We start from the raw sequence: 230,686 nt of genomic DNA on the forward strand, positions 1-230,686 counted from the left end.
GACGTGTTGTGGCTATCGCCAGTCAAAAAGACTTTTTCTCCGGGCTGATGTTCACGGCGGTCGGCGCCAGCTTCGCCTGGGGCGCCACCAGCTTTGAAGTCGGTACAGCCGCCAAGATGGGGCCGGGGTATTTCCCGCTCATGCTCGGCGTCCTGCTGGCCATCCTTGGCCTGATCGTCACGGTCCGTTCCCTGTCCAAGGGTGGGCCAGGGGGCGACAAGATTGGTGCTTTCGCATGGCGCCCGCTGTGCTTCGTGCTGGGCGCCAATCTGGCATTCGGCGCGCTGCTGGTGGGGGTGCCTGCACTGGGCTTCCCCGCGTTCGGCCTGATCGTGGCGATCTATGCGCTGGTGATTGTCGCCAGCCTGGCCCAGCCCGGGTTCCAGCTCAAGTCGACGTTGATCCTGGCGACGATTCTGGCGATCGGCAGCTACCTGGCCTTCGTGAAGCTGCTGAGCCTGCAGTTTCCGGTGTGGCCGTCTTTCCTGACCAACTGAGCCCGGAGCGAACATGGATCTCATCAACAACCTGTCGCTGGGTTTTGGCGTCGCTTTCACGCTGCAGAATCTTCTGTACGCCTTCGTCGGCTGCCTGCTGGGTACGCTGATCGGCGTGCTGCCCGGCATCGGTCCGGTCGCCACCATCGCCATGCTGCTGCCCGCCACCTACGGCCTGCCGCCGGTCGCGGCGCTGATCATGCTGGCCGGTATCTATTACGGCGCCCAGTACGGTGGTTCGACCACCGCCATTCTGGTCAACCTGCCGGGCGAGTCGTCGTCGGTGGTGACGGTGATCGACGGCTACCAGATGGCGCGCAAGGGCAGGGCAGGCCCTGCGCTGGCTGCCGCCGGTCTTGGTTCGTTCTTTGCCGGGTGCGTGGGCACACTGATCCTGGCAGCGTTCGCTCCTCCATTGACCGAGCTGGCGCTGAACTTCGGCCCGGCCGAGTACTTCTCGCTGATGGTGGTGGGCCTGATCGGTGCCGTGGTGCTGGCTTCGGGTTCTCTGGTCAAGGCACTGGCGATGATTCTGCTGGGTCTGCTGCTCGGGCTGGTCGGGACGGACGTCAACTCCGGCGTGGCACGGTTCAGTTTCGACATCCCGGAACTGACCGACGGCATCAGCTTCATCGTGATCGCGATGGGCGTGTTTGGCTACGGAGAGATCATCCACAACCTGTCGACGCCGGAAGAGCACCGCGAAGTGTTCACCGGCAAGGTGGACGGCATCATGCCGAGCAAGGAAGACTTCAAGAACATGATTCCGGCCGTGCTGCGCGGCACGGCGCTGGGCTCGGCACTGGGTATCCTGCCCGGTGGTGGTGCACTGCTGTCGGCCTTCGCGGCCTACACGATCGAAAAGAAGACCAAGCTCAAGCCCGGCGAAGTGCCGTTTGGCCAGGGCAACATCCGCGGTGTGGCCGCGCCAGAATCGGCCAACAACGCCGGTTCGCAGACCTCGTTCATTCCGCTGCTGACGCTGGGCATTCCACCCAACGCCGTGATGGCGCTGATGGTGGGTGCCATGACCATCCACAACATCCAGCCTGGCCCGCAGGTCATGACCAGCAACCCCGAACTGTTCTGGGGCCTGATCGCCTCGATGTGGATCGGCAACCTGATGCTGGTGGTTCTGAACCTGCCGCTGATCGGCATCTGGATCAAGCTCCTGACCGTGCCGTACCGCTGGCTGTACCCGGCCATCCTGCTGTTCTGTGCGATCGGCGTCTATTCGACCAACAACAACAGCTTCGACATCTGGATGGTCGCGATCTTCGGTCTGGTCGGCTACCTGTTCATCAAACTGGGTTGCGAGCCAGCACCTTTGTTGCTGGGCCTGATCCTGGGTCCGATGATGGAAGAGTATCTGCGTCGCGCGCTGCTGATCTCTCGCGGCAGCTGGTCCGTGTTCGTGACCCGTCCGCTGTCCGCTTCATTGCTGGCGGTGGCGGTCGTCCTGCTGGTGATCGTGTTGTTGCCGTCGATCAGCAAGAAGCGCGAGGAAGCTTTCGTGGAGGACTGAGGTTTCATGCCGATGTCCGAAACCCCGGTCTGGTGTCAACCTGGCCGGGGTTTTTTTCTGGAGTCAGCAGCGCATCATTCGCGTGTCAGGGTGATGCGCCCGTTGCGTGTCGAGGCAGGCAGCCCGGGGCATTGGGTGGCGAGCCTGCAGGAGCCTCGCATCTGTTCATCGAACAAGGTCACAAAGCAGTTCACCTTGACCTCGCAACTGTTGCGCACCTGGGCAAACGAAAACGCGAGGTCGTATCCGAACACTGTGCCCTCGAGCGGCTGGCTTCCGTATTCGTTTTCAACGGCTCCAGTGACCAGCTCGCCGTCCTGCTGAAGTTGAAGTGCGCCAATGATCAGGTCGCCTGAACTGACCCAAGCACCAGACAGGTCTACCGGAGCGTCGGGGCTTGGCGCCGTTGGTGTGCTGTCCTGTTCTTTTTCTGAGCCGCCTCCGCAACCGCCCAGAAGCCCAAGACAAAGCACCCCTGCAAACAGCCACCTTGCGTCCATTTTCGATGTGCTCATGTGGGGCTCGACTGGTTTGATGGGTTGGCTGATCGCTCTGTGCTGGAGCAGCGGCATGGCGCCAAGCAGGATACAGGACGCCGCTGTCTGTCCTGGTTCAGCGGTGGATGGCGGTCTGTGACGTCCGTACATTTGTTTCTACTGAATGTTCCACGATGTATATTATGTTAACTAATAGGAGCCATTGCTTCGAGCGCGCACCGTGCGGCCCGAATGTTGCTCTGACCCACGTCAGACCGGCCGGCGCATCCGGGGAAACACCAGCTTGGTGCACCGGGCAATTGGACTGCCCAGACCTACAATGTTGCCCACCGGCGGGAGTCCAATCCGGCCACCCCTTTCAACCTTTCAAGGACACTCATGAAGCATCTGTTCCTGTCCCTCAGCCTCATCGGCGCCGCCAGCCTGGTTGGTTGCGGCAAGACCGAAACGCCCGCACCAGCGGCGCCTGCTGCACCGGCACCCGCCGCGGCCGCACCCGCAGCAGCACCCGCACCGGCCAGCCAATGGCCGGAACTGCGCGTCGCCATCGACCCGACCTACAAGCCCTTCACCTATAAGACCGACGCAGGCGAACCCGCCGGCTTCGACGTCGACGTGGCCAAGGCGCTGTGCGACCAGCTCAAGAGCAAGTGCGTGTTCGTCGAGCAAGCCTGGGACGGCATGATCCCGGGCCTGCAGGCAAAGAAGTACGACGCGATCATCTCGTCGATGTCCATCACCGAAGAACGCAAGCAGGCCGTGGACTTCACCGGCAAGTACTACAACACGCCGTCGTGCGTGGTGGTCAAGACCGACCTGAAGCTGGGCGCCGAAGCGGCTGGCTTCAAGGGCAAGAAGATCGGTGTGCTGAAGGCTTCCACGCAAGAGAAATACGCCATGGGCGAACTCAAGCCCGCAGGCGCCACGATCGTTCCCTACGACGCGCAGGACCAGGTCTATCTGGACATCAAGTCCGGCCGCCTGGACGGCACCGTGGCCGACGTGGTGGAAGTCAATGGCGGTTTCCTGTCCACCCCGGACGGCAAGGCCTACAGCTGCGCCGGAACCCGCATTCCGGTGGAATTCGACGCCAAGTACTTCGGCAACGGCGCCGGCGTGGCCATCCGCAAGGAAGACACCGCCCTGCGCGACGCGCTGAACTCCGCCATCAAGGCCATCCGTGACAACGGCAAGTGGAAGGAACTGGCCGACAAGCACGTTCCTGGCGTGGACATCTGGGGTTCCTGATCCCCTGGGCTGACTTGCGCGAGCGCCGATGACGACCTACCTGATCAACATCCTCCAGGGCCTTCTGGTCACCATCGGCGTCTCGCTGGGCGCCCTCGTTGTTGCCGCCGCGCTCGGCCTCGCCGGCGCGGCTGCCAAACTCTCCCCTTATCGCTGGCTCAACTGGGTCGGCGATATCTATTCCACCGTGATCCGGGGTGTCCCGGATCTGGTCTGGATGCTGCTGCTGTATTTCGGCGGGCAGATCCTGGTCAACGACATCGCCGAGAAGCTGGGCTACCGCAGCGGTCCCCAGATCAATCCCTTCGTGGCTGGTGTGCTGACCATCGGTTTCGTGTACGGCGCGTACATGACCGAAACCTTCCGTGGCGCGATCATGAGCGTGCCCAAAGGCCAGTCCGAAGCCGGCTGGGCATTTGGCATGAGCCGCTTCTACACCTTCCGGCGCATGGTGCTGCCGCAGATGGTGCGCTTTGCGCTGCCGAGCTTCACCAACAACTGGCTGGTGCTGCTCAAGGCGACGGCGCTGGTCTCGGTGATCGGTCTGGCCGACATCACCAACCTGGCCAAGCAGGCCGGGGCGGCCGCCCGCGGGCAGATCCCGGGCGCGGCCATCATCTTCATGGCGTTTGCCGGTTTCCTCTATCTCCTGATTTCGTCTGTCAGCCTGTATCTCCTGCGCAAGGCCGAAACCCGCTACTCGGTGGGCGTGAAGCGGGGAGATTTCTGATGGACAAGTTCGCGATCATCTTCCAGCCGCAGAACCTGCAGCTGTACTGGACCGGTTTTCTCGCGACGATGGAGCTGCTGGCGATCAGCCTGGTGGCCGGTGGCCTGCTGACCTTGCCGCTGACCCTGATGCGGGTCTCGCGCAACCGCTGGGTGTCGACACCGGTCTGGCTGTTCACCTATGTGGTGCGTGGCACGCCGCTGCTGATCCAGGTCTATTTCATCTACTACGGCATCGCCCAGCTCGAATGGGTGCAGAAACTGTGGGACACCGTCTGGCCCTGGACGCTGTTCAAGGACCCGTTCTTTTGCGCCGTCGCAGCTTTCTCGCTCAATACCTGTGCCTACACGGTCGAGATGCTGGCCGGTGCGATCAAGGAAACCCCTGCGGGCGAGATCGAGGCCGCACAGGCTGCCGGCTACGGCAAATGGAACATGATGTTCCGTCTGGTGCTGCCCAGCGCACTGCGCCGCACCCTGCCCGGCTACTCCAACGAAGTCGTGATGATGCTGCATGCGACCTCGCTGGCGAGCGTGGTGCCAGCGTTGTACGACCTGACCAACGCGGCCTACGCCATCTACAAGACCTACTACCTGGCCTTCCAGCCGTTCATCGTGGTGGCGGTGCTGTATTTCATCCTGACCTTTGCCCTGGTCTACGTGTTCCGGCTGCTGGAGAGGCGCTTCCTCGCCTACATGCGCCCGCGCACGAACTGATTCCGTTTCTCTCCCTTCCGGATGCGACAGCTCCATCACCCCCTGCTTTCTCCGTCGCTGGGCACCCAGCGCCAGATCACCAGCCTGCACTTCGGTCAGGCCGCCAACGGTCGCAAGGCCTACATCCAGTCCAGCCTGCACGCCGACGAGCTGCCCGGCATGCTGACCGCGCACAAGCTGCGCGGCTTGCTGGAAGCCGCCGAAGCCCGCGGTGAAGTGCCGGGCGAGGTGGTGCTGGTGCCGGTCTGCAACCCGATTGGCCTGGACCAGGGTCTGATGCACCACCAGGTCGGCCGCTTCGAGCTGCTGTCCATGGAGAACTTCAACCGGAACTACCCGGACTTCTTCAACCTGGTCAAGGAGCGGATCGCTCCCCAGCTGACCCAGGACGCCGAAACCAACAAGGGCATCGTGCGCGCTGCCATGCACGCGGTGCTGCAGGAGCAGGCGGTCACCACCGAACTGGAACACCAGCGCCAGGTGCTGATGACGCTGTCGTGCGACGCCGATGTGGTGCTGGACCTTCACTGCGATTTCGAGGCGATCCTGCACATGTACGTTGAGCAGCCGATGCTGCCGCTGATGGAGCCCCTGGCCCGCCTGCTGGGCGCGCAGACGGTGCTGTGGGCACGCGGCTCCGGGCCGTCGATCTCGTTCGATGAAGCGCTGTCCGGCCCGTGGTGGCGGCTGCGCGACCACTTTGCCGACCGTGCACCGATCCCGCTGGGCTGTGCCAGCACCACGGTCGAACTGCGCGGCCAGACCGATGTGTCGGACGCGCTCGCCAAACAGGACGCGCAGGCCATCATGGGCTACCTGCACCATGTGGGCGTGCTCGCCGGCCCGGCCCCTGCCCTGCCCGAGGCTCTGTGCGAACCTACACCGCTGGCCGGCACCGAATCCCTGCACGCGCCGCACCCGGGCGTGGTCGACTTCATCGCCAACGTGGGCGAGCGGGTGGCCGCCAACCAGTTGCTGGCGCGCATCGTCGACCCGCTGACGCCGCGTGAAACCGACATCCGCAGCAGCATCGACGGCACCGTCTACGCCCGCCACAACCTGCGCTGGGCCACGGCGGGCATGGAAGTCTGCCGCGTCGCCGGCAGCACCCCGATCCGCTTTGGCAACCTGCTGAGCCCCTGAATCACCGAAACGCACCATGACCACCAAACTCGAAGCGATCGACATCCGCAAGAGCTACGGCTCGCACGAGGTGCTCAAGGGCATGTCCCTGACGGCCAAGGCCGGCGACGTCATCAGCATCATCGGCTCGTCCGGATCGGGCAAATCGACCTTCCTGCGCTGCATGAACCTGCTCGAGCGTCCGCAGCAGGGCCGCATCGTCGTGGCCGGCGAGGAAATGAAGCTGGTCACCGCCAAGGACGGCATGCTCAAGGCCGCCGACGACAAGCAGCTGCAGCGCCTGCGCGCCAAGCTGGCCATGGTGTTCCAGCACTTCAATCTGTGGTCGCACCTGACCGTGCTGGAAAACGTGATCGAGGCGCCGATGCACGTGCTGGGCAAGGGCAAGGACGAAGCCATCGCCACCGCGCGCAAGTACCTGGACAAGGTTGGCCTGCGCGACGTCGAGGGCAAGTACCCGGCGCACATGTCGGGCGGCCAGCAGCAGCGCGTGGCGATCGCGCGGGCGCTCGCGATGGAACCCGAGGTCATGCTGTTCGACGAGCCAACCAGCGCGCTCGACCCCGAACTTGTGACCGAAGTGCTGCGCGTGATGCGCACGCTGGCCGAAGAAGGCCGCACCATGGTGGTCGTGACCCACGAAATGGGCTTCGCGCGCGAGGTCAGCAACCACGTGCTGTTCCTGCACCAGGGACGCATCGAAGAACAGGGCAACCCGCGCGAAGTGCTGGTCAACCCGCAGTCCGAACGCCTGTCTCAGTTCCTCTCGGGCAAGCTCAAGTAAACGAGGGATGTCGGCGCCAATCGGGCAAACAACGGGTTTTCCTGCCCGCTGTTGCCTTTCTTTCGAGGGATTTGTTTGCGGGACCATTGGTGCGTCCCGGAAACATCCGTCGCCTGAAAGGAACCCCTCCATGAGCACCGTCGACTCCAGCAACAGCAGCGCCTGGTCGCAATCCCTGTCGTCCATGAACGGCGCCCTGTCCTCGCACCTGCAGGACAAGATGCTCAAGAAGATGGACACCGACGGCAGCGGTGGTGTGGACCAGAGCGAGTTCCAGGCTGCCCTGGAAAAGCTGGCCGGCAAGCTTGGTATCGAAGTCGGCGAAGGTGGCTCGGAGCTCTATGCCTCGCTGGACTCCGACCAGGACGGTTCGCTCAACGGCAACGAGGTCGGCGCCATGATGCAGAGCATGTTCGGCGCCATGGGCGGCACCCAGGCCTTCGTGCAGTCGCGCGGCGACGAGGCGCGGTTTGCCGAACTCGACGCCGACGGCGACCACATGATTTCGATGGAAGAATTTGGCATCGTTCCGGCCGGTACGACCGTGGTCACGACCACCACCACGACCACGACGACGTCGGGCGATGGCGCCCTGGCCGACAGCGGCAGCGGCAGCTCGTTCTCGGACATCGCTGGTTCGCTGCTCGCTGCCGCGATTGCTGGCGCCATTTCCGGTGGCGGCGACGGTGGTGGTGGCGAAGAGGTTGCGGCGGCCGAAGAAGGCGGCGGTGAAGAGGCGGTTTCCGAAGTCGTGGCCGAGGCCCCGACCAATCCGCTGGGCAACACCACCGTCTCGTCCAAGCCGCCGTCCGAGAATTCGCGCATGGACGCCGTCATCCAGGCGGCCGACAAGGACGGCAACGGCCGGATCTCTTCCGGCGAACTTCAGACGCTGGTGGCCAAGATGGGTGCCCAGCAGTCGGGCGCCGCGAGCCGCCGCTACAGCGACACCGCCCTGGCCCAGTTGGGCGCCAGCCAACGCCCGGCGCACAGCCGTCTGAACGCCACCGCCTGACGCCTGCTCGCTCGCACCTTCAGGGGTGCAGCGTGAGGCTGCTTCGCCAGCTGGCGGGCGCCATGCGCAAGGGCCGGTATTGCACCGAGGCCCACTCGTCGGCCATGTCGCGGTAGCGGCCCGACACCGGATTGCCACTCTGTCCGGTCTGGTAGATGAAGCGTGAATTCTCGGGATCGGCCAGGTCGTAGATCGCCCGCAGGCTGGCCGCGTGCCGGTTGGCATATGGCGCGTCGGCCTTGTCCAGGTGGTACTGCCCGACATTGACCGTGAAGGGGTCGCCGCCGGTTTCCCGCCGCACCTCGAACATCGGCGCCAAAGCGCCCACGTTGCTGAACGGCCGGTGCACTGACAGCGCCGGGTGCGCCACACCCCATCGCCAGCCGGAGACCTCCCTGCCCTGCTGCGCCGCGATCTTGTCGAGCGCCCGGTCCAGTGCCGCACCGCTGGCCGCTGCACAGCCCTGCGCACCACACCAGGCTTTGTCGTCGCGTTCCAGGATGCCTTCGACCGCATTGCGGAACAGGCGCTTGCCGTAGAGCTTTTCGAACTTCTCCTTGCCCAGCCGGCCGCCGATGACGCCTCGGGTGAACTCGTCGACCCAGACGCTGAAGATCAGCGGCGCTGCCGCGTTGGCCGACATGTCGCCGGCAAAGCCCTTGAACTGCGCCTTGGCAGCTTCGGCCAACGCATGCGATGACGGCGCCTTGAGCAGGTGCCGCACCAGCAGCAGCGTCGCGTCCGAATGTTGGTCGGCATGGATGGCGCGGAAACTGGCCATGTCGTGTCTGGGCGTGGCCGCCAGCAGGGTTTCGATGCGCCGCTGTCGATAGGGCGCTGCCCAGTCCTGGGTGATGAAGTGCGGGTAGTCTGTCGCGTGGATGCGCTGGTTGGCGGTGGCGATCCAGCCCCGGTGGCCGTCGTCCTGCGGCGTCTCCTCGTAGGGCAGCCAGCCGGTCCAGTCGTAGCGCGCATCCCAGCCGGGCGCGGGCGCGACGCCGCGGATGTCGTTGCCGGCCCCACGCACCGGGACCCGGCCCACGGCCTTGTAGGCGATGCGCCCGCTGCGGTCCGCCATCACGGCGTTCTGCATCGGCGAGTGGAAGTCCCTGAAGGCCTCGATCAGGTCGGCCACCGAATGCGCGCGGTTGGACGCTGCGGTCGCCTGCACGTTGCGGTTGTCGGCGTCCAGTGCGGTCCAGCGCAACGCGACGGCATAGCGCCCGGTATCGACCAGTTCCCTGGCGCGTCCCGGGATGTCGCTGAGCACTGGGCCGTGGCGGGTGCTGCGCACGGTGTGGGTGACGTCGGGCTCACCCTTGACCTTGAAGGTTTCCACCTGCTCGGTGAAGGTGGCCCAGGCTTCCTGCCCGGCGGGAGCCGGCGTGCGGTAGCGCTTGGGGTCCTTCGGGTCGATCTGTTCGAGGTAGAGATCCTGCACGTCGGGGCCGGTGTTGGTGAAGCCCCAGGCCACGTCGGGCGTGCGGCCCAGCACCACGAACGGCGTGCCCGGCAGCGTGGCGCCGATCACGTCCATGCCGCGAACCCCGGCTACGTCCGGCGCCTGCAGCCGCGCGAAGTACCAGATGGCCGGGGCACTCAGTCCCAGGTGCGGGTCGTTGGCCAGCAGCGGTTTGCCGCTGGTGCTGCGCGATCCGTCGACCACCCAGTTGTTCGATCCCTTGCTGTCGACATGTCCCAGGGTGTCGACCCATTCGCGGATGCCCTGTGCCAGGCGGTCGCCGGAGGGCGGTACGGACATGCTGACGGTCGGCGTGCTCCGGAACACACCCAGCTGACGGTACAGCGCCGCCAAGTCCGCCGAAGCGGCCGGCGGCTCGCCGGGGTACGGCGGAAACAGCTCCCACATGACCTTGGTGTCCAGCACTTGCAAGGCCGACAGCCGCGCCAGCTCGTTGCCCCAGTTCCCACCCAGATCGAGCGCCATCATCAATGACCAGCCGGCGCTGTCTTCCGGCTCCCAGTAGCGGCCGGCAACAGCCTCTTCCCTGGGGTCGATGCGCAGGATCTGGAACTCGGGTGGCAGCGTCCCTGTCCGGTGGGCAAAGAAGGCGTTTACCCCATCGCTGTAGGCCTTCAGCGCCTGCCGGCTCGGCTCGTCCAGGCCGGCGATCTGCGCACGGGCCGCCTGCCGGATGCCCAGCGTGCGCATCACCAGGTCAGTCTCCAGCGTGGTCTTGCCGAACACCTCGGAGAGCTGGCCGCGCATCAGGCGCCGGTTCATTTCCAGCTGCCAGCCGCGTTCCTGTGCGTGCACATAGCCCAGCGCCATCCAGGCGTCGCGCGGGTCCTTGGCGTGGATGTGGGTCACGTCGGCGTCGTCGCGCTGGACCTGGACCGGGCCGCGCAGCCCCGGCAGGGCGAGCTCGCCATCCACCACCGGCAGGCTGCGCCACGCAACGTACGCGAGCACCAGCAGCAGCACGACCAGCATTCCTGCCAGCCCTTGAAGGGATCGCTTCACCCAACGCATGTGTGTCTCCAGACGATGCACCATCGTAGCGGCCAACACCGCCGCGACGTCACCGGGAAAGCGTGTAGCGCAGGAGCGCGATCAGGACCGCAGGGGACCGTGGCCAAGCACCATCTGGCCGTCCACCAGGCGGAAGCTCACGGTCGGGGCGCTGATGTCGGTGAAGGGTGCGCCCATCGCGAACTCGCCATCACTGTGCAGCAGGCATTCCTGGCGGCGCAGTGCGATGGCGTTTTCGGCACCGGAAAAACGCACCCAGGTGCCATAGCTGCTGGTGTCTTCGAGCAGGTAGTTGCCCGAGCGGATGTCGATCGCCGCATGCATGCGCGATACCCGCGGATCGTTGACCACGAAATCGGCCTCCGGCACGCGGCCGATCTTCAGCGGCAGGTCGGTGAGGTTGAACGACTGGCTGGCATCGAGCCAGCCCAACTCAATGCCGCCGAACACCGACTCGGTGGTCTTGCGCAAAGCATGCAGGTCGGCCGGCAATGTCAGGAACTCCGACAGCATCTCGGTCTGCCATTCGATGCGGAACACCTCCGCCGGCTCGACCCGTCCCTTGATCCGGATCGGCCCCAGGCTGCGGCTGCGCACATGGTGCCCTTTGCCGAGCTTGCGGATCACGACGTCGTTGCAGAGGATCTGCTCCGGACCCGCCAGATCGCTCAGGCGCGATGCCACATTGACCGCGTCGCCAAAACAGTCGCCATCGACCTGCACCACCTGGCCGCGCGCCATGCCGATCTGCATCATCAGCTTCAGACGGTTCGGCCATTGCGCGACGCGCTGCGAATGTTCAAGCTGGATGGTGCTCATGCACTCCACGGCCATGCGGTTGTTGGTGAACGACAGCAGCACGCCATCGCCCAGCATCTTGACCACCTTGCCGTTGTGCTCCAGCCCCATGGCTCCGATCCACTGGGTGAGCTTGGTCACCGCCTTGGCCGCCCGGTCATTGCCCAGCGTCTCGAACACCGAGACGCTACCGGTCAGGTCCACAAAGGCAATCGTCAGTTCGGCCATGGAGTCGTAACAATATTCCGGAGCACCCTACAGGGTGAAGCGGTCGGCAGGTCGCCGGGTCCGGCGCAAAGGTGTGTGGTTTATCACGAACAGTCCTTTTCCATCGACCGAGAAGTGGCTTTTATTAAGCCCAGTTCTCGCTTTTCGGATAGCTGTGTCCAAAGGTTCTATCTTCTGCCAGCCGTTCGATCAGGCCATGCAACCGAAGGGTCTCGAACCTTTGGTGATCTGTACACGCAATATCTTAAACAGTCTTTCTAAACGATTGATTTGGCTGTTGTTTTATTGACTTCTATCACGATGCCCCCCCTTGCTGGACCCGGGTTTGCGGCCGTATCCTGAGTCCATAAATACCATTTTGTCGTTGAGGATTGCCACATGCGCTGGATCAAGCCCTCCCTTCGCCACAGCATCTCTGCCTTGCTGGGCAATGAAGTCCGGAAGCACTCACCCGAGTCGCTGGAGCCGGTCAGGCAGGCCATGCTCTCTGCGCTCGGAGAAGAAGGCGCCAAGGCCAATCCCCGCCTGAAACACCGTCTCATGTATGTGCACGACGCCCACGCACTGTGGTTCGCCCGCGCCGAGATGGTTGCGGTCCTCAGCCGTTTGCACGGTGAGGCCAAGGCGGTTGATCTGGTGCGTGGCCTGTCTCCTGTTTTCCAGGGACTTATTCCCAAGAGCCTGATGGAATCCTCGCGGCTGGTTCGCTGAAGCTTCCGTCCAGCGCAAGGCCCTTCCCTAACCCCAGAAGATCAGGGCATCGCGTCCCTGCACCAGCAGTTCCACATCCTGCCCCACGGGCAGCAAGACCTTGGTCGGTACGTGCCCGAACGGCAGTCCGGTCAGCACCGGGGTCTTGGTCTGCGTCCGCAGCCAGTCGATCACTGTCTGCAGCTTGAATCCCCGGTCGTGCGGCACCGTCTTGAAGCGGTTGAAGCTGCCCAGCAGGATCACCTTCTGGCGATCCAGGATGCCGGCGCGCAGCAGCTGCGTCAGCTGGCGCTCGATCCGGTACGGGTGTTCATTGACGTCCTCCAGGAACAGCGCACCCCCCTTGATCGGCGGCAGCCACGGCGTGCCCACCAGTGAACACAGCACCGACAGGTTGCCGCCCCAGAGGGTGGACTTGCGCAGATGCAGGGCTGCGCCCTCCCCGCCTTTCGCCAAGGGCAGGCACGGCAGGTCTTTCTTCGGCAACTGCCAGCCACTGCCTTCGCCCTGACCGTCGACCAGATCGTCGAAGCAGGCTTCCATGATGTCGTCGGGCGCTTCGGCACCGAAGTCCTCACCCAGCGCCGGGCCAGCCCAGGTCACCGCGCCGGTCTTGGCCAGCAGTGCGCACTGCAGGGCGGTGAAGTCGCTCAGACCCACAAACTGCGTGCCGCGCTCGACCGCCCTGGCCAGCGCCTTGTACGGCAGGTCTGGCAGGATGCGGGTGAGGCCGTAGCCTCCGCGCGAAATCAGCGCGACGTCGGCGCCGCTGGCGGCCGCCCGCCCGATCGCTGCGATGCGAGTGGCGTCGTCGCCGGCAAATCGCAGGTGGCTGCTCAGGGCGGCTTCGTCGATCTCGACCTCATGGCCCAGTGCCTGGAGCCGCTTCACGCCCCGGCGAAAGGCGGCCTTGTCGCGCACGGCGCTGGAGGGTGAGTAGATGTAGATGTGGCTCATGAATGGGGATCGAAGGATTTCAACGGGAAAAATGTCCGCAGGCCAGCTGCGCAATCTGCTCGCCGTGCTCCTGCACGAAGTGTCCGGCCTCGGGCAGCAGTATCGGTGCTGGACAGCCGCGAATGGACTGGGCAAGCTGGCGCATCACCGGTTCGCCCAGTACCGGGTCCTGGGTACCGATGGCCATGAGGGTCTGGCCCTGCCAGTGATGACGCCAGAAATCACGCGCTTCGCGGGCGATGGGCGCGCCCTCTTCGTCGGTCTGTTCGGGCACCATCGCCGGGAAGGCACGCAAAGCGGCGCGGTGACCACGGTCAGGGAATGGGGCTGAATAGGCCGCGCACTCGGCGGCGCTCAGGTGGGCATTGCCGCGCGCAAACAGCCGCGACACGTCGTAGTCGGGCCTCTGAGCGCACATCTCGCGCCAGGCCAGAAAGCCCGGCGACAGTGGCACATCGCCAGTGGCCAGCGTGGTGTTCATCACCAGCAGGCCTTGGTACCGCTGCGGCGCGGCCATGGGCAGCGTCAGGCCCAGCAGGCCGCCCCAGTCCTGCACCACCAGGATCACATGCCGGAGATCCAGCCGTTCGACCAGTTCGAGCAGCACAGCGCGGTGCCAGTCGAAATGGTGAAACGCGTCCTTCTTTGGCTTGTCGCTCTTGCCGAAGCCGATCAGGTCGGGCGCGACCACACGGTCGCCAGCGTCCGTGAAGACGGGGATCATCTTTCGGTACAGGTAGCTCCAGGCGGGGTTGCCGTGCAGACACAGCCAGGTGCGGGGAGCGTCCCTGGGTCCCTCGTCAACGTAGTGCAGCCGAAGGCCGTCCAGAGAAGGCAGGTCACTCAGGTAATGCGGCGACCAGGGGTAGTCCGGCAGTGCGTCGAAGCAATGGTCGGGTGTGCGCAGAGCATCGTCGCGCAGCAGGTGGGTTTCGCGACGCTGCTGTTCGCGTCGCTCCTTGAAGAAATCGCTGAGCAGTGCTCCACACTCTTGCGCCCGCACGCCGCCCTGTACCTGGGTCTGGTGGTTCAGCTGGGCTTGGCCGAACAGGTCAAGCACCGAGCCCGCGGCGCCAGTCTTGGAATCACTTGCACCGAAGACGACCCGCCGCAGGCGCGCATGCAACATGGCGCCACTGCACATCGCGCAGGGCTCCAGGGTCACGAACAGCTCGCAGTCGTCCAGCCGGTAGTTGCCCAAGGCCTGGGCCGCCGCCCGAAGGGCGACGATCTCGGCATGGGCTGTCGGGTCGTGGGAGTGGATCGGCGCATTGCGCCCGATGCCGACCACCCGCCCCTGGTGAACGACAACGGCGCCAACCGGTACCTCGCCCGCGGCGTGTGCAGCCTGGGCTTCTTGCAGGGCCAGGCCCATGTAGTCGGCGTCGTTCATGGCGCCATTGTCCCGCACAGCACCGGGCACGATGAAGATGGCGCGGCAATCGTATGCTGTCGACATGTGCAACCTGTATGGCACCACCGATCGCATGACGCTGAGAACCCAGGTTCTTGCCCGCGTCACCGAAGACACGCCGGATTGGCCGATGGTCGTCGGACCCCTGAACAACGGCGTGTTTGTCTTTCAGGAAGGACTGGCAGGCGTCGGTCAGTGGGGCATGATCCCGCCCGATTCCCCGACCCGCAAGCCGGTGAACCGGTCCAGCGGGCGCCCCCTGTCGACCAACAATGCACGCTGTGAAACCGTGGCAACGGCATGGACGTTTCGCGGCCCGTGGAACACGGGACAACGCTGCCTGATTCCGGCCTGGTGGTACCAGGAACCCTACTGGGGAATCCACAGAGCGGACATGCTGAGCGCCGCTCCGCGGTCCACACCCTGGCACTTCAGGCGGGCAGACGGCCTTTCGTGGATGCTGGCCGGTCTGTGGAACCGGTGGACCGACCCCACCAGCGGCGAGCAACTTCTGAGCTACACCATGCTCACGCAGAACTGCGACGGCCACCCCGTCCTGGAACTGATGCACAGGCCAGACCCGAAGCTTCCGCCCGGCCGGCAGGACAAGCGCACCGTGGTCCCGATCTGGGAGCAGGATCAGGACGCGTGGCTGCACGGCACCGTTTCACAGGCCCGCAGCCTGATCCGGGTGCCAGCACCCGATACCCTGGCGCACGGTCCGGCGGACCCCGAGCGCGCCGTTTTCAGGAACCTGCCCGGCTGACCCTCAGATCATTCCCACTCGATGGTCGCGGGCGGCTTGGAGCTGACGTCGTAGGTCACGCGGTTGATGCCGCGCACCTCGTTGATGATGCGGCTGGACACCTTCTTGAGCAGCGCGTACGGCAGCTCCGCCCAGTCGGCGGTCATGAAATCGCTGGTCTGCACCGCGCGCAGCGCCACCACGTAGTCGTAGGTGCGGCCGTCGCCCATCACGCCGACGCTCTTGACCGGCAGGAACACGGTGAAGGCCTGGCTGGTCAGGTCGTACCAGCTCTTGCCGCTGTGGTGGTCGATGGTGGAGCGCAGTTCTTCGATGAAGATCGCGTCGGCCCGGCGCAGCAGGTCGGCGTATTCCTTCTTCACTTCGCCCAGAATGCGCACGCCCAGGCCAGGTCCCGGGAAGGGATGGCGGTACACCATGTCGTGCGGCAGGCCGAGCGCCACGCCGAGTTCGCGCACCTCGTCCTTGAACAGATCGCGCAGCGGTTCGAGCAGCTTCAGGCCCAGTTGCTCCGGCAGGCCGCCCACGTTGTGGTGGCTCTTGATGGTGACGGCTTTCTTGCTCTTGGCTCCGCCGGACTCAATCACGTCCGGGTAAATAGTGCCTTGTGCCAACCACTTGGCACCCTTTGTTGATGCACCACTTGAGATGAGCTTGGCGGCTTCGGCCTTGAACACCTCGACGAATTCGCGGCCGATGATCTTGCGTTTGGCTTCCGGATCGCTCACGCCGGCGAGGTGACCGAGGAACTGGTCGGCCGCGTCCACGCGGATCACCTTGGCGTGCAGCTTGCCAACGAACATGTCCATCACCAAGTCGCCTTCATTCAGGCGCAACAGGCCGTGGTCGACAAACACGCAGGTCAGCTGGTCGCCGATGGCTCGGTGGATCAGGGCCGCAGCCACGGAAGAGTCGACACCACCGGACAGGCCGAGGATGACTTCTTCGTCACCCACCTGTTCGCGGATCTTCTGCACCGCTTCTTCGATGTGGTCGCGCATGACCCAGTCCGGGCGAGTCTGGCAGATGTCGAGCACGAAACGCTCCAGCAATGCCCTACCTTGCACCGTGTGCGTCACCTCGGGGTGGAACTGCACTGCGTAGTAGCCGCGCGACTCGTCGGCCATGCCGGCGATCGGGCAGCTGTCGGTGCTGGCCATGAGCTTGAAGCCTGCGGGCATCTCGGTGACCTTGTCGCCGTGGCTCATCCAGACCTTGAGCATGCCGTGGCCCTCCGGGGTGTGGAAGTCCTCGATGCCCTTGAGCAGGGCTGTGTGGCCGCGGGCGCGCACCTCGGCGTAACCGAATTCGCGCGTCTTGCCTGCCTCGACCTTGCCGCCCAGCTGCTGTGCCATGGTCTGCATGCCGTAGCAGATGCCCAGCACCGGCAGGCCCAGCTCAAACACCGCGTCGGGTGCCTTGTCGTCCACTTCGTAGACGCTGGCATGGCTGCCCGACAGGATCACGCCCTTGAGCTGGCCGTCGGCGGCGAATTCACGCACCCATTCGCTGCTGACGTCGCAGGGATGCACTTCGCAGTACACGTGCGCTTCGCGCACACGGCGAGCGATCAGCTGGGTGACCTGGGAGCCGAAATCGAGGATGAGGATTTTCTGGTGCTGCATGGCGTGCGGTGATGTCTGCAGGGAAAAGAAAAAGGCCGTCCCGGTGGACGGCCTGAGGAGCGGGACCGGTCAGTCCGCGCGGTAATTGGGTGCTTCTTTGGTGATCTGCACGTCGTGCACATGGCTTTCGCGGATGCCGGCCGACGTGATCTCGACAAACTCCGCCTTGGCACGCATGTGCTCGACGGTCGGGCAGCCACAGTAGCCCATGGAGGCGCGGATGCCGCCGGCCATCTGGAAGATGATCGACACGACCGAGCCCTTGTAGGGCACGCGTCCTTCGATGCCTTCGGGCACCAGCTTGTCGGCGTTGGGGTTGCCGGTGCTGCTTTCCTGGAAGTAGCGGTCGGCGCTGCCCTGCTGCATGGCGCCGATGGAGCCCATGCCGCGGTAGCTCTTGTAGCTGCGGCCCTGGTACAGCACGATCTCGCCCGGCGCCTCTTCGGTGCCGGCGAACATGCCGCCCATCATCACGGTGTTGGCGCCGGCCGCGATGGCCTTGGCGATGTCACCGCTGTAGCGGATGCCGCCGTCGGCAATCATCGGGACACCGGTGGTCTGCAGCGCGGTGGCCACGTTGTCGATCGCCATGATCTGCGGCACGCCGACACCGGCGACGATGCGGGTGGTACAGATGGAGCCAGGGCCGATGCCGACCTTGACGCCGTCCGCACCCGCGTCCACCAGCGCCAGGGCGGCGCTGCCGGTGGCGATGTTGCCGCCGATCACGTCGACCTGCGGGTAGTTCTGCTTGACCCAGCGCACGCGGTCGATCACGCCCTTGCTGTGGCCGTGGGCCGTGTCCACCACGATGGCGTCCACACCGGCCTTGACCAGCGCTTCGACCCGCTCTTCCGTACCTTCACCCACACCCACCGCCGCGCCCACGCGCAGGCGGCCGGCAGCGTCGCGCGCGGCGTTGGGGAAGTTCAGCTGCTTGGTGATGTCCTTGACCGTGATCAGGCCCTTGAGCTCGAAGGCGTCGTTCACCAGCAGCAGTCGTTCGAGCTTGTGCTTGTTCAGCAGGGTCTTGGCCTCGGCCGGGGTGGTGCCGTCGGGCATGGTGACCAGACGCTCGCGCGGCGTCATGATCTCGCTGACCGGCAGGTCATAACGGGTCTCAAAACGCAGGTCGCGGCCGGTGACGATGCCGACCACCTTGCCGGCATCTACCACCGGGAAGCCGGAAACGCCCAGCTCGTCGGACAGCTTCATGACCTGGCGAATGGTCGTCGAAGGGCTGATGACCACCGGATCGCGCAGCACGCCGGACTCATAGCGCTTGACCTTGGCCACGTGCGCCGCCTGATCCTGGGCCGACAGGTTCTTGTGGATGATGCCGATGCCGCCTTCCTGGGCGATGGCAATCGCCAGCCGGGCCTCCGTGACCGTGTCCATCGCGGCCGACACCAAAGGCAGGTTCAGCTGGATGTTGCGAGAGAACTGGGTGGCGAGAGAGGTGTCCTTGGGCAGGACCTGCGAGTACGCTGGGACGAGCAGAACGTCGTCGAAAGTGAGCGCTTTGCCGAGGAGGCGCATGGGGTAAAGCTCCAAAAACACGATTGTACCCGGGGCGGCTGCGCACCTCTGGCGGACCCAAAAGCCACGATCCGGGTCTGTCAACACCGTTTCGCCGCCAAATGTGCTACTTCGTCACCCAACCACACCTTGGTCATGGCGGCGGGCTGGGGCACCGGGTTAAACTGACCCGATGTCTAGCCGTCACATACCCTCCCCTTTCTGGCGCGCCCTGGCGCTGGCTGCCTGTGCCACCCTGGCCAGCGGCACGGCAATGGCGCAATGGCTCTGGATCGACAGCGCCGGCAACAAGGTCTTCAGCGACACCGCGCCGCCGCCCGGCACGCCGGACAAGAACATCCTGCGCAAGCCCGGCAACCGGCCGGAACCCAAGCTGAACGAACCGGCGACTGCCCCTGCGACAGCGGGAGCCACGGGCAGCACCCCGGCGCCAGCCGCTGCGCCGAAGGTCAGCGGCAAGGACGAGCAGCTCGAAGCCAAGAAGAAGCTGGCCGAGAAGCAGGCCGAAGAAGCCGCTCAGGCCAAGAAGAAGGCCGAAGCCGAGCAGTACGCCAAGGCACGTGCCGACAACTGCGAACGTGCCAAGCGCGCCAAGGCCACGCTGGACGCCGGGACCCGGCTGTCCACCACGAATGCCAAGGGTGAGCGCGAGATTCTGGACGACAAGGCCCGTGCCGCAGAAGCCAAGCGTGCCGACGACGTCGTCCGCTCCGATTGCGGTCCAATGCCGGCTCCCACCTCTGCTGCGCCGGCCTCCGCACAGGCCAAGCCTTGAACGGAGCCAGCGACTGGAAGGTTCAGTAACCAGCCTTGCTGTTGGGGCGCCGCTTCGAGAACAAACCCGCGCCGCGGGCTCCCTGACCCACGAACCGCTCACGGCGCGCCACCTTCGGATCGACCCGCAGCCCGCGGTAGATTTCCAGGCGGTCACCTTCCCTGAGTTCCGCATCTGCCGTCGTCTTGCGGCCCCAGATGCCGGCCGTCAGTTGCTCGGCGGCCAATCCCTGGAGTTGATCTTGCCACCCGGCGCGCTCTAAAGCTTCCCTGACCGAAGCGCCCTCCGGCAATGCCAGTTCCAGTTCATTTGCTTCACGCGGCGCGGGGGAATGGACCAGGGTGACGCGCATCATGTGCCGTAGACCTGATCGGCGCGCTTGACGAAGGCATCCACCAGGCTGGCTGCGATGCGGTCAAACACCGGCCCGACCAAGGTCGCCAGGGTCTGGCTGGAGAAGCCGTAGGTCAGTTTGAACTCCACCTTGCACGCGCGCTGGCTGCCATCCCCCAGCGGTGTGAAGTCCCAGGCGCCCTGCAGGTGGGAAAACGGGCCGTCCACCAACTCCATCAGCACCTGGCGATCGTCGACGTGCCGATTGCGGGTGGTGAAGTTTTGCTTGATGCCACTGATGGCCATGCCGACGCGGGCCACCATGCCATGCTCATCGTGTTCGATCACCTCGCTGTGATCGCACCAGGGCAGAAACTGCGGATAGTGCTGGACATCGGTCACCAGCGCGAACATTTCGTGTGCGCTGTGCCAGAGCAGGACGGACTTCTGAATCGTTTTCATACAATCAGCGCCCATTGTATGGGCCACCTCTGGCCCCAACTTCCCCTTCATGTCCACCAAACCCAGCAAACCCGGCGCCAAGAGCGCGGACAGTCGCATCGCCGAAAACCGCAAGGCGCTGTTCAATTACGCCATCGAGGAACGCTTCGAGGCGGGCATGGTGCTGCAAGGCTGGGAAGTCAAGGCGCTGCGGGAAGGCAAGGTGCAGCTCACCGATGGTTATGTGGTGATCCGTGAGGGAGAGCTGTACCTGATCGGCTGCCAGATCAATCCGCTCAACACCGCCTCGACCCATGTCAGCCCGGACTCGGTGAGGACCAAGAAGCTCTTGCTGCACAAGGAACAGATCCGGCGCCTGGTCGGCAAGGTTGAGCAGAAGGGTCACACGCTGGTGCCGCTGAACCTTCACTGGAAAAGCGGCAAGGTCAAGTGCGAGATCGCACTCGGCAAGGGCAAGGCCGAGCACGACAAGCGCGACACCATCAAAGACCGCGAAGGCAAGCGCGAGGTCGAGCGCGCGATGAAGCAGCGCGCGCGCTGAGCGCTTTTCTGGCCCTTAGCCCAGCGTGCGCAGCGGGTGTGACGCAGCCGGCCAGGGGCTGTCGAAGAAGGCCGCGACGGATGCCGGGGTGACGTCCTCGATGCGCGCCGGGTTCCAGCGCGGTGCATGGTCCTTGTCAACCGCCAGCGCGCGGATGCCTTCGACCGTTTCGCTAGCGGCGCCCGGACGCAGATGGAAGCAGCGGCGCACCAGGTCGCGCTCCATGCGCAACTCTTCGGCCAGGCCCATGCCACGCGCCCGACGCACCTGTTCCAGCACCACGTGAAGCATCAGTGGCGAGCGCTTGCGCAACAAAGCCGCGGTCCCGGAGGCCCATTCGCCCTCCCCGGCTTCCAGCGCCTTCAAGATCTCGCCCATGTTCTCCAGCGAGAACACGCGGTCAATTTCTGCTTGGGGGAACGTGGTCTTCAGCGGGGCCTTCTGCACATGGTTCAGGCACCAGCGCTCGACAGACTCCCCGTTTTCGTAGGGTGTCTGACCCAGGCTGTCCCACAGTCCGGCGAGCCGGCCGCTGTCCATCAGCGCATCCGCAAGGCCCGCTGACAGGGCTTCATTGCCGCCCAGCACAAGGCCAGTCAGAGCCAGGTACTCGCCCAGGCGGCCGGTGCAGCGGCTGAGGAAGTAACCGCCACCCACGTCGGGAAACAGCCCGATGCCGGTTTCGGGCATCGCGATCTTGCTGCGTTCGGTGACGATGCGCAGGCTGGCGCCCTGGCTGATGCCCATGCCACCACCCATGCAGATGCCGTCCATGAACGCGATGTAGGGCTTCGGATAGGTGTGGATCAGGTGGTTGAGTGCGTATTCCTCGGTGAAGAAGTCTTCGAGCTCAGGATTGCCGGACAGCGCGGCCTGGTGAAAGAAGCGGATGTCCCCGCCAGCGCAGAAGGCGCCGAACGGGCCGTCCTTGCCCATGCCACGGACAGCGACGGCAAACACCTGTGGATCGGCGCGCCAGGCGAGCAATGCCCCCGTGATGTCGCGGATCATGCCGAGGGACAGTGCATTGAGCGCCTTGGGCCGGTCGAGGGTGATGCAGCCGACGCGCCCACGGACTTCGGCAATGACGTGGGATGCAGGGGTCTCTTGGCTCATCTTCCGTTCTCCTCGGGAGTTTCAGTGTGGCGTGGCGCCGCTTTCATCTGGTGCGGCGAGAGGTACGGCGGCAGAACGACGATGCCACGCCAGCACCTCGTTGGCCAGCAGTGCGCCAATGACCACGCTGCCGCCCAGTATGACCTCTCTGCCCGGCGTTTCGTTGGCCCAGAGCCAGGCCCAGACGATGCCGAAGATCACTTCCAGCAGGGCCAGGAGCGAGACCTCGGGAGCTTTGAGCGAACGCGCACAGACCACCGCCAGCGCACAGGGGATCGCCAGCTGGAAGAGCCCCAGCAAGGCCAGCCAGGCGATGTCTCTGGCTGTGGCGGCAAACGGCAGGGCCATCGGCAACGTGGCGAAGGCCGAAATCAGTGCGCCCACCAGCACCGAAGGCACCAGATCGATGGATTCACCCTGCTGCTGGCTGCGCTGCACCACGGTCCAGTTGATCGCGCCGGCCACCGGGACGCACAGCGATGCCAGGGAACCCAGCACGAGGCCGGACGCGTTGGCGGCCGGATCGGTGAACGCTGCCCACATCTGGCTGCCGTACATGTAGACGATGCCAAATCCGGCGGCGACGATGGCAGCCCAGGTGCGCATCGGCAGGCGCTGACCGATGAACACGCGCGCCACCAGTGCGGTGAAGAGCGGGCCGGCCGCCATGATCACCAGGACATTGGCCACGCTGGTGAAGGTCAACGCCAGCATGAAGGCGGTGAACATCGAGGCCCAGCACAGGCCCGATGTCCAGAAGGCCTTCGAGCGCGGCAGCAAACCCCAGTGGCGCTCCAGGACACCCTGGCCAGCCGGGACATTGGACAGGCTCGCGTTGCGATCTGCCGCGCGCCACAGCGGCAGAATGACCAGCAGCGATAGGGCCGTGAAGGCGCTGCGCCAGAAGGTCACCTCGAACCGCGCGGCGGCTTCCAGCTGGCGGGACACCACACCGGCGATGGACCACATCAGGGTCACCACGACCATGAGGAGCACCGCCTGGGTATGGCTCAGGCGGCTGAGCAGCTGAAGAGGCATGGCGTTGAGGGAGAGCGCGGTGGTGGCCTTTCGCCAGCCACCCTGCTCATCAGGCGTCGCGCGAAGCGCGCTTGCGGTCGTGTTCCTTGAGGTAGCGCTTGCGCAGGCGCACGCTCTTGGGCGTGATCTCGACCAGCTCGTCGTCCTCGATGAACTCGACGCCGTATTCCAGCGTCAGGTCGATCGGGGGTGTGATCTTGATCGCATCTTCCTTGCCCGAAACGCGGAAGTTGGTCAGCTGCTTGGTGCGGGTGGCATTGACCACCAGGTCGTTGTCGCGGCTGTGGATGCCGACGATCATGCCTTCGTACACCGGGTCGTTGGGCTTGACGAACATGCGGCCGCGGTCGTCGAGCTTGCCCAGCGCGTAGGTGAAGATTTCACCGTCGTCCATGGAGATCAGCACACCGTTCTTGCGGCTGGCGATGTCGCCCTTGTGGGGCTCGTAGCCGTCAAAGATGTTGGCGATCAGGCCAGAACCGCGGGTCAGGTTCAGGAACTCGTTGGTGAAGCCAATCAGGCCACGCGCCGGAATCCGGTATTCCAGGCGCACACGGCCCTTGCCGTCCGGGATCATGTTGGCCAGCTCGCCTTTGCGCTCGCCCAGGGCTTGCATCACACCACCCTGGTGCTGCTCTTCAATGTCGGCGGTCACCAGCTCGATGGGCTCGCACTTTTCGCCGTCGATCTCGCGGAACACCACGCGCGGCTTGGACACGGCCAGTTCGTAGCCTTCGCGGCGCATGTTCTCCAGCAGGATGGTCAGGTGCAGTTCACCGCGACCCATCACCTCGAAGATGCCGTCTTCGTCGGTTTCCTTGACGCGCAGCGCCACGTTGGATTGCAGTTCCTTCTGCAGGCGGTCCCAGATCTGGCGGCTGGTGACGTACTTGCCTTCGCGACCTGCCAGCGGGCTGGTGTTGACGCAGAAGTTCATGGTCAGGGTGGGCTCGTCCACCTTGAGCATGGGCAGCGGTGCCGGGTTGGCCGGGTCGGTCACGGTCACGCCGATGCCGATGTCGGCGATGCCGTTGATCAGCACGATGTCGCCAGGACCGGCTTCGGTCGCCTGCACACGGTCCAGACCCTGGAAGGTCAGCACCTGGTTGATGCGGCCCTTGATGGTTTTGCCATCGGGGCCTTCCATGACCAGCACATCCATGTTGGGCTTGATCGTGCCCTGGCTGATGCGGCCCACGCCGATGCGGCCGACGAAGCTGGAGAAGTCCAGTGCGGAGATCTGCAGTTGAAGCGGCGCGGCCGGGTCGCCAGTCTGGGCTGGCACGTGCTTGAGCACGGTGTCGAACAGGGCCGACATGTTCGGGCCCCACTGCTCGCCCGGTGCGCCCTCTTCCAGCGAGGTCCAGCCGTTGATGCCGGAGGCATAGACCACCGGGAACTCCAGTTGCTCGTCGGTCGCGCCCAGGTTGGCGAACAGGTCGAAGGCTTCGTTGATCACCTTGGTGGGGTTGGCGCCGGGCTTGTCCACCTTGTTGACCACCACGATGGGCTTCAGGCCCAGGGCCAGCGCCTTCTTGGTGACGAAGCGGGTCTGCGGCATCGGGCCTTCCTGGGCATCGATCAGCAGCACCACGCCGTCCACCATCGACAGGGCGCGCTCGACTTCACCACCGAAGTCCGCGTGGCCGGGGGTGTCGACGATGTTGATGTGCGTGCCTTCCCAGCTCACGGCGCAGTTCTTGGCCAGGATGGTGATGCCGCGCTCGCGTTCGATGGCGTTGTTGTCCATCACCGTGTCCACGACCTTTTCGTGCTCGGCGAAAGTGCCCGACTGGCGCAGAAGCTGGTCCACCATGGTGGTCTTGCCATGGTCGACGTGGGCGATGATGGCGATGTTGCGGATCTGTTTGCTCATGTTGCAGGTTCCAGGATTTGCTGTATTTCGATGGGGCTCAGCAGCCGCCCCGGGATGAGTTCACCAGCCTTGGTGTGGCCGCTGCCCAGCAGGACCGGTGTCGATGCGGGTTCGCCGACCGGGCCGTAGATGGCCACTTGCTCCTGGTCGGGCCAGGCGCCACGGCGCCGCAACCCGCTCAGGAATCGACCGGCATTGTCGCCGTCGAGCGTGACGGGCGTGTGTTCGGGCAGGAGGGCATTCACCGGCAGAAGGCGTTCGCGCCGCCGCGGCTCGTCCAGCGCTTCGAGCGCTTCGACGGTGATGCACTGGCTGGCGTCGAAGGGACCGGTCTGCACCCGGCGCAGGCGGGTCAGATGGCCGCCACAGCCCAGCGCTTCGCCGATGTCCTCGCCCAGGGTGCGGATGTAGGTGCCTTTGGAGCATTGCACGTGCAGGCTCAGGAACGGCGCATCGCCGTCCAGCTGCAGGTCCAGCAGTTCCAGTTCATGGATCACCACGTGGCGTGGTTCACGTTCGACGGTTTCGCCGTTGCGGGCGTATTCGTACAGCGCCTTGCCGTCTTTCTTGAGGGCGCTGTGCATCGGCGGGATCTGCGTGATCGGACCCATGAACCGGTCCAGCACCTCGACCACCTGACCCAGGGTGCAGGTCACCGGGCGGGTCTGTACCACGTCGCCTTCGGCGTCTGCAGTGGTGGTGGTCACGCCCAGACGGACCACAGTCTCATAGGTCTTGTCAGCGTCCAGGTGCAACTGGCTGAACTTGGTCGCAGCGCCGAAGCAGATCGGCAGCACGCCGGTCGCCAGCGGGTCCAGCGTGCCCGTGTGGCCGGCCTTTTCGGCGCGCAGCAGCCACTTGGCCTTCTGGAGGGCCTGGTTGCTGGAGAGTCCCAGCGGTTTGTCTAGCAGCAACACCCCATGCACAGGGCGCCGCTGCGCCCTGGTGCGTGGCGCTTCCATGCTCAGTCGTCCTTTGCGCGGGAGGAAACTGCCTTGGCGATCAAGGCGTTCATGTCGGCAGCGCGCTCGGTGGTGCGGTCAAAGACGAAGTGCAGCGTCGGCACGGTATGGATGTGCAGGCGCTTGAACAGGCCGGTCCGCAGGAAACCCGCGGCGGCGTTCAGCCCCTGCTGGGTTTCTTCTGGATCGCCGGTCAGCAGGCTGAAAAACACCTTGGCGTGCGCGTAATCGGGCGTTACCTCGACCGCGTTGATCGTCACCATGCCCACCCGAGGGTCCTTGAGCTCGCGCGCGATCAGCTCGGCCAGATCGCGCTGGATCTGGTCGGCCACGCGGAAACCGCGGTTGGGAACGGAGGAGGCCTTGCGGGGCATGGTGTGGCTCGATCCTTACAGCGTCCGGGCGACTTCCTTGACCTCGAAGAACTCCAGCTGATCACCTTCCTTGATGTCGCTGTAGTTCTTGAGCTTGATACCGCACTCGAAGCCTTCCTTGACTTCGCGCACGTCGTCCTTGAGGCGCTTGAGGGTGTCGATCTCGCCCGTGTAGACCACCACGTTTTCGCGCAGCAGGCGGAAATGGGCGTTGCGGGTGACCTGGCCCGACGTGACCATACAACCGGCAATCGTGCCGATCTTGGTGGCCACGAACACGGTGCGGATCTCGGCCGAGCCGATGACCTCTTCGCGCTTCTCGGGTGCCAGCATGCCGGACATGGCTGCCTTCAACTCATCCACGGCGTCGTAGATGATGTTGTAGTAGCGCAGGTCGACTTCGTTGCCCTCGGCCAGCTTGCGTGCACCCACGTCGGCGCGCACGTTGAAGCCGATGATGATGGCCTTGGAGGCGATCGCCAGGTTGACGTCGCTTTCGCTGATGCCGCCCACACCGGAGAACACCAGCTGGACCTTGACCTCGTCGGTCGAGAGCTTGAGCAGCGAGGCGCCCAGCGCTTCCTGCGAACCCTGCACGTCGGCCTTGATGATGATCGGCAGCACCTTGACTTCGCCCGCCGAGATGTCCGAGAACATGTTCTCCAGCTTCGCAGCCTGCTGCTTGGCCAGTTTGGTGTTGCGGAACTTTCCGGCGCGGTAGGTGGCGATTTCGCGCGCACGGCGCTCGTCGGTCATCACCATGAAGTCGTCGCCGGCCTGAGGCACTTCGGCCAGACCCTGAATTTCCACCGGAATCGACGGACCGGCTTCCTTGATCGGCTTGCCGTTCTCATCGAGCATGGCGCGCACGCGACCGGAGGTCTGACCGACCAGCACCACGTCGCCGGTCTTGAGCGTGCCGCTTTGCACCAGCACAGTGGCCACAGAGCCGCGGCCCTTGTCCAGACGGGCTTCGATCACCAGACCCTTGGCCATGGCATCGACCGCCGCCTTGAGTTCCAGGACTTCGGCCTGCAGCAGCACCTGTTCCAGCAGGGCATCGACGCCCTCGCCGGTCTTGGCCGACACGCCCACGAAGGGCACGTCGCCGCCGAATTCTTCCGGCACGACCTCTTCGGCCACCAGCTCGGAGCGCACGCGCTCCAGGTTGATGCCAGGCTTGTCGATCTTGGTCAGGGCCACGACCATGGGCACACCCGCCGCCTTCGCGTGCTTGATGGCTTCCTTGGTCTGCGGCATGACGCCGTCGTCTGCGGCACACACCAGGATCACGATGTCGGTTGCCTGGGCGCCACGGGCACGCATGGCGGTGAATGCCTCGTGGCCCGGGGTGTCGAGGAAGGACACCATGCCGCGCGGGGTTTCCACGTGGTAGGCGCCGATGTGCTGCGTGATGCCGCCGGCTTCGCCAGCGGCCACCTTGGCGCGACGGATGTAGTCCAGCAGCGAGGTCTTGCCGTGGTCGACGTGACCCATCACGGTCACGACCGGTGCGCGCGGCAGGAGTTCGGCATGGTGCTGGCCGGCTTCTTCGTCGGTGAAGGCTTCCGGATCGTCCAGCGCCGCGATCACGGCGGTGTGTCCCAGTTCTTCCACCACGATCATGGCGGTGTCCTGGTCGAGCGGCTGGTTGATGGTGACCATCTGACCCAGCTTCATCAGTTGCTTGATGACCTCGGACGACTTCAGGCTCATCTTGTGGGCCAGTTCCGCCACGGTGATCGTCTCGGGCACATGCACCTCGATGACCTTGGCTTCCGTCGGCGCCACGAAGGTGCTCTGGGCGTTGTCGCGGCTGTCGCGGTCGCCACGGCGGCCGCCACCCTTGGGACCACTGCGCCAGTTGGAACGGCCCGCGCTGGTGTCGCCACGGGTCTTGATTTCCTTCTTCTTGGCCGCGTCGTCTTTCCAGGTCGAGGACAGGTTCTCCGACTTGACTTCCTTCTTGCCGGCGGTGCCAGGTGCAGCCGGTGCGCCGGCCGTCTTGGCGGCAGCGGTGCCGGCCGGCTTGTGCAACGTGCCCTTGATCGCCTTGGGATCGGGGGTTGGTTCCGGCTTCTTCGCCACCAGAGTCTTTGCCGGAGCGGCCATCATGGCGCGGATGTTCGCGGCTTCGGCTTCAGCCTTGCGGCGACGCTCCAGCAGATCCTGGGCGCGCGTTTCTTCCGCCTGGCGGGCGGCTGCCTGCTTGTCGGCTTCTGCCTTGGCGGCCGCATCGCGGTCGGCGGCGGCCTGTCGCTTCGCTTCGGATTCGGCGGGCGGCACAGGAGCGGCCGCGACGACCACTTCCTTCTGCGCCTTCGCAGCAGCTTCCAGCGCGGCGGCGGCAGCCAAACGGGCGGCTTCGGCCTGGCGAGCCTCTTCGGCTTCGCGTTCCTTGCGCTTCTGAGCCAGCTCTTCTTCCTGGCGGCGCAGCAGCTCTGCCTGGCGACGTGCTTCTTCTTCGCGGCGGGCCAGCTCGGCGGTGTCGATCACCGGTTCGGCTGGCTCGACAGGCTCCGGAGCAACCTCAGGGGCCGCCACTTCGTCGTCGCGCTTGACGAACGTCCGCTTCTTGCGAACCTCGACCTGGATCGTGCGGGCTCGTCCGGTGGCGTCGGCCTGCTTGATCTCGGTGGTCGACTTCTTCACCAGCGTGATCTTCTTGCGTTCGGCACCGGCCGTGCCGTGGCTGGCCTTCAGGTGGCCCAGGAGCTTCTGCTTGTCGGCCTCGGTGACGGCATCGGTCCCTGCGGACTTGGGCACCCCGGCGGCAGACAGCTGCTCCAGCAGGGTGTGGGTGGGCTTGTTCAGCTCGGCGGCCAATTCGGCGACGGTGGTACTTGTCATATGTGTTGTTCTCCGCTCAGGCCTGCTCGGTTCAGTTGGACGCAGGCGATTCCTCACCGGCGAACCAGTGAGCGCGGGCAAGCATGATCAGGGCGGTCGCCTCTTCAGGCGTCTGTCCGGTCATGTCGGTGAGTTCGTCGGTGGCCAGGTCGGCCAGCTCGTCGCGGGTGTGCACGCCGCCGTCGGCCAGCTTGGCGATCAGCTCGGGCGTGATGCCATCCAGGTCGCGCAGGTCCTGCGACACTTCTTCGACGCTTTCCTCGCGGGCGATTTCCATCGTCAGCAGGGCGTCCTTGGCACGCGCGCGCAGTTCGTTGACCGTGTCTTCGTCGAACGATTCGATCTCCAGCATTTCCTGCAGCGGCACATAGGCCACTTCTTCCAGGCTGGTGAAACCCTCTTCGATCAGGATGTCGGCGATTTCCTGGTCCACGTCCAGCTTGGCCATGAACAGCTTGCGGATGCCGTCGGCCTCTTCGGCCTGCTTCTGGGCCGACTCGTCGGCCGTCATGATGTTGATGCGCCAGCCCGTCAGCTCGGAAGCCAGACGCACATTCTGGCCACCACGGCCAATGGCGATCGCCAGGTTCTCTTCGTCGACCACGACGTCCATGGCATGCCGCTCTTCGTCCACCACGATGGAGACGACGTTGGCCGGGGCCAGGGCGCCGATCACGAACTGGGCCGGGTCTTCGGACCACAGCACAATGTCCACGCGCTCGCCAGCGAGCTCGTTGGTCACGCCGTTGACGCGCGAGCCACGCACGCCGACGCAGGTGCCGATGGGGTCAATGCGCTTGTCGTGCGACAGCACGGCGATCTTGGCGCGCGAGCCAGCGTCGCGGGCGCAGGTCTTGATCTCCAGCAGGCCCTGCTCGATCTCGGGCACTTCCTGGCGGAACAGCTCGATCATGAAGGCTGGGGCGGAACGCGACAGGATGATCGGTGCGCCGCGCAGCGTCAGGTCCACTTCCATGATCATGGCGCGCACGCGGTCGCCAGTGCGGAAGTTTTCCTTCGGGATCATTTCGCCGCGCTTGAGGCGGCCTTCGACGCGGCCGCTCTCGATGATCAGGTCGCCCTTGTCCATGCGCTTGACCGTGCCAACGAAGACCTTGTCGCCGCGCGACATGAAGTCGTTGAGCAGCATCTCGCGCTCTGCGTCGCGGATCTTTTGCAGGATCACCTGCTTGGCTGCCATGGCGCCGATGCGGCCGATCGGCACGCTTTCGACCGGCTTCTCGATGTAGTCGCCTTCTTCGATGTCGGCGATTTCATCGCGGGCATCGCTGAGCAGTTCTTCGGCGTCGGGATTCTGCAGACCGGCAGAGTCTGGCACCACCAGCCAGCGGCGGAAGGTTTCGTAGGCGCCCGAATCCGGGTCCATTGCCACGCGGATATCGACCTCGCCCTTGTAGAGCTTCTTGGTGGCCGAAGCCAGTGCCTGTTCGACGGCGCCGAGCACAACGTCGCGTTCGACGTTTTTCTCGCGCGAGATGGCATCGATCAGCATCAACATTTCGCGGTTCATATCACTCGCCTACCTTTCCGAAACTCTTCTCGAATCAAAAACAAACTCATGCGCCGTTGCCACGGCCCTTGAAATTCACAATCGGTGCCAGCCTGGCCTGCTGGACTTCGTCCAGCATGAAGCCCAGGGCCTGCAGGGGAGCCGGCACGCGCTTCTTGCTCACGCGCTGTCCGGGTTTGACCGGTGGCTCGTCGCTCCAGACGATCTGCCACGTCACCCCATCGGCGGCCCGCTCCAGCGTGCCGCGAAACTTCTTGCGGTTGGCGGCCACAGCGCCGCCGGTGGCGCCGATCGGCGCCTTCAATGTCAGGTCGACCAAGTGGCCGGTGAAGCGGATGTACTCCGCTTCGTGGCGCAGGGGCCGGTCGATGCCCGGCGAGCCCACTTCCAGGCGACGGTAATCCAGGCCTTCGACTTCCAGCAGATAGTGCAACTGGCGAGTCACTTTTTCGCAATCTTCCACCGTCACGAACTGCTCGGGAGCAGGTTCCACACCTTCGGCAGGCGCCTGCCAGGGCAGATCGATCGTCACGCGCAACAAGCCACCGGCGGAGCGCTCCACTTCCACCAGGTCAAAACCCAGTCCGGTCACGGTTTGTGCGATGGTGTCCTGCCAGCCCATTGGTTACGGTTCTTGCCTTGTTGGAAATGCGGGTTGTCGAAAGCGATCGGCCAAAAAAAATGGGCCGGTAGTTACCCGCCCATTTGGTCGTGAAGCTCGCATTGTACTCTTTTGGCAACCCCATATGCAAGATCGAGGCCTGATCTGCACACCTATTTCAGATGCCCAACACCCACTGAATGATGTTTTTGGCCAGAAAACCCATCATGCCCAGCGAGAGCACGAGAAAAATGATGAAGGTGCCGAACTTGCCTGCCTTGGATTCCAGGGCCAGGTTCAGCACGATGAAGAGCATGTACAGAATGAACGCACCGACACCGAAGGTGAGGCCGAACTGGGCGATCTGACCTTCGGTCAGACCAAATATCGTGTTTTCCATTTGACAGGGAAACGGTGCTGCTCAATGGGCCGGCACCGGCGCAGAAGACTTGGGAGCGGTAAGGTCGCGGTAGGCGTGCCAGCTGGCGTGGGCGATCACTGGAATGACGGGAATCAGCCCGAGCAGGCCAGTGACCATGCCCAGACCGACCAGCATGGCGATCAGAACTGCCCACCACACCAGCGGAGCCGGGTAGTCTGCCACGGCGCGCCAGCTGGCCGTGACCGCCATGCTGACCGGCACGCTTTTGTCGATCAGCATCGGGATGGCTACCACACTGGATGCAAATACAGGTGCCGCCAGTAGCGACCCCAGCACCAGCCAGGCTTCGAACAGCCCGACCTCCTTGACCAGGACGATGTGGCGGACAAAGTCGACCGGTTTGAGGATCGGGACCGGCGACCACAGGGTGATCAGGCCTGCCGACGTCATGACCCAGCCGGTTCCAGCCAGGCCGAGCAGAAAACCGAAGCGGACCAGGCGACCGTCGAACGAGCGCCAGAGGTTCAGAACGTCGCCCAGCCCTGCCTTGCGACCGGCCATGCGCTCGCGGCTGATGTGGTAGAGCCCGGTGGCCAGCACCGGCGCGACGATCAGGAAACCTGAGAAGGCGCCGGCCAGCAACCAGAAACGGTCGTGCGCCAGCCAAAGCAGAAACCAGCCAAAAATGGTCAACAACAGTCCGTGAAGCAGTCCGGGCAGCGGATTGGCGCGCAGATCTTCCCAGCCGCGCTCGATCCAGCGGGTGGGCGAAATCATGTCCACTGGCACGGGCCGTGTCGACGTGGACTTCAAGCTTGGGTTCATGGGCAGCGTTTGGTTGGGCGTGTGGTCAGTTGTGCTCGGCAAGGCGACGGACGCCGAGCCGATCCTAATTCATCGCCTCAGGATGCCGCCTGAACCAGCGCCTGGGTATAGGGGTTGCGCGGATGGTTCAGCACTTGCGCGACATCGCCGTGCTCGAGCACCTGCCCGTCCTTGAGCACCAGCACCTCGTGCGCCATGGCGCGGATCACCGCAATGTCGTGTGTGATCAGCAGATAGCTCAGGCCCCGTTCGCGCTGCAAGCGCTGCAACAAAGCCAGTACTTGTTGTTGAACGGTCACGTCCAGCGCGCTGGTCGGCTCGTCGAGCACCAGCAGGCTGGGGTCCACGATCAGCGCCCTGGCGATGGCCAGTCGCTGGCGCTGGCCGCCAGAGAACTCGTGCGGATAACGGTCCAGCCAGTCGTCGGCCTGTGCAGGCTCCGTGGTCAGGCCGACGTCGGCCAGCGCCATGGTGACCCGTTGACGTCGTTGCACCGCGCTCAGTTCCGGCGCGTGGATGCTCAGGCCCTCCCCCACGATCTGCTCGACCGTCATGCGCGGGGACAGCGACGAAAACGGGTCCTGGAACACCACCTGCACCCGACGGCGCAGCGCTTTTTCCTTGCCTTCGGCTTTGGCCTGCTGCCATTCGGTGTCTGCCACGCGCAGCCGGCCTTCGTGCGGCAACAGACCCAGTGCCGCCAGCGCCAGCGTCGACTTGCCGGACCCGGATTCGCCCACCACGCCCAGCGTGGTTCCGGCCGGGATCGCAAAGTCGGCCGAAGCCAGGGCCACAAAGGAACCGCTGCGGAACCAGCCCCGCACGCCAGCGATGGGCACCGGGTAGGACACGCGCAGTCCTTCGGCGCGCAGCACCTCGGGCGCGCCGGGCTGGGGCTCGACCACGTCGCGCCGTGCTTCGCTGGCCAGGAGCCGCCGTGTGTAGGCGTGGGCCGGTGCGGCGTAGACCGAGGCGACGGCGCCCTGTTCCACCAGATGGCCCTTTTCCATCACCGCCACCCGGTCGGCAAAGCGCCGCACCAGGTTCAGGTCGTGGGTAATCAGCAGCACCGCCATGCCGTGTTGGCGCTGCAGGTCGCTGAGCAGGTCGAGGATCTGGGCCCGCACCGTGACATCCAGTGCCGTGGTCGGCTCGTCGGCGATCAGCAGCTGCGGTTCGCTGGCCAAGGCCATTGCGATCATGGCGCGCTGGCGCTGGCCACCGCTGAGCTGGTGTGGAAATGCACCCGCGCGCCGGGCGGGTTCGGGAATGCCGGTGGACGCCAGCAACTCGATGGTTGAGGCTTTGGCCTGGGTCGAGGTCAGCCCGCGCTTGAGCTGCAGAACCTCGGCGATCTGTTCCCCCACGCTGTACAGCGGGTTCAGCGCGGTCATGGGTTCCTGGAAGACCACGGCAATGCGGTCGCCGCGCAAGCCGCGCAGCGCGTGTTCGTCCAGCGCCAGCAGGTTCTGGCCTTCAAACACCGCCGAGCCACCGATCTCGGCGTTGTGCAGCAGGCGCAGCAGCGACAGCGCCGACACCGTCTTGCCTGAGCCTGATTCACCGACCAGTGCCAACTTTTCGCCCTTGTCCAGCGAAAAGTCGATGCCATGCACGACCTCATTCCCGCCAAACGAAACGGTCAGGCCGCGGACATCCAGCAACACACTCATCGCTCCGCCTTTCTGGGGTCCAGCGCATCGCGCAGCGCGTCGCCCATAAAGGTCAGCAGCAGCAAGGTCACCACCAGCACACCGAAGGTCGAGATCGAAATCCACCAGGCGTCGATGTTGTTCTTGCCTTGGCTCAGCAGTTCGCCCAGCGACGGCGTGCCCGGTGGCACACCCAGGCCGAGGAAATCGAGCGAGGTCAGCGCCAGGATGGATGCGCTCATGCGGAATGGCAAAAAGGTCACGACCGGTGTCAGGCTGTTGGGCAGCACATGGCGCCAGATGATCTGTCCGTTGGACAGTCCCATGGCCCGCGCGGCGCGCACATAGTCCATCTGCCGGTTGCGCAGGAACTCGGCCCGCACGTAGTCCGACAACCCCATCCAGCCGAACAGGCTCAGCAGCACCAGCAGCAAGCCGATGCTGGGAGACAGCACGGCCGAGAAGATGATCAGGAGGTAAAGCTCCGGCATCGACGACCAGATCTCGATGAAGCGCTGGAATGCCAGGTCGGTCTTCCCGCCATAGAAGCCCTGGACTGCGCCGGTCACCACGCCGAGCACCGTGCCGATGACCATCAGCGCCAGACCAAACAGCACGCTGACCCGGAAGCCGTAGATCAGCTGCGCCAGCAGGTCGCGCCCCCGGTCGTCGGTGCCCAGCCAGTTGTCTGCGGTCGGGCGCGAAGGGTTGGGCTCCTTGGCGAAGTAGTTGAGCGTCTTGGGGCCATAGGGGTTGGGTGCATAGATCGCCCAGTTGCCGTTCTGCGTGATCCGGTCGCGGATGTAGGGGTCGAGATAGTCCGTGGGCGACCCGAAATCGCCGCCGAAGGTGGTCTCCGGCAGCTCCTGCACGATGGGGAAATAGGTCTTGCCTTCGTAGCGCACGACCAGCGGCCGGTCGTTCGACAGCACCTCGGCAAACAGGCTCAGCACCACCAGGCTGCAGAAAATCACCAGGCTCCAGTAGCCCTGGCGGTTGCGCTTGAACCGCTGCCAGGCGCGTCGGGAGGGAGACATTGAAGCCATGGCGTCAGTCGAATTTCACGCGCGGATCGACCCACACGTAGCAGAGATCGGACACCAGCTTGGTGACCAGACCAATCAGGGTGAACAGGAACAGCGTGCCCAGCACCACCGGGTAGTCGCGCCGGATCACACTCTCGTAACCCAGCAGGCCCAGCCCGTCGAGCGAGAACTGGGTCTCGATCAGCAGCGCACCGGTGAAGAAGGCACCGATGAAGGCGGCCGGAAATCCGGTCACGATCGGGATCAGCGCATTGCGGAACACATGCTTCCACAGCACCTGCCTCTCGCTCAGACCCTTTGCAAACGCGGTCATCACGTACTGCTTGCGGATCTCTTCAAGAAAAGCGTTCTTGGTCAGCATCGCCGTCACCGCAAAGCTGCCCAGCACCATGGCCGTCACCGGCAGCGTGATGTGCCACAGGTAGTCGACGATGCGCGCGCCCCAGGAAAGCTCCTCCCAGTTCGATGAGGTCAGCCCGCGCAGCGGGAACCACTGCAACTGCCCGCCGAAGATCACCAGCAGCGCCACACCCAGCACGAAACCTGGGATCGCATAGCCCACCAGCACCAGCATCGTGGTCACCAGATCGAAGCGCGAACCCGCCCTCACCGCCTTGAACACGCCCAGCGGCACGGCGACCAGGTAGCTGATGAAGAAGGTCCATAGCCCCAGGCTGACCGACACCGGCAGCTTCTCGATGATGAGCTGCGACACCGCCTTGTTCTGGAAGAAGCTGGTGCCCAGGTCGAAGCGCGCGAACTGCCCCAGCATCTGGAAGAAGCGCTCGTGCGCGGGCTTGTCGAAGCCGTAGAGCGCCTTGATCTGCTCCAGCCGTTTGGGGTCCACCCCCTGCGCCCCGCGGTAGACGGAGCCACCCTCGGCGCCCACGCCCTTGCCCGCCTTGGCCTCGGCCAGGTACTGCTCGACCGGACCGCCCGGCACGAACTGGATCACGACGAAGGTCAGCAGCAGCACGCCGAACAGCGTCGGGATCATCAGCAGCAAGCGTTTGAAGATATAGGACCACATGTCTGTACCACCCCATCAGGGCTTGCTCCACCAGGTATCGATCGCCCAGTCTTCGCCGGCGGCGTATGGGGGCATGGCTTCCGGGCGGCCCAGCCGCCAGGCGTTGTAGACCATGCGGTGGGTGCTGGCAGACCACTGCGGCACCAGATAGTGGCTGTGCGTGATCACGCGTTCCAGTGCATGGCAGGCGGCCAGGAATTCGGGCCGGGTGTCCGCACCGATCATGCGCCCGATCAGCGCATCGACCGCCGGGCTCTTCACGCCGGCCATGTTGCCCGAGTCTTCGGTGTCCGCCGCCTTGCTCCCGAAAAGGTCGGCGTATTCCGGTCCCGGGTTGTGGGTGCCACCGAAGGCCAGCGACGTGATCTCGAAGTTGAAGGTCTGCAGGCGCTGCTGGTAAAGCGCGAAGTCGACCGGCCGGAACTTCAGTTCCACGCCCAGCTTTTCCAGGTTGCGCGACCACGGCGTGACCGTACGTGCACCGGTCTCCTGGCTGTCGAGATATTCGAGCACCATGGCCTGCCCTTTGGCGTTGCGCAATGCGCCATCCCGCACCGTCCATCCGGCCTCGCGCAGCAAGGCCTGCGCCTTGCGCAGGTTGCCCCGCAGGGAGTCGCTGCCGTCGGTGCGCGGCGCGCGGTAGACCGGGCCGAACACCGCCGGTGGCAACTGTTTGCGCCACGGCTCCAGCAGCGCCAGCTCGGCCGGTCCCGGCGAACCGTCGGCCGCACAGTCGGTGTTGCCGAACAGGCCTTGCACCCTCTGGTAGCCGCCGTAGAACATCTGGCGGTTCATCCATTCATAGTCCAGCGCCAGGCCCAGCGCTTCCCGCACCCGGATGTCGTCCAGCGGCGGGCGGCGGGTGTTGAGCACATAGCTCTGGAACCCTGTAGGCAGCTTGTGGGTGAACTCGGCCTTGACCAGTTCACCGGTGTCGAAGCGCTTGCCGTTGACGCGCCGTGCCCAGTCGCCGGCGGAGAAGAAGCGCATCAGGTCGAACTCGCCCGCCTTGAGTGCCTCCAGGCGCGCGGTGCCGTCCTTGTAGATCTTGACCGTGATGCGGTCGAAGTTGGCCGTGCCGCGGCGTACCGGCAGGTCGCGCGCCCAGTACTTCGGGTCGCGCACATAGGTGATGTCCTTGCCGAACCGCACCGGCCCGATCTTGTACGGCCCGCTGCCGATGGGAATGTCCATCACCACCTGGTCGAAGCCCTTGCGCTGCCCGGTCTTCGGGTCCTTCTCGTCGCCCCAGGCCCGGCTGAACACCGGCAGGCCACCCACCGTCAGCGGCAGTTCGCGGTTGAACTTCTTGAACCGGAAACGCACCGTGCGGTCGTCGATCACGTCCGCGCCGGCGACGTCTTCCAGAATCGTCTTGAACGCGGGCGAGGTGTGGGGGCCGACGAGCGTGTCGTAGCTGTGCTTCACATCGGCTGCCAGCACCGGCTGGCCATTGTGGAAACGGGCCTCGGGCCGCAGCCTGAAGGTGACCGAGAGGCGGTCGGATGCCAGACTGACATCCTGCGCGAGCAGCCCGTAGGCTGCACCGGTCTCGTCCAGTGCGCTGGCCAGCAGGCTGTCGAACATCAGGTTGGACAGATAGGCCGGCGCTGAGCCGCGCTGGGTGAACGGGTTGTATTTGTCGAAGGTCGAGACCCGCAGGTTGCTCACCAGCCGCAGCTCACCACCCTTGGGCGCCTGCGGGTTGACGTAGGCAAAGTGCTGGAAATCCGCCGGATAACGCAGTTCGCCCCACAGTGCGTAGCCGTGCGCGGCCCAGGCCGGTACGGCCAGAACACCCAGAGCCAGCAGGATCAGCGGACGCAACAGACGGGGAAGCCGGACACGGGGGACATGCATGCGACAATTCTGCTGGAATTTTTTCTGGAGTCCGAACAATGGGTTTTCTCGCCGGCAAGAAACTGCTGATCACGGGCGTGCTGTCCAACCGGTCCATCGCCTACGGCATTGCCAAGGCCTGTCATGCACAAGGCGCCGAGCTGGCTTTCAGCTACGTGGGTGAGCGGTTCAAGGAACGTATCACCGAATTCGCCGCCGATTTCAATTCGAGCCTGATCTTTGATTGCGACGTCGGCGACGACGCGCAGATCGAAAAGCTGTTTGCCGACCTGTCGCAGACCTGGCCGACCTTTGACGGCTTCGTGCACAGCATCGGTTTCGCGCCCCGCGAAGCGATTGGTGGTGATTTCCTCGACGGGCTGACGCGCGAGAACTTCCGCATCGCCCACGACATCAGCGCCTACAGCTTCCCCGCCATGGCCAAGGCGTCCCTGCCCTACCTGAATCCCAACGCCGCGTTGCTGACGCTGAGCTACCTGGGCGCGCTGCGGACCATTCCGAACTACAACACCATGGGTCTGGCCAAGGCCAGCCTGGAAGCCAGCGTGCGCTATCTGGCCGAATCGCTCGGCCCGCGTGGCATGCGCGTCAACGGCATCAGCGCCGGCCCGATCAAGACCCTGGCCGCCAGTGGCATCAAGGACTTCGGCAAGCTGCTGGGTTATGTGGCCGCAGCCTCGCCGCTGCGCCGCAACGTGACCATCGAAGACGTCGGCAATGTGGCTGCTTTCCTGCTGTCGGACCTGGCTTCGGGCGTGACGTCTGAAATCACCTACGTCGATTGCGGCTTCAGCCAGACTGCCGGCATCAGCCGCGACAGCGAATCGGTCGCCTGACCGGACTCTGGGCGTTTTCGACACCATGACTGGCACCGGTCGCCGCGGCTTTCTGGCTGCGCTCGCCGGTGCTTTTTTGTGCCCGCTCGTTTCACTGGCGGAAACGGCCGCGCCGTCGCTGATGCTGGCCGGCAAGTACCACCCTGGCCTGGACTTGGGCGCGTACTGGGTCAGCGAGAAATACGATGGCGTGCGCGGCTACTGGGATGGCAAGCAGCTGTGGTCGCGCGGTGGCGAGCGACTGAACCCACCCGCCTGGTTCATCGAGGGGTGGCCCGCAGAGCCCATGGATGGAGAGCTCTGGGCCGGACGTGGTGGTTTTGAACACGCCAGCGGTACCGTCCGGCAGCAGCAGCCCGACGATGCGGCCTGGCGCCAGATGCGGTTCATGGTGTTTGACCTGCCAGCACACCCTGGGGTGTTCGATGCCCGGCTCCAGGCCTATCAGGCCCTGGTGGCGCGGTTGAACCGCACCTGGGTGGTCGCGGTGCCTCAGCAGCGCATTGACAGCCATGAAGCGCTGCAGCGCCAGCTCAAGGCAGTCGTCCGCGCTGGCGCCGAAGGCCTGATGCTGCACCGCGGTGATTCCCTGTATCGCGCGGTGCGCGGCGAAGACCTCGTGAAGCTCAAACCGTTTGACGACGCCGAAGCCAGGGTGCTGGCTCACCTGCCGGGCAAAGGCAAACATGCCGGGCGCCTGGGTGCGCTGGAAGTGGAAACCCCGGAAGGACTGCGGTTCCGCCTGGGCAGTGGTTTCACGGATACCCAGCGGGAGCATCCGCCCGCCGTCGGTGCCTGGGTCACCTACCGCTACCGGGGGCTGCACGACAGCGGCTTGCCACGCTTCGCCACCTACCTGCGGGAACGCCCGGACTTCAAGCCGCCAAAACAGAACAGCCCGCGCTGAGCGGGCTGTTTGCTGGAGGTTCAGGTGTTGGCCACCTGCCGAAGGTGGGCGTAGATCTGGTCCTTGAGGGCCAGTTTTTCCTTCTTCAGCCGCTCGATCTCGACGGTGGTGGCCGGCTGGATGTGCGCCTCCATGTTCTTGATCTCCTGGTCCAGCTCGTTGTGCTTGTCGAACAGGCGGGTGAAATGGTGGTCGTGGCCCTTGAGGCGGGTGATCAGGTCGCGGTATTCGGGAAACATCGGTGCTCCTCTGGGTTTGGAGCCCCAGCTTACCCCGCCTTCACGCAGTCCGCAAAGTACCGCACCACGCCGTCGGCACCGGTCTCCTGCACCAGACCGTGGATATCGGTCTCAAAACCCGGGCACTCGCGCGCGAACTCGCGGTTGAACTTGAGGTAGTCCACGATCTTCTTGTTGAACACCTCGCCCGGGATCAGCAGCGGGATGCCCGGCGGGTACGGTGTCACCAGACTGGTGGTGATGCGGCCTTCCAGATCGTCGATCGGCACGCGCTGCGTGGTGCGATGGGCAATGTGGGCGAACGCATCACTAGGCTTCATGGCCGGTGTGTGGTCGCTCAGGTACATGTCGGTGGTCAGGCGCGCGATGTCGTACTTGGCGTAGAGCTGGTGCACGTGCTGGCAGAGGTCTCTCAACCCCATCTGTTCATAGCGCACCTGCTTGGCGCAGAACTCCGGCATGATTCGCCACATCGGCTGGTTCTTGGCGTAGTCGTCCTTGAACTGCTGCAGCGCGGTCAGCAGCGTGTTCCAGCGGCCCTTGGTGATGCCGATGGTGAACATGATGAAGAACGAGTACAGGCCGGTCTTCTCGACCACCACACCGTGCTCGGCCAGGAACTTGGTCACTATGGAGGCCGGGATGCCGGTGGGCTCGAAACGGCCGTCCAGGTTGAGGCCCGGTGTGACGATGGTCGCCTTGATCGGGTCCAGCATGTTGAAGCCTGGCGCCATGTCGCCGAAACCGTGCCAGTCCTCTTCGGTGTCGCGCTCGTCCTTCTTGCGGTTGAGCACCCAGTCGCTGGCGCGGCCGATGCCTTCGTCCACGAGTTCGTCCGGACCCCAGACCTGGAACCACCAGTCGTCGTCGCCGAACTCGGCATCGATCTGGCGCATGGCGCGGCGGAAGTCCAGCGCCTCGGCAATGCTCTCTTCCACCAGCGCGGTGCCGCCGGGCGGCTCCATCATGGCGGCCGCCACGTCGCAGCTGGCGATGATGCTGTACTGCGGGCTGGTGCTGGTGTGCATCAGGTAGGCCTCGTTGAAGAGGTGGCGGTCCAGTTTGGTGCTCTGAGAGTCCTGCACCAGCACGTGGCTGGCCTGGCTGATGCCGGCCAGCAGCTTGTGGATGGACTGCGTGGCGTACACCACCGACTTCTGCGGGCGCGCCCGCTTCTTGCCCATGGCGTGGAAAGTGCCGTAGAACGGGTGGAAGGCGGCGTGCGGCAACCAGGCTTCATCGAAGTGCAGGTTCTCGACGTAGCCATCCAGCAGGTTCTTGATGGTCTCGGTGTTGTAGAGCACGCCGTCGTAGGTCGACTGCGTCAGCGTCAGGATGCGCGGCTTGACCTTCTCGGCATCCACGCCGGCCAGCAGCGGGTTGGCTCGGATCTTGGCCTGGATGGCCTCGATCTCGAACTCGGCCTGAGGGATCGGACCGATGATCCCGTAGTGGTTGCGCGTGGGCTTGAGGAAGACGGGAATCGCGCCCGTCATGATGATCGAGTGCAGGATGGACTTGTGGCAGTTGCGGTCCACCACGACCACATCGCCCGGCGCCACCGTGTGGTGCCAGACCATCTTGTTCGACGTGGACGTACCGTTGGTCACGAAGTAGCAGTGGTCGGCGTTGAAGATGCGCGCCGCGTTGCGTTCGCTGGCGCCGATCGCGCCGTTGTGGTCCAGCAGCTGGCCCAGCTCTTCCACGGCGTTGCACACGTCCGCGCGCAGCATGTTCTCACCATAGAACTGGTGGTACATCTGGCCCACCGGGCTCTTGAGGAACGCGACGCCGCCCGAGTGGCCAGGGCAGTGCCACGAGTACGAACCGTCTTCCGCATAGTCCAGCAGCGCCTTGAAGAACGGCGGCTGGATGCCTTCGAGGTAGCTCTTGGCCTCGCGGATGATGTGGCGCGCCACGAACTCGGGCGTGTCCTCGAACATGTGGATGAAGCCGTGCAGCTCGCGCAGGATGTCGTTGGGCAGGTGGCGGCTGGTCTTGGTCTCGCCGTGCACATAAATAGGCACTTCGGCGTTCTTGCGGCGCACTTCGTCGATGAAGTTGCGCAGGTTCAGCACGGCCGGGTCCAGGTCCGGACCGGGCGTGAACTCTTCGTCGTCGATGGACAGGATGAAGGCGCTGGCGCGGGACTGCTGTTGCGCAAACTGCGAGAGATCCCCGTAACTGGTGACACCGACAACCTCGAAGCCCTCGGTTTCGATCGCCTGCGCGAGCGCGCGAATGCCCAGGCCGGAAGTGTTCTCCGAGCGGAAGTCCTCGTCGATGATGACGATGGGGAAGCGGAATTTCATCGGGGATCTCCTGCCGGACCGGTCCGGGGCAGCATGGGTGGAAGTGGGAAGCGGGCAAGTGTACGGAAATCGGTGGGCGCCGTAATTTTGGTTCATCCTTTTGGCGCAGAATGTGGCGCACGCCAGACAGGCGTGGTTCTGAACACTGAGGGGTTTTCATGGCCGAGTCGACTGTGTGGTGGCTGCTGGCGGCGGCGATGGTCGCGCTGGAGCTGTTCACCGGGACCTTTTATCTGTTGATGCTGTCCATTGGCTTGGCCGCTGGAGCCTTGGCGGCGCACCTGGGCCTTTCCGAGACCACGCAACTGGTGGTGGCTGCTCTGGTTGGCTCCTCCGCTGTGGTGCTCTGTCACCTGGTCAAGCGACGGCGCAACGGCGATCCGTCCGTGCGCTCACTGCGCAGCGTCAATCTCGACATCGGCGAAACGCTGCAGGTTGACCACTGGCAACCCGACGGAACGGCGCAGGTGCGCTACCGGGGTGCGCAGTGGACCGTCGTGCTGGCACCTGGCCAGACCGCGGCACCGGGCACCTACCGAATCAACGAGCTGGTGGGAAGCCGGCTGCAGGTCGAACAGGCCTGACCCTTCATTGCTGCCTTCGAACTCCAACTTTCACTGCACAGGGACACTTCATGGAAATTGCCATTCTTCTTTTTGTCATCGCTGCGATCTTCATCGTCCGTGCGGTCAAGGTCGTGCCGCAGCAGAACGCCTGGGTGGTCGAACGCCTGGGCAAGTACAACTCGACCCTGGCTCCCGGCCTGAATTTCCTGGTGCCCTTCGTCGACAAGGTTGCCTACAAGCACAGCTTGAAGGAGATCCCGCTCGACGTGCCCAGCCAGATCTGCATCACACGCGACAACACACAACTGCAGGTCGACGGCATCCTGTATTTCCAGGTCACCGATCCGATGCGGGCCAGCTACGGCTCGTCGAACTACATCGTCGCCGTGACCCAGCTGGCGCAGACCTCGCTGCGATCGGTGATCGGCAAGCTGGAACTCGACAAGACCTTCGAAGAGCGCGACATCATCAACGCGCAGGTGGTGCAGGCGATCGACGAGGCGGCGCTCAACTGGGGTGTCAAGGTGTTGCGCTACGAGATCAAGGACCTGACACCGCCCAAGGAGATCCTGCACGCCATGCAGGCCCAGATCACGGCCGAACGCGAGAAGCGCGCCCTGATCGCAGCGTCCGAAGGTCGCCGCCAGGAGCAGATCAACATTGCTACCGGCGAACGCGAAGCCTTCATTGCCCGCTCGGAAGGCGAAAAGCAAGCGGCCATCAACAAGGCGCAGGGTGAAGCGGCATCGATCACGGCCGTGGCAGATGCCACTGCGCAGGCGATCGAGCGCATCGCGGCCGCCATCCAGCAGCCTGGAGGTGAGCAGGCCGTGCAGCTGAAGGTGGCAGAGCGCGCTGTGGATGCCTACGGCAAGGTTGCCGCCGACGCCACCACCACCCTGATCGTTCCAGGCAACATGAGCGAAGTTTCCGCACTGATCGGCTCGGCCATGCAGATGGTCGGCACGACAAAAGCCAGGGGCTGAGAAAAACAGTCTCTCTGGCCTGCTACAATCGCAGGCTTCGCGGAGAGGTGGATGAGCGGTTTAAGTCGCACGCCTGGAAAGCGTGTGTGGGCTAATCCCCACCGCGGGTTCGAATCCCGCCCTCTCCGCCACGAACCCTGAAAGCCACCCTTGCGGTGGCTTTCTTTTTGGGCGTCGCCAGCTGAGCGACACCAACTCACCGCACCAAAGAAAAAGGCCGCCCGAAGGCGGCCTTTGTTCTGGTCGGATCAACCGTGATCAGCGGATCACAGCCAGTTCCGCACGCTTGCCACCCTTGTAGGTGTACAGCGTCAGGGCACCGTTCTTGATGTCGCCCTTTTCGTCAAAGGCGATCGTGCCGGTCACGCCCTTGTAGTTGGATTCCTTCAGCTTGGGCAAGTACTTGGCCGGCTCGGAGGAATCGGCAGCCTTCATTGCTTCGACCATCACCTTGACGGAGTCGTACACGTAGGGAGCGTAAACCTGGACGTCGGCGTTGTACTTGGCCTTGAAGTCAGCCTTGAACTTTTCCATGCCAGCCTTGGCTTCGCCTTCGACGCCACCGGCTTCCGCGCAGTAGACCTGCTCGTCGGACAGGCCGTCGCCAGCCAGATCCACCAGGCCGGACGAGCAAATGCCGTCGCCGCCCATGAACTTGGCCTTGATGCCTAGTTGCTTCATCTGCTTGAGCATCGGACCTGCAACAGCGTCCATGCCGCCGAAGAACACGATGTCGGGCTTCTTGGCCTTCAGCGTGGTCAGGATGGCGTTGAAGTCGGTAGCCTTGTCGTTCGTGAATTCACGACCGACCAGCTTGCCGCCAGCAGCGGTCACGCCCTTTTCGAACTCGTCGGCGACGCCTTGGCCGTAGGCAGTGCGGTCGTCGATGACGGCGATGCTCTTGCCCTTGAGCGTGGCCACGGCGTACTTGCCGAGGGTGCCACCCAGGTGCACGTCGTCAGCCACGACGCGGAACGCGCCAGCGTAGCCCTGACGGGTGTACTTGGGGTTGGTGGCCGAGGGGGAGATCTGCGGGATGCCAGCGTCGTTGTAGATCTGCGAGGCCGGGATGGTGGTGCCGGAGTTCAGGTGACCGATCACGCCATTGACCTTGGCGTCGACCAGCTTCTGGGCAGCGGCGGTACCTTGTTTCGGATCTGCAGCGTCGTCTTCGGCCAGCAGTTCGAACTTGGCAGGCTTGCCACCGATGGTGATGTTGGCGGCGTTCAGCTCGTCAATGGCCATGCGGGCGCCGTTTTCGTTGTCCTTGCCGAGGTGGGCGATGGCGCCGCTGGTGGGGCCGACGTGACCGATCTTGATGACGCCATCGGCGGCAGGTGCCGGAGCCGGGGCGGCTGCAGCGGGAGCCGGAGCAGGCGCAGGGGCTGCGGCAGGTGCGGCCTCTTCTTTTTTGCCACAAGCGGCCAGGGCGACAGCCGCAGCGATAACGGCCAGTTTCAGGTTCAGTTGCATAGACATCCTCGGAAAGGAGTTAATTTTGGAATGCGGAGGGAACTTTTTTTCTCCACGCCCATAAAGATACTCCAATTCTTACGATGTTTCGCGATGAGCGGCCCTTTGGCGCAAAGAGTTCGAGGGTTTGCACCGAGTCTCATCACCGCATTGCATGGCCCATAAGACCGGTGCATGTACCGTTCAGACCTCGCCACGGGACGAGAGATCGACCGCCTGGGGCGTGAAGCCGGCATTGCGGTACTGCTTCCAGCGCACGCGGGCCTGTTCCCTTGCAGCCTCCTGCACACCGACCACCTCGATGATCCGATCAAAGGCGGCCGCGTTCTCGGGCATCCGCGGCGACAGGTTCACCAGAACCACTTCAGCCCCGTGGTCGCTGGCACCAAGCAGGATCGGGGTGTGCTTGCGGACATGGGCGGGTGCTGAGCTGCGTGCATGCGGCACGAAGTCGCGCTGCTCCATCAGCCACAAGGCGCGGTCCAGGGCCACCAGTTGCTCTTCGTCCGCCACCACCCGGACGCGCGCGCCCTTGGCGTAGGCTTTGCGCAGCAGCCGGCATACGTATGCATCAGCGTCCGGCACGTTCAGGTGGAAGGAAACCTCTGTCATGGACCGCGTCGGAATCGCACCTTAACCGCGGCGCGCGCGGACAGAGGGGCGCGTGACTGGCTTGGTTTTGGTGTCGGGAACGGCGGCCAGATCGGCAAGGTACTGCACCAGCAGACCCACCGGTCGACCGGTGGAACCTTTGGCCGCGCCGCTCTTCCAGGCCGTCCCCGCGATGTCCAGGTGTGCCCAGGGCAAGTCACCGACAAACTTCTGGAGGAACTTGGCGGCACTGACAGCACCGCCTGCGCGGCCGGCCACATTGGCGACATCGGCGAAATTGGACTTGAGGCCCTCCGCGTAGTCATCGTCCAGCGGCAGGCGCCAGCACAGGTCGAGCGAACGTTCACCAGCGCTTTGCAGCGCGCCGGCCAGTTCGTCCTGGTTGGAGAACAGTCCCGAACGCACCCCGCCCAAAGCGATCATGCAGGCGCCCGTCAGCGTCGCGATGTCGATCACGCTGCGCGGCTTGAACCGCGCCGCATAGGTGAGCGCGTCGCACAGGATGAGTCGACCCTCGGCGTCGGTATTGAGGATCTCGATCGTCTGACCGCTCATGCTGGTCACGACATCGCCCGGCTTGATGGCCAGGCCGTCCGGCATGTTTTCACAGGCGGGGATCAGCCCGACGACGTTCACGGCTGGCTGAAGTTCCGCCAGCGCCGCAAAGGTGCCCAGCACGCTGGCCGCACCACCCATGTCGAACTTCATCTCGTCCATCTCAGGGGCCGGCTTGATCGAGATTCCACCGGTGTCGAACGTGATGCCCTTGCCGACCAGCACGACAGGTGCACTGCTCTTGGCTGCGCCGTGGTACTGCATGACGATGAAGCGCAGCGGCTGGGCAGAGCCTTGCGCCACCGCCATGAAAGCGCCCATGCCCAGCGCAGCAACTTCCTTGGGGCCGAGCACTTCTGTCTTGATGCGGGGTTTTCGTCCCAGCTTGCGGGCGACGTCGGCAAGCTGGCTGGGCGTGGAGTGGTTGGCTGGCCGGTTGGCCCATTCCTTGGCCAGCTCCACGCCAGTCACCAGCGCCTGCCCCATCCGCAGGCTGTCCTTGGCCGCCGCGGCGTCGCGCACGCCCAGCAGGACTTCCTTGATTTCTCTGGCTTTCGCCGAGGGCTTGGTGGTCACATAGGAATAGCTCGCCTCCGACATCGCCGTCATCACGGTCCGGACACCGGCTGTGTCGTCTGTCAGCAGGGACAAAAGGACGCCCGCCTTCTTGACGCCAGGAGCCTTGACCGCTGCAAGTCCCGCAGTCACCGCCTTGCGCACTGCGCCCGCAGCGCCATCGCCCGCGCGCACAAGCACCAGCCGTGCGGCCTTGATTCCCTGGGCCCGATAGACAAACAGAGACTTGCCCACGCCGGTTTCCAGATCCCCCCGGCGCGAGACGTCCCTGACGAGGTCGGTCAAAGGGTCTTCACCGTGTACCGACTTGAGGTCGTCGGGCACCAACACGATGAGTGCATCGAGTGCCGATTGGGCAGCCTGGGCGGCGGAAAGGGATTTGAGTTCGAAGTCCATAATTGCGGCTTTCCTAGTATTGAGTCGATGTTATTCCATTCCTCCATTCGCACTGAGCTGGCCCGGAGCTTTGGCGCCACCCTGGTGGTGCTGTTCACCATCGTGCTGACCGTGCTGCTGGTCCGCACCCTGGGGCTGGCCACCAGCGGCAGCGTGAACCCTGAGGAGGTCATGCTGGTGCTCGGCTACACGGTACTGGGCTACACCCAGATCATCCTCACACTGGCCCTGTTCATCTCCATCGTCTCGACACTGTCGCGCATGTACCGCGACAGCGAAATGATCATCTGGCTCTCCAGCGGGCGTTCGCTGGGGGGCTTCATCAGCCCGGTGATGCGCTTTGCATGGCCCATCCTGCTGGTGATAGTGCTGCTGGCGTTGTTTGTGTGGCCCTGGGCGAACAAGCAGACCGCCGAGTTGCGCTTCCGCTTCGAGAACCGCAGCGACCTGCAACGCATTGCGCCCGGGCAGTTCCAGGAATCGACCAGCGGCCGGCGCGTGTTCTTCATCGACAAGGACACGGCCGAAGGCACGGAAGGACGCAACGTCTTTATCTCCAGCATCGAAAAGAACGGTAACGAGACCGTCACCTCGGCCACGACGGGCCGCATCGAATGGGTGGGCGACCGCCAGTTCCTGATGCTCAACCAGGGCCAACGGCTGGAGAACGATCCGACCACCAACCAGGTCAAGGTCAGCCAGTTTGAGCAATATGGTGCGCAGATCGGTGCTGCCACACCCTATTCCGCCAGTGTGCTGGCGCTCAAGGCACGCAGTTCACTGTCGTTGATCAAGGAGCCCACGCCTGGCGGGCTGGGTGAACTGGGCTGGCGCATCGGGGTGGCCCTGACGGCATTCAACCTGGTGCTGCTGGGCATCGCGACGACCGTAAGCAACCCGCGCGCGGGCCGCAGCGGCAACCTGATGTTCACGCTGTTTGCATTCGTTGTGTACTTCAACATGCTCAACATCGGTCAGCGCTGGGTCACCATTGGCCAGGTGAACTGGTTGATGCTGATGCTGTTCCTGCATGGATCTGTGTTCGCCATGAGCGCCTTGTGGCTGGCCAAACGGCATAAAAACATCCATCTGCGCAGCCTCTTCTTGCGGTCGCGTGACGAGTCGCCAACGGAGGCTGCGGCATGAAGACCATCCGCAAGCTGATCTATGGCGAAGTGCTGATGGCCACGGGCTTCGTGCTGGTGGCGTTTCTGGCGCTGTTCTTCTTTTTCGACTTTGTCGATGAACTGGCCTCGATCGGGCGGCCGTCGCGGCTGGATCCGTCGATCATCTACGGCCTGCGCCATGCGCTGGTCTATGTGACGCTGCTGATTCCGAGCCGGGTTTACGAACTGGCACCGATCTCGGTGCTGATCGGGACGGTGACGGTGATGGCCCGGCTGGCACAAAGCTCCGAGTACACCATCCTGAGAACCAGCGGCCTGGGCCCCTGGAAAGCACTGCGCACCCTGATGGGCCTGGGTCTGGTGTTCGTGGCCTTCACGTTCGCGGTGGGCGACTACCTGGCGCCAGCGGCGAGCAAAGCTGCCCAGTTGTACAAGGCGAGCTACCAAGGCAAGCTCAGCCTCGGACAGACCGGCGCCTGGCTCAAGGAGAAACAGGCGTACAGCAACTTCTCGGTCAACGTGGGCTCCCTGTCGCCGTCGGGTGAAATCGGAGAAGTCCGGGTGTTCGAGTTCGACAACCAGGGCATGCTGGTGTCGACCCTGCAGGCGGACAAAGGACAGATCGAAAACGACAGTTCATGGACCCTGTTCAAGGTCACCCGCCGCGAGTTCGATGTGGCGGGCCAGCAGTCGGCCAAGATCGTGCGGAGCCAGCACGACACCTTCCACTGGCCCAGTGCCCTGTCGGCGGAAATGGTGTCGGTGGCGTTGCTCAAACCTGACCGCATGCGTACCACCGACCTCTATGCCTACATCCAGCATCTGGAGGCCAACGGTCAGACGGCGCAGCGCTACGAGATCGAGTTCTGGCGCAAGCTGTTCTACCCGCTGTCCTGCCTCGTGATGGTGGTGCTCGCGCTGCCGTTCGCCTATCTGCATTTCCGCAGCGGCGGTATCACCGGCTATGTGTTTGGCGGCGTGATGATCGGGATCAGCTTCTTCCTGCTCAACAACGTCTTCAACTACATCGGCAACCTCAACCAGTGGCAACCCTGGCTGGCGGCGGCCTCGCCGGCCATCATCTACTCGATCGTCTCGCTCGGTGCCTTTGGCTGGCTCGTGCTCAGGCGCTAGAAGCATGCTGGGTGTCGTTGTTTTTGCCCACGGTTCGCGCGACCCGCTCTGGCGGGCGCCGGTCGAATCCGTTGCGCAGCAGATCCACCGGGCGGACCCGACCGTGGAGGTTGCCTGTGCCTATCTCGAACTGTGCGAGCCCGATCTGGCGACCGCCGTGGCCGGGCTGGTTGCACAGGGCGTTCAAACCGTGCGCATCCTTCCGCTTTTCTTCGGCATGGGCAAACACGCCCGGGAAGACCTGCCGGTGCTGGTCGAAGAGTTGGTCCAGGCGCACCCTGGCGTGCGCTTCGAGCGCCTGACCGCCGCTGGCGAAGATCCCCGCCTCACCGCCCTGCTGGCGCAGATCGCCCTGGAGTTCCCGTCATGAATCTGCACCAGTTCCGATTTGTCCAGGAAGCGGTGCGCCGCAATCTCAACCTGACCGAGGCCGCCAAGGCGCTGCACACTTCCCAGCCGGGAGTGTCCAAGGCCATCATCGAGCTGGAAGAAGAGCTCGGCATCGAGATCTTTGCGCGCCACGGCAAGCGGATCAAGCGGATCACCGAACCGGGCGTTCAGGTCCTCAAGAGCATCGAAGTCATCCTGCGTGAGGTCAACAACCTCAAGCGCATCGGCGAGCAATACGCCGCGCAGGACAGCGGCACGCTCTCCATCGCCACCACCCACACCCAGGCGCGCTACGTGCTGCCCGGACCGGTCGCCAAGCTGCGCCATGCCTATCCCAAGGTCAATGTGAGCCTGCACCAGGGCTCGCCCGACCAGGTGGCCCGCATGCTGATCGAAGAAGTGGCGGAAATCGGCGTGGCGACCGAGTCGCTGACCAACTACCCGGACCTGGTCACCCTGCCATGCTACGAATGGCAGCACGTGCTGGTGTTTCCGCACGACCACCCGCTGGCGGCGCAGGAGCGCATCACGCTGGAAGACCTGGCGCTGGTGCCGCTGGTGACCTACCACCCGAGCTTCACTGGCCGCACCCGCATCGACCAGGCGTTTGCGCTGCGCCACCTTCGACCCAACATCGTCCTGGAAGCCATCGATTCGGACGTGATCAAGACCTACGTCAAGCTCGGCATGGGCGTGGGCATCGTGGCCGAGATGGCGATGCAGGGCGAGAACGCGACGCCGGACCTCGTCGCCCGTCCCGGCGCCCAGTTGTTCGGCCACAACCTGGCCCGGGTCGCTTTCAAGCGCGGCAGCTACCTGCGTCAGTTCGTGCTGCGTTTTGCCGAGCTGATGAGCGACCGCCTCTCGCGTGACCTGATCCTGCGCGCCATGGCCGGTGACTCGGCCGAATACGACATCTGACGACCACCATGGACATCGCCACCCAAGCCCGCACGCCGGAACTGACTTCGCGACTGCCCCAGGTCGGCACCACCATCTTCACCGTCATGTCGGCGCTCGCCGCCGAGGTCGGCGCGGTCAACCTCGGCCAGGGCTTCCCCGATTTCGACTGCGACCCGGCCCTGGTCGACGCGGTCACCCGCGCCATGCAGGCCGGCCACAACCAGTACCCGCCAATGCCCGGCGTGCCGGCGCTGCGCCAAGCCATGGCCGCCAAGATGCAGGCGCTGTACGGTTTGCGCTGCGACCCCAACACCGAGATCACCGTCACGGCCGGCGCGACACAGGCGATCCTGACCGCAATCCTGGCGGTCGTGCACCCGGGCGACGAGGTCATCGTGCTTGAGCCCTGCTACGACAGCTATGTGCCCAACATCGAACTGGCCGGCGGCAAGGTGGTGCGCGTGCCACTGGTGCCAGGCAGCTTCCGCCCGGACTTCGGCGCCATCGAGGCGGCCATCACGCCGCGCACCCGCGCGCTCATGATCAACAGCCCGCACAACCCCAGCGGCCAGGTCTGGAGCGCGGAGGACATGCGCCGGCTGGAGGAACTGCTGGCGCCGACCGACGTGCTGCTGATCAGCGACGAGGTTTACGAGCACATGGTCTACGACGGCCAGCAGCACCAGAGCGCTGCGCGCTTCCCCGGTCTGGCCGCCCGTGCCTTCATCATCAGCAGCTTCGGCAAGACCTACCACGTCACCGGCTGGAAGGTTGGCACCGTGGTCGCGCCCGCGCCGCTGACCGCCGAGTTCCGCAAGGTGCACCAGTTCAACGTGTTCACCGTCAACACGCCGATGCAGCACGCACTGGCCGCCTATATGGCCGACCCTGCACCGTATGTCCAGCTGAGCAACTTCTACCAGCGCAAGCGCGATCTCTTCCGCGAGGGGCTGGCGCAAACCCGTTTTCGCCTGCTGCCCGGCCAGGGCACCTATTTCCAGTGCGTCGGCATCGAAAACCTCGCCGTCGCCGAACGCGACTTGCCCGAGGGCGAGTTCTGCCAGTGGCTCACGCGCGAGATCGGCGTGGCGGCCATTCCTCTGTCGGCCTTCTACGGCAACGGGTTCGACCAGAAGGTGGTGCGCTTCTGCTTTGCGAAGAAGGACGAGACGCTGAAGGCGGCGTTGAAGCGACTTGCATCTCTCTAGGGGTATTGGAAGCCTATGCGCAGCGGACTCGTTGCCTTTCTCTGCAGCCTGTTGGGTGCGTGCGTGCCGTACCCGCTGGCCTACTACTCGCCACCCGGTCAAGCTCCAATCACCTCTGGCCCCTGCAACACGCCGCATTCGTCGACGACCATCTATACAGACGAACATCTGGAACTCAAGGTCGCCTTCTTCGGCAGTGTGGAGCCAACGATTTTGTTGAGGATCAAAGACGCCAGCGTTGTTCGTTTTGAATCCAGCGAAGTCTCTGTTCTCAGCGCGACTCAAGGGGCACCACATAAGCTGGCAATCAGAACTTATGAGAGGCGAGGCAGCGAAGTGGTTGTGATTCCGGTCACCGAGTTTGTTGGACCAACCGTACGGACGATCTATTCGAGCAACCCCAGCTCCTTGGCTCCCGACAGCCTCAAACTGAAGATGCCACCCGTTGAGTTGAATGGCAAGATGCTCGCATTGCCAGACTTGGTATTGGAGAAGCAGAGAGTCGTGAAGCTCGTGGGTCTGTGTCAGTAACTTTGACTCTCCCGCGTGCAGCGGCTCGTCACTGCGTCAGCTGCCCCCAGGCCTTGTCCAGCCGCTTGACGCTCACCGGCTGTGGCGTGCGCAGCTCTTGCGCGAAGAAGCTCACACGCAGTTCTTCCAGCAACCATCTCACCTCCTGCAGGCGCGCGTCCTGCACGCCCTTGCGTTCGGCCACCAGGCGCCAGAAGCGCTGATCCTGCGGGCGCAGTTCGGCGAACTTGGCGGCGTCTCGCGCGGGGTCTCCACGCAGCTTGTCCAGCCGCAGCTGCACCGCCTTGAGGTAGCGCGGGAAGTGCTGCAGCTGCGCGTACGGCGTGGCGCTCAGGAAGTGCTTGGGCACCAGGCGCTGCAGTTGCTGCTGCACGTCGGTCGCCACGTCGGCGGGAGGCTTGCTGTCTTTGAGCTTGCGGGCCGCCACCGCGTATTCGGTCAGGATCACCCCGGCCTGCCGTGCGATCTCGTTGGCGATCAGGGTCAGGCGCCCTCGCCCTTCGTCCACGCGCCCCTTGAAGGCGCCGGCATCGGCCGGCAGCGGTTCGGTCAGGAACGCCCGGTCCAGGGAGAGGTCAAGGATCTGGGACTTCAGCTCCTCGACCGAACCACCACCCGCGCCGCTGTCGGTCTTGCCGACGTTCATATAGGCCACACCCATGGTCTGCAGCCCGGGCAGGTTCTTTTCCAGGTACTTGAGCGCGTCCCGGATCTGCAGCGCGAACAGGCGGCGCAGGCCAGCGCGGTGGCGCGCCTGCGCCACTTCGGGCTCGTCGAACACCTCGATGCGCACCGCGTCGCCGTCGTCGACCAGTGCCGGGAAGCCGATCAGCGTCTGGCCGCCCTTGCGGATTTCCATCAGTTCGGGTAATTCGCCGAAGTCCCAGCTGGTGTGGCGCTGGTCGGCCGTGGCGGCCGCAGGTGCTGACGATGGTGTAGAAGGCTTGTTCGAGGCGGCGACCCAGCGAGCGCCATCGGCCGGAGCCACAGGCACCGAAGGCGCTGGCGCGGGGCCGGCCACGGGCGCGCCGCCAGCGATGTCCTTGAGCTTGAGCGAGGCCAGCGCCTGGAAAGCGCCGCGGGCCTGGCTGCCCAGTTCGGCCTTGAGCGCACCGAGGTTGCGACCCTGCCCGAGCTGGCGGCCGTGTTCGTCCACCACGCGCAGATGCATGAAGTGGTGGGCCGGCAACATGTCGACCTTGATGTCGTTGCGCTGCACCGGAAGCTGCGTCGCGTCGCGCACCAGCTTGAGCAGCGCGTCCATCAGGCTGCCGCTGCCAAAGGTCTCGGGCTGGCACAGGGCTTCGGTCATCTTCTCGGCCGTGGCCGGCAGCGGCACGAGGCGGGAACGCGGCCGCTGGTGCAGGGTCTTGAGCAGGGCCTGCACCTTGTCCTTGAGCATGCCGGGCACCAGCCAGTCGCAGCGGTCTTCGCTGACCTGGTTGAGCGCGAAGATCGGCACCGTCACGCTCACGCCGTCGCGCGGGTCGCCTGGCTCGTGCAGGTAGGCTACGGCGCAGTCCACGCCGCCCAGGCGCAGCGTCTTCGGAAAGGCCTGCGTGGTGATGCCCGCGGCTTCGTGCCGCATCAGTTCCTCGCGGGTGAGGAACAGCAGCTTGGGGTTCTCCCGGCTGTGGTCCCGGTACCAGCGTTCGAACGCCGCGCCGTTGCTCACGTCGGCCGGCAGTTGCTGGTCGTAGAAGGCGTAGATCAGCTCGTCGTCGACCAGCACGTCCTGCCGACGGGCTTTGTGTTCCAGCTCCTGCACCTCGCGCACGGTGCGGCGGTTGGTGGCCAGGAAGGACAGCTTGCTGTCCCAGGTGTCCTCGTGCAGGTGGCCCACCAGGGCTTCGCGGATGAAGATCTCGCGCGCGCCGGCCGGGTCGACCTTGCTGTAGTCCACCCGCCGCTGGTGGTACACCACCAGCCCGTACAGCGTGGCTCGCTCCAGCGCCGAGACGCGGGCAGCCTTCTTCTCCCAGTGCGGGTCCAGCATCTGCTTCTTGAGCAGGTGCTCGCCCACCTGTTCCAGCCACTGCGGTTCGATGTTGGCGATGCCGCGGCCGAACAGGCGTGCGGTCTCCACCAGTTCGGCGCAAACGATCCAGCGGCCCGGCTTCTTGCTCAGGTTGGCACCCGGGTGGCGGTGGAACTTGATGCCGCGCGCGCCCAGGTACCAATCCTCGGTGTCGTTCTTCTGGCCGATGTTGCCCAGCAGGCCGGCGAGCATGGACAGGTGCAGCTGTTCGTAGCTGGCGGGTTGTGCGTTGAGCTGCCACTTGTGCTCGGCCACCACGGTGTGGAGCTGCGAATGGATGTCTCGCCATTCGCGCACGCGGCGCACGTTGATGTAGTTCTCGCGCAGCAGGTTTTCGTATTGGCGGTGGCTGAGCTTGTGGTCGGTCCCGTGGCCGCCCTTGCTGTCTTCCAGCCACTTCCAGAGCTTGAGAGTGCCGGTGAACTCGCTCTTTTCGTCGTCGAACTTCTTGTGCGCCTGGTCGGCCTGGGTCTGTTTCTCCAGAGGCCGGTCGCGCACGTCCTGCAGGCTCAGCGCCGACGCGATGACCAGCACCTCATCAAGCGCGCCCCGCTGCTGCGCCTCCAGCAGGATGCGACCCACACGCGGGTCCAGTGGCAGGCGGCTGAGCGTCTGCCCGATGCGGGTGAGTTCGTTCGCATCGTCCACCGCGCCCAGTTCGGACAACAGCTGGTAGCCGTCGGTGATGGCACGGCGCTGCGGCGCTTCGAGGAAGGCAAAGTCCTCTACCGCGCCCAGGTGCAGCGCCTTCATGCGCAGGATCACGCCCGCCAGCGAGCTGCGCAGGATTTCCGGGTCGGTGAACTTCGGCCGGCCGATGAAGCCAGCCTCGTCGTACAGGCGGATGCAGATGCCATCGGCCACGCGGCCGCAGCGGCCGGCGCGCTGGTTGGCCGCTGCCTGGCTGATCGGCTCGATCAGCAGCTGCTCGACCTTCTGGCGGAAGCTGTAGCGCTTGACCCGTGCCGTGCCGGCGTCGATCACAAACCGGATGCCTGGCACCGTCAGCGAGGTTTCGGCCACGTTGGTCGAGAGCACGATGCGGCGCTGGCCGTGCGGCTGGAAGATGCGTTCCTGTTCGGCCTGCGAGAGGCGCGCGAACAGCGGCAGCACCTCGGCGTTGCGCAATGCCGGCTGGTGCGACAGGTGTTTGCGCAGGTGGTCGGCGGCTTCGCGGATTTCGCGTTCGCCCGGTAGGAACACCAGGATGTCCCCGCCAGAACCCGCGCCACCCCGCCAGAGCTCGTCCACGCCATCGGCGATCGCGTTGTTCAGGTCGTATTCGCGGCTTTCTTCAAACGGGCGGTAGCGCACTTCCACCGGGAAAGTGCGGCCCGAGACCATGAGCACCGGCGCCTTGCCTTTGGACGAGGCGAAATAGTCCGCAAACCTGTCCGCGTCGATCGTGGCCGAGGTGACGATGATCTTCAGATCGGGCCGGCGCGGCAGCAGCTGACGCAGGTAGCCGAGCAGGAAGTCGATGTTGAGCGAGCGCTCATGCGCCTCGTCGATGATGATGGTGTCGTAGGCGCGCAGGTCGGGGTCGGTCTGCGTCTCGGCCAGCAAGATGCCGTCTGTCATCAGCTTGACCGAGGCATCCTTCGACAGCCGGTCCTGGAAGCGGACCTTGTAGCCCACCACCTCACCCAGCGGCGTTTTCAGCTCTTCGGCAATGCGCTTGGCCACGCTGCTGGCCGCGATCCGCCGCGGCTGGGTGTGGCCGATGAGCTGCCCGCGCTGGCCCGGCTTGGCGTTCAGGCGCCCACGCCCCATCTGAAGTGCGATCTTGGGCAACTGCGTGGTCTTGCCCGAGCCGGTCTCGCCGCAGACGATCACCACCTGGTGGTCACGGATGGCGTCCTCGATCTCCTGCCGGCGGGCGGAGACTGGGAGGGACTCGGGGAACTCGATGTGCAGCGGCGGGGTGGACAAGGGGGAACTTCAGTCAAAATCAGGCAACCGGCGATTATCCCGCGCGCCTTTCCCGTCTGCCCTACCCGTCCCCCATGTCCACCGTCTTCAACTTCACCTTCGTGCCCTGGTTCCGTTCGGTGGCTCCGTACATCCACAAGTTCCGGAACCAGACTTTCGTGATCGGGCTGACCGGCGAGGCCATCGACGCGGGCAAGCTGGCGTCCATCGCCCAGGACCTGGCGATGATCCAGGCCATGGGCGTGAAGATTGTGCTGGTACACGGTTTCCGTCCGCAGGTGAACGAGCAGCTGCGCCTCAAAGGCCAGGAAGCCAAGTACTCGCACGGCATGCGGATCACCGACCCGGTGGCGCTGGACTGCGCGCAGGAAGCCGCCGGCCAGCTGCGCTACGAGATCGAAGCGGCCTTCAGCCAAGGCCTGCCCAACACCCCCATGGCCGGCGCCCGGGTGCGGGTGATCTCGGGCAACTTCATCACCGCCCGCCCGGTGGGCCTGATCGACGGCGTGGACTTCCAGCATTCCGGCCTGGTGCGCAAGGTGGACACCGAGGGCATCCAGCGCACCCTGGACATGGGCGCCCTGGTGCTGATCTCGCCGTTCGGTTTCTCGCCGACCGGCGAGGCCTTCAACCTGAGCATGGAAGACGTGGCCACCTCGGTCGCGGTGGCGCTGCAGAGCGACAAGCTGATCTTCCTGACCGAGGTACCTGGCATCCGGGTCGATGCCAATGACCCCGAGAGCGAGATCGACACCGAATTGCCGCTGGCCGACGCCAGGCGCATGGTGGCCAGCCTGCCGCCGCCCACCCAGCCAACCGACACCGGTTTCTACCTGCAGCACTGCATCCGCGCCTGCGAAGGCGGCGTCGAGCGCAGCCACATCATTCCCTTCAAGCTAGACGGTTCGCTGTTGCTCGAAATCTACGTGCACGACGGCATCGGCACCATGGTGGTCGACGAGAAACTCGAGAGCGTGCGCGAGGCCAACCTGGACGATGTCGGTGGCATCCTGGCCCTGATCGAGCCGTTCGAGAAGGACGGCACCCTGGTCAAGCGGGACCGCACCGAGATCGAACGCGACGCCAGCAACTACACGATCATCGAGCACGATGGCGTCATCTTCGGCTGTGCCGCGCTCTACCCGTACCCCGACGAGCGCACCGCCGAAATGGCCGCGCTCACCGTCTCGCCCCAGAGCCAGAGCCAGGGCGATGGCGAACGCCTGCTCAAGCGGATCGAGACCCGTGCCAAGGCGCAAGGCCTGCAGAGCATCTTCGTGCTCACCACCCGCACCATGCACTGGTTCATCAAGCGCGGGTTCGTGCAGGTCAGTCCCGATTGGTTGCCCGAAGCGCGCAAGCGCAAGTACAACTGGGACCGCCGCAGCCAGGTGTTGGTCAAGAAGATCGGCTGAGCCTTCTACGGTGCGTCCGGCCCGGGTGATTTGACAAAAGTCAAACCACTGCAATGCCATCGGTTCATACTGGCTTTTTGTGTCCAGATGATGAACTGACCATGACCGAACGACAGAACTCCACCAGCGCCAGCAGCGACGATTCCGTCCGCAAACCCGCAGGGCGTGCCGTCCGAAAAACGGCTGCCGCTGCGGCAAAAATGCCCGCCAAAGCCACCAAAACTGTGCCCACTCGCCGGGTAAGCATGGGCGATGTGACCGGAAGCACGCAGCCCAAACGCATCGCCAAGGTCACCACGGGCAACGTCGTCAATGCCCGACAGGAAGCCAAGGCCGCAGCGGTCAAGGACATCCTGGCGGACGCCTCGACGAACAAGGTCCGCAAGGCCGAGGGCCTGCGCGCCATTCTCGAAGGCGCCTCGCCCGACGACGCCAAGGCGATCCGTCGCCTGCTCAAGGAAACGGCACAGGCCGCAAAGGGCCGCGACAAGGGCGAAAACAATCCCGACGAAATTCTCTCGACCGACTGGCGCAGCGGCGCCTACCCGTACAAGAACCTGCTCTCCCGCAAGGTCTACGAAGCGCAGAAGTACCTCCTGCAGGTGGAGTTGCTCAAGCTGCAGGCCTGGGCCAAGGAAACCGGCCAGCGCGTGGTGATCCTGTTCGAAGGTCGCGACGCGGCCGGCAAGGGCGGCACCATCAAACGCATGATGGAGCACCTGAACCCGCGTGGTGCGCGCGTCGTAGCGCTGGAAAAACCCAGCGACGTCGAACGCGGCCAGTGGTACTTCCAGCGCTATGTGCAGCACCTGCCGACGGCCGGCGAGATCGTGCTGTTCGACCGCAGCTGGTACAACCGCGCCGGCGTGGAAAAGGTGATGGGTTTCTGCAGCGAAGACGAATACCAGGAGTTCATGCGCCAGGCACCGCAGTTCGAGCGCCAACTGGTGCGCAGCGGCGTGCACCTGATCAAGTTCTGGTTTTCGGTCAGCCGAGAAGAACAGCGCCGCCGCTTCAAGGAACGCAAGGCGCACCCGCTCAAACAGTGGAAGCTCAGCCCGATCGACCTGGCGTCGCTGGACAAGTGGGACGGCTACACCAAGGCCAAGGAAGCAATGTTCTTTGAGACCGATACCGCCGACGCACCCTGGACGGTGATCAAGAGCGACTGCAAGAAGCGCGCGCGCCTGAATGCGATGCGCTATCTGCTGCAGAAGCTGCCCTACACCAACAAGGACCCGAAGAACATTGGCACCTTGGACTCGCTGATCGTGGGACGCGCCCACGTGGTGTACGAGCGCGGCGAGCGCCCGGGCAGCGCGATTCTCTGATCAGTCTTTCTGTCGGCGCAGCAAGAGCAGCGCCGACAGGGCGGCAATGCCGGTGAAGCAGACGAAGGACCAGTTGGCGATCGACATCTTCAAGAAGGTCCAGTCGACCGCGGAGCAGTCGCCACTGCCCTTGAAGATCATCGGGATCGCACGCTTGAGCGGGAATGATTCGATCATTCCGTAGAAGTCGCGGCCGCAGCTGAGGATCTCCGGCGGATACCACTGCAAAAAGCTCTGGCGTGCCGCAACAAACGCGCCGCCGACTGCGAGCAGACCGATCAGCGCCACCGCGATATTGCGGCCCTTGCGACCGGACAGCACAGACGCAAGGGCGGCAACGATGGCGACCAGGATCAGCGCATAGCGCTGCACGATGCACATCGGGCAGGGCTCCAGGCCCACCACGTTTTGCAGATACAGGATGCCGAACGCCAGCAGGCCGACGCATCCCACGGCAACCAAGGCCAGGGCCCGGCGTGGATGGCGGTCAAGAAGGTCGAGGGCGGAAGCGAGAAAGCTCAAGGGATCTCCAGAAATTGAAAGAGGCGCCCCGGATGGACCCGGACAGCGCCTCGGAGTTCCGATCGGCAGCGATCAGCTGTTGTCGGCGAAGGCGCGCTCGATCACGAACTGGCCCGGGCGGGTGGTGTTGCCTTCTGCAAAACCGCGCTTCTCGCACAGGGCCTTGAGGTCACGCAGCATCTCGGGGCTGCCGCAGATCATGACACGGTCTTCGGCAGGGTTCAGTTCGGGCAGGCCTGTGTCCTTGGCCACCTGGCCGCTCTCGATGATGTTCGGAATGCGGCCCTGGTGAACGAAGGGCTCGCGCGTGACCGTCGGGTAGTAGATGAACTGCTGCGACACCATCTCGCCCAGGAACTCGTGCTGCTTGAGCTGGGTTTCCAGCATCTCGCGATAGGCCAGTTCCTTGACCTCGCGCACGCCGTGGATCAGCACGACCTGTTCGAACTTCTCATAGGTCTCGGGATCGCGCACGATCGACAGGAACGGTGCCAGACCGGTGCCGGTCGCCAGCAGGTACAGGCGCTTGGCCGGCAGCAGGTAGTCGATCAGCAGGGTGCCGGTGGGCTTCTTGCCCACGATCACGGTGTCGCCGACCTGGATGTGCTGCAGGCGGCTGGTCAATGGACCGTCGGGTACCTTGATGCTCAGAAACTCCAGATGCTCTTCGTAGTTGGCACTGGCGATCGAGTAGGCGCGCAGCAGCGGTTTTTCGTTGACCCGCAGCCCGATCATGGTGAAGTGGCCGTTGGAGAAGCGCAGCGCCGTGTCGCGCGTGGTCGTGAAACTGAACAAGCGATCGGTCCAGTGGTGAACGCTCAGGACGCGCTCTTCCAGAAATGCACTCATGGTCTTGGAGGAAATGGGCCCCGGGGAGATGGGGCGCTGACACAAAAAACAGCTTGGATTGTAAAAGTGGGGACGCGGCCCACTTTGCGTTATGTCAGGGTCCTGTCCGGACAACCCGTTGTCACCCTTCCTGACGCGGCAATCGTTGCTACAGTGGAGCCCGTTTGCGGGACCACCGTGCCCGATCCGGCTTGCTCAGGACGCGCATGATGCCGCTCCGGCGTTCAAACCGGAACAAATAGTTTTTCATTTCAGTTATATCGAACCCGAATAAGGACTCCCCATGGCCCGCACCGTTCAATGCATCAAGCTCGGCAAAGAGGCCGATGGCCTGGACTTTCCGCCCTACCCGGGCGAACTGGGCAAGCGGATCTATGAAAGCGTGAGCAAGGAAGCCTGGGCCGCCTGGCTCAAGCACCAGACCATGCTGCTCAACGAAAACCGCCTGAATCTGGCCGACGCGCGCGCCCGCCAGTACCTCGCGCGCCAGATGGAAAAGCACTTCTTCGGTGAAGGCGCTGACGCCGCGGCCGGTTTCGTGCCGCCGCCCGCCGCCCAATAAGGCTGGCCACGGCCATCTTGAACACCACCGAAACCCGCCAGGCGCTCGTGCTGGGTGCGGGTCTGGCGGGTGCAGCCTGCTGCGCCACTCTGGCCAGACGCGGCTGGAGCGTCCAACTGATGGATGCGGGATCGGAAGCGGCCCAGGGCGCCTCCGGCTTGCCCGTGGGCATGTTGAGCCCGCACGTGACGCGCTCGCCCACTCCCCTTTCCCGACTCTGTGCCCTCGGTGTGGCCGATGCGCACGCTCAGCTGGAGCGCCTTGTGCCAGAAGGCGCCGGCTGGCAGCCCACCGAGGTCGACAACCTGGGCCACGATCCCGGGCGCAAGCCCGCCGCTCTGGTGCGTCCGGCGGCGCTGGTACAGGCGTGGCTGGACGAGGCGCAAGGCCTGGGACGACTGCAGACACGCTGGTCGGCACAGGTGCAGCGACTTGAGCGGCGCGATGCCCACTGGTTTGCACTCGACGCCGGCGGTGTTGTGCTCGGTCGCGCTCCGGTGGCAGTGGTGGCTTGCGCATTCGGTGCCCACGCGCTGCTGCAAACATTGTTCAGCGACGATCCGGCGGCACTTCCCTTGCGCCCTGTCCAGGGCCAACTTACCCTGGCGTCTCTGACAGGCGAACCGTTGGCACCTCGGCCAATGCGGAACAACGGGGTGTTTGTCCCTTCGTACGAAGACCGTGAACTTCCACCGCTCTGGCCACGGCGGGTCTGGGCCATGGGATCGACCTATGCGCGTGGCAGCCAGGATGTGACGGTCCGGCCTGAGGCCCACGAACGCAACGCTGCGAGTCTGGAACAGCTGCATCCTGCGGCTGCAGACCATTTGCGTCGGTGCGCGGAACGAGGCGAGCTGCTGGGCTGGGCCCAGGTGCGTTGCGCTTCGCTGGACCGGGTGCCGATGGTCGGCGCGGTGCCCGACCAGCCCGCCCTGATCGAACAGATGCGGGCGGCAGGTCATCGCCGCGGCCGGATTCCCTTGTCCGACGCGCCCCGGCTCCCGGGTCTTTACATGATGTCCGCCATGGGGTCGCGTGGCCTGACGCTGGCGCACTGGTGCGCCAACTGGCTCGCCGCCAGCATGAGCGGGGAAGCGTCGACGCTTCCCGACGATGACCTCGACCTGGAGCGGGCCTTCGACCCGGCCCGTTTCGCCTGGAAATCGGCGCGGCGGCAGGACGCCTGAGCGCCCGTCAGAGCAGCTCGAACCAGCGCTGTACTTCCGCCTCTGGCAAAGGCCGGCCGACCAGTGCATTGATGCCGGTGCGCTCGGTGTCGCGGCGCACGCGGCGGCGGTTCAGCCAAGGCGCCAGCGGGCCGGCGTGCTCGCTGACGCCCATGGTGAGAGCGTTCTGGTTGTGCTGGGCAAAGTGCTGCGCCAGCTGCCAGGTGTCCACATGGTGCTCGTCCAGGTCGAACACGCCGCAGCAGTAACGGTGGCGGGAAATGAACTCGAGGGCGCCTTCGGTGGTGTCGGCGCGGTCCACATCGGTGATGCCACAGCGGTCCAGCAAGTCGGTCAGGCGCTGCCGTTCCGGTGCCGTGGCGCCTACGATCAATGCCCGCTTGTGAATGGGCGTGCCCTCCACTTCCAATGGACCAGGCAGCGTGATGTCCAGATCGAGAAAGCCCGAATCGACCTGCCGCGCGGCGTACACAGCGTCCAGTTCGTTGAGCACATTGGCCCATTGGATGGGGCGCTGGACCGTTCGCCAGGCGTGGGGGGGCGGGTTGTTGCCGACCCAGATCAGGCGTTGGCCTGCGGGTGTCTGCTTGGCGTGCAGCAGCACCGCCTCGGCACTGTCGCCGTCGACCAGCACCACTTCGGCCAGCGCGGTGTTCGGGTGCGTTCCGGGTGCCGTCAGGGGCATCCAGAGGGCGTAGGCCAGTTCGCGCTCTTCGGAGAGCCGGAACACGGTATTGAGAGCATGGCGTTCGACGTCACTGAATCCAACGACGTGCACGTAGATCCGCTGTTTGTGCATGGTCTGGATGTTACCCCGCACCAGGTACCCTGCTTCCGCCAGCCTGACCCGCCGGCTCTTGATAACCAGACGGCATATATGAAAAACGAAAATGTCGTTTGAGATATATATGAGCTTGCGTACAGTCGCGGCCCATGTCTGAACTCGCCTTTGTCATCGCCGGTTTCTCTGTGGGCCTGATCGTCGGCCTCACGGGCGTGGGCGGGGGGTCGCTGATGACCCCGATCCTGATCTTCTTCTTCGGGATCAAGCCCTACATGGCGGTCGGCACCGATCTGCTGTTTGCGGCAGTGACCAAGGCCGGCGGCACGATCAATCTGGCGCGCCAGCGTCTGGTCCCTTGGCGCGTGGTCGGGCAGCTGTGTTCGGGCAGCATTCCGGCCTCCCTGGTCACGCTGTGGGTCCTGCACAACCTGGGCACGACCAGCAGCCAGGTGCAACACCTGATGACCAACACCCTGGGCGTGGCGCTGCTGCTGACGGCCGCCGCGACGCTCTACAAGGCTGCCCGCGGCAAGGTGCTGCCACGCACCCTGCCCGCCGGCGAACTGGAGCACGCCACCCGCGCCCGCCACTGGAGCTTGCCGGTGCTGTTCGGGGCGGTGATCGGCACGCTGGTGACACTGACCTCGGTTGGCGCCGGCGCGATCGGTGTCTCTGTGCTGCTCATCCTGTTTCCTCTGTTGCCGCTGCCGCGCATCATCGCGGCCGACATTGCCTACGCCGTGCCGCTGACGCTGGTGGCCGGTCTGGGTCATGCCAGTCTGGGCTCGGTGGACTGGGCCTTGCTGGCCAAGCTGCTGGCCGGCTCGTTGCCTGGCATCTGGCTGGGAACCCGGCTGATGCGCCACACACCGGAGCGCCTGGTGCGCTCCCTGCTGTCGGTGCTGCTGGCCTATGCCGGCACCAAGCTGATCGCATTCTGATTTCCGTCTTCCGATTTCCGTTTTTTCACGAAGTCCATGTACCAGTATTCCGATTTCGACCGCCAGTTCGTGCAACAGCGCGCGGCGCAGTTCCGCGACCAGCTTGAACGCTTCCAGGCCGGCACCCTCGATGGTGAAGCCTTCAAACCGCTGCGCCTGCAGAACGGCTGGTACATCCAGCGCTTTGCCCCCATGCTTCGCGTGGCCGTGCCTTATGGCGAGATCAACACCGCCCAGTTGCGCGTGCTGGCTCGCCTGGCCCGCGACTTCGACCACAAGGAAGCACACGACACCTCCAAGGCCAATGCTGCCCTGGCCGACGTGCCCAGCCTGCCCGACCGTTGCGCCCACTTCACCACGCGCCAGAACGTGCAGTTCAACTGGATTCCGCTGAACCGCGCTGCCGATGCGATGGACCTGCTGGCCAGCGTCAACCTGCACGGCATCCAGACTAGTGGCAACTGCATCCGCAACATCACCACCGATGCGCTGGCCGGTGTCGCGGTGGACGAGATCGCCGATCCGCGCCCGTTCGCGGAAATCATGCGCCAGTGGAGCACGCTGCACCCCGAGTTCGCCTTCCTGCCGCGCAAGTTCAAGATTGCCATCTCCGGCGCCCGGGAAGACCGCGCTGCGGTGCCCTGGCACGACGTGGGCCTGCACCTGGTGCGCGACGCCGAGGGCGCCCTGGGTTTCAAAGTGCTGGTCGGTGGAGGCATGGGCCGCACCCCCATCATTGCCAGCACGATCCGCGAGTTCCTGCCTTGGAACCAGATCCTCAACTACCTCGAAGCCATCGTACGTGCCTACAACCGCTTTGGCCGTCGCGACAACAAGTACAAGGCCCGCATCAAGATCCTGGTCAAGGCCGAAGGCCAGGCCTTCGTGGATCAGGTCGAAGCCGAGTACCGCGACATCGTCGAGCAGGACGGCGCACCTCACACCATCACCCAGGCCGAGCTGGACCGTGTGAGCGCTTTCTTTGCGCCACCGCAGCCTGTCAGCGCCCACAGGAGTGCCGACGCCAAGGTTGAGCAGGTCCTGCAGGCTGCGGCCGAGAACGACGTCGAGTTCGGCCGCTGGCTGGCGCGCAACGTCAAGCCGCACCAGAACCCGGCCCTGCGCTCGGTGACCCTTTCCTTCAAGCGCCTGGGTTCTGCCCCCGGCGACGCCAGCGCCGAACAGCTGGAGCGCGCTGCCGAACTGGTTGACCGCTTCTCCTCGGGTGAAGCCCGCGTCACCCACGAGCAGAACCTGCTGCTGCCCTGGGTGCCTTGCGGCGCCCTGCCCGAACTCTGGCGCGAAGCCCGCCGCCTGGGTCTGGCGCGCCCGAACATCGGCTTGCTGTCCGACATGATCGCCTGCCCAGGCGGTGATTTCTGCGACCTGGCCAACGCCCGTTCGCTGCCCATCGCGCAAGCCCTGCTGGCCCGTTACGAAGACCTGGACGAACAGCACGACCTGGGCGAGATCGACCTGCACATCAGCGGCTGCATCAACAGCTGCGGCCACCACCACAGCGGCCACATCGGCATCCTGGGCGTCGACAAGGATGGTCAGGAGTGGTACCAGGTCACCCTGGGCGGCTCGGACGGCACGCTGTTGTCGGGCGAGGCCGTGCCGGGCAAGGTGATCGGTCCCTCGTTCGCGGCCAACGAAATGGTCGACGTGATCGAGGCGGTGATCGACACCTTCCGCGCGCAGCGCCAGCCTTCGGAAACCTTCATCCAGGCCGTCAAGCGCCTGGGCATCGATCCGTTCAAGACCGCCGCCAACGCGGTGCGCGTGGCCACTGCCCGCCACCCTGTCGCCGCCTGAACCCGCACGAGAACCGCATGAGCAAACAGATCGAACTCTTCAAGGCCGACACCTTTGTCGCAGACGAAGCCGGCACGCTGACGCTGGCCAACGACGCCGACCCTCGCGAAGCTGCGCTGGACGGCATCCAGACTGTGGTGCTGCACTTCCCTGCCTTCACCGACGGCCGCGCCTTCAGTCAGGCCTTCCTGCTGCGCCGCCGCCTGGGCTTCACCGGCCAGATCCGCGCCATCGGCGATGTGCTGATCGACCAGCTCGCCCAGATGCAGCGCACCGGCTTCACGCAGGCGGTGCTGCGCGCCGACCAGAGCATCGAGCACGGGCGCAAGCTGCTGACCCACTACGACGCCTACTACCAGGGCGACGCCGTGGACGTGCAGCCCCATTTCGCGGCCGTCTGAGCCCCATTCGAAGAAGCAACCACATGAGCACCATCGACCTTGCCAAAGTCAACGCCGATCTCGGCCGCGATGCACCCGCCCTGGTGAAATGGGCCCTGGGCTTGGGCCAGGCCCCCATCGTCACGACCAACTTCCGCCCGTTCGAGGCCGTCATCCTGCATCTGGTCACCCAGGTCAATCCCGACGTGCCGGTGGTCTGGATGGACAACGGCTACAACACCGAAGCCACCTACCGCTTCGCCGACGAGGTGACCCGCCAGCTCAAGCTGAACCTCAAGATCTACCTGCCGCGCCGCTCGCGCGCGCACCGCGAAGCCGTGGAAGGCGCCACGCCCGCGCTGGACGATCCGCGCCACGCGGCCTTCACCGAAGAAGTGAAGCTCGAGCCTTTCGCCCGCGCCCTGCGCGAGACCGCACCCAAGGTCTGGTTCACCGCCCTGCGCGCCACCGACACCGCCGTGCGCGCCCAGATGGACCCGGTGAGCATCAATCCCGACGGCCTGATCAAGGTCGCGCCGCTGCTGCACTGGACGTCCAAGGACCTCTACGAATACTGTGAAGCCCACGGCCTGCCCAACAACTTCGACTACGTGGACCCGACCAAGGGCGAAGACAACCGCGAATGCGGCCTGCACCTGGCCCACTGATTCGAATCCTTGAGACACCGCCCATGAACGCCCGTACCGACAACGCCGTGCTGCAATCTGCCGAACACCACCTGAGCAACGCCCACCTCGACGCGCTCGAGGAGGAAACCATCTTTATCCTGCGCGAGGTTGCGGCTGCTTTCGAGCGCCCCACCCTGCTGTTCTCGGGCGGCAAGGATTCGCTGGTCATGCTCAAGTGCGCCGAGAAGGCCTTCGGCATCGGCCGGATTCCCTACCCGCTGCTGATGATCGACACCGGGCACAACTTTCCCGAAGTGACCGATTTCCGGGACAGCCGCGCCAAGGAGCTGCAGGCCGAGCTGATCGTGCGCAGTGTTGAAGACTCGATGGCGCGTGGCACCGTGCGCCTGGCCCACCCCGGCGAGAGTCGCAACGTGCACCAGTCGGTCACGCTGCTCGAAGCCATTGAAGAATTCCGCTTCGACGCCCTGATCGGCGGCGCCCGCCGCGACGAAGAGAAGGCGCGCGCCAAGGAGCGCATTTTTTCGCACCGCGACAGCTTCGGTCAGTGGCAACCCAAAGCTCAGCGCCCCGAGCTCTGGACCCTGTTTAACACCCGCCTGGCCCCGGGCGAACACTTCCGCGTGTTCCCGATCAGCAACTGGACCGAGCTGGACGTGTGGCAGTACATCGAGCGCGAGAACATCGCCCTGCCCTCGATTTACTACACGCACAAACGCGAGGTGGTCGACCGCCGCGGCCTGCTGGTCCCCGTGACCGAGCTGACGCCGCCCAAGGACGGCGAGACGGTGCAGATCCGCAACGTGCGCTTCCGCACCGTGGGCGACATCACCTGCACCTGCCCGGTGGAAAGCCTGGCCGCCACGGCCGGCGACATCGTGATCGAGACCTTGGCCGCCGACGTGAGCGAACGAGGCGCGACGCGCATGGACGACAAGACGTCAGAAGCTTCGATGGAGAAGCGGAAGAAGGATGGGTACTTCTAGCCCACCCCCATCGCTGGCTCACTGCGTGTAGCCAGCCCCGCCCCTCAAGGGGCAACACCTGCGGCCCGGCAGAGCCGGTTCCGCGGTGTTCTGGAACCAGACATTTCTCGCGAAAGTTTTGTATGAACGCTGTTGTTACCCCCTCCACCGCCGCCGACACCCGCACCGCGTTGAAATTCATCACCTGCGGCTCGGTCGATGACGGCAAGAGCACGCTGATCGGCCGTCTGCTGGTCGACAGCAAGGCCGTGCTGCAGGACCACCTCGCCGGCGTGCAACGCCAGGGTGAGACCGACCTCGCGCTGCTCACCGATGGCCTGTCGGCCGAGCGCGAGCAAGGCATCACCATTGACGTCGCCTACCGCTACTTCAATACCGAGACCCGCAAGTTCATCATTGGCGATGCGCCCGGCCACGAGCAGTACACCCGCAACATGGTGACCGCTGCATCGGCCGCCGACGCTGCCGTGGTGCTGGTCGATGCGACCAAGCTGGACTGGAAGGACGCCGGCCTGAAGCTGCTGCCGCAGACGCGTCGCCATTCCCTGCTGCTCAAGCTGCTGCGTGTGCCGTCCGTGGTGTTCGCCGTCAACAAGCTCGACGCCGTCGAAGACAGCGCGCTGGCCTTCGCCAACATCTCTGGCGCCCTGCGCGCGTTCGCGGCCGACGCCGGTATCTCCGTCACCGCCACCGTGCCGGTCTCCGCCCTCAAGGGCTGGAACGTGGTCGACGCCGCAGCCGATGCCGGCTGGTGCGGGTACACCGGCCCCACGCTGCTGGCCATCCTGGAGCAGCTGCCCGTAACCGCTGCCGACACCACCCTGCCCTTTGCCTTCCCGGTGCAGTGGGTCGAGAAGTTCTCTTCGTCGTCCGATACCAGCCAGGGGCGCCGCGTGTTCTGGGGCCGTGTTGCCACCGGCACCGTGCAGCCCGGCCAGCAGATCAAGGTCATGCCCAGCGGCCAGACGGCCACCGTGGCGCAGGTCCTCAACCACGTGCGCAACCCGCAGGCGGTGCCCGCCGGCCACAGCGCCGGAATCGTGCTTGATCGCGAAGTGGACGTGTCGCGCGGCGACTGGCTTCTGGCCGTCGATGAGCAGGGTCAAGCCCTGGAAGCCAGCCGCGAGATCCGCGCCACGGTCGCCTGGATGGACGACGAAACCCTTGTCGCGGGCCGTGTCTACTGGGCCCTGCACGGCCACCGCTGGGTCAAGGCCAAGGTCAAGCGCATCGTCCACAAGCTCGACATCCACACCCTGGCCGAAGAAGACGCCACCCAGCTCGAACCCAACGCCATCGGTCACATCGAGCTGGCGCTGCAGGAGCCGCTGGCCACCGCACCGTTTGCACAATCGCGCGCCCTGGGCTCGCTGGTGCTGGTCGACACCGCCAGTCACAAGACCTCGGGCGCCCTTCTGGTCAGCTGAGTTCCGGCGCCGGGCAGCACTTAACCAATATCAAGGCCAAGGGCTTCCCCGGGCCTTACCCTCCTGCACCGCCTAAAATCCCGCGTTTGATCGATTTTTCTCCCACACCATGACCCACGTTGTCACCGAAGCCTGCATCCGCTGCAAATACACCGATTGCGTCGACGTCTGCCCTGTCGACTGCTTCCGCGAAGGTCCCAATTTCCTGACCATCGATCCGGACGAGTGCATCGACTGCGCGGTCTGCATCCCCGAGTGCCCGGTGAGCGCGATCTTTGCGGAAGAGGACCTGCCCAAGGACCAGGTGCACATGACAGCCCTGAATGCAGAACTTGCCCTGCTGCCCGGCTGGAAGAGCATCACCAAGCGCAAGGACCCGCTGCCCGACCACGAGCAGTGGAAGGACCGCACGGGCAAGCTGTCCGAACTGATTCGCTGATCATGGACCCGCGGCAGCGCGCCGGAGAGCCTGCCTCCGCGCCCGCCAGCGAGCCCGTCGCTGTCGACGCCGTGGTCATCGGGGCAGGCCCGGTGGGCCTGTTCCAGGTGTTCGAACTGGGTCTGCTCGACATCCGAGCCCATGTCATCGACGCACTGCCCCATATCGGGGGCCAGCCTGTCGAGCTGTATCCCGACAAACCCATCTACGACATTCCCGGGGTGCCAGTCTGCACTGGCCAGGGCCTGGTCGACGCGCTCCGCCAGCAGTGCGCCCCGTTTTCTCCGGTTTTCCATCTCGGACAGACAGTCCGGGAGCTGGAACGCCAGGCCGATGGACGATTTCTCGTTGGTACATCGAAAGGCATCCGCCTCGTTGCGAAGACCGTCTTCATTGCGGCGGGTGTCGGTGCATTCGAGCCACGCCGGCTCGGAGTGGATGGACTGGACGTCTTTGAAGATTCGCAACTGTTTTTCCGTGCCAGCGACGCGGGTGCACTGAACGGGCGGCACGTGCTCATCGTTGGTGACGACGAGCAGGCGATCGAATGTGCGCTTGGCCTGTCCGATGGATCAGACGATCGCCCCGCCAGCGTCACACTGGTGCACCGCAGGGACAGCTTCCGCGCCGATCCGCAGCGTGTGGCACTGATGCGAGAGCGTTGTGCACAGGGTGCCATGCGGTTCGTGGCCGGTCAGATGACCGGGTTCAAGACACAGGAGGAGCGACTGAGCAGCGTCGATCTTGCTCAACCTGATGGAACGAACATTGAGCTGCCGCTGGACAGGCTGCTCGTCTTGCAAGGTCTCTCGCCGCGGCTCGGCCCGATCGCGGCCTGGGGACTGGCCATGGAACGCAAGCAACTGGTCGTTGACACGGCCACCTATTCCACCAGCGAGCGCGACATCTTCGCGGTGGGAGACATCAACACCTATGCGGGCAAACGCAAGCTGCTGGTCTGCGGGTTTCACGAATGCACGCTGGCCGCCTATGCGGCAGCCCCCATCGTGCATCCCAACCGGCCGGTGCTGCTGCAGTACACGACCACCAGCACGCATCTGCACCAGTTGCTGCAGGTGCATAACGCCCACAAAGAGTGATCTGTTCAAAAAATCTTGGGCCTGCTTCAAAAGCGCAAAAACCGACGCTATAATTTGAGGCTGTTCCCTGATAGCTCAGTCGGTAGAGCGACGGACTGTTAATCCGCAGGTCCCTGGTTCGAGTCCAGGTCGGGGAGCCAAGAAACACGAAAGTCAGCAGGTTAGCGCCTGCTGACTTTTTTGCTTTTTGGGTTGGGCTGGTGCCAGTCTGGTGCCAGTTTCGGGTTCGATGCTCCTGACCAAAAAAGTCCTCCGGATCTGTGGCTACAGCGCAGCACCAACGAACCGACAGAGGTGCGCCGCAGGTCAAGAAGCGCTCGAGCTTTGTTGTCTTCGTGCCCGACACCTTGCAGCAAGAACGCCAATAGCAAGATTTGACGGCGAATCCAGCGTGTCCACAGTGCCATCAGCGCACTACAGTCAATGACACGCCTACACCGGGAGAACGCCGTGCAGCAATCACACGCCCTGCCCTCCGATGCACAGGACTCAGCGTCTACCGCTTTCCTGCGCATGCCCTCCGTCATGCAGTTGACGGGTCTGGGGCGTTCAACGATCTACCGGCTCATGGCCCAGCAACAATTCCCCTGCCCTGTCCGTGTCGGTGTGAGAGCTGTGGCTTGGCGCCGCAGCGAGCTGGCTCAGTGGAGCGAGACTCGGCCAGTGGCATCGCACTGACTGCACGCACTCGACCAAGCTCACAACCAGGCCAGCCGAGCTGGTGTTCAGCGCCGACGAAGGCAGCCTGCCCCTCTGCAGTCGGTGCCCGCGGCTGGTGCTGAATGCATGCGGGTTGTCCGCTGGTTTCAAAGACGCCAACAAGTTCTGGGCGTGACCCGCCCGGGGAAAACCCGCCGACATGGAGCGACAGTCCGGGCACCGTGCGGCGCTATCATGACCCCACAAACACTGAACAACCCCTCATCGAGGCGGTGACTCAGCCCGGTACCCTCTTAGTCTGCGTGTGCAAAGCCAGAATGGGGAAAGTCAGTGCTGCGATGGAGCGGCTGCGCCGTGCAAGCGCAGCCCCCCAACTCAACACGCCCCGTGCGTTATGCCCTGTTCAGCTGACGCACTCGGCACGCCCGAGAGTGGATGAGAGGAAATGCATGGGACTGTGCACCGGCCGAAGGTGTGGTGGTAAGTCGCTTGAACAAACTCCTTTCTGTCTCGCTCCTTTTGCAGAGCGCAATCGGCTGGCATTCACGGCCAGTTCCTCTATCGCTGCGCTGGCTTGGCAATGCCGTTGCGGCCCTTGCCGCAGGCTTCAAAACACAGGCAAAACGAACGAGCCCTCTTCGCCAATTCGCCGCCGCCATTGTCATCGCTGCCGCGATGAGCAACTCACACGCGCAATATGCAGGCGCTGGACCATTTGTTCGGGTGCCAGCGGAATTCGACACCCCATTGGAAGTCTACGAAGTTCCCAACATGCCCCGCATTCGCGATCAGAAAGGGCTTGGACTTTGCCAGTCATTCTCCAACGCGACGATACTTCAACATCTTTACTGCAAAACTGAAAAAATTAAGAATTGCTCAGAAGTTGATTCAGATGAAGAAGTTTCCCCCCTCCATCTCTGGAGTTACCTGACGCCCAATAAAAAAGGCCAGGAATTAGGCATCCGCGAAAACCATACCCATCTGAACATTCAGGACCAAAAAACCGTATTTAATGACCACAGAGGACTCGTGGTTCCAATAAATGCGATTGCAAATCTGATAAATGCCGCAAGAAAAAAGCAAGTTCCAGTACTTCTATGCACCGAAAAAGAATTCTCGTATGACCAATTTGCGGCAAAATTTGCGTCCACCAAAGAATCAGCCAAGCTGAATCTGAAGAAAATGAATGACGTATACCGAACACAGCGCGAAAAAATGAAACCTGAAAATATAGAAGCGCCGGTTTGTGACGGCTGTTTGGAAGCGACCATCGAGATGGCGAACCAGATACTGCCTCGAGCGCTGTCCGTCGAAAAACACGCTAAAGTGGTCGAACAAAGCCTCCGCAAAGAAACTTTCGGCGAATTTCTTTACAGCATTATCTTTCAACGATGCACCTACATGGCTATGCCTCATCCAAGAGTAGAAAGGTTCCCAGAGGTAGATGCAACTTCAACCAAAAATGAAATGAAAGAAAGAATGATTAAAGTCCTAAAGTCAGGCACTCCAGTGAGTTACGGCCCTGTTTGTGTTGAGCGAAGTGCCGAAGACAAATGTGGTCAACACAACATCGTCGTATCCGGTTACAAGAAGGCAAAGAACTCAAAAGATGAGGTGGTGGAGCTGTTTAAAGTGCACAACTCTTGGGGCCAGGAATGGCAAGACAAGATGACCGATGGCGGATGGGTAGATGCTGACGCTTTGGTGAATAACTATTACAAAGAAGAGGTGACGGGCAGCTCCCTCTTCTGGCTCCGTTCCGTTGAATAAAGCAGTTGCAAACCCGAAAAAAATTTGCAGCAGGAGTGGCGATTGAATGACGCCAATGGCCATTCCCTATAACCGCCGTCTGACCACCGCACCGCAAAGATGCTGAGAAAGCACGTACGCACGACTGCCCTGTTTGCAGAGCAAGGCCCGTTGTGCGGGGCAAGCGGTTCGGCTTGCCCCTAGGCTCCGGGGTTTGGGCTCGCCGAGCTCCTTTAGCGAGCGCCTCAAGCCGCGAGAACCTGCTGAACCGGGCGTGCCAGCGCCTTGAGGTTGTTGCGGGAAGCGATACTTGTGTGCATCGACGGTAGGCTACGGTTCTGCTTTCGGAGTTGTGGGTCAAACCGAAACAGCGAGCTTCAGCACCATCCCGATCACGAACAGCGACGCGGCAATCCGCCCCCACCGCCAGGTGGTGAACCAGTAGCGGTGATTGACCCACACCGCGCGATGGATTCGCTTTGCTGAAATAAGGAGCGCAATAGCAACGGCCATGGGGCCGACGATTCCGACGGGCGCATCGATCTGGCTCAACAGGAACACCCAGAACAGCGGCCAGACCACCGCATCGATGACCGCTAACCATCGTCGACCGGTCCAGTGCGGTGCATTGGCCCGGGGTTCACGCGCGACAAGCAGCCACATACCAACCTCCAGTCACTTCATGCTTCACAGCTCCAATCCACAGTTCTCCTCGTCCATTCGGCCCATGGCACTGCCAAGAATGGAATGTCACCCGACAAGCGCTCAAAGATTGCCACGGTGCACCCGGTGGTTGAATCCACACGGCAAACAACCGTAAAAGATGTTTCATCGCTCGCGGTCTCATGGCCTGCTCAGTGATCCAAAAAATCGTGTCATCTGCGATCCAAGGAACACTGCCCCAATTTCTGAGGGAGCCGGTTTGGGAATCCTCCCCTCGGTCATCGAGTCTGCTCAGGTGAGCACCCTGCCCCGCATTCGTCGGTCGCCGTGCGACATCCAAAGCGCTTCGTCAAGGCGCGAGCGCCTGGGCACCGTGGAATAAATGGAAGGGGCTCACCAGAGTGAAACGGCGGTGGGAAGGCGGCTTTTTATGCCGCGAAAGGCCTTGGCGAATGCGCCAGCAGCGTTATGGTTCGCAAGTCGGCGAGCGGCGAATTTTTCGGGGCGGCACCATGTGGAGATTATCGGAAGGACCATCCAAAAATCGGGAACGCAACTCCATGAGTCTCGGTTCGTGAAACGCCGAATGCCATCAATTCGTTCCAAGAAGCTCCGACGGACGGAAACGACTGGAAACCATTGAGACGCGCGCGATACCCGCGCCATCTAGAAAGGATTTCGCAGCTCCCAGCTAAATGGGTGCAGTCAGCGATCTGCCGTCGCTGGCACTTCCGGAGCCGCCCCATATGCTGGATCGTGATCAGCTGGAAACGTTTGCCACTGTGGTCGAGCAGCAAAGCTTTGACCGCGCGGCCAGCGTGCTCAGCATCACACGGGGCGCTGTCTCCCAGCGCATCAAGGCGCTGGAGGAATCGCTGTCCACCGTGCTGGTCAAGCGCGAACGGCCGGTGGCGGCCACGCATGCCGGTGAAGTGCTACTGCGACATGTGAAAGCGCTGCGCATCCTTGAGGGATCGGCACTTCAAGAACTTGCGCCAACCGCCAAACCACACGCCCCCGTGTCCCTGGCCATTGCGGTGAATGCCGATTCCCTGGCCACCTGGTTTCCTGAAGTGCTCAAGGATTTGCTGATGGGTCAGCTGGTGGCCTTGGAGGTGATCGCTGACGATCAGGATCACACCTCTGCCCTGCTGGCTCGCGGCGATGTGATCGGGTGCATATCGACATCTGCCAAACCCGCCGATGGCTTCTTGGCCGAATGCCTGGGCGCAATGGAATACCGCTGCTATGCGACGCCAGCCTTCGCCTCCACGCACTTTCTAAGCGGGCTCACAGTGCCCGCTGTGCTCTCAACGCCGGCGGTGTTGTTCAACCGCAAAGACTCGCTGCACGACGACTTCCTGAAAAGGCATTTCGGGTTCGCCGTTGAGCGGTACGCCAGACACTACCTGCCCTCGCCTGTCGCCTTACTCGAAGGGGTTGCCATGGGCGCTGGCTATGGCCTGATTCCCAGCTGGCAGGCGGCTCCCTTGGTGGAAGCGGGGCAGCTCGTGGACGTCTGCCCCGATGAGCGAGAGATGGTGGACCTGTTCTGGCACCACTGGGACCTTGAACCACCGATGGCCAGTGACATCACTGCCCTGATCGTCAAGGTGGCCAGAAATAGCCTGGAGCCTTCTGTCGGGTTCGAGCCATCAACGGCGCAGGCTGAAGAATCGGCGAGCCAACCCTCCGGTCGCAAAGCGGAACCACAGGGCGGTGCCAGCGGACAAGAAGCATCCGAGCAGCAGTGACACCACGTCGGTGTCTTCGCCATACTGCCCCAACCAGCCCGCCAGATGCACGGCGACTGACGCAGTAAAGCCAACCGCCACGATCCACCGTGCTTGCTGCGGCGGTACGACGATGCCGGCAACCATGGTGGCAAAGCAAACGCCGATGCTTGCGATGTAGACCAAGTTGACCGACACCATGGTGTCCACAATGCCCTGGTCCCGTGAGGCCAGCAACGCGCTCAAACCCAAGGCAATCAGCGCAAACATCGGGTGACCCGCAGAACGACTGCCGGAAGCGGTGCACGCCAACGCTTCCGTCATGGCGCGCAAGATCGCTGCGCCTGCACCCAACGCTGCCACGGACAGGGCGATGAGCATGAGCTTGTCTGCGCCCTGCCCCACCGACCCAGCGACCTGACCCAGCACCCAGGGAACCACCTGCTTGGTGTCCGCCAAGTCGCTCAACATGCCACCCCCCTGCATGGCGACCACCACGGCCGACGGTAAGAAAGCGATCACGAAGAGCAGCAGCCCCGCCAGAACGCAGCCGCCCACGGCGGCCAAAGGTGAGCGCGCGGCCAATACGAATTGCTGGTAGTCGGCACCGGTACACACCAGCAAGCTGACAGCCCAAGAAATGGCCACCACGCGGGATGCACTGAACGTGGACAGGTCTTCGGAAAATGCGGGAATCGCCTGCAGGTAGACGCCCATGCCCTTGGCAACGACCAGCGCGTAGACCAGGACAGCGGCACTCGCAAGAAGACACATGGTGAACAGGGCCGATGCGAACCGCAGATCCAATCGCGATGCGCCGTAGATCAACAGCAAGATCACCAGGTGGCTGTGTGTCTGTTCAAGGCCCAACAGCTCCAACACCGCAACACCACCCTGAATCTGAGCAGCTAGTACGCCTGACATCCAGATCAATGACAGCAACGCCACAACGCCCTGAAGCTGCTTGCCATAGGCACGGCCAAACAGATCCCAGACCGGAAGCCCAGTTGCCCAGAGCTGCCGTGCGAACGCAGCCAACACCAACATGCCAAAGCCGGTAGCTACCCCATAAATGCTGCCTGCCATACCGTGGGAAAGTGCCAGTTCGCCCGACCCGAAAAGAAACCCGATCCCGTAGCTGGCCGAAACCAGAAGCGCCGCAACCTGCAAGCTACCCAGCGCCCTGTTCATGGAACCCGCCCTTGCGTCAGCCAGGCGCCAGTCACTGGTTCGGTGCCGGTGAAGTAGGCACAGCAGACCTTGCCGCGATCCCGAAAGACTTCTTGCCCTTTCAGCAACCGGTGCGCCTCGGGCAGTCGGTAGTAAGGCACCGCTGGCAAAAGGTGATGGGTGAGGTGGTACCCGTTGTTGCGCGGGTGGATCAGCCAGCGCCAGAAACCGAGGCAAGCTATGTCACGCGTAAAGGTGAACACGCCACCCGGCCGAAGGCCGAAGTGATCACACATCTCGCGGAATGTGGTGATCAGATGGAATGCTGTTGCCCTGGCCAGCAGCCACAGCACCAGAAAGGTGATCGTGAAGTCGGGGCCGGCCACAACCCACATCAACGCCACCGCTCCTAGCCACCACCCGATGATGTAGAGCTGACTGACCGCGCGAACCTGTCGCGAAAACAGGTGCCCACCCATCGACGACAGCCAAGCGCTCAAAGAATAGACCTGGTCCAGGTAGTTCGAGAACCATGTCGTTGGCCCCCTTCGAGCGAAAAACAGGAGATCGGGGTCACCCCCATAGGTCCCGAGTTCCATGTGGTGTTTGAAGTGCGTTTCGCGGTAGCGGGTCAGGCTGGCGAACAACAAGGGCGCGATGAAAAGGCGCGCCACCAGATCGTTTCGCTTTCGGTCCCGCCACAGATTCCGATGTCCCGCATCGTGAAGGATGTTGCCGAGTGCCCGTTGGCGGTTGGCAATCAGCACAACAGCCAGTGTCGCGAACAGCTCGCTCCACCACATGACCAGCGCCACCGAGCTGAGAACGATGAGCCAGTCGAAGGCTATGTCCAGCACGGCGCGCCAAGGGTGCAGCCGAAACAGCTCGCAGTGCGGGTCACCCTGTTGGCGCAGCGCTGATCGAAGCGCGGCCATGTCCGAAAGGACATGCGAAGTCGTTGTCATGGTGGACACTCCTTCCTCACGGCGTGCGGCTGCGGACGGCCTCGCAGCACACGGTAGCGAATGTCGGAGCACAAGGCCCAGGCCGCGCCAAACGGTAGCAGGAGATGCCAGCAGCGCGCGGTGGTTTAGGAGCTTTGGCCTCGCGTCAATTCAGCTAAACCAGTCCCTTCTGCGTTGCACCTGCGCACTTGTGCACACGCCGGATCAACGCCAGCCGCCCATAATCAACGCCGAAAGCCAACACCATTTCCCTGTGCAGGAGGACATCGGAGTGAGCGGAGAAAAAGACCAAGTTCGGCTGCAGCAAATGATGGCCCCTGACCTACGGCCAGAAACCTACGTTTACTGCACCTTCCAGGACCATCGCCTCCCCGTTGACCTCTCTCCCATCTGTACGTTCAGGGAGACCGAGGGATTGACGGCCATCGTGGAGCGCTCTCAAGCCATTCGTGCCAAGGTGCCCTTCATCTTTGAGGCCAAACTCATCACGCTCACTGTGCACTCGTCACTTGAAGCCATCGGTTTTCTGGCCATGATCGCTACAGCCCTGGCCAAAGCAGGCATCCCTTGCAATGCAGTCGCCGCGTTCCACCACGATCACCTGTTCATTCCGGTTGAGCGAGCCGACGACGCGTTCTCTTTGCTGAACGCTTTGAGCCACAACAGCGCACCGGTAGTGATTTGATGTGCTGCGTATCATGGGTGTTCTTCGTTTAGCGCGACTGAACCCGCTGCAGATTTGGTCGCCCTGCCCGGATTTCCTTTGACATCGCGCGACGCGCTTGTCTACCCTACCCACTATCCAGTCTCTTGAGACTTGGTGTGTGGGTTACGCGGTGTGAGCACTGCGTGGCCTGTCGGTCAACCAGACCTGCAGGAGTCGGAATGAACAACCGTCAACTCCCCGAGGTGACGCCGTCAGCATCTGCGGTTGTGACACGCCCTTCGGTCAAACGCCGTATCGATCCTATCGACGCGCCCGCCCGCCCCCTGGGCACCAAACGTTTGGCGCTGATCGCAAAGCGCACCAATGCTGCCGCATCGACGTCAGATCGCCATGCAGTCCGCATCGCTGCGGGTGATACTTTGCTGGCAAACCACGATGGCACTGTGACCTTTCTTCTGCGCGCCACGAGCTACGGTCTGTTGATGGAGCGCACCCAACGTCAAGCTTCGGGCATGCGGCTGGTGCAGACGATGGTTTTTCATGACGTGAAGAGCTTCGACCGCTGGTGTGCGGTTGAGCCCCTGCGTTTTGATGATGGTTTGGTGTTCAGCAAGCTGGGACGAGAAGGTCATGCGGCATTTGCAAACCAACCCTGATCCCATTGGGCATGCTTCAGGCAAACCTGCGATGGTGGACAGCGTACGCGCCTTTCAGATCCTCCCATTGATCACAGATGCGAGGTCCTCGGGCGAAGTGATCTCACTGTTTCGCGAGGCCGTTGCGGGCCTTGGTGCTGATGCAGGCTATTTCCTGAGCTGCCTTCGAGACGATGCAACCCGAACCTCATTTCGGTCCTTGTGGGCCTGCGATCCAGCATGGCCGGCGGAGTACGCTTCTCAACGATGGTTCGAACATGATCCCTGGGTGCGCTATGCATCATGCGACGCGGAACCCACCCGTTCCAGCTACCTCACCTGCTCATGCCCCGAAGAAAACGCCTTCATCCGCGCAGCTGCAGAGCACGGCTTCGCATCTGCTTTGATCGCACCTGCCCCCAGCTCAGTTGGCCTCTCAAGGGTAGGGGTCCTGTGCCTGGGATCAGCTGACCCCGAGAGGTTCGAGGGCGAAAGCTACCCCAGGGTCAGGGTACTGGCGCGCGCGCTCGCCATGGAGCTTCATCACTCGATTGCAATATCCATGCGAGAGGAACTGCTCCGGAGCACGAGGCTCACAGAAGCTGACCTGCACCTTTTGCGCTGTGAGGCCGCAGGACACAGCAGCAAGGTGATCGGTGCGGCCATGAATCTTGAAGCCAAAACCATCGACAGCCGATTTCAGCGCGTCAATGCAAAGCTAGGGGCGCCAGACAGACGCACAGCCGTTCGCATTGCCCGACTTTACGGTCTTTTTGACGTTCAAGGTGGCGTCGACGGCAAGCACCACCCAATCGTTGCCCATTAGGCGACTAAAAATTAAGAATCAATAACCAACCGGCAGATCCCACACTTGCTTCCATTGAGACTCACTTCCCTCCTGCAGTTCGGGCAGTACATGCGGGATTGCATGACATTCAACTCCCGTTCGAGCCTCTCTTTTTGACGCTCAAACTCTTTGATTTCACTTTGCCAGTGTGGAATCGTACGATCTCCGGGGTTTTTGCGAATTTTATCCTTGTGTTCATCAATTCTCCTGTTGAGTTTGTTGATATTGTTGATAACATCAAGACGGCTCATTTCAATCTCCTTGGTTGGTCAAACAATTTTCAAACTCAGTCAACTCGATAATCGGTGTGCCACCATGCCTTCGGGCTCGAACAATCTGGACAATCCATCTTTTTTTCATCAATCTGAAACATGGAAATGAAGGTTTTGACATTTTCCCCGTGTACACCATTTTCATCGCGAAAAATATCCTCACCCGCCATGCGATACCCGGGATTCAACTGGGTTTGAATAAAGTTCCGATTTTCCATGACGAGATCGCGAAACAAGTCTGCGTGCTTATTGGTTTCTTTAGGCAGAGTAAAATCAGCATGGGGGACGACACTTCGCCCATAACCCGGCCAAGCTTCATTTTCCGGATATGTGTAGTGGATACACCCAACAATCAAATGCGCCAACTGCGAGTCCAGCACACCGATCCCAAACGGGAGACCAGAAGACTTAGCTGCGCCTTGGGACTCCGGTGGGCGCTCGTCAAAAGCCTTGTACCGTGATGCCGTAATGCACCGATAGCAAGGCATATTTTTCGCCTTCGGATGGTAGAAAATCATCTCTCCAGCCAAACCATCACGATAAGCACCGATAAAGAACGTAGGTATCTCATGGCGAATCCCGAGTCTGGAAGCACGGGCCTGAGCGGGGTGATAGTCGGTCGCGGCAACCAGGATCACACGGCCATACGTCTTTTTCTCATGCTCAATGAGCTGATCCAGCGTTGCATCGGATGGAGCAAGGAAGTCCCCGAAGACAGTCACGTTCAAGGAGGGAACATCCAGAGCATCTTTCTCAAACTCGCAACGCTCCATACGTTCCTTAATGGCTTCTGCCTTCAACTTCCCAATGTCTGCAGTCTCGAAGTCCTGCGCAACCAGGTTCTTTTTCTCCACTCGGTCATGATCGAACAACACCCAACGCTTAATTCCGATGCGACTGAACTGTTCGATACTGGTACTGCTGGCTCCAACACCAACGTGGATGATCGAGGTGTCCAGCATTTTATCGAAGTCAACCTGCCCAGCAACTCGCGAATATTCATTTTTCAGGCGAGCCAGGGTATTGGCTGAGATTTTGAAGTGATGGGAAACGCTGGCATCCGCAACGGAGTTGGATGGAAGATTTTCCTTGGCTTTCACGTTTTTCATCTTGAATTTGATCTTCTCTTTCGAGAGAGTCTTGTAATTCAAATCGACAATCTGGAGCGTGGGCATGTGCAGGATGGTCTCTCCAGGATCATCAGAACAAGACACAATGTAGGGATAAAATTCGAATCGGCCGACATCACCGGTGCTCTGAATGATAGGCATATGCCACGTCTTCAAATGCTGGTTGTGGGGGCTGGTAATGTTGCTATAGGCTGCACTCATGTCCGGGCCAGATGGCCGGATAATGCCCGCCGGGTGACTGTGCGCAATGCCGAGAGGGTGTTTCCCTTGCGCCTCGTAGCGCGGGATTTCCCGGTTCAAAAACTCCACCGTCGGGTAGTAGATCGCGCCGCTCGTCCGGGCATCTGCATCGAAGAGGAAATCAGTAATCAGACCAGTCTTGGGATCACCCAACAAGAGTCCTCCCGTTTCAGCCGGGAAAACGCCGAGCGTGCTTTTGATTGCTTCGTATGCCTCAGTCGAGATGAGGAAATTTTGAACAAACCGAGAATCAGGCGAGGGCTTGGGTGGACGAAAAGATCGGATTTGTTTTGCAGGTCGGAACCCACCAGTGTGGTTGTTGAATCCGTACGTGAAATCAGGCTTCATAGTGCAACTCTCTCTGTGGTCTGGTGGGAGGTACGTCGAACAACCCTCACCGAGTTGGCGAGGGTGTTTTGATCAGATAGTTTCGCCGTTGGCGATGCGCGAGGAAATGTCACGCCCGGTCGCGATGTAGTGCTGGTTTCCCCGAACCCAGGTTTCGGCGTGCTTTTTTGCCTCTTCGTAGGTCTTAGGTGCATTCCCCGCTTTGAAACAGAGGTAAGGCGGGTGACTGGTACCGTCTTTGTTGGCTGGCCAAAGGTGCGTCACAAGTGCGGAGTCGTTCCGCCCGTTGTAGTTAATCGGGCTCTCGACATAGACACGCACAGTGCCCTGCCACTCTCCGCCGCGATGCTCAGACACATAGCGCAGAGAAACACCACGGTAGTTATCTGCTGCGCAATAGACATCCGGCTCGATTCGCGCGCCACCGAAGGGCGAAACGATGGAGGTGTTCTCTTCCAGCTCATGACTGGAAGTCATGCCAGCAGACGGAACGTGCTGAGGAACGACCAACTCGTTGGTAGGGACTGCAGGGCTGCAAAAGAGCGTGCGAGCCTGCACATCCAAAACGTCGGTGGGCGAGTATTCCCAGCCGGACAAACGGGAGAGCTTTGACGTGGACATCACGATTGACCTTTCAGAACGTTGAACAAACAAACTCGGTGCTTCCCAAAAGTGCCCACCTGGAAAGTCTCCAGGTGGGCTTGACCCCTCAGCAGTAGGGGTCAGGTTCCACGCGGCCGTGGTACGGATCGGGCTCAACACGGCCCTGCAAGATGTTGGACATGGCAGATCTCCTTCAGTCCTGGTCGGTCCCCACCCGCGCTGTGGGTTTAGCGTTCCGCGCCACATGCACGGAGGTGTTCAGTTCAGCTTCTGGGCAACAGCCTCAGCGTCATCGCCCGAACTCGTGACATCGGGCGAGCCACAGCGGACGCAGGTGTCAGACACGTTCCCGCCGATGCCGTCGCAACGGACGCAGTGGACATACCCGCAGGCGTGGCAGACGCGGATCGCGGTGTAGAAGACCTGTGCCTTGCAGGCCACACAGCGCGGGGTAGATGGCAGGGATGGAAGTGCGGGATTCATACAGTCTCCAGTCAGCACCTGTTCGTGGTGTGAAGTGACTGTAACGGCTTTTCCTCAAATCTCAAACTGAAATTTGAGAACAAAGGAAGAAAAAAAGGCAAAACAAGGGTAAGTACCTAGTTTTGCCTTTTTCCCTTCGGTTCTTTATGCTCTTTTAAGTCTGTTTTCCGACTTCCACTGAGCAAGTACGTTGTAAAACTTCTTCATTGGCTCACTATATATACCTATGGAGTAAGCAAGCGGCTTCATATCTTCGTCCAGGACAGGCGCAATAACATCCCTTATGTGGAGCTCTGGCCCTTCCAACTCACCAACGTCGGCAGGCTTGTACGTCTTGGGCTTTCGTCCTGGAGGGGTTTTGTAGCTGATGCGGTCGGATGCGGCTGCCAGCATTGCCTTCGTGTCGGCCTTCACCGCCTCAGGCGTGTTCCTGCCGAGCACCTTCGCCAGGCGGTGGTAGACGTTGAACACAAGGGTACGAACCCCGCTCGCTTCTTGTGTGTTGAACTGCGGTATTGCGACGCTCGCCTCGACGAACTGCGCACTTCGCTCCATGACTTCGAGCATCGCCGCCTGTGTCTCAGCGTCGGTAGCCTCTGCCCTCATGGCGGCAAGTCGAAGAGTCTGAGTCAAGACGCTCAACAAGACCTTCTGGGTGTTCTGTCCAGAAGTGTCGTCTTTCAGGGCACTCACAGATGCGTCTAGCAGCGCTTGAAGCTCAAGACTCAGGAGATCGTTTTTAGGAAGTAATGTGGGTTCGGCGACTGAATGCTCAGCGACCGTGCCAGCGGCGGGCAACGGCTCGACAACCGGCTCAGACGATTCCATATCATGGAATTCTGTGGCGTTGTCAAGTTCATCAAGCGCTTGACCTCTCCTCGCCATCTGCTCGCGGACAAGCAGCGCGATACGACGAACTCCGAAGTTCTGCAAGATCGGTGCTGCTTGAGTGCTTGGCTCCGAAACACGAACTTTGTTCGCTGCGTCAAGGCTACTTCCGGTGGCTTCCGCGAACGCAACTATGCGCGCTGAAGCGCTTTGCTCGTGAGTAGAGCACTCCTCACGGAGTAATGCATTACTTGCCATATTTTTACATGTTGGTCTGGCAACGCTACGACACCACTGCTTCACGCAGGAGCATGTCGGTCATTGCCACCGCGACATCCTTTGTATCCACAAACGCGCTTGTGGACGAGGGAGAAACACCAGGAGTGACAGGGAACATTTCTTGCCCCTCTGCGCGAACATAGGCAGCCCAACGACGCCCAGCCATCGCTCGGCACTCCAGCTCAGGCCCCCTTGAACTTGGCACAGGGTATAGGTCCTTATCTTTCCTGAACTCGACTTTTACCACATCGTACGGGAAAACGCAAGCGAGTAAACCAAGCTGACGATTGAGTCCATTCTCTATATCGACAAGTCGCCTGTGTACTTGAGCCTGGTCGCTGGAAATCTTTTCCATGACACGAACATATATACGCGCGACAAAATTCTCATAGAAGGAATTCATATATGAACGAAGATTTTTCTTCATCCGCTCATTTACATCTCTGTAGATGTGATAGTTCTTCGTCCAATACGATTCATACAATCTTATATCATCCTCTTGCTTGATATATGTGTTCGGGTTATGACTTCTTGTTGCATACGCAACCACACCCCAGACTCTGCCGCCGATCTCCACAGGATTCAACATAACCTGCAACTGCAACTTAGTTCCATTGCCTGCCTTTCCTGGTGTTGCCATATAGTCAAACAGGTATTGACAGCAAATGACTCTCAGCAAATCATTCAATTCTTCGGTATTTGGCAACAACTCTTGAATAGTATCTGGCCGACTAACCCCAGGAGAAAAACAACGAGCGATTCCGCCATCATTCGCAAATGGCTGCCTATAAAAGCTAAGCCCATCGAAAACTGGGTCAGCCATGGATCGAACGCCAACCCCAAAATATTCACCCAACAAATCTATTAGTCTTTCCTCCCCAGCCTCACCAGACTCTAACACAGACCAAAAATATTCATCTATCTCCATTGCGAGCTTTTTTACACCACCATCAATTCCAGACAGCTCATCAGCGTATCTATTCCTATAAATACCTTTTTGTTTTTTGAGCCCTGCAAAGAATTTTTTCTTTATTTCTTCTTTTTGAGAATCACATAGCAGAATTCTCAAAGAGTAATCATAGCAGCCGTGTCGCAGCTTATCCCTAGGAAAATCATGGTAGTCCCTGGCAAAAAGCAGAAAGTTAGTAAGGCCGTACTCGCGACTTGTGCTTTCTGAATTTACATCAGTAATGTTTTTCTTAATTTTTTTGAAAACCTTATCCAAAACCCCCCACTTCCGAAGATCTGTATATTCAGACAACCCCATATTACTCAACAAGTTTCTATCGAACTCGGATTTGAATTGATCGAAAAAATTCAATCTTTCATCATCGGATAAATTGATGTTTCTCCCAACTACTTGGTCATCACCATCACTACTGCTTTTGATGTTGGCCCCGGTATTGTCTACCGTCATCAAGATCCGATCAACAAACCCTTGGTAATGTCCATAATTGTCTTTCTTGAATATTTGGCTTAGCTTGTAAGAGCCAACATCCCAAAAATTCATCTTACTAGAAACAGAATCAACCACCAGTAGCTGTTCAAAGTTGTAGCTTTTGTCAGCCTTAAGAACCAAGAGTGCAAAATTATTCTTCTCGAACTCATCGCTCGAATGCCATAATGGGAAATAGTTTCTGGGATCAGCGTTGTCTTTTGCCTTATCAATGATTTCTATATGGCGCCGATGATGGTTCGTTCTAAAATACTCGGAATACCCCCCGCTCTCATCCCTTTTCATCACAACAAAGGTTATCGGTAGCTGAACCAGCATCATTACTCTGTTTAGCACATGAGTAAATGACAGTGTGCGCAGGCTTGGCCCGCTATAAACGGCAGAAAAGATGGATTCAACCCCTAGAGTGATTTGTCTATGCAGCATGGACTCTAGTTTTTTACGAGCAATTTCATTCATTTCCGGCCCCAAAAATTCAAATAAACATGCTGCCCAACAAACAATATTGGAAAGCCAAACACCAGTGCCAGCACGTACTGCCCTTCCCTCAACATCTGTGCCTCCAAGGCGAAGAAGAATAGTGACGCGAGGGCGAACAAGACCCTATGGCCGTCCAATATCCAGGCTCAGAAAATCTCACTTGCGATCCAGAATATGGCAAAAAGCGCATAGCACATGCTTTCGCCACTTATGGTCGCGTTTCTAAAGACAGCTTGCCTAGCTCAAATTACTACTCGTTACAGAGTAGCCGACAAACGAGTGCCAACGGCAACCGGCGGCAACCGCTGCATACCATGTTGCTGCCATCATAAAGTCTTGCACATCCCCACCCGCAATCCCTCCGCAGCAACCGGCACCAAGAACTGCTCACTGCGCTCAGCCGTCGCCACCAGCCACTCGTCATAGACCGACCCCGGCAACACCACAACCATTCGTTTCTCGTCGGTCGGCTTGTGAAACTGGTTCATCAGCGGGTGGGTATCGGCGTTGGTCGTCAGCATGGCGTAGCTGTGCACCCAATCCCCCTGGAGAGACCTCCAGGAAGACCACAATCCTGCAATGCCCATGGGCAGACCGTCTGACCGTTCGATACAAGTGGGAATGGCCTTGCCGTTGCGCCAGTCTGGCTCGTAGATGGCTTGGGCTGGAATGATGCAGTGCTGCGCCCTCTTCCACGCTTCCCGAAAACTCGGTTTGGTGACTACCGTCTCGCTGCGGACGTTGTAGGTACTGCGGCAGATCTTCAGGATGGTCGCCCAGTGGGGCACCAGGCCAAACAGGCCAGGCAATGCTTCCCGATCAGGCACCGCGTCATCCCCTGCGTCTTTTTCCCCGGGGCGGCGGATCAGCAGGCCGGGGTATCCCGGCCAGAGATCGGTTTTGCCTAAGTCGGCCGGTGGCTCCACCTGGAACACCTTTCGCAAGACCTGAGCGTCCCGCACGCCTTCGTAGTGACTGCACATGGTTCCATCCTATGCGCGGACGCGCGCCGGTTTTCTGTAGAGCATTCCCAAGAGGCGGGCTTGGCTTATATACTGTATTTATGTACAGTCTTGTAGAAGATAACCTGTTATCACCCCTGTTCCCTGGTGCAGCATCAGGAATCTGCAGCCCACCGAGGCCCTTGGCCGAATGCGCCCTTCCCGCCTTACAACTTGAATCCCGGATTCGGGCGGGTTTTCCGTCGCCGGCGGAGGATTTCCAGGCCAAACGCATCGACGTGCTCGAACACCTGATCAAGCACCCTCAGGCCACCTACAGCATGACGGTGCGGGGTGAGTCCATGCGTGAGGCGGGCATCTTCGATGGGGATGTGCTGCTGGTGGACAGGGCGATCAAGCCCAGCCACGGCCAGATCGTGGTGGCGGTGGTGGACGGGGACTTCACCTGCAAGCAGCTCTGGCAACGCGGGGGGCGGCTGAAGCTCAAGGCTGCCAACCCGACCTTCGCCGACATCGTGCCTACCGAAGGCCAGACGGTCGAGGTCTGGGGCGTGGTGATCGCGGCGATCAAGCAGTTCAAGCGCTGAAGCAGGCGAATCTGGTTGAGCGTGTTTCATGGCTTCTCCGCTGTATGCCCTGGTCGATGGCAACAACTTCTACGTCTCCTGCGAGCGGGTGTTCCGCCCCAGCCTGAACGGCAAACCGGTGGTGGTGCTCTCCAACAACGACGGTTGTGCAATTGCCCGCAGCAACGAGGCCAAGGCCTTGGGCATTGCCATGGGCGCACCGTGGTTCAAGATCCGACACATGGCCGAATCACACGGCTTGGTGGCCCTGTCGGCCAACTTCCCGCTGTACGGAGATCTGAGCGACCGCATGATGAGCCTGGTGGCCGGACTCGGTCACCGGCAGGAGATCTATTCCATCGACGAGTCGTTTGTGGATCTCTCGGGCATCCGAGGAGATCTGGTCAAGCGCAGCCGGGTGATCCGCGAGCGGGTGTTGCAGTGGGTGGGCATTTCCTGCTGCATCGGAATCGGGCCGACCAAGACCCTGGCCAAGCTGGCCAACCACATCGCCAAGACAGCCGAACGCAAACCCGGCAGCTACCCCGCTGAACTGGCCCAAATCTGTAACCTGGCTGCACTGGAACCAACAGCACGTGATGCGGTGCTGGCGGCTACACCGGTCGAGGAAGTCTGGGGCGTGGGTCGTCGCATTGCGGGGCAGCTCAAAGAGGGTGGCATCCACACGGTGTTGGATCTCGCCCGCATGGACCTGGCCACAGTACGCCAGCGTTGGTCGGTGGTGCTGGAGCGTACGGTGCGTGAGCTGCAGGGCCAGTCCTGTGTGGATCTGCAAGACGCGGCACCAGACAAACAGGAAATCGCCTGCACCCGGTCGTTTGGTCGCCCGGTGACCGCAATGGAAGACCTCAGTGAAGCCGTCAGCGAGTTCGCCAGCCGGGCGGCCGAGAAGCTGCGGCGCCAAGAAGGTCTCGCCAACCAGGTGCTGACCTTTGTGCGGACCAGTCCGTTCCGGTCCGATCCTCAGTACAGCCGGTCCATCGTGGTTCCGTTACGAAGACCCACTGCCGACAGTTCGCTGATCGCCGAAGCGGCCCTGACCGGCCTGCGCTGCATCTACAAGCCGGACTTCCTGTACGCCAAGGCCGGGGTGATGCTGATGGAGCTTCAACCGGCTTCGGTGCACCAGAGTGAATTGTCCCTGGACGAGGAGCCTGGCGAGGGATGGGACAAAGGCAATTTAATGAGCGCACTGGATGGGCTCAACCGACGCTACGGCCGGGGTACGGTGTTGCTGGGCAGTACCGGTTTAGAGGGGGATCGCAGGCGTTGGGCAATGAAACAGGAGCGGCGCACGCCACACTACACAACGCGATGGGAAGACATGCCCGTGGTGCGGACCTGAAGTACTCCCAATGAGGGGCACTGCTGTGCATCAGGCCCAATTTTTCGTAGACGTTTCAAGCGACCTGAATCGATAATGCCTCCGGGTCGGCCTGAACAGTCGGCCCTCCTCCCTGAAAAGTCGTGTGACAGCGACTTTGAATTTGCCCGGCCTTCGCGCCGGGTTTCTTTTTTTAGCGCGCTCAGCACACAAAGACCTCGTACGGTGCGAATGTGCTGGAAAACAGCCCAAATCCAGCACCAGCGCAGGGGGTTTCAAGTCCTACATTGACTTCACGGTGTTCAGAGAAACGGCAAGCACTGCCACCTCACGAACAACGTCGAACCGAGGACTTGACCATGAACCATCCACCTCTCGCCGACACCCTGTGGCGGCATTCCACAAAAGCTTCGTGCTGAGGACCTCCGTCATGGATGCGTCCACATTCATCTCGCTCGTAATGGCCTGTGCACCGCAGGTCCATCTGACCACTGCTCACGCGCTCGTTTCAGTCGAAAGTGCCTTCAACCCTTGGGCCATCGGCGTCGTGGGTGGTGCATTGCGCCGCCAGCCGAGCAACGGGGATGAAGCGCTGGCCACAGCCCACCAGCTGTTGCGCGACGGGCGCAACTTCAGCGTTGGCCTTGGGCAGATCAACGTGGCCAACTTCGCGCGTCTGGGGTTGAACACCAGCAGTGCCTTCGATCCCTGCCAAAACCTGTCGGCCATGCAGTCCGTGTTGACGGAATGTTTCGACCGATCAGGCCAGATTCCCAGTCGCGCTGACACCGAGCAGTTCGCCATACGCAAAGCCCTCTCCTGCTACTACAGCGGCAACTTCTCGACCGGTTTCCGTCATGGCTACGTGCAGAAGGTCGTCGCTGCCGCGCGCTCTCTGCCTCGCCCTCGTTTCAACCCGTCATCCAAGGAGCCATCATGAGTCGCCAGAAACTGTCTCAAGGCCAGGTCCGCGCCCTCAGCCTGTTGATGTTGCTGCCTCCCCAGGTCTGGGGGCAAGGCTTCGACAAGGTGAACACAACCGTCACCAACGTCAACGCCATCCTGGTGACGATCTCTGTGGCCGTGGTGACGATCGCGATCATTTGGGCCGGCTTCAAGATGATCTTCCAGGGCGCCCGGCTGGCGGATGTAGCCAACATCCTGATCGGTGGAACCCTGGTCGGTGGCGCAGCTGCTTTTGCCAGCTACATCGTCAGCTGACCTCAGCAGGCACACACCATGCAAGCCGAAACCATCTACAAGGGCGCAACCCGCCCGGCCATGAAGCTGGGCATTCCACTGGTGCCGCTGGTGGTGCTCTTCGGCAGCGGGATGCTGATGATGATGTGGGGCGGCATTCTGGTGAGCTGGTGGATTGCGCTTGGAGTGTTGATGTCCTTTGTACCCACCCTCTTCTGGATGCGCTGGGTGACGTCCCGCGACGACCAGCGGTTTCGTCAGATCTTCATCGCACTCAAGCTACGCCTGCACGACCGCAACCGTCGGTTCTGGCGCGCTCGCAGCTACTCACCCACCCTCTTCCGGGGAGCCTCCGATGTCTGGCATCTTTGATCGACTGGGCAAGGGGTCAGGCCGCGCGAAGCGCCACCCCAACGCGGTAGGCGCGCAGCCGCGCCACTGGTCGCAGGCGCTCGCAGAAAACCCGTTGACGCGGTTCGTGCCCTTCTCGTCGCTGCTCAGCGACCACGACGTGATCACCCGTGGCGGCGACTTTCTGAGGGTGTGGCGTCTCGATGGCGTGGCGTTCGAGTGTGCCGACGACTACCTGGTCACGGAACGCCACGAAGCGCTCTGCAGCCTATTGCGCAACCTCTCGGGTGGCCAGTGGGCCATCTGGACTCACCGGCTGCACCGCAAGATTCAGGACGCACTGACCGACCCAACGGAGAACGGGTTTGCCAAAGACCTGTCCCGGGCCTATCAGGCGCACCTGAACCAGCGGGCGATGATGAGCAATGAGCTGTACCTGACGCTGCTCTACCGGCCCAACACCTCTCGCATCAGCCGGGCACTGCAGTCGCCTCAGCGGTCCAAGGCCGCCATCGAAGAGGCACACGCGGAAGCCTTGCGCGTGATGGAAGAGCGAACGGCATTTGTGCACCGGGTGCTGCGTGGCTTCGGCCCTCAGCTGTTGGGTGTGCGTGAACAAAAGGGCAGGTTCTATTCGGAAGTCGCCGAGTTTCTGGGCTACCTGGTCAACGGGTACTGGAAGCCCGTGCCATTCACGACGGGGCCGCTGCACCGCACCCTGCCTACGACCCGCCTTTCGTTTGGCGGCGACAAGCTGGAGCTGCGAAATGGCGACCAGCGTCGCTGCGCGGCCCTGGTGGACATCAAGGAATACGCCGACGCCGTCGAACCGGGCATCCTCAATGCCCTGCTGTACGAAGACAGCGAGTTCATCGAGACCCAGAGCTTTTCCATCTTGCCGCGCCGCGAGGCCACTCGCGCCCTGGAGCTGCAGCGCGATCAGCTGATTGCCAGCGACGACGTGGTGGCCAGCCAGATCGCGGACATGGACGAAGCGCTGAACGAGCTGGGCGATGGTCAGTTCTGCATGGGTGAATACCACTACAGCCTGGTGGTGTTCGGCAACCCCGGCGAAGACAGCCTGGCTGATGCGGGCCGCCGCGCGGCACAGGCCATTGGCGCCGTGGGTGAGTCGTCAAGCATGCAGATGTCGCCGGTGGACCTGGTGGCCGATGCCGCCTGGTTCGCCCAGATGCCCGGCAACTGGCAGTGGCGTCCGCGCGATGCCAAGCTGTCTTCCCGTGCGTTCGCCGCCCTGGCCAGCGGGCATAACTTCGCGCGCGGCAAGCGGGACGGCAACCCTTGGGGCGAAGCGCTGGCCTTGCTGCGGACGCCATCGGGCCAGCCGTTCTATCTGAACTTCCACAGCAGCCCCGACGGCGAAGACTCGGCCGACAAGAAGCTGCCCGGCAACACCATCATCATCGGCTCCACCGGGGTCGGCAAGACGACGCTGGAGATGTTCCTGCTGACGCTGACGCGCAAGTGGGACCCAGCGCCCCGGCTGGTGTTGTTCGATCTGGACCGCGGGTGCGAGATCGCCATCCGGGCCATGAACGGCCGGTACTTCACACTCGAAGCCGGCAAGCCCACGCATCTGAACCCGCTGCAGCGCGACCCCACGCCTGCCCGCATCCAGTTCTGGGAACAGCTGGTGCGTACCTGCATCGCCACGCCCGCCTTGCCCCTGCTGCCGGCCGACGAGCGCGCCATTGCAGATGCCGTGAAAACGGTGGCGATGATGCCGACCGCCCTGCGCCGCTTCTCGACTATCCGCCAGAACCTGCCCAAGTCTGGTGAGAACAGCCTGTACGAGCGGCTGGGCCGTTGGTGCGAGGGTGGCGCCCTGGGCTGGGTGTTCGACCAGGCCAACGATCAACTGATGGACCTGCAGTCCGCCTCGGTTATCGCCTTCGACACCACCGAGTTCCTAGACCTGCCCGAGGTCCGCACGCCGGTCATGCTGTACCTGCTGCAGGTGATGGAAGAGTTGGTCAACGGCGAGCGGCTGATCTACGTGATCTCGGAATTCTGGAAAGCGCTGGACCACGAAATCTTCAGCGACTTCGCCAAACAGAAGCAGAAGACCATCCGCAAGCAGAACGGTCTGGGCATCTTCGACACCCAGAGCCCATCCGACGTGCTGCGCCACCCCATCGGCCGCACGATGGTGGAGCAGAGCGTGACCAAGATCTTCCTGGCCAACCCGGAAGCGGTGCGAGAGGAATACGTGGAGGGTTTCGGGCTCAGCGAAGCCGAGTTCGGCACCGTCCGCAGCCTGGGCGCGCAGGGGGGCCGGCGTTTCCTGGTCAAGCAGGGACACAGCAGCGCCATCTGCGAGTTGGACCTCAGCGGCCTGCAGGACTTCGTGACCGTGCTGTCGGCCACCACCGACAACGTCGCCCTGCTGGACACCGTTCGTGAACAACACGGTAACGATCCGTTGCTTTGGCTTCCGGTGCTGCTGCGCGAGGTTCAGGATCGCAAAACCCGCAATTCCAGGAGAGCGACATGAACCGGTTTCAACTCTTGCTTGTACTGCTGCCCATGGCCATGAGCAGCGCAAACGCCAGCGCCCAGACCGTCAAAGGCAACGAGGCGGTCCGCACCTCGACCAGCGGTGAACGCATTGTCGAGCTGGCGCCGCTGCCCAGGTCTGGCCCCATCCTCAAGACCAAACCCTGCCCAGCGCAGGCGGGTTGCCACGCCGGCCCCTGGCACATGGTGGAGACGCGCGACGGCCTGATGGAATGCACCGAGGTCTATGCGCGAGAAGGCACCTGCCGCACCTCCAGCTACGGCACCACCAAGCTCTCGCGCATCTGGGTGGTGAAGGCCGGAGGCCAGTGGCTGCAATGCCAGTTTCCCGATCTGGGCAGCAAGTGCGTCAAGGTCTTCGCACCGCCCCCGACCAACCTGCCCTACCCGGCGGTGCAATAAAGGAGCGATGCCATGTTCGCCTGGGTCGGTTCCAACTTCGACGCGATCCTCAGCACCTACGTGCTGGGGGTGGTGTCCTCGCTCATGTCGGCGATCACGCCCATTGCACTGTCGGCGATGACCCTGTGGGTGGCGCTCTACGGCTGGGCGGTGCTGCGCAACGAGGTCTCGGAAACCGTCCCCATCTTCGTCTGGAAGGTGTTCAAGATCGGGCTGGTGCTGGCCTTCGCCTTGCACTCAGGTTTCTACATCAGCAACGTGTCCGACACCGCCAATGGTCTGGCCATGGGCGTGGCCAGCACCTTCCTGCCTTCGGGTGTTGACCCCGCCACGATCAGTTCGCCCTACGCCCTGCTCGACAAGTTCAACGACGACGCCAGCGCCCAGGTGGCCGACATCATGAAAGAGGCCGGCGTGCTGCGGCTGGACCTGCTGCTGGCCGGGGGCATCTTCTCTTTCGGCACCGTCTTCTTCCTCTGCATCGCGCTCTTCGTCGTCACGCTGGCCAAGCTGTTCCTGACCTTCGTGATCGCTATCGGGCCACTGTTCATCCTGTGCCTGGCCTGGCGCCCCACCGCACGCTTCTTCGACAGCTGGTTGTCGATGCTGCTCAACGCCGTGGTGCTCACCTGGTTCGCCTTCTTTGCGCTGGGTTTGAGCGCCTACATGGGCGCCGCCATGTTCAAGGCCATCAACGACGGCGGCGGCTTCCTCGGCAGCACCTTCAACGTGCTGGGCGAGGCCACCCGCTACTGTGTGCTCATGATCCTCATGGCCATCCTCTGCTTCCAGGCGCCCAGCCTCGCCTCGGCCCTGACGGGGGGCGCCGCCATCCAGCAAGGCGTGCAGATGATCCAGAACGCCGTGATGGTGTCGGGCTTGCGCTCCGCCTCTTCCGCCCGCTCGGCCGCCGGCGGTACAGGCGCCGGGGGCGTGATCCGTTCAGGTTCCGGCGCAGCTGCCACGGCAGGTGCTGCGGCTGCAGCCACGGGCCGTTACGCCGGAAACATGGCCCGCAGGGGCTACGGAGCCGCACGGTCTGCGGCATACCGACTCGCCGCCCTGCGCGGCCGGTCCTGATCGTCCACTTGCCAAGGAGCACCCCATGAAGTACCGCCTCAAGGTCGCCGCCGCCGTGTTGATTTCGCTGGGCGCCACGCACGCGCGCGCCACCGGCATTCCCGTGATCGATGTCGCCAACCTGTTCCAGGCGGTGCAGCAGGTTATCAACGACATCACCCAGATCAACAACCAGATCCAGCAGATCCGACAGCTGCAGACCCAGATCGAGAGCATCAACGGCATGCGCAACCTGGGCGACGTGTTCAACAACCCGCTGCTCAAGAACTACATCCCGGCCGAGGCCTACACCTACCTCAACGCCATCAACACCTCGGGCTATGACGGACTCAACGCCACGGCCAAGGTGCTGCGCGATGTCGGGATGCTCTACAACTGCATGGACCGTACGGGCGACGCACGCACCGAATGCCAGGCCACCCTGGCACAGCCATACCAGCAAAAGGGCTTGCTGCAGGACGCCATGAAGTCGGCTGCTCAGCGGCTGGAGCAGATCCAGTCCCTGATGAACCAGATCAACGCCACCACCGACCAGAAATCAGTGCAAGAGATTCAAGCCCGCATCGGCGCCGAGAACGCCCTGCTGGCGCACGAGTCTTCGCAAATCCAGATGCTGCAAGGCATGGCCGACAGCGAGGAGCGCATCGCCCGATCCCGTGAGCGCGAACGCCAGTACCAGATGCTGGGCCGGACCGGCAAGGTCTCCGACTTCCTGCCGTAACCACCACCTCACCGGAGTTCCCCATGAGTGCCATCCTGTTGTCAGGTGAGGCCGCCGCATGGCCGAAACAGCCCAAAACGCACCCTACCGCCCCTGAAACACCGTCGTTGCAAGCCAACCTGGACTGGGAAATCGACCGAACCCTGATGCTGGAGCGCTCCGAGCGCCGGGCCTGGGCCGCTGCTGCGTCCGGTCTCGCGATTGGCCTGATCGGCATCGCCGCGGTCTTCGTGCAGGGGCCGCTGCGCAAGGTGGTCGAGATCCCCATCGTGGTGGACCGGGTCACCGGTGAAACCACTATCCAGCAGCGACTGAGCGAAGAAACCATCCCCGCCATGGAGGCGCTGGACAAGCACAACCTGGCCACCTTCGTGCGCTCACGCGAGGCCTACAGCTGGATGTTCCTGCAGCGGGACTTTGACCAGGTGGCCCGCATGGCGGTGCCCGCCGTGTTCTCGGAATACAACCGGCAGTTCGAAGGCGACGGCGCACTGCAGAAGAAGGTGGGCTCCACCGAAGAGTGGCGCATCAACATCGTCGGCGTTCGGCTTCGCGCATCGGGGCGCAGCGGCAACCAGAGTGACGCCACCGTCACCTACGACAAGGTCGTGCGCATGACCGATCGCAACCTGCCCGATGTGACCACCCGGCACGTGGCCAGCGTGGTCTACCAGTACCAACCCAAGGTACTTGCCAAAGAGTCGGATCGCCTTGAGAACCCGTTTGGCTTCGTGGTCACGGCCTACCGATCCGACCCCGAGATCAACACCCCTACCACTGGAGCGAAGCCATGAACGTCCTTGTGCTGCCCTTGGTGCTGGTTTCGTTGTCCATGCCTCTCATGCTGGCTTCTGCGGCTCAGCCCAGAGATAAGTCCGATCCGCGCCTGCGCGAGGTGATGTACGACGCCAACGCGGTGGTCACCGTCCCGGTCAAGCGCGGCATGGTGACGCTGGTGGAGTTCGACAAGGGAGAGGCCATCACCGAGGTGGCGGTCGGTCAGGGAGGCGACTGCACCAAGCCCGATGCCGTCTGGTGCGTGGCCGCCCAACCGGGTGGGCGTCACCTCTATGTCAAAGCCAAGAACGCCGCCGATGCTCCCAACAACCTGGCGGTCATCACCGACCGACGATCACACGCACTGCGCTTCGTGGTCCTCTCGGACGGTGACCACCAGCCCCCGGTCTACCGCCTGGCCATCCGATCACCCAAACCCGCAGCAGCTCCGCCCAGTCTGGCGGAGAGAGAACTGGCCGCGCTGGCGAGCCTGCCGCCGGTTCCACCTCAACCGACGGCCCAGCAGATCGTGGCGGAGCGCCTGACGGCCAAACCCACCGTGCTCAACACCCAGTACGCATTGGCAGAAGGCGCCGACTCGGCGGACATCACCCCCACCCTGGTCTACGACGACGGTCGGTTCACCTACCTGAAGTTCCCTGGCAACCGCGAGGTACCCGCCGTCTTCCATGTGCTGGGCGACGGTAGCGAAACCTTGGTCAACGCCCGCATGGAGGACGACACCCTGGTGGTGGACCGGGTCAGCCGCCGCCTAATGCTGCGTGCGGGATCAGCCGTGGTGGGAATCTGGAACGAAGCCTTTGATCTGGAGGGCTCGCCGGCCAAAGGCTCCACCACCGTGCCCGGTGTGCAGCGGGTGTTGAAGTCCGATCCCTCCCATTCACCCTACAACACGGGAACTCAGCCATGACTGAACGATCGCAAGGTTCGTCGGCGTCAAACGACGATTCAACGTCGCAGGGCAGCGGCAACACCATCAGCCCCCTGCCGGGCGAAGCGGGCATTCCCAACGTGGCCCGCCGACAGCCGCTCAACCTGTCCTGGAAAAACATTTCGGTCATTGGCATGGTGGTGACCATGGTCGCAGGCATGAGTGGCCTGTACCTGTACCGCTTCATCAACCACAAAAGCGATGCAGACAAGGACAAGTCGCTGCTGAGAGACCGCCCCTCGGCCGCGGGCGCCGGTACCCGGCAGCTGGACATGACCCAGCCAGTCACTCCCCGCGTGCCTGCGTTGATTCCAACGCCCGCAGAAGCGGCCGACCCCATCGGGTTGCGGAACACAGGCACGGCCACACCATCCGGGCCCAAGGCCCTCTCACCAGACGATGCACCGGTGCTGGTGGTGTCATCCCGGCCTGGTGGTGCCGCTGGCGCAAACAGCGACGCCTCGCAGTTGCCCAACGATCCGGCCGCATCCACCGCCAAGCAACTGCAGGACTACCAGCGCCGGTTGCAGGGGCTACTGGACAACCTGACCCAGGGCAACGCCTTGCCGGCAGGTCTCGGTGCTTCAGTCACCGAGCCGACATCCTCACCTGATATCGGTTCGACCCTGCGCTCTGGGGCGGCCGGTTTGTTCGGCGGTGAGTTGCAGGGCTCTTCCACACCCCGGGTCAAGGCCACCACGCTGGGCGACCGCAGCCTGACCCTGCCCAAAGGCACGGCCTTCACCTGCGCGCTCAAGACCCGGGTCATCAGCGCCGCTTCGGGCCTGGTCGGCTGTCAGGTGCAACGCGACGTGTACAGCGACAACGGCCGAGTGCTGCTGATCGAGCGTGGATCGCACCTGGACGGCGAATACCGCATCGCGTCGGTCCGGCCAGGAACCGTTCGCATACCGGTGCTGTGGACCCGCATCCGCACACCACACGGCGTCACGGTAGATGTTGAGTCGCCGGGCACGGGGCAACTGGGCGAGTCGGGCATCGATGGCCATGTGGACAACCGGTGGGGGGACCGCATCGGCGCCGCGATGCTGCTCTCCCTGATCGACGACTCGGTCAAGCTGGTGATCCAGAACCAGATGCAGGACCGTGAAGCGGACACCATCGTCCTGCCCTCCACCACCGAGAACACCAGCAAGCTGGCGGAAAAGGTGCTGGATCGCACCATCAACATCCCACCGCTGATTTACCAGAACCAAGGCGGCATGGTGGGCATCTACGTGGCCCGCGATGTGGATTTCTCGTCGGTCTACGCACTGCAACCGGTCGAGCGATGAACGCCCTGCCCTTCACCGATGACGCCCAACCGGATGGCTGGTGTGGCGACGCCACCTCGGTGGTCGAGTTCCTGCGCCCGCTGCGCGAACAACTGGACGCTCCGGGGGTGCTGGAGGTGTGTGTGAACCGCCCCGGCGAATTGCAGGTGGAAACCGTGCACGGCTGGCAGCGCGTGGAAGCGCCCGCGATGACGCAGGAACGCTGCCTGTCGCTGGCCACGGCCGTGGCCACCTACTGCGACCAGCAGATCAACCAGGAACGCCCGCTGCTCTCAGCCACGCTGCCCAGCGGCGAGCGCATCCAGTTCGTCATACCGCCGGCCGTGACGCGCGGCACCATGTCGATTACGGTTCGCAAACCGTCGGAGCTGATCAAGCGCTTGGACGACTTCGACCGCGATGGCCTGTTCAACCGTATCGGCAATCGCGCAGCACCGGACGTCGATGACGACGGCCTTCAGCCCTTTGAAAGGCAGTTGTTAGCGTTGAATGCAGCGGGTCGGTACGCGGAGTTTCTGCGCCTCGCGGTGCAGAAGCACCAGACCATCGTGATCAGCGGCAAGACCGGTTCGGGCAAGACCACCTTCATGAAAGGTCTGGTTGAAGAGGTACCGAAACACGAACGCCTGATCACCATCCAGGACACCGCCGAACTCACCCTGCCCAACCACCCGAACGTGGTGCACCTGTACTACAGCAAGGACGCCCAAGGCACGGCACGCGTCACGGCCAAGTCCCTGCTGGAGGCCTGCTTGCGCATGAAGCCCGACCGCATCTTCCTAGCCGAGTTGCGCGGTGAGGAGTGCTTCTCCTTCATCCGCTTGGCAGCTTCCGGCCACCCCGGCAGCATCACCAGCGTGCACGCGGGCAGCTGTGCCCTGGCGCTGGAGCAGATGTCGCTCATGATCCGCGAAAGCGGTGCCGGTGGCGGTTTGCGTCTGGACGAAATCAAGGGCCTCCTGGACATCGTGATCGATGTCATCGTCCAGTTCGGTCGTGACGAACGGGGCCGCTTTATTTCCGAGATCGCCTACGAACCGCGCCGCAAACGCTTTGCCATCGACGACAACAGCCTGGGGGGTGCACCTGATGCGCAAGCCAGTCTGTTTGACGGGTCGCAGACATGAGCACCGTTATGGCGCTGCCCATGGCATCGTGGTCGACCGCGCGCAAAGCAGCGGCTGGCATTTTCACAGTCATCGGCTTTGCTGCATTGGTCGTAGCCGCGCTGTACCTGTCGGCCGTGCTCTTCCTGGTCTTCAGCAAGGCAAACCCCAGGCTTGCTGGCTGGAACAGCATCCTCGCCTACTGGCAGCTGTATGCCGATGTGCCGGTGCTTCGGCAGCGGTTGGTCACGGCCATTGGCATGGCTGGCTTTGCCACGCTGATCGTTTTCCCAGGCGCCTTGTACGCTGCCAGTCGCCCCCGCCGGGCCTTGCATGGCGACGCTCGCTTCGCCTCAGCCGCTGAAGTCAAGCGTGCCGGACTCTTGCTGACCGACCAGAACACCAACACCCCGAGCGTTCTGATCGGGCGCTTCCGTGGCCAGTTCCTGGCTCTGCCCGGCCAGCTGTCCGTCATGTTGTCCGCCCCCACCCGCAGTGGAAAAGGCGTGGGGGTGGTGATCCCGAACCTACTTAACTGGCCGGACTCCGTGGTGGTGCTCGACATCAAGGGTGAGAACCATGCCATCACTGCAGGCTACCGCGCCGCCCGCGGCCAGGCAGTCTTCGCCTTTTCCCCTTTCGACGAACAAGCCCGCAGCCACCGCTGGAACCCGCTCACTGCCGTGCGCACTAGCCCCCTGCACCGTGTGGGGGACCTGCTGGGCATCGGGCAGGTGTTCTTCCCTAACGACGGCAGCGGCACCTCGTCTGAGGCCTTTTTCAACGACATGGCCCGAAATCTCTTCCTGGGTTTGGGTTTGCTGTTGCTCGAAACACCCGAGCTACCGAGCACTATCGGCGAAATGCTCCGCCAGTCGTCCGGACAAGGGCAGCCGCTGAAGGACCACTTGAACCAGCTGATCACACAGCGTGTCAGGTCGGGCAAACCCCTTTCAGACGAATGCACCGACGCCTTACGGCGCCTGCTGGGCAATTCGGAGAACACCCTGGCCAGCGTGGTAGCCACCTTCCACGCGCCTTTGACGATATTTGCCGACACAGTTGTTGACGCGGCCACCAGCGCCGACGACTTTCGGCTTGAAGACTTGCGGCGCCAACGCATGTCGGTCTATGTGCGTATCCCGCCGCACCGTCTGGCCAATGCCCGGCCGCTGCTCACCCTGTTCTTCTCCCAGCTTGTCAGCCTCAACACGCAGCACCTGCCAGAGCACGACACATCACTCAAGTACCAGTGCCTGCTGGTCAACGACGAGTTCACAGCCATGGGCCGCGTGGGGGTCATCACCCACTCTGCCGCATTCCTGGCCGGCTACAACCTGCGCCTGCTCACGGTGGTACAGGCCATGTCGCAGCTGGACGCTGTCTACGGGGACAAGGAAGCCCGCACCTTCGCCACCAACCATGGACTTCAGATCCTCTTCGCACCGCGCGAACAGCGCGACGCCGACGAGTACAGCGCCATGTTGGGTCACTTCACGGAGCGGGTCACCACCCGTGGACGCAGTCGCTCTTTCAGCGGGCACGGCCACAGCTCGGTCAGCCGCAACGAGAGCGAGCAACGCAGATCCCTGCTCCTGCCTCAGGAGTTCAAGGAGCTGGGCTCCGAACGGCTGGTGGTGATCTGCGAGAACTGCAAACCGATCCTTGGCGAAAAGATCCGCTACCACCGAGACGAAGTGTTCAGGGCTCGCCTCTTGCCTGCCCCAGTGGTGCCCCGGATGAACACTGACCTTCACCTGGCGAAAGTGCAGCAGCGTTGGCGCTATGCCGACGACGAACTTGGACCGTGCGATGGCCTGGACATTGAGCAACTGGCCTACGACATAGGCCAGCTACCGGCTCTGCAAGAAGGGCCGGCCGAGGACGTCGCTGAGTCCGTCCTGGATTTCCTCGTGGGTCCGAAGCCTGGCGAGGGCGCACCCGGCGGCGCAATCGAACCCCTGCCCGACGAGGACGGGGTGCTGATCACCAAGCCCAACGAAGTCGAACGCGGCGACATCACCTGAAACCTGGAGCACCACCATGCGCGCCTACATCGCATTCACCGCACCATTGTTTGTTCTGCTCACTGCCTGCAGCTCGCCCCCCAAGCCGCCCTCCGTGGAAGAATCGCAGAAACGACCAGTCAACTCGCAAACGGCCATCGAGCTGCAAGTCTGCAAGAACGACCTGCAGAACACCCGAATCCTGGCGACCGAATCCAGTCGCTTGGCTGAAACCACGGCTGCCACCCTGGCGCACATGGCCGCACGGCAGCAGCTGATGACATCGATTCAGGAGAAATCGGTGGCCAACAGCGTGCGCATCGTCCATTTCGGCTTCAACAGCACCCGGGTGTTGATTCCTTCGGAAGAGGCAACGGCCTTGGTGGAAGAAGCCAAAGCCGCCCCGTTGGTTGTCCTCAGGGGCCGCACAGACGGCACCAGCGACTCATCTGCGGAAAGCCGCATCGCGCAGGCCAGAGCCGATGCGGTCCGCGACTATCTGGTCGCGTCCGGGGTGGCCCCCTCCCGGATTCGCACCACGCACCAGCCCAGCGGCGACCACCTGGCCGACAACAGCAGCGCGCGAGGCAGAAACCTCAACCGCCGCGTCGAGATTGAGATCTATCGGGTTCTCCCGTTGTCCCCTCAGGTGTCTGCGCCTCCGCAGTCCTGACCCTGCCCTGTGCAACCACCGATCAAGGAGAAACCCATGGACGAGAAATCTGCGCCAGCCAACCGTGTGAGTCGATCTGCATCGGATGCCAATGCGTCCCTGGGCGGCACGGTGGAACCCGCTGATCGGGCACGGATCGCCATCCGAACCTTCCAGACACCGGAACCGGATCCTGGTGAACGGTTTGAGCTGCGCGACCCTTTTGCCGACCTCACCTACCGCAGCGACCGCTACCAGGACATTTTGGCCAAAGCCGACCAACTGGGCGCGAACCGCTTTGTCGTCCTTGATGCAAGGGGACAGAAGTCCTTCGTTCACAAGATCGATGGACAGTGGCAACGCGAGCCAACGCGGGACGCACAAACAGGTCCCACCCACCCAAAGGCTGACTCGAACGCCATCCCTCCTCCAGCCAAAGAAAAACACGTCGAAACGTCAGACCACTCAGCGCTACGAGAAACCGTTCGGATGAACGCACAGGCCGAACGCGGAGCCCTCGTGGCCCGAGTGGAGGCGTCCCTGAACGATCGCTACATCATCAAGCGCGCGCCGGTCACCCTGGGTGACGTCAGCATCGGCCTCACGGAATACCGGTTCCGTGGCGACACGTCACGCGTGGCATTCACCGAATCCACCTTCCGGCTGGCCACCGACACCAACAGCCCCTCGGTCGCACGCTCGATGGTCGACGTGGCCGAGGCGCGCAATTGGAAGGCGCTGCGCGTCTCGGGCAACGAGGACTTCAAGCGCATGGTCTGGCTCGAGGCCTCCGTGCGCGGCGTGAAGACCCTGGGCTACGAACCGAACCCCGGTGACCTGGAGGTCCTCAAGCGCGAGCGCGAGGCGCGCCAGGTCAACCGCATCGAACCGGCCCGGGATGCGATCAGCGGTGCAGCGGCAGCACCAGCCGAGAAGTCGTCCGCCCGCGGCGGCCGCAGGGCCGTGCTCGCCGCCATCGAGGCGGTGCTCGTCGCCAAGAAGGTGCCGGAGAAGCAGCGTGCCGCCGTGATGGCCGCCGCGACCGAGAAGCTGGCCCAGCGCATCCGCGACGGCCAGGTGCCCAAGGTCAAGGTCTACGACAAGGCCGCGCAGTCGCTGCGGCCCGTCGTCGTCCCCACGCCCGAGATGCAGCGCTCGCGCGACCGCGCCGCTGTGGCGCCCGTGCGATGAGGCCACATCCGTGGAGACTTCGGCCCAGGGCATCACGGCACCGGCCGCGATCTACGAGATCGCCGGCCGGCGCTTCAAGGTCGGAGCGCGAGGGTTCGCAGATGCCATCGCCGACGCCCATGCGGCCCATCAGCGACCCCGCTGCATGTGCCTGGTCGAAGGCGTCGAGATGTACGTGGCGCGCCTGAGCGATGGCTACATCGTAAAGCGCATGCCTGACACGGGAAGCCACCACGCGCCCGACTGCCCGTCCTACGAACCGCCGGCCGAATTCTCCGGCCTGGGGCTGGTGCTGGGCAGCGCGATCGCCGAAGACCCGGCCACCGGCGAGACGACGCTCAAGCTGGACTTCCCGCTGACCAAGATGCCAGGCCGGTCGCAATTGCCGCCCGCGAGCGGTGACAGCGACAGCGCCACCAGTGATGGCACCAGGCTGTCTTTGCGCGGCCTGCTGCACTACTTGTGGGACCAGGCCGAGCTGACACGCTGGCATCCCGGCTTCGCCGGGAAGCGAACCTGGGCCACGGTACGAAGGCACCTGCTCCACGCAGCGGAGCACAAGCTCGCTCGCGGCGGTGCCCTGCGCGCTCGGCTCTACGTGCCGGAACCGTTCTCGATAGACGAGCGCGACGCTATCAACGCCCGCCGCCTCGCTCGGTGGGGGAGCGCCGTGCCGGCCCCCGGGAAGGCGCAGCAGCTGATGTTGCTGATCTGCGAGGTCAAGGAGTTCTTGCCAGCACGCTACGGCTTCAAGGCAATCGTGAAGCACATGCCTGATCAGGCCTTGGCGATCGATGAGCAGCTCTACAGGCGACTCGTCCGGCGCTTCGAGGCCGAACTGGCGCTGTGGGGTGCCAGCGACAACATACACATGGTGATGATCGCCACCTTCGGCGTGAACGGTGTCGGTGTTGCGTCGATCCACGAGTTGTGCCTGATGCCCGTGACTCGGCAGTGGTTGCCTATGAAGGATGGCTATGACATGGAGCTTGTTGAACGTCTGAAGCGAGACGGTCGAACGTTCATCAAAGTCCTTCGCTACAACCTTCCGCAAGAACAATGGATTGCCAGTGCGATTCTGACTGACACGCCAGACTCACCCGTCCCCCTGTTCATCGCACAGAGCAGCGTGACCGACGAGGTATCGGAGTTAAGGCTCGAAAGCTCACCGGCAGCCGACAAGCAGCCTAACTGGACTTGGGAGCCTTGGCATGGTCCCATGCCACCACTCCCCAGCCGATAGGAACCACGAACTTTGCATGACACGCTCGTGGTGCATCTGGCCTAGATGTTCTATGCGAAGAAGCAGCGGGATTCGAGGCTGCCCAGCCAGGACGAGTCTGCCGTCAGCTTGGCCAGAAGACGGCTAGCGTCTTGGCTTGTGGGCTCCCGAAGGGCAGCTTTAGGTCGGCTAGCCTCGCTTGTACGTGTGCGTTGGCAGACTGGACCCATTCGGTGACACTCGCTGCCGAGTCGCCAAGTGTCACCGCATCGGGTCGTAGCGAGCAGGAACGAAGCAGGCGCAGTACCTCCCAGTCTTTGCGAAGTTCGAATACATCACCGACTGCAGTGACTGCGGCAACAATCCGGCTTCCAGGCATGCTCATGTCTGTCACCCGGCTTGAGATTTCCACTACGAGCAGCGGCGCCTCGAGCCCGCCAACCAAGCAGAACGAGCCCAGCATGCGTTCTGACTGGTGAAGCGCCTTTTCCATCAGCGGATGGCCGACGCCCATCAGTTCGCCCTCACTCGGGCTGGCCTTGCGATCGAAGACAAGGTTCTCGTACGACTTCTTGATGGCAAGCGTGGTCAGCCACTCTTCGGGCGTTTTAAATGAAAGGGCCAAGCCCTCGACCTTTGGCCGCCGTCGGTTGAATACCAAGCAATTCTCGAAAAACGGGAGCAGATCGGGAAGGTCCAACGGTGGCACGTCCTTCAGGTCGGACAGATCGAAGCTCTGTGCGTGGCCCACCAAATCCTGGACAGCCTTGATCGCAGCCTCTCCGCCGAGAGTGCCACTGTTGAGGTCGAACCACTCGCCCAACCGCTCTCGCCCGACCCCAACCGCCCCGCTGAACAGCCCATCGAACAAGTTCGCGGCGCTCATGCCGAGGACAAGTTGCATCAGGTCTTCGGGCTCGTCCATCGCCGAACCGATCGCCCGCATAATGCTGTTCAACTTGCTCTCGAGCTTCGCCCAGATCATCGATTCGACCGTGTCGGGATTTCGTAGCGATACGACGCGAACCGGCTTGGTCTGGCCGTACCGGTTCAACCGACCGACACGTTGATGCAGGCGCATCGGATTCCATGGCAGATCGACGTGGATCAGCGCACTGCAGCGCTCCTGAAGGTCGATACCCTCACCGCCGGCTTCTGTCGACACAAGAAACCTCAGCCGCCCGGCATTGAAGGCGTCGCAGGTGTCCTCACGCCGAGCGGACAGTGCGATGAGGCGGCCATCGGGATGCCGGACAGCGTCCAGCCTGTTGTCGCCATTGATGAACCCGACAGACTCGCTGCCGAAACGTTCCATCAGGGCAGAGACAACCAGTGCCTGCGTTCGCTTGTACTCGGAGAAGAGCAGGACGGGTTGATCCGCGAACCGGCTGCTGATGACTTCCATGACCCTGACCACCCTAGTCTCGCTCAGGACTACCCGGCCAGAAGCCAGCAAGTCATCCAGGTGACGCCCCTCGTCTTCCATCAGCTGGATCCGACTGCGCTTCTCGTCACGAAGCCACTCCTCGAACACTCGCACGCCCTCGTCCGTAGTAGGGTCGTCAGTTTGGCTCTCCAGTTCAGCCCTCGTCTTGGCGGCCAGTGAAACCAGCCGGCCGCGCCGGGTCTCGAGAGCAGCCAAGACTGCGGCAACAGAACTCGATGCAAGCTTCTGCAGCGCAATCAACACCAGCATGACCTGGCCGCCCTCGACCTTTCCCAAGCTCGATGCATAGGCCTTGCCGGCCATGATGAAGCTGGACATCAGTTCGTAGAACGACTCCTCCTCCGGCGAGTACGTGAATGTCTCCGGGTACTGCTCAATCGGCATGAAGAGCCGGTTGCCCTTCATGTCAGTCGCCTTCTGCTTTGCATTGCGGATCAGGAACCGCGGCAATGCACCGAGCATGGCGCCTTCGTTCCGCTTAGGTCCAAACACCTGAGGATCCAGCAGCCCCATCAGTGACCAGAAGCCGTAGGCCTTGCCCCGGTGCGGTGTGCCGCTGAAAAGCACACAGGATGGCGTCTTGCCCGCCGCCCGCAGCTTCTCGACAAGCTCAAAACCCTGGGTCTTCGTTGCCCCCTCCTCTGCATTCAGGTGATGGGCCTCGTCGACGATGAGCATGTCCCACTGGGGCGCCTCCAGCAGGCGTTCGTGCCTGCCTTTGTGGTCTGCCCTCAGGGTAGGCAGCGACGCGATGACGATCTGATGGATACCCCAGAAGTCCGACTTCTTGGTATCCAGGTCAGGGTGATAGACAGCAGCTCGAATATCGAACATCTTCTTAAGGCGCTGCTGCCATTGCTCAACCAGTTTGGCCGGGGCAAGTATCAGGAGTCTCTGAACGGTACGGTTTGCCAGCAGCGGCCACAGGATCAAGCCTGCTTCGATGGTCTTCCCCATGCCAACATCGTCCGCAATGAGCAACCGGATCGGCCAGGTCTTGAGCGCGCGGTGACAGACCCAAAGCTGGTGAGGCAGGAGTGATATCCGCGACCTGGTGAAGACGCCCCAGGCATCGTTCACCGACCGGATCGCAGCAGCCTGAACCCGCAGTGCAACCTCCAGAGAGGGTGCTGTTTCCTGAGTTCGGATGGCATCGTCAAGCGACGTGATGACCAGCAGTTCCGACGAAAGAACTTGCTCGATTCCGTGGGTGAATCTGACAACTGCGGTGTCGCGGTCGGTCAGCATGACCAGACCGATACCATGGCGTATATGCCGAACGTTGGCTCCAGGCTGCAGAGGCCGCTGTGTTTCGCTCATGCTCTCTCGCCTTCATTCACAGTTTGTTGTTCAGTCACAGCAGTCTTTCAGCGCTAGCGCGCCAGCACTCGGGCACGCAGTGAAGCGTCCGTCGCAACGAGCTGAAGAGGTATGTCGTAGGCACCGTCGAAGTGCGCCGCCTCTTCTCCCAACTCGTCAACAAGCGCCTGGTAGATTTCCTGGCTGGTCGCTGGGCGGTCGTACCCCATCGCCTCCATCATGTCGCAGAGGCTCTCCGTCGGCATGTACGCCAGTGCCGTTGCGACAGGTCCTCCGAGCAGCCCAGCGCGCAGCAACTCCCTGATAATCAGATGCTGACCCAACCGAAGCATGCCGCGCAGCGTCGGCGCGTCGATGCCGGAGCCGCTCAGAGAAGCGTCCGCGCCAGGTGCCAGAAGGGCCTGGGTCTGGCCTGCCTGTCGAAGGTCGACCGTCGAGAAGATGTGAACATAGACATCCAGCCAACGCGCAACCCGATAGAGGCGCGGAAATAGGTCCATCCACTGCTCAAACAGCGGCGAGTCGTCTTGGATCTCGCCGTACTCGCGCAGAATTCCCATCCAGCCTTCGGCATTGAGATCGGGGGAAGCTTCACAGATGGTGGCCCACCAACCGCGCGAGTGCAGATACTCGAGAAATGCCTTGTTCTGCGCATCCGTGACTCGGCCAATTCGGCGCATCAGACCAAGGCTGAAAACCGTCATCCACGCCTGGCGATTGGACGGGTCCCTGCTCAGCGCCTCACGGTCAGCATGTGCGGGCCAGAGTTGTTTGTCGTAGCTGGCCAACCGCGCATGCTGTTCGGCAGTCCACCATGCGTGAATGGCGTGCAAGTCAGGAAACACCTCCGGCTCGCCTTCGTCCTCAACGCCGTCGGGAACCTCTAGACCAAGCCGCGTCAGCAAGATCGTGCGCTCAGATGGATCAAGTAGTGCGAGTGGCTCCGATTCGCGCGTCAGTTCAAACAGCCAACTTCCTGAGTGCCGGCGCGACAGCATGAACTGGATGGCCTGCAAGCTCTGGGAGCTCTGGACATACAGGTTCTGAAGGATCCAGCGCGCCGCTGCCCGCTGTGCTTCCAGACCGTGGGCTGACAAGATCCACCCGGCCACCGCGACCGCATCCAGGGAGACGCTCGGGAGGTACGGCAACACGTTGTTCCATGCCGCCGGTGTTGAGGCGTATTCGCCACTTAGCCTGAAACCTGACGGAGCAAACATGACCATCAGGTCAGTCCCAGATACTCCTCCACGCAGAAGGTGGCGGCTGAGCTGCCAATCGCCGCTTTCAGAGCAGAGCCGTACTTTTTCGAACTCAGTACGCCACCCGTGATCTTCCATCGGGCCCGCTGGCCATCGGGCGATCACGGCAGCGATGTACTTGAGGTCTTCGGGTTCGAGGCAGGCATCAGGAAGCAGCGAGAAAAGAGCGGCTCGATCGAGTGGCTGCAGTCTGAGCTCTTCGTCGTGGTCGGCGCACTTCAACCATGCGGCGACTTCTGCGCTGCACCATGTGGACTTTGGATGGGTTTGTTCGAAGGTTGGCCAACTTGCGACCTCAGGCAGGACAGCCCGCATTCGTTCGAGATCAACCGAGAGCCTAAGCGCCGATGTCTTCGCGAACGCCGCATCTGAATCTGGCAGCCCATTGGGCACTTCGCCGGTCGTTCGCAGGACCGCGTTGAACAGGACAAGGGAGAACTCGTGCAGCAGTCGCGCATCTTCTGATGGGTCGTCAGGCAGATCAGCCAGGTCCACCGCCCGCCAGAAGCCAGCCCAGAAAACGGCAGCGCTCTGCACCCCAGTGCAGCCCATATCCGCAGCACACGCTGTCCAGTCGCTGCGGCTCTGCTTCAGCAAGCCGGCGACGCCAAGGCTGACTGCCTGTGCGAGCTTCTTGGCCTGTTCGATGTTGCGCTTCGCAGCGCGCCCGGACGCCAGATTGGCGCGTCCCGTGTCGATCTGAAAGGGCGCGTTCAAGACCAGGCCGTGTGCCGGGACGCCGCGCGTCGGCGCTGTGACCCAGATTGCAGGCACCGGGTTGCGCTCAGAACGCTCGAAGGCGACGACACCGTCAGTCCCGAGACGCAAAATCGTCGAGCCAAGCGTGGACTCAAAGACCAGAATTCGAGAAGTGACGAACCCACTCTGGACCGGAAGTCGACACATGCCGACCGAGACCCTGCAGTCGCCATCGACGATCACCTTTGGCGACCATTGGTGCACCTCGTCATCCACGATGACCTTGCGGATCTGACGCGCAAACACCGGAAGCAGTCCAGCCAGCGCGCTGAACCGATCACCGATTTCGCTCCGCTTGATCCTGTCGGGCAATGCCAGTTCGACGACCGTGGTGCGCAGTGCTCTGACAGCGCCCTGATGCCTCACCTGGCATTCCCTGGTCGGTGCACTGGGCGTCCAGCGCTCTGGGAGGCAACCTCCCACTACCCTGAATGAAAGATCACCACTCCACACGCGCGGAGAGTCCGTCGCAAGCAACACACTCTTGAAACCCAGGCCGAACTTGCCAGTCACCTCTTCGGCATCGCTCTTTGCGGTCGCGCCAAGCATCAGCATGCGCTCGAGATCGCTACCAAACTCTGATCTCGCTGAGCCGCTGCGCCCAGTGAAGTTGACTGGCCGACCCCAATGCAGGAAGCGCATCACGCTGTCGGTCTGCTCGAAGACAAAGCGCCCTATGGTGCCCGCATCGAAGGGGGCACGTCCGTCGGCAACCTGGATCAGCTGGAACTCGGTCACTGCATCGTCGGCGTTCTGGAACAGCTCGAAAGGGATGCTCGACAGCTCATACTGGTTGTCGGCAATGCGCTCTCGAATTCCATCGAGAATCACTCGCTGAACATCGCCGTCGCTAGCGACCACCGCGGCAAGTTCATCGACCGCTGAACGGTACGCGTCCTCAGCCTTAGGCCCCTTGCGTCCGAGTTGTTGAGCGCTAGCCCGGTCCCGACGTGCTTTCTCGACCCTGCTCAACGCGGCCTCGATCGTCGGATGCCGGCGAACCCTAGGTAGCTGCTGGAGCGAGTTCTGCAGTCCCTCCAGGATGAGTTGGCGGGCCACAGACAGCGTGATCTGGTCGGCCTCAGCGAACGAGGCCCACAAGGCAGCCAGATTCGCGTGAGGTTGATTGAACACGTGTATGAGCAAGTGCTCCGCTGTTCGCTGCAGCAAGCGCTTGATGTCTTCGACGCCTTGGGTCGCAAGGTCGTCAAGCGGCCGGAAGGTGATCACGACCCCATAGTTGACCTGCCATGAAAGGTCACCCACGAGCAGCGTGTCCGCCTGATCGTCGGGCACCAGGGACAGTTGCAGAGGCTTTCCGACAAGTGACTTGACAACCACCTTACTGCTGTCCGCGATCTTGACAACCGGCTTCACGACGTCCAGCGCCTGAGTCACCGTCATGTCGCCCATCGTCCGCCGGCGTCGCTCGTGTCCCTCTTCCCAGCCCGGATCGATCCAACCCAGAAAGTTGGAATAATCCTCGAACGCCAGTGGCTGCAACCAGGTCTCTGCCAGAGGCCTGGCGGCTGGACCCATCAATCCGAGCAGCGCTCCAACTGCACCGGGTGCACTGGTTTCAGACAGAGGCTCAACCAGTCTCTTCAGTGCCTTCACCAAGGCGCGGGGATCGTAGTCAGGCGCGTCGCCAGCAGGCCCCGATGACGCATCCAGGTGAGGCGTGCTGGTGTTTCTGACAATGACGCCGCTGAGGCTGCTGACTTGGCGGTCATCCAAGACCTTTGATTCATCGACTCCGAACACATCTGTTGCCAAGGCGTCGGCGCGAGCCCACCGCCCATCTCTGGCCAGCAGATGCAAGGACGGCAGTGCCGCCTTGAGCTTCTCGACCGACGTGGCGCAATTTCTCCATTCAGCCAGATAGGTCAGAAATAGGTCGATCGCGGCCTGCTCGGTGCCGAGGTTTCTGATCTCGTCGAGTACCGCCTCGGCTTGCTCCTGCGTAAGTTGCGTCGCGACGCCCTTGACCAACTCGGCAACCACAGCGTCTCGGTCCATGTGCACGAGCGCGCGCTCTATGATCGACCATGCAGGCAGGCATTGCAGCCGCGCAAGCAACGACACGCGCTCCAGGAGCGTGTCCGTGGCTGTCGATGCGCAAGCCCCGACAGTCAGGCCCACAGAGGTCATCATTTGCGCCAGTGCCGGTAGGGCCGCTTGGCCCCCTGGAAAGAGCTTCGCCAACTTTGCGAACCCAGCGCTGGCACGGACTTCATCGGCAAGCGAGTCAACCCCGGCGTAGGCGAACTTGCACTTCACGGAAAGCTCCGCGATGTCCGCCTCCAAACCTGGGATGCGAACCACGCTGTCGGGCGAGATGAATCCACCCGACACCAGCGGAACCCATCGCTTTGACAGCAACAACTGGAGTTGTGTACTCGCTGGCCAGGACGGCCCCGCCAGCTGATCGAGGATGTAGCGCCAGTTTTCTTCGGGCGTCTGCGCTCCCAGCACCAGACCCACCGCGGTCACCGCGGACCATGCCGGGATCCAAAGACGCTGATGCGCGCGATGTTCTGCACTCTCGGACGGAACAATGAACCTCAGGTTGTGTTGCAAGCCTGCCGGTAGCTCGGGCAGGGAGCCGAGAAAGCAGCGGTCACCGATGCTGTCGAATGTGCCTTCGGTGTCGAGATGCAATGGCAGGCGCAGCCACGCCGTCTGATCCTTCACCCGGGCGAGGATCAGTTCCCGTTCATTGGTGGTGAACTGCCCCGCGTCCACACGGGTGAAGTCTGTCGTCTGACGCAGCCGAGTCGTGACCGTGCCTTCTTCCACGTTACGCAGCTTCAAGGCGGGCCAGAGCGCTCCCGGGATCTGGTCGCCCAAGTCGCTGGGCAGGACGTTCCAGGTGTCCGCGTCCACCATGCGCCAAAGCTTGACCCACGGCGAGCTCACACCGCCGGGTTCAAGCCACAAGGGGTCGTCGGAACTGAAATGATCTACCGATGCATGCAACAGGTATCTTGTGGCCTTGGCTGCTTCGACGTTAGTCAGGTCGGCTCCAACTGCCAGTCTGACCAAGGCTCGTCTCGACTCCACCTCCCCGAGGAAGGGCGGCATGCTCGACGCGCCAATAGCCTCCAGCATGGCGGTGATGTCCGAGCTGGAAGGAACCAGTTGGCTGGAAGCGGTCAGGTCTGCTTGGACAAACGCGGCAACGTTTCGCTCAACAACCAGTGGGGCCAACTTCGGAAGTGCCGCAGCGAGCGCTGGCAGGTGCCCAATCCTGTTCAGAGCGTCCGAAACCTTGAAGAGCATTCGGCGCTGGCGAACCTGCAGCAAGTCGTCGAGCGATACGCCCTTGAGGGACAGGTCCCTGACGTCTGTTGCCCGCAGTACCCGCAAGCTCCGGTGACGAAGCATGAACGGCACGTGCTTGCCAGCATCACCAAGCGCCTCGATGAGCTGATCCGCCGTTCGTAGGAGTGGTTCGACGATGTCTGGCTGGGCCGCTTCATCGCGCGAACAGCGCTCGATCTCGCGGTGAATCGCATTCAGCCAGGCTGCGACATCGCTGTCGCCAGCTGCCGTCGTGAGCGTGCCGGCAGGCGGCCCAAGATCACCTGGAAGGAGCAGGGCATGGGTATCGACACTCACCAGCGCCCGGTACAACTGTTCTGGGATGGCGCCCCTTGCGGTGGCGCTCTGTGGACCGACTGCCAACCGACGGTCCGGGTTCAGGAACGACACCAGCCTCTGGAAGATCACCCGATGGCTTCGGAGTGTCGATAGGTCTACGTTACGCAGCACTCCCCTGAGCATCCCAACCAGCGTGTCCTGGACGGAGCTCGCACCGACGTAGCGAATCCTTTCCATGTCGAGAAACTGCGTGAGATACGCCAGCAAGGTCTCACTCGACAAGGTCTCGGCGCCAACGTCCTGCAGCGCTGTGAGCAGAGTCTCCTCATCCCAGCTCGACAGTGCAGGAGCAAGTGAAGGTGCGTCGTCATCGACGAAAACCACGCCCCTCAACTTCGCTAGCCCCGGCAGCGCCCGCCAGGGTCGATCGTGGTCTCGCATGGGCGGGCAAGGTAGCCTCAGCAATCTGGTGCCCGCGTTCCGAACCAAGGCCCAAGCCGGACCCTCCGTGGTCAAGGTGCGCACCCAGGCTGCCTCCCGGCAGAGGTGGCTACCGAACGTGCTGAAGAAGCCGATAGCGCCAGACTCGCCATCGGGGCTGCAGCTTGAGATGGCACCAGTGAGCGCGCGCAGCTCTTCGTCGCGAAGTCCATTTGCGCGGGCGTAAGCGTCCAGTGCTGGCAGGAACTCCGGGAGCACCACCTCCTGCGCCAAAGCCTGGTTCCAGTGCTGCAACACCAACTGCTGCGACGCATGGCGCGGCAGGTCCTCACGCGGTGTGTGTAGGCGTTCGTAGTCAGCAATGCCGCGCCGGCCGGCGTCCACGAAGAACTGGCCGTGAAGGACGATACGGTGCTCCCTTGAAGTGTTCGGTATCTGCGCGACGTAAGTCAGACGCAGTTCCTCTGTCGGCAGGAAAACGGCCCACTGCAACACGAGGCGCCCGACGCGCTTGTCGGCATGCGCAAACATCACAGCGCCTTCTGGACGGGTCTTGTCCGGTACGCTGCCCCACTTGCCAGAGTCCAGGATCGCTATGGACTTGGGCCAGCTGTCATTGCCGCAAAGCGACTCGAACGGCTCCAGCGAAGTGGCTACCCGTTGCGATACGACGAACCGCAGGTGTTCTGCCTTCGGGCGCTGGTCCGCCGCGGTTCCGGTGCACAGCAGGCCATCGCTTCGATGGTCCAAGCGTCTCGCGCCTTCCTCGTCGAGCTGAAGCTCAACCTTGAATGCCCGACCACCTGTAGCACCGGCGAATCGGGCGGTATGAAGGCTACGCAGCAGCGGCAGCAGCAGTCCCAAACGCTGGTCTACCTCGGCGGCCGATAGAAAGTCCAGATCCTCGCCATCGCGGTCTCCGGGGAACCGATCGATGATCCCAGGCAGCCGCTTCCCATCCAATTCGGCCAGATGGTCCTGGCGTCGCAGCGGCACCCAAAGCATGAACCAGGTATGCCCGCTGCGGGCTTCGTCCTGATCACGGGCCACCGCCAAGAGGGTCGCACGATCAGCGTCACTGATCTGCTCCCATCGCTGGTGGGTCTCAGAAGTGTTTTCGTCGCCAAACCAGGGGCTGAGGATTTCGCAGTGCTCTTCCCGCCCGTCAAAGGCCACATAAAAGAAGCCTTCGCACAAGTGAAAGACGCTCTTCATTCCCAGGCCGAACTTTCCGATCGCACTGTCGTCGGCAGCCTTGCTGTTCAGCCCGAATGACCTGATCGCCTGCTTGTCCTTGGCCTGAAACCCGCCGTCGTTCAGCACCCAGAGCGCTGGCCCTTGCAGCAGGGGATGATCAACGCCGGATGTGAAGCCGGCGTGATGTCCAAAGACCAGACTTCCTGCACCTGCATCGTCGGCGTTCTGGACCAGTTCCTTCAGGATCGGAAAGCCGCTCTTGTATCTATCGCGAAGGTTGTCGGCGATCAGATTGACGTAATTGGTCGTGTACTTTGCCATCGGTCAAGTCGTCGCTTTGAGGAGGCGGCTGAGGGTTGTTTTGGTGTGCATATCAGCCGCCGACCAGCGCAATTGCTGCCTTGACGCTCTCGCCGTCGAAGGGCTTTGCCGCCGACTCGGTCGTGGTCACCAACATGCCGGCGCTGCCACCGCCTTCCTCCGCCGGCAAGACACCATGCGCTCGGTACCAGGCCAACTTCTTCTCCCAAGCAAGGCGGTAGTCCGGCCGATCGAGCATGCCCAGGTGCTCCCAGTAGAAGGTTCGGCCCGAAATCTCGTCTTCGATCGTGAAGTCTGGAAACCGCGTCACGCCGCCCAGCTTCAGTGGCTTCTCGTACTCGAACGAGATCTTCGCGGTGGCCAGGGCCTCGGAGATGATCCACTCCGACTTCGACCGCACGGTCAGACCTCGGCTGGTGCGATAAATCAGGCCTTCTTGCAAGAAGGTGCTGCCCTTGACTTGGGGTACTTCGACCATCCGGCAGGGGTTGACGAGGTTGGTCATGCGTCGAGCCGTTTCGGACCGGTGCGGCGCCGCAAAGTCCTTTAACACGGTCCGTGGGCCCTGGTGTAAGACGACGACCCGGTGCTGGTGGCGGGTCAATGCCGTGTAAATCAACTCCCTGGAGAGGATGGGATGCGCCTCGGGCACGACAACCACGACCAGCTCGAATTGACTGCCTTGGGCCTTGTGGATGGTCAATGCATACGCCAGCTCCAGCGAAGCATCCCCCTCTTCGCGGAAGTCGCTGCCGTAAAAGCTGTAGGCGTGTCCCTTCTGCGAGGCAAACTCCACCGCCAAGGTTTTCGGGTTGCCGCGCGTCTTCCACTGCCCCACAGTGATGCCGATCTCGCCATTGGCTAGGTACCCGATGGCACCTTCCTGTGGGTAGACCCGCTTACCGTCACGACGATGGTTCGACAGGTTGATGACCTTGTCACCGTAGACGATTCGCTCCACACCCATCGGCTTCGGAATGGACCGCGGCCGCTTAAAAGCCAGGTCCATGAAACCGCGGCGGAACTTCTCGTGGATCTGCCGGTTGATGTCGCCAACGCCAAAGGGCATGCCACGCAATGGACTGAGGATTTGCCATGCCTCGGCAGCTTCGACTGCTCCAGCCTTACCCCCGCGCGTGGCATTGAAGTAGTCGTACTCGCCGACCTCAGTGGCACCCATCACGCGGTTGAAGCCGCGCACGTCGTCAATGCTGGTGAGCTTCAGCTCGCGCTGCAGCACCTCCATCAACTTGGTCTGAAAGTCCTCTGGTGTCTTCCATTCAACAAAGCTGATCGTGGCGTGCTGCTCTGCGTCGGCTGAGAAGACGTCGTCCTCGCCAGCGAAAGGTGTCGTGGCGCTGAACCAGCGGGCAAAGCGCAGGTCAGCCCTGTCGCTGCCAACCTGCCTGCGTTCGATGGTCAGCTCGGCATAGCCGGGCGTCACACGCGGGAACCTTGCCTCGTAGTCTGCCGGTTTCAGCTTAGCGATGATGTCCACAAACGGACGGCCAGCACCAATAGGCGGCAACTGCGCCGGGTCACCTACGAAGATGAAACGCTTGACGCCCTGCAACGCGTCAAACAACGCGCCGATCATGTCCTCGGTCAGCATCGACGACTCGTCCACGATCACCGTGCCGAATCCAGTCGCCTTGGGCCGATCACTTAGGTAGTAGCGCCCAGCCTTGCCGTCGTAGCGGCTGTTCTGATTGAGAAACTGCGCGAGGGTCAAGGCCCGCGCACCGCTGGATGCCAGTTCCTGCATGCGCACACGTGCCTTGCCCGTGGGGGCGAGCAACAGTAAGCCGTCGGCCACGACTTCGGGCTGCGCGCACAGGATGCTGAGCACCGATGTCTTGCCAGCCCCGGCGGGCCCGGCCAGCACACAGAACCGGGCCTCTGCAAGCTCCTTGAGCGCAGCCGCCTTTTCAGCCTGAGCACGCGTTTCCTCAGTGCTAGCTGCCTTACCGAACTTCGCCTCCAGCAACGCGGCCCAGTCACGCGCAAGCACGTGGCGCTGGCCGCCGACTCGCCCAAGCGCCTGTTTGCGAACCAGATCCGCAATGGCACGGTACCGCTCAAGCTGCAGCGCGTCGCCGTCGTTGACCCGCGCCGCAACGATCTCTGGCGCCATGTCGTTGAGGCGGGCGGCGAGCATGTCGCCGGTCACCGGGCATGGGGGGCACACCGGCGCCGCCTGAACTGCTTCCACAACATGCTGCAGCGGTAGCAGCGTGTGCCCAGATGCGGCGGCCTTCTCCAGCGCAGACAAGGTGAACGCGCGCACCCGGCGCAAGTCTGCGGCCGAGTCCAGGCCCGACGGTTTGTCGAGCGGGTGCAGCAGCCGAACCGCGTCATCGGGAAACACGCCGCGGTCCACCGTCAGCAGCCGCACGCCCTGCGGGTCCTGCCGGGTGACTTCGTAGAGGCGGTAGGGGTTGCCCAGGATCTCTTTGTCCGTAGCAACCCACGACTGCTTCGCGCGCGCACCGGCGTCGTACAGATTGCTTGCCTGCTCGACGCTCACCTCGAACCGGCTCAGGAGCTTCAGGTAGGCACGGCGCTCAGGCGGCAAAGCCTTCCAGGTCGGTGCCAGTTCCTTCACGTCGTGACGCAACGCCTGCGGCAGGTGCGCCGCCGGGTTCTTGAAGACGTCGTCGATGATCGGCCACGGGTCGGCGTTGTCGCCAGCCTTCTGCTGAACCGCGTGCGCAACGAAGACCCCGCGCGCTAACCCGAACGCCGTCATCACCGGCCCCAGGCCCGGATAGGGCCCACGCACCTTCCACAGCCGCGCCAGCTCGGTATGCAGCCACTCGCGCTGCCACCCCGTAGCGATGCCAAGCTCGGTCTCGATACGCCCCAACGCGGTGTCGAGCGAGAGCAGCGCAGCAATGGCGCCATCATGGGTGACCAGTTCGCTGCCATACGAAAACTCGCCCCAATGCTCCTCGGGCGCGTGGGCCGTATAGCGCTCAAGGTCCAGTCCCGAGTCGGCTGCCGAAAGCTTCAGCAGCTCCACGTATGGCATCAGGAAGCCATCCTTGCCTTTCGGGCGGATGGAATGCTGGACAGGGCGCTCCCACACCATCCCGGGCATCCCCTCGCCCTCCTGCAGGTACGGTGACAGCTTGCCGACCTGCTTGACCCGACCAACGCCAACCAGGATGCGGCCCGTACCCTCCACGAAGGGCACGTGCTTGGCATAGAACAGGCAAAGCGATGCCTCATCGCGGAGATGCGCCGCAAAGCCGTCCAGCAGCGCCGTCTGGTTGGATGCCTCGTGCACCCAGTTGGTGGCGTAGCCGAGGTCAGGCTCACGGCTCTCGTCGGCGTCCAAGTCCAAGGAGTCGGCGTAGTAGGGCAGGTTCTCGCCCATCATCCAGCGGAAAGGCACGATACCGGCCGAGTACGCCGGGTAGCGCTGCGGCGTCGGCCTGAAGTGACCGTAGTGCTCCTGGTTCACCTCGGCCAGCGCATGGCGCTTGACGACTTCCAACTCGAAGGGCGCCATGAAAGTAGCCCGCTCGTTGACGCAACAAGGCCAGTTCTCGCGCGGCAGGTCTTCAAGACTGCGACCGTGAAACTTGACCTCTTGCTCGTCATGTTTCGCCAATGCGATGCCCTTGAGCTTGGCGCAAGCGCCGTTGAGCTGCGGCGCTGCACACACGGTGCCGGCCCATCCGCCGTCATGCCAGGGGACCCTCACCGACAAGTGCCGCAGCGGAAAGTTGTTCAACTTGTTCTCCCTATTCCTGAAATGCGTGTTTGTTACAGCCAACTCGCCCGCAGAACTCAGACCTCATGTGGCTTCGTGTCGTCAAACGAACACACCGGCAGTCGATGCCTGCAGCGGCTGCGTTGAGTCAATCTTGACTTCACCCAGACTCGTCGTTGTTGAGCACTACTTCACCAGTTCCATCAACTTGCCGAAGCTGTCCACCACGTCGTACCTGACCTGCTCAGGCGCGAACTTCTGATTGATGTCATCAAAGAACTTGCGGGCGCACTTGATCTTGGTTCTCTCGATCTCGCGCAGTTCCATGGAAGACATGGTGCCCTTGGTTTCGGCTACGAAGTAAACGTGCTTGACCGCGCCTTCCTTGAATGAAATGGCCCAGTCGGGGTTGTAGTCGCCCACTGGCGTTGGGATCAGGAATCCGCGTGGCAGCTTGGCGTAGACCACGACATCGCCGCTGGTGTCCAGTTCCTTCACGAACTGGCGTTCGATGTTGGAGTCGGTCAGCACGTAGTCGTATATGTGGCGTTGCAGCTTGTCGCCGGCCTTGCTGAAGTCTTGCTTGGTCAGACCCGCCGTGAAGATGTCGAGATCGAACTTGTCTTCCACCGGGTCGTAGGCCAAGTGCTCGATGATGACCGTTGCCTTCTGCTCGTTAATCAAGCGGATGGCTTCGGCGATGAAGCTTTCGGGGTTGGTCTTGAACTGCGCGAAGACTGCGACGTTCATGCCCTTCAGGATTTCTGCAATCGTGCGGCGGGTGAGCTGCGTACCTTCGGCAAGCTTGCCGATGAGGTCGTACTTGACGGCCGAGTGCACCGACAGGCGGTTGACCTCGGTTTCCGTGGCCTTGAGCTTGAACGCTTCGCCTGACTTGATGCCGTCGTAGGTGACGGCCTCGGCCTGCTCGCCGCGCTGGATCGTGTACTGCAACGGGGTGACACGAAGGCCTGCGTCTTTGTCGTTCAGCACGGCCACGGCCTTCTGGACCAGCTCGGCCTCTTCGAAGCTGACGCTGTAAGCGGCCTTGCGGTTGATGCGGCCCCACAGGGCTTTGAACTCCTGCTTGTCGAAGTTGGCGTTGAGCGGATTCTTCTTGGGGCGGCGGTCGTCGCCGATCTCTGGCATCTGTGCCTCGCTAAAGACGCCATCGACCAGCTTGAAGACCTGCTCGCCGAGCGGCGCAAGCTCCTCAGGCAAGGTCGCCAAAGTTCCGCTTTTCTTGTCCTGGTGGTACTTCTCAGTGACGTTGCGCTTCTTGTCCACGTACCCGTTCTGGATCAGATAGAACTCGATGTCAGTAGCTTGGTCGTCGGTCACCGTGATCGGACCAGCCGCCGTAGTCACAATCTTGCCCGCGAAGTAGGCCTTGTCAGCCACCTTCGGACGGGCAGACAGCGAGTCGCTGATGTCCTTCTGCAGCGCGGCGACGAAGTCCTTGTAGCTCTCGCTGGCCACCACGGTGAGCACGTTCACGTCATGAACGATGGCTGGATGGTCCATGCGATCGCCGTGCTGGTTGACGGACAGGCGCAGGCCCCGGCCGACTTCCTGACGGCGCGAGATGGTGTTGTCGCTGTGCTTGAGCGCGCAGATGACGAACACGTTCGGGTTGTCCCAGCCTTCGCGCAAGGCCGAATGCGAGAAGATGAAGCGCACCGGCTCGGCGAGGCTGAGCAATTGCTCTTTCTTGCGAAGAATGAGGTCGTAGGCCTCCACGTCGTTGGACAGGCCCGCGTTTTCGCCGCGCTTCTCGATGTCCGGGTCAACGTCGCGCTTGGTCCTCTTGTCGATGGAGAAATAGCCGCTGTGGGTGCTCTCGGCGGTGATGCCCTTGAGGTACTTGACGTAAGCCGTCTCGTCCAGGTCCAGCATCTCGTTGAGGTACAGGTTGTATTCCTCTTCGAAGATGCGGGCGTACTCGCCCTTCTCGTCGGGCTGCGAGTAGTCGCGGTACTTGGCCACCTCGTCGATGAAGTACAGCGTCAAGACCTTCACGCCTTGCTGGAACAAGGCCTGCTCCTTGTCGAAGTGGGCCTTGATCGCCTCGCGAATCTGGATGCGGCGCAGCGCCGCCTCGGTCACGTCGCCGGTGGCATCACCCACCGTCAACTGCAGCCCGTTGGTGAAGCTCAGGGTGTCGGTGTTGGCATTGATGTCCGACACCACGAAGCCGTCGCGGTACTGGTCTAACCCGTTCGAGAAGCCGTCTGAAAAGAGGTTGTCGCCCTTGGACAGCTTCTTGACCACGCGCTTGATGTTGCCGCCTGCCAGCTTCTGCTCGAACTCGATGCGGGCCTCGGGCGGCTTCTTGCTCGAAATTTCGATGGATTGCAGGTACAGGTAGCCCGCAGTGCCCGCCAGGCCCTTCACCGCGATGCCGCGCACGGCGATCTTCTTCACCAGCTTCTGGTTGTAGGCGTCCAGCGCGTCCAGGCGGTGAATCTTGTTGTGCGTCGTCTTGTGCGTGGCCGAGTAGCGCAGCACCATCAATGCCTTGAACTCCTCCAGGGATTTCAAGGTCTGCGCACCTTCCATCTTCTGCGGCTCGTCCAGGATCAGGATGGGCCTGTTCGCGCTGATGACATCAATCGGGCGTCGAGACTGGAAATCGTCCAGCACTTCGTAGATGCGGCGGTTGTCGGCACCACGGGCAGCAAAGGCCTGCACGTTGATGACCATGACGTTGATGCCAGCATCCGACGAAAAGTTCTCCAGGTGGTGCAGCTGCTTGGAGTTGTAGATGAAGAAACGCGCCTTCTTCTGGTAGGTCTCCAGGAAGTGCTCGGCGGTGATCTCCAGCGACTTGGCCACGCCCTCACGGATGGCGATGCTGGGCACAACGATTATGAATTTGCTCCAGCCATAGCGGCGGTTCAGCTCGAAGATCGTCTTGATGTAGCAGTAGGTCTTGCCCGTGCCCGTTTCCATCTCCACATCGAGGTTGACGCGGGCGACCTTGTTCTTCACCAGCGTGTCAGACACGGGCAGGTTCTGGCCGCGTTGCACCTGCTGGATGTTGTCCAGCAAAGCAGGGTCGGTCAGCGCGAAGTCTGCGTTCTTGAAGCCGGAGTCGGAGAAGAGGTCTTCCGTGCCCTTCTTGGCTTGGCCCGGGTCGATGCGATAGGTGATGGCCTCCGCGGATGCGGGTGGCTGGCCCTTGAAGCAGTCCACCACGGCTTGCACCGCCGCAGACTGATAGGCCTGGGTCTTGAACTTGAGTTTCATCGCCAGCCTTTCAGATGCACTTCACTTCTGTGGCAGGCGACAGCAGCTTGAAGATTTGCTCCACGTTAATTTTGACCGAGCTGTCCTTGAAGCCCGCGTCGCGGAACACCACGCGCAGCGGCTGCACCTTGGCCAGCTCTTTCACGAAGTCTTCATCGACGCCGCCATGACCATCGAAGCAGGCAGCCAGTGCATTGCCGTCCACCAGGAACACGTCTTTGCCTTGAATGGTCTGTTTGGCGATGGGCAGAGAAAGGTCAACGCCCCAATCGAGCATCACTTGGAACAGCAGATCCTCGGGTGTGCGGTCAGGTTTGACGTTGTCAGTTAACAGGCCGATTTGATCTTTTTCGAGATTATCTGCGGCGTAATAGACATCGACCATATTCGATGTATCTATCTTGAGTGCACGAAATCCAGCATCGATCTGATATCCATCCCCGCGAATTTTCTTTCCGGCACGGCGAATTCGCTCCCTGCTGACTCCAGAAATAGTCTTGTGGCCAGCATTGAAGGCTTCAGAATCTTCTGCGCACCTCTCTGGCAACTGAATCATGATGAAGCGACGTTTGCCTCCATCCTCGGCATTTAGCTGCATTACTGCATCTGCAGTTGCAGAAGATCCAGAGAAGAAGTCCAAAACAATACCGTCATCATTCCCGTGTAGGGATATGAACCACTTGATGAGTTGAGTCGGCTTGGGTGTGTCAAAAACCTTCACGCCAAAAAGCTCTTTCAATTCTCTGGTGCCATCTGCATTTGTACCAAACTTGTCCAGCCAAGTGCTCCATCCGACAGACTTCTTCACGTCGCGAATTTTCTCATATGGAACCCATCTTTCAGTAGCTCCATTGACAGACTTTCCATCGTCGAAAGGACGTTTCTCCCAATGAAAGAAATCAGGATCAGTCTGCGCCACAAGAATGTCAGGATTGTCTTTCCCCCAGCGCCAATGCCCCTCCTTCCCATCGTTTCGGTAAGGGAAAACGGATTCACCAGTCGGGCATTTGAGCTCATAAAACTGATTGGGTCTGTCTGACCGCAAGGATGTTCCTCCCCACTTCATCAACTCCCGCCCCTTCCTGTAGGGTCCATTTTTATCGCTAAGGTTCAGGGCGCCAGTGGATCTCTCGTCTTGGGACACACTTTCTGCTGAGGATTTGAAGTAGATTAGCAAATACTCGTGACCGGTCCTAAGTCCCGTCTTTTCCTTTCCCCCACTTGCCTCGGAGAGCCAAGGAGCACAGGCTAGCCTATTTGAATAGCCGAAGATTTCATCCAGCAACTTGCCGAGCTGAAAAACTTCTTTGTCATTGATCGAGACAGCGAGTATGCCGTCATCTGCCAAGAGATTGGCCATGACTCGCAATCGTGGATACATCATGCTCAACCAGTCGGAATGAAATCGACCATTCGTAGCTGGATTTGAAACAAGACGATTTCCTTCGTTATCTACCTGATTTGATCGGCGCAAGTATTCCGCCGAATCTGCAGAAAAATCGTCTTCATAGAGAAAATCGTTCCCAGTGTTGTATGGTGGGTCGATGTAAATCATCTTGACCTTGCCAAGATAGGTTTCTTGCAGCAACTTCAGTGCATCAAGGTTGTCGCCTTCGATGAACAGGTTCCTGGTGGTTTCGAAGTCCACACTTTCATTGCGGCAGGGGCGCAACGTCTTGGCGATTGGCGCATTTGCCGTTAACAGCGCATCGCGTTTCCCAGGCCAGTTCAGTTGGTAGCGTTCCTGTGGCCCTTCAACAATAGAATCGGAAAGCTCTTGCCGCAACTGATCGAAATCTACCGCAAGCTTTATGCTTCCATCTTCACCCCTGCCCTCGGTCACACAGCTAGGAAACAGGTCGCGAATGCGTGCAATGTTGTCCTGCGTGAGGTTGGGCGAGTGCATCTTCAGTTTTTCCATCTTGTTATTCCGTGTCTTTGGCCGCTTGCTTCAGCTCGGCAAACTTGGCCGCCATGGTGGGGTTGCCCCGAGTCAGTTTCTTGATAGTGACATCCTGCGCTTTGTCGTTGGCCAGCCGCAGGTTGCGGTCGGCGCCGAGCAAGGCTTCTTTGGTCTTCTGCAGGTGGTCTATTGACTTGTCGATTTCGTCGATGGCCGTTAGAAAACGTCGCGAAGCCAGGTCGTAGTTCTTGGCAAATGCCTCCTTGAAGCTATCCAGCTGGTTTTCAAAGTTGGTGATGTCGATGTTCTGTGACTTCACCAAGGCCAGCTCGGTCTTGTACTTGAGCGAGTTCAGGGCCGCGTTGCGCAGCAGCGTGATGATGGGAAGGAAGAACTGTGGGCGCACCACGTACATCTTTGGAAAGCGGTGCGACACGTCGATGATGCCTGTGTTGTAGAGCTCACTCTCTGGCTCCAGCAGTGAGACCAGCACGGCGTATTCGCAGCCCTTTTCGGAGCGGTCTTTGTCCAGCTCCTTGAAGAAGTCTTCGTTCCTTTTCTTGGTGGCAGTTGTGTCGTTTTCATTCTTCATTTCGAACATGATCGACACGATTTCGGTGCCCGCGTCGTCCGAATCTTTGAAGATGTAGTCACCCTTGCTGCCGCTGCTGGCGTCGTTGTCCTTTTCAAAGTACGCGCGGGGAAACGCCATGGCGCGGAGGCGGTTGAACTCTGTTTCGCAGTGCTGCTCCAGGGTTTCGCCCACCATCTTGGTGGAGAGCTTGGCCTTGAGGTCTTTCAGGCGTTCGATGGCGTCTTCGCGCTCCTTGATCTGGAGTTCGTACTTTTCTTTGAGCGACTGCTCGGCCAGGCGCTTCTCCAGCTGCGCTTGTTCAAAGCGGCTTTTGAACTCGTCCCGCTGCTTTTCAACCGTGCTCAATGCTTGGTTGACGGCCAATTGCTGGTCCTTGGTGGCGACGTCCAGTTGCGCCCGCAAGGCTTGTATTTCGGCGGCACTGGCGGCAGCTGCCTGTTGCAGATCGGCCAAGCGTTGTGCTTGCGCCAGTGCCGCGGCGGCTTGGTTGTCGCGCTTGACTTGCTCCAACTGGTGGGCCAGAGCGTCGCGCTCTTTCTCAGCACTGCTCAGTGCCTGGGCTACCGCCAGCTGTTGCTCCTGATTGGCTGAGGTCACCTTGGCTTGCAAGGCCTGAATTTCAGCATCCTTGGCTGCCGCGGCATTCTGCAACTCGCTGGTCAACTGCGCCTTGGCCAGCTCGACCGCACTTTGCTTGTCCTTCTCGGCCAGCTCCAGCCTTTCGTGCAGTTGCTGCTCAAACGCGCTGTCGCGCACTTGCTTGAGGATGTCTGCATAGCCAGCCTCGTCAATCTTGAAGGCTTTGTGGCAGTGGGGGCAGATGATTTCATTCATGGTCAATTCCCCATAGCTTTGTGCAGCACCTCTTGAAGCATTTCAGGTACAACACCTGCTGCCTCTATCGTTGCAGCCCGATATGCATACTGATTTTTAGACAGCTCGACCCCAGCCGAAGCTTCAATTGCCAAGCATGATGCCGTCCACTCTGGCCAACTTGCATCCAAGTAACTTTCAAGGTGATCCGTTAGGGTTGCCACACGATCGCCGACATGCTCAGCTGGAAAGTCACTTTCGGTTTCTGTGAAGTACTTTAATAGTCGCCTATTTTCGGTTGAGTACTTCGCTCTTTCCGCATCGATGACCGATTGCTTTTTTCCAACCGATTTTGCGCGCGCCTCAAAACCGCCATCCCCATCAAAGAGTGCATAAGTTGGGATCCCAAGACTGGTGAGAATGGCGTGGGCCAATGGGATCCCGCCCTTTCCGCCCGCAGGAACAATGGAGAGCCCTTTGGCTTCAAGTAGGCCCGTTGCTTCTCTGTCGCCAATTCCATAGAAAACCGCCACCTCGGTGTCGCCCTCTACCAGCAATACACATGATGCGAACATCGCAGTAGCTAGACGACCAGTGACGATGCCATCCAGTTGTCGCTCTATCTGCCCAGCGTCTACCACGCCATGTAGAATCGTTTGCACATCTGCAATACTTGACGAATGGATGGTCACGACTGGAGTCTCATCAGCGGATCTCGTTAGCCGCCTGACTTGGTCAAAATGGCGAGCCTCCAAAAAGTATGGGCTATGCGTTGCATACGTCACTTGGATGCGTTTGCCCGAATCTTCGGCAAGTGACCTGAGCACTTTTGCAAAGGCTTGGGCCTGAATTGGGTGCTGGAAAAGCTCAGGCTCTTCAATCGCCAAGCAGATAACCCCTTCAGCCGAAGCGGCACTTGATTGTGCTAAGAGCTGGAGTGCTGAAATCAGAATCGTGCGTTGAAAGCCGTGTCCTTGACGTTCCACAGCCGTCTCAGTAACGCCGTCTAGCACAGCGACCTCGAAGGTGGTTCTGGGCGCTTTCAGTTCAACCTCTGTAGGAGCAACCGTGACAGTTCTTCCCGGAGAATAGGACGCAACAACATCGTTTAGCTTTTTCGTGATGGCAACAAGCTGGTCCTTGAACGTCTCTTCATAAATTTTTTGCTGCTTTGCGCGCGACTCCGCAACTATTTCTGCAATTGCTTCATCTGCGGCAGCGCGATCTACTGACCGCTCAAGAATTCTGCCAATGATGCTCGACTTGCCGTCAATTGATTCTTCACTTGCTCGAAGGTCGGCCGTGACCAATACGAAGTCGAAAAGACCGCTCATCTTGCCGCCGCTATTGAAACCGAAAAAATTGGTTTGAAGCGCTTCTGGTGCGTCAACAAGCTGGTCGACGTGAGCACCCTCCCAAGCTGCCATGGCCTGCTCTATGGCAGTAGCCGTATTGGCTGCCGGCAAGCCCAACCCTGGATTGTCAGCACGCAGAGCCGAGTACATCTCTTTCTTCGCAGTGGCACCACTTGCCGCCTTGATGGCATTGAAGGGCGGAAACCCTTTTGCGTTTGCTGAGAGGAAATCGGTGCCGTCAGGCGATCTGCGCTTCCACGCGGTGAAAGCGACAGATCCTTCCGGCGCGTATTTTCCGAGTGCCTCTCGGTCCTTCTCGGTTAGATCAGAGAATGTGATCTGTACTTCGATGTCCTGGTCAATCGCTCCAAATGAACAGTCCTTCTCGGTCAGCGATCCAGGCTTTCCGTTGAAAAACCAATCGAGCGCACGAAGTACGGTTGACTTGCCTGCACCGTTCGGTCCAATAAAAGTCGTCACAGCGTCGAAGGGGATGGTGACATCCTTCAGCGTGCGAAAGTTTTGTATACGTACAGTTTGAATTTTCATTTTGCTTCGGCTCCCTAAGTATTCACGATTTGAGTGCTTGCAGTTCAGTCGTCAGTTGGCGCAATCTGGCGTTGGCTTCCACTTTTCGATTGAATTGCTTCTCTTTAGCAAGGCGCGCCTGAGCCTGAGCGACTTCGCGCTCCTTGGTCCTGACCTGTTCGGCTCGAATGACTTGAACATCCAAAGACTCATTGGGTCTGGGCGCCACGGGCACAAGTCGACGAAGCAACTGCTCATAAAGCCCGCCGAGGTCTAGGGCCAGTGGCAAAGGGGTGCGCTCAGCCGTAGCTGGCGTCCAGCCTGACTCGAAGTAATCGGAGCAAACCCAGCTGGCATGATCGGTTTCGCTGGGGCGCTTGTAGGCGGCTACGAGCTGCGATCTGGCTTCGGCTCCTTGGCCGTGAGTCAGTTCAAAGATGATGGGGAACTGAATGGCACCGTCGATGCATCGGAGGACGTCACGGTGTAGTTCTGACGTCTTGAGCTGGATGGCGAAGACTTGAATCTCCGGCACACCCGGTCTTGCGCCCAGGTTGATCGTCTCTGGTGCCAGCTTGTAGCGCCAGACGATCTGCTCCACCTGTTCCACGAACAAGTCTTTCAAGCGGGTGTTGGCGCCGCTGTGCTCGTAAATCTTGTTCTTGGGCAGTACGCGGCCAAACTCCGCTTGCTTGGGGTAGGCGAACAAGGCGCTCATCCGGCCTCCTGGATCACCAGAAAGGTGATGAGTTCGAAGTCGTCCAGGCCGGAGATGGTGTTGGTCAGTGCCGTGGTCTTGCCGCCGGTGAACAGGCTGTCCAGATCCTTCTCTTCCTTCACCTCGATCATGGAGCGAATGGCCTTGCCCAGCAGATCGGAGTACACCTGCATCTGTCGACCCTCGGCCGTCTCTTCATTGAAGAGCTGGGTCGCTTGCGGAATGGGCTTGTCTTGGCCCTTGCAGCAGGTGCGAGCCAAGTCCAGCAGGCGCTTCACCTCGGTGTGGTCGTGCACCACACGGCCAGCCCGGTCGATGTAGACGAGGTAGTAGGGGTGCAGCCGGTTGTGCTGGTTGACGTTGACGCCCGTGTTGAGGTTTCGCAGCGTGAAGATGACGCCGGGGTGCAAGCCCATGGCGGGCTTGGCGGGCACCACGGCATGCATGCCATTGGGCACGTTGCTCAGCTCGCCATGCTCCTTGACGTAGTTGAGCAAGTCCATGCGGAAGTCGTTGAGGCCGAGGTCGGTGATGGACACGCCGGTCTTCAGGTCTTCCAGCTCGATGACTTCCTCTTGCAAGCGGCGCAGCTGCTCCTTGCGGTACGACACGTCGTTGGCCTGGGCAGACAGCACGTTGTCGTCACCCGTGGCAGTCACGTCCGCAATCATCATGCGGCTCTCCACCCGGTCTTTGAGGTTGATGTACTCGTCGAGGGTGATGTCGGGCCAGTAATTGACCAGCTGGATGCTGGTGTTGGGCGAACCGATGCGGTCCACTCGGCCAAACCGCTGGATGATGCGGACGGGGTTCCAGTGGATGTCGTAGTTGATGAGGTAGTCGCAGTCCTGAAGGTTTTGGCCTTCGGAGATGCAGTCCGTACCAATCAATAAGTCGACCTCAGCGGGCTCGCCCGGCAGCACCACGGCCTTCTCCTTGGAGCCCGGGGAGAACAGCGTCAGCAGCTCCTGAAAGTCATACCCCTTTTTCAGCGTGGACTTCGGCGCGCCCTTCCCGGTTACCTTGGCGGTGTGCAAGCCATGGGCTGCTTGCAGCACGGGGGCGAGGTTGGCATAGAGGTAGTCGGCCGTGTCCGCAAAGGCGGTGAAGATCAGCACCTTCTTGTTGCCGGGGTTGATCGGGTTGGCGATCTTCTCCAGCACATGGGCCTTCAGGTGTTGGAGCTTGGCGTCGTCCTCGGGCGTGACGAGGTGCATGGCGGCCAAAAGGTCGTCGATCACCTTCAGGTCGGCCTGCAATTCGTGTTTCCACGAGGGCAAGTCCATGTCCGCCAGGTTGATCTTGACCTTGCCGCCAATCTCTTCTTCTCCCTGCAAGGGGATGTCGTCCTCTTCGGCGTCCAGTCCCTCCAGTGCCTCGGTAAGGTCGCCAACCAGAGTGGCCTGGCCGTTCTGCTGGAAAGCGTTGATCTTACCCAGCGTGTTGGTGTGATTGGCCCGCAGAGACTCCAGCGTGAGCCGGAACGACTGGACAGAGCTTTCCAGGCGCTTGAGCAGGTTGGTCACCATCAGCGCCTGCAAGCTGCGTTCGCGATCAATCTGTCGCAATGTGCCTTTGCCCGACCCCACCTGGGTGTCGTACATGTCTTCGTACTTCCTCAGGCGGCTGGGCAGGATGTAGCTGATCGGGGCATAGACCGCGAGTTTGAGCAGAGAAAGCTGTTCGAAGATGCCGTTGAAGCCCATCACATCGGTCCGGGCGGTCAGCGGAGACTGAAAGGTCAGCGGCTTTCTGCGTTCAGGAAACTGCCCGATGTCCTTGGTGTCGTAGAAGGTCTGGATGTGCTTGCGCGAGCGCGCGATGGTCACGCTGTCCAGCAGCTCGAAGAAGTCGAAGTCCAGGGAGTCGAGGATGGCTCGTGCTGTGCGCTCGGCCGGAGGCAGTTTGGCCCAAGCATTGAACGAGCCCTGTGCCCCGCGGAAAATCTCTTCTACGGTCTTGCCGGTCTTGAGCTTCTTGCTGAGGTTTTCCGAGTCCCCTTCGTAGGCCAGCGCCAGCTGATTACGCAGGTCGGCAAAACGGTTGTTGACCGGGGTGGCTGAGAGCATCAGAACCTTGGTCTTCACCCCTTCCTTGATGACCTTGTTCATCAACTTTTGGTAGCGCGTCTCCTTCTCCTTGAAGGCATCGTTGTTGCGAAAGTTGTGGGACTCGTCGATGACCACGAGGTCATAGTTACCCCAGTTGATCCGGTTCAGCGGCGTGCCGAAGGATTCGCCGCTGGTGCGGCTGAGGTCGGTATGACAAAGGACGTCGTAATTGAAACGGTCCTTGGCGAAGATGTTGGTCTTGAGGTTGCGGTTGTAGTTGAGCCAGTTGTCAGCCAGCTTCTTGGGACACAGCACGAGAACCGACTTGTTTCGCAGCTCGTAGTACTTGACCACGGCCAGCGCCGTAAACGTTTTTCCCAGGCCCACGCTATCGGCCAAGATGCAGCCGCTGTAGGTTTCCAGCTTGTTGATGATGCCGGTGGCCGCATCCTTCTGGTAGTTGAAGAGCTTGTTCCAGATCAGAGTTTCCTGGTAGCCGGTGCGGTCGTTGGGCAGTACGTCTTCGTCGATCTCGTCCAGGAATTCGTTGAAAATGTTGTAAAGCATCAAGAAGTAGATGCTCTCGGGCGAGTTCTCCTGGTACACCGAGGCGATGTGTTCGCAAATCTGCGCGGTCACGTCCTCCAGCTTTTCGGGGTCGCTCCAAATTTGGTCGAACAGGCTGAGGTAGGTGGCGGCAAAGGCGGGCTCGTCCATTTTGTTGACGAGATTGGACACCGCGTTGCCTTGCTGGTAGCCCAAGTCCACGGCGGTGAAGCCGTGCAGCGGCATGTAGGCGGTATCCGCGCCGTTGGCCTGCACAACGGCGAAAGGTTGCATGGGTGCCTTGGTGCGGTTGCTCTTGAACCGGGCCTTGCGCCGCATCCAGTCGGCGCATTCCTTGGCGATGGCGCGCTGGGTCAGCTTGTTGCGCAGCTGAATCTCGAACTCGCTGCCATACAGGCTGCGCTCGCGGTCGAGCTTGGGGATGTGGAATTCCTTGCGCTCTTTGCGAATCTTGTCGGTGACCTCGCTGGCCGTGAAGGTGGGCGAGATGAAGATGAAGCTGAGTTCGTCGATCTTCTCCAGCTCGGTCTTCAGGGCTTCGAAGGCGTACATCGAGAAGCAAGAAGCGGCAATCTTGAGCCGTGACTTGGGCTTTAGCGTCGCCTTGAGGTCGTCACCCAGCAACCGGGTGATGTTGTCAATCAGTTCCATGTTTCTTCTTCCGCTCCCCAGCGTTGGCCGGCGCATCGGGCGCGGCTTCCAAGCCGTGCTCTTCCGCGTAGGCCAGAACCAGCACCTCGACCATGGACGCGACGGATCGGTGTTCCCGTGCCGCCGCCAGCTTCAGCAACTGCTTGATGTCTGCTGAAGTGCGGATAGACAAGGTCTCATCCTTCAGTCGTTTCATGGTCGTGCACCCAAATGGTTTTGTCCTGCAAATGTACTGCGTTTTACATGCACCTGAGGCACTGTTAGATGACCATACGGCGACACTGCAGATTGTTTGTACGAACAAGAAGAGAAGTCTCTGCAGTGATCTGCAATCTGGGCGCTTTTCGTTCATTCCCCAAGGCCCATTTCACGGTGGCAAGAAGCCAAATCTCACCTTGCTTGGGCTCGGTCATCAGGCCGGATCATCAGCGGTAGCGGGGCCTTCCCTGATGGCGAAGGCGCCGATGGCTGTTGCTGCCGATCGACTCTATGCACCGGTGCCCGTGACTGTTCAGTCGCCTTGCGTGCTCCTATTTCACTGATGAAGCGAAATATGTGGGTGGCTAGCTCTCGGTCTGTAGACTCGTTTGAGCCAGCCAGTGCCCGACCCACTTGTAACCAAGCTTCTGCAACTTTGGCTTGTGAAGGGTGCACTCTTGGCTCGCTGTACTCGGTTGACCTTGCGGTGCGAAGGCGGTCTTCCTCCCGTGCCTTCAAGCGCCAAAGCCGATCAGGTCGACGATGTTGGCCGCGTGTCGATTGCCGGGTCGCCTCTGCGTCCACGCCATAACCTCTCAGCTTGTCAGCGAAGGTTTCGCGCCAGCGGTGCAGATCAGTCTTGCGAGGATTGAGGCGCTTGCCCAGTGTCGACTCGGCCCGCACGCTGATGTGCACATGTGGGTTGGCCTGGTGGTCGTGCAGCACCATCACGTACTTGTGGTCCCTCAGCTCAACCTGTGCGAATTCCCGGGCTGCACGCTGCACGGCTAGCGGGTCGGTGCCGCGTGGCATGGACAGCATGATGTTGAAGGCCTCCCGCCGGTGGCCTGGCTCTGCTCCGTCAGGTATGTACGAGCCGCTGAAGCGCCACTCCTCGGCCAGGTCGTGCAGGACACCCTTGCCCCGCATGATTTCGCCGCGCTGGTCCTCAATTTCCAGTCGGCCGTTCTTGCTGATGTAGCGGAAGTGGGCGGCGATGGCCCGCAGTCCGCGCCCTCCCCCAGTCACCTTGACCATGACCTGCGGCGCGCGCCGCACCACTGTGGCCGCAATGCGCTGACGGATGACGGCTGCGCGTTGGCGTGCCGCGTCCCCACTCAGCCGTGGCGAAGGCTTCACCTTGACCACGCGGTTGCTGGGGTAGAACAGGCGATCACCCCAGGTGATCAGGATGCCGTTCAAGTTGTCCGGGATAGCCATGGCGAACTCCTTTCGCTACTTGGTGTGGGACGTGGTTGACCCTGCGCTCCTGTTGCTCGGTTGCAGGTTGGCTAAGGTACGCGCGGCCAGTTTCAGGTGACCGCGCACGTCGCTTGCCAGCGTGTCCAGCATCTCGCGATAGGCCCTGGCGGGCTCGATGTTGGCCTGGCGCAGCAGCACGGTGAGGCGGTGGATATTTCGGCTCAGGGTGGCCAGTTCGGCGCTGGAAACCCTAAGTTCGGCGATGTGTTCGGCCCGGCTGCCACCGGCGGACAACACGGGCACGTTAGCCACCAGCCCAGCCAGGTAGGCACCGCGTGACAGACCCGCGGCTCGGGCGCCTGCAGCCAGTTGCGAAGCCTCTTGGGCAGACATGCGGATCGACAGCTTGACGCCGGCTATGTGTCCAGCCGGGTGGGGCATCTCCCAGATACGGGGCTCACCCTCCGTCGAAAGTCCCAGATCGCGGGCCACGGCGCCGCGCACCAACTCCGAGACGCTGACCCGCTGCGCCTGCGCACGGGCCACCAGCGCGGCCTTCAAGCCGCGCATTTCAACCGTGACGAAGTCGTGTGTTGGGGTGTTCATGGGTTGACGAATGGAGGGGCGCGGAGCGCTTGTGAAACCGGCGGCTGGCCGCCTATCTCTGCACTCACCCATGAACCCAGTATTGGCCTGAATCGAGGCTCTGTCGCCGCTGGATTTGGGTCCGAATCCAGCAGGCGAACAGGCGCCAGGCGGGTTGAAGATGAGCACGTATCGATCAGCACCGCTCCGGACGTGAACAGACGGCACGAGCAGTGATCAGCATGCAGACAGTCACCGCACCAACCGATCAGCGAGTGACGAACAGCCGACCAACACCTGACGTGAAACCGAACGATGAAACTGGTTCCAACCGATCCACCAGGCAGAAGCTCACGCAAGGCCAAACGCTTTGCGCAGGACATGCGGGAGCTGCGCGCCCAGGGCTACACCTTCGAGGCGATCCGCATGGCATTGGCTGCGGTCGGCGTACACGTGAGCAATGCGACCGTGCAGCGCGAAGTGGCCAGGGCGAGCAGGGCAGCTTCCGTCGGGGAGGGTTTGGTATCGGGTGCGCGACCTGACGAAGTGCCCCCCGCTATCACCCAACCGCTGGGGTCCACGCCCACTCCTGCAACCACCACGCCCCAGTCAGCGCAGGTTGCTTCTGTGGAAACGGACATGCGCAGCGGCAAAGAGATCGCGGAAGCGTTTGCAAGCAGCCGAATCACCAACCCCCTGGCCCGCGCCAGGCTCAACGCAAAGGACCCGTCATGAAAATCGCCGTCATCAACTTCTCGGGGAACGTGGGCAAGACCACCATCGCCAGGCACCTGCTGCTGCCGCGTATCGACGGCTCGGAGCTGTTTTCTGTGGAGAGCCTGAACGCGGCCGACGGCGAAGGCCATGCGATGCGTGGCCGGCAGTTTGGCGAGCTGCAGGAACTCCTGCAGACCATGGACAGCGCGGTGGTGGACATCGGGGCCAGCAACGTGGAGGAACTGCTCGACCTGATGCAGAAGTACCAAGGCAGCCACGAGGACTTCGATGCCTTTGTGGTTCCCACGGTACCGGCCCTCAAGCAGCAGCAGGACACCATCGCCACCCTGGTCGAGCTGGCGCGGCTGGGCGTCTCCCGTTCAAGGGTTCGGCTGGTGTTCAACATGGTCAGCAGCGCCGCAGATGTCCCGGCGCACTTCGATCTGTTGCGGGCCTTCCTCAAAGCGCAACCCGTCGCCACAGAGAACGTGGCCTGCTATCTGGGCCCAAACGAGGTGTATGGCCGTATCCGGGGCAGCAATTCCGATCTTGCCACCCTGGCCCTTGACGAAACCGACTACAAGGCCCTAATCGTCAAGGCCAGCGACACCGCGGAAAAGCTCGCACTGGCCCAGAAGCTGGCCATACGGCGGCTGGCAGTTGGGGTATTGCCGCAGCTGGATGCCTGCTTTGCGGCACTCGGTCTGGCCGAGAGCGCCGCCAGCAACGTGGTGCCGCTGGCACGGCAGGCACAGTGAGCGACCTGTTCACGGCCCGCGAGGAGCTGATGGCGGTGGCCATCGGCGATCTGGGCACGTTGCTGGATCGGGTCGAAAAACTGGCACCCCAACTGGAAGCGACCCGCATAGAGTTGCTGAGTACCAGCACCGAACTGGCGGAGAGGGTCGAAGCGTATTCAAAGCGTATGGATGAAATCACCGAGAACGCGAAGATGCAGACGGTAAAACACATTGCCCGCCATGCTGACGAAATGGCCCGCGTGACTGTGGACACACAGACCCGGGCCATGGAGGAAGCGGCGCGGGTGGTGTTCCGCAACGAAATCGGCCCGACCCTGCAGCGGGTGACACTGCCGCTGCAGGAGGTAGTAGCCATGGCCCGCAAAGGTGCTCGCCCCTGGGAAGGGTGGCTGCTGCACGCCGCGACGGCAGTGCTCTCTTCGGCCATCAGCTGGGGAATGGCCGCCTGGCTGTGGCTTCGGTGAGAAGCCCCAGCCGAAATAGCGCGAGCCGGCTACAGCCGGCGAGCGCGTTTCGGATTTTCTGGTGAACCACACCCCCCAGCTCAAGGGCGGTGTGGTGTTAGACCTGATCAGGCTTTGAGCTTGCGCATCTCTTCGGCCAGCACCCACAGCGCGCGGTTCAAGCTCACGCTGCGGTCAATGCTGGCCACCGGCCGGGTGTGCAGGCGCCGGCCCTTGGCACCGCGCCCGGGCTGACCACCACGCAAGGCGTTCTCCTGCACCCGCTGAAATGTGGTCCACAGACTGTTACCGAAGTCCTCCGGACGGCGAGCTTCGATCAGCTGCTCGGCGGTCACTGGGGCCGGTGGCTCACCCTCCCCCCGTTCACCGTAGCGCAGCGCCAGGGCGGCGGTGGCAAAGGCCTGCTGTTCCTCACGCTGCAGCGGCAGGGCCTTCATGCTGTCGGTGGAGGCGTCCACCACCTCGAAGTCCTCCAGCACCCGGAACGCGCCCTCGATCACCTCGTCCTGGATGTTGCCCTTGTGCGGGATGCGGATGTCGTTGATGACGTCGCCCACCACCAGACCGTTGCAGCAAACGAACCTGAAAACGCCTGCGAGCATCTGGTAGCTGCTGGCCCCGTCGTGGCTGTTGATCAGGATGATCTCGTTAGCCTCAGGTCGGGTGTTCACCTGCCCCGCGTGACGCATGCGGATCATGTGTTTGGTGAACTCGGTCTTGCCTTCGATGCGGCTTTTGCTCTGGGCCACCATGAAGGGTTCGAACCCCTCCTGGCGCAGACCGCGCAGCACGTCGATGGTGGGGATGTAGGTGTAGCGCTCGGAACGGCTGCCGTGTTTTCCTTCGGCAAAGATGGACGGGGCAGCGCGGCGCATCTGATCTTCGGCCAGTGGGCTTTCGCTGCGGATCACAAACGTGTTCTGGCCGAAACGGGTGGCCAGACGGGGGGAATGGGCGGTGGAGATCATGGTGTGCTCCTGGTTCGGGATGGATGAGTGAGAGGGAGACCGGGCGGCTGGCGCCCGGTGATGTGCTTCAGGCGGTCGCTGGCTGTGGGTTGTGCGGCTCCTGCGCGCTGCGGCTGCGGCGGGCTTCGCTCTCGGCCTTGCTGTCGAGGTAGTCGATGTCCTCGACGGTGAACGCCATTCCGTAGACCTCTCGGCCCTCGCCGTCCTGGTACTGGGTGTTGTGCAGTCGGCCCACCACATTGACGTGTGAGCCTTTGCCCAGGTACTCGGCGGCGTGCTCGGCCTGCTTGCCCCACAGAGTCCACTGAACGGCGACCGCGCGTTCCTCGCGGTCTTCACCGCTACCGCGGTACTGGTTGCTGATGGCGGTCAGCGTCGCCTTGGCGAGACGGCCTTCGCGACCATTGACGAATTCGAGCTTGACGGCACCGGCCAGGTGCGCGTGGCGCTGGATGACTTGAACATTGGCCATGGTGAAACTCCTTGCAAGAGCGACCAGCCGGACCCCGATCCGGCAGATCCTCTCGCTCGGACTCCCTCGCTCCCGCCCACGGGCGGGCGGGGGGTGGGCAAGGCCCCTTCCCTCGGGAAGGGGTGGGGGATGGGGACACCTTGCAGCACGAAACAGTGAGCCAGTCACCTGGCCCACCGCTGAAAGATCCCCCCACAAGTCCCCCTCACCTGTGGATGGGGGCGCCGTGGGGGGATAGCGGTGGGCCCAATGGCGCACGCGCTGCCCACACCTCTTCGGGCGACCAGCGAAGCGCAGGCGGCCGGGTGAACTGAGCAGCGGCGGCTGTCGCGGACGGCGTGACACCAAGCGCAGCGACTGGCGCGGCGTTCGAGCCGCTGCGATCACTTTCGGGGTTCGCTTTCTCCGGTATCCCCAGCGGCCCGGCTTCGGGCATGGCGGGTGGCCGGGGTGACGATCTGGCGTGCGGGACGGGACCAGAGCGCAGCGGCGGAAACGGACCGAACGTCAGTTCGTCCAGCGGACTCGTTCCCGCGCAGCGGGAAGGAAACCAGACCGCGATCCCCGGTCACGGGTGAGGGCCGCTGCCCCATGTGCTGCCGGTGAACACCGGCCACGTTCAGCCCTCCCCTGCGCTCGTGCGCAGCGCGCTGATCGACAACAAGAAAATTGGGGCCGCAGGCCCCAAGGGTTACGCCAGCCCGCATTCGGCCATAGAGCAGATCACGTCGCCAGCGACGATGAAGTGGTCGAGCACCCGCACATCGACCAGCGCTGCTGCCTGCTTGATCGTCTGCGTCAGATGTTCGTCGGCCCGCGACGGACGGGCCTCGCCACTGGGGTGGTTGTGCACCAGGACCAGAGCGCTGCTGTTGCGCATCAGCGCATCGCGCACCACCTCGCGCGGGTAGACCGATGTCTGGCTCACCGTGCCCCGGAACATTTCGACGTAGTCCAGCACGCGGTTCTGCGAGTTCAGGTGCACCACGGCAAACACCTCATGCGGCAGGCTGCCCAGCCGGGCGCGCAGGAAATCCTTCACCACCGCGGGCGAGTCCATCAGGTCGCTGCCGCGCACCTGTGCAGCCAGCAACCGCTGCGCCGCCAGCAGCACCTCGTCGGCCTCGGCCGGCCGGTACTGGCCCGTCAGGTCACGGATGAGGAAACCCCCTGCCCCAGCGGGCACCGACAGGAGGGAATCGAGGGAAGAAAACAGATCGTGCTGCATGACCAACTCCGGTGATCGGGCGGGATTGCCCGAGACCGGAACCGGCACGCCGCAGCGCAGCGGTCACAGGTTCGAAGACGGCCGAGAGGCCGCCAGCGCCCACCGGGCGCGCAGACCTTGACGGCGAGAACGGTGTGCAAGGATGAAGGGATCAGCAAGCCAGCCCCACCACACATGCGGGCGTGAGGAGGGCAAGCGCAGCGCGCAGGCCAGGGGCCTACCGACGGCCGGAGGCGTCATGGATCGGAGCCTTATGGCCGCGACCTGCTGGGGCGCGGGGCGCAGCCCGCAGAGCCCGACGGCGGGACGCCGGGACGCCGGGACGCCAACGAAATCAAGACAAAACTGAAACGCACAGCAAAAACAAGAGCTGTGCCCCAATCATTGCTTCAGTGCCGCAGAAAAGCAGAGAACGACATCCCTCAATTGACTGACACCATCAATCTCTAGGTCGAAGCCACTCTGATCGAGCAATAGTTTGGGTGGATCCAAGTCCAAATCAGCACTCCACGTCGTCTTGGTGACTTCGTCTTGCTTGCAGGAAGACACAAACGTAGCAAGTCTGACCGAGACGCCGCCCGTGGCGTCCCCGATAACCGCCACCTTGATCTTCCCAGTAGGTACTACAGGCTGCCCCATCCAGCGTGCGATTTCCTTCGGCAACTTCAAGCGAATCGAACGCCTTGATTGATCGCGTGCAAGAAGTGCGAACTGTTCCGATAGATCGTTACGGAGGCTGGTGTAGGCCCACAGTGGCCCCGCCGATTCGGTGGCTTTCTGCAACTTCTTCCTGAGCTCGTCTTCGGCATCATCTACGTTTGTGCCTGGCTCAGACGTGTAGCGAATGTGAAGCACCAGGTCGCTGATGGTCGCGTAGTCGAACTGGCGAACTGCAGCGGGCAACCTCAGTTCCCACTCGCTGTCGACGGCCCCCGCGCCTTCGAACGGCAGATACCGATCGTCGCGAAGGCTAGGCTCCCACTGACCCGAGTCGTTGCTGCCCGAGCTGGTGAATACAGCTTCGGCGGGAGCAAGCACTTTCTCTGGCTCCGTTTTCCCTGCTCTCTTGATGGAACTGCTCAACAAGCTCAGCTTGCAGGAGATGCCAGCGTACGGACCAGTCACGCAAGGCACAGAGAGTGCCACAGACTTGATGCGACGAGCCACCTGTCCGGCGTGGTCCATCTCGAACAGCACCTCGGGAATCTTGAACCTGCATTTACCTGTGGCCCGTAGTTCGATCAACTGCCAAGGGTCAAGAACTGCCAGCGATACATGCTTGGTCAACTCCGGCACTCGGCCATTCCGCTTCAGGTGCTCAGCTTCGAGTCGCTTGAGATCGTGAATGAGGCCGGTTGCAGCGAGCAATCCCTTGCGCAGACCATTCCAGTGGTCCGCCCGCACCACCTTAACGCCCGACTGAGACATCGGAAGCTCGCGGTTCAGGCAATCCTCAGCAGCCCTCGCATAGTCGGAGGCCAATTGGTAAGTCTTGTAGTAGACCGCCGAGACTTGCCGTGCCATCCAGTCGTACAAGCCGCTGTTGGTGAACTTCGACTTCAGAAAGGTGTCAGTCGCCTCAGCGCTTTCAATGGATCGTTCGAGGTTACGCTTCTCGGTCAAGGCGATGCTCAGCCGGATCTCGGCGGCCGTTCGTTGCTTTTCAAGGCTGAGCAACTCACCAGACGCCATGTCTCGCTGGAGCTGCCAATCCTCCAATCGCCGTTCGTAGCTCGCCAATGTCGCTGTGATGCCCGCTGCCGTCTGGTCTTTGTCGCCCTCAACTGCCAGCTTGTCCGCAAAGAAGTTTTGGGCAAAGGCAATGTCCTGACCACTTATCCTGATTGCGAAGTGCGGTGAGCCAAACGCACCGTTTGCACCGATCGTGAACGTTGGTATCAGGGTTGCCAACGCAGCTGTTGACTTCATGGCCGCCACCCGCGTCCTGACCATCAGTCCGCTGCGAATCCCCGCAATCGACTCCAACTCCTTGGGCGATGTCCCCTTTGCTATCCGCTCCAAGTACCAGGTTTGGCGAGCCTGCACATTGGCGATCTGCGCAGCAATCGCCTCGAGCTGCGTCTTCGCTTCCTTGATCTGCTCGTCCCGGATGTCCTTGTTCAGGCGGATTGCCTGCAGATCCAACCGCGATCGCAGCAGCGATAGCTCCTCGGCGTCGCGCTTCTCTAGCGCTTGAAGCAACTCCGAGCCCAAGGTCCTCAATTCGGCCGCGACTTCATTGGCCTTCTGAAGCATCACCGCAAACCGATAGTGGGACCTCGGCTGGTTCAAGCCGGCCATGATCTGGTCGAACGACAGACCTGCTGCCCCTGCACGCGCCAGAAGTGCAGGGTCGATGGGCGGCGCAAACAGCGAGGGAATCCGAAACACGCCATCGATGTTCAGGCAGTTGCGAACCTTGTAGAGCCTGTCCGCCACCCTGTCCCACAGTTCGAAGAGCTTCTCGTTCTGGGGAATACAGAAGTACTCGTTGTAGAAGTTCAAGTGCGGGGAGTCTGGTTCCTCGTTCTCCTCGCAGTGGGTGATCTCGCTGACTTCGCCAAGCAGGCTATCAAGATATGCGCTCAGCTTATCATCCCTTTGGTCGATCACTTCCCGCAGCTGCAGATAGCTTCTCGCCCCGCTGCCACTTGTTGATCCCCTGTCGCACATGGAGATGTCGGTTCGCGGCCTTCGGCCCAACAGGCGTGCTGCTAGAACATACAGCTGAGACGCGGCGGTGATGTCCTCTCGTGTATCGGATCGGAATCGCGCGTCGCCCCAAGCGATCAGCGTGTCGATGTAGCGGTAGACGACGGCTTTCTGGAATGCGCTCCAACGGCCCCTTGCAACTTGAAAGGGCAGATTGGGCTTGCGTCGCCAAGCCATGATCGAGTCCACCAAGTCTTGCAGAGCGGCGCTCTTGACTTCCTTGCCCCACCTCCGCGGATCCAGCAGCACCTCGATCGCATGTCCTTTGTGGCTGTCCTCCATCCCTCTGCGAAACGGTCTCAGCTTCCAGAACTGACGGCGGACAACCCCTTCGTCGGCGCTCGCTCCTTCGTCCACCCCTATTGGATCGAAGATGTAGTGAAACCAGCGCATCGCGTCTTCAAACTTCGCTTCGCTGGCGAACTTGAGTGCAATCATGAACGGTGCGTGGAAGAAGACCTCCCAGTTGTACCCCGCGTAAGCATCGAATGTGTCGTCATAGGCCAGGGCATAGCAACCAAAATGGTTTATCGCAGAATCGCTGAGTCTGGTTTGAGACCGACCCCGGTAGACCTCCTCGCGCCTGGTTTGCTGCAGCTTTCCGTTGAACACCGACGCAATCCCCCGCGATTCCGCGCGGCTCACCAGTTCGCACGCCATGGGGTGATGTGTTCTTGCTGCCAGTTCGAATGGGGGCAGCGCGCCATCAGCCTTTGAGTCGTAGCGAGAAACAGAATCGAGCAAGTCGGCAATGGAGGCAGCGCTAACGAGCGGCGCGGCCTTGGTCAGTGCGGAGAGCACGTCCCGCGCCCACTGCGCAGAGTCGTCATGGACCTTCCAGACTTGCTTCTGAACTTCCTCTGTTAGAAGTGCATCACGCAGGGCCGCCAAGCTCCTTGAAAATTGGCGCGCGTTGATTTGATCACTGCCGGTAGTTGAGAAATTCACCCTCACGACGATGTCAACGGCATCATCCGAGTAAAAGAATGGCAAGCCGAGCCCCGTTGTGAAGATACCGCCGGCTGACGGGGGCACGAGGGCAGCTCGTGCGACTGCCATCGCCGCATCAAGCAGGCTGGCCTGTGTGGCCGGGGTCACCGTAAATCGGCCCGGTGTCGGGTCTACACCAGCGGTCGGATCAACAAGAATGGAAGGATGCGCGCTTGCAGCTGCGCTTCCAGTCCCCTCCAGCAAAGTCAACTCGCTAGCAGTATGGGTTTTCAGCTCAATCTGGCGGGCGCCATCGGGGCTCGTCTTCTCCACGATGGGGTAGACAGAGAACTCGCTGCTGCCGATGCGTTCTGCTTGCGCAACGCCCAAGCAGCTCTGAAGCGAGAACGAGCCGACAACGCGCCGCTGCGCAGTGCTTTCCTCTCGATGCGGCTCTGACGCCGTCACCAGAATCTCAGGAACTCCATAGTCCTGGAAGGTGAGTTGAAGTCTGTCAGGGTTGTTGTCGATCGCCAGCTGTGACATGGCCACCGGTTGCTGCGGCCAGTCCAGTTGTCCCGGACTCGTGCGCTTCGGCTGCCAGCCTTCTTTGACCTTCTGGCTTGTCGTGAGCTGGAGCTTCCATTGAACCCTGGGCTCCTCGATGCCAGTGACCGTGTAGGCGTCGCCATCGCCCTTCTTTGCCTCAAACTTGCTCGGAATTTCAGGCCTGTCCTGCTCGTGCTTTGCAGTCATCCACCCCAGATTGAGCCGCCCTCCTCGCCTGAACAGAACGACATGCTGGCTGTCGATCTCCAGGTCCACCAGATCCCAGGGCGTCCAGTGACGTTCATCCACCCACTGCCGGTAGTAGTAGCTGTAGGGCTCCGAAGGTGTGCGGGCCAGAACATGCATGACTGGCTCGTTGGCGTCGAACTCGTAGTAGGTTGCCACCACGTCGAGCCGCGCCACATCGTGAAGCTTGTGGAGGTATCGGGTGAAGGCCAGCTCGGCGTTTTCGTTGGTAAGTTCCCCCTGGTTGAGGTCGCTCTCCAGCTCTTCAAAGAATCGAGACTTGTCGTCTCTGACTTCAGGCTCCATCCAGTTCTCTGGGTAGAGAAAGATCTTTCGGCATGCCTCCCACACCCTGTAGGACTGCATCCACTTCCACTGCTTCCAGTCGACCAGCTCGTTTGCCGGGATTTGCCAACCGGCTTCCAGACCCATGGTGCAGCGTTGCGCAAACTGTTGCACAACGGCATGGGCCTGAACAATTCGCGACGTGGTCATGCAAGCCGACATCTGCGTGTCGAGTAACAGGTACTCATACAAGCGGTCGGCCGAAGTTGGACCCGAGTTATCCGCCCAGGGTCGCTTCTCATCGCTGAGCAAGAGTGCGACCAGTGCATCGCGCTTCTGTTCGCGCAGCCTGTCCTGGCCCTTGCGAACATTGATCAGCCACGCATCGTCGCTAAAGCGCTTGCGAAGCCCTGCTCTTAGTCTGCCACTGGCCGTCCGCAAGTCACCCTCATCACGCTGTTGCAGCGCGCTTACCACACGGCGGAGCTCATCAATTGAAACGCTTGTCCTCGCAAGCAAGTCGCTCACTTCTTTCAACCAGGCCAATGTGCTTGGCTTGAGCAACAGGCTACTGTTGCCAGGCTGATGGAGCAGCTCTGCAGCACTGCCTGCAGCCAAGCCCAGCAGTCTGTCCAATGCTCTACAGAGGCGCGACCAGCTCTCTGCGTCAGGTTCGGTCAGTCCGGCGGAGCGCAGTATGGGCTCAAGGACATCCTTTCGCAGCGATATCCGCCCGCTTGCCGCAGCCGGTTGCTCCACATCAGGAGTGCCCTTGAACGCCGCCGCCCACGATGCCAGGCGTTGCCACCGCTTGGTCAGCTGTGCAAGCGTTACCTTCGCCTCTGCGAACAAGTCGCCGGGAGCCAGTACCTGCAAGCCTTCGCATGGCGGATTGGCATGATCGTTATCGGCATGATCAAAGAGCCAGCGCATCACTGAAGAATCTAGATCCCACGCCGACGTCACTCGCGAGAAGCGATGGATCGCGTCGATCTGCGCAAACGCAGTCTTCAGCTTCGCGTCATCGCCCAGTGCCTCTAGGCTCAGTTCGGAAGGTCCCTGCCAAGCCTTACTCAGCGATGCCAGGTCGAGCTCAAGCCACCAAGTGGCAGCACTCCGGGTAACCGAGGCTGCTGCCGGCGTTGCGCTCAATAGAGCCCAAGCTTGAGGCTCTTCTGTCGAAAGCGCCTGTGAAAGCGCAGCAGACAGCACAGCCTGCCGATCTTGTAGAAGCTTGAAGCGATCTACTGGCTGGCACAGCAGGTAGCTAGCGAGCAAGGCAGTGACATTCCGCTCAGGTGTCGCTGTGTCCTGCTGTCGCTGGCCGTCGCCAACCGATGCTTCTGCTTCGGCCAGCAGCCATGGTTGCAGGCGAGTTTGAATATCGCGCTCGGGCAGCCCGATCCACTGCAGCGTCGGTGCGAATAGCTTGACAATCCACCGGGCAACATCCGGCCTCAGCAGCTCGTTCTTTCCTTCGGTAGCTACAGGATTCTCGGGGGGGAGCTCGGTGAGCAAGCTCTCGATCCCGTCTAAGGCTTCTGCCAGCAGCGAGGTAGTCGAGAAGCAGGCCCTACCCAGACCGAAGGCCTTCACGCCGTCTTGCCGCAGGCCACCTGCTGCCAGCTTGATCCTGGGGAGCAGGCGCCTGACAGGTTCGGTCAGCAAGCTCAACTGATCAGACCATGTTCCGTTCCATCCATTTTCAAGCCCGAGATAGCCCCTCCACCAATTCTCCGGCACACTGGTCGCACCAGGTTCCCCGAGCGCCAGCAGCGCAGGAGATCCTTGTTGCTCCATCTGCCGCAGGCCAGTGTGAAGCGCAAGAACCGACTTCATCACGGTCAAAGGACTGATGACCTGTCCCTTCGCGTCGGCCGCTGGGGGAAAAACAACGGAAGCTTGCAGACATCCCTCCAGATCCCTAACGCTCAGAGTTGCCGCTTCGACCGTCTTTTGGAAGTCGAGCAACTCAAGCGCCTCGCCAGGGTCTTCGAAGGGCTTGCCCCCCACCATGAGTGCCAACGCCCGAAGGCCTTTGGTGTCGACTCCAATGCCACGGAGCAATACCACGGCCCCGTAGAGTTGCCCAAGGCTCTCGCTGTTCAGATCCAGCCAGCGAGAGCCTTCGCCGAATCGCGCCTCAACGAGTCCTTCAATGTCCGCCTGCGCCACCCTCAGCGAAGCGCCCAGCATCCGGAGAACCTTGAGTTCCAGAATCTTGCGCCTCTCGTCACTCGCGTGACTTAGGCGCTGGCGGAGCGTGAGTTGTTTGTTGCCTGGTCGCGCCAAGTCTCTGAGCACATCCAGTCCGTCCTCGTCGGCAAAGGGGTCCGCACAGTTGACGCGGGTGTCCAGGAAGACCGAAGCCCACTCACCAAAGGCTGCTTCGCCAAGGGCTGTAGTCCTGAGTCTGGTAAAGACCAGCAACGCTTCATGAGTGCCCAAGCCCAAGCGATCCCGAAACTCCAGGAATTGAGCCAACCGCACGGTAGCGCGTTCGTCCAGCTTCCCATCACCAATGCTGGGCGAAGCCAGTGCCAGATCCAGATCAGCAATCGTCCATTCCAATGCTTTGCGAAGTCGAAGGAATTTGCTGGTCTGAGAAGCACCTCCCTTGTCACTCCACCGGACCTTGACCGCGGTCGAGTCCGCACTGCACTCGTCACCTTTCACAGGCACCAGTTGGAACCCAAGCTTTCGGCCAATGAAGTGGGTCTGTTGCATGGCGCGGACGTCTTCGAAGGTCGCCTGCGAACGCTGCAAGAACTCCGACAGCGTCAACTCCATCGGGCGGTTAGGCCCCAACAGGCAATCGGCTACCTGCGGCATGAAGACCAGCCCAGAACCTTCGGCTTGGGATAATCCCAGCCGCGACACAGCAGTTGGCACGCCGTGCGGGCCGATCAGCCTAGCGCCCCCCGGAGGGGCGATGGTCAAGACTTCCAGCGAAGTGACTCCAATCAGCTCAAGCCACTGGCGGACCTGGGTCTCTCCGAGCGACCAAGGCAACGCATAACTACCGGCGACAGATTTCTTCGCCAGTTTGTCGTAGGCCCTGCGCTCCACAAACTGAGGCTCGGCTGAAAGTTCTGCCGAGGTGAGCACGGTTTGCGGCAGCAGCCGTATAACCCAAGGATTTATGGTACTCCCCACGATCAAGCATGACGCTTCTAGCGCCAACCCGATGCGATCACGAAGCATCCAGCGCTCATGCCTGCAATGTGCGTTTACGCGCCCATCGACAACTGCCGATATCAAGACGGGGGCTTGCAACTGGACTCCCCAGCTCTTCAGTGATTCCTCGAGTGTCGAAAAAGCCGATTCCTCGAGTGGCTGGTTGTCCTTTGGCTCCCAATTCGAGAGATTGACGTCAACTTTGAATGCGATCTTGTTGACTACCTGCCGCTCAAGGACTTCGTTCACCAGATCGATGAAAGGCAGCTCGACAGTCGCGTTCTTGTCGTTAAGGTCGATCTCCGCTAGATCGCCGCGCCGATCCATCAGCAAGTCCAGCGCGCTTATCGAATTCCGATTTTTCGAGTCTGATGGAACGAGCCGTCTGTGCCGAAGAAACTCCAAAACATCGGCGAGATAGGCTGCAGGTCCGTGAACCGAATCACCCCAGTGGCATACCGGCACATCGGTCACGCCGAACAGATGTGCCAAGTCGGGAAAATCGCCTTCAGGCTGTTGGGGCGTATCCGTATCACTTGACTTCACCTCGCATCCGCAGTCGGCGGGCTTTTGCGTTGCACCGCTGGATGTTTCGTCTGACGGTTTGCACGGCGCAGGCAGCTGGGAGGAACGGGTTGCGGCGATGAACTGCGCTCGCGCATTGGTCTTGCTCCAAGCCCTGCTATACACGCGTGACAGGACGGCCGGAGTGAAGCCTCTGGCGTCATCTCTGTAACTCTCGATGAAGCGGCCCCGGCCCATGCGAACTATATCGCGCGAACCAGTCAGACTTTCCTTGTTGGCCTTTGCGCGAGACACCAGATGACAGACCAGACGATCAATGTCGTCAAAACCACGCAGGAGCCGCTCGAGTCGGGCTTTGTCTTTTTCGGGCACGGATGGCTCTACCGCATCGGGAGAATCTGAACCCGCGACTGCTGCCCCGGAGGACGCCTTCAAACCGGCCGACACCAAATCGGCAACGAAAGCCGGCAGCCCCCCCGGCCTGGGATTGCCGTAGACTTTTTTCAGGGCGCTCAACAGCGCAAAGACCGTCGGTTCGCTCTTGAGCCGGTCAACGACTTTGGAATCAGAAACATCCCACTCGGCAATCTCCTTGCCCGGTGAGGCCCCTGCCACCAGTTTGCCCCTCGTTGCACCATCGATCAGCGTGAACACATCGATGCCTACCATTGGTCGACCGCGCCTGAAGCCGAAAGACCTTGCCGAGTGAAGCCAACGACTGGCTTCAGCGACGATTTCGGGGCTGTCAGCCTCGTCACTGCGAAGCTCGCCTTTGACCGTCTTGGCCACTTCGACATACACCTGCTGAGGTCGCGCCCAGAAGTCTGCAACGCCGCTGCCGACATCGCCGATGGAGATGTCGAGTGAACGCGCCGAAGCGCCAGAGGCAGCGCTGCCCATCCGTACCGCAAGGTAAAGTGCCGCAGCCAAGGGCTGATCGTGAAGCACAAGCGGGGCCGGACTGGCACTCGCGGCCAGGTCGTCTGCCGGAGGCTTGTGGGTGGATATCAAAGAGGGACCGAGGCCCTCGACCTTGCCAATAGCCTCAATCTTGCCATCGCCCGCGTAAGAGAGCCCATTGGAGGCGATGGCCCTGAGTCGCCGACTCCATATCGCGGCGAGGATGAGCTCGCGGTCCGCCGCCGCAATTCCACCAATGCCGCTGCTGAACAGCATCTTGAGTCGCTCATTGAAGGCGGCTTGCCGGTCCCGCCACTGAGAATCGTCGGGATTAGGGTCGCTTGCGGGAGGGTCCAACTCCAATGCCGCATTCCAAAGGCTGTTTGCCTCCCAAATGTCGTCCGCTGATCCTGAGCGAAACCGGTAGCTGCTTAGCAGTTGGGCCGACCGTGTCAGTTCGTCCACTTCGAGCTTGGGGACCTCAAGCTCGACGTTTCGGCTCGTCTCGTTCGTGAAGTCGATGGCTGCTGGTGGATGCAATGCAATCAGAGTGCGTGGATCAGGCACCCACACACCAGCTGTCGCACGTTCTGGCACAAGGCGCTGGAGAAGTCGCGGTACAAAGAGGCTTGCTATGGGCTGTCCATCCTGTTTCCAAGCCACAGCGGGTAGCAAGAACATTCCGCGCTTCGCGGCGGCGCCGGCTGTCGAGTCCCACTCCACGGTGGCCCACGAGTAACAACGATCCTCTGCGGCATCGGTTGCCCGAATACGCACCGCAGCCAAGGCCTGGCCTTCCTTCCAGTTCTCGTCGGAGTTGTTGGCGTATTCGGCGGCGCCATTCAGCAGGGCCCATAGGTCCGACCAGGCCTTTACAAGATCTTCGGGCCTAGCACTCAGGATTCCCGGGACGGTTTCCAACGTCTCGTGCACCAAAACAAGAAGTCCTACTGGCAGCGAGTCGTGCCATTCCTCGGGCTTTCGGGCGGTCAACGGGTCTCGCCAAGGCAGAGACGCCTGGGCGATCTGATTAAAGCCGAGGCGCAGCGCTTCAGCCTCTACCCTCAAGAGCGCGCGTTCAAACAAGTCCTTGTGGGTGGCACCCGCGCTTGCAGCAAACGCCTTGATGGCCTGCTCCAGCACGGGGAACCAAAACTGGCGAGCAGCGGGGGCAGGCTTGTCATCAGCAACGTCATCCGTGACGGCCGACAAGAGGTTCGCCCAGTTCCACGTGATCGTCGCGTTCGACATACTGTTCCTCCGATGCTGGATATGTGCTGTTTCAATGACTTGTGCGCTGCTGGCCTGCCTGGTCTCAGCTCTCAACCATCAGCCGAAGGAATCACCGGCGGCAACACCGGCAACTCCTCCTGCGCCACGGCATAGAACTGCCGGGCGCTGTCGGCAAAGGTCTTCTCGGTGTCGCGCCCGCGCCAGAGCGACAGTGCGGTCAGCGCGGCCAGGGCGACGAGGCCCCACAGGGGCGGTGCGCCCGTGGTGCCCAGGGCATGCATGGCGATGCCGGCCACCAGCCCGATGGCGAAGGCGGCGGCCAGCGAGTAGTGCATCGTGTACTCGGCGCGGATCTTGGCGACCAGCGCACCGGCGTCGGGGCGGTGCATGCGCAGCCAGTCGTACTCGCGCCAGGGCGCCTTGAAGCCCGGATGCCGCACCCAGCCGCCCAGGGTCTTGCCGATAGGGGCGATCAGATGGCCTAGCACGAAGCCCACGCCCAGCGGAATGAAGAAGGCGAAGGCGAAGGCGTTCTCCGACTTGAGCTGGCCGCCCGCGGCAACATTGAGCAAGTCCTCCCAGCCACCATTAGTGTGTAGAGCAGCGGCGATGACTAGCAGCACGACGCCAGGTACGACTCGGGCGAGCAGGTCAAAGAACAGTTGCGGTACGAATCGGAAAACGTCCATTCTTGGCTGTCGTTCAGTGATGTCAATTCACCCCTAGCGCGGACCTCAATGCCCCACAGGTTCAGGAGGTGCACCGTCCTTTATCGGCTTCAGCCATCCCCCACGCAATAGCTTTTCAAGTGGCAGCGGTGTCTGATACTGAATACCAAACCCGGCCTGCCCATAAGCGGGTGCCGACACCGATTTCCATACCTCAAATGGCTTTACCACCTCAAATCCACGCATCGGCCCACTCGACCGATTTTCCGGAAGTGATCGGGACGAGAACGGCGTGCCTTCCGGTGAGAAATACTCCGATCGCCGGTATCCTTGGGAGAGATCCTTGAAGGTTCCCACATTGGTGTTCATATACCGATTTATTCGCAAACCCGGCGTTAGCGTTTCTAGACTCCTCCCGCCAAAGTCGCCTCCACGGTTTGGCTGCCACTGGTCCATCACGCGATTAGGGTAGAGGCTTCGAAAATCGGCGCCCGGGCTCTGCGCCAACCTCGCGCCGAAAGCCCCACCTATTGCGCCTGCAAACTGACCTGCGCCAGCTGCAAACATTAGTTTCTTTGGGTCATCCGTAAACTCTCTCGCAACGAGATACGAAAGAGCCGCAGAAGGCGACTGACTGACAAAGGAATACGTCGCAAGCTCAATCCTCTTTTGTTCGTCGTCGACGCCAGCGGACAATTGCGGGCCACTATTGGCCGATAGCCCCAAAGGATTGTCCGGCGTGCAAACGTTCGATGTCGGGAGATGCTCGACGCTCAAGTTCAGGTCATAAGTCGACCTGCTGCTCTTCCCACTCAGATCGACTCTCCCAGTTGGTGAATTCCTGGCATATCGATAGGTATTGCATCCATCTATGAAGCCTGCGGAATCAGCACTTATCCAACGAAGCAGCCACGCCGCGTAGAAGCGCGATTTGTGTAATCGCAAGCCAGTCTCTTCATCTCGCTCCAGTCCTGAGTAGCGATACCTCCGCGCTGAAACCTCTCCCACTCCTTGGGCCGCGACCGCCGTGGTGCCAAAGGCATGAAACTCCTCGAACGAGATCAGCTTCGCCGTCTCGTCCAGTTCGATACAGCCTGAGCCGAGATGGTCGTTGAGCTGGTATCGCCAGCGCGGTGTCGGGCTGCCGACCGCATCGCCGTCGTCCCGCGTCAAGGTCTCCAGCATCGCGACGCGCTGCGAGCCGTCCATCAGGTGCGAGGTGCTGCGCTCCACCCGGACGATGGCCGAGCCCGCACGGCGGCGGCGATAGATCTCGTAGGAGCCCAGGTAGACGCGCTCTTCCACCCGCTGGCCGTGGCGGTGCACCTTGCGCACACGCTGCCCCTGGGCGTCGTAGCTCATCCACACCCGCGCACCGGCAGATCGGTCCACGGATGCAAGCCGGCCTTCAGCATCCCAGCGCATCTGCGGTAAGTGGGGCATGGCCATCAGGTTGCCGCCAGCGTCATAAGCGTAGTTCACCGCCGGCGAACCCGAGGCCATGCTGCGGGACAAGCGGTTGCTGCCCGCCTCGTGGCTGTGAGCCCGGGTCCAGACTGCCGGGCGCGCGCCCTTCCACTCATGCCGCAGCGCCGTCAGGTTGCCTTCGCGGTCATAGTTGAAGTCTTCGGTGTAGCGGGCCAGCGCCTGCAGGTCTGCCCGGTGCGGCAGGCGGCTGCCCAGGGGGTCGCTCGCGTCCGGCGGCAGCGATGGCAGCTCACGCCCCTCGGCGCGGGTGAGCTGGTAGAGCGCGTCGTACTCGAAGCGCTGGCCGCCGGGTTCGGCGTGGCCCTTGTAGAAGTGCGTGGGGTCGGACTCGTCGGTGATCTCGACGATGTTGCCGGCCACGTCGTGGAAGTAGCGGTGGTGCTGCAGCGGCCGGCCCTCGTTACCCTGCTTGCGCCAGCTCTTCAGCTCGCGCAGGCGAAAGCGCAGCGGGTCATACGCATAGCGGGTGTGCACGCCGTTGCCCCAGGCCACTTGCATGCGCTGGCCACGGGCGTTGTAGTCGATATTCAGCAACACGGGTTGCCAGCCGCCCCGGCCGAGCGGCCGGGCGCTGATGGCGTCGAGCAGGCCGCCGTCGCCATACTGGGGGCGGAGTTCGGTGCCGTCTGGGTGACGCTCCTCAACCACACGGGCCAGGGCGTCGTAGGTCTGCGCGATGCGGTAGGTGGTGCTTTCCAGCTCGCCCAGCACCTGGTTGGGGGCGCTGTCGGCATCCAGTGTCTCGCTGGCCAGCGGCTTCCAGTCGGGCTGCCAGCGGTAGGCGCGCCTGAGCCGACGTGCGGTCTCGATGCGGTTGCCCTTGAAGTCGTAGCTGAAGGTCTGCAGCCCGGCGCCGTCGAACTCGCGGCGCACCTTGCCCATCAAATTGAGCTTGCGTGCAGTCTTTGGGTCGCTGACCGACTCACCATGAAAGACACGGTGGACCAGCCGTTCGCCCTGTCGACGCGGGGCCGGGCCATCGTCGTCTACATCGTCGGCAGAAACCATGCCTGACAAGAAGTCGAAGAAGCCTCCGGGCTCGTCTGGCGCTTCGGTGCCTGGTGGGGGTTCGGGTGGTGGGCCAGTGGCGTCGGGTGGGTCACCGGCGGGGTCGAGCACGAAGAGGTGGGTTTGGCGCCGCAGCCTGTCATACAGGTGGCGCATGCGATGGCCCCGCGCCGTCCATCGGCGCAGCACGGTGCCGTCGCAGGCATGCAGCACCAGGGTGTCTCCTGCTGCCGCGGAGGTGTCATGAAGCGGGCGCTTCAGCAGATCGAAGCGCGTGGTGCTGAGGTAGCGGTCATCCGCGTCCTGTATGGCCAGCACATTGCCCAGTGCATCCAGTGCCTGCCGCGCGATGCGGGGAGCGTTGCGGCTGTCGCTCTCGCTCACCTCGCAAACGCGGCCCAGGGCGTCCAGCAAGCGCAATTCGGGCGTGGCAGCGTAGGGCTTGGACAGGTCTGCGCAGCGCTTGAGTCGCTTGGCATCGTCTGGGCTCGACAGCGCCTGAGTGTCTTGGGGCTTCCAACCCGAGAGCGTGACCAGGTCGCCTTCGTCCCAGAGCTCCTGGCTCCAGGTGAGATACGCCACCTGTTGCTGACTGCCGTCAGGCTGGAGGGTGCGCACCTGGCGGTCCATGGCGTCATAGGACATCACGGGGCTCACGCCCCACTGGCGAACCGCGGCATCCGGCTCGAAGACGCCGCTATTGGCGAAGTAAGGTTCGTACTGGCGAACCGGGTTGCTCCTGTCGTTGTAGACCACCCGCCCGCTGCCGACCCAGCGCTCCTGCGCGAAGGCTTCAGTGGGGCGGCCTTGCCCGTCAAGGACCAGGGCGCCATCCTTGTCGCGCACCGGCACCGGGCCCGGTTCGGCGCGCATCTTGCGCAAGATCTCGCGCCCGGAGCCATCGGTGTATGTGATGGTGTCGCGCCAGCGCGTATCGGCCGCACGGTGCTGCTCGCGTTCGCGTGACCGCGCCATCATCGGCTGGCCGGGGTTGCGGAGCTGGTAGCTGAACTCCGCCGTCGGGGAATCTTCACTATCGCCTTCCTTGCTGCCGTCCCCTGCCAGCAAGGCCATCGCCACCAGGCGAGCATTGGCATCGAAGCGGAAGGCGGTGCGGTTGAGGTTGGCGTCGGTGATCAGGCGGGGGGCCAGTGCCCGGTAGTCGGTTTCAACAACGGTGCTGTTGGCGTAGGGGTCGGTTACTTTCGCCAGATGCAGGGCGTGTTCGTCGAACGCGAAAAGGGTGGTGTTTCCGAACGGGTCCTGCTGCTCCTTCACCAGCCTGAACCGGGCTCGGTTGTAAGTCACAGCCGGCGACGGAGCCCACCATGCTTCCGTGGGTAGCGAAGGCGGGGGATCCTTCGGCTGCAGGCTGTGACTGCCGATGTAGCCGCCTTCCTGAGCCAGGTCGATGCCAGTCAGCCGCTGGGTGCCCAACGTGGCAGACAGCATGTCGAAGGTGAACGCCAGCCGAAGTTCGCGGCGCAGCAGCGCCGTTGCAGCGGCGGTACCCAATGGAGCCGGCTTGTCCTCCCCCGCCGAGTCGGACCAGTACTCGAAGTAGCGTGCCTCGATCAGTTGCAGCTGGTTGATCCCCGTGCTGGGCGGCGCGGTACCGGGGCTCGTTCGCTCGGTGTTCGCAAGGGCCGTTCGTAGCTTGTCAGCGCTCCACAGCGCACCGCTCCATGCCTGTGGAGCCCATGCGGCTTGGCGCTGCTCAGACGTTGGCGTTCCGGTGCGGAACTGGTTGGGCAAGTCGGTGAAGTGGTGGAACTGCCGGTCTTCGACGGTGACCCAGGTCCGCCCTTGTGCCGACTGCTTGCGCGCGAGATGCCCATAGGCCACCACGGCACGCCGGACCACGAAGCCCAACCCATCATGGGCCAGGGCAAAGGTGTGCTGAATGCGCGGTTGCTGCGGGGGGATGGGATCCTCTGGCTTGGCCAGCAGGCTCGGCGCGACGCGCTCGATCACGCAATCCAGTTGCTGGTCTTCCAGCGCCTGCACCACCGCCGCCTGCTTGCCCTTGCGCGGCTGCAGAACCCGCAAGCCGTGGCTGAACTCGCGGATGACGAAGGGCACGCACTCCTCCGCGCTGCCATCGAGCCCATAGACCTCTTCGCGCAAGGGCCTGCCGGCCAGTGCGCGTACGGCGTCGATCTGGTCCAGAGCCCCGATGCCCTCTAGCGGCGGGGTGTCGGTCAGGCGCAAGGCGTCAGGGTCGAGGGTGAGCTTGCGGCTCTGGGGGTCATCGGCCCAATAGTCTGCGGCCAGGCGCCGAGCCAGGTCATCTTGAAGCCAAGCACCGGTGTGGAACCACCGCCTGGTCAGGCGTGGGGGCTGCTCGTCCTGCGGCTTCGCCGATGCAGACGCGCCGGCTACTTCAGTGTTCCACTCCTCGACGAATGCGAAGCCTCGGAACTCTCGCTCGCGTCCGTCGTAGTGGCCATGGTGATATTGGTAGCTTGTGGTGTGTTGCGTTTCAGCGTGGATGTCGGTACGGGTGATGCGGCCAACCACCTGAACGGGAAAGGGAACCCTCGTGTGCCAAGGCTTGCCGCTGAGCTTGTCACGCAGGTACTCACGGGCCGACGTGGTGTATTGGATCTCGGTGCGTCCGCCATGGCCGTTCTCCATGGCCACCAGCAGGTGTGGCTTGACGCCACCAGTGAGATCCAGAACTCTCAGGCTCTCGGCCCTGCCGCCCGACGATGGGCCAGACCACACCACGCAGGACGTGCCATTACCCAGCAGGTCGATGACCTCCACGGATGCGTTGGGCGACCACTGCGGCAACAGTCTGAGGGGTGGCTTGCGAAGCCATCGGTTGCCGGCCACGTTGGAATAGACATCCACGCGGTCGGCTTGCAGGTACAGGAGATCGGTGGTGCCTGACCCGTCAATGTCGGCAAGGCGAATGCGCTTGGGGTCGAATTGTTGGGCTTGATCCAGCAGCGGGCCGTCAGCCATCACCACGGGCAAGCCAAATCGACCGTGGCCCAGACTGGGCCAATAGACCACGCCACCGTTGCGAATGCGAACCAGGTCCGGGAGCCCGTCGCCGGACATGTCGGCGATGAAGAGGGTCTCGGTGCCATCGGCGAAGACGGCGGGCGGTCCCCCGAAAGGTTCACGAGGCACATCCAACCGGCGCACGGCGGCCTTATAGCCCTCAGAGCCCAGTGAATGCAGCCAGAGGAGTTCGTCTGTGCGCGTGATGAGGAGGTCAGGCAGGCCGTCACCAGTCAGGTCCACCCAGCGGGCACGGGGGGCGTCGCGAACATTCAGGGGCACCTGCCGGAAGGCATGGAAGTCTCCCCAACTATTGGCGCCACCTTCGCGAGCCCAGAACCCAATGTCCCTGTCGCCGGTTGCGACTAGGTCGAGGCGACCGTCGGCATCCACGTCAGAAAGCAGGTAGCTGCCGGGCCCCGCTCTGGAGACTTGTGGGACGTTGGGCAACTGGACAGGAGGCGCCAGTTCGACCTGCGCCAATTCGGACTGGTCAGCGAGCGCCGAAGCTGCGGGCTCACCACCGCTCAGATTGGCACGGTAGTGCCAAGCCGCCGCCCCCTCCCACAGCAAGCCCGGCAAGCCTTCTCCGTTCAGATCAATCCATCGTGCCCAACCGGAATCTGCGCCTCGGGGCAGCGGGCCAGTGACCTCGCCGCTTGGGTGCAGAGCCGGCTCACGGATGCGGCTGTATTCGAAGCGCACGGGCGGCAAGGCGCTGCCGGGTTCGCGGTAGGTCTTCCCATCAACACTTCGTCCGATGCCCAGGACGTCGACACTCTCCAGGAAGCCCAAGCCCCCATCAACCGTCGGATCGGCGGCGCTGAATTGGAAGCGATGTTCGCGTACGCACTCGAACTGGCCTTCGGTCGCGTGCGCATCCGCACCGGCGGCCTTGCCCGGCAAGCGGTGAAAGACCAGCACGCGCCGACATCGGCGGAGCGTGCGGATCTCGAAGCCGCTCTTGTATGCGGACAGGCCTTCTGCGCGCAGTTCCCAGACGGACTGCTCCAGCGGCGATGGATCGGCTTCGTCATGTTCACCGTAGTCGAACACCAATTCGTAGCACCATTGCTTCGATCGGGGTTCGGAAACGGCCCAAGCTTTCGGCTTGAAGTGGTTGCCTTGATCAACGTCCTCGGGCTTGAGGTTTGCGTAGAGCACGCGCTTCAGGTAACGCTGTGCCGTTGCCGTGTAGCGCCCTTCGCGCCAACGCTGCAGTTCGCTCACCAACTTCGGGTCGACACCGGAACCGTCTTCCGCCTTGTAGCGATAGATGGCCGCGTTGCCACGGTCGTCACGAACCTCCTGCAGCAGCCACGAGAACACCCGGCGAGGGTCGTCGGGATCGGCAATCCGCGCGTCCGCATCGAAGCCATAGAGGTAAGTGACGTTCTCGCGGGTCGTGACTCGCCAATGCCCGGGGTCGCGTTCAGTGCTCTGGTCCAACCAGTGCTCGATCCGGGCGGAGAATTGCTCGTTCCGCGGGCGATACCTGCGGATGGTCCACCCCTCGTAAGTCGCGACATGGGCGACAGTCGTTCCGTCGGCTTGGGACTCCTCCCAAGGGACCAGATCGTCTTCTCCCGAGAGCTGAAAGGTGTCGGGATGGTCGCCCAATCCGTAGGTGGGGACACCCCGGTCGGTGCGCCGCGTGACCTGCGGCACCGATAGCGACCAGCCCAGTCCGAACGGACCATCGCCGCCGCCGGAACTGTAGGAGAGTGTCAGGTTGGTCCCGAGATTGGCCCGACCTTCAGGCACCTGCAAGGGAAGTTCGATCCTGCAGGTGCCGTTCGCCGGATTAGCTTCCACCCGCTCACCCATGCTACGAATGGATCCGCCGCCACTTGGCCGAGAAACCTTGGGAACCGCCGGACCGGAGGAACCGCCTTCTGTTGTCCGCCGCGTCGTCGGTCCATTTGAATCAGCGTTGTCCCGCCCTTGGGGCGCTTGAAAGCTTGGCGCGACGCCCTCCTTCATCCGATTCGGACTGGGATGCGCTGAATTTAGCAGCATGGTGCGTAAAAGCCCACGCCGGCAAGGACTGCCGAAGGCTTGAGAGAACTGCGTCGGATTCGGCAACCGACATTCGACAGAACCAGCCTGTTGGGCACAATCTCTCCCTGTGCAGAGCTAGACACGAGGCACTGCAGCCTATGCTACTTTCAATTGAAGAAACGGTAGCACAAGTGACAGATGTTGACAATATCGCATTACCAGAACAGACTTGCTAAGCGCTGCAGCTGGTAGGGCGCGGGTAGTTTGGAGCCCGTCCCGCTCAGAAAAGTTGTAGTGGAAAGGTCTGGCATCAAGGAGGCAAAGAATGCAGGACTTCGCTGGCCCAATTCAGGATGGTTTCCTATTAGTCGCTCGCGCTGCATCGCACAACATCCCCTTGCCGCACAAAGAACGCGATCTTCTGTTCACTATCGACGCGAGCGCTCTGCGTGGAGATCCCCAAAAATGCGGGGAATTCCTGAGCGCAATAGAGGTTGTCAGCAGGACGCTGGGGGTGACCGCAGCAGAAATTAGAGCAATAGCCAGACGAATTGATCGGCTAAGGCCTATGGTTTCAAATTCACTCACCCTGATGGATTTTGCCGCTGAGAACGCAAAACCAATCTCAGACGACATCCGTATTGCGCTCACAGATGCAGCCTCAGCCATTGATTCAAGATCGATAACAATCAAACAGGAACAGGACTTCCTCAAAGCCTACGAGAAACTGACCACGACCTTAGCGCCCATCACGGCAGAAACTTTAGAAGCTTCAACGACGCGGCTTCCCTCATTCGGCGAGATCTTGAACGGATTCCGCAGGGGAAATCTCCCGAAATGGACTCTAGGCCGTTTTCTCAACGTTTCCATACTCCTGCTGGTTTTGGCAAGTACCGGGCTGTGCTTGGCGTACTACTACGGTGGGGTTTCCACATTGCAAAGCTACCGAGAACTGCAAAAGGAGGAATCGCGTCTCAAAGCGAACGAGACGGTTGCACGCCTCGACCTAGCAGAGAAGACTTCCGCATTTGCTGCAGCACAGCAGCGCTCAAACCTACCAAATGCTAGTGCTGCGGATGTGCATGACTTGAAGACGGCCAAAGCCAATTTAGACCGTTCCACCGACAAGCACAAAGCGAGTGTTGAGGAAAGGCAGGTCGTTGCCACCCAGCTGCAAGGCATGCCCCAAAGGATTGGATTCTGGGCAAGTCAGCCGTGCCGCAGCAAGCATGCGATCTTCAATTTTGTCCTGTGTGTCGAAATGCACCAACAGCAATCCACCGCCGCTTTCCCTGCCCCATCGATTGATGGTACTGCGACACAAGAGTCTCGTCCCTCCGATAGTGACGCGGTCAACGTAGAGGTAGCTCGTACTGTGATTTCCAGACTGAATGACGTTTACCTTCCTTTGCTGCTGGGATTTCTCGGAGCCCATGCATATATTCTTCGGCGAATGAGCAGGGAGATAACCGAAAGGGCATTCGCGAGAGGCTCATCATTTAACCATATCGTTCGAGTCGGACTGGGCGCACTCGCAGGACTAGCTTCGACTTGGCTTCTTACACCCGAAACCGTTGGGGGCAACTCCTTCAAAGCCCTCCCAGTTTGGGCGCTTGCATTTGTCGCTGGCTACGGTATCGAATTGGTCTTTGCATTTATGGACCGCGTCATTGGGGCTTTCACAGGTCCCGAGGGGTCCTTGAATCCTCGAGCAATCAGCAGTAAAGGCTAGGCTTTCAGCCCATCTAAGCTTTCCAAGAGCGTGCCAACTCCACGAGCAGTCACATGTGCTTGGTCTGGCCAGGAGAACTCAATGACTGATTCGAACCCAACCGATAGCGACAAACCGCTTTGCGACTTGGTCATGAAAGGTGGTATCACCAGCGGTGTGATCTACCCGCAGTTGATCGCTGAACTGGCAAAGACCTACCGGTTTAAAAACATCGGTGGAACCTCGGCGGGCGCGATCGCTGCGGCAGGCTGTGCGGCGGCTGAGCATGGCCGACTGACCGGTCAGCGCACCGACTCTTTCGCCGAACTGATGAAGCTGCCTGAGCACTTGAAGAAGCGGGGCGGAGACGGCCACTCAATGCTGTTCCACCTGTTTCAACCAGCTGATGCAGTTCGCAAGCACTTCACAGTATTGACAAGCATGCTCAACGCCAGCCCTTTGTCGGCGGCTGGGAATGCCGCACTTGAAATCGTGCGCCAGTTCTGGAGCATTGCGCTGCTCGGCCTGTTGCTGGCTTTTGTGCTTTTCACACCGGTAGTGTTGGTGGCGGCGCCGGCACTCTCACTCACTGCAGCTTCGAGCGTATCGCTGGCAGTGCTACTGCTATGGTGCCTTTGGGCAAGGTATGGGCTCCTGCGGCTCGAAGCGATAAAAGTCTCCCCATGGAGAAAACTACTACTGTGGTGGGGGGCTGGTCTGCTGGCCAGCGCAGTAATTCTGCTCGCTTTTGGCAGCGGTGCCACTGGCCTGGTTCTATGGTGGGCTGTGCTCGCTGGCGGTATCGCTGCACCGCTGACTATCGGCCTAGTATTGGCGCTGTCTGGCCTCCTCTTCAGCACCACGCTGGTAGCAGGGATGCATGGGAACGGTTATGGGCTGTGTAGTGGGCGCACTGCAAACGATGGCGCTTCATCGCCTGGTCTTACCGACTGGCTGAGCGAATACTTCGAAGATTTGGCAGGCCACAGAGAAAAGCGCCCCCTACTCTTGGGCGACCTCTGGGGGGCAACTTTCGAGAATGGTCGCTTCGCCGACTTGAAGGCAAAAGAAAGACGCATCAACCTCGAGGTGATGACCTCCGCCATCAGTCAACAGATGTGCTATGCCATTCCCTTCCGCGGCGACCAGGGTCTGTACTACGACCCTAGGGAATGGGCGCAGCTTTTTCCGAAAAGGGTGGTTGATTGGCTGGACGGTGTCTCTGAAGCCGAAGCTGCAGTGCGTACGAAGGGAGAGTACATGGAGTCCGTCGTTTACGACGAGACAGACGGGCCCAACGAGAAGGGCCCGGGTACCCCACTCAAGCGTCTGCCCAGCAATGCAAATCTGCCGCTCGTGGTAGCGGTCCGGATGAGCCTCAGTTTCCCGGCTCTGCTGTCGGCTGTACCTCTTTATGCGGTGGACTTCAGCCGTAAGTTCAATCAAAGCGAGGATGAGCAGGGGGGGCCGCAACGGCTGCGTGCCAAACGAGTTTGGTTCTCTGACGGAGGCATCGCAAGCAACATGCCTCTGCACTTCTTCGACTCGCCACTGCCGGGCCATCCGACCTTCGCGATCAATCTCAAAGCTGAGCACCCTGATCACCGTGTAGACCTAAGGCAGCCACCCGGCAAACAACCCGGGAGGGTGTACCTGCCCAAAAGAAATAGCGGAGGTCGGCTCCGCTATTGGCGTCCACCCGCCGATGGAAGCGCTTTTGTCGGGCTGATTCAGTTTGTTTTCAGCATCATAGACACGATGCAAAACTGGCGCGACGAAATTCAGTTCCCGTACCCCGGCTACCGTGATCGCATCGTGCAGATCAGCCAGCTAGCTAACGAGGGTGGCCTGAACCTTGACATGCTGGACGACGACATCGTGAACCTCAGCGCTGCCGGACTCTTGGCCGCACAACAGCTGCGGGAGCGTTTCTACGATCCGCGGCCTGGTCAAATGAGCACGGGCTGGCGCAACCACCGCCAACAACGGCTGCGGATCTTGCTCGGAGTAGTCGAACGGATGGCCGAGGACCTTGGTCAAGCTATGAAAGTAAGCCCTTGGGATCAGACACTCGAAGATATTCCTTCGAGTGAATATAGCGAGGCGCACAAAGCGCAGGCCAAGGAATGCATGAACGCTCTAAGGGAACTGTCCAAAGTACTTTCTGTCGAATCGGTGTCCCTTGAACAACGGGCGCCTAGACCTCGTGCTTCAATGCGCATCTCACCGCGAATATAGGGCGGTTTACACCCCCTGCAGGGGGGCCGAGCAACGGCAGTTGTCAACGGACGTCGACCGTCTCGACAATTGCTTCTAGAGCTATTCGCTTCTCGGGCATGTAGTCGTGCCCATCGTAGTGTCTGGCTTGAACCCCTGTCAGTCCATGTGACTGCAAATGCCCACGAACCTCGCGGCTGACGCCCTCCCGGGCCAGCAAGGTCTCTATGCCCGAGCGGATTCGCTTCACCTGAAACCCTTCAATGTCTGAACCGACAATGCCATGTGCCCACCCCGTCAGCGTGCGGGCGCTGATGGGTTTCTTTCCCCTTGTGGTGGAAAACACATACTCCCCTTCACGCTCAAATCGCTTCAGTTCGGTGGCAGCGAGGGATACCAAAGGCACCTGATGCGGGCGCGGCCCCTGGCTGGGCCGGCCTTTGCCGTCATAGAGTGTGATGGCGTCGTCTCCAACATCCTCCCACCTCAGACGGATGAACTGCTCAATGCGCTGTCCACCGGTCAGCAGGTGCAGCCTCAGTGCTGCTGCTTCGATGCCTGGGCGGTCAACAATCAGATTCCAGTACGCCTTCATTTCTGCCAGAGACAACGGTCGCTTGTCGGCACGGTCGAACTGAGGGGAACGTCGTGTCTGCGCTGCGGGGTTGAACACCACGGCAAAGGTTTTGAAGGCCACTGGAATCGCAGCCAAGGTCCGCACGTCCAGTGCGCACTGATAGGCAGCTCGTAGGTAAGAGCGCAGCTTATTCGCGGTACGCCCCTTGCCGCTCTCGATAAGCCGTCGCAACATGTCAAGTACCTGGTCGGGCGTGAGGTCCACCGCTGGCGCTTTGGTCACCGCCGGCCACGCTTCCTTGACATGCTTCTGAAAAATCCCTTGCGCATCCACATGGCTGCGCCGACCCTGCGTCTTCAGATATTCCACATAGGTATCGAGCAGCTTCTCAAGGGTGCGCGTGGATTTCTCGGTCTCCTCCGCCTTCTTGGTCAGAAACGCCTTGCGCTTCTCAGCCTTGGCCTCCTGCAAGCCTCCTGTGTCGGCGTGCCCGACGTGCACCTCGGCCAGCGCCCTGCACTTCTCCAGCGCAGCAACAATGCCGTAGCCACGCACGGTCGGCTGCAGCTTCTTGGGCGGCGCCGTCGGGTCGTAGACGCCGATAGGTTCGCGGCTGGTTTTGCCGGCGTACGAATACCGCCAGTAGAGCTGGACCGCGCCGTTGGCCAGCTTGCGAGCCTGCAGCGCACCACCCCGATCTAGGCGGCTGTGCAGGGTCACAAAGCCGCTACCATCGAGCGATTGGATGGCCGCCGCCGCTGCCGAAAGTTGATCTTTTGCCATAGTCCGCAGTTGTTCTGGTGCCAGTCTGGTGCCAGTTTGGGCTGGGATGGCCTGGGACGGCCTGAAACCACTTTGGACACAAGTTGTTGATTTGTAAAGGCTTTAGGGATGGCAAGTTGTATCAGGAAATCCCAGAAAGTCCCACCCCCAGGGACTGTTAATCCGCAGGTCCCTGGTTCGAGTCCAGGTCGGGGAGCCAAGTAAATCAAGAGTCAGCAGGTTAGCGCCTGCTGACTTTTTTGCTTTCTGGGTTGGGCTGGTGCCAGTTTCTGGTCTGATGAACACGGACCAGAAGATCTCGAACGAATTGGTGCATCAGCGCAGCATGGCATCGGCAGGCAACACCGACCAGCCCAAGCTGTAGTGACCTCACCGGCCAGGGCCCTGTTCTGACTGAACGATGGCTGCACGCAAGATTTGGCCGCGAATCCAGCATGACCAAGGTGCCTACCCGCCCTACAGTTGCCTACATCCCTCCACCGGGAGAATGCCGTGCAACAGACACCCACCGCATCAATCAACACACCTGATCAGGTACAGACCGTGCTTCTGCGCATGCCATCGCTCACGCAGATGACGGCTTGGGACGATCCACGGTTTACAAACTCATTGCGCAACAACAGTTCCCCTGCCCGGTTCGCCTCGGCGCGCGCACCGTGGCCTGGCTCCGCAGCGAAGTAGACGTCTGGAGCCTGACGCGCCCAGTGACATCGCACTGATGAGGATGGGCTCAGCCTTGGGAAACCATCGCGAAACAGGGACTTAGGCAGAACGGACGATGGGAAAGCGGGCACGGGCCTCCAGCGCGTCGAGGTCAATGTGGTTGCGCATGTAGCGCTGGCTGGCCGGCTGGAACGGCTGATGGTCCCAGGGCTGGGCGGTGCCCTGACTCTGGGCCGCATAGTGGAAGCGGCGCCGCTTCTGGCTGCCGATCACCCTCGCGGTGAGTTCGGGCATGTTCCAACGCTGGGCGACCTCGGCACGGAAGGCCTGAACCACAGCGGCGTGGGCGGGGTCTGCGGCCAGGTTGTTCAGCTCCAGCGGGTCCGCCTGCAGGTCGTACAACTGGTCGGGGTCCACCGGTGAATGCACAAACTTGAGACCGCCGCGGCGCAGCATCACCAGCGCCGCAATCGCGCCCTCTCCCAGGTACTCGCCGACGACTTCGTCATGACCGCCTGCGCCCGTCAGGTGCGGCCACAGGCTGCGACCGTCCAGCGGCTCGGGTGGTGTGGGCGCCGCGCCGTCAAATGCCAGGTCCATCAGGGTCGGCAAGAGGTCGACCGACGACACACTCGCCGCCACCCGAGCAGGCTGAAATCGCTGGGGTGCGTGCACGATCAGGGGTATGCGGCTGGCGTTCTCGAAGAAGTTCATCTTGTACCAAAGGCCGCGCTCGCCCAACATATCGCCGTGATCGGCCAGCACCACGATGATGGTGTTGTCCGCCTGTCCGGTTTGCTCCAGCGTCTTCAGAACTCGACCCATCTGGTCGTCGACATAGGACACCGCGCCGTAGTAGGCATGGCGGGCGTTGCGCACCTGGGCGTCGCTGACCGGCGTTCGGTCCATGTCGCTGACGTGGCGCAGGCGCAGGGTATGCGGATCGCGCGGCACCATGTCGTCCCGCACCTGTGGCATGTCAATGTCTTCATGGCGGTAGCGGTCCCAGTACTCGCGTGGAATGGCATAGGGGTCGTGCGGGTGGGTCATGGAGACCACCATGCAGAACGGGCGCTTGTCCTCATCGCGAGCGATGTCAAACAGCTTTTGCTGCGCGAGGAAAACGACCTCGTCGTCAAAGTCCAGCTGGTTCGTGCGCACGCACAGGCCTGCGTCCAGCACCGAGCCCATGTTGTGGTACCAGCTGGGCCGAACCTCGGGGTGCTCCCAGTCGGGTGTCCAGCCGAAGTCGGCGGGGTAGATGTCGGTGGTCAGCCGTTCTTCGAAACCGTGGGTCTGGTCAGCACCACAAAAGTGCATCTTGCCCGACAGCACGGTGTGGTAGCCCGCGTGGCGCAGGTGATGGGCAAAGGTCAGCACTTCGGACGGCATCTCGGCCGCGTTGTCGTACGCACCAATGGCCGATGGCAACTTGCCCGACATGAGCACATAGCGTGAGGGCGCGCACAAGGGGCTGTTGGTGTAGGCCGACTCAAACACCACGCCGCCAGCTGCCAGCGCATCCATGGTGGGCGTTTTGCTCACCGTGTTGCCATAAGCAGCCAGTGCAGTGGCCGCCAGCTGGTCGGCCATCAGGATCAGGATATTGGGTTGGGTCACGTTCAAAGTACCGTTGTAAACAGAGGCTTAGACACCGATGGACGGTGTGCAACGGTTTCAGTCTATGCATGGCCAACCCGCACGTGAAGACGTTCCATCCTTATACTGGCATAAACATTACTAATGCCAGACATGCATCGCCTCCCCCCTCTGCAGAGCCTGGTGGTTTTTGAAGCTGCGGCTCGTCACCTGAGCTTTACCGCCGCCGCCCACGAACTGGGCACCAGCCAGTCAGCAGTCAGCCAGCGCATCGGCTTGCTCGAAGACGACCTGGGCCCTCCGCTTTTCAAGCGAGAGCACCGCGGCGTTTCACTGACCCAGGAGGGACTGCAACTGGTGACCGCCGTGCGAGAAGGTCTTAGCAGCATTGGCGAGGCCGCCGCCAAGATACGGGCCCGGCGCGAGCGCCAGGTGCTGACCGTTGCCACCGACTTTGGCTTTGCCACCTACTGGCTGATGCCGCGACTCGCCGTTTTGCGCGAGCTGGTGCCGGAACTGGATGTGCGCATCGTCACCAGCCAAAACCAGTTCGATATCCGCGGCGAACCGGTCGACATGGCGGTGGCGTTTGGCGAGGGGCTGTGGCCCGGCTGCAGCGCCACCCTTTTGTTCCCTGAAATTGTGGTGCCGGTGTGCAGCCCCGCCTTTTTTGACCGGCATGGCCTCAGCGGCCAGGTGGCTGATTTGCGCACGCTGCCACTGCTTCACCTGGAGAGCACCGACCCCCAGCGCTGGCTGCAATGGGAGGGCTGGTTGGCCGCGCATGGCCTGCACAGTGACGGCACCGGGCACGACCTCACGCTCAACAACTACCCCCTGGTCATTCAGGCGGCGCTGGCGGGGCAAGGCGTGGCGCTGGGCTGGGTCCCACTGGTGGATGAGCTGGTGCGCGGCGGCCAACTGGTCCAAGCGGTTCCGGTCCCACAGCGCACGGCCTGCGGTTATTTTCTGGTCGAGCCCAACAGCCGCCGCAACAGCGAGGCTCTGCACCGTTTTCGCAGCTGGATCTTGCAGGAATGTGCCTTGGCGCAGCAAGGCAGTTCGGCCTGAGAAACAAACTGGTACCCGTCCACAGATGGGTCAACTTCAGTCGGTACCAACACACGAGGACGCCATGGGACCCACATCCATCCAGACCGTGCACCGGTTTCCGCGCCAGGTCCGCGAGGTCGAGAACCTGTTCATTGTCTTGCCCGACGGCACGCGGCTGGCGGTGCGCATGTGGTTACCGATCGATGCCGATGCGCAGCCGGTGCCGGCCCTGCTGGAGTACCTCCCCTACCGCAAGCGCGACGGCACGGTGGTGCGCGATGCACTGACGCACCCCTATCTGGCAGGCCACGGCTACGCCTGTGTGCGGGTCGACATGCGCGGCAACGGCGACAGCGACGGCCTGATGGCCGACGAATACACGCAGCAGGAACTGGACGACGCGGTCGACGTGATCGCCTGGCTGGCCGGCCAGCCCTGGTGCACCGGCAAGGTAGGGATGTTCGGCATTTCCTGGGGCGGCTTCAACGCCCTGCAGGTGGCCGCCCTGCGGCCGCCCGCGCTCGCCGCGATCGTGACGCTGTGCTCCACCGACGACCGCTACGAGGACGACATCCACTACAAGGGCGGCACGCTGCTCAACGAGAACCTGGGCTGGGCCGCGACCATGCTGGCCTACTCGTCGCGCCCGCCCGATCCGATGATCGTCGGCGAGCGCTGGCGCGAGATGTGGCTCGACCGCCTGGCCCACGAACCCTTCCTGCTCATCGACTGGCTCAGGCACCCGCACCGAGACGCCTACTGGCGACACGGCTCGGTGTGTGAAGACTGGTCGGCGATCGAGGCGCCGGTGCTGGCCGTGGGCGGCTGGAACGACGCGTATTCCAACGCAGTGCCCCGGCTGATGAAGCAACTGCGCTGCCCGCGCAAGGCCATCATCGGCCCCTGGGCGCACAAGTACCCGCACTTCGCCGTGCCGGGACCGCGCATCGGTTTTCTCCAGGAGATGCTGCGCTGGTGGGACCAGCACCTGAAGGGCCTGGACTCCGGCATCATGGACGAGCCGGACCACCGCTTCTACATCATGGACGCCTACCCGCCGGGCAGCTTCCCCGATCACATCGACGGTCGCTGGGCCGGTGAGGCGGCCTGGGGCCAGGGGCGCATGGGGCACACGCGCTGGTACCTCAACCCGTCACGGGTCATGGGCGACGAACCCGCCACCGAACAGGCGCTGACCGTGTGCTCGAAGCAGACCACCGGTTTTGACGGCGGGGAGTACTGCATCATCTGGCTAGGCCCCGAGTTCCCCGGCGACCAGCGCGGCGACGATGCCGAGTCGCTCTGCTTCGATTCGCCGGTGCTGCTGGAAGACCTGGACGTGGCAGGCCAGCCGATGCTGGACCTGTGTTTCTCGGTGGACCGGCCGGTGGCCCACATTGCCGTGCGGCTCAACGACGTCTGGCCTTCAGGCGAGGTGTCGCGCATCACCTACCACCTGCAGAACCTGTGCATGCGCGAGTCGCGCGAAACGCCATCGGCCCTGGTGCCCGGTCAGCGCTACCGAATGCGGATCAAGCTCGACGACATCGCCTGGCGCGTGCCGCGCGGCCACCGCCTGCGGGTGTCGATCTCGACCAGCTATTTCCCGCTCATGTGGCCGGCACCCGAGCCGGTGACGCTCACCGTGTTTGCCGGTGCCTCCAGCATCCAGGTGCCGGTGCGAGACAGCTCGCACGATGGACCGCCGCTGAGCTGGCCAGCGCCGGAAGCGGCGCCGCCGGTGGCGATGAAGGAGATCCGGGAAGGCTGGCACCGCCGCGAGAAGACCGTGGACCCGGTCAGCGGCGAGACCCGGCTGGAGATCGTCGACGACTTCGGCGAACAGGAACTGCTGCCGCATGGGCTGCTGCTGCATTCGGTCGGACGCGAGCGCTACCGCATCCTGCCGGACGACCCGTTGTCCGCCGTGATGGAAACCCACTGGACCGAGTCGCGCCGCCGCGGCGCATGGGACACGCGAACCGAAACCTACGGTCGCCTCAGCGCCAGCGCCACCCAGTGGAAGGTGTGGGGCAAGGTCGACGCCTTCGAGGACGGGCAGCTGGTGTTCAGCAAGCAGTTCGAGGAAACGATCGCTCGCCGCCTGCAGTAGGGGGCAGTGGCTCTCAGCTCACGACCGGGAGCGCCGGTGCGCGGCGCCAGGCCGTCCAGGCCAGATTGACCAGCACCGACACCAGAATCACCGCGCCGCCCACCAGGCTCTGGCGGCTCACGGTCTCACCGAACAGGGCAAAGGCCCACATGGGCGCCAGCGGGATCTCGACCATGCAGATGAGCGAGGCCAGCACGGTCCTGACACGGCGCACACCCAGCAGAAAGAGGCCGAAGCCCACGCCAATGTTCAGGAAGCCGTACAGCCAGAGCCAGGACAGGTCCTGGGCGCTGGTTCCCGAGAAGCGGGCGAACGGCAACACCATGAGCGCGGCCAGGAACGCGCCGCTGTAGGTCACCTTGACCATGTCGATTTGCGGGAAGCGTTTGGCGCCCACGGTCTCCAGCGCAAACATCACGACGGCCACGAAGCTCAACAGCGAACCGAGAGCACTCTGCAGCGAAGGCTGACCTTGCAGGATCAGCACCACGCCCAGCGCCACGCTGACCGCGCACACCACATCCATGCGCGCTATTCCCGTGTGCAGCAGCCAGGCCGAGAGCACCAGCGTGATGATGGGAAAAGCGCCGTAGATGAAGGTCACGTCGGCCACCGAAGCGAAATAGAAGGCCGAAACGAAGCTGATCATCGCGAGGGCGGTGAGGAATGAAAACGCCCACTCCGGCCCGGTGAGGCGCCAGAAGCCGGACCGGTTCGGGCGCCGGTCCAGCACCAGGCTCAGACCCAGCACCGTCAGCCCACCCAGCAGCGAACGCCAGAACAGCGTGGTGGGCATGTCGGTGCTGACCAGCCGCGGGAACAGGCCAGCGGTGCTCCAGGACAGTGCCGCCATCAGCAGCATGGCCACGCCCAGCCAGAAGCTGCCACGGCCGCTCAACGCCGACCCGCCGTTTCCAGCCGCTCGCCCTGACCCCGCGGGCGAAGGGCCCCGGGCACTCCCAGCTGTGGATGCAGGTAGCCCGCCACCACCCAGCCGGCCAGCAGACACACGCCCGCCATCGCAAACACACCCGCCACCGGCGAAAACTGGAGCACCACCCACGCCAGGGCCGGCGACAGGATGCCCGAGAAATCGCGAAAGCTGGAGTAGACGGCGGACATCTCGGTGCGTTGCGACGGTTTGACCGCCATCATGAACGGCAGGCCCGCACACACGTCCAGCAGCACCAGGCACAGGGTGCCGAGTATGAGCACCAGGACCGTCGGCCACGGCCATGAGGAGAGCGCAGCCGCGGTGAGGAAACATGCCCCGCCCAGCAGAAAGGCGCCGCGCAGGGAGCGGCGCACCGAATGGCGCTGGATCCAGCGCAGCATCAGGGGCGCCAGGAACAGACCGGCGTTGGCCACCGACGTGGCAACCCCGCCCACCTGGTCACCCAGCCCGTTCTGTACCGCGTAGATGCCCACGTAGACGAAGTAGACCCACCAGCCACACGAGCGCATCAGCGCAAAGAACCACCCGGCGACCAGACGGGGTTGGGCGAAGAAGCGCCGCAGGATCGCCAGCGGGTTGTGTGACGCCGGCCGGTGCCGGGCAACCGAATGCGTTCGCAGATCGCCCAGCCGCATGACGCGGATCAGGGTCAGCATCGCCATCGCACCCATCGCCACCACCGCGAACGGCGCGCCCTGCCACAGCTTCAGGGACCAGACACCCAGCAAGGGACCGAGGGTCCAGCCCAGGCCGCCATAAAACATTCGCAGCGACTCCAGGCGCCCGAAGTCGGCCTTGTCCACATGCTCCAGCACGTAGGCGTTGAAGCAGACGAACGACGAAGCGGCACCGATCGAATGACACAGCAGGGCCAGCGTCGTCAGCTTGCCACCCCAGGCGCCCAGGGCTGCCCCCATCAGGTACATCGACACCGACACGAAATAGACCCGGCGGCGCCGCAGGTACCGGCCCAGCAAGGGCACGAGCAAGGCCGTCAGGAGCGACACCACCCCCACGCTCAGGTACCACTGGGACACCAGCGCCGCGTCGCCCCAGGCGCGGTACATCAGCAAGGGAAACACCGCCAGCACCGTGCCCCGCACCACGGCCTCGACGCCGGCCAGCACCGCGAACCCGTGGACATCCGCTGCCAGTGGCCAGCGCAGGGGTTCCCGGGGAGACTGAAGCGGTCGGCGCATGAATCCCAGTATCCCACCGCGCACCCGGAGAAACACCGAGGGAAAACGCCGCTGCGGCGACCAGGCCCCGGGCGTCGGCGGGACAGCAGGCGGCGCAATTGACACAGCCGCATGCGCAGGCGAAATCCAGAATCGCGCGAGGAGACAGCATCGCCCCAACGGAACCAGGAGACACCGTGGCCCTCTCGGACATCGAAATCGCGCAAGCTGCCCGCCTTCAGCCCGTCATGTCGATGGCGAAAGAGCGCCTGGGCATCCCCCCAGAAGCGCTGGAGCCCTATGGCCACCACAAGGCCAAGATCGACCTCGGCTGGATCGACCGGCACCCCGGTGCCTATGGCAAGCTGGTGCTGGTCACCGCGATCAGCCCGACGCCGGCGGGCGAAGGCAAGACGACGACGACCGTGGGCCTCGGTGATGCCCTCAACCGCATCGGCAAGCGCACCGTGATCGCGCTGCGGGAGCCTTCGCTGGGCCCGGTGTTCGGCATGAAGGGTGGCGCCGCCGGTGGCGGTTATGCCCAGGTGGTGCCGATGGAAGACATCAACCTGCACTTCACCGGCGACTTCAACGCCATCGCGCTGGCCCACAACCTGTTGGCCGCTCTGATCGACAACCACATCCACCACGGTAATCCGCTGGGGTTCGACTGCCGCCGCATCGTCTGGCGGCGGGTGATGGACATGAACGACCGTGCGCTGCGCTCGACGGTGGTCGCCCTCGGCGGTCCCGGCAACGGCTTCCCGCGGGAGGATGGCTTCGACATCGTGGTGGCCTCCGAGGTCATGGCCATTTTCTGTCTGGCCACGTCGCGCAGGGACCTCAAGGAGCGGCTGGGCAACATCATCATCGGTTACACCCGCGAGCAGGCGCCGATCCGAGCGCGCGACCTGCAGGCGCACGGTGCCATGGCCGCCCTGCTCAAGGACGCGATCAAGCCCAACCTGGTGCAGACGCTGGAAAACAACCCCGCGATCATCCACGGGGGCCCCTTTGCCAACATCGCTCACGGCTGCAACACCGTCACCGCCACCAAGGCCGCGCTCAAGCTGGGCGAATACGTGGTGACCGAGGCCGGATTTGGCGCCGACCTGGGGGCTGAGAAATTCATCGACATCAAGTGCCGCAAGTCGGGACTGCGGCCCGACGTCGCCGTGGTCGTGGCCACCTTGCGTGCACTCAAGCACCACGGCGGCGTCGATCCCAAAGACCTCAACACACCCAACCTTGCCGCGCTCGAAAAAGGCATGGCCAACCTCGAACGCCACGTCGACAACGTGCGAAACCGTTACGGCCTGCCCTGCGTGGTGTCCATCAACCACTTCACGTCTGACACGCAGGATGAACTGGACCTGCTGCGCCGCCACATGGACCGCCAGGGTGTCCCGGTGGTGGTGGCGCGGCACTGGGCGGAGGGCTCAGCCGGCGCCGAAGAACTGGCACATGTCGTGGTCAGGCTCGCCGAGAGCGGGACCGCCACCATGCGCTACGTCTACGAAGACCAGGACACGCTCTGGGACAAGATGAAGGCCATCGCCACCCGTGTGTACGGCGCGTCCGATATCACGGCCGATTCGGCCGTGCGGGCCAAGATCCACAAGCTGCAGGCCGACGGCTTCGGTCACTATCCGGTGTGTGTGGCCAAGACGCAGTATTCCTTCTCCACCGATCCGAAACTCCGTGGGGCACCGTCCGGGCATGTGGTGAACATCCGCGAAGTGCGGCTGGCCGCCGGCGCCGAGTTCGTCGTGATGATCTGCGGCGACATCATGACCATGCCAGGCCTGCCCAAGGAACCTGCTTCCATCCGCATCGACATCGACGACGACGGCAAGATCTCCGGGCTGTTCTGAGCAGCCCGCTCCCGCGCACACCCTCTTCACCATCAGGAAACCGGCCAATGACTCCCAAGAAAACGATCGGCTTTATCGGACTAGGCAGCCTCGGCGAAGGGCTGTGCCACAGCCTGGTCAAGGCCGGCTATCCGGTCCGCGTGAACGACCTCAACAAGGCGCTGGCCCAGCGCCTGCTGGAAGCGGGCGCGCAATGGGCGGGCAGCACGGCCGATGTCTGTCAGGGCGCCGATGTGGTGATCACCGTGCTCCCCTCCCCCGCCGTGTCTCGCCAGGTTGTCGAAGGGCCGGGCGGTGTGTTCGAACACCTCAGGCCGGGCGGCACCTGGATCGAGATGAGCACCACCGACATGGAAGACCTGCTGCGCCTCTCGGAGGTGGCCCGTGGCAAGGGCATCCATGTGCTCGAATGCCCGGTCACCGGCGGCGTTCACCTGGCCAACTCGGGCGAGATCACGGTACTGGTCGGTGGTGACGAGACGACGTTCAAAGGCGTCGAAGACATCCTCGGCACGATGGGCGGCGAGATCATCTACCTGGGCAAGATGGGCAACGCATCGGTGGTCAAGGTGGTGACCAACATGCTGGCCTTCATCCACCTGATTGCCGCCGGCGAGGCGATGATGCTGCCGGCCAAGTACGGCGTGGACCCGGACGCCACCTACCGCGCCATCCGGGCCAGCTCAGGCAACAGCTTCGTGCACGAGACCGAGTCCAAGCTCGTGCTCTCGGGCAGCTACAACGTGAAGTTCACCATGGACCTGGCCTGCAAGGACCTGGGCCTGGTCAACGGCATCGCGGAGAAGCTCGGCGTGCCGCTGGAGCTGGGCAGCATGGCGCAGCAGATCTTTCGCCGGGCGCGCGGTCTCATGGGCGGCAACGCCCAGTCGCCCGAGGTGGTGCGCATGATCGAAAACGCCTGCGGCCTGGAACTGCGCGCCCCGGGCTACCCGACCGAGCTGGTCGCGGAACCGGGCACTTCCCGATGAAGACACCGTCGACCCGTGCGGAGTGGGAAGCGCTGTCCGCCTCACTGAGGCCCGACACGGGCCTGTTCATCGAGGGACGCTTCGTGCCCGCCCTCGGCGGCGAGACCTTCGATTGCACCAGCCCGCGCGACGGCCAGGTCATCGCCGTCATGGCCCAGGGCCAGGCGGCGGATGTGGACCGCGCAGTGGCCTCGTGCATGTCGGCGTGGCAGGACGGGCGCTGGGCCAGGCTGGCCCCACGCGCGCGCATGGCGGTGCTGCAGCAGTGGGCCGACCTGATCGAAGCGCAGTCGAACGAACTCGCGGTGCTGGAGTCGCTGGACATGGGCAAGCCGGTCTCGGACGTGCTCAACAACGACCTGCCCGAGGTGCTCAAGACCATCCGCTACTTCGCCGAGTGCATCGACAAGGTGGAAGGCGCCGTCACGGCCACCGATGCCACCGCCCTGCACCTGATCACCCACGAACCGCTGGGCGTGGTGGGCGCGATCACGCCGTGGAACTATCCGATGCTGATGGCGGTGTGGAAGCTCGCGCCCATCCTGGCAGCCGGCAACTGCGCGGTGCTCAAACCCGCCGAACAGGCGCCGCTGACCTGCCTGCAGCTGGCGCGGCTGTTCGTCGAAGCCGGCGGGCCGCCCGGCGTGTTCAACGTCGTCAATGGCCTGGGGGCCGAGGCAGGCAAGGCGCTGGCGCTGCACCCCGACGTGCAGAAAATCACCTTCACCGGCTCCACCGCCGTGGGCAAATTGCTGATGGTTTATGCGGGCCAGAGCAACATGAAGCGGGTGGCGCTGGAGACCGGTGGCAAGAGCCCGCAGATCTTCATGCCCGACCTCTACGACCTCGACACCGCCATCGACCGCGCCATCGGCGGCATCTACGACAACGCGGGCCAGGTCTGCAACGCGGGCTCTCGCCTGCTGGTTCACCGCAGCCTCCACGACCGTTTTGTCGAACGGTTTGCCGCGCGCACCGAAGCCCTCTACCGCATGAGCGATCCGCTCGACCCGGCCACCACGATGGGCCCGCTGGTCAGCCAGACGCAGAAGCAGAACGTGTTGAAACGGGTGGCGCTGGCGCAGCAGCAAGGCGCCCGCATCGCGCTGGGTGGCGGGGCCGGCGCAGCGCCTTCGGAGGACGGCGCGTACGTCGCGCCGACGCTGTTCGTCGACGTCCGGCAGGATATGTCCATCGTGCAGGAAGAGACCTTCGGCCCGGTGGCCTCGGTACAGGCGTTCGACAGCGAAGCCGAAGCCATTGCGCTCGCCAACGGCAGCATCTACGGCCTGGCGGCCTCGGTCTGGACCGCCGACCTCAAGACCGCCCACCGCATGGTCGCTGCGCTGCAGGCGGGCGTGGTCTGGGTCAATTGCTTCGGCGACGGCGACATGACCCAGCCCTTCGGCGGATACAAACAGAGCGGCAATTCGCGCGACAAACACAAGGACAGCCTGCTGGCGTACATGCAGACCAAGTCGGCCTGGTTTCAGCTGGCCTGAGGTACCGTCCCGGCGGGCTCAGCCGGTCGGAGGCAGAAGGACCAAACTGCCCACATGGGACCGTGTCGCAAAGACCTGTTGCGCCCGGGCGATGTCTTCCAGCGGGAAGCTGCCGGCCAGCAAGGGCCGCAGGCGCCCTGCTTCGATGTGCTGCACGATGACCTGCGCGTCGGCGGCCGTGCCCATGGTGACACCGAACAGGCTCAGCTGCTTGAGATAGAGCCTGCGCCAGTCCACCCGAACCATAGCCCCCGCCACCGCCCCGGCCGTGACATAACGCCCGCCGTGTCTCAGCAGGTCGAGGCACTGGGCCGCCTGCTCGCCAGCCACGATGTCGGCCACCACATCGAATGGCGGCATGACACCCAACGCCATCAACGATGTCCTGTAGTCGCCCTGCTCCCGCGCGATCACGGTGTGCGCGCCCAGCGCGCGGACGGCGGACAGCTTGGCCTGGCTGCACACGGCCACCACCTCGGCCCCGCGCAGCAGGGCCAGCTGCACCAGCGCCGACCCCACGCCGCCCGAAGCGCCGGTCACCAGCACCCGTTCACCAGCGCTGACGCCAGCCCGCCGCAGCATGTGTTCGGCGGTCATGTAGGGCGTCATGAACGTGGCCAGCTCGGCGTCGCTGAAGGAGCTGCGGATGGCCAGCGCGTTCTCGCCGGGTACGCAGAGAAACTGCGCAAAGCCCCCGTCGCGCTCGCTGCCCACCACCTGCAAGCCCTCCAGCCCATCCCCGCCGCCCGCATACAGGCAGGAGTTGACCATCACACGCTGCCCGAGGCGATACCGGTCGGCGTCGGCGCCGACAGCGACGATTTGACCGACCGCGTCGAGCCCCTGAATGCGCGGAAAGGTGAAGGCCTGCCCCATCCAGGCGGCCTGTTCGCCTTCGCCGTACGCGCCCTCCCGGGTCCAGAGATCGGTGTTGTTGATGCCGCAGGCACCCACCCGGACCAGCACCTCACCCACCGCCGGGACCGGCACCGGCGCATCGTTCACCACGCGCAGACGGTCCAGTCCGCCGTAACCAGTCAGGTAAACCGCCTGCATGGTAGCGGGAACGGGGGGTTCTGCAACCGGCCCGTCAGACGGCATGCAGGCTGGGACGCAACATGCCCCGGTAGATCTCGTCGTCGCCCACCACGCCGGCAAAGCGCTCGCCGTCGCACAGGATCACCGGACGCCCGGTGGCATGGCGGATGGCGATGATCCGCTCCATCAGAAGATCGGGTTGCACCATCACCATGGCCCGGCCTGCCTGCCCGACCTGCACGATGTCCAGCCCGGGCGCATAGGCCACCAGCTCTGCGGGCGTGTTCTCGATCCGGGCCTGCTGCGGCCTGCCCTGCGGATCGAGCGCGAGCAAATGGTGACCGGTCCAGTCCAGCTGCAGCGCCCCGTCGCGCTGCGCCAGCTTGTCGGCCGGGGTCATCAGGGATGCGCCGCGCAACACCTTGATCGGGTTCATGTGGGCCACGAAATCCCGGACATAGGCGTTGGTGGGGTTGAGCACGATCTGTTCGGGTTCGCCGTACTGCACGATGCGGCCGGCGTCCATGATGGTGATGTGGTTGCCCAGCTTGATCGCTTCATCGAGGTCGTGGCTCACGAACACGATGGTCTTCTTCAGGGTTTTCTGCAACTGGAGCAGTTCCTGCTGCAGGTGCTCGCGGATCAGCGGGTCCAGCGCCGAGAAAGGTTCGTCCATCAGCAGGATGTCGGCGTCGGTGGCAAAGGCCCGCGCCAGCCCCACCCGCTGCTGCATGCCGCCCGAGAGCTCGTGGGCATACTTGCCGGCCCACTTCCCCAGACCGACCAGTTCCAGCTTCTCGGCCACCACACGCTCGCGTTCGACCTTGCCCACGCCGCGAAGCTCCAGCCCGAGGCCGACGTTTTCGGCCACGGTCCGCCAGGGCAACAGGGCGAACTGCTGGAACACCATGGCCACGCGCGAGGTGCGCAGGCGGCGCAGGGTCTGCGCGTCGCAGGTGGTCAGGTCCACCTGTCCGCCCGAGCCCTTGTCGTCCCGGATCAGCACCTGACCGCGGGTGGCCTTGTTCAGGCCATTGAGGCAGCGCAGCAGCGTGGACTTGCCCGAGCCCGACAGCCCCATCAGCACCGAAATCTCGCCCTCGGCAATTTCGAGGTTGCAGTCGGCGGCCCCCAGGATGGCGCCGGTCGCGTCCAGGATCTCTTGGCGGGTCTTGCCCGCATCCAGCAGTTCCAGCGCCTTGGCGGGCCGGCTGCCGAAGACGATGTCGACGTGGCGGAACTCGCAGATCGGGGCTGAAGTCATTTCGGCTTTTTCTGGCCTTGCGCGGGCCGCTGTTTGCAGAGGCGGTCCAGCACGATCGCCACGATCACGATCGCCAGACCTGCCTCGAATCCGTCGGCGATGTTGACCGAGTTGAGGGCACGCACCACCGGCTTGCCCAGTCCGTCGGCACCGACCAGGGCCGCGATCACCACCATCGACAGGCTCAGCATGATGCATTGCGTGACACCGGCCATGATGGTGGGCAAGGCGTACGGAAGTTCCACCTTCCAGAGCAGCTGAGATCGCGTGGCGCCGAACGATTCGCCCGCCTCGATCAGCGACTTCGGCACCGACGCGATGCCCAGCGTGGTCAGGCGGATCGGCGCAGGCAGCGCGAAGATCACGGTGGAGATCAGACCGGGCACCACCCCCAGGCCGAACAGGATCAGCGTGGGAATCAGGTAGACGAAGGTCGGTATCGTCTGCATCAGGTCGAGCAGCGGGCGCAGCGACGCTTCCAGCCAGGGGCGATGAGCCGCGGCGATACCGATCGGCACACCGACCAGCAGGCAGACGATGGTCGCGCAGATCACGAGAGACAGCGTCTCCATGCTCGCCTCCCAGTAGCCGAGGTTGACCACCAGCAGCAGCGCCAGCACCACGAAAACCACCAGCTTGATCGAGCGCTGGAGAAAGTAGGCCAGCCCGGCGATCAACACGATCAGGACCAGCGGAGGCACCCACATCAGCAGATGGGTCAGGCTGGTGATGAATGCGCCCAGACCTTCCGAGATCAGTTCGAACACCCCGGACGCATGGGTGGTCAGCGCCTCCACGAAGGAGGCGATGTACTCACCCAGCGGCAGCTTGTTGCCGGCAACCCACTCCAGATCCAGCATCGGATTTACTTGGTGAATTTCGCGACTTCGGGCGTCTTGCCGTCAAAGGTCTTGACGCCGTTGAGCCAGGCGCCCCAGACCGAGGGGTTGGCCTTCATCCATGCCTGCGCAGCCGCTTCGGGCTTCTGTTTCTTGTCCAGGATGGCGGACATGATGCCGTTCTCCATTTCCAGGCTGAACTTGGTGTTCTTGAGCAGCGCACCGACGTTGGCGCACTCGGCCATGTAGCCCTTGCGCACGTTGGTGTAAACCGTGGCGCCGCCATAGTTCGGACCGAAGAAGTCGTCGCCACCGCTGAGGTAGGTCATCTTGATCTTGCTGTTCATCGGATGCGGCGCCCAGCCCAGGAAGACGATCCATTCCTTCTTGCCGGTGGCGCGCACGACCTGCGAGACCATGCCCGCTTCGCTGGACTCCACCAGCTTGAAGCCTTTGAGGTCAAAGGCGTTCTTCTTGATCATGTCCAGGATCAGGCGGTTGCCGTCGTTGCCGGGCTCAATGCCGTAGATGCTCTTCTTGAACTTGTCGGCGTTCTTGGCGATGTCGGCAAAGCTCTTGACCCCCGCCTCGGCCACGTAGTCGGGAACGGCCAGGGTGTACTTGGCACCTTCCAGGTTGGGGATCACCGTCTCGACCGAGCCGTCGGCCGCATAGGGCTTGATGTCCCCTTCCATCGAGGGCATCCAGTTGCCCAGGAACACGTCGATCTTCTTGCCCTTCATGCTGCTGTAGGTGACCGGCACCGACAGCACCTGCGTGGTCGGCTTGTAGCCCAGACCCTTGAGGACTTCGGAGACCACGGCTGTCGTCGAGGTGATGTCGGTCCAGCCGACATCGGCGAAACGCACGGTCTGGCAGCTCGCCGGCTCGGCCGCCTGGGCCCCGGTGGACAGCAGGGCCGCAGACATGCCCAGCGAAAGCGAGGCGTTGCGAAGCGACAGGCGAGAGAAGGTGCGCATGGAAACTCCTGATGAAAAGATGAGGATTTCAACGCCAGTCACAAGCCGACGTTGGACCCGAAGATGATGCGCCGGACCATGTCGAATCGGCACCCCTGAGAAACCCTGCATTTTTTGTGCCACTGTTCCTGAAGCGACGCCGAGTTTCTTTAAACCGCCAGTCCGATGCACAACCCGTGGCCGACCCTGAATCAGGGCACCAGATTGGCTCAGATGAACGGCAGCTCGCACAGGGTCCCATGCACCCTGCCGGACGCGCGCTGCACCTCCACGGTGTCGCCTGGCCGGGCGCCGACAGAGATCAGCGTGAAACCGATGTTCTGCTTCAGGCGGTAGGACCACGCCGAATTGGTGAGATCGCCGACCTTCTTGCCGCCCTGGAACACGGGCTCCCACGAAAAGCCGAACGGGTCGGGCTGCTCGCCCTTGAGCTTCACACCCAGCTGGTGGCGCTTCGGGCCTTCGGCGTGGATGCGGCGCAGGGCCTGGATGCCGATCACGTCGTCGGCCACATGCAGGTCGATGTATTTGCCCAGCCGCACCTCGTAGGGGTTGGTCTGCCGGTCGGTGTCGCCACCGTAGGACACCAGCCCGCTTTCGACGCGCTCGTGGAGGTTGGGATTGCCCGGGCCGATGTCCCAGGGCTTGCCCGCTTCCCTGACGATGTGCCAGAGTTCGGTGCCCCGCGAGCCGTCCATCAGGTACAGCTCGAAGCCGCCCTGCTTGGACCAGCCCGAGCGCGCCACCACCATCGGGATGCCCAGAAGGCTGGTTTCCCTGAACCAGAAGTATTTGAGGTCTTTGACCCAGTCGCCGAACAGCGAGACCGCCAGCGCCTCGGCCTTGGGGCCCTGGATCGCCAGCGGTGACACGTCGGGCTCGCTCACCTCGACCCGCAGCCCGCGCTCGGCCGCGATGGCCGAGGCCCAGAACCAGATGTTGCTGTCGGCAATCGAGAACCAGTAACGGTCGTCGGACAGCTTGAGCAGGATGGGGTCGTTGATCAGCACCCCGTCGTGGTCGCACATCGGGATGTACTTGCCCTGTCCGACTTTGCAGTTTGAGAGGTCTCGCGGGCTGAGGATCTGCGCCAGCTTTCCGGCATCGGGACCCAGCAGCTGGACCTGGCGCTCGCAGGCCACGTCCCACTGGCTCACGCCGTTGATGATGCGCCAGTACTCGGGCTCCGGGTCGCCGTATCCGGTGGGCATGAGCATGTTGTTGTAGACGCTGAACGAGGTCACGCCGTCAGCCACCGTGGCCTGGTAGTACGGCGAGGGCTTGAGCCGGGCCGAGGGGAAGATGCCGTGCATGGTGCCTCCTGCGAGCTCAGCGGCGGGTGGCGGGTTCCTGCAGCACTGCGGGATCGAAGGCCTTGCGCGAAAACACCTCGCGCAGCATCGGCTCGAAGTGGCTCAGGGGCTGGGTGGGGTAAGCCGGATCGAATGCCGCCTGGTCGTAGCGCTCGCAGAAACGCACACAGCTGTCGAACCAGGGATGGTCCTTGTGGTGGAGGTAGCCGTCCGGGTCCATGCCGTAGTGGTGCGCGTAGTAGCGCATCTGGAACAGCCCGTGCATCTCGACCACCCAGGTGACCTCGGCGCGCACATACGGCCGCAGGATGGCCGCCGCCATCTGGCTGTGGTTTTCGGGCGCCAGCTCGTCGCCGATGTCGTGCACCAGCGCAGCGACGATGGTGTCGATGTCGGCCCCGTCGGCCTCGGCGCGGGTGGCGCTCTGCAGCGAATGCTCAAGCCGGCTGACCTGATACCCCTGCAGCGAATGCCCCAGCGCTTTCAGTGCCTCCAGCAGGCGCTCCGGCAGCGAGCGGATGTACTGGTGTTCGAGCCCCCGCAGGAATTCGTACTCCTCGCGGGTCCCTTCTTTCATCTGGGTGAAGGCGACCTGCTTCATGACGTGGCTCCCGGGAGAGGTCCGAAGCGCCGCTTCAGGACGCGGTAGCTGCTGCGCGGACCGTCGCGGTCGATGTAGCAGCCTTGCAGCTGGCGGTGGCCCTCTTCGGGGTTGTAGCTGGTGCGGCCGTGCAGCACGCGGTTGTTGTCGAACATCATCAGTTGCCCGGGCTCCAGCAGGAAGCGCAGCTCGAACGCCGGGTCATTGAAGAGCTCGCCCAGTCGGCGGCGCGCACGCTGGTAGGCCCGCGTGTCGGCGTCGGACATCACGGGAATGTCGTCCAGGCGCGGGCTGTAGTGCACCCCCACCATCTCGCCGCTGCCGTTGGTCTCGATCACTGGGCAGATCGACACCAGCTCGGTCTCGGCGTCGCGGTGTTCAAAGCGCACCGGCACCTGCGCCAGCAGCTCGAAGCCGCGCGGGTCTTCGGTGCGCAACTGCGCCACGGCCGCGAGGCTGTCGACCAGCGTGGAGAGGCCGCCGCTGGTCTCGTTCTGAAGGCAATGCAGCAGCTGGATGCCGGGCACCGGCGCGCGGTAGGGGTTGTCGGTGTGGGGGCCGAGGGCCACCGACTGGTAGGACAGGTCGATGGCCTCGCCCTTCGGGCGGGTGTAGACCTCGAAGTAGGCACCGAAATTGGTGGTGCGCACATGGCCAAAGCGCCGAGCCACCGACAGCACCGAGTCACGCTCCCGAGGCGTGTCGTGGATCAGCAGCACCCCGGACACGATGAAGTCGTGCAACGCGGCGTACAACACCCGGTCGTCCCGGGCCAGCTCGGGCCAGTGGTATTCGGGCTTGGGGCTGAGGTCGCTGCGCCAGGCTTTGGGGCTTGGCGTGCCCTCGGACAGGCGGGTGCCTTCCAGCAAGTCGTCAGGATCGAACGGCCCGGAGAACCCGTCGCTGAAGCTCAGGTTCAGGCAGCGCCTGTGCGACGCATCCTCGCCCCAGGCGGCTGCCGTGAGACTGAGGTTGTCGTCGAACTGATGGGGGTTGTTCAGGCGCTGGCCCGTCATGGCGTCGCGCTCGCTGCTGACCTGGCTGCGGGCGCGCAACCACAGCGCGGGCAGCGGCGTGCGGGTCTCGCCGTCGGGCCCCTGGCTCAACCACAGGACCCGGGGGGGTGATCCATGTTCAATCTGCAAGCTGTCCATATGAATGCTCCGGTTGAGAAAGGATGCCGTTCAACGGCGAGAGGATCTGTCGAAGGTGCCCGTCACGGTCGGGCGTGGTGCATGACCACCAGCCGTGTCTGGGTGAACTCCAGCATGCCGTGCTTGCCGTCGTCGCCGCCCAGGCCCGAGCGCTTCCAGCCCGCGTGGTAGCCCTGGTAAGGGTCGGCCGGGGTGCGGTTGATGTAGAGCTCGCCGGCCTCGATGGCGTTGGAAAAGTGCATGACCTCGCGGTAGTCGTTGGTGTAGAGCACCGAGGCCAGGCCAAACTGGTGGTCGTTGGCCAGCGCCAGCGCGTGCGCCATGTCGTCGCAGGGCAGTACGCAGAGCACAGGGCCGAAGATCTCCTCGCGAACGATCTCCAGGTCCTGCCGCACGCCGGACAACAGGGTCGGCGGGTAGAAATGGCCAGGGCCTTCGGGCATCTGGCCACCGCATTCGATGCGCGCGCCCTCGGCCACCGCGCGCTGCACCATCGCGTGGACCGCCTGGCGCGCGGCGTCGCTGATCATCGGGCCCATGCGACTCGGGTCGACCGCGCGGTCGCCGAAACCACGCGCCAGCATCTTCTGTCGGAGCAGGGCCAGCAGTGCGTCATGCTTCTCCGCCACCACATACACGCGCTCGATCGCGGTGCACAGCTGGCCGCAGTGGGTGGTCTTGGAGCGCACGATGTCGTTGGCGGCCTTTTCCAGATCGGCGTCGGCCGCGACGATGGCCGGGCTCTTGCCGCCCAGCTCCAGCGACACCCGGGCAATGTTGGCCTTTGAATAGTCCAGCACCCGGCGCCCGGCGGCCACACCACCGGTGAGTGTGATCATGCCCACGCGCTCATGGGTGCACATGGCTTCGGCCTGGTCGTGGCCCATGGCCATGATGTTCACCACCCCCGGCGGCAGGCCCGCATCAAGCACGGCCTGTGCGATCTCGAACGCGCTGCAGGGCGTCTGGTTGCTGGGACGCACCACCACGGTGTTGCCGGCGATCAGCGCCGGGGCGATCTTTCGCAGCAGGGTGTAGACCGGGTAGTTGAACGGAATCAGGCAGGCCACCACACCGATGGGCACGCGGTGCAGCATCAGGTTTTCGTCGGGGCTGTCGCTGGGGATGATCTCGCCTTCGATGCGCCGTGCCCATTCGGCGTGGTACTGCGTGACCTCGGCCGCGTACACCGCCTCGTTTTCGCTGTCTTCAAGGCTCTTGCCCGACTCCAGCGCCAGCGCGGCGCCGATGGCGCCCTTGCGCGCCACGAGGGCGTCGGCCAGCCGGCGCAGGTGCTGCCCGCGCTCGATGGCCGGCAGCGTGCCCCAGCCACGCTGCGCCCGGCTGGCCGCATCGACCGCCTGCAACACCTGCTCGGTGCTGGCGCTGCTGACCTCGCCGATGACGGCACCGCTGGCCGGGTTGTGCACGGCGATCGCAGGCGCCGACGGGTTGGGTACCCACTGGTTGCTGATCAGGTTGGCGTAGGTGTTCATCGTGTGTGGGCCTGGCAGCGAAGTGATCAGAAATAACCCAGCGGGTGCTGTGCCATGCCCAGGTGCAGGGCCGTGCCCTCGTAGGGGTGCGCCAGCGCCACCGCCTCGTTCAGCTCGACACCCAGGCCGGGCTCTTTGCTCGGGATCACATAGCCGCCTTCCCACTGGATGGGCTTGTTCAGCAGCTGGGCATGAAAGCCGCCGAACTGCTGGATGCTCTCCAGGATCAGGAAGTTGGGGATGCAGGCGGCGAGCTGGATGTTGGCGGCGGCGACGATGGGGCCGCAATACAGGTGTGGTGCGATCTGGGCGTAGTGCACCTCCGCCAGCGCTGCGATCTTCTTGGCTTCAAGAATGCCGCCGACCCGTCCCAGGTTGGGCTGCAGAATGGTGGCAGCACCGGTCTGCAGCACCCGGGCGAACTCGTACTTGGTGCACAGGCGCTCGCCGGTGGCGACCGGGATGCTGGTGGCACGCGCCACCTCGGCCATCTGCTCCGGCATCTCGGGCGGCGTGGGTTCTTCGAACCACAGCGGGGCGTACGGCTCCAGCTGTTGCGCCAGGCGCTTGGCGCCAGAGACCGTGAACTGGCCGTGGGTGCCGAACAGGATGTCGGCCCGCGTGCCCACCGCTTCGCGGATCTGCTTGCAGAAGCGCACCGACAGCGCCATGCGCTCCAGCGTCGGCTGGCGCGGGTCGAAACACGAATAGCCGCCCACCGGGTCGAGCTTGACCGCCGTGAAACCCTCTTCGACATAGCGCAGCGCGCGCTCGGCGCTGCGGTCCGGGTCGTCGTAGAAACTGTCGTCCTCGTGTGCGTCGGGATAGAGGTAGGTGTAGCTGCGCAGGCGCGGGTTCACCAGGCCGCCGAGCAGGTTGTAGACGGGCTGGTTCAAGGCCTTGCCGGTGATGTCCCAGCACGCCATTTCCAGCGCGCTGAAGACGCCCATCACGCTCACGTCCGGTCGCAGGGTGAAGCCCTCGCCGTGGGTCAGGCGGAACAGAGTCTCGACCTGCATCGGGCTCTTGCCGGCGAACACGCGCGCGAACAAGTCTTCGGCCATCTTGGCCATCAGGTGCGGGTTGAAGGTGGCGGCGTAGATTTCGCCCACGCCCTCGATGCCGCACTGGGTACGCAGCTTGACGAACACGAAATAGCGACCGCCGAAACCCGGTGGCGGGTTGCCGACGACAAAGGTCTTGATCGATTCGAGCTTCATGCGCTTTCCTTTGGGGTGCTCAAAGGCCGGTGGCGGCGAGGATGGACGCGGCGCCCTTGTGCGCCACCATGGTGGTCGGTGCGTGGGTGTTGCCCGAGGTGACTGTGGGAAAGACCGACGCATCCACCACATAGAGGCCGTCCAGGCCGTGCACCTTGAGATCCGGGCCGACCACCGAGGTGGCGGGGTCGGGACCCATGGTGCAGGTGCCCACCGGGTGGTAGCAGGTGCTGGCGCGGCTGCGAAAGTCCTCCGCCATGGCTGCATCGTCCATGCCGGCCAGCGCCGGTCCGACCGGGCCCTTGATCGTGGATCGCATCGCCGGCGACTGCTCCAGCCGCCGGATCAACCGCGCGCCGCGCACCGCGACCGCGATGTCGTCAGGGTGCGAGAGGTAGCGCGGCTGGATCAGCGGCGGCATCGCCATGTCGGGGCCGGCGATCTGAATCTGGCCACGGCTCTCCGGGCGCGTAGGCTGAAAGCACAGGATGAAGCCGGCAAACGGGTCCGGCACGATCCGGGTGCCGGTCGCACCCGGCTTGAGCTGGTAGGTGATGGGGTTGCAGTAGAGCTGCAGGTCGGCCTGCGGCTGACCGGGCTCGGAGCGCACAAAGCCGCCGCACTGGTTCACGCTGATGGACAGCGGGCCGCTGCGGCCGAACACGAAACGCATGCCCATCCCCAGGCGCCCCCACAGCGAGCCGAGCTGGTTGTTCAGCGTCGGCAGGTGGGACTCGTAGGAATAGCTCATCGCCAGGTGGTCCTGCAGGTTCTGGCCGACCTGCGGCTGGTCAAGCACCACCGCAATGCCGTGCTGCTGCAGCAGCGCGCCCGGACCGACACCCGAGACCTGCAGCAGCTGCGGGCTCTGCACTGCGCCGGCGCTGACCACCACGGCGCGCCGGGCACTGGCGGTGTGCGACTGGCCGTTCTGCAAGTAGGTGATGCCCGTGGCGCGGCGGCCCTCGAACAGCACCCGCTGCACCATCGCCCCGGTGCGCAGCTGGACCTTCGGCCGGCGCAGCGCCGGGCGCAGAAATGCATCGGCGGCCGACCAGCGCAGGCCGCGCCGGGTGTTGATGCGGTAGCGCCCTACCCCTTCTGGCTGCGGACCGTTGAAGTCGTCGGTGAACGGCAGTCCGGTTTCCTCGGCAGCCTTGAAGTAGTGGTGCTCCAGCGGGTGTAGCTCATGCCGCACGTCGCTGACGAACAGGGGTTTGTCCGCCGATCCGCCAGGCCGGCCCTGCGGATTCACCGGCTGCTCGAAGCTCTCGTAGACCGGTCTCACATCGGCCCACGACCAGCCGGCATTGCCCATCGCTGCCCAGTCGTCGAAGTCGCCCGGCAGGCCCCGGCAGTACACCATGGCGTTGATCGAGCTGGAACCACCCAGCACCTTGCCGCGCGGAAAGTAGATGCGGCGGTCCTTCATGCCGGGCTCCGGCTGGGCCTCGAACTTCCAGTTCACAGCAGGGTCGTAGAAGGTATTGCCGTAGCCGATCGGCACCTGCACCCAGAGCCGGCGGTCACTGCCACCGGCTTCGAGCACCAGCACGCTGTGGCGCCCGTCGGCGCTGAGCCGGTCGGCCAGCACACAACCCGCCGATCCGGCCCCGACCACGATGTAGTCGAACGCCTCATCGTTCATCGTTGCTGCGTCTCGAAAGCAGGATGCACAAAGAACGGCGCTGTCGAGGGCGGCAACGGCTCGCGACCCCGGATCGCATCGGCCAGCTTCTCGGCCATCATGATGGTCGGCACGTTCAGGTTGCCGCTGACCACAGCCGGCATGATGGACGCGTCGACCACTCGCAGGTTCTGCACGCCGTGCACCCGGCCCGCGCCGTCCACCACCGCCATCTCGTCGTGTCCCATGCGGCAGCTGCACGATGGGTGGTAGGCGGTCTCGGCCTGGGCGCGGATGTGGGCGTCGATCTGTGCGTCGGTCTGCACCGCCGGACCCGGCGAGAGTTCCTCGCCCCGGAACCGGTCGAAGGCCTTCTGCGCGAACACCTCGCGCGTGAGCCGGATCGCGGCCCGGAACTCCTTGCGGTCCTGCTCGGTACTCAGGTAGTTGAAGACGATCTGCGGCGCATCGGTGGGCTTGCTGCTGCGGATGCGCACATGCCCGCGGCTGGTCGGGCGCATTGGACCCACATGGGCCTGGAAGCCGTGGCCGGTGGCGGGAGCGTTGCCGTCGTAGCGCACCGCCATGGGCAGGAAGTGGTATTGCAGGTCGGGGTGCTGGACGCCCTCCTCGCTGCGGATGAAACCGCCGGACTCGAAATGGTTGGTCGCGCCCAGGCCGGTCTGGAACAGCATCCATTCCAGGCCGATCTTCGCTTTGACGAGCGGGTTGACCGCCGAGTACAGCGTGATCGGCTCTTTGCAGGCGTACTGCACATAGGTTTCCAGGTGGTCCTGCAGGTTTTCGCCCACGCCCTTGCGCGCGGCCACCACCGGAACGCCCAGCGGCTCCAGCAGCGCCGGGTTGCCCACACCGGAGAGCTGCAGCAGCTGCGGCGAATTGATCGCGCCGCCGCACAGGATCACCTCGCGGGAAGCACGCATCTGCATCCGAACCCCGTGGTGAATCACCTCGACACCCACGGCTCGGGGCGACTCCGACCGCTCGAACAGCACGCGCGTGGTCAGGGCACTGGTGCGCAGGACCAGATTCGGGCGCTTGAGCGCCGGCCGCAGGTAGGCCATCGCCGTGCTCCAGCGCCGGCCCTTGTGCACCGTCATGTCCATCGGGCCGAAGCCTTCCTGCCGGTAGCCGTTCATGTCGTCGGTGCGCGCGTAGCCGGCCTGCTGGCCGGCCTCGATGAACGCGTTGTAGAGCGGGTTGTTGCAGGCGCCGGTACTCACGTGCAGCGGGCCGCTGTCGCCGCGGTAGTCGTCACCGCCCTTGGCGCGCGTCTCCGACTTGCGGAAATACGGCAGGCAGTGCGCATAGGTCCAGTCGTCCAGACCAAAGCGGCTGGCCCAGCCCTCGTAGTCGAGCGCGTGCCCGCGGATGTACACCATGCCGTTGATCGACGAGGAACCTCCGATCACCTTGCCACGCGGGCAGTGGATGCGCCGGTTGTCCATGAAGGGCTCGGGTTCCGACTCGTACAGCCAGGCGTAGCGCGGGCTGGCCATCGGGTAGGCAAACCCCGACGGCATGTGGATGAACAGGTTGTGGTCCATTGAACCGGCTTCGAGCAGCAACACCCGCACTTCGGCGTCCTCGCTCAGCCGGTTGGCCAGCACGCTGCCGGCCGAGCCGGCACCCACGATGATGTAGTCGTATGTCGATTGACCCATGTCTGTCCCGAACCGTGACCCGCTTCAGCGGTAGCCGCAGGCCACTTCACCCATCTCGACGTAGACCGTCTTGAGCTGGGTGTAGTGCTCCATGGCGACCAGGCTGTTCTCGTGGCCGATCCCCGACTCCCTGGCGCCACCGAAGGGCATCTCGACCGGCGTGATGTTGTAGTTGTTGATCCAGCACAGGCCCGCCTGCAACCGCGCGGCCACGCGGTGTGCGCGGGTGATGTCGCGGGTGAAGACGCCGGCGGCGAGACCGAAGCGGGTCGCATTGGCGCGCCGCACCGCCTCGTCCTCGTCGTTGAAGGTCAGCAGCGTGAGCACCGGGCCGAAGATCTCTTCCTGCACGATGGACAGGTCGTCGCCCGGCGCGGCAAACACGGTTGGCTGCACGAAGTAGCCGCCTTCATGGCCCGGCACCGTCACCGCCTGACCGCCACACACCAGCCGCGCGCCCGCCGCGACGCCGGCCTGGATGTAGCCCATCACCTTGTCGCGGTGGGCGGCGCTGATCAGCGCGCCCACTTCGGTCTGCGGGTCCATCGGATCGCCCACGCGCAGCAGTTCGGTGCGTTCCTTGAGCCGCGCCAGGAAGCGATCGGCAATCGCGCTGTGCACCAGCACGCGGGTGCAATTGGTGCAGACCTCGCCCTGGGTGTAGAAGTTGCCCATCATCGCGGCAGCCACCGCCTGCTCCAGGTCGGCGTCCTCGAACACGATCAGGGCCGACTTGCCGCCCAGCTCCATGGTCACGCGCTTGAGGGTGTCCGCTGCGGTCTTCATGACCCGCTTGCCGGTGGGCACCGACCCGGTGACCGACACCTTGGCCACCCCGGGGTGCGCGGCCAGCGCAGCGCCGGTGGACCCGGCGCCCTGCACGACGTTGAACACGCCCGGCGGCAGGCCGGCCTCGGCATAGATTTCCGCCAGCTTCAGCGCCGTCATGGGCGTGAGTTCCGAGGGCTTGAACACCATCGCGTTGCCCGCTGCCAGCGCGGGTGCCGACTTCCAGCAGGCGATCTGGATCGGGTAGTTCCAGGCGCCGATGCCCGCACACACGCCCAGCGGCTCGCGCCGGGTGTAGGCGAACGCGTTCTTCAGGGGAATGTGTGCCCCATTGAATGCAGCCGCCGCACCGGCAAAGAAGTTCAGGCAGTCGGCGCCGCTGGCCACGTCGACCACCAGTGCTTCCTGCAGCGGCTTGCCGGTGTCCTGTACTTCCAGGCGGGCCAGTTCGTCGTTGCGTTGCACCAGCAGATCCGCGGCGCGGCGCAACACCTTGCCGCGTTCGGCTGCGGTGGTCTGCGACCAGACCTCAAACCCCTGCTGCGCAGAGGCCACGGCGGCATCCACATCCTCTGCGCTGAAGGCGCGGCAGCTGGCGATCGGTTGCCCGGTCGCCGGGTTGATGTTGTCCCAGCCCTCGGCCGTCCCGACACGGGCGGACCCGTGGACAAAACCTGTCAGTTCCATGGCTGCGCTTTCCTTGTTGAATCGTGAAAAACCATTGCCTCAGGGCGAGTTCTCGGCACGGGGCACCTCGCCCCGCGGATCGAGCTTGACCACCGCTGGCGAACCCTGTCCGGACATCGCATAGCCGGTCTTGGCCGACCCGGGCACCGGGCTGGCTGCCGGCAGGCGCTTGAGTACGTACAGGGCCACAAGCCCCATGACCCCGGCGAGAAACAGCATGAAACTGGCGTTGTCGATGGTGTTCATCACCAGGCCCGCCAGGGAGGGACCCAGCACCGCACCGGCCCCGTACATCAACAGCAAGCCGGTGGAGATTTCCACCACTTCCTGCGGCGGAATCAGATCGTTGACGTAGGCCACCGACAATCCATAGACCGCAAAGATCATGCCGCCGAGCAGCACGCCGAGAAGAATCAGAGACTCCTCGATCAGCGACTCCTTCATCATGGTGGTGGCCAGGTACGCAGACACGGCCAGACCGGCGCCCACCAGGCACACCCAGAACAGCACCAGGCGACGGTCGTGATTGTCCGAGTAGTGACCCATCGGCCACTGGAACAGCGCCCCTCCCAGCAGGGTGGCACCCATGAAGCTGGCCACGTTGGTGTCGCTCAGGCCGGCGCCCTGTGCAAAAGCAGCTCCCATGCCGAAGAACGCACCGTTGAGCACGCCGGCCGCGGTGACGCCCACGACACCCAGCGGCGACACCTGGAACAGACGTCGCAGGCTGAAGCGCGGCGCCGCTTCCACCTCCGGCTCGTCCTGCGGACTCATGGTGATCGGCAACAGGGCGAACGAGAACACGATGGACACCAGGGCAAACGGCACGAAACTCATCTTGTCGCCCACCAGGATCAGCCACTGGCCGACCGCCGCCCCCACGGAGCACACGATCATGTAGGCACCGAACACCTTGCCCCGGTGCTGGCTCGGTGCCGCCGAGTTCAGCCAGCTCTCGATCACCACATACATGCCCATCACGCACAGGCCGGTCAGCAGCCGCAGGCCGCCCCAGAACCAGGGGTTGACCCATACCGCATGCAGGATTGGCATCGTCGATGCCATCGACGCCATGGCCGCAAAGGCCCGGATGTGCCCGATCCGGCGGATCAGCAACGGGGAAAAGTACGACCCCAGCAGGAAGCCGACGTAGTACGCCGACATCACCAGCCCCAGCGTCAGGCTGGAAAACTGCGACAGGTGGGCGCGAATGCCCATCACCGAGAACAGCAAGCCGACGCCGACCACGACCAGCCCCACTGCCGCCAGCAACGGCGACAAAGGCATCAGTACTTGGCCCAGACGGGGCCCCGGGTGCGGTGTCCTCAGACTCATAGGGCTAGAAACGACCTTGAAAACCGCTGCGAATCTAGCAGCAATGCGGCGGGCGGTGAGCGTGGCAACCCGCGCGCATGCACCAAAAAACAGAACTGGGCGCTCAAGAGACGATCAGCGTCGCAATGAGAACAAAGACATGACCAAGACTTAGGGACATTCTGGATATGAATGCGCCGCTTTGGCGCCATCATGACCCCAAGGTTCTGTCGGGCAAAGGTGTCAGACGAAACCATGCCGGGTGTCTGAGCTGCCTGGTGCGAACGGTCCTGATCTGCATGGCAGCAGGCCGCCGCACCGGTCAGCAGTTGTTCAACTTCACGGAGAAAATGAGCATGGGTCAATTCGATATGCAAACGGAGTCGGGTCTCTGGCTGGATCGTCGCTCGCTGCTGACGGGCGCCGCTGCGCTGGGCCTGTCTTCCACGCTGGGCGCCCTGCCGGCCATGGCACAGGCAACCCCCAAAAAGGGCGGCACGCTGCGCCTCGGGATGGAAGGTGGCTCGCCCTCGGACAGCCTCGACCCGCTGACCTACGCCGACTCGATCCCGATCGCCATGAGCCTCATGCTCTACAACAACCTGGTGGAGGTGGCGGACAACGGCGACGCCACTGGCGAACTGTTCGAGAAGTGGGACGTCAAGCCCGGCGCGACCGACTGGACCTTCTACGTCCGCAAAGGCATCACGTTCAGCAACGGCAAGACGCTGGATGCCGACGATGTCATCTACTCGATCAACCTGCACCGCGGTGAAACCAAGTCGCCGGCCAAATCACTGCTGGCCGAAATCGCCGACGTGAAAAAGGTCGACGCCAACACCGTGCAGATCCTGATGAAGTCGGGCAACCTGGACCTGCCCTACAACCTGTCGGACTACCACATCATCGTGGTGCCCAACGGTTTCAAGGACTGGGGCAAGCCGGTGGGCACCGGTGCCTTCACGCTGGAAGAGTTCCAGCCCGGCGTTCGCGCCACCTTCAAGCGCAAGGCGGGCAACTACTGGAAGCCCAACCGTGGCAACTTCGACCGGGTGGAGCTGCGCTACATCCCCGACGCCGCCGCCCGCACACAGGCCCTGATGACCGGCCAGGTGGACGCGATCAACCGCGCCAGCCCCAAGACGGCGGGCCTGCTGGAGAAGGCGCCCAACATCAAGCTGTCGCGCACGCCCGGTGCTGGCAACCGCTTCAGCTTTGTGGCACACACCGACAAGGCGCCGTTCAACAACACCGACCTGATCATGGCGCTCAAGCACGGCATCGACCGCCAGACCATCGTCAAGAACGTCTTCTCGGGCTATGCGTCTGTCGGCAACGACAACAACATCGGGCCGAAGATGAAGTTCTACGACCCCAAGCAGAAGATGAACGCGTTCGATCTGGACAAGGCCAAGTTCCACTTCAAGAAGTCGGGCGTGACCGCACCGATCGAGCTGCAGGTCTCCGAAGGCGCCTTCACCGGTGCCACCGATTCCGGTCAGGTGTTCCAGGAGTCTCTGGCCAAGGCCGGCATCAAGCTCGACCTCAAGCGCGTCTCGGGCGACGGCTACTGGGACAACGTGTGGCTCAAGCAACCGTTCTGCGCGGTGTACTGGGGCAACCGCCCGACCATCGACAACCAGCTGACCAGCACCTTCGCTGGCGGCCTGACCAATCCCTGGAACGACACGCGCTTTCTCAACGATGAGTTCAACAAGACGCTGGTGGCGGCGCGTGTCGAGCTCGACCAGACCAAGCGGGCCGCCATGTATGCGCGCTGCCAGGAGATCGTCAGCCAGCAGGCCGGCATGATCAACTTCTGCGTGCAAGACTATCTGGACGCCCACAGCACCAAGCTGATGGGCCTGACCATCTCGGCCCGTTACGACCTGGGCGACCAGCGCATCGCCGAAAAGGGCTGGTTTGCCTGACCGGGACCCGGACGCTTGAGATGTGGTGACAAGGGCGGGGTGGAGCCGGATTCCACCCCGCCCTTTTTCCTGCCAGGGCGGTTGTTCAGGCACACCGCTTGCTTACAGATGAGCGGCCTGCCCGTGCTTCGCTGAACCCACAAGAAAACATGGCAAAACTCATCCTCAACCGGCTCCTGCTGGCCGTCTTCACGCTGTTTGCGGTGTCGGTGCTGATCTTCGTGTGCACCGAAATCTTGCCCGGCGACGTGGCCTCGGCGGTGCTGGGCCAGGGTGCCACGCCCGAAGCGCTGGTGATCTTCCGCAAGGAGCTCGGGCTGGACGTGCCGGCACCGATCCGCTTCTGGAACTGGCTCACCTCAGCGCTGCAGGGTGACCTGGGCACCGCGCTCACCAACAAGCGGGACATCGTGGACGAGCTGTTGCCCCGGCTGGCCAACACCCTGTTCCTGGCGGGCTACGCGGCCCTGATCGCCATCCCGCTGGCGGTCGGGCTGGGCGTCTACTCCGCGATCAATGAAGGCAAGCTGGGCGACAAGCTTTCGAACATCCTGACCCTGATCGCGATCTCCCTACCCGAGTTCTTCATTGCCTACCTGCTGATCATCTTCTTTGCCGGCGTCAGTTTTCTTCAGTGGTTCCCTTCACTCTCCACTGTTTCGGCCGGCATGCCATTCGGCGAACGGGTCTACCAGACCACCCTGCCCGCCTTCACACTGACCCTGCTGGTCGCTGCCCACATCCTGCGAATGACCCGAAGTTCGGTGCTGTCGGTCATGTCCACACCGTACATCGAGATGGCCTTTCTCAAGGGCGCCAGGCGCGGACGGGTCATCACGCGACACGCCCTGCCCAATGCCGCCGCCCCCATCATCACCGTGATCGGACTGAACCTGGCCTACCTGGTGGTGGGCGTGGTGGTGATCGAGGCGGTCTTCACCTACCCCGGCCTGGGCCAGTACATGGTCGACGCCGTGTCCAAGCGGGACGTGCCGGTGATCCAGGCCTGCGGTCTGGTGTTCGCGCTGGTGTTCGTGGGTCTGAACACCCTGGCGGACGTGCTGGTGATCCTGGTCAACCCCCGCCTGCGCCACAAGCGCTGAGCGGCGAAGCAGAACAAGACATCGAGGACATCGGCCCATGAAACTGTTCGGACAGAAACTCACCTTCACCGCCCTGTTTGGCCTGGTGGTCACCACGCTGTTCCTGCTGGTGGTGCTCCTGGCGCCGTGGATTGCCCCTTTCGGCGAGGCCGAAACGGTGGGCGGCACCTGGGACCTGGCGTCGGCCCAGCACTGGCTGGGGACCGACCAGATCGGGCGCGACATGTTCACCCGCATCCTCTATGGCACCCGCATGACGATTGCGGTGGCCTTTGCCATCACCCTGATGTCGTTCTTCATCGGCATCGTGATCGGGTTCACCAGCGCGGTGCTGGGCGGCTGGGTCGACACCTTCTTCAGCAGGCTCGTGGACGTGATGCTCTCCATCCCCAGCCTGATCTTTGCGCTGATCATCCTGGGCGTTTTCGGCTCCAGCATTCCGGTGCTGATCCTGACCATTGCCGTGCTCGACGCCACCCGTGTGTTCCGTCTCTCGCGCGCGCTGGGCATGAACCTGACGGTGATGGAATATGTGGAAGCCGCGAAGCTTCGCGGCGAGGGCCTGTGGTGGGTCATCACCCGCGAGATCCTGCCCAACGCCTGGGCCCCGCTGGTGGCCGAGTTCGGGCTGCGCTTCTGCTTCAACTTCCTGTTCATCGCCGGCCTGTCGTTCCTGGGCCTGGGCATCCAGCCGCCGTTTGCCGATCTGGGCGGCATGGTCAAGGAGAACGCCGCGGCGATCAACTTTGGCATGATGGCCCCGATCTACCCGGCGGCCACCATCGCCTTGCTGACTGTGGCGGTCAATCTGGTGGTCGACTGGATGCTGTCGGTAGACGCGCGACCCTCCGGCGCCCAGGCAGAACTCTGAGCGGATGAACACCATGAGCGAGAACAACGTCATCCTGCACATCAAGGGTCTGCGCCTGGAGAGCATCGCCGGCCAGGTGATCGTCGACAACGTCGACCTGACGCTGAACAAGGGTGAGGTGCTCGGCCTGATCGGCGAGAGCGGGGCCGGCAAGTCGACCATCGGCCTCTCGGGCATGGCCTATGCCCGTGCGGGTGTGCACATCGCCGGCGGCGAGATCAACCTGGGCGGCACCAACATCCGCAGCCTCGACGCCGACGGTCGCCGCAGCATGCGCGGCAAGCGCATCGCCTACATCGCCCAGTCCGCCACCGCCGCCTTCAATCCCGCCCATTCGCTGATGGACCAGGTCTGCGAAGCGCCGCTGATCCACAAGATCATGAACCGGCCCGATGCCGAGGCCTGGGCGCGCGAGCTGTTCACCGCGCTGGATCTGCCCGACCCGCTGAATTTCGGTGCCCGCTACCCGCACCAGGCCTCGGGCGGACAGCTGCAGCGCGCGATGGCGGCGATGGCCATGTCGTGCCGCCCTGATGTTCTGGTGCTCGACGAGCCGACCACTGCGCTGGACGTGACCACGCAGATCGAGGTGCTGATCCTGCTCAAGTCGCTGATCCACAAGTACAACACCGCCGCCCTGTACATCACCCACGACCTGGCCGTGGTGGCCCAGGTCGCCGACCGCATCAAGGTGCTGCGCCACGGCAAGGAGGTCGAGGAAGGGCAGACCGACCAGATCCTGCACCATGCCCGACAGGACTACACCGCGCGTCTGGTCGCCGTGCGCGGTGCCGCCGCGAGCGAACGCGCCGTGCAGGGCACGGTCCAGCCGGAGACGGTGCTGTCGATCAAGGACTGCCACGCCTACTACGGCGATTTCCATGTCGTCAAAGGCGTGTCGCTGGACGTGAAGAAGGGCGAAACCGTGGCCGTGGTGGGCGAATCGGGGTCGGGCAAGTCGACCCTGGCGCGGGTCGTCACCGGCCTGCTGCCGCCCAAGAGCGGCGAGATCGTGTTCCAGGGTGCGGCCCTGCCGCGCTCGCTCAAGGAGCGCAGCAAGGAACTGAAACGCCGCATCCAGCTGGTCTACCAGATTCCTGATGTGGCCATCAACCCGCGCCAGCGCCTGCTGGACATCGTGGGCCGGCCCGTGCAGTTCTATTTCGGGCTGGGGCGGCAGCAGACCCTGGAGCGTGCCAAGGAACTGATGCGGTTGGTCGAACTGCCGGAAGACTTCCTGCAGCGCCGTCCGGGTCAGCTCTCGGGCGGTCAGAAACAGCGCGTCTGCATCGCCCGGGCGCTGGCAGCGAAACCCGAGCTGATCATCCTGGACGAACCGACCTCGGCGCTGGACCCGTTGGTGGCCGAAGAGATCCTGACCCTGCTGCGCAAGCTGCAGTCCGAGCTGGGCCTGTCCTACATCCTGATCACCCACGACCTGGATGTGGTGCACCGCATCGCGCACCGCACCGCCGTCATGCTCAAGGGCGAATTCGTCGCCTTCGACAGCACGCAACAGATCTTCGAAGCGCGCGAGCACCCCTACACGCGCAAGCTCATCACCGCCGTGCCCGAAATGCGCACCGACTGGCTCGATGAGGTGCTGGCGATGCGAAACGAGGAAGCACCCCCCGCGCCGCTTCGCGTCACCCCCCTCTAGGGGGGCGGCACTGGCCGTCTGGCAAAGCCAGCCCGGCGGTGCCCTGGAGCGGCTCCCTTTCACTCACGGTCCACTTGCCATTGCGGCGAGCCGCTGGCGATCTCGACGTAATCGCTCTTGTCCTTGACGAAGATGTGACCGAGGGTCTTGAGCCCTGTCGGCGTATCGAGGGTGCCGGTGCCGATCGAGACATGTTCGTTGTCGTCCAGTTGCCAGAACAGGCTGGAGCCGCAGTGGCGGCAGAAACCGCGCTGCGCGTGGTCAGACGAGCGGTACCAGGCCAGACCGTCGTCCTGCACCAGATGCAGATCTGCGCGCAGACAACGGGTCGCGGACCAATAGTGGCCACTGCTCTTGCGGCACTGGCTGCAATGACAAGCCAGGCTGTCGCGCAACGGGCCAACAACCGCGAATTGCACAGCACCGCAAAGGCAGGACCCTTTGGCCGTTGGTTTCAGTGGCTCGGTCTGCACAGCATGCACCTCCAAGAATCGCTTGAAGCAGCGCCTCGCAAGGCCAGGATGCGGTGGAACCGGCTTCGCCGGGCCACTCGCATCGCCCCCTGGGGGGTGACGCGAAGCGGCGCGGGGGGTCAAATATTCGAATCGGCGAACGACGACTTGCGCCGGTTCACATAGTCGAGGATGGATTCATCGACCGCCGGGTCCATCGGCGGCGCCACGTATTCGGCGAGCTGGCGCTTGTACAGCGCGTTGGCGCGCTGGGCCAGGTCCTTCGAACCCTCGGCTTCCCACTGCTCGAAGCTGTTGTTGTCGGTGATCGGCGAGCGGTAGAACGCGCTCTCGAAGTTGGCCTGCGTGTGCGCGCAGCCCAGAAAGTGCTTGCCGGGGCCGACTTCGCGGATCGCGTCCATGGCCTGTCCGTTTTCGCTCATGTCCACGCCGGCCAGCAGGGTGTGCATCATGCCTGCCTGGTCCACGTCCATGATGAACTTCTCGTAGCCCATCGACAGGCCGCCTTCGAGCCAGCCCGCGGTGTGCAGCACGAAATTGACGCCCGCCAGGCAGGTCGGCAGCATGGTGTTGGCCGACTCGCTGGCCGCCTGCGCGTCGGCAATCTTGGAGCCGCACAAGCCGCCACCGGATCGGAACGGCACACCGAGCCGGCGCGCCAGCGCGGCCATCGCGTAGAGCACCAGGGCCGGTTCGGGTGTGCCAAAGGTCGGCGCGCCCGACTGCATGGAAATCGACGACGCGAAGCTGCCCAGCACCACCGGCGCGCCGGGACTCACCAGCTGCACGAATGCCATGCCCGCCAGGGCCTCGGCCAGGGTCTGTGCACAGGTGCCCGCCACCGTGACCGGTGACATGGCGCCGGCCAGGATGAAGGGGGTGATGATGGTCGCCTGGTTGGCCCGTGCGTACACCTTGGCGGCACCGAGCATGGTCTCGTCGAAGGTCATCGGCGAGTTGGCGTTGATCAGGTTGATCACCACCGTCCTGTTCTTGCCGGTGGCCGGATCGATGAAGTTCTCGCCAAACAGGCGCCGCGCCATCTCGACCGTGTCGTGTGCGCGTTCGGGATGCGTGACCGAGCCCATGAAGGGCTTGTCGCTGTACTTCATGTGCGCGTACACCATGTCGAAGTGACGCTTGTTGACGGGCAGGTCCACCGGCTCGCAGATGGTGCCGCCCGAGTGGTGCAGCGAATGCGCGGTGTAGGCCAGCTTGACGAAGTTCTGGAAGTCTTCAATCGTGGCGTAGCGGCGACCTTTGTCGAGGTCGCGCACGAAGGGCGAGCCGTAGGCCGGGGCGAACACTGTGTTGGGGCCGCCGATGACCACGTTGCGCTCGGGGTTGCGCGCGTGCTGGGTGAACATGCGCGGTGCGCTGGACTGCACGATCTGGCGGCACATGCCGCGCGGAAAGCGCACCCGCTCGCCCTGCACGTCGGCGCCCGCCGCCTTGAGGATCTGCAAGGCCTCGGGGTCGTCGCGGAAGTCGATGCCGACTTCCTCAAGGATGGTGTCGGCGTTGTGTTCAATGATCGACAAGCCCTCCTCCCCCAGCACCTCGAAGCAGGGAATCTGCCGCGTGATGTAAGGGACCGAATGGCCGGTGCGGGCCGCGCGGGCCGCGCGCTTGGCCTCACGGCCACCGCTGGCCCGGCGACCTCTCGCGGCCGGTGCGTCGGTGGCTGGCGTGTCGGTCGCAGGCGTGTCAGGGGAAGAATCTTGGCTCATGGGGGTTGGCTCCGGCATTCGCGCTCGTGTGTGGTCGGGGGTTCAGCAGGGCAGTATCGGCAAAGGACCAGGCTCCAAGTGGTCCACAAGCGACCCGGCTTTGCACAGCCACGCCATTATTGGCCGACGGGAAGTCCCCAGCCGTGAAGGCCCCATTGGCTTCCACCACAATGCGGCCAGCGCGGGCGGGCAACATCGGCAGGCCAATTGCCCGTCACGTCAGAAACCCCTTTTCCCCGATTTCTCTCATGACATACGGCCTTGGCATCGACACCGGCGGCACCTTCACCGACGCGGTGCTGCTGGACAACGCGAAGCAGGTGGTCGCGACGGCCAAGAGCCTGACCACGCACTACGACCTGGCGCAGGGCATCGCCGGCGCGCTGGCCCAGTTGCCGCAGGAGCGGCTGCAGGCGGTGAACCTGGTCTGCCTGTCCACCACCCTGACCACCAACTCGGTGGTCGAAGGCAAGGGCGCACCCGTGTGCGTGCTGCTGGCGGGCTACGACGAGCGCCAGATCAAGGCCAGCGGCCTGATCGAGCTGCTGGGGCACGACGCCATCGTCTCCCTGGCCGGTGGTCACGACGCTTCCGGGCAACCCGTGTGCGCGCTCGACGAGGACGCGGCCCGGGCCGCGATCAGTGCGCAGGCACCCCGGGTCAGCGCGTTCGCGATCTCGGGCACGTTTGCGGTGCGCAACCGGGCCCACGAAATGCAGCTGCGCGCCTGGGTGCGCGAGCTGTGCGACAAGCCGGTCACCTGCGGCCACGAGCTGGCCAGCAGCCTGGGCGCGCCGCGGCGCGCGCTGACCACCGCGCTGAACGCCCGCATGATCCCGTTCATCCAGCGGATGATCGAATCGGTGCGCGCCACGCTGGGCGAGCGCGGCATTCACGCGCCGCTGATGGTGGTCAAGGGCGACGGCAGCCTGGTGAACGTGGACAGCGCCCTGCAGCGGCCCGTCGCCACCGTGCTGTCCGGCCCGGCGGCCAGCGTGCTCGGCGCCTGCGCGCTGGCCGGTACCGACAACGCCATCATGGCCGACATGGGCGGCACCACCACCGACATCGCCGTGGTGCGCGGCGGCATGCCCGCGCTCAGCGAAGACGGCGCGCTGATCGGCCAGTGGCGCCCCATGGTGGAGGCGGTGAAGATCTACGCCATCGGCTTGGGCGGCGACAGCGAAGTCCGCTTCCAGGGTGGCGCCGGCATGACCATCGGCCCACGCCGGGTGCTGCCCGTCAGCCTGCTGGTGCACCAGCACCCGCAGCTGCTGGCTGTGCTGGAGCGCCAGCAGAACGAGACGCCGCACGCCAGCCAGATGCGTTTTGCCGTGCGGCTGCAGAACGATCCGGCCCAGCTGGACCGGCTGGCCGACGACGAGCGCATGGCCTGGGACCGGCTGGCCGAGGGGCCGCTGGATGTGGAGCGGGCCAATGTCGAGAACCGGCCCCTGGCGCGCGCGGTAGCCCGGCTTGAGCGCAAGGGGCTGGCGCTGTACAGCGGCTTCACGCCCAGCGACGCGGCCCATGTGATGAACCTGTGCGGCCACTGGAGCCGCGACGGCGCGGTGCTGGCCGCCCGCATCTGGGCCCGACAGATGCGCCACCTCTACGGCCTGGGCAAATGGACGCTCGGCGACGAGGTGGGCCCCAGCCAGCAGGTCATCGACCAGGTGATCGACGGCATTGCACAGAAGCTGATCGAAGCCGGCCTGAACGACGCCGGCCAGATGAACGAGCAGAACGCCGGCAAGATGTCGACCCTCTTGACCCAGATGGCCTTGCACCGGCGCGGCAGCGCTGGCGCGAGCGACACAGCGGCGCCGGTGTTCCAGATCCAGTTCGCCCCTGGCATGCCGCTGATCGCCGTCGGCGCTCCATCGCACAGTTACTACCCCACCGTGGCCAGAGAGATGGGCCTGGAGCTGATCAACCCGCCCCACGCCGACGTGGCCAACGCCGTTGGCGCGGTGCTGGGCCAGGTGGTGCAGCGGGTGCACCTGCTGGTCACCCAGCCCTCGCGAGGCGTGTTCCGCCTGTTCGGCGTCGACGGGCCGCAGGACTACCCTGCCCTCCCCCAGGCCTTCGAGGCCGCGCGCCAGACCACCGCCGCCATGGCCCGGGCACAGGCGATCGCCGCCGGTGGCGAAGAGAGCGACCTGAAGCTCGACTGGATCCACGACGAGAACAGCGTGAGCAACGACATCGACGGCGACGTGTTCTTCGAGGCGCGCGTGGGGGCCGTGGCCACCGCACGTCCCCGGCGCAGCAGCGACTGAGCGGCAGGGTCCCATGAGCGCCAACGAACTGCTCAGTGACTTGCACCGGCACGGGCTGGTGCTGCGCGGTGTGCTCAGACCAGGGGCGGACGATCACTGGCCCGCTCTGCCCTCGGGCGAACCTGCGCGGCTGTGGCTCGTCGGCGCGGTGGGCTCCTCGCTGTGGGCGCCGTTCTCGACTTCGCCCGAGTTCCACGATGGCCAGGGCGACCCGCTGGACCGATGGAGCCGGCGCATGGGTGAACACTGGGCCCAGCGGCTCGGTGGCCTGGCGCTGTTTCCTTTCGGCGGGCCACCGCACTGGCCGTTCCAGCGCTGGGCCGACCGCGCCGAACCACTCACACCCAGCCCGCTGGGCCTGCGCCTGCACCCCCAGCACGGCCTGTGGCACGCTTACCGGTTTGCGCTGCTGCTGCCCGAGCGTATCGCTGCGCCTGAAGCACCAGACATGCCTGCCGTACCTGCGGAAAAAGTCGCCGGGAAAGCGTCCGCCGCCTGCGCCACCTGCCCGTCACTGTGCGTCAAGGCCTGCCCCGTCGGCGCACACGACAACGGCTTCGACCTGCTCCGCTGCGTCGCCCACTTGCGCACGCAGGAGGGGCAGACCTGTCTGCAGCAGGGCTGCCAGGCGCGCGCCGCGTGCCCCGAAGGCACGGGGTCGAGGTACCTGCCTGACCACGCGGCCTTCCACATGCAGGCCTTTGCCGCCCGGTACCTGCGCGAGACCGACTGAACGCCCTGGGGCCGGGTCGGGCTGCCGCTATTCCACAAGCGGCGGTCGCAAATGGAAGCCCTTGCGCCGGGGTGCTGAATACACTTTGACTGGTAGCCGGCTGAGAGGCCGAGTGGATGGGGTGCGCGCACGGGCGACACACCCTGCCGCAGCCACCCCACTTTCCTTAGGAGCGAGCCCCAAATGGCCAAATTCCCCGAGCGAGCGAGAGTTGTCATCATCGGCCAGGGAGGCATCGTCGGTGCCTCGGTGGTCCACCACCTGATCGAACGGGGCTGGGACAACATCGTGGGCATCGACAAGTCCGGCATCCCCACCGACATCGGATCGACGGCGCACGCGTCGGACTTCTGCTTCAACACGATGCACGACCCGCTGTCGATCTTCACCACGAAGTACAGCATCGACTTCTACGAGAAGATGGGCCGCTACGACCGCATCGGCGGGCTGGAAGTGGCCCGCGTCGGCGACGACGAACGCATGCAGGAGCTCAGGCGCCGCGTGGCCTCGGGCAAGGCCTTTGGCAACCGCGTGGAGCTGATCACCGCGGCCGAGGCCAAGGCCCGCTTCCCGCTGCTCGAAGAAAGCATGATCCAGGGCGCGCTGTGGGACCCGGACGCGGGCCTGGTCAAGCCGCGCTCCCAGATGGTGGCCGGCGAGCTGGTGGACGCGGCCATCGCCTCCGGCAAGCTGCTGTCGTTCGCCAACACCGCCTGCACCGGGCTGCGCATGGACAACGGCCGCATCGTGGGCGTGGAGACCAACAAGGGCTTCATCGCGGCAGACAACGTGGTGGTGTGCGCCGGCCTGTGGGGGCGGCTGATCGCGGGCATGGCCGGCGAAGACCTGCCCATCATGCCGGTGGACCACCCGCTCACCTTCTTCAAGCCCTACCTGGAGTTCGCCGGCACCGGCAAGGACATCGGCTACCCGCTGCTGCGCGACCAGGGCAACTCGGCCTACCTGCGCGACACCGGGGACCCCAAGACGCCCGAAGGCGGCCAGATCGAATGGGGCTACTACGAAGAGAAGAACCCGCGCATGTGCCACCCGCGCGACCTGCTCGAAAAAGAAGAAGCCCGCCTCTCGCCGTCGCAGCGCGACCTGGAGCTGGATCAGATCATGGCGCCGCTGGAGCGCGCCATCGAGCTGACGCCCATCCTCGCGGAACTGGGCTACGACGAGAAGTACTCCTTCAACGGGCTGCTGCAGGTCACCACCGACGGCAACCCCTCGATCGGCGAGTCGTCCAAGGTGCGCGGCCTGTGGTACGCCGAAGCCGTGTGGGTGAAGGACGCCCCCGGCATCGGCAAGCTGGTGGCCGACTGGATGACCGACGGTTTCACCCACATCGACCACGCCCGCATGGACGTGGCCCGCATTTACCCGTTCCAGCAGGACGAGCAGTACATCCACGACCGCTGCTACGAAGGCGCCTTCAAGATCTACAACCCGCCGGTGCACAACCGCGAGCCCTACGCCTCGCAGCGCGGCATCTACAAGAGCCCGTTCCACGAGCGCGAGAAGGCCCTGGGCGCCTATTTCATGGAACTCTCAGGCTGGGAGCGCGCCCACGGCTATGCCAGCAACGAGCACCTGCTCGCGGTGTACGGCGACAAGGTGCCGGTGCGGGCCAACGAGTGGGACAACCGCCATTTCTGGCGCGTCTCCAACGCCGAGCACCTGAAGATGTCGGAAGACGTCGGCATGATCAACGTGTCGCACTTCGCCGAGTTCGATGTGGAAGGCCCCGACGCGGCCGAGCTGCTGGAATACATCTGCGTGGCCAAGGTCGGCGGCGACACGCCGGTCGGCAAGGGCATCTACACCCACTTCCTGGACAGCAAGGGCGGCGTGCGCGCCGACCTGACCGTGCTGCGCCTGGGGCAGGACCAATACCGCGTGATCGACGGCGCCGACGCTGGCCACCGCGACCTGATCTGGGTGCGCCGCATGGCGCAGGACCGCGGCGCCAACGTGACCGTGACCGACACTACCACGCAGTACGGCTGTCTCGGCGTCTGGGGGCCGAACGCCCGCGCCACGATCCAAAAGATCGCCGACGAGCCCGAAGCCTGGAGCAACGAGAACTTCCCGTTCGCCGCCCTGCGCAACCTCACGATCAAGGGCGTGCCGGTGCTGGCCTTCCGCATCTCGTATGTGGGTGAACAGGGCTGGGAACTGCACTTCAAGTACGACGACGGCCTGGCCCTGTGGGACGCGCTGTACGCCGAGGGTGTCACGCCCGTGGGTGTGGAAACCTACGCCAACAGCCGCCGCATGGAAAAAAGCCTGCGCCTGCAGAACGCCGACCTGCTGACCGAATACAACCTGTATGAGTGCGACCTGGCCCGCCCCAAGGTCAAGGCCGCCGACTTCCATGGCAAGGCGGCGCACCTGGCGTTCCGCGAGCGTGAGCAGCAGCCGGCCATGCTCTGCACCCTGGTGATGACGAACAACGTCGACAGCACCGGCGTGGCCCGCTACCCGGTGGGCACCTGTCCGGTGCTCGACCCGGCGACCGGCGCCACGCTGATCGACGAACTCGGCCGCCGCTCTTACACGACCAGCATCGCCTTCGGCCCCACCATCGGCAAGAACATCGCCCTCGCCTACCTGCCCCAGGCGTTCTGCGAGGTCGGGCGCGAACTGCAGATCCAGTACTTTGCCGATGTCTACCCGGTGCGGGTCGAGGCGGTGGGCTACCGCCCGCTGTACGACCCGGAGAACCTCAAGCCCAAGTCCTAAAAGCAGCTTTTACCCACCATGTCCCCGCTGCGCATCCACGAACCCGCGCGCGACATCGACGTCATCCACCGGTGCGACGTGCTGGTGCTGGGTTCGGGCCCCGGCGGGCTGGCCGCGGCGCTGGCGGCGGCGCGGGCCGGCGTGTCGGTAGCGCTGGTCGAGCGTTTTGGCTGCTTCGGCGGCAACATCACCGTGGTGGGCGTCGAAGGCCTGGCCTGGTACCGCCACGAACAGACCGTCGAGGCCAACGGCATCGGCCGCGAGTTTGAAGAGCGGGCCAAGGCCATGGGCGCGGCGGTGCCCGAATCGCAGTCCCTGTCTTACGAGATCGACGCCGAAGGCTTCAAGCTGGTCGCCGATCAACTGGTACAGGAAGCGGGCATCCACCCGATGCTGCACCGCGTGGTGGTCGCGCCGGTCATGGACGGCGACTCGATCCAGGGCGTGATCGTCGAAAGCAAGGCCGGGCGCGAAGCCATCCTCGCGCAGCGCGTCATCGACGCCACTGGCGACGCCGACATCGCGCACCGCGCGGGCGCCCCGACGCACAAGACGCCGCTCGAGCACATGCAGGCCGCCTCGGTGATGTTCCACCTCGCCGGGGTCGACAAGGCCCGCTTCATGGCCGGCGTGCGCGCCGACCCGCAGACCTACAGCGACTGGGCGACGGGCGAATGGAAGATCGAAACCTCGGGCAAAGAGGACAAGATGTTCTCGCCCTTCCTCAAGAAGCCTTTTGCGCAGGCTCTGGAGGCCGGCCTCATCCCCGCGCACCTCACCACCATCGCCGGCACCTGGGGCGCCATGCACGACAGCGGCGAGCTGACCTACATGAACCTCGTCCACCTCGCCGGCTGCGACGGCACCGACCCGGACAGCATGACCCGCTTCGAGATCGAAGGCCGGTTGCAGGCCATGCTCGCCATCGAAGCGCTCAAGCGCTTCACCCCCGGCTGCGAAAACGCCCGGCTGCGCAACTTCGGCATGACGGTCGGCATCCGCGACACCCGCAAGATCGACGCCGTCTACAACCTCACCGAGCACGACGTGCGCGAACAGGGCCGCTTCGACGACAGCATCGGCATCTACCCCGAGTTCATCGACGGCTACGGCATCCTGATCCTGCCGACCACCGGCCGCTACATGCAGATCCCCTACCGCTGCATGCTGCCCCAGGGCGTGAAGAACCTGCTGGTCACCGGCCGCGCCATCGGCGGCGACCGCATCAGCCACGCCGCCACCCGCAACATGGCCTGCTGCGCCGTGGCCGGCCAGGGCGCCGGCATCGCCGCCGCGCTCTCGGTCAAGGACGGCGTCGGGCTCGACGCGGTGTCGATCCCGGCGGTGCAGAAGGAGCTGTCGCGGCAGGGAGTGCGGTACCTCTGAGGGCAGACAACAGCTGAGCGACCGCCAGCTTGACCAGTTCTGCGGCGCGTTCGACCTCACGGTCTGTCTCGAAGCGCACTTCGATCCAGGGAGAGGACGCGGACCGGTTGGGGTGATGGACGGAGCCCGCCGGATGGGACAGCCCCAGCGACCGGATGAGCTTGCTGGTCAGTCGCAGGTCCAGTTCCTTGTCGTTGTGGAAATGCGCGAACTCCCGTCCCCGAAAAAACAGGGCCGTGCCCCCTGATACGGGCGACGGTTCAGCGGTGAGTCCTTCGACCGACGCCAGCAATTGGAGCAACTTCTGCTTGAGCATGGTGTTGGTCTGCAAGTCTTGAGGTTGAGACGCCTGGAGCCTGCTTTCGAAGGACGCCTGTGCAGAGGGAGCAATGCTCTGAGAACGGCCTCGTCTACGACCGCAAACGGCCAGGAGCGGTCATCCGCGACACGCCCCCCTAAAACGGAGACTCAAATCCCACGTAGTTTCGCTTGCGATCGTTAGCGATAGACTTGGATTGGTCTACAACACAGGTGCAAGGTTAATCAGGACTCGCGTCTACTGTCATGCTCCCTTCCTGCACCTCGCCGGCGCCTGCCCTGTGTATTGGATGCCAGTCGCATCAACGGCATGCGCCGGGTCATGTGTATAGGCTGCTTCGCAGCTTGCCAGCCGGCTCTCCAGGTCGGCGATTATCGGTTCCAGATAGATCAACACTTCCTGAGGGCCGGAAAGTATCGGGGGAGTCTGAAGATCTTGAAACGGCGTCAGGTCAGTGATCGGGTAAACGCCTCGGATGGCCTTTCCCATAATTTCATCTGCGGTGTGAAAAACAAAGAATGCTGAATAGCCTCCTCCACCCAGCTCTTGGCGAAGGCCGTGTTTGATCCGTTCACGCTTGGGGATTTCCCAGTACCGCTCTCTTGAAGCTTCAATACGCTCCAACAGCTCTCGAATGCGCAGGCTGTAAATGTCGTTTTGAGCCGACTGCATTACGTTGGCCAATGAGGTCACTACTACATTCGTGAGCTGCGCGGCTTCCATTGCGCCGCTTTGGAAGCCTGCTTCGCAGAGCAGAATTCCTCGATCAGCACCGATCTCCTGGACGATGCTCCGCAGCCCCAGAACATGCAGCTTCGACACCTTGGTCTTCCAATGTTTGCATTCGATCGCCCACGTAACTTCAAAGCCTACATGGTGCATCTTCACAAGCACATCGATGTCATGTTGTGTCCTGACGCCCTGCACAGTCACATTGGTTTGTGCATCCAAACCTAGGCTTCTAAAGAATGCCGCCGTTTCCTCCTGATATTCGCACCAATCAACTGCCATAACTTCTCCCGCGCAACATTTGAAGCGCAGATTATCGTTTCGGACTTCCATTTGACGATGAAATTGTCGCTTTGCTTCTTGCCACCGCCCGCTGAGTGACGACGTTGGCATCCAGGAAACACAGCCGACCGCTTAGGGTCGAGAGGTGCCGGTCGCAAAGGGCGGCTAGGCTCAACGCAGCACCGAATACCCCAATCGCACAGCGCCCTCTTCCATCGCCGCAATCGGCGCGTATTCCGCCAGCGTGGCGGGCTTGAAGCTCTGGAGGCGCAGCATGTCGCAGGCGGCGGGTTCGCTCTGGGGCAGGTCCATCACCAGCGCGAGCAGTTGCGCCTTTCGCGCCGCGCCGAGGTGGCGGTTGCAGATCCACGGCAGGCTGGGCGCCTGCTCGGTGCGGGCGAGCACCCGCAGTCCATACACCGCCTCGGCGCGGTACTTTGCGAGGTTGGCGAAGGTCACGCAGTCGACGGCGCAGACATCGGCTTGCCCGGTCTGTACCAGGGCGAGGCTGATGATGTGGCTGCCCGATTGCAGCACCTGCGCGAAAAAGCGCCCGTCTCTCAGCCGCGACGCGGCGAACGGCGCGAGCCGGTGGCGCAGGGCGTTCATGCCGCTGTGCGAGTCGGGGCTGTTGACTGCCAGGCGCTGGCCTTGAAGGTCAGCGAGGTCTTTCAGGTCGTCGTCGTCGCGCACGACGACGAAGCTGCAATAGCTGTGGTCCTCGCAACCATCAATGGCGAAGCCGGGTCGGGCGAGCACGTCGACGTCGCTCGCGAGGTGCTTGAGCAGCGGGTAACCGCAGGTCTGGCTCAGCAGGGTGTCGGGCGCGCGCCAGAACGCCGGGAGGTTGTCGCCGTCCGGCTCGGTGAGCGCCATCGGTTCGGCCCAGCCCTGGTCGCGCAGCCCTTGCACCACGCGCCGCAACAGGGTGCTCGCCGCCTCGGCCAGCGCCGGGCTGTTGTTGTACATGGGCAGCGCGAGTTGCCAGCTGCGGTCTCCACGGGCGCCCTGCTCGCCCCGCGCTGCGCTCATGGCTGGCGTTCCACCCGCGCCAAGAGCGCCGCTTCGATGGGGTGCACGGCGGCGTCGGTCGGGGTCCAGGCGTAGCGCAGCGCCTGCGCGGCATAGCCGGGTTGCACGAAACCGGAGCAGCGCTCCAGGTAGGCGGCGCGGTGGGCCCGGTAGACGCGCGGGATCAGGTACCAGGGCAGCCTGGGCAGGTCGTGGTGCACCAGGTGGTAGTTGTTGTTGAGGAAGAGCAGGCGCATGAACCAGCCGGCCTCGTTGATGACGATGCGGTGCTGCGGTTGCAGGGCGGCGCGGTGTTCGTAGTGGGAACGCTCCATCGCCAGCGAGAGCGCGGGATAGGCCACCAGCAGCAGGTATTGCCAGGCGCTGAACGCGCTGAACCGGTCGACAAACCACAGCAGCGCCGCGACGAGCAGCCAGTGCGGAAGCCAGTCGCGCAGCGCGTGGCCCTGCCCCCTGGCCAGCTGTGACAGGGCGTCGCGCCAGGTCTGCACGATCGCCAGCCCCGGCCCGAGCAGAAACCGGCCCAGCGCGGTCTTGCGCGCGACCCAGACAAAGCGCATCCAGGGCCCGGCGCGCTCCCAGTCGGCTTGCGAGACGTAGTTGCTCTCCGGGTCCACGCCGGGCAGGGTCAGCAGCTCGTCGCGGTGGTGCAGCAGGTGCGAGGTGCGGTAGACGCCAACCGGGTACCACAGCGAGAGCGGCGGCATGCCCAGCAGATGGTTCAGGCGTGTCGAGCGGGTCGGGTGGCCGTGGATCAGCTCGTGCTGCAGCGACAGGTGCCAGGCGCTGACGAGCGCCAGCAGCGGTGCCGACACCAGCAGGCCCAGCGACGGCGAGAGCAGGATCAGCGCCAGCCAGGCGCCGTAGATGGCCGCGATCAGCAGCCAGGTCGGCCATTCGCTGCGGGCCATCGGCTCCTGCAGCCAGGCCTCGATCTGGCGCTGTTGGGTTTCGTTCAGGTAGTGATCACTCATCTCAGTTCGAATCGACGCTCAGCTCGACCCCCCATTCGAGCGCGGCGTCCAACAGGCTCTCGACCTGGTCGTGGGCGTAGGTCGTGTGAAGGTAGAGGGCGAAGGCGTCGGCGCCGACGCGGTGCAGCAGCGCGGGCAGGTGGTGCGCGCCGCTCAGGCGGATCTCGCCGACCGGAAAGGCCGCCTCGCGAAAGTCCAGCGCGAAGAGCTTCTGCAGCGTCTCGACGGTCGCCGGGCCTTGCAGGCGCAAGCGGCAGCGGGCCTGGCCGAGGTCCAGGCAGTGGCCCACGTCGGCGGGCAGCGCCTGGTGCAGCTCGCGCAGCAAGTCCGAGCCGGGCGCGGCGATCAGCAGCAACTCTTCGGGTCCGGTGCGCGCGACCCAGTGGCCGTCCTGCGTGGCGGTCTGCCCGGGTGCGGCGGGCAGCGGCAGCAGCGGCGAGAGCCGCTCGGCCAGCGCGTCCCAGCCGCCGATCCAGGTGCTGATCTGGGTGAGCTGCGCCAGCGTGCCGGCCTGCATGTGCACCTGCACCAGACCGTCGCGGTTGGGGCGACGCTGCGCCATGGTGGCGGGGAACGGCCCGACGCGGGTGGCGCTGAGCGTGGGCATGGGCGCTGGTATGGGTGACGCGGTCGCCGCATCGTCCGTGGCGGCCGGTGCGACGGGGTTGGTCGCGTCCGGCGCCGGGTCGGCAAAACGGCTGCCCATGGGGTCGAGAAAGTGCGGCGAGACGACCTTGAGGCGGTACTGGCGCCCGAGCACCGGCGCCGCGGCGGTCACGGTACTGCCGATGCGCGCCGCGCCCTCCTGCAGCAGGCCGAGGCCGATCGACTTGCCCAGCTCGGCGCTGTAGCAGGTCGATGTGATGTGGCCGCGGCCGACGCCTTTGATCTCGTCGCCCTCGAAGAACAGGATGCTGCCGTTGGTGGGAGGCTGGTCGGCGTCGATGGCTTCGAGCCCGACGAGGGTCGGCCGGTTGTCGCGCGTCAGGTTGGGACTCTGGCTCAGGGCCTGGCCCCAGTAGGGCTTGAGAGCGCTTGCCATCTTGCCCATGCCGACGTCGGTCAGCGTGGTGCGGCCGTCGAGCTCGGAGCCGACGACGTGGCCCTTCTCGATGCGCAAACTGGCCAGCGCTTCCAGCCCGTAGGCGCGCAGGTTCCAGGGCTGGCCCGCGGCCATCAGGTGTTCCCAGACCGGCAGGCCGTGGTGGGTCGGCGTGTAGACCTCGTAGGCCAGTTCGCCCGAGAACGACAGGCGGATGATGCGCAGCGGCACACCGTGGAGTTCGGTCTGGATCAGGCCCATGTGCGGCAGCGCCTGCGGGCCGACATCCACGCCTGGGAACGCGGCTTGCAGCACGCGGCGGCTGTCGCTGCCGGCGATGCTCATTGCCGCCCACTGGTCGGAGCTGGAGGCGACGGTCACGCGCAGGCCGGGCCAGACCACCTGCAGCAGAAACTCCAGATGCATCATCACCCGCGCCGCCTGGCCGGTGGTGGTGGTCATGAAGAAGTGGTGTTCGGCGAGGCGGCTGGTCGTGCCGTCGTCGAGCACCATGCCGTCCTCGCGCAGCATCAGGCCGTAGCGCGCCTTGCCCACGGGCAGCTTGGCAAAGCCGTTGACATAGACGCGGTTGAGAAACTCGGCGGCGTCGGGGCCCTGCACATCGATCTTGCCCAGGGTCGAGACATCGGCCATGCCGGTGCCCTGGCGCACGATGGCCATCTCGGCGCGGTAGGCAGGGCCGATGGACTCGCCGTTGACGCGGTACCAGAGCGCGCGGCGCCACAGGCCCGCCTCGGTCCACACCGCCTGCTGCGCCCGGTGCCAGGGCTCCATGGCGGTGCGGCGCACCGCGCGGTAGTGCTGGCGCACGCCGCGTCCGGCCAGCGCGCCGACGGTGACCGGCGTGAACGGCGGCCGGAAGGTGGTGGTGCCGACCTGTTCGATGGGCAGTCCGCGCGCAGCCGCCAGGGCCGAGAGCGCGCCCATGTTGGAGGTCTTGCCCTGGTCGGTCGCCATTCCCATCGTCGTGTAGCGCTTGAGGTGCTCGACCGAGACATAGCCCTCGCGCTGCGCGAGCTCGACGTCGTCGGCGTGCACGTCGTGCTGGAAGTCGATGAAGGCTTTGCCCCGGCATTGCGGGTGGCGCAGCACCGGCAGCGGCTGAAATGCCATCGAGGCGTCGGGCTCGTCGCCGGGCAACGGAGGCACGGCGGCGGGCGACCCGTTCGCGCCGAGCCCGGCCAACGCCCGAAGGACGGTCTGCGCGCCGCTGTCGATGGCGCTCGCCATGTCCTGGCAACCGCTCATGGCACCGGCGCAGAAATGACCGGGCGGCAGCGCGGCCGGCAGGAAGCCATGAACCGCCGGGCTGTAGACCGGCTTGCTGCCCAGGTGCGAGCTCAGGTGCACGGTGGGCGTGTAACCGCCGGACATGGCGACCAGGTCCACCGCCAGCGTGTCCAGCAACGCGCCGGCTTTCTGTTGCTGCGCATCCCACATCGCCAGCGTCGCGTTTCGCACGCCCTTGGCGCCGCGGGCCTGCACCACTGTGCAGCCCTGGCGCACCGCGACGCCCGCCGCCTTCGCGGCGTGCAACAGCGTCGGGTCCACCTCACGGCGGCTGTCGGCCAGGGTGACCTGGGCGCCGATCTGCGCCAGCGCGATGGCAGGCACGTAGGCGGCGTCGTTGTTCACCGCAAAGAGCGCGTTCTGTCCACACTGCACGGCATTGCGGTGCAGGTACTGGCCGACCGCGCTGGCCAGCATCACGCCGGGGCAGTCGTTGTCGGCGAATACCAACGGGCGCTCGATCGCGCCGCAGGCCATCACCACCGCGCCGAAACGGACCGTGCGCAGGCGCTGTTTTGGCTCGCCGAAGGCGGGGTCGTGCCGGCCCGGCGCGGCCTGCTGCACCACGCCCATGGTGTGGCTGTCGTAGAGGCCGAACGCGGTGCTGCGGGTCAGCAGCTGCACGCGCGGCGCGGCCTGCAGCCTGGTCAGGCACGCATCCCGCCAGCGGCCCCAGGCGCTGTCTTCGGCGTGACCCAACAAGGCACCGCCCAGGTCGGCGTCCTGCTCGACCAACATCACATCCCGCCCCGATTCGGCGGCGGCCAGCGCGGCGCTCAGGCCCGCCGGGCCGCTGCCGACGATCAGAAGGTCAACAAAGTCGTGCTGCGCGTCGTAGCGCTGCTCGTCCGGGGCGGTGTCGACCTTGCCGATGCCGGCGGCGCGGCGGATGTGTTCTTCGAAGAACATCCAGGCCCGCGTGCCCTCGAACGGGCCCATGAAGGTCTTGTAATAGAAGCCGGCGCCGAGCAGAGGTGCAAACCATCCGTTGACCGCGCGCCAGTCCCACTGCACCGACGGCCAGGCGTTCTGGCTGAACACCTGCAGGCCGGCCTGCGCGGGCACCAGCGTGGCGGGCAGGTTGGGTTCGTGCTGCGCGCCGACGCCCACGCCCATCAGCGCGTTGCACTCCTCGACCCCGGCGCCGACGATGCCGCGCGGGCGGTGGTACTTGAACGATCTCGCGACCACGCGGTGCCCGCCCGCCAACAATGCCGAAGCCACGGTGTCGCCTTCAAAGGCTTGTACGCGCTGGCCGTCGTAGAAGAAGTCGGCGCTGCGCGGACGCGCGATGCGCCCGCCAATGGACAATCGGCGCGGTCCGGTACCGCTCATGCCTGAATCTCCGGCGAGGCAGCAGCGGCTCGCCGCTCGTGCGCCGGCACCACCGACAGCACCTCGTGCGTCACGTTGTTGCGGGTGACCACCAGCCAGCGGCGGCAACCGAGCGTGTGCTGGAAGAACTCCTGCGTCTCGCCCCTCGGGTTGGCCCGGTCGTAAACCGCCCTCACCCAGTCTTCGCGCGGTGCGTCCAGCGCCGGGAAGGCGCGGCTGGCGTCGCCCCAGAGGGTGAACTCGTCGTGGTCGCGCAGGCCGCACCAGGGGCAGTGGATTCTGTGCATGGCGTTACTGCAGGTGGTAGTAAGGGCCGTAACCCGCTTCGTCGATGTAGCGGCCCTGGGCAAAGCGGTCCAGCGTGAAGCCCGCGGCGAGCGGGTGGTCGGCGTCGTTGGCCAGCAGGTGGGCGAAGGTCCAGCCCGAGGCGGGCGTGGCCTTGAAACCGCCGTAGCACCAGCCGGCGTTGAGGTACAGGCCGGGGACAGGCGTCTTGCAGATGAAGGGGCTGCTGTCGGGCGTCATGTCGTTCAGGCCGCCCCAGTGGCGCAGGAGGCGCAGGCGAGAGGTGAACGGGATCGCGCTGACCAGGTCCTGCTGCACCTCGACCACGTTGGCCAGGTTGCCGCGCTGGGCCCAGGAGCTGTACTTGTCCAGGTGGCCGCCGTAGACCAGGCCGCCCTTGTCCGACTGCGAAACATAGAAGTACGCCGCCGACCACACCACGACGTGGTTGACCACCGGCTTGACCGCTTCGGTCACATAGGCCTGCAGCATGTAGGTCTCGATCGGCACCTGCAGGTGCGCCTTCTGCGTCAGCAGCGTGGTGGCGCCCGCGGCGGCGAGCCCTACTCTGCCCGCGCCGATGTCGCCGCGGCTGGTCTTCACACCGACGATGCGGTCGCCGCTCCAGAGGTAGTCCTGCACCTCGCAGTTCTGAATGATGTCCACGCCCAGCTGGTCGGCGGCGCGCGCATAGCCCCAGACCACCGCGTCGTGGCGCGCGGTACCGGCGCCGTTCTGCAGCATCGCGCCGTAGATCGGGAAGCGCGCATCGTCGCTGTAGTCCAGGTAAGGCGCGAGCTTCTGCGTCTGCTCGCGGTTGAGCACCTCGCACTCCACGCCATGCAGCCGCATGGTGTTGGAGCGGCGCACCTGCGCGTCCATCGCCGAGGGCGAACACACTACGAACAGGTAACCGCGCGGCGAGAACATCACGTTGTAGTTCAGCTCGTGCGACAGCCCGCGCCAGAGATCCATGGAGTGCTCATAGAACGGTGCGTTCTCCGGCATCATGTAATTCGACCGCACGATGGTCGTGTTGCGCCCGGCGTTGCCCTGGCCGATGTAGCCCTTCTCCAGCACGGCGATGTTCTTCACGCCGTGGTTCTTCGCCAGGTAGTAGGCGGTGGCCAGGCCGTGCCCGCCACCGCCGACGATGACCACGTCATAGCTTTTCTTGGGCTCGGGGTCGCGCCAGGCGCGCTCCCAGCCCTTGTGGCCGCCCATGGCGTGCCTGAGCAGCGACCAGACGGAATAACGTTCGCTCATAGCCTCGGCCCGCTCACATCCGCATGCGCAGGGCGTCCGGGTCGAGAGGCGGGCTCATCTGCAGGCGGGCCGGTCGTCGTTCGCCCAGGATCTCGACCTCCAGCCGCAGATCGGGCCGCACCAGCGCGGTCGGAATGTAGCCCTGCGCCAGCGACTGCTGCACGAAGTGCCCGTAGCCACCCGAGGTGACCCAGCCGACCACCTGGCCGTCGACCCAGATCGGCTCGTCGCCCATCACGTCGGCGTCCAGCGCGTCCACCTCGAGGAACACCCGCGTGCGCTTCGGACCGTCGGCCCTCTCTTTCAGGGCGGCGACCTTGCCGATGAAATCGGGCTTGTCGAGCTTGACGAAGCGGTCCAGCCCGGCCTCGAACGGACCATAGATCGGGCGGAACTCGCGGTACCAGGTGCCGAAGTGCTTCTCCAGCCGCAGACACAGCAGCGCGCGCATGCCGAAGTTGCGGATGCCGTGCGGCTGGCCGGCGGCCATGATGGCCTGGTAGAGCCGGTACTGGTACTCGGGCGCGACCCAGATTTCGTAGCCCAGGTCACCGGTGTAGGTGATGCGGTTGACCAGCGCCGGCACGTTGCCGATGGTCATGTGGCGGCAGTCCATGAACTTGAACGCCGCGTTGCTCACGTCGTCGTCGGTCATCGCCGCGAGCACCTCGCGCGCCTTCGGGCCAGCGATCGACAGGCCGATCAGCTTCATGCCCAGCGCCTCGATCTGCACCGAGCCGTCGGCCGGCAGGTGCTGTTCAAACCAGCGCATGTGGTAGACCTGCGCCTGGCTGCTGCCCCACATCATGTAGTCGCCCTCTGCGAGTCGGGCGATGGTGAAATCGCCGATCAGCTTGCCTTGCGGATTGAGCATCGGCGTCAGGATGAGCCGACCGTCTTTGGGCATGGTGTTGGTCATCATGCCCAGCAACCAGGCCTCGGCGCCCGCGCCGCGGATGCGGTACTTGGCGAAGTTGGCGATCTCGGTCACGCCCACCGCCTCGCGCACAGCACGGCATTCGGCGCCGATAGGCCCGAAGTCGTTGCTGCGGTGGAAGGACACGACGTCTTCGGCCTTTTCGCCGGGTGGCGCAAACCAGAGCGGGGTTTCCATGCCCCAGCTGTCGCCCATCACCGCGCCTTGCGCGCGCATCGCGTCGTACAGCGGCGTGGTCTGCTGCGGCCGGGCGGCTGGCAGCTCTTCGTTGGGGAAGCGGATGCGAAAGCGCCGCGAGTAGTTTTCGCGCACCTTGGCCTGGGTGTAGTCGCGGGTGGCCCAGCTGCCGTAGCGCGCCACGTCCATGCCCCAGATGTCAAAGCCGGGGTCGCCATCAACCATCCAGTTGGACAGCGCCAGCCCGACGCCCCCGCCCTGGCTGAAGCCGGCCATGACACCGCAGGCGCACCAGAAGTTGCGCAGGCCCTGCACCGGACCGACCAGCGGGTTGCCGTCGGGCGCGAAGGTGAACGGTCCGTTGATGACGCGCTTGATGCCGGCGTTTTCCAGCGCGGGGAAGTGCTTGAAGGCGATTTCGAGCGAGGGCGCGATGCGGTCCAGGTCGGGCTGCAGCAACTCCTGGCCAAAGCTCCAGGGCGTCGTCCGGGTGGACCACGGCACGCCCGCCTGCTCATAGACCCCCAGCACCATGCCCTTGCCTTCCTGCCGCAGGTAACTTTCGGCACCGAAATCGATCACGTGGCCGATCTCCTTGCCGGTCGCCTTGTTGAAGGCCGTCACCTCGGGGATGTCGTCGGTGACCAGGTACATGTGCTCCATCGCCAGCACCGGCAGCTCGATGCCCACCATGCGACCGACTTCGCGCGCCCACAGGCCGCCGCAGTTGACCACGTGCTCGGCGTGGATGTCGCCCTTGTTGGTGCGCACCGTCCAGCTGCCGTCCGTGCGCTGTTCCAGCCCCTCGACCATGGTCTGGATCTCGATCTGCGCGCCGGCCAGCTTGGCTGCCTTGGCGTAGGCATAGGTGGTGCCCGAGGGATCGAGGTGGCCCTCGTTGGGGTCGAGCAGCGCGCCGATGAAGTAGCGGTCTTCGATGAAGGGGAAGTAGTTCTTGGCCTCGGCCACCGAGATGATTTCGGTCTCCATGCCCAGGTAGCGGCCGCGCGCCACCGTCATCTTCAGGAACTCCATGCGCTCGGGCGTGTCGGCCAGCATGATGCCGGGCGACTTGTGCATGCCGCACGACTGGCCGGACTTCTCCTCCAGCTCCTTGTAGAGGTTGACGGTGTAGCTCTGCAGCATGGCCACATTGGGGTCGCCGTTGAGGGTGTGGAAGCCGCCGGCGGCGTGCCAGGTGGAACCGCTGGTGAGCTGGTCGCGTTCGAGCAGCAGAACGTCGGTCCAGCCCTTCTTGGTTAGGTGGTAGAGCGCCGAACACCCCACCACCCCGCCACCGATGACCACCACTTGGGCACTTGTCTTCATGTCCGCTTCTCCATACTTCTTATGCGTTTCTTCGATGTTCAGAAATCCGTCGCCACGCCACCCTCGGCCTTGCGGCGCGCCACAAAGGCGTCGAGCTCTTCTTCGATCGCCGGGTCCATCGGCGGGCGCTCATAGGCGGCGAGTTCGCGCTGCCAGACGGCGTTGGCCTTCTGGTAGGCGGTCGGGCTGCCGGCCTCCTGCCAGGTCTCGTAGTTGCGCCAGTCCGACAGGATCGGTGAATAGAAGGCGGTTTCGAAACGCTCCAGCGTGTGGGCGGTGCCAAAGTAGTGGCCGCCCGGGCCCACCTCGCGCACCGCGTCCATCGCCAGCCCGGCCGGGCTCACGTCCAGCGGCGTGAGGAACTCGGCCACCATCTGCAGCAGGTCGCAATCGAGGATGAACTTCTCGAACGAGCAGGTCAGGCCGCCCTCCATCCAGCCGGCCGAATGCATGATGAAGTTGCCGCCGCCCTGCACCAGCGCCCACAGCGAGAACACCGATTCGTAGGCCGCCTGCGCGTCGACCGTGTTGGCCGCGTTGACGTTGGAGGTGCGGTAGGGAATGCCGTACTTGCGGCACAGCTGTCCGCCGGCCAGCACCGCCTTCATGTACTCGGGCGTGCCGAAGGCGGGCGCACCGGTCTTCATGTCCACGTTGCTGGTGAAGCCGCCATACACCACCGGCGCGCCGGGGCGCACCAGCTGGGTGAAGGCAATGCCGGCCAGCGCCTCGGCGTTCTGCTGCGCCAGAGCGCCGGCGATCGTCACGGGCGCCATCGCGCCAGCGAGCGTGAACGGCGTGAGCATCACGATCTGGTTGCGCGAGGACATCTCGATGATGCCCTGCAACATGGGCGTGTCCAGCCGCAGCGGCGAGGAGCTGTTGATGATGGTGAACAGCGACGGCTCGCGCTCCATCTGCTCGGCGCTGATGCCGCGCGCGATGCGCGCGATCTCCAGCCCGTCGAGGTTGCGCGCCTGCCCCAGCGAGTAGGCGTGGAACGCCTTGTCGGTGAGCTTGGCGATGTCCGAGAGGCAGTCCAGATGGCGGACCGACGAATGCAGGTCGACCGGCTCCACCGGGTAGCCGCCGGTGCAGTGCACGATGTCGTACCGCTGCGCCAGCTTGACCATGTTGCGGAAGTCGACCTGGTTGCCGGCCCGGCGCCCGCCCTGCAGGTCGGAGCAGTTGGGCGGGCTCGCCACCTGGGCGAAGGCCAGGTTCCGGCCGCCGATGGCGATGTTGCGCTCGGGGTTGCGGGCGTGCAGCGTGAATTCGGAAGGACAGGTCTGGATCGCCTGCAGGATCAGCTCGCGCGGAATACGCACCCGCTCCGAGCCGGGGCGCACGTCGGCGCCGGCCTGGCGCAGGATCTCGCGCGCGCCCTCGTGCATGAAGTCCATGCCCATTTCTTCGAGGATCTGCAGCGAGGTCAGGTGGATCGCCTCCAGCTCGTCCTCGCTCACCACCGGCGTGGGCGGAAAGCGGTGCTGGAGCTGCCGGTAGCGTGCCGTGGAAGGCGCCGGTCGGGCGGCCCGCTCGGCGCGTCCGGGGCGGCGTCGGCTGGCAGGCGGCGGAGAGGACGCTTCGCTCATCTGGATTCCTCGGGTGGACCTTATGGCCTCTTCGGTAGGGCCTGGCTGCGGACGATTATGTCCACGCGCGGCCGCTGACGGACCTCTGAACAGATCGAGTTTTTCTCCGACTGAGGTATGAGTTATTCTCATGCCTCACACCCACGGCAATGATCAGACTTCCTTCCCTCAACGGCTTGCGGTTTTTTCTGGCGGCGGCACGCGCCGGCAGCTTCAGCGCCGCGGCGCAGCACCTGCACCTGACGCAGGGCGCGGTCAGCCGGCAGATCAAGGATCTGGAAGACGATCTGGGCGAGGCCCTGTTCCTGCGCGAGGCCCGGGGGCTGCGACTGACGACGGCCGGGCAACTGCTGATACAGCATGTGGAGGACGCCTTCGAGTCGCTGGAAACCGGCGTCGAGCAGGTGCACCAGATGCGCTCGCAGGGCCGCATCGAGCTGAGCGTCAATGTGCCCCAGACCTTCGGGACACGGTGGCTGGCACCCCGGCTGGGCGAGTTCACCAAGGCCCATCCCCTGATCACGCTCAATGTCAGCACCGAACCGGTCCAGCGCAAGCAAGACGCCAGCCGCTTCGACTGCCTGGTGATGTTCCTGGACCGGCCCTGGCAGTTCGGGCACTCGCAGATGCTGCGGCTGGAAGAACATGTCGCGGTGGCGAGCCCGGGCTGGTTCGAAGGCGGCAAGGCCCCCGACCTGGCCAGCACGCCGCGGCTGCTGCTCAAGAACGGCGCCCAGGACCTGCCGGTCTGGACCGACTGGCTGCTGGCCCAGGGCCTGGGTCACCCCAAGGCCTACGAACACACCGCCAAGGTCCGGTTCTCCAGCCTGGACCAGGCGATCAACGCGGCGGTCGCGGGCGCGGGCATCGCCATCGTCGACAAGGCCATGGTGGTCAACGAGCTGCGCCAGAAGCGGCTGCGCCTGCTGCCGCAGCGCAAGACCCAGGGCCCGTATGGCTACTGGTGGGTGCAGCTGACCCCGCGCCGCGCGGCCGCTGCCGAACAGTTCCACCGCTGGCTGACCAGCCAGTCCTGAAGGCCGGAGCCCGCTTGCTGCACAATCCGGGCACGGGTCGGGCAGGTGCAGATGCGGCATGGGATGGTCGCATCTGAAACAGAGCCCCAGGTCTTATCCACTTCTCCAGATGACAAGCAAGTCCGTTCCCCTGAGCAAAAACCTGGTCCAGCCGGTGGTTCCCGACCTGAAGGTCCGGGTCGCATTCCTGACGGTTCCCCAGTACACCCTGCTGGCCCTGACCTGTGCCATCGAGGCTCTGCGCATGGCCAACCGGGCCTGTGGTCAAACCGTGTACGAATGGGTGGTGGTGAGCCAGAGCGGCGAGCCGGTGCGGGCGAGTTGCGGGCAGTACCTGGAGCCCACCCAGAGCGTGGCGGCGATGCGCCAGCCCGACATGCTGTTCGTGTGCGGCGGCATCAATGTCACGCAGCAGTTCAACCCCGAGTTGCAAGTCATTCTGCGGCACCAGGCGCAACATGTTCCCATCGTGGGGTCGTTCTGCACCGGTGGATATCTGCTGGCCAAGTCGGGCTTGCTCGACGGCTACAAGGCCGTGATCCACTGGGAAAACGTGGCCGCACTCAAGGAGCTGTTCCCGAAGGTGCGTTTCCTGGACCAGGTCTATGTGCTTGACCGCGACCGCTACACCTGTGCGGGCGGCGTGGCGGCACTGGACATGATGTCGCACATCTTCCGAAAGCATTTCCGGCAGGACGTCGGCGCCATCATCTCGGAGCAGTTCATCCTGGAGCGGGTGCGCAACGAAAGCGACCGCCAGCATGTGCCCCTGCAGGCTCGGGTGGGCAAGTTCCACGAAAATCTCATCGAGGCGGCGGCCATCATGGAGGCCAACATCGAAGAGCCTCTGTCCATGGACGAGATATCCAAACTCGTCGGGGTCTCGCGCCGGCAGATGGAGCGCCTGTTCCAGCGCTACCTGGGCCAGGTGCCGACCAAGTACTACCTGGAGCTGCGTCTGCAACGTGCCCGCGAACTGCTGAACCAGACCTCGCTGTCGATCACCGAAATCGCGGTCATCTGCGGCTTCCTGTCGCCCCCGCATTTCTCCAAGTGCTACCGCAGTGTGTTCGGCCTCTCACCGAGTTCCGAACGCCGCCAGAACCTGTCCCCGGCCGGCGAGCCGCACTGAGCGGCCAACGGTCCTCAGCGGAAGACCACCGTGCGGTTGCCGTTGAGGAACACGCGCCGCTCGATGTGAAAACGCACCGCCGCCGACAGCGCGCGGCACTCCGAATCCCGGCCGGCTGCCGCCAGACGGGTGGGGTCGTAGCTGTGATCCACCCGTTCGACGATCTGTTCGATGATCGGCCCTTCGTCCAGGTCGGCGGTCACGTAGTGGGCCGTGGCGCCGGTGAGTTTGACGCCGCGTTCGTGCGCCTGGTGGTACGGGCGTGCGCCCTTGAAACCAGGCAGAAATGAGTGGTGGATGTTGATGGCGCGGCCCCGCAACTGGCGGCACAGGTCGTCCGAGAGGATCTGCATGTAACGCGCCAGCACCACCAGCTCCGACTGTGTCTCTTCCACGATTTCCAGCAGCCGCGCTTCCTGCTCGGCCTTGTTGGCCGGTGTCACGGGCAGCAGGATGTAGGGGATGCCGTGGGACTCGACCAGGGCCTGCATGTCCGGGTGGTTGGAGACCACTGCCGGAATCGTCATGTGCAGCTCGCCCCGGCGGTGGCGGTACAGCAGGTCGACCAGGCAGTGGTCGAACTTGGAGACCATCACCAGCACCCGGGCCGGCTTGTCTTCTTCGTAGATGGCCCACTCCATCTGCTCGCGCCGAGCGACCTCCATGAACTGCTCGCGCCAGCCGTTGACATCAGGGCTCTTGTGGACGTCACCGAAGAACACCGTGCGGACAAAGAACCGCCCACTGATGACGTCATCGAACTGGTGCATGTCCACGATGAAACCGTGGCGGGAAGCGAGGAAGGTGGATATCGCAGCCACCGTGCCCAGACGGCTGTCGCAGGTCGCGGTGAGGATGTAGATCTTCTTGCCTTCGAGCCGGGGGTCCATGGGGTTTCTCCGAGGGATGGTCAGTGGATGGGGGGCAGTGTAGTGAGGCAAGTGGATTCGGATTGTCTGGCGGCGACGCATGCCGCCACGGTGACGACGGCGCTTGTGAATGCCCCTGTTTTGGCGTGAAATCGGCAGGACTTGGCACCTGTCGTCCGACGACAAGGTCTGGTCGCTAATGCATCCACCCCGGCTGTGGCGGCCGCTTACGATTGCCCGAAACCGCACCACTGGCGCCCGGCGCGCCCCTGAGGATTGACCATGGCAGAAGAGTACGACGACGACCTTGACCTCAACACCCTCAACGACGAAGAGCTGACCGAACAGGTGCACGACGACCTGTACAACGGCCTGCGCGACGAGGTGGTTGAAGCGACCAACATTCTGCTGGGACGCGGCTGGTCGGCAGACCGGGTACTCAACGACGCCTTGGTCGAGGGCATGCGCATCGTCGGGGTCGACTTCAGGGACGGCATCCTGTTCGTTCCCGAAGTTCTGCTGGCGGCCAACGCGATGAAGGGCGGCATGGAAGTGCTGCGGCCCCTGCTGGCCGAAACCGGCATAGAACCGATTGGCAAGATGGTCATCGGCACCGTCAAGGGCGACATCCACGACATCGGCAAGAACCTGGTAGGCATGATGATGGAAGGTGCCGGTTTCGAGGTGATCGACATCGGCATCAACAACCCGGTCGAAAAATACCTGGAAGCCATCGAGCAGCACCAGCCGGACATCCTGGGCATGTCGGCGCTGCTGACCACCACCATGCCGTACATGAAGGTGGTGATCGACACCCTCAAGGAAAAGGGCCTGCGCGACGACTACATCGTGCTCGTCGGCGGCGCTCCCCTCAACGAGGAGTTCGGGAAAGCGGTGGGTGCCGACGCCTACTGCCGCGATGCCGGCGTGGCCGTGGAAACGGCCAAGACCCTGCTCGCCGCGCGGCGCGCGGCGGCCTGAGCCGCCTGGCGATGGGTGCAGGCCGGTCGTGAACAGGAACGCCTCCACCCTGGTGATCGCCTGCGGCGCGCTGGCCCACGAGATCACCGCCCTTCAGCGGATCAACCACTGGCCTCACCTGGCCGTGCAATGCCTGCCGGCCGACTGGCACAACACGCCGGACAAGATCACCCCGGGTGTGGCTACGCAAATCGCCAAGGCCCGCGCCGCCGGTTTCGAACACATCTTTGTCGCCTATGCCGACTGCGGCACGGGCGGCCGGCTGGACGCCCTGCTCGAGCGCGAAGGCGTGGAGCGCCTCCCCGGCGCCCACTGTTATGGCTTCTTCGCCGGAGACGCGCTGTTCGATGAGCTGAGCGAGGCCGCGATCGGCAGCTTCTACCTGACCGATTTCCTGCTGCGCCATTTCGACCGGCTGGTCATCCGGGGGCTTGGCCTGGACCGGCACCCGGAGTTGCTGCCGGTGTACTTCGGCAACTACACCCACCTGGTCTACCTGGCCCAGCGCGAGAGCAGCGATGGGCGTGTGCTGGGTGAAGCGGCGGCCCTGCGCCTGGGGCTGCAGTTCACCTACCGGCTCACCGGCTACGGCGAGCTGGAAACCGGATTGTTTCGCGCCGCGTCGGTGCACCAACCCGTTGAAGTGTTGACATGGCAAAACTGATCGTGATTTCGTGGCGCGACATCCCCTCGCAGGTGGTCGTCAAGGCAGGCAGACAGGCGGAGAAGATCCAGCTGTCCCATCGCTTCCAGGAGGCCATCGACCGCGCCGCCATGCGCGCCGGCAAATCCGGCTCCGACGCCTACCTGGCCGACTGGACGCGCTCGGCCCCCAGCGCCATCACCGGCGACCTCCAGGCCGCTGCACAAGCTTGCGCCCAGGAACTGGAGTCGCGCTACAGCGACGAAGACCTGCTGCGCCTGATCCGCGCCCACGGGCTGGAGCCAGGGTCGGTTCCTCCCTCCGAGCGCACGGCCCAGCCGGAAGCGGACCAGGCCTGAGCATTCACCACCACCCGGATCCAGACCATGTACCGTGTCCGCCTCTGGTCGGTGAAAAACGCCCGATCCCTCGAATGGTTCTACGACCGGTTCGAGAAGGTGCTGGTCGCCCTGCATCCGGTGTTCGAACGCGTGGGCTACCAGCGGCTCGAAGCGCCCGTGGCCCTGCTGGAGCGCTGGACCAAGGGTTTCCTGTTCGACTGCCAGATGTGCGGCCAGTGCGCGCTGAGTTCGACCGGCATGTCGTGTTCGATGAACTGCCCCAAGTCGATCCGCAACGGTCCCTGCGGCGGTGTGCGGGCCGATGGCCATTGCGAGGTCAAGCCCGAGATGCGCTGCGTCTGGGTCGAAGGTTTTGCGGGCAGCGAACGCATGCAGGGCGGCAAGGCCATTCGCGTGATCCAGATTGCGGTGGACCGGCGGCTCGAAGGACGCTCCTCATGGCTGAAGGTGGCCAGGGAAAAGGGGCAGTCCCGCGCGGCAGCCCGGCTGGCGAGCAAGGAGTCTTCGAATGCGCTTTGACGACGAGCCGGTCCCCGGCTATCCCCTGCCCATCCTGCCCGGCCACACCTCGCCCGGTCGTCTGGAGCGCGTTTTGCGCAGTGGCACCTTCGCTGTCACGGCCGAGATGGACCCGCCCGACTCCGCCGACCCCGACGAGGTGTTGCGCCGGGCGCGCCTGTTCGACGGTTGCGTGGATGCCATCAACGCCACCGACGGCAGCGGCGCCAATTGCCACATGTCCAGCCTGGCGGTGTGTGCGCTGCTGACCCGCGCCGGCTATGCCCCGGTGATGCAGATGTCGTGCCGCGACAAGAACCGCATCGCGATGCAGGGCGACATCCTGGGCGGTGCCGCCATGGGAGTCTGCAACCTGATGTGCCTGACCGGCGATGGCGTTCAGTCGGGCGACCACCCGCAGGCCAAGCCGGTGTTCGACCTGGACTGCATGTCGCTGCTGGAGATCGCGCGCACCATGCGCGACCAGCACCAGTTCCAGAGCGGCCGCAAGATCACGTTTGCGCCGCGCGTCTTCCTCGGCGCCGCCGCCAACCCGTTCGTGCCGCCGTTCGACTGGCGCGCCCAGCGCACCGCCAAGAAGGTCGCTGCGGGCGCCCAGTTCATCCAGACCCAGTACTGCTACGACGTGCCGCGGCTGCGCGAATACATGCGCGGCCTGGACGACCTGGGCTTGCTGGACAAGGTGTACATCCTGGTCGGCGTCGGGCCGTTGCGGTCGGCCAAGGTGGCCGAATGGATGCGGAGCAACGTTGCCGGCGTGCACATCCCGGACGAGGTGATCCGGCGGCTGGCGGGCGCGGAAAAGCCCGCGCTGGAGGGCCGGCAGATCTGCATCGACCTGATCCAGGAAGTTCGCGAGATCAAGGGGGTCAGTGGCGTGCACATCATGGCCTACCGGCAGGAAGACTCCGTGCCCGAGATCGTCGAGCGCTCGGGCGTCCTGGCCGGTCGCGTGCCCTGGTACCCCGGTCGCGACACCCCGTACAGCGTTTCGGCTTGATGCCATTCCTTTTCAGGTTTTTCAGGAGTTACCCGTGACCGATACCGTGATCAGTTCCGCCAGCAAAGAAGTCGTGATCGGCTTCGACCGGCCTTTCGTCATCATCGGCGAACGCATCAACCCGACCGGTCGCAAGATCATGGCCGCCGAAATGATCGCGGGTGACTTCAGCCGCGTGCAAAGCGATGCCCTGGCGCAGATCGCGGCCGGCGCGCATATGTTGGACGTTAACGCCGGCATTCCCCTGGCCGACGAGCCTGCGCTGCTCGCGCATTGCATCCAGCTGGTGCAGTCGCTGACCGATGTGCCGTTGTCGATCGACTCCTCCATCGTCGCCGCACTCGAAGCCGGTCTGAAGGTCTACAAAGGCAAGGCGCTGGTCAACTCGGTGACCGGCGAGGAAGACCGCCTGGAGACGGTGCTGCCCCTGGTCAAGAAGTACGGCGCAGCGGTGGTGGCAATCTCCAACGACGAAACCGGCATCTCCGAAGACCCCGATGTGCGCTTCGAGGTCGCCAGAAAAATCGTGCAGCGGGCCGCCGACCACGGCATCCCGGCGTGCGACGTGGTGGTGGACCCGCTGGTGATGCCGGTGGGCGCCATCAACACCGCCGGCGTGCAGGTGATGCGACTGGTGCACCGCCTGCGCACCGAGCTCAAGGTGAACACCACCTGCGGCGCGTCCAACGTCAGCTTCGGCCTGCCCGAGCGCAACGGCATCAATGCCGCCTTCCTGACCATGGCGATCGGTTCCGGCATGACCTCGGCCATCACCAACCCGATGCACGAAGAGGTGGTGCGCGCCGTGCTTGGTGCCGACGTGATGATGGGACACGACCCCGACTGCGCGCGCTGGATCCGCAAGTTCCGCCAGGACCCGCCGGCGGGTGCCGACGGTGCCCCCGGTCGCGGCCGTCGCGAGTCCAGCCGACGTCGTCCAACCTGACAACTTTTCCCATGAGTGAATCGAACGATGCACTGATCGTCTTCACGCCGTCCGGGCGACGGGGCCGCTTCAAGATCGGTACGCCGGTCTTGCAGGCCGCGCGGTCGCTCGGCGTGGACATCGACTCGGTCTGTGGCGGTCGCGGCATCTGCGGCCGCTGCCAGGTGGTGGTGTCGGAAGGCGAATTCCCCAAACACGGCCTGACCTCCAGCGCCGCCAGCCTGTGCGAGATCACGGAGGTGGAACGCGGATTCCAGGGTGAGCGCCCCCTGATCGAGGGTCGCCGGCTGTCCTGCCACGCCCGGCTACAGGGCGACGTCGTCATCGACGTGCCGCCGGACAGCCAGGTCCACAAGCAGGTGGTGCGCAAAGCAGCCGAAGCACACGATCTGGTGCTCAATCCGCTGGTCAGCCTGCACTATGTGGAGGTGCAGGAGCCCGACATGCACGATCCGTCGGGCGACCTGCGCCGGCTGGAAGACTCGCTGGAATTCGAATGGGGCCTGAGCGAGCTCAATTGCGACCTGAAGGTCATGCAGGCGTTGCAACCGGTGTTGCGCAAGGGCGGCTGGAAGGTCACCGTGGCGGTGCATGCCCGGCGGCGCATCATCGCGATCTGGCCCGGCCTGCAGAAACACCTTTATGGCATGGCGGTTGACGTGGGCTCGACCACCATCGCGGCGCACCTGTGCGATCTCGACACCGGCGAGGTGGTCGCCTCCGCCGGGGTGATGAACCCCCAGATCCGCTTTGGCGAGGACCTGATGAGCCGGGTCTCGTACGTGATGATGAACCCGGGCGGCGAGGTCGACATGACCCATGCGGTGCGCACGGCGCTCAACGAACTGGCGCGCGACGTGGCGTCCCAGGCCGGCATCATGGCGGGCGACATCCTGGAGGCAACGTTTGTCGGCAATCCCATCATGCACCACCTGCTGATGGGCATCAATCCGGTCGAGCTCGGCGGCGCGCCGTTTGCACTCGCGGTGGATCGCGCGATCGACGTGCGCGCCAGCGAGATCGGGCTGGACCTGCATCCGGGCGCCCGGGTCTATGTGCTGCCGTGCATCGCTGGCCATGTGGGCGGCGACACGGCCGGCATGATGCTCGCCGAGCGGCCCGACCTGACCGACAAGATCACGCTGCTGGTGGACGTGGGCACCAACGCCGAGATCGTGCTGGGCAACAACCAGCGCCTGCTGGCCTGTTCCAGCCCCACCGGACCGGCCTTCGAAGGCGCCCAGATCAGTTGCGGCCAGCGCGCCGCGCCGGGCGCGATCGAGCGCCTGCGCATCGACCCCGCCACTCTGGAGCCGCGCTTCAAGGTGATCGGCTGCGACCTCTGGTCCGACGAGGCGGGCTTCGAAGAAGCAACCCGCCAGACCGGCGTCACCGGCGTGTGCGGCTCCGGCATCATCGAAGCGCTGGCCGAGATGTACCTGGCCGGGGTGATTCGTCACGACGGCACCATCGACGGCGGCAAGGCGTCGATGAACCCCCGCATCCAGTCCGACGGCCGCACCTTCTGCTACGAGTTGCTGGGCGCCAGCGCCGACCGCCCTGCCCTGCGCATCATGCAGAACGACGTTCGCGCCATCCAGCTGGGCAAGGCCGCGCTCTACGCCGGGGTGCGCCTGCTGATGGAGCGCATGGGCATTCAGAAAGTGGACGTGATCCGGCTCGCAGGCGCTTTTGGCAGCCACATCGACGTGAAGTACGCGATGGTGCTGGGCCTGATTCCCGACTGTGACCTGGCCCACGTCAGTTCCGCGGGCAACGCGGCCGGCACGGGCGCGCGCATGGCCCTGCTGGACACCCAGGCCCGCACCGACATCCAGAACCTGGTGCGCCGGGTGGAGAAGATCGAGACCGCGGTCGAACCGCAGTTCCAGGCCTTCTTTGTCGAAGCCATGGCCATCCCGCACCTGAACGACCCGTTCACGGAACTGCAGAAGCAGGTGGACCTGCCGGAGCGGGTGGCGGTCGAAGCCAGCACCAAGAGCCGCCGCGGCCGGAGGGTCGCTTGACATTCTCCCCGTGCCGCCGCGCGGTGCCCCATGAAACAATCAGCGCTCAATCGATTTCGAACGCCCCCGCATGAGTCCCTCCCCCTCTACCAACCGCTTTTCCGATCTGCTGGCCTCCCGACCCTGGCTGCTCGCCGACGGTGCCACCGGCAGCAACCTGTTCGAGATGGGACTGGTGTCCGGTGATGCCCCCGAGCTCTGGAACGAGGAGCACCCTGACCGCATCGCCCGCCTGCACCAGAGCTTTGTCGATGCGGGCGCCGACATCATCCTCACCAACAGCTTTGGCGGTACCCGCTACCGACTGAAGCTGCACCAGGCGCAGGACCGGGTGCACGAGCTCAATGCCAAGGCCGCCCGGATCGCGCGGTCGGTAGCCGACGCGGCGGGACGTCCCGTCGCGGTCGCCGGCAGCATGGGCCCGACAGGTGAAATCATGGTGCCCGTCGGCAACCTGAGCGCAGAGGATGCCCAGGCCGCCTTTGCCGAGCAGGCCCGGGCGCTGGCCGACGGAGGTGTGGATGTGCTGTGGATCGAGACCATGTCGTCTCGCGAAGAGGTGGAAGCGGCGGTAGCCGGCGCCGCCACCGTCGGGCTGCCCATCGTCGTCACGGTCAGTTTCGACACCAACGGCCGGACCATGATGGGCCTGTCGGCGCAAGACTTGGCCCAGATCGAGAAGTCCTCGCCCCACAAGCTCGCCGCCTGCGGCACCAACTGCGGTGTAGGTGCGTCGGAAGTGGTGGCCTGCATCCACAACCTGGCCGAGGCCGCAGGCCCCGACGTGGTGCTGGTCGCCAAAGGCAACTGCGGCATTCCGCAGTTCGTGGGCGGCAGCATCTGCTACAACGGCACGCCCGAGCTGATGGCGCTGTACGCCCGCATGGCCTACGACGCCGGGGCCCGCATCATCGGAGGCTGCTGCGGCACCTCACCCAGGCACCTGGCGGCGATGCACCAGGCCCTGCTGTCCCACACGCGCCAGCCTTCGCCGACGCTGGAACAGATCGTGGCGGGACTGGGCGAGGTATCGACCGGTGCCCGGGCCCAGTGGGCCGGACAACAGAGCCGCGAAGCCGGTGCCGCGCCGGGTGCCAACCTGCAGCGCGGTGCGGGCCGGCGACGCAAATGATCACCGCCGCCCCCCGGATGACCACCGTCGCCGCCGGCGGCGCCGAATGCTGAGAGGTTCAAGCCCATGCAACACTTTTCCATCTGGTCGCTGCTGCGCAACGGCATGTCCTACCACGAGGGCTGGGAGCGCCAGTGGCGCTCGCCCGAGCCGAAGCGCGAGTACGACGCGGTGGTGGTCGGCGCGGGCGGGCACGGCCTGGCCACCGCCTACTACATGGCCAAGGAACACGGCATGCGCAACATCGCCGTGGTCGAACGCGGCTGGCTGGGCGGCGGCAACACCGCGCGCAACACCACCATCGTGCGCTCCAACTACCTCTGGGACGAGGCGACCGCACTGTATGAAAAAGCCATGGTGCTGTGGGAAGGGCTGTCGCAGGACCTTAACTACAACGTCATGTTCAGCCAGCGCGGCGTGATGAACCTGGGCCACACCCTGCAGGACATGCGCGACATCGAGCGCCGGGTCAACGCCAACCGCCTCAACGGCGTGGACGCCGAGGTCGTAACGCCGGCCCAGATCAAGGAGATGATTCCGTTCATCAACCTGAACACGCGCTATCCGGTGCTGGGCGCCTCGCTGCAGCGCCGCGCCGGCGTGGCCCGTCACGACGCGGTGGCCTGGGGATTTGCCCGCGCCGCCGATGCACTGGGCGTGGACATCATCCAGAACTGCGAGGTCACCGGCATCCGCCGCGAGGACGGCGCGGTGACGGGTATCGATACCGCGCGCGGCTTCATCAAGACCAAGAAGGTCGCGGTGGTCGCGGCGGGCCATTCGAGCGTGATCGCCGGCATGGCCGACATCCGCCTGCCGATCGAGAGCCACCCCCTGCAGGCGCTGGTGTCCGAGCCGCTCAAGCCGATCTTTCCCAACGTGGTCATGAGCAACGCCATCCACGCCTACATCAGCCAGTCCGACAAGGGTGACCTGGTCATCGGCGCCGGCATCGACGCCTACAACGGCTACGGCCAGCGCGGCAGCTTCCAGACCATCGAGCACACGCTGCAGGCCATCATCGAGATGTTCCCGATCTTCTCGCGCGTGCGCATGAACCGCCAGTGGGGCGGCATCGTCGATGTCTCGCCCGACGCCTGTCCGATCATCGGCCTGACCCCCGTCAAGGGCCTCTACATCAACTGCGGCTGGGGCACCGGCGGCTTCAAGGCCACGCCCGGCTCGGGCTGGGTCATGGCCCACACCGTGGCCCAGGACCGCCCGCACGCGCTCAACGCCGCGTTCTCGCTCGACCGGTTCAGCACCGGCCACCTGATCGACGAACACGGCGCCGCCGCCGTGGCGCACTGAACGATCAATTAAAGACCACAGGACAACGCGCATGTTGATCATTGAATGTCCCTACTGCGGCGAGCGCGCCGAGACCGAATTCAGCTGCGGCGGCGAGGGCGGCATCGCCCGGCCGCTGAACACCGAAAACATGACCGACGAACAGTGGGGCGACTACGTCTTCATGCGCAAGAACCCCAAGGGCCTGCACCACGAGCAGTGGAACCACGCCACCGGCTGCCGCCGCTGGTTCAACGTGCTGCGCGACACCGTCAGCTACCGCATCGTGGCGGTGTGGAAGGTCGGTGAGGCGCCGCCGCCCGAAGCCCAGGCATGGTTCGACAAGAACCGGCAGGGAGCGCAAGCATGACTCAGCAGTCCAAACGCCTGGGCAGCGGCGGGCGCATCGACCGAAGCCAGCGAATCCGCTTCCAGTTCAACGGCAAGGATTTCGAAGGCTTTGCCGGCGACACCCTCGCCTCGGCACTGCTCGCGCAAGGCGTTCGCCTGGTGGCGCGCAGCTGGAAATACCACCGACCGCGCGGCATCCTCAGCGCCGGGGTGGAAGAACCCAACGCGCTGGTGCAGCTGTTCGAAGGCGGTCGCACCGTGCCCAACGCGCGCATGACCGAGGTACCGCTGGTGTCCGGTCTGAAAGCGCGCCCGATCCACGCCGAGCCCGGCATCGACTTCGACTGGCGTGCGGTCAACAACTGGTTTTCGCGCTTCCTGCCTGCGGGCTTCTATTACAAGACGTTCATGGCCTCACAAAAGGCCTGGCACTTTTTCGAACACCACATCCGCAAGGCCAGCGGCCTGGGCGAGTCACCCACCGACACCGACCCTGACCGCTACGAACGGCGGTTTGATCACTGCGACGTGCTCATCGCCGGCGCCGGCCTCAGCGGCCTCAGCGCCGCGCTCGCGGCAGCCCAGAGTGGTGCGCGGGTCGTGCTGGCGGACGAACAGAACGAAATGGGCGGGTGGCTGCTGTCGAGCGACACCTCAATCAACGGAGTCCCCGCCGCGCAGTGGCTGCAGGACACCCTGGCCACCCTGCGCAGCCTGCCCGAGGTGCGCCTGATGCCCCGCACCACTGTGTTTGGCTACCAGGACCACAACCTGCTCACCCTGGCCGAGCGCTGCACCGACCACCTGACACCTGACAGCGCCCCGCCCCACGCACCGCGGGAACGGCTGTGGAAGGTGCGGGCCAGGCAGGTGGTGCTCGCCACCGGTGCGCACGAGCGGCCGCTGGTGTTCGCCAACAACGACCTGCCAGGCGTGATGCTCGCCTCCGCCGTCACCACCTACATCCGCCGGTATGCGGTCTTGCCAGGCCAGAAGGCCGTCGTGTTCACCAACAACGACATGGCCTACGACGCCGCGGTCGCGCTGCACAAGGCCGGTGCCCACGTGCAGGTCGTCGACGCACGCAGTGACGTCAGCGGTGACCTCAGCGCTCGCGCCAAAGAGCTTGGCATCGAGATCCTGGCCGGACACGTGGTGGTGCAGGCCAACGGCAGCGTCTCCGTGAACTCG

Annotated in this window: 178 protein-coding genes and 2 tRNA genes (1 of these 180 cut by a window edge); 91 read left to right on the forward strand and 89 right to left on the reverse strand. The window is 63.4% G+C overall.

The window, feature by feature from the left end; all coding sequences use genetic code 11:
• Positions 1-8 precede the first annotated feature (8 nt).
• Positions 9-497, forward strand: a complete 489-nt coding sequence (locus ACLIJ1_RS05540; RefSeq protein ID WP_411364469.1) for a tripartite tricarboxylate transporter TctB family protein — start codon at positions 9-11, stop codon at positions 495-497.
• Between the two features lie 13 nt (positions 498-510).
• On the forward strand, positions 511-2,022 hold the full coding sequence (locus ACLIJ1_RS05545) for a tripartite tricarboxylate transporter permease (protein ID WP_411364470.1): 1,512 nt from the start codon (positions 511-513) through the stop codon (positions 2,020-2,022).
• 74 nt (positions 2,023-2,096) lie between these two features.
• Here the strand turns inward: ACLIJ1_RS05545 and ACLIJ1_RS05550 are convergent, their stop codons facing one another.
• Positions 2,097-2,537, reverse strand: a complete 441-nt coding sequence (locus ACLIJ1_RS05550) for a hypothetical protein (protein WP_411364471.1) — start codon at positions 2,535-2,537, stop codon at positions 2,097-2,099.
• Between the two features lie 360 nt (positions 2,538-2,897).
• On the opposite strand from ACLIJ1_RS05550, the gene ACLIJ1_RS05555 reads away from it, so the two are divergent.
• From ACLIJ1_RS05555 to ACLIJ1_RS05580, 6 genes are all read left to right on the forward strand, one after another.
• The gene (locus ACLIJ1_RS05555; protein WP_411364472.1) at positions 2,898-3,767 is read left to right on the forward strand and encodes a transporter substrate-binding domain-containing protein; all 870 of its coding nucleotides are present in this window, start codon (positions 2,898-2,900) and stop codon (positions 3,765-3,767) included.
• 28 nt (positions 3,768-3,795) lie between these two features.
• A complete protein-coding gene (locus ACLIJ1_RS05560) occupies positions 3,796-4,497 on the forward strand; it encodes an ABC transporter permease (RefSeq protein WP_411364473.1) in 702 nt (233 codons plus the stop codon).
• Positions 4,497-5,213 (forward strand): ABC transporter permease, encoded by a 717-nt coding sequence (locus tag ACLIJ1_RS05565; RefSeq protein ID WP_411364474.1) that lies wholly within the window; start codon positions 4,497-4,499, stop codon positions 5,211-5,213. The genes ACLIJ1_RS05560 and ACLIJ1_RS05565 overlap by 1 nt, the downstream gene beginning before the upstream one ends.
• 21 nt (positions 5,214-5,234) lie before the next feature.
• Positions 5,235-6,356, forward strand: a complete 1,122-nt coding sequence (locus tag ACLIJ1_RS05570) for a succinylglutamate desuccinylase/aspartoacylase family protein (protein ID WP_411364475.1) — start codon at positions 5,235-5,237, stop codon at positions 6,354-6,356.
• Between the two features lie 16 nt (positions 6,357-6,372).
• Positions 6,373-7,140 carry an ABC transporter ATP-binding protein gene (locus ACLIJ1_RS05575; RefSeq protein ID WP_411364476.1) on the forward strand — a complete coding sequence of 256 codons (768 nt, stop codon included), beginning with the start codon at positions 6,373-6,375 and terminating at the stop codon, positions 7,138-7,140.
• Between the two features lie 130 nt (positions 7,141-7,270).
• Positions 7,271-8,155 (forward strand): hypothetical protein, encoded by an 885-nt coding sequence (locus ACLIJ1_RS05580; RefSeq protein WP_411364477.1) that lies wholly within the window; start codon positions 7,271-7,273, stop codon positions 8,153-8,155.
• 19 nt (positions 8,156-8,174) lie between these two features.
• Here the strand turns inward: ACLIJ1_RS05580 and ACLIJ1_RS05585 are convergent, their stop codons facing one another.
• Both ACLIJ1_RS05585 and ACLIJ1_RS05590 read right to left on the reverse strand, forming a co-directional pair.
• Positions 8,175-10,649, reverse strand: coding sequence for a penicillin acylase family protein (locus ACLIJ1_RS05585; protein ID WP_411364478.1), 2,475 nt, complete (start codon positions 10,647-10,649; stop codon positions 8,175-8,177).
• Between the two features lie 81 nt (positions 10,650-10,730).
• The gene (locus ACLIJ1_RS05590) at positions 10,731-11,675 is read right to left on the reverse strand and encodes an FHA domain-containing protein (protein WP_411364479.1); all 945 of its coding nucleotides are present in this window, start codon (positions 11,673-11,675) and stop codon (positions 10,731-10,733) included.
• Between the two features lie 378 nt (positions 11,676-12,053).
• On the opposite strand from ACLIJ1_RS05590, the gene ACLIJ1_RS05595 reads away from it, so the two are divergent.
• Complete coding sequence (locus ACLIJ1_RS05595) at positions 12,054-12,386, forward strand: hypothetical protein (RefSeq protein WP_411364480.1); 333 nt, start codon at positions 12,054-12,056, stop codon at positions 12,384-12,386.
• A gap of 27 nt (positions 12,387-12,413) precedes the next feature.
• Here ACLIJ1_RS05595 and ACLIJ1_RS05600 read toward each other — a convergent pair whose 3' ends face one another.
• Positions 12,414-13,343, reverse strand: coding sequence for an LD-carboxypeptidase (locus ACLIJ1_RS05600; protein WP_411364481.1), 930 nt, complete (start codon positions 13,341-13,343; stop codon positions 12,414-12,416).
• A 19-nt stretch (positions 13,344-13,362) separates the two neighbouring features.
• A complete protein-coding gene (gene tadA, locus ACLIJ1_RS05605; RefSeq protein WP_411364482.1) occupies positions 13,363-14,736 on the reverse strand; it encodes a tRNA adenosine(34) deaminase TadA in 1,374 nt (457 codons plus the stop codon).
• Between the two features lie 31 nt (positions 14,737-14,767).
• On the opposite strand from tadA, the gene ACLIJ1_RS05610 reads away from it, so the two are divergent.
• Complete coding sequence (locus ACLIJ1_RS05610; protein ID WP_411364483.1) at positions 14,768-15,523, forward strand: SOS response-associated peptidase family protein; 756 nt, start codon at positions 14,768-14,770, stop codon at positions 15,521-15,523.
• Positions 15,524-15,531: 8 nt separating this feature from the next.
• Here the strand turns inward: ACLIJ1_RS05610 and guaA are convergent, their stop codons facing one another.
• Positions 15,532-17,148, reverse strand: a complete 1,617-nt coding sequence (guaA, locus tag ACLIJ1_RS05615) for a glutamine-hydrolyzing GMP synthase (RefSeq protein ID WP_411364484.1) — start codon at positions 17,146-17,148, stop codon at positions 15,532-15,534.
• 69 nt (positions 17,149-17,217) lie between these two features.
• Complete coding sequence (guaB, locus tag ACLIJ1_RS05620; RefSeq protein WP_411364485.1) at positions 17,218-18,687, reverse strand: IMP dehydrogenase; 1,470 nt, start codon at positions 18,685-18,687, stop codon at positions 17,218-17,220.
• A gap of 172 nt (positions 18,688-18,859) precedes the next feature.
• Here guaB and ACLIJ1_RS05625 point away from each other — a divergent pair, with 172 nt between their 5' ends.
• Positions 18,860-19,462, forward strand: a complete 603-nt coding sequence (locus ACLIJ1_RS05625; protein ID WP_411364486.1) for a DUF4124 domain-containing protein — start codon at positions 18,860-18,862, stop codon at positions 19,460-19,462.
• Positions 19,463-19,484: 22 nt separating this feature from the next.
• On the opposite strand, the gene ACLIJ1_RS05630 is transcribed toward ACLIJ1_RS05625, so the two are convergent.
• Together ACLIJ1_RS05630 and ACLIJ1_RS05635 are read right to left on the reverse strand one after the other, a co-directional pair.
• Complete coding sequence (locus ACLIJ1_RS05630; RefSeq protein ID WP_411364793.1) at positions 19,485-19,814, reverse strand: RnfH family protein; 330 nt, start codon at positions 19,812-19,814, stop codon at positions 19,485-19,487.
• Positions 19,814-20,257, reverse strand: a complete 444-nt coding sequence (locus ACLIJ1_RS05635; RefSeq protein ID WP_411364487.1) for a type II toxin-antitoxin system RatA family toxin — start codon at positions 20,255-20,257, stop codon at positions 19,814-19,816. Before ACLIJ1_RS05635 ends, ACLIJ1_RS05630 begins: the two co-directional genes overlap by 1 nt.
• Before the next feature lie 49 nt (positions 20,258-20,306).
• On the opposite strand from ACLIJ1_RS05635, the gene smpB reads away from it, so the two are divergent.
• Positions 20,307-20,798 carry an SsrA-binding protein SmpB gene (smpB, locus tag ACLIJ1_RS05640; protein ID WP_411364488.1) on the forward strand — a complete coding sequence of 164 codons (492 nt, stop codon included), beginning with the start codon at positions 20,307-20,309 and terminating at the stop codon, positions 20,796-20,798.
• A 15-nt stretch (positions 20,799-20,813) separates the two neighbouring features.
• Here smpB and ACLIJ1_RS05645 read toward each other — a convergent pair whose 3' ends face one another.
• The 14 genes from ACLIJ1_RS05645 to ACLIJ1_RS05710 form a co-directional block, all read right to left on the reverse strand.
• Entirely contained in the window at positions 20,814-21,914 is a 1,101-nt protein-coding gene (locus ACLIJ1_RS05645) for an enoyl-CoA hydratase/isomerase family protein (protein ID WP_411364489.1), read from the reverse strand.
• 21 nt (positions 21,915-21,935) lie between these two features.
• Positions 21,936-22,952, reverse strand: coding sequence for a DMT family transporter (locus tag ACLIJ1_RS05650; protein ID WP_411364490.1), 1,017 nt, complete (start codon positions 22,950-22,952; stop codon positions 21,936-21,938).
• A 49-nt stretch (positions 22,953-23,001) separates the two neighbouring features.
• The gene (typA, locus tag ACLIJ1_RS05655; RefSeq protein ID WP_411364491.1) at positions 23,002-24,828 is read right to left on the reverse strand and encodes a translational GTPase TypA; all 1,827 of its coding nucleotides are present in this window, start codon (positions 24,826-24,828) and stop codon (positions 23,002-23,004) included.
• Complete coding sequence (gene truB, locus ACLIJ1_RS05660; RefSeq protein WP_411364492.1) at positions 24,825-25,790, reverse strand: tRNA pseudouridine(55) synthase TruB; 966 nt, start codon at positions 25,788-25,790, stop codon at positions 24,825-24,827. Before truB ends, typA begins: the two co-directional genes overlap by 4 nt.
• A gap of 2 nt (positions 25,791-25,792) precedes the next feature.
• Positions 25,793-26,164, reverse strand: coding sequence for a 30S ribosome-binding factor RbfA (rbfA, locus tag ACLIJ1_RS05665; RefSeq protein WP_411364493.1), 372 nt, complete (start codon positions 26,162-26,164; stop codon positions 25,793-25,795).
• Positions 26,165-26,179: 15 nt separating this feature from the next.
• A complete protein-coding gene (gene infB, locus ACLIJ1_RS05670; protein WP_411364494.1) occupies positions 26,180-29,014 on the reverse strand; it encodes a translation initiation factor IF-2 in 2,835 nt (944 codons plus the stop codon).
• Positions 29,015-29,045: 31 nt separating this feature from the next.
• Entirely contained in the window at positions 29,046-30,545 is a 1,500-nt protein-coding gene (gene nusA / locus ACLIJ1_RS05675; RefSeq protein WP_411364495.1) for a transcription termination factor NusA, read from the reverse strand.
• A gap of 46 nt (positions 30,546-30,591) precedes the next feature.
• Positions 30,592-31,167 (reverse strand): ribosome maturation factor RimP, encoded by a 576-nt coding sequence (gene rimP / locus ACLIJ1_RS05680; RefSeq protein ID WP_411364496.1) that lies wholly within the window; start codon positions 31,165-31,167, stop codon positions 30,592-30,594.
• 157 nt (positions 31,168-31,324) lie between these two features.
• Positions 31,325-31,546 (reverse strand): DUF2788 domain-containing protein, encoded by a 222-nt coding sequence (locus ACLIJ1_RS05685; protein WP_411364497.1) that lies wholly within the window; start codon positions 31,544-31,546, stop codon positions 31,325-31,327.
• 21 nt (positions 31,547-31,567) lie between these two features.
• Positions 31,568-32,353, reverse strand: coding sequence for a DUF2189 domain-containing protein (locus ACLIJ1_RS05690; protein ID WP_411364498.1), 786 nt, complete (start codon positions 32,351-32,353; stop codon positions 31,568-31,570).
• A gap of 77 nt (positions 32,354-32,430) precedes the next feature.
• On the reverse strand, positions 32,431-34,026 hold the full coding sequence (locus tag ACLIJ1_RS05695) for an ABC transporter ATP-binding protein (RefSeq protein WP_411364499.1): 1,596 nt from the start codon (positions 34,024-34,026) through the stop codon (positions 32,431-32,433).
• A complete protein-coding gene (locus tag ACLIJ1_RS05700) occupies positions 34,023-35,051 on the reverse strand; it encodes an ABC transporter permease (protein WP_411364500.1) in 1,029 nt (342 codons plus the stop codon). Before ACLIJ1_RS05700 ends, ACLIJ1_RS05695 begins: the two co-directional genes overlap by 4 nt.
• A gap of 4 nt (positions 35,052-35,055) precedes the next feature.
• On the reverse strand, positions 35,056-36,081 hold the full coding sequence (locus tag ACLIJ1_RS05705) for a microcin C ABC transporter permease YejB (RefSeq protein WP_411364501.1): 1,026 nt from the start codon (positions 36,079-36,081) through the stop codon (positions 35,056-35,058).
• Positions 36,082-36,096: 15 nt separating this feature from the next.
• Positions 36,097-37,941, reverse strand: coding sequence for an extracellular solute-binding protein (locus ACLIJ1_RS05710; protein WP_411364502.1), 1,845 nt, complete (start codon positions 37,939-37,941; stop codon positions 36,097-36,099).
• A 38-nt stretch (positions 37,942-37,979) separates the two neighbouring features.
• Between ACLIJ1_RS05710 and fabI the strand changes: the two genes are divergently transcribed.
• Entirely contained in the window at positions 37,980-38,777 is a 798-nt protein-coding gene (gene fabI / locus ACLIJ1_RS05715) for an enoyl-ACP reductase FabI (RefSeq protein WP_411364503.1), read from the forward strand.
• A gap of 25 nt (positions 38,778-38,802) precedes the next feature.
• Positions 38,803-39,684, forward strand: coding sequence for a DNA ligase (locus ACLIJ1_RS05720; RefSeq protein WP_411364504.1), 882 nt, complete (start codon positions 38,803-38,805; stop codon positions 39,682-39,684).
• Between the two features lie 20 nt (positions 39,685-39,704).
• On the opposite strand, the gene ACLIJ1_RS05725 is transcribed toward ACLIJ1_RS05720, so the two are convergent.
• Entirely contained in the window at positions 39,705-39,923 is a 219-nt protein-coding gene (locus tag ACLIJ1_RS05725) for a YdcH family protein (protein ID WP_411364505.1), read from the reverse strand.
• A 29-nt stretch (positions 39,924-39,952) separates the two neighbouring features.
• On the reverse strand, positions 39,953-42,235 hold the full coding sequence (locus ACLIJ1_RS05730) for an Orn/Lys/Arg decarboxylase N-terminal domain-containing protein (protein ID WP_411364506.1): 2,283 nt from the start codon (positions 42,233-42,235) through the stop codon (positions 39,953-39,955).
• A gap of 158 nt (positions 42,236-42,393) precedes the next feature.
• Between ACLIJ1_RS05730 and ACLIJ1_RS05735 the strand changes: the two genes are divergently transcribed.
• The 3 genes from ACLIJ1_RS05735 to ACLIJ1_RS05745 all read left to right on the forward strand — a co-directional run bounded on the left by ACLIJ1_RS05735 (position 42,394) and on the right by ACLIJ1_RS05745 (position 43,918).
• The gene (locus ACLIJ1_RS05735) at positions 42,394-42,819 is read left to right on the forward strand and encodes an NfeD family protein (protein ID WP_411364507.1); all 426 of its coding nucleotides are present in this window, start codon (positions 42,394-42,396) and stop codon (positions 42,817-42,819) included.
• A 50-nt stretch (positions 42,820-42,869) separates the two neighbouring features.
• Positions 42,870-43,787 carry an SPFH domain-containing protein gene (locus ACLIJ1_RS05740; RefSeq protein WP_411364508.1) on the forward strand — a complete coding sequence of 306 codons (918 nt, stop codon included), beginning with the start codon at positions 42,870-42,872 and terminating at the stop codon, positions 43,785-43,787.
• 41 nt (positions 43,788-43,828) lie between these two features.
• Positions 43,829-43,918 (forward strand) — tRNA-Ser (locus ACLIJ1_RS05745).
• Between the two features lie 127 nt (positions 43,919-44,045).
• Here the strand turns inward: ACLIJ1_RS05745 and ACLIJ1_RS05750 are convergent.
• The 3 genes from ACLIJ1_RS05750 to ACLIJ1_RS05760 form a co-directional block, all read right to left on the reverse strand.
• A complete protein-coding gene (locus ACLIJ1_RS05750; protein ID WP_411364509.1) occupies positions 44,046-45,260 on the reverse strand; it encodes a branched-chain amino acid ABC transporter substrate-binding protein in 1,215 nt (404 codons plus the stop codon).
• A 183-nt stretch (positions 45,261-45,443) separates the two neighbouring features.
• The gene (locus ACLIJ1_RS05755; protein ID WP_411364510.1) at positions 45,444-45,872 is read right to left on the reverse strand and encodes a DNA polymerase III subunit chi; all 429 of its coding nucleotides are present in this window, start codon (positions 45,870-45,872) and stop codon (positions 45,444-45,446) included.
• 21 nt (positions 45,873-45,893) lie between these two features.
• On the reverse strand, positions 45,894-47,399 hold the full coding sequence (locus tag ACLIJ1_RS05760; RefSeq protein WP_411364511.1) for a leucyl aminopeptidase: 1,506 nt from the start codon (positions 47,397-47,399) through the stop codon (positions 45,894-45,896).
• Between the two features lie 27 nt (positions 47,400-47,426).
• Here ACLIJ1_RS05760 and lptF point away from each other — a divergent pair, with 27 nt between their 5' ends.
• From lptF to ACLIJ1_RS05790, 6 genes are read left to right on the forward strand one after another with little or no spacing between them, the layout of a single operon-like run.
• Entirely contained in the window at positions 47,427-48,545 is a 1,119-nt protein-coding gene (lptF, locus tag ACLIJ1_RS05765; protein ID WP_411364512.1) for an LPS export ABC transporter permease LptF, read from the forward strand.
• A complete protein-coding gene (gene lptG / locus ACLIJ1_RS05770) occupies positions 48,542-49,660 on the forward strand; it encodes an LPS export ABC transporter permease LptG (protein ID WP_411364513.1) in 1,119 nt (372 codons plus the stop codon). The genes lptF and lptG overlap by 4 nt, the downstream gene beginning before the upstream one ends.
• 4 nt (positions 49,661-49,664) lie before the next feature.
• Complete coding sequence (locus ACLIJ1_RS05775; protein WP_411364514.1) at positions 49,665-50,030, forward strand: sirohydrochlorin chelatase; 366 nt, start codon at positions 49,665-49,667, stop codon at positions 50,028-50,030.
• On the forward strand, positions 50,027-50,971 hold the full coding sequence (locus tag ACLIJ1_RS05780; RefSeq protein ID WP_411364515.1) for a CysB family HTH-type transcriptional regulator: 945 nt from the start codon (positions 50,027-50,029) through the stop codon (positions 50,969-50,971). The genes ACLIJ1_RS05775 and ACLIJ1_RS05780 overlap by 4 nt, the downstream gene beginning before the upstream one ends.
• An 8-nt stretch (positions 50,972-50,979) precedes the next feature.
• A complete protein-coding gene (locus tag ACLIJ1_RS05785; protein ID WP_411364516.1) occupies positions 50,980-52,161 on the forward strand; it encodes a pyridoxal phosphate-dependent aminotransferase in 1,182 nt (393 codons plus the stop codon).
• Positions 52,162-52,176: 15 nt separating this feature from the next.
• Positions 52,177-52,692 carry a hypothetical protein gene (locus ACLIJ1_RS05790; protein ID WP_411364517.1) on the forward strand — a complete coding sequence of 172 codons (516 nt, stop codon included), beginning with the start codon at positions 52,177-52,179 and terminating at the stop codon, positions 52,690-52,692.
• 28 nt (positions 52,693-52,720) lie between these two features.
• Here the strand turns inward: ACLIJ1_RS05790 and hrpA are convergent, their stop codons facing one another.
• Positions 52,721-56,662 carry an ATP-dependent RNA helicase HrpA gene (gene hrpA / locus ACLIJ1_RS05795; protein WP_411364518.1) on the reverse strand — a complete coding sequence of 1,314 codons (3,942 nt, stop codon included), beginning with the start codon at positions 56,660-56,662 and terminating at the stop codon, positions 52,721-52,723.
• 74 nt (positions 56,663-56,736) lie between these two features.
• Here hrpA and argA point away from each other — a divergent pair, with 74 nt between their 5' ends.
• Positions 56,737-58,077: an amino-acid N-acetyltransferase gene (gene argA, locus ACLIJ1_RS05800; RefSeq protein ID WP_411364519.1), complete on the forward strand. Its 1,341-nt coding sequence runs from the start codon at positions 56,737-56,739 to the stop codon at positions 58,075-58,077.
• A 101-nt stretch (positions 58,078-58,178) separates the two neighbouring features.
• Positions 58,179-59,408 carry a polyphosphate kinase 2 gene (ppk2, locus tag ACLIJ1_RS05805; protein WP_411364520.1) on the forward strand — a complete coding sequence of 410 codons (1,230 nt, stop codon included), beginning with the start codon at positions 58,179-58,181 and terminating at the stop codon, positions 59,406-59,408.
• Here the strand turns inward: ppk2 and ACLIJ1_RS05810 are convergent, their stop codons facing one another.
• Positions 59,409-59,930, reverse strand: coding sequence for a disulfide bond formation protein B (locus ACLIJ1_RS05810; protein WP_411364521.1), 522 nt, complete (start codon positions 59,928-59,930; stop codon positions 59,409-59,411). It lies immediately after the preceding gene.
• Positions 59,931-60,002: 72 nt separating this feature from the next.
• Positions 60,003-60,779, reverse strand: a complete 777-nt coding sequence (locus tag ACLIJ1_RS05815) for a ferredoxin--NADP reductase (protein ID WP_411364522.1) — start codon at positions 60,777-60,779, stop codon at positions 60,003-60,005.
• A gap of 283 nt (positions 60,780-61,062) precedes the next feature.
• On the opposite strand from ACLIJ1_RS05815, the gene ACLIJ1_RS05820 reads away from it, so the two are divergent.
• Positions 61,063-61,341, forward strand: a complete 279-nt coding sequence (locus ACLIJ1_RS05820) for an oxidative damage protection protein (protein WP_411364523.1) — start codon at positions 61,063-61,065, stop codon at positions 61,339-61,341.
• A gap of 17 nt (positions 61,342-61,358) precedes the next feature.
• Positions 61,359-62,528 carry an FAD-dependent oxidoreductase gene (locus tag ACLIJ1_RS05825; protein ID WP_411364524.1) on the forward strand — a complete coding sequence of 390 codons (1,170 nt, stop codon included), beginning with the start codon at positions 61,359-61,361 and terminating at the stop codon, positions 62,526-62,528.
• Positions 62,529-62,535: 7 nt separating this feature from the next.
• Here ACLIJ1_RS05825 and ACLIJ1_RS05830 read toward each other — a convergent pair whose 3' ends face one another.
• Entirely contained in the window at positions 62,536-63,327 is a 792-nt protein-coding gene (locus tag ACLIJ1_RS05830; RefSeq protein ID WP_411364525.1) for a hypothetical protein, read from the reverse strand.
• A 134-nt stretch (positions 63,328-63,461) separates the two neighbouring features.
• On the opposite strand from ACLIJ1_RS05830, the gene ACLIJ1_RS05835 reads away from it, so the two are divergent.
• The 11 genes from ACLIJ1_RS05835 to ACLIJ1_RS05885 all read left to right on the forward strand — a co-directional run bounded on the left by ACLIJ1_RS05835 (position 63,462) and on the right by ACLIJ1_RS05885 (position 73,483).
• Positions 63,462-64,253: a sulfite exporter TauE/SafE family protein gene (locus tag ACLIJ1_RS05835; protein ID WP_411364526.1), complete on the forward strand. Its 792-nt coding sequence runs from the start codon at positions 63,462-63,464 to the stop codon at positions 64,251-64,253.
• A 36-nt stretch (positions 64,254-64,289) separates the two neighbouring features.
• A complete protein-coding gene (locus tag ACLIJ1_RS05840; RefSeq protein WP_411364527.1) occupies positions 64,290-66,071 on the forward strand; it encodes a nitrite/sulfite reductase in 1,782 nt (593 codons plus the stop codon).
• 17 nt (positions 66,072-66,088) lie between these two features.
• On the forward strand, positions 66,089-66,472 hold the full coding sequence (locus ACLIJ1_RS05845; RefSeq protein ID WP_411364528.1) for a DUF934 domain-containing protein: 384 nt from the start codon (positions 66,089-66,091) through the stop codon (positions 66,470-66,472).
• 23 nt (positions 66,473-66,495) lie between these two features.
• Complete coding sequence (locus tag ACLIJ1_RS05850; protein WP_411364529.1) at positions 66,496-67,119, forward strand: phosphoadenosine phosphosulfate reductase family protein; 624 nt, start codon at positions 66,496-66,498, stop codon at positions 67,117-67,119.
• Between the two features lie 23 nt (positions 67,120-67,142).
• Positions 67,143-68,087 (forward strand): sulfate adenylyltransferase subunit CysD, encoded by a 945-nt coding sequence (gene cysD / locus ACLIJ1_RS05855; protein ID WP_411364530.1) that lies wholly within the window; start codon positions 67,143-67,145, stop codon positions 68,085-68,087.
• A gap of 122 nt (positions 68,088-68,209) precedes the next feature.
• Positions 68,210-69,514: a sulfate adenylyltransferase subunit 1 gene (locus tag ACLIJ1_RS05860; RefSeq protein ID WP_411364531.1), complete on the forward strand. Its 1,305-nt coding sequence runs from the start codon at positions 68,210-68,212 to the stop codon at positions 69,512-69,514.
• A 109-nt stretch (positions 69,515-69,623) separates the two neighbouring features.
• Positions 69,624-69,953 carry a ferredoxin FdxA gene (gene fdxA / locus ACLIJ1_RS05865; RefSeq protein ID WP_411364532.1) on the forward strand — a complete coding sequence of 110 codons (330 nt, stop codon included), beginning with the start codon at positions 69,624-69,626 and terminating at the stop codon, positions 69,951-69,953.
• 2 nt (positions 69,954-69,955) lie between these two features.
• Positions 69,956-71,053 carry an NAD(P)/FAD-dependent oxidoreductase gene (locus ACLIJ1_RS05870; protein WP_411364533.1) on the forward strand — a complete coding sequence of 366 codons (1,098 nt, stop codon included), beginning with the start codon at positions 69,956-69,958 and terminating at the stop codon, positions 71,051-71,053.
• Between the two features lie 64 nt (positions 71,054-71,117).
• Positions 71,118-71,193 (forward strand) — tRNA-Asn (locus ACLIJ1_RS05875).
• A gap of 373 nt (positions 71,194-71,566) precedes the next feature.
• Positions 71,567-71,731, forward strand: coding sequence for a helix-turn-helix transcriptional regulator (locus ACLIJ1_RS05880; RefSeq protein WP_411364794.1), 165 nt, complete (start codon positions 71,567-71,569; stop codon positions 71,729-71,731).
• A gap of 471 nt (positions 71,732-72,202) precedes the next feature.
• Positions 72,203-73,483: a hypothetical protein gene (locus tag ACLIJ1_RS05885; RefSeq protein WP_411364534.1), complete on the forward strand. Its 1,281-nt coding sequence runs from the start codon at positions 72,203-72,205 to the stop codon at positions 73,481-73,483.
• A gap of 336 nt (positions 73,484-73,819) precedes the next feature.
• On the opposite strand, the gene ACLIJ1_RS05890 is transcribed toward ACLIJ1_RS05885, so the two are convergent.
• Positions 73,820-74,125 (reverse strand): hypothetical protein, encoded by a 306-nt coding sequence (locus ACLIJ1_RS05890; RefSeq protein ID WP_411364535.1) that lies wholly within the window; start codon positions 74,123-74,125, stop codon positions 73,820-73,822.
• A 746-nt stretch (positions 74,126-74,871) separates the two neighbouring features.
• Between ACLIJ1_RS05890 and argP the strand changes: the two genes are divergently transcribed.
• Positions 74,872-75,879, forward strand: coding sequence for an HTH-type transcriptional regulator ArgP (gene argP, locus ACLIJ1_RS05895; RefSeq protein ID WP_411364536.1), 1,008 nt, complete (start codon positions 74,872-74,874; stop codon positions 75,877-75,879).
• Here argP and ACLIJ1_RS05900 read toward each other — a convergent pair.
• Positions 75,781-77,049 (reverse strand): hypothetical protein, encoded by a 1,269-nt coding sequence (locus ACLIJ1_RS05900; protein ID WP_411364537.1) that lies wholly within the window; start codon positions 77,047-77,049, stop codon positions 75,781-75,783. The two genes, argP and ACLIJ1_RS05900, sit on opposite strands and share 99 nt — an antisense overlap.
• Positions 77,046-77,993 carry a fatty acid desaturase family protein gene (locus ACLIJ1_RS05905; RefSeq protein ID WP_411364538.1) on the reverse strand — a complete coding sequence of 316 codons (948 nt, stop codon included), beginning with the start codon at positions 77,991-77,993 and terminating at the stop codon, positions 77,046-77,048. The genes ACLIJ1_RS05900 and ACLIJ1_RS05905 overlap by 4 nt, the downstream gene beginning before the upstream one ends.
• Positions 77,994-78,264: 271 nt before the next feature.
• Here ACLIJ1_RS05905 and ACLIJ1_RS05910 point away from each other — a divergent pair, with 271 nt between their 5' ends.
• From ACLIJ1_RS05910 to ACLIJ1_RS05920, 3 genes are all read left to right on the forward strand, one after another.
• Complete coding sequence (locus tag ACLIJ1_RS05910) at positions 78,265-78,678, forward strand: ACT domain-containing protein (protein WP_411364539.1); 414 nt, start codon at positions 78,265-78,267, stop codon at positions 78,676-78,678.
• Between the two features lie 200 nt (positions 78,679-78,878).
• Positions 78,879-79,316, forward strand: coding sequence for a hypothetical protein (locus ACLIJ1_RS05915; RefSeq protein ID WP_411364540.1), 438 nt, complete (start codon positions 78,879-78,881; stop codon positions 79,314-79,316).
• Positions 79,291-80,121 carry a helix-turn-helix transcriptional regulator gene (locus ACLIJ1_RS05920; protein WP_411364541.1) on the forward strand — a complete coding sequence of 277 codons (831 nt, stop codon included), beginning with the start codon at positions 79,291-79,293 and terminating at the stop codon, positions 80,119-80,121. Before ACLIJ1_RS05915 ends, ACLIJ1_RS05920 begins: the two co-directional genes overlap by 26 nt.
• Before the next feature lie 11 nt (positions 80,122-80,132).
• On the opposite strand, the gene ACLIJ1_RS05925 is transcribed toward ACLIJ1_RS05920, so the two are convergent.
• The 7 genes from ACLIJ1_RS05925 to ACLIJ1_RS05955 form a co-directional block, all read right to left on the reverse strand.
• Positions 80,133-80,393: a hypothetical protein gene (locus tag ACLIJ1_RS05925; protein ID WP_411364542.1), complete on the reverse strand. Its 261-nt coding sequence runs from the start codon at positions 80,391-80,393 to the stop codon at positions 80,133-80,135.
• Between the two features lie 35 nt (positions 80,394-80,428).
• Positions 80,429-82,132 carry a ThiF family adenylyltransferase gene (locus tag ACLIJ1_RS05930; RefSeq protein ID WP_411364543.1) on the reverse strand — a complete coding sequence of 568 codons (1,704 nt, stop codon included), beginning with the start codon at positions 82,130-82,132 and terminating at the stop codon, positions 80,429-80,431.
• A gap of 72 nt (positions 82,133-82,204) precedes the next feature.
• Positions 82,205-82,753 (reverse strand): hypothetical protein, encoded by a 549-nt coding sequence (locus ACLIJ1_RS05935; RefSeq protein WP_411364544.1) that lies wholly within the window; start codon positions 82,751-82,753, stop codon positions 82,205-82,207.
• 240 nt (positions 82,754-82,993) lie between these two features.
• Positions 82,994-83,218: a hypothetical protein gene (locus ACLIJ1_RS05940; protein ID WP_411364545.1), complete on the reverse strand. Its 225-nt coding sequence runs from the start codon at positions 83,216-83,218 to the stop codon at positions 82,994-82,996.
• A gap of 144 nt (positions 83,219-83,362) precedes the next feature.
• The gene (locus tag ACLIJ1_RS05945; RefSeq protein ID WP_411364546.1) at positions 83,363-84,151 is read right to left on the reverse strand and encodes a hypothetical protein; all 789 of its coding nucleotides are present in this window, start codon (positions 84,149-84,151) and stop codon (positions 83,363-83,365) included.
• Between the two features lie 178 nt (positions 84,152-84,329).
• Positions 84,330-86,240 carry a hypothetical protein gene (locus ACLIJ1_RS05950; RefSeq protein ID WP_411364547.1) on the reverse strand — a complete coding sequence of 637 codons (1,911 nt, stop codon included), beginning with the start codon at positions 86,238-86,240 and terminating at the stop codon, positions 84,330-84,332.
• Between the two features lie 347 nt (positions 86,241-86,587).
• Positions 86,588-87,244 carry an SOS response-associated peptidase gene (locus ACLIJ1_RS05955; protein ID WP_411364548.1) on the reverse strand — a complete coding sequence of 219 codons (657 nt, stop codon included), beginning with the start codon at positions 87,242-87,244 and terminating at the stop codon, positions 86,588-86,590.
• 161 nt (positions 87,245-87,405) lie between these two features.
• Between ACLIJ1_RS05955 and ACLIJ1_RS05960 the strand changes: the two genes are divergently transcribed.
• The 17 genes from ACLIJ1_RS05960 (at position 87,406) to ACLIJ1_RS06040 (ending at position 104,648) form a co-directional block, all read left to right on the forward strand.
• Positions 87,406-87,810: a LexA family protein gene (locus ACLIJ1_RS05960; protein ID WP_411364549.1), complete on the forward strand. Its 405-nt coding sequence runs from the start codon at positions 87,406-87,408 to the stop codon at positions 87,808-87,810.
• Positions 87,811-87,850: 40 nt separating this feature from the next.
• Positions 87,851-89,155 carry a Y-family DNA polymerase gene (locus tag ACLIJ1_RS05965; protein ID WP_411364795.1) on the forward strand — a complete coding sequence of 435 codons (1,305 nt, stop codon included), beginning with the start codon at positions 87,851-87,853 and terminating at the stop codon, positions 89,153-89,155.
• Positions 89,156-89,564: 409 nt separating this feature from the next.
• Positions 89,565-90,074, forward strand: coding sequence for a lytic transglycosylase domain-containing protein (locus ACLIJ1_RS05970; RefSeq protein ID WP_411364550.1), 510 nt, complete (start codon positions 89,565-89,567; stop codon positions 90,072-90,074).
• Positions 90,071-90,355, forward strand: coding sequence for a TrbC/VirB2 family protein (locus tag ACLIJ1_RS05975; RefSeq protein WP_411364551.1), 285 nt, complete (start codon positions 90,071-90,073; stop codon positions 90,353-90,355). The genes ACLIJ1_RS05970 and ACLIJ1_RS05975 overlap by 4 nt, the downstream gene beginning before the upstream one ends.
• 18 nt (positions 90,356-90,373) lie before the next feature.
• A complete protein-coding gene (locus ACLIJ1_RS05980) occupies positions 90,374-90,706 on the forward strand; it encodes a type IV secretion system protein VirB3 (protein WP_411364552.1) in 333 nt (110 codons plus the stop codon).
• Complete coding sequence (locus ACLIJ1_RS05985; protein WP_411364553.1) at positions 90,690-93,200, forward strand: VirB4 family type IV secretion/conjugal transfer ATPase; 2,511 nt, start codon at positions 90,690-90,692, stop codon at positions 93,198-93,200. The genes ACLIJ1_RS05980 and ACLIJ1_RS05985 overlap by 17 nt, the downstream gene beginning before the upstream one ends.
• Positions 93,197-93,625, forward strand: coding sequence for a hypothetical protein (locus ACLIJ1_RS05990; protein WP_411364554.1), 429 nt, complete (start codon positions 93,197-93,199; stop codon positions 93,623-93,625). Before ACLIJ1_RS05985 ends, ACLIJ1_RS05990 begins: the two co-directional genes overlap by 4 nt.
• 12 nt (positions 93,626-93,637) lie before the next feature.
• Positions 93,638-94,705, forward strand: a complete 1,068-nt coding sequence (locus ACLIJ1_RS05995; RefSeq protein ID WP_411364555.1) for a type IV secretion system protein — start codon at positions 93,638-93,640, stop codon at positions 94,703-94,705.
• 25 nt (positions 94,706-94,730) lie between these two features.
• Complete coding sequence (locus ACLIJ1_RS06000; protein ID WP_411364556.1) at positions 94,731-95,426, forward strand: type IV secretion system protein; 696 nt, start codon at positions 94,731-94,733, stop codon at positions 95,424-95,426.
• 23 nt (positions 95,427-95,449) lie between these two features.
• Positions 95,450-96,220 (forward strand): virB8 family protein, encoded by a 771-nt coding sequence (locus tag ACLIJ1_RS06005; RefSeq protein WP_411364557.1) that lies wholly within the window; start codon positions 95,450-95,452, stop codon positions 96,218-96,220.
• On the forward strand, positions 96,217-97,134 hold the full coding sequence (locus tag ACLIJ1_RS06010; RefSeq protein WP_411364558.1) for a TrbG/VirB9 family P-type conjugative transfer protein: 918 nt from the start codon (positions 96,217-96,219) through the stop codon (positions 97,132-97,134). The genes ACLIJ1_RS06005 and ACLIJ1_RS06010 overlap by 4 nt, the downstream gene beginning before the upstream one ends.
• Positions 97,131-98,450, forward strand: a complete 1,320-nt coding sequence (virB10, locus tag ACLIJ1_RS06015; protein WP_411364559.1) for a type IV secretion system protein VirB10 — start codon at positions 97,131-97,133, stop codon at positions 98,448-98,450. Before ACLIJ1_RS06010 ends, virB10 begins: the two co-directional genes overlap by 4 nt.
• On the forward strand, positions 98,447-99,577 hold the full coding sequence (virB11, locus tag ACLIJ1_RS06020; protein ID WP_411364560.1) for a P-type DNA transfer ATPase VirB11: 1,131 nt from the start codon (positions 98,447-98,449) through the stop codon (positions 99,575-99,577). The genes virB10 and virB11 overlap by 4 nt, the downstream gene beginning before the upstream one ends.
• Before the next feature lie 8 nt (positions 99,578-99,585).
• A complete protein-coding gene (locus ACLIJ1_RS06025) occupies positions 99,586-101,583 on the forward strand; it encodes a type IV secretory system conjugative DNA transfer family protein (protein WP_411364561.1) in 1,998 nt (665 codons plus the stop codon).
• Positions 101,584-101,599: 16 nt separating this feature from the next.
• A complete protein-coding gene (locus tag ACLIJ1_RS06030) occupies positions 101,600-102,235 on the forward strand; it encodes an OmpA family protein (protein ID WP_411364562.1) in 636 nt (211 codons plus the stop codon).
• A 36-nt stretch (positions 102,236-102,271) separates the two neighbouring features.
• Positions 102,272-103,405 (forward strand): LPD7 domain-containing protein, encoded by a 1,134-nt coding sequence (locus ACLIJ1_RS06035; RefSeq protein ID WP_411364563.1) that lies wholly within the window; start codon positions 102,272-102,274, stop codon positions 103,403-103,405.
• A 10-nt stretch (positions 103,406-103,415) separates the two neighbouring features.
• Positions 103,416-104,648: a DUF1173 domain-containing protein gene (locus ACLIJ1_RS06040; protein ID WP_411364564.1), complete on the forward strand. Its 1,233-nt coding sequence runs from the start codon at positions 103,416-103,418 to the stop codon at positions 104,646-104,648.
• A gap of 103 nt (positions 104,649-104,751) precedes the next feature.
• Here ACLIJ1_RS06040 and ACLIJ1_RS06045 read toward each other — a convergent pair whose 3' ends face one another.
• From ACLIJ1_RS06045 to ACLIJ1_RS06100, 12 genes are all read right to left on the reverse strand, one after another.
• Positions 104,752-107,394, reverse strand: coding sequence for a DEAD/DEAH box helicase (locus ACLIJ1_RS06045; protein WP_411364565.1), 2,643 nt, complete (start codon positions 107,392-107,394; stop codon positions 104,752-104,754).
• Between the two features lie 53 nt (positions 107,395-107,447).
• Positions 107,448-114,977 (reverse strand): sacsin N-terminal ATP-binding-like domain-containing protein, encoded by a 7,530-nt coding sequence (locus ACLIJ1_RS06050; protein ID WP_411364566.1) that lies wholly within the window; start codon positions 114,975-114,977, stop codon positions 107,448-107,450.
• Between the two features lie 52 nt (positions 114,978-115,029).
• Positions 115,030-118,716 carry an AAA family ATPase gene (locus tag ACLIJ1_RS06055; protein WP_411364567.1) on the reverse strand — a complete coding sequence of 1,229 codons (3,687 nt, stop codon included), beginning with the start codon at positions 118,714-118,716 and terminating at the stop codon, positions 115,030-115,032.
• Positions 118,717-118,881: 165 nt separating this feature from the next.
• Entirely contained in the window at positions 118,882-121,944 is a 3,063-nt protein-coding gene (locus tag ACLIJ1_RS06060; RefSeq protein WP_411364568.1) for a type III restriction-modification system endonuclease, read from the reverse strand.
• Positions 121,945-121,954: 10 nt separating this feature from the next.
• The gene (locus ACLIJ1_RS06065; protein WP_411364569.1) at positions 121,955-123,865 is read right to left on the reverse strand and encodes a site-specific DNA-methyltransferase; all 1,911 of its coding nucleotides are present in this window, start codon (positions 123,863-123,865) and stop codon (positions 121,955-121,957) included.
• Positions 123,866-123,869: 4 nt separating this feature from the next.
• Entirely contained in the window at positions 123,870-125,276 is a 1,407-nt protein-coding gene (locus ACLIJ1_RS06070) for a DUF2130 domain-containing protein (protein WP_411364570.1), read from the reverse strand.
• A gap of 2 nt (positions 125,277-125,278) precedes the next feature.
• Entirely contained in the window at positions 125,279-127,159 is a 1,881-nt protein-coding gene (locus ACLIJ1_RS06075; protein WP_411364571.1) for an ATP-dependent nuclease, read from the reverse strand.
• 22 nt (positions 127,160-127,181) lie between these two features.
• A complete protein-coding gene (locus tag ACLIJ1_RS06080; RefSeq protein ID WP_411364572.1) occupies positions 127,182-127,856 on the reverse strand; it encodes a DUF4391 domain-containing protein in 675 nt (224 codons plus the stop codon).
• A complete protein-coding gene (locus ACLIJ1_RS06085) occupies positions 127,853-131,125 on the reverse strand; it encodes a helicase-related protein (RefSeq protein ID WP_411364573.1) in 3,273 nt (1,090 codons plus the stop codon). Before ACLIJ1_RS06085 ends, ACLIJ1_RS06080 begins: the two co-directional genes overlap by 4 nt.
• The gene (locus tag ACLIJ1_RS06090; RefSeq protein WP_411364574.1) at positions 131,112-131,321 is read right to left on the reverse strand and encodes a hypothetical protein; all 210 of its coding nucleotides are present in this window, start codon (positions 131,319-131,321) and stop codon (positions 131,112-131,114) included. Before ACLIJ1_RS06090 ends, ACLIJ1_RS06085 begins: the two co-directional genes overlap by 14 nt.
• A gap of 194 nt (positions 131,322-131,515) precedes the next feature.
• Positions 131,516-132,544: a relaxase/mobilization nuclease domain-containing protein gene (locus tag ACLIJ1_RS06095; RefSeq protein WP_411364575.1), complete on the reverse strand. Its 1,029-nt coding sequence runs from the start codon at positions 132,542-132,544 to the stop codon at positions 131,516-131,518.
• 15 nt (positions 132,545-132,559) lie between these two features.
• Positions 132,560-133,132 carry a hypothetical protein gene (locus tag ACLIJ1_RS06100; protein WP_411364576.1) on the reverse strand — a complete coding sequence of 191 codons (573 nt, stop codon included), beginning with the start codon at positions 133,130-133,132 and terminating at the stop codon, positions 132,560-132,562.
• 294 nt (positions 133,133-133,426) lie between these two features.
• Here ACLIJ1_RS06100 and ACLIJ1_RS06105 point away from each other — a divergent pair, with 294 nt between their 5' ends.
• From ACLIJ1_RS06105 to ACLIJ1_RS06115, 3 genes are read left to right on the forward strand one after another with little or no spacing between them, the layout of a single operon-like run.
• Positions 133,427-133,846 (forward strand): hypothetical protein, encoded by a 420-nt coding sequence (locus tag ACLIJ1_RS06105; protein WP_411364577.1) that lies wholly within the window; start codon positions 133,427-133,429, stop codon positions 133,844-133,846.
• Entirely contained in the window at positions 133,843-134,586 is a 744-nt protein-coding gene (stbB, locus tag ACLIJ1_RS06110; RefSeq protein ID WP_411364578.1) for a StbB family protein, read from the forward strand. Before ACLIJ1_RS06105 ends, stbB begins: the two co-directional genes overlap by 4 nt.
• Positions 134,583-135,053: a hypothetical protein gene (locus ACLIJ1_RS06115; protein WP_411364579.1), complete on the forward strand. Its 471-nt coding sequence runs from the start codon at positions 134,583-134,585 to the stop codon at positions 135,051-135,053. The genes stbB and ACLIJ1_RS06115 overlap by 4 nt, the downstream gene beginning before the upstream one ends.
• A 107-nt stretch (positions 135,054-135,160) precedes the next feature.
• On the opposite strand, the gene ACLIJ1_RS06120 is transcribed toward ACLIJ1_RS06115, so the two are convergent.
• The 6 genes from ACLIJ1_RS06120 to ACLIJ1_RS06145 form a co-directional block, all read right to left on the reverse strand.
• Positions 135,161-136,021 (reverse strand): DUF932 domain-containing protein, encoded by an 861-nt coding sequence (locus ACLIJ1_RS06120; protein ID WP_411364580.1) that lies wholly within the window; start codon positions 136,019-136,021, stop codon positions 135,161-135,163.
• 67 nt (positions 136,022-136,088) lie between these two features.
• The gene (locus tag ACLIJ1_RS06125) at positions 136,089-136,493 is read right to left on the reverse strand and encodes a single-stranded DNA-binding protein (RefSeq protein ID WP_411364581.1); all 405 of its coding nucleotides are present in this window, start codon (positions 136,491-136,493) and stop codon (positions 136,089-136,091) included.
• 691 nt (positions 136,494-137,184) lie between these two features.
• Positions 137,185-137,721, reverse strand: coding sequence for a RadC family protein (gene radC / locus ACLIJ1_RS06130; protein ID WP_411364582.1), 537 nt, complete (start codon positions 137,719-137,721; stop codon positions 137,185-137,187).
• Positions 137,722-138,102: 381 nt separating this feature from the next.
• A complete protein-coding gene (locus ACLIJ1_RS06135; protein ID WP_411364583.1) occupies positions 138,103-148,296 on the reverse strand; it encodes a neuraminidase-like domain-containing protein in 10,194 nt (3,397 codons plus the stop codon).
• Positions 148,297-148,367: 71 nt separating this feature from the next.
• Positions 148,368-148,967, reverse strand: coding sequence for a hypothetical protein (locus tag ACLIJ1_RS06140; RefSeq protein ID WP_411364584.1), 600 nt, complete (start codon positions 148,965-148,967; stop codon positions 148,368-148,370).
• 45 nt (positions 148,968-149,012) lie between these two features.
• Complete coding sequence (locus tag ACLIJ1_RS06145; protein ID WP_411364585.1) at positions 149,013-156,281, reverse strand: SpvB/TcaC N-terminal domain-containing protein; 7,269 nt, start codon at positions 156,279-156,281, stop codon at positions 149,013-149,015.
• Between the two features lie 499 nt (positions 156,282-156,780).
• Between ACLIJ1_RS06145 and ACLIJ1_RS06150 the strand changes: the two genes are divergently transcribed.
• Both ACLIJ1_RS06150 and ACLIJ1_RS06155 read left to right on the forward strand, forming a co-directional pair.
• A complete protein-coding gene (locus ACLIJ1_RS06150) occupies positions 156,781-158,187 on the forward strand; it encodes a hypothetical protein (RefSeq protein ID WP_411364586.1) in 1,407 nt (468 codons plus the stop codon).
• An 81-nt stretch (positions 158,188-158,268) separates the two neighbouring features.
• Positions 158,269-160,404 (forward strand): hypothetical protein, encoded by a 2,136-nt coding sequence (locus ACLIJ1_RS06155; protein ID WP_411364587.1) that lies wholly within the window; start codon positions 158,269-158,271, stop codon positions 160,402-160,404.
• A 43-nt stretch (positions 160,405-160,447) separates the two neighbouring features.
• On the opposite strand, the gene ACLIJ1_RS06160 is transcribed toward ACLIJ1_RS06155, so the two are convergent.
• A complete protein-coding gene (locus ACLIJ1_RS06160) occupies positions 160,448-161,743 on the reverse strand; it encodes a tyrosine-type recombinase/integrase (RefSeq protein ID WP_411364588.1) in 1,296 nt (431 codons plus the stop codon).
• Between the two features lie 581 nt (positions 161,744-162,324).
• On the opposite strand from ACLIJ1_RS06160, the gene ACLIJ1_RS06165 reads away from it, so the two are divergent.
• Positions 162,325-162,462: a helix-turn-helix transcriptional regulator gene (locus tag ACLIJ1_RS06165; protein WP_411364589.1), complete on the forward strand. Its 138-nt coding sequence runs from the start codon at positions 162,325-162,327 to the stop codon at positions 162,460-162,462.
• A 43-nt stretch (positions 162,463-162,505) separates the two neighbouring features.
• On the opposite strand, the gene betC is transcribed toward ACLIJ1_RS06165, so the two are convergent.
• On the reverse strand, positions 162,506-164,032 hold the full coding sequence (gene betC, locus ACLIJ1_RS06170) for a choline-sulfatase (RefSeq protein ID WP_411364590.1): 1,527 nt from the start codon (positions 164,030-164,032) through the stop codon (positions 162,506-162,508).
• A 117-nt stretch (positions 164,033-164,149) separates the two neighbouring features.
• On the opposite strand from betC, the gene ACLIJ1_RS06175 reads away from it, so the two are divergent.
• Together ACLIJ1_RS06175 and ACLIJ1_RS06180 are read left to right on the forward strand one after the other, a co-directional pair.
• Positions 164,150-165,076, forward strand: a complete 927-nt coding sequence (locus ACLIJ1_RS06175) for a choline sulfate utilization transcriptional regulator (protein ID WP_411364591.1) — start codon at positions 164,150-164,152, stop codon at positions 165,074-165,076.
• A 64-nt stretch (positions 165,077-165,140) separates the two neighbouring features.
• On the forward strand, positions 165,141-167,171 hold the full coding sequence (locus ACLIJ1_RS06180) for a CocE/NonD family hydrolase (protein ID WP_411364592.1): 2,031 nt from the start codon (positions 165,141-165,143) through the stop codon (positions 167,169-167,171).
• A 13-nt stretch (positions 167,172-167,184) separates the two neighbouring features.
• Here ACLIJ1_RS06180 and ACLIJ1_RS06185 read toward each other — a convergent pair whose 3' ends face one another.
• Both ACLIJ1_RS06185 and ACLIJ1_RS06190 read right to left on the reverse strand, forming a co-directional pair.
• Complete coding sequence (locus ACLIJ1_RS06185; protein WP_411364593.1) at positions 167,185-168,069, reverse strand: DMT family transporter; 885 nt, start codon at positions 168,067-168,069, stop codon at positions 167,185-167,187.
• Positions 168,066-169,325 carry an MFS transporter gene (locus ACLIJ1_RS06190; RefSeq protein ID WP_411364594.1) on the reverse strand — a complete coding sequence of 420 codons (1,260 nt, stop codon included), beginning with the start codon at positions 169,323-169,325 and terminating at the stop codon, positions 168,066-168,068. Before ACLIJ1_RS06190 ends, ACLIJ1_RS06185 begins: the two co-directional genes overlap by 4 nt.
• A 176-nt stretch (positions 169,326-169,501) precedes the next feature.
• On the opposite strand from ACLIJ1_RS06190, the gene ACLIJ1_RS06195 reads away from it, so the two are divergent.
• From ACLIJ1_RS06195 to ACLIJ1_RS06205, 3 genes are read left to right on the forward strand one after another with little or no spacing between them, the layout of a single operon-like run.
• A complete protein-coding gene (locus tag ACLIJ1_RS06195; protein ID WP_411364595.1) occupies positions 169,502-171,178 on the forward strand; it encodes a formate--tetrahydrofolate ligase in 1,677 nt (558 codons plus the stop codon).
• 47 nt (positions 171,179-171,225) lie between these two features.
• Positions 171,226-172,167: an NAD(P)-dependent oxidoreductase gene (locus ACLIJ1_RS06200; protein WP_411364596.1), complete on the forward strand. Its 942-nt coding sequence runs from the start codon at positions 171,226-171,228 to the stop codon at positions 172,165-172,167.
• The gene (locus tag ACLIJ1_RS06205) at positions 172,164-173,669 is read left to right on the forward strand and encodes an aldehyde dehydrogenase family protein (RefSeq protein ID WP_411364597.1); all 1,506 of its coding nucleotides are present in this window, start codon (positions 172,164-172,166) and stop codon (positions 173,667-173,669) included. The genes ACLIJ1_RS06200 and ACLIJ1_RS06205 overlap by 4 nt, the downstream gene beginning before the upstream one ends.
• Positions 173,670-173,687: 18 nt before the next feature.
• On the opposite strand, the gene ACLIJ1_RS06210 is transcribed toward ACLIJ1_RS06205, so the two are convergent.
• The 13 genes from ACLIJ1_RS06210 to ACLIJ1_RS06270 form a co-directional block, all read right to left on the reverse strand.
• The gene (locus ACLIJ1_RS06210; protein ID WP_411364598.1) at positions 173,688-174,725 is read right to left on the reverse strand and encodes a zinc-binding dehydrogenase; all 1,038 of its coding nucleotides are present in this window, start codon (positions 174,723-174,725) and stop codon (positions 173,688-173,690) included.
• Positions 174,726-174,759: 34 nt separating this feature from the next.
• Positions 174,760-175,971 (reverse strand): choline ABC transporter ATP-binding protein, encoded by a 1,212-nt coding sequence (gene choV / locus ACLIJ1_RS06215; RefSeq protein ID WP_411364599.1) that lies wholly within the window; start codon positions 175,969-175,971, stop codon positions 174,760-174,762.
• Positions 175,968-176,831 carry a choline ABC transporter permease subunit gene (choW, locus tag ACLIJ1_RS06220; protein WP_411364600.1) on the reverse strand — a complete coding sequence of 288 codons (864 nt, stop codon included), beginning with the start codon at positions 176,829-176,831 and terminating at the stop codon, positions 175,968-175,970. Before choW ends, choV begins: the two co-directional genes overlap by 4 nt.
• A 5-nt stretch (positions 176,832-176,836) precedes the next feature.
• Positions 176,837-177,790 (reverse strand): choline ABC transporter substrate-binding protein, encoded by a 954-nt coding sequence (locus ACLIJ1_RS06225; protein ID WP_411364601.1) that lies wholly within the window; start codon positions 177,788-177,790, stop codon positions 176,837-176,839.
• A gap of 209 nt (positions 177,791-177,999) precedes the next feature.
• Entirely contained in the window at positions 178,000-179,103 is a 1,104-nt protein-coding gene (locus ACLIJ1_RS06230) for a glycine cleavage T C-terminal barrel domain-containing protein (protein ID WP_411364602.1), read from the reverse strand.
• A 16-nt stretch (positions 179,104-179,119) separates the two neighbouring features.
• Positions 179,120-179,704 (reverse strand): HD domain-containing protein, encoded by a 585-nt coding sequence (locus tag ACLIJ1_RS06235; RefSeq protein ID WP_411364603.1) that lies wholly within the window; start codon positions 179,702-179,704, stop codon positions 179,120-179,122.
• Entirely contained in the window at positions 179,701-180,858 is a 1,158-nt protein-coding gene (locus tag ACLIJ1_RS06240) for a TauD/TfdA family dioxygenase (protein ID WP_411364604.1), read from the reverse strand. Before ACLIJ1_RS06240 ends, ACLIJ1_RS06235 begins: the two co-directional genes overlap by 4 nt.
• Before the next feature lie 62 nt (positions 180,859-180,920).
• Positions 180,921-182,354, reverse strand: coding sequence for an aldehyde dehydrogenase family protein (locus ACLIJ1_RS06245; protein WP_411364605.1), 1,434 nt, complete (start codon positions 182,352-182,354; stop codon positions 180,921-180,923).
• A gap of 26 nt (positions 182,355-182,380) precedes the next feature.
• Positions 182,381-183,574: a mandelate racemase/muconate lactonizing enzyme family protein gene (locus ACLIJ1_RS06250; protein WP_411364606.1), complete on the reverse strand. Its 1,194-nt coding sequence runs from the start codon at positions 183,572-183,574 to the stop codon at positions 182,381-182,383.
• A 19-nt stretch (positions 183,575-183,593) separates the two neighbouring features.
• On the reverse strand, positions 183,594-185,222 hold the full coding sequence (locus ACLIJ1_RS06255; RefSeq protein ID WP_411364607.1) for a GMC family oxidoreductase: 1,629 nt from the start codon (positions 185,220-185,222) through the stop codon (positions 183,594-183,596).
• Positions 185,219-186,886 carry a choline dehydrogenase gene (gene betA / locus ACLIJ1_RS06260; protein ID WP_411364608.1) on the reverse strand — a complete coding sequence of 556 codons (1,668 nt, stop codon included), beginning with the start codon at positions 186,884-186,886 and terminating at the stop codon, positions 185,219-185,221. The genes ACLIJ1_RS06255 and betA overlap by 4 nt, the downstream gene beginning before the upstream one ends.
• A 24-nt stretch (positions 186,887-186,910) precedes the next feature.
• Entirely contained in the window at positions 186,911-188,362 is a 1,452-nt protein-coding gene (betB, locus tag ACLIJ1_RS06265; protein ID WP_411364609.1) for a betaine-aldehyde dehydrogenase, read from the reverse strand.
• Between the two features lie 39 nt (positions 188,363-188,401).
• Positions 188,402-189,649, reverse strand: a complete 1,248-nt coding sequence (locus tag ACLIJ1_RS06270) for an MFS transporter (RefSeq protein WP_411364610.1) — start codon at positions 189,647-189,649, stop codon at positions 188,402-188,404.
• A 383-nt stretch (positions 189,650-190,032) separates the two neighbouring features.
• Here ACLIJ1_RS06270 and ACLIJ1_RS06275 point away from each other — a divergent pair, with 383 nt between their 5' ends.
• The 4 genes from ACLIJ1_RS06275 (at position 190,033) to ACLIJ1_RS06290 (ending at position 195,241) form a co-directional block, all read left to right on the forward strand.
• Complete coding sequence (locus ACLIJ1_RS06275) at positions 190,033-191,607, forward strand: ABC transporter substrate-binding protein (RefSeq protein WP_411364611.1); 1,575 nt, start codon at positions 190,033-190,035, stop codon at positions 191,605-191,607.
• Positions 191,608-191,756: 149 nt separating this feature from the next.
• Complete coding sequence (locus tag ACLIJ1_RS06280; RefSeq protein WP_411364612.1) at positions 191,757-192,710, forward strand: ABC transporter permease; 954 nt, start codon at positions 191,757-191,759, stop codon at positions 192,708-192,710.
• A gap of 37 nt (positions 192,711-192,747) precedes the next feature.
• Entirely contained in the window at positions 192,748-193,581 is an 834-nt protein-coding gene (locus tag ACLIJ1_RS06285) for an ABC transporter permease (RefSeq protein WP_411364613.1), read from the forward strand.
• Positions 193,582-193,585: 4 nt separating this feature from the next.
• Positions 193,586-195,241 carry an ABC transporter ATP-binding protein gene (locus ACLIJ1_RS06290; RefSeq protein ID WP_411364614.1) on the forward strand — a complete coding sequence of 552 codons (1,656 nt, stop codon included), beginning with the start codon at positions 193,586-193,588 and terminating at the stop codon, positions 195,239-195,241.
• Positions 195,242-195,300: 59 nt separating this feature from the next.
• Here the strand turns inward: ACLIJ1_RS06290 and ACLIJ1_RS06295 are convergent, their stop codons facing one another.
• Complete coding sequence (locus tag ACLIJ1_RS06295; RefSeq protein ID WP_411364615.1) at positions 195,301-195,660, reverse strand: GFA family protein; 360 nt, start codon at positions 195,658-195,660, stop codon at positions 195,301-195,303.
• Between the two features lie 173 nt (positions 195,661-195,833).
• Positions 195,834-197,444 carry a trimethylamine methyltransferase family protein gene (locus ACLIJ1_RS06300; protein WP_411364616.1) on the reverse strand — a complete coding sequence of 537 codons (1,611 nt, stop codon included), beginning with the start codon at positions 197,442-197,444 and terminating at the stop codon, positions 195,834-195,836.
• 248 nt (positions 197,445-197,692) lie between these two features.
• Here ACLIJ1_RS06300 and ACLIJ1_RS06305 point away from each other — a divergent pair, with 248 nt between their 5' ends.
• The 4 genes from ACLIJ1_RS06305 to ACLIJ1_RS06320 all read left to right on the forward strand — a co-directional run bounded on the left by ACLIJ1_RS06305 (position 197,693) and on the right by ACLIJ1_RS06320 (position 204,593).
• Positions 197,693-199,726: a hydantoinase/oxoprolinase family protein gene (locus ACLIJ1_RS06305; RefSeq protein ID WP_411364617.1), complete on the forward strand. Its 2,034-nt coding sequence runs from the start codon at positions 197,693-197,695 to the stop codon at positions 199,724-199,726.
• 13 nt (positions 199,727-199,739) lie between these two features.
• Entirely contained in the window at positions 199,740-200,459 is a 720-nt protein-coding gene (locus ACLIJ1_RS06310; protein WP_411364618.1) for a hypothetical protein, read from the forward strand.
• 183 nt (positions 200,460-200,642) lie between these two features.
• Positions 200,643-203,207: an FAD-dependent oxidoreductase gene (locus ACLIJ1_RS06315; protein ID WP_411364619.1), complete on the forward strand. Its 2,565-nt coding sequence runs from the start codon at positions 200,643-200,645 to the stop codon at positions 203,205-203,207.
• Between the two features lie 18 nt (positions 203,208-203,225).
• The gene (locus ACLIJ1_RS06320) at positions 203,226-204,593 is read left to right on the forward strand and encodes an FAD-dependent oxidoreductase (RefSeq protein WP_411364620.1); all 1,368 of its coding nucleotides are present in this window, start codon (positions 203,226-203,228) and stop codon (positions 204,591-204,593) included.
• Here ACLIJ1_RS06320 and ACLIJ1_RS06325 read toward each other — a convergent pair.
• The 9 genes from ACLIJ1_RS06325 to ACLIJ1_RS06365 all read right to left on the reverse strand — a co-directional run bounded on the left by ACLIJ1_RS06325 (position 204,511) and on the right by ACLIJ1_RS06365 (position 217,206).
• A complete protein-coding gene (locus ACLIJ1_RS06325) occupies positions 204,511-204,909 on the reverse strand; it encodes a luciferase family protein (protein WP_411364796.1) in 399 nt (132 codons plus the stop codon). The two genes, ACLIJ1_RS06320 and ACLIJ1_RS06325, sit on opposite strands and share 83 nt — an antisense overlap.
• Before the next feature lie 246 nt (positions 204,910-205,155).
• A complete protein-coding gene (locus tag ACLIJ1_RS06330; RefSeq protein ID WP_411364621.1) occupies positions 205,156-205,974 on the reverse strand; it encodes a restriction endonuclease in 819 nt (272 codons plus the stop codon).
• A gap of 120 nt (positions 205,975-206,094) precedes the next feature.
• The gene (locus tag ACLIJ1_RS06335; protein ID WP_411364622.1) at positions 206,095-206,955 is read right to left on the reverse strand and encodes a phosphate/phosphite/phosphonate ABC transporter substrate-binding protein; all 861 of its coding nucleotides are present in this window, start codon (positions 206,953-206,955) and stop codon (positions 206,095-206,097) included.
• Entirely contained in the window at positions 206,952-207,929 is a 978-nt protein-coding gene (locus tag ACLIJ1_RS06340) for a fatty acid desaturase (RefSeq protein ID WP_411364623.1), read from the reverse strand. Before ACLIJ1_RS06340 ends, ACLIJ1_RS06335 begins: the two co-directional genes overlap by 4 nt.
• 1 nt (position 207,930) lies before the next feature.
• Positions 207,931-211,617 carry a 2Fe-2S iron-sulfur cluster-binding protein gene (locus ACLIJ1_RS06345; protein ID WP_411364624.1) on the reverse strand — a complete coding sequence of 1,229 codons (3,687 nt, stop codon included), beginning with the start codon at positions 211,615-211,617 and terminating at the stop codon, positions 207,931-207,933.
• On the reverse strand, positions 211,614-211,904 hold the full coding sequence (locus ACLIJ1_RS06350; RefSeq protein ID WP_411364625.1) for a sarcosine oxidase subunit delta: 291 nt from the start codon (positions 211,902-211,904) through the stop codon (positions 211,614-211,616). The genes ACLIJ1_RS06345 and ACLIJ1_RS06350 overlap by 4 nt, the downstream gene beginning before the upstream one ends.
• 4 nt (positions 211,905-211,908) lie before the next feature.
• Entirely contained in the window at positions 211,909-213,168 is a 1,260-nt protein-coding gene (locus tag ACLIJ1_RS06355) for a sarcosine oxidase subunit beta family protein (protein ID WP_411364626.1), read from the reverse strand.
• Positions 213,169-213,181: 13 nt separating this feature from the next.
• A complete protein-coding gene (locus ACLIJ1_RS06360; RefSeq protein WP_411364627.1) occupies positions 213,182-215,611 on the reverse strand; it encodes a GcvT family protein in 2,430 nt (809 codons plus the stop codon).
• A 38-nt stretch (positions 215,612-215,649) separates the two neighbouring features.
• Positions 215,650-217,206: a trimethylamine methyltransferase family protein gene (locus ACLIJ1_RS06365; protein ID WP_411364628.1), complete on the reverse strand. Its 1,557-nt coding sequence runs from the start codon at positions 217,204-217,206 to the stop codon at positions 215,650-215,652.
• Between the two features lie 149 nt (positions 217,207-217,355).
• Here ACLIJ1_RS06365 and ACLIJ1_RS06370 point away from each other — a divergent pair, with 149 nt between their 5' ends.
• Together ACLIJ1_RS06370 and ACLIJ1_RS06375 are read left to right on the forward strand one after the other, a co-directional pair.
• A complete protein-coding gene (locus ACLIJ1_RS06370; protein WP_411364629.1) occupies positions 217,356-218,243 on the forward strand; it encodes a LysR family transcriptional regulator in 888 nt (295 codons plus the stop codon).
• 109 nt (positions 218,244-218,352) lie between these two features.
• Positions 218,353-219,375 (forward strand): GlxA family transcriptional regulator, encoded by a 1,023-nt coding sequence (locus ACLIJ1_RS06375; RefSeq protein ID WP_411364630.1) that lies wholly within the window; start codon positions 218,353-218,355, stop codon positions 219,373-219,375.
• 14 nt (positions 219,376-219,389) lie between these two features.
• Here the strand turns inward: ACLIJ1_RS06375 and purU are convergent, their stop codons facing one another.
• Positions 219,390-220,265 (reverse strand): formyltetrahydrofolate deformylase, encoded by an 876-nt coding sequence (purU, locus tag ACLIJ1_RS06380; protein WP_411364631.1) that lies wholly within the window; start codon positions 220,263-220,265, stop codon positions 219,390-219,392.
• Positions 220,266-220,526: 261 nt separating this feature from the next.
• On the opposite strand from purU, the gene ACLIJ1_RS06385 reads away from it, so the two are divergent.
• From ACLIJ1_RS06385 to ACLIJ1_RS06435, 11 genes are all read left to right on the forward strand, one after another.
• Positions 220,527-221,225: a corrinoid protein gene (locus ACLIJ1_RS06385; protein WP_411364632.1), complete on the forward strand. Its 699-nt coding sequence runs from the start codon at positions 220,527-220,529 to the stop codon at positions 221,223-221,225.
• A gap of 28 nt (positions 221,226-221,253) precedes the next feature.
• A complete protein-coding gene (locus ACLIJ1_RS06390; protein WP_411364633.1) occupies positions 221,254-221,889 on the forward strand; it encodes a DUF1638 domain-containing protein in 636 nt (211 codons plus the stop codon).
• The gene (locus ACLIJ1_RS06395) at positions 221,877-222,227 is read left to right on the forward strand and encodes a virulence factor (RefSeq protein WP_411364634.1); all 351 of its coding nucleotides are present in this window, start codon (positions 221,877-221,879) and stop codon (positions 222,225-222,227) included. The genes ACLIJ1_RS06390 and ACLIJ1_RS06395 overlap by 13 nt, the downstream gene beginning before the upstream one ends.
• 27 nt (positions 222,228-222,254) lie before the next feature.
• Positions 222,255-222,749, forward strand: coding sequence for a methylenetetrahydrofolate reductase C-terminal domain-containing protein (locus ACLIJ1_RS06400; RefSeq protein WP_411364635.1), 495 nt, complete (start codon positions 222,255-222,257; stop codon positions 222,747-222,749).
• Complete coding sequence (locus tag ACLIJ1_RS06405; RefSeq protein ID WP_411364636.1) at positions 222,739-223,749, forward strand: methylenetetrahydrofolate reductase; 1,011 nt, start codon at positions 222,739-222,741, stop codon at positions 223,747-223,749. Before ACLIJ1_RS06400 ends, ACLIJ1_RS06405 begins: the two co-directional genes overlap by 11 nt.
• Positions 223,750-223,783: 34 nt before the next feature.
• A complete protein-coding gene (locus ACLIJ1_RS06410; protein ID WP_411364637.1) occupies positions 223,784-224,695 on the forward strand; it encodes a dihydropteroate synthase in 912 nt (303 codons plus the stop codon).
• Between the two features lie 11 nt (positions 224,696-224,706).
• Entirely contained in the window at positions 224,707-226,722 is a 2,016-nt protein-coding gene (locus tag ACLIJ1_RS06415; protein ID WP_411364638.1) for an ASKHA domain-containing protein, read from the forward strand.
• A gap of 70 nt (positions 226,723-226,792) precedes the next feature.
• A complete protein-coding gene (gene bmt, locus ACLIJ1_RS06420) occupies positions 226,793-227,854 on the forward strand; it encodes a betaine--homocysteine S-methyltransferase (RefSeq protein ID WP_411364639.1) in 1,062 nt (353 codons plus the stop codon).
• 66 nt (positions 227,855-227,920) lie between these two features.
• Positions 227,921-229,165, forward strand: coding sequence for a sarcosine oxidase subunit beta family protein (locus ACLIJ1_RS06425; RefSeq protein ID WP_411364640.1), 1,245 nt, complete (start codon positions 227,921-227,923; stop codon positions 229,163-229,165).
• A 31-nt stretch (positions 229,166-229,196) separates the two neighbouring features.
• Positions 229,197-229,514, forward strand: coding sequence for a sarcosine oxidase subunit delta (locus ACLIJ1_RS06430; RefSeq protein ID WP_411364641.1), 318 nt, complete (start codon positions 229,197-229,199; stop codon positions 229,512-229,514).
• On the forward strand, positions 229,511-230,686 hold the 5' end (the start) of the coding sequence (locus tag ACLIJ1_RS06435) for a sarcosine oxidase subunit alpha family protein (RefSeq protein WP_411364642.1). Its footprint extends 1,836 nt past the window's final position; the window shows 1,176 of its 3,012 coding nt (coding positions 1-1,176); its start codon is at positions 229,511-229,513; its stop codon lies beyond the right edge, outside the window. Before ACLIJ1_RS06430 ends, ACLIJ1_RS06435 begins: the two co-directional genes overlap by 4 nt.

This window comes from Hydrogenophaga sp. RWCD_12, assembly GCF_046604225.1.
GTDB lineage: Bacteria > Pseudomonadota > Gammaproteobacteria > Burkholderiales > Burkholderiaceae_C > Hydrogenophaga.

Bases quoted from the DNA above. Each gene is read 5' to 3' on its own strand.
- ACLIJ1_RS06105 (WP_411364577.1), top strand. From the start codon at position 133,427: ATGAAACTGGTTCCAACCGATCCACCAGGCAGAAGCTCACGCAAGGCC.
- fdxA (WP_411364532.1), top strand. From the start codon at position 69,624: ATGACCCACGTTGTCACCGAAGCCTGCATCCGCTGCAAATACACCGAT.
- ACLIJ1_RS05830 (WP_411364525.1), bottom strand. From the start codon at position 63,327: ATGCACAAACAGCGGATCTACGTGCACGTCGTTGGATTCAGTGACGTC.
- ACLIJ1_RS05815 (WP_411364522.1), bottom strand. From the start codon at position 60,779: ATGAGTGCATTTCTGGAAGAGCGCGTCCTGAGCGTTCACCACTGGACC.
- ACLIJ1_RS05970 (WP_411364550.1), top strand. From the start codon at position 89,565: ATGGATGCGTCCACATTCATCTCGCTCGTAATGGCCTGTGCACCGCAG.
- ACLIJ1_RS05940 (WP_411364545.1), bottom strand. From the start codon at position 83,218: ATGAATCCCGCACTTCCATCCCTGCCATCTACCCCGCGCTGTGTGGCC.
- ACLIJ1_RS05980 (WP_411364552.1), top strand. From the start codon at position 90,374: ATGCAAGCCGAAACCATCTACAAGGGCGCAACCCGCCCGGCCATGAAG.
- purU (WP_411364631.1), bottom strand. From the start codon at position 220,265: ATGGACCCCCGGCTCGAAGGCAAGAAGATCTACATCCTCACCGCGACC.
- ACLIJ1_RS06155 (WP_411364587.1), top strand. From the start codon at position 158,269: ATGACTGATTCGAACCCAACCGATAGCGACAAACCGCTTTGCGACTTG.
- ACLIJ1_RS05860 (WP_411364531.1), top strand. From the start codon at position 68,210: ATGAACGCTGTTGTTACCCCCTCCACCGCCGCCGACACCCGCACCGCG.
- ACLIJ1_RS05900 (WP_411364537.1), bottom strand. From the start codon at position 77,049: ATGAACAGGGCGCTGGGTAGCTTGCAGGTTGCGGCGCTTCTGGTTTCG.
- ACLIJ1_RS05775 (WP_411364514.1), top strand. From the start codon at position 49,665: ATGCTGGGTGTCGTTGTTTTTGCCCACGGTTCGCGCGACCCGCTCTGG.
- ACLIJ1_RS06025 (WP_411364561.1), top strand. From the start codon at position 99,586: ATGGCGCTGCCCATGGCATCGTGGTCGACCGCGCGCAAAGCAGCGGCT.
- ACLIJ1_RS06250 (WP_411364606.1), bottom strand. From the start codon at position 183,574: ATGAAGCTCGAATCGATCAAGACCTTTGTCGTCGGCAACCCGCCACCG.
- ACLIJ1_RS05645 (WP_411364489.1), bottom strand. From the start codon at position 21,914: ATGAGCCAAGAGACCCCTGCATCCCACGTCATTGCCGAAGTCCGTGGG.
- ACLIJ1_RS06430 (WP_411364641.1), top strand. From the start codon at position 229,197: ATGTTGATCATTGAATGTCCCTACTGCGGCGAGCGCGCCGAGACCGAA.
- ACLIJ1_RS05985 (WP_411364553.1), top strand. From the start codon at position 90,690: ATGTCTGGCATCTTTGATCGACTGGGCAAGGGGTCAGGCCGCGCGAAG.
- ACLIJ1_RS06000 (WP_411364556.1), top strand. From the start codon at position 94,731: ATGAAGTACCGCCTCAAGGTCGCCGCCGCCGTGTTGATTTCGCTGGGC.
- ACLIJ1_RS06355 (WP_411364626.1), bottom strand. From the start codon at position 213,168: ATGAGCGAACGTTATTCCGTCTGGTCGCTGCTCAGGCACGCCATGGGC.
- ACLIJ1_RS05870 (WP_411364533.1), top strand. From the start codon at position 69,956: ATGGACCCGCGGCAGCGCGCCGGAGAGCCTGCCTCCGCGCCCGCCAGC.
- ACLIJ1_RS06285 (WP_411364613.1), top strand. From the start codon at position 192,748: ATGAAACTGTTCGGACAGAAACTCACCTTCACCGCCCTGTTTGGCCTG.
- ACLIJ1_RS06425 (WP_411364640.1), top strand. From the start codon at position 227,921: ATGCAACACTTTTCCATCTGGTCGCTGCTGCGCAACGGCATGTCCTAC.
- ACLIJ1_RS06305 (WP_411364617.1), top strand. From the start codon at position 197,693: ATGACATACGGCCTTGGCATCGACACCGGCGGCACCTTCACCGACGCG.
- ACLIJ1_RS05950 (WP_411364547.1), bottom strand. From the start codon at position 86,240: ATGAATGAAATTGCTCGTAAAAAACTAGAGTCCATGCTGCATAGACAA.
- ACLIJ1_RS05685 (WP_411364497.1), bottom strand. From the start codon at position 31,546: ATGGAAAACACGATATTTGGTCTGACCGAAGGTCAGATCGCCCAGTTC.
- ACLIJ1_RS06075 (WP_411364571.1), bottom strand. From the start codon at position 127,159: ATGAAAATTCAAACTGTACGTATACAAAACTTTCGCACGCTGAAGGAT.
- ACLIJ1_RS05915 (WP_411364540.1), top strand. From the start codon at position 78,879: ATGAACAACCGTCAACTCCCCGAGGTGACGCCGTCAGCATCTGCGGTT.
- cysD (WP_411364530.1), top strand. From the start codon at position 67,143: ATGAACGCCCGTACCGACAACGCCGTGCTGCAATCTGCCGAACACCAC.
- ACLIJ1_RS05585 (WP_411364478.1), bottom strand. From the start codon at position 10,649: ATGCGTTGGGTGAAGCGATCCCTTCAAGGGCTGGCAGGAATGCTGGTC.
- ACLIJ1_RS05905 (WP_411364538.1), bottom strand. From the start codon at position 77,993: ATGACAACGACTTCGCATGTCCTTTCGGACATGGCCGCGCTTCGATCA.
- ACLIJ1_RS05545 (WP_411364470.1), top strand. From the start codon at position 511: ATGGATCTCATCAACAACCTGTCGCTGGGTTTTGGCGTCGCTTTCACG.
- infB (WP_411364494.1), bottom strand. From the start codon at position 29,014: ATGACAAGTACCACCGTCGCCGAATTGGCCGCCGAGCTGAACAAGCCC.
- ACLIJ1_RS06315 (WP_411364619.1), top strand. From the start codon at position 200,643: ATGGCCAAATTCCCCGAGCGAGCGAGAGTTGTCATCATCGGCCAGGGA.
- smpB (WP_411364488.1), top strand. From the start codon at position 20,307: ATGTCCACCAAACCCAGCAAACCCGGCGCCAAGAGCGCGGACAGTCGC.
- choW (WP_411364600.1), bottom strand. From the start codon at position 176,831: ATGCTGGATCTGGAGTGGGTTGCCGGCAACAAGCTGCCGCTGGGTGAG.
- ppk2 (WP_411364520.1), top strand. From the start codon at position 58,179: ATGACCGAACGACAGAACTCCACCAGCGCCAGCAGCGACGATTCCGTC.
- guaB (WP_411364485.1), bottom strand. From the start codon at position 18,687: ATGCGCCTCCTCGGCAAAGCGCTCACTTTCGACGACGTTCTGCTCGTC.
- ACLIJ1_RS06280 (WP_411364612.1), top strand. From the start codon at position 191,757: ATGGCAAAACTCATCCTCAACCGGCTCCTGCTGGCCGTCTTCACGCTG.
- ACLIJ1_RS05785 (WP_411364516.1), top strand. From the start codon at position 50,980: ATGGACATCGCCACCCAAGCCCGCACGCCGGAACTGACTTCGCGACTG.
- ACLIJ1_RS06340 (WP_411364623.1), bottom strand. From the start codon at position 207,929: ATGAGTGATCACTACCTGAACGAAACCCAACAGCGCCAGATCGAGGCC.
- ACLIJ1_RS06035 (WP_411364563.1), top strand. From the start codon at position 102,272: ATGGACGAGAAATCTGCGCCAGCCAACCGTGTGAGTCGATCTGCATCG.
- ACLIJ1_RS05790 (WP_411364517.1), top strand. From the start codon at position 52,177: ATGCGCAGCGGACTCGTTGCCTTTCTCTGCAGCCTGTTGGGTGCGTGC.
- ACLIJ1_RS05850 (WP_411364529.1), top strand. From the start codon at position 66,496: ATGAGCACCATCGACCTTGCCAAAGTCAACGCCGATCTCGGCCGCGAT.
- ACLIJ1_RS06400 (WP_411364635.1), top strand. From the start codon at position 222,255: ATGTACCGTGTCCGCCTCTGGTCGGTGAAAAACGCCCGATCCCTCGAA.
- ACLIJ1_RS05570 (WP_411364475.1), top strand. From the start codon at position 5,235: ATGCGACAGCTCCATCACCCCCTGCTTTCTCCGTCGCTGGGCACCCAG.
- ACLIJ1_RS06090 (WP_411364574.1), bottom strand. From the start codon at position 131,321: ATGAAACGACTGAAGGATGAGACCTTGTCTATCCGCACTTCAGCAGAC.
- ACLIJ1_RS06180 (WP_411364592.1), top strand. From the start codon at position 165,141: ATGGGACCCACATCCATCCAGACCGTGCACCGGTTTCCGCGCCAGGTC.
- ACLIJ1_RS05735 (WP_411364507.1), top strand. From the start codon at position 42,394: ATGGCCGAGTCGACTGTGTGGTGGCTGCTGGCGGCGGCGATGGTCGCG.
- ACLIJ1_RS06045 (WP_411364565.1), bottom strand. From the start codon at position 107,394: ATGAGCGAAACACAGCGGCCTCTGCAGCCTGGAGCCAACGTTCGGCAT.
- ACLIJ1_RS06085 (WP_411364573.1), bottom strand. From the start codon at position 131,125: ATGGAACTGATTGACAACATCACCCGGTTGCTGGGTGACGACCTCAAG.
- ACLIJ1_RS06205 (WP_411364597.1), top strand. From the start codon at position 172,164: ATGAAGACACCGTCGACCCGTGCGGAGTGGGAAGCGCTGTCCGCCTCA.
- ACLIJ1_RS06005 (WP_411364557.1), top strand. From the start codon at position 95,450: ATGAGTGCCATCCTGTTGTCAGGTGAGGCCGCCGCATGGCCGAAACAG.
- ACLIJ1_RS05600 (WP_411364481.1), bottom strand. From the start codon at position 13,343: ATGAGCCACATCTACATCTACTCACCCTCCAGCGCCGTGCGCGACAAG.
- ACLIJ1_RS06060 (WP_411364568.1), bottom strand. From the start codon at position 121,944: ATGAAACTCAAGTTCAAGACCCAGGCCTATCAGTCTGCGGCGGTGCAA.
- ACLIJ1_RS06065 (WP_411364569.1), bottom strand. From the start codon at position 123,865: ATGGAAAAACTGAAGATGCACTCGCCCAACCTCACGCAGGACAACATT.
- ACLIJ1_RS05700 (WP_411364500.1), bottom strand. From the start codon at position 35,051: ATGGCTTCAATGTCTCCCTCCCGACGCGCCTGGCAGCGGTTCAAGCGC.
- ACLIJ1_RS05955 (WP_411364548.1), bottom strand. From the start codon at position 87,244: ATGTGCAGTCACTACGAAGGCGTGCGGGACGCTCAGGTCTTGCGAAAG.
- ACLIJ1_RS06350 (WP_411364625.1), bottom strand. From the start codon at position 211,904: ATGCACAGAATCCACTGCCCCTGGTGCGGCCTGCGCGACCACGACGAG.
- ACLIJ1_RS06225 (WP_411364601.1), bottom strand. From the start codon at position 177,790: ATGCGCACCTTCTCTCGCCTGTCGCTTCGCAACGCCTCGCTTTCGCTG.
- ACLIJ1_RS05760 (WP_411364511.1), bottom strand. From the start codon at position 47,399: ATGGACTTCGAACTCAAATCCCTTTCCGCCGCCCAGGCTGCCCAATCG.
- ACLIJ1_RS06275 (WP_411364611.1), top strand. From the start codon at position 190,033: ATGGGTCAATTCGATATGCAAACGGAGTCGGGTCTCTGGCTGGATCGT.
- ACLIJ1_RS06245 (WP_411364605.1), bottom strand. From the start codon at position 182,354: ATGAACACCTACGCCAACCTGATCAGCAACCAGTGGGTACCCAACCCG.
- rimP (WP_411364496.1), bottom strand. From the start codon at position 31,167: ATGGGCTGGCAGGACACCATCGCACAAACCGTGACCGGACTGGGTTTT.
- ACLIJ1_RS05725 (WP_411364505.1), bottom strand. From the start codon at position 39,923: ATGTTTCCCGAATACCGCGACCTGATCACCCGCCTCAAGGGCCACGAC.
- ACLIJ1_RS05550 (WP_411364471.1), bottom strand. From the start codon at position 2,537: ATGAGCACATCGAAAATGGACGCAAGGTGGCTGTTTGCAGGGGTGCTT.
- ACLIJ1_RS06050 (WP_411364566.1), bottom strand. From the start codon at position 114,977: ATGGCAAAGTACACGACCAATTACGTCAATCTGATCGCCGACAACCTT.
- ACLIJ1_RS06030 (WP_411364562.1), top strand. From the start codon at position 101,600: ATGCGCGCCTACATCGCATTCACCGCACCATTGTTTGTTCTGCTCACT.
- ACLIJ1_RS06415 (WP_411364638.1), top strand. From the start codon at position 224,707: ATGAGTGAATCGAACGATGCACTGATCGTCTTCACGCCGTCCGGGCGA.
- ACLIJ1_RS05755 (WP_411364510.1), bottom strand. From the start codon at position 45,872: ATGACAGAGGTTTCCTTCCACCTGAACGTGCCGGACGCTGATGCATAC.
- ACLIJ1_RS05720 (WP_411364504.1), top strand. From the start codon at position 38,803: ATGACTGGCACCGGTCGCCGCGGCTTTCTGGCTGCGCTCGCCGGTGCT.
- ACLIJ1_RS06365 (WP_411364628.1), bottom strand. From the start codon at position 217,206: ATGAGCGAAGCGTCCTCTCCGCCGCCTGCCAGCCGACGCCGCCCCGGA.
- ACLIJ1_RS06370 (WP_411364629.1), top strand. From the start codon at position 217,356: ATGATCAGACTTCCTTCCCTCAACGGCTTGCGGTTTTTTCTGGCGGCG.
- ACLIJ1_RS06240 (WP_411364604.1), bottom strand. From the start codon at position 180,858: ATGGACAGCTTGCAGATTGAACATGGATCACCCCCCCGGGTCCTGTGG.
- ACLIJ1_RS06405 (WP_411364636.1), top strand. From the start codon at position 222,739: ATGCGCTTTGACGACGAGCCGGTCCCCGGCTATCCCCTGCCCATCCTG.
- ACLIJ1_RS06360 (WP_411364627.1), bottom strand. From the start codon at position 215,611: ATGAAGACAAGTGCCCAAGTGGTGGTCATCGGTGGCGGGGTGGTGGGG.
- stbB (WP_411364578.1), top strand. From the start codon at position 133,843: ATGAAAATCGCCGTCATCAACTTCTCGGGGAACGTGGGCAAGACCACC.
- ACLIJ1_RS06310 (WP_411364618.1), top strand. From the start codon at position 199,740: ATGAGCGCCAACGAACTGCTCAGTGACTTGCACCGGCACGGGCTGGTG.
- bmt (WP_411364639.1), top strand. From the start codon at position 226,793: ATGAGTCCCTCCCCCTCTACCAACCGCTTTTCCGATCTGCTGGCCTCC.
- ACLIJ1_RS06235 (WP_411364603.1), bottom strand. From the start codon at position 179,704: ATGAAGCAGGTCGCCTTCACCCAGATGAAAGAAGGGACCCGCGAGGAG.
- ACLIJ1_RS06095 (WP_411364575.1), bottom strand. From the start codon at position 132,544: ATGGCTATCCCGGACAACTTGAACGGCATCCTGATCACCTGGGGTGAT.
- ACLIJ1_RS06325 (WP_411364796.1), bottom strand. From the start codon at position 204,909: ATGCTCAAGCAGAAGTTGCTCCAATTGCTGGCGTCGGTCGAAGGACTC.
- ACLIJ1_RS05610 (WP_411364483.1), top strand. From the start codon at position 14,768: ATGAAGATGGCGCGGCAATCGTATGCTGTCGACATGTGCAACCTGTAT.
- ACLIJ1_RS06385 (WP_411364632.1), top strand. From the start codon at position 220,527: ATGGCAGAAGAGTACGACGACGACCTTGACCTCAACACCCTCAACGAC.
- ACLIJ1_RS06330 (WP_411364621.1), bottom strand. From the start codon at position 205,974: ATGGAAGTCCGAAACGATAATCTGCGCTTCAAATGTTGCGCGGGAGAA.
- ACLIJ1_RS05690 (WP_411364498.1), bottom strand. From the start codon at position 32,353: ATGAACCCAAGCTTGAAGTCCACGTCGACACGGCCCGTGCCAGTGGAC.
- ACLIJ1_RS06345 (WP_411364624.1), bottom strand. From the start codon at position 211,617: ATGAGCGGTACCGGACCGCGCCGATTGTCCATTGGCGGGCGCATCGCG.
- ACLIJ1_RS05845 (WP_411364528.1), top strand. From the start codon at position 66,089: ATGAGCAAACAGATCGAACTCTTCAAGGCCGACACCTTTGTCGCAGAC.
- choV (WP_411364599.1), bottom strand. From the start codon at position 175,971: ATGACTTCAGCCCCGATCTGCGAGTTCCGCCACGTCGACATCGTCTTC.
- ACLIJ1_RS05880 (WP_411364794.1), top strand. From the start codon at position 71,567: ATGCCCTCCGTCATGCAGTTGACGGGTCTGGGGCGTTCAACGATCTAC.
- ACLIJ1_RS05595 (WP_411364480.1), top strand. From the start codon at position 12,054: ATGCGCTGGATCAAGCCCTCCCTTCGCCACAGCATCTCTGCCTTGCTG.
- ACLIJ1_RS06145 (WP_411364585.1), bottom strand. From the start codon at position 156,281: ATGGGTGAGCGGGTGGAAGCTAATCCGGCGAACGGCACCTGCAGGATC.
- ACLIJ1_RS06125 (WP_411364581.1), bottom strand. From the start codon at position 136,493: ATGGCCAATGTTCAAGTCATCCAGCGCCACGCGCACCTGGCCGGTGCC.
- argA (WP_411364519.1), top strand. From the start codon at position 56,737: ATGTCCACCGTCTTCAACTTCACCTTCGTGCCCTGGTTCCGTTCGGTG.
- ACLIJ1_RS05710 (WP_411364502.1), bottom strand. From the start codon at position 37,941: ATGCATGTCCCCCGTGTCCGGCTTCCCCGTCTGTTGCGTCCGCTGATC.
- ACLIJ1_RS05580 (WP_411364477.1), top strand. From the start codon at position 7,271: ATGAGCACCGTCGACTCCAGCAACAGCAGCGCCTGGTCGCAATCCCTG.
- tadA (WP_411364482.1), bottom strand. From the start codon at position 14,736: ATGAACGACGCCGACTACATGGGCCTGGCCCTGCAAGAAGCCCAGGCT.
- ACLIJ1_RS06175 (WP_411364591.1), top strand. From the start codon at position 164,150: ATGCCAGACATGCATCGCCTCCCCCCTCTGCAGAGCCTGGTGGTTTTT.
- ACLIJ1_RS05695 (WP_411364499.1), bottom strand. From the start codon at position 34,026: ATGAGTGTGTTGCTGGATGTCCGCGGCCTGACCGTTTCGTTTGGCGGG.
- ACLIJ1_RS05935 (WP_411364544.1), bottom strand. From the start codon at position 82,753: ATGTCCACGTCAAAGCTCTCCCGTTTGTCCGGCTGGGAATACTCGCCC.
- ACLIJ1_RS06100 (WP_411364576.1), bottom strand. From the start codon at position 133,132: ATGAACACCCCAACACACGACTTCGTCACGGTTGAAATGCGCGGCTTG.
- ACLIJ1_RS06210 (WP_411364598.1), bottom strand. From the start codon at position 174,725: ATGCAGGCGGTTTACCTGACTGGTTACGGCGGACTGGACCGTCTGCGC.
- typA (WP_411364491.1), bottom strand. From the start codon at position 24,828: ATGAGCAAACAGATCCGCAACATCGCCATCATCGCCCACGTCGACCAT.
- ACLIJ1_RS05625 (WP_411364486.1), top strand. From the start codon at position 18,860: ATGTCTAGCCGTCACATACCCTCCCCTTTCTGGCGCGCCCTGGCGCTG.
- ACLIJ1_RS06395 (WP_411364634.1), top strand. From the start codon at position 221,877: ATGGCAAAACTGATCGTGATTTCGTGGCGCGACATCCCCTCGCAGGTG.
- ACLIJ1_RS06320 (WP_411364620.1), top strand. From the start codon at position 203,226: ATGTCCCCGCTGCGCATCCACGAACCCGCGCGCGACATCGACGTCATC.
- lptG (WP_411364513.1), top strand. From the start codon at position 48,542: ATGAAGACCATCCGCAAGCTGATCTATGGCGAAGTGCTGATGGCCACG.
- ACLIJ1_RS06150 (WP_411364586.1), top strand. From the start codon at position 156,781: ATGCAGGACTTCGCTGGCCCAATTCAGGATGGTTTCCTATTAGTCGCT.
- ACLIJ1_RS05995 (WP_411364555.1), top strand. From the start codon at position 93,638: ATGTTCGCCTGGGTCGGTTCCAACTTCGACGCGATCCTCAGCACCTAC.
- ACLIJ1_RS05975 (WP_411364551.1), top strand. From the start codon at position 90,071: ATGAGTCGCCAGAAACTGTCTCAAGGCCAGGTCCGCGCCCTCAGCCTG.
- ACLIJ1_RS06160 (WP_411364588.1), bottom strand. From the start codon at position 161,743: ATGGCAAAAGATCAACTTTCGGCAGCGGCGGCGGCCATCCAATCGCTC.
- ACLIJ1_RS06290 (WP_411364614.1), top strand. From the start codon at position 193,586: ATGAACACCATGAGCGAGAACAACGTCATCCTGCACATCAAGGGTCTG.
- rbfA (WP_411364493.1), bottom strand. From the start codon at position 26,164: ATGCCCCGCAAGGCCTCCTCCGTTCCCAACCGCGGTTTCCGCGTGGCC.
- ACLIJ1_RS05590 (WP_411364479.1), bottom strand. From the start codon at position 11,675: ATGGCCGAACTGACGATTGCCTTTGTGGACCTGACCGGTAGCGTCTCG.
- ACLIJ1_RS05650 (WP_411364490.1), bottom strand. From the start codon at position 22,952: ATGCCTCTTCAGCTGCTCAGCCGCCTGAGCCATACCCAGGCGGTGCTC.
- ACLIJ1_RS06135 (WP_411364583.1), bottom strand. From the start codon at position 148,296: ATGTCGAACGCGACGATCACGTGGAACTGGGCGAACCTCTTGTCGGCC.
- nusA (WP_411364495.1), bottom strand. From the start codon at position 30,545: ATGAACCGCGAAATGTTGATGCTGATCGATGCCATCTCGCGCGAGAAA.
- betA (WP_411364608.1), bottom strand. From the start codon at position 186,886: ATGGGTCAATCGACATACGACTACATCATCGTGGGTGCCGGCTCGGCC.
- ACLIJ1_RS06120 (WP_411364580.1), bottom strand. From the start codon at position 136,021: ATGATCTCCACCGCCCATTCCCCCCGTCTGGCCACCCGTTTCGGCCAG.
- ACLIJ1_RS06080 (WP_411364572.1), bottom strand. From the start codon at position 127,856: ATGAGCGCCTTGTTCGCCTACCCCAAGCAAGCGGAGTTTGGCCGCGTA.
- virB11 (WP_411364560.1), top strand. From the start codon at position 98,447: ATGAACGCCCTGCCCTTCACCGATGACGCCCAACCGGATGGCTGGTGT.
- ACLIJ1_RS06010 (WP_411364558.1), top strand. From the start codon at position 96,217: ATGAACGTCCTTGTGCTGCCCTTGGTGCTGGTTTCGTTGTCCATGCCT.
- ACLIJ1_RS05635 (WP_411364487.1), bottom strand. From the start codon at position 20,257: ATGAAAACGATTCAGAAGTCCGTCCTGCTCTGGCACAGCGCACACGAA.
- ACLIJ1_RS05705 (WP_411364501.1), bottom strand. From the start codon at position 36,081: ATGTGGTCCTATATCTTCAAACGCTTGCTGCTGATGATCCCGACGCTG.
- ACLIJ1_RS05820 (WP_411364523.1), top strand. From the start codon at position 61,063: ATGGCCCGCACCGTTCAATGCATCAAGCTCGGCAAAGAGGCCGATGGC.
- ACLIJ1_RS05920 (WP_411364541.1), top strand. From the start codon at position 79,291: ATGCGGCATTTGCAAACCAACCCTGATCCCATTGGGCATGCTTCAGGC.
- guaA (WP_411364484.1), bottom strand. From the start codon at position 17,148: ATGCAGCACCAGAAAATCCTCATCCTCGATTTCGGCTCCCAGGTCACC.
- ACLIJ1_RS06070 (WP_411364570.1), bottom strand. From the start codon at position 125,276: ATGAATGAAATCATCTGCCCCCACTGCCACAAAGCCTTCAAGATTGAC.
- lptF (WP_411364512.1), top strand. From the start codon at position 47,427: ATGTTATTCCATTCCTCCATTCGCACTGAGCTGGCCCGGAGCTTTGGC.
- fabI (WP_411364503.1), top strand. From the start codon at position 37,980: ATGGGTTTTCTCGCCGGCAAGAAACTGCTGATCACGGGCGTGCTGTCC.
- ACLIJ1_RS05750 (WP_411364509.1), bottom strand. From the start codon at position 45,260: ATGCAACTGAACCTGAAACTGGCCGTTATCGCTGCGGCTGTCGCCCTG.
- ACLIJ1_RS05740 (WP_411364508.1), top strand. From the start codon at position 42,870: ATGGAAATTGCCATTCTTCTTTTTGTCATCGCTGCGATCTTCATCGTC.
- ACLIJ1_RS05925 (WP_411364542.1), bottom strand. From the start codon at position 80,393: ATGAGCCGTCTTGATGTTATCAACAATATCAACAAACTCAACAGGAGA.
- ACLIJ1_RS05560 (WP_411364473.1), top strand. From the start codon at position 3,796: ATGACGACCTACCTGATCAACATCCTCCAGGGCCTTCTGGTCACCATC.
- ACLIJ1_RS05565 (WP_411364474.1), top strand. From the start codon at position 4,497: ATGGACAAGTTCGCGATCATCTTCCAGCCGCAGAACCTGCAGCTGTAC.
- ACLIJ1_RS06140 (WP_411364584.1), bottom strand. From the start codon at position 148,967: ATGGACGTTTTCCGATTCGTACCGCAACTGTTCTTTGACCTGCTCGCC.
- ACLIJ1_RS05780 (WP_411364515.1), top strand. From the start codon at position 50,027: ATGAATCTGCACCAGTTCCGATTTGTCCAGGAAGCGGTGCGCCGCAAT.
- ACLIJ1_RS05990 (WP_411364554.1), top strand. From the start codon at position 93,197: ATGAACCGGTTTCAACTCTTGCTTGTACTGCTGCCCATGGCCATGAGC.
- ACLIJ1_RS05835 (WP_411364526.1), top strand. From the start codon at position 63,462: ATGTCTGAACTCGCCTTTGTCATCGCCGGTTTCTCTGTGGGCCTGATC.
- ACLIJ1_RS06200 (WP_411364596.1), top strand. From the start codon at position 171,226: ATGACTCCCAAGAAAACGATCGGCTTTATCGGACTAGGCAGCCTCGGC.
- ACLIJ1_RS06190 (WP_411364594.1), bottom strand. From the start codon at position 169,325: ATGCGCCGACCGCTTCAGTCTCCCCGGGAACCCCTGCGCTGGCCACTG.
- truB (WP_411364492.1), bottom strand. From the start codon at position 25,790: ATGGAAGCGCCACGCACCAGGGCGCAGCGGCGCCCTGTGCATGGGGTG.
- betB (WP_411364609.1), bottom strand. From the start codon at position 188,362: ATGGAACTGACAGGTTTTGTCCACGGGTCCGCCCGTGTCGGGACGGCC.
- ACLIJ1_RS06300 (WP_411364616.1), bottom strand. From the start codon at position 197,444: ATGAGCCAAGATTCTTCCCCTGACACGCCTGCGACCGACACGCCAGCC.
- ACLIJ1_RS05930 (WP_411364543.1), bottom strand. From the start codon at position 82,132: ATGAAGCCTGATTTCACGTACGGATTCAACAACCACACTGGTGGGTTC.
- ACLIJ1_RS06230 (WP_411364602.1), bottom strand. From the start codon at position 179,103: ATGCACGGCATCTTCCCCTCGGCCCGGCTCAAGCCCTCGCCGTACTAC.
- ACLIJ1_RS05840 (WP_411364527.1), top strand. From the start codon at position 64,290: ATGTACCAGTATTCCGATTTCGACCGCCAGTTCGTGCAACAGCGCGCG.
- ACLIJ1_RS06255 (WP_411364607.1), bottom strand. From the start codon at position 185,222: ATGAACGATGAGGCGTTCGACTACATCGTGGTCGGGGCCGGATCGGCG.
- argP (WP_411364536.1), top strand. From the start codon at position 74,872: ATGCTGGATCGTGATCAGCTGGAAACGTTTGCCACTGTGGTCGAGCAG.
- ACLIJ1_RS06270 (WP_411364610.1), bottom strand. From the start codon at position 189,649: ATGCCTTTGTCGCCGTTGCTGGCGGCAGTGGGGCTGGTCGTGGTCGGC.
- ACLIJ1_RS06335 (WP_411364622.1), bottom strand. From the start codon at position 206,955: ATGAGCGCAGCGCGGGGCGAGCAGGGCGCCCGTGGAGACCGCAGCTGG.
- ACLIJ1_RS05730 (WP_411364506.1), bottom strand. From the start codon at position 42,235: ATGAAATTCCGCTTCCCCATCGTCATCATCGACGAGGACTTCCGCTCG.
- radC (WP_411364582.1), bottom strand. From the start codon at position 137,721: ATGCAGCACGATCTGTTTTCTTCCCTCGATTCCCTCCTGTCGGTGCCC.
- virB10 (WP_411364559.1), top strand. From the start codon at position 97,131: ATGACTGAACGATCGCAAGGTTCGTCGGCGTCAAACGACGATTCAACG.
- ACLIJ1_RS05890 (WP_411364535.1), bottom strand. From the start codon at position 74,125: ATGTGGCTGCTTGTCGCGCGTGAACCCCGGGCCAATGCACCGCACTGG.
- ACLIJ1_RS06375 (WP_411364630.1), top strand. From the start codon at position 218,353: ATGACAAGCAAGTCCGTTCCCCTGAGCAAAAACCTGGTCCAGCCGGTG.
- ACLIJ1_RS05630 (WP_411364793.1), bottom strand. From the start codon at position 19,814: ATGCGCGTCACCCTGGTCCATTCCCCCGCGCCGCGTGAAGCAAATGAA.
- ACLIJ1_RS05555 (WP_411364472.1), top strand. From the start codon at position 2,898: ATGAAGCATCTGTTCCTGTCCCTCAGCCTCATCGGCGCCGCCAGCCTG.
- ACLIJ1_RS05575 (WP_411364476.1), top strand. From the start codon at position 6,373: ATGACCACCAAACTCGAAGCGATCGACATCCGCAAGAGCTACGGCTCG.